205 protein-coding genes, 3 tRNA genes and 3 pseudogenes (2 of these 211 running past the window's edge) are annotated in these 225,913 nt (G+C 69.1%); 121 read left to right on the top strand and 90 right to left on the bottom strand.

All coding sequences use genetic code 11. The features are described from left to right. Together ASF41_RS09420 and ASF41_RS09425 are read left to right on the top strand one after the other, a co-directional pair. Positions 1-207, top strand: partial view of an SDR family NAD(P)-dependent oxidoreductase gene (locus ASF41_RS09420; RefSeq protein WP_056492683.1) — the end only. 519 nt of this gene lie to the left of the window's left edge; 207 of the gene's 726 nt are visible here — the last part of the coding sequence; the start codon falls outside the window, past its left edge; the stop codon is at positions 205-207. A 190-nt stretch (positions 208-397) separates the two neighbouring features. Then, positions 398-2,824 carry an MASE4 domain-containing protein gene (locus ASF41_RS09425; RefSeq protein WP_056492686.1) on the top strand — a complete coding sequence of 809 codons (2,427 nt, stop codon included), beginning with the start codon at positions 398-400 and terminating at the stop codon, positions 2,822-2,824. A 16-nt stretch (positions 2,825-2,840) separates the two neighbouring features. Here the strand turns inward: ASF41_RS09425 and ASF41_RS09430 are convergent, their stop codons facing one another. Beyond that, on the bottom strand, positions 2,841-4,067 hold the full coding sequence (locus tag ASF41_RS09430) for an acyl-CoA dehydrogenase family protein (protein ID WP_056492689.1): 1,227 nt from the start codon (positions 4,065-4,067) through the stop codon (positions 2,841-2,843). A 270-nt stretch (positions 4,068-4,337) separates the two neighbouring features. On the opposite strand from ASF41_RS09430, the gene ASF41_RS09435 reads away from it, so the two are divergent. From ASF41_RS09435 to ASF41_RS09445, 3 genes are read left to right on the top strand one after another with little or no spacing between them, the layout of a single operon-like run. Continuing rightward, positions 4,338-6,671, top strand: coding sequence for an ATP-binding protein (locus ASF41_RS09435; RefSeq protein ID WP_082504225.1), 2,334 nt, complete (start codon positions 4,338-4,340; stop codon positions 6,669-6,671). A 3-nt stretch (positions 6,672-6,674) separates the two neighbouring features. Beyond that, on the top strand, positions 6,675-7,139 hold the full coding sequence (locus tag ASF41_RS09440) for a response regulator (RefSeq protein WP_056213964.1): 465 nt from the start codon (positions 6,675-6,677) through the stop codon (positions 7,137-7,139). After that, entirely contained in the window at positions 7,121-8,893 is a 1,773-nt protein-coding gene (locus tag ASF41_RS09445; RefSeq protein WP_407067270.1) for a response regulator, read from the top strand. Before ASF41_RS09440 ends, ASF41_RS09445 begins: the two co-directional genes overlap by 19 nt. A gap of 592 nt (positions 8,894-9,485) precedes the next feature. Here ASF41_RS09445 and glpK read toward each other — a convergent pair. Next, positions 9,486-10,991 (bottom strand): glycerol kinase GlpK, encoded by a 1,506-nt coding sequence (gene glpK, locus ASF41_RS09450; RefSeq protein WP_056492692.1) that lies wholly within the window; start codon positions 10,989-10,991, stop codon positions 9,486-9,488. 84 nt (positions 10,992-11,075) lie between these two features. Continuing rightward, complete coding sequence (glpD, locus tag ASF41_RS09455; protein WP_056492695.1) at positions 11,076-12,608, bottom strand: glycerol-3-phosphate dehydrogenase; 1,533 nt, start codon at positions 12,606-12,608, stop codon at positions 11,076-11,078. 362 nt (positions 12,609-12,970) lie between these two features. On the opposite strand from glpD, the pseudogene ASF41_RS09460 reads away from it, so the two are divergent. Continuing rightward, positions 12,971-13,674, top strand: a pseudogene (locus tag ASF41_RS09460) (transposase); the annotation flags it as partial. Between the two features lie 572 nt (positions 13,675-14,246). On the opposite strand, the gene ASF41_RS09465 reads toward ASF41_RS09460, so the two are convergent. Next, a tRNA-Arg gene (locus ASF41_RS09465) sits at positions 14,247-14,323 on the bottom strand. Positions 14,324-14,571: 248 nt separating this feature from the next. Here ASF41_RS09465 and ASF41_RS09470 point away from each other — a divergent pair. The 3 genes and pseudogenes from ASF41_RS09470 (at position 14,572) to ASF41_RS09480 (ending at position 16,666) form a co-directional block, all read left to right on the top strand. Then, entirely contained in the window at positions 14,572-14,988 is a 417-nt protein-coding gene (locus tag ASF41_RS09470) for a glyoxalase/bleomycin resistance/extradiol dioxygenase family protein (protein WP_056492701.1), read from the top strand. Between the two features lie 19 nt (positions 14,989-15,007). Continuing rightward, a pseudogene (locus tag ASF41_RS23655) lies at positions 15,008-15,421 on the top strand (SRPBCC domain-containing protein); the annotation flags it as partial. Between the two features lie 582 nt (positions 15,422-16,003). Next, complete coding sequence (locus tag ASF41_RS09480; protein ID WP_056222332.1) at positions 16,004-16,666, top strand: L,D-transpeptidase; 663 nt, start codon at positions 16,004-16,006, stop codon at positions 16,664-16,666. Positions 16,667-16,756: 90 nt separating this feature from the next. Here the strand turns inward: ASF41_RS09480 and ASF41_RS09485 are convergent, their stop codons facing one another. Then, a complete protein-coding gene (locus tag ASF41_RS09485) occupies positions 16,757-17,071 on the bottom strand; it encodes a hypothetical protein (RefSeq protein ID WP_056274673.1) in 315 nt (104 codons plus the stop codon). Positions 17,072-17,289: 218 nt separating this feature from the next. Then, entirely contained in the window at positions 17,290-17,781 is a 492-nt protein-coding gene (locus tag ASF41_RS09490) for a phasin (RefSeq protein ID WP_056222335.1), read from the bottom strand. 482 nt (positions 17,782-18,263) lie between these two features. Between ASF41_RS09490 and ASF41_RS09495 the strand changes: the two genes are divergently transcribed. The 6 genes from ASF41_RS09495 (at position 18,264) to ASF41_RS09520 (ending at position 27,250) form a co-directional block, all read left to right on the top strand. Further along, the gene (locus ASF41_RS09495; protein WP_156653256.1) at positions 18,264-20,597 is read left to right on the top strand and encodes an ATP-binding protein; all 2,334 of its coding nucleotides are present in this window, start codon (positions 18,264-18,266) and stop codon (positions 20,595-20,597) included. A gap of 75 nt (positions 20,598-20,672) precedes the next feature. Next, on the top strand, positions 20,673-20,930 hold the full coding sequence (locus tag ASF41_RS09500) for a hypothetical protein (protein ID WP_056222342.1): 258 nt from the start codon (positions 20,673-20,675) through the stop codon (positions 20,928-20,930). 147 nt (positions 20,931-21,077) lie between these two features. After that, on the top strand, positions 21,078-23,027 hold the full coding sequence (gene acs, locus ASF41_RS09505) for an acetate--CoA ligase (RefSeq protein ID WP_056380587.1): 1,950 nt from the start codon (positions 21,078-21,080) through the stop codon (positions 23,025-23,027). 129 nt (positions 23,028-23,156) lie between these two features. Further along, complete coding sequence (locus ASF41_RS09510; RefSeq protein ID WP_056222348.1) at positions 23,157-23,465, top strand: DUF485 domain-containing protein; 309 nt, start codon at positions 23,157-23,159, stop codon at positions 23,463-23,465. After that, on the top strand, positions 23,462-25,156 hold the full coding sequence (locus tag ASF41_RS09515) for a cation acetate symporter (protein WP_056222351.1): 1,695 nt from the start codon (positions 23,462-23,464) through the stop codon (positions 25,154-25,156). The genes ASF41_RS09510 and ASF41_RS09515 overlap by 4 nt, the downstream gene beginning before the upstream one ends. 336 nt (positions 25,157-25,492) lie before the next feature. Next, positions 25,493-27,250: an MFS transporter gene (locus tag ASF41_RS09520; protein ID WP_056274489.1), complete on the top strand. Its 1,758-nt coding sequence runs from the start codon at positions 25,493-25,495 to the stop codon at positions 27,248-27,250. Between the two features lie 50 nt (positions 27,251-27,300). Here ASF41_RS09520 and ASF41_RS09525 read toward each other — a convergent pair whose 3' ends face one another. The 4 genes from ASF41_RS09525 to ASF41_RS09540 form a co-directional block, all read right to left on the bottom strand. Continuing rightward, positions 27,301-28,677 (bottom strand): DUF2252 domain-containing protein, encoded by a 1,377-nt coding sequence (locus ASF41_RS09525; protein WP_056492710.1) that lies wholly within the window; start codon positions 28,675-28,677, stop codon positions 27,301-27,303. 59 nt (positions 28,678-28,736) lie between these two features. Beyond that, a complete protein-coding gene (gene purH, locus ASF41_RS09530; protein ID WP_056492713.1) occupies positions 28,737-30,335 on the bottom strand; it encodes a bifunctional phosphoribosylaminoimidazolecarboxamide formyltransferase/IMP cyclohydrolase in 1,599 nt (532 codons plus the stop codon). 78 nt (positions 30,336-30,413) lie between these two features. Beyond that, positions 30,414-32,150 (bottom strand): heparinase II/III family protein, encoded by a 1,737-nt coding sequence (locus ASF41_RS09535; RefSeq protein WP_056274481.1) that lies wholly within the window; start codon positions 32,148-32,150, stop codon positions 30,414-30,416. 129 nt (positions 32,151-32,279) lie between these two features. Continuing rightward, complete coding sequence (locus tag ASF41_RS09540) at positions 32,280-33,134, bottom strand: tetratricopeptide repeat protein (protein ID WP_056492716.1); 855 nt, start codon at positions 33,132-33,134, stop codon at positions 32,280-32,282. 130 nt (positions 33,135-33,264) lie between these two features. Here ASF41_RS09540 and ASF41_RS09545 point away from each other — a divergent pair, with 130 nt between their 5' ends. Then, positions 33,265-34,647, top strand: coding sequence for a M17 family metallopeptidase (locus ASF41_RS09545; protein ID WP_056492719.1), 1,383 nt, complete (start codon positions 33,265-33,267; stop codon positions 34,645-34,647). 30 nt (positions 34,648-34,677) lie between these two features. Here ASF41_RS09545 and ASF41_RS09550 read toward each other — a convergent pair whose 3' ends face one another. Continuing rightward, positions 34,678-35,625 carry an EcsC family protein gene (locus ASF41_RS09550; RefSeq protein WP_056222382.1) on the bottom strand — a complete coding sequence of 316 codons (948 nt, stop codon included), beginning with the start codon at positions 35,623-35,625 and terminating at the stop codon, positions 34,678-34,680. Positions 35,626-35,635: 10 nt separating this feature from the next. Then, a complete protein-coding gene (locus tag ASF41_RS09555; protein WP_056492722.1) occupies positions 35,636-37,093 on the bottom strand; it encodes an AmpG family muropeptide MFS transporter in 1,458 nt (485 codons plus the stop codon). 318 nt (positions 37,094-37,411) lie between these two features. On the opposite strand from ASF41_RS09555, the gene ASF41_RS09560 reads away from it, so the two are divergent. Both ASF41_RS09560 and ASF41_RS09565 read left to right on the top strand, forming a co-directional pair. Continuing rightward, positions 37,412-38,563 carry a histidine kinase dimerization/phosphoacceptor domain -containing protein gene (locus ASF41_RS09560; RefSeq protein ID WP_056274469.1) on the top strand — a complete coding sequence of 384 codons (1,152 nt, stop codon included), beginning with the start codon at positions 37,412-37,414 and terminating at the stop codon, positions 38,561-38,563. Further along, a complete protein-coding gene (locus ASF41_RS09565; protein WP_082504259.1) occupies positions 38,560-39,015 on the top strand; it encodes a response regulator in 456 nt (151 codons plus the stop codon). The genes ASF41_RS09560 and ASF41_RS09565 overlap by 4 nt, the downstream gene beginning before the upstream one ends. Before the next feature lie 42 nt (positions 39,016-39,057). Here ASF41_RS09565 and ASF41_RS09570 read toward each other — a convergent pair whose 3' ends face one another. Then, positions 39,058-39,570 carry a pilus assembly protein N-terminal domain-containing protein gene (locus ASF41_RS09570; RefSeq protein ID WP_082501303.1) on the bottom strand — a complete coding sequence of 171 codons (513 nt, stop codon included), beginning with the start codon at positions 39,568-39,570 and terminating at the stop codon, positions 39,058-39,060. Between the two features lie 414 nt (positions 39,571-39,984). On the opposite strand from ASF41_RS09570, the gene ASF41_RS09575 reads away from it, so the two are divergent. From ASF41_RS09575 to ASF41_RS09660, 20 genes are all read left to right on the top strand, one after another. Then, positions 39,985-40,155, top strand: coding sequence for a Flp family type IVb pilin (locus tag ASF41_RS09575; RefSeq protein WP_056222398.1), 171 nt, complete (start codon positions 39,985-39,987; stop codon positions 40,153-40,155). 304 nt (positions 40,156-40,459) lie between these two features. Further along, the gene (locus ASF41_RS09580) at positions 40,460-40,966 is read left to right on the top strand and encodes a prepilin peptidase (protein ID WP_056274464.1); all 507 of its coding nucleotides are present in this window, start codon (positions 40,460-40,462) and stop codon (positions 40,964-40,966) included. Between the two features lie 123 nt (positions 40,967-41,089). Further along, the gene (cpaB, locus tag ASF41_RS09585) at positions 41,090-41,887 is read left to right on the top strand and encodes a Flp pilus assembly protein CpaB (RefSeq protein WP_056222406.1); all 798 of its coding nucleotides are present in this window, start codon (positions 41,090-41,092) and stop codon (positions 41,885-41,887) included. 34 nt (positions 41,888-41,921) lie between these two features. Next, complete coding sequence (locus ASF41_RS09590) at positions 41,922-43,412, top strand: type II and III secretion system protein family protein (RefSeq protein ID WP_056351305.1); 1,491 nt, start codon at positions 41,922-41,924, stop codon at positions 43,410-43,412. A gap of 61 nt (positions 43,413-43,473) precedes the next feature. Beyond that, entirely contained in the window at positions 43,474-44,208 is a 735-nt protein-coding gene (locus ASF41_RS09595; RefSeq protein WP_056492727.1) for a CpaD family pilus assembly protein, read from the top strand. An 86-nt stretch (positions 44,209-44,294) separates the two neighbouring features. Further along, the gene (locus ASF41_RS09600; RefSeq protein ID WP_056222418.1) at positions 44,295-45,539 is read left to right on the top strand and encodes an AAA family ATPase; all 1,245 of its coding nucleotides are present in this window, start codon (positions 44,295-44,297) and stop codon (positions 45,537-45,539) included. Positions 45,540-45,584: 45 nt separating this feature from the next. Further along, positions 45,585-47,039 carry a CpaF family protein gene (locus ASF41_RS09605; RefSeq protein ID WP_056222422.1) on the top strand — a complete coding sequence of 485 codons (1,455 nt, stop codon included), beginning with the start codon at positions 45,585-45,587 and terminating at the stop codon, positions 47,037-47,039. Further along, positions 47,036-48,004, top strand: coding sequence for a type II secretion system F family protein (locus tag ASF41_RS09610; protein WP_056274451.1), 969 nt, complete (start codon positions 47,036-47,038; stop codon positions 48,002-48,004). The genes ASF41_RS09605 and ASF41_RS09610 overlap by 4 nt, the downstream gene beginning before the upstream one ends. Positions 48,005-48,069: 65 nt before the next feature. Beyond that, positions 48,070-49,032 (top strand): type II secretion system F family protein, encoded by a 963-nt coding sequence (locus ASF41_RS09615; RefSeq protein WP_056222428.1) that lies wholly within the window; start codon positions 48,070-48,072, stop codon positions 49,030-49,032. Between the two features lie 139 nt (positions 49,033-49,171). After that, on the top strand, positions 49,172-49,843 hold the full coding sequence (locus tag ASF41_RS09620; protein WP_056492731.1) for a metallophosphoesterase family protein: 672 nt from the start codon (positions 49,172-49,174) through the stop codon (positions 49,841-49,843). 362 nt (positions 49,844-50,205) lie between these two features. Next, the gene (locus ASF41_RS09625; RefSeq protein WP_056492734.1) at positions 50,206-51,483 is read left to right on the top strand and encodes an amidohydrolase family protein; all 1,278 of its coding nucleotides are present in this window, start codon (positions 50,206-50,208) and stop codon (positions 51,481-51,483) included. A 259-nt stretch (positions 51,484-51,742) separates the two neighbouring features. Continuing rightward, on the top strand, positions 51,743-51,868 hold the full coding sequence (locus ASF41_RS26445) for a hypothetical protein (protein ID WP_274534757.1): 126 nt from the start codon (positions 51,743-51,745) through the stop codon (positions 51,866-51,868). Positions 51,869-51,893: 25 nt separating this feature from the next. Then, positions 51,894-51,983, top strand: coding sequence for a K(+)-transporting ATPase subunit F (locus ASF41_RS09630; RefSeq protein WP_036267122.1), 90 nt, complete (start codon positions 51,894-51,896; stop codon positions 51,981-51,983). Between the two features lie 35 nt (positions 51,984-52,018). Further along, on the top strand, positions 52,019-53,734 hold the full coding sequence (gene kdpA / locus ASF41_RS09635; RefSeq protein ID WP_056492736.1) for a potassium-transporting ATPase subunit KdpA: 1,716 nt from the start codon (positions 52,019-52,021) through the stop codon (positions 53,732-53,734). Positions 53,735-53,737: 3 nt separating this feature from the next. Beyond that, entirely contained in the window at positions 53,738-53,941 is a 204-nt protein-coding gene (locus ASF41_RS23665; protein ID WP_056222440.1) for a hypothetical protein, read from the top strand. A gap of 62 nt (positions 53,942-54,003) precedes the next feature. Continuing rightward, positions 54,004-56,094: a potassium-transporting ATPase subunit KdpB gene (kdpB, locus tag ASF41_RS09640; protein WP_056492738.1), complete on the top strand. Its 2,091-nt coding sequence runs from the start codon at positions 54,004-54,006 to the stop codon at positions 56,092-56,094. A 32-nt stretch (positions 56,095-56,126) separates the two neighbouring features. Next, complete coding sequence (locus tag ASF41_RS09645) at positions 56,127-56,732, top strand: K(+)-transporting ATPase subunit C (protein WP_056492741.1); 606 nt, start codon at positions 56,127-56,129, stop codon at positions 56,730-56,732. A gap of 36 nt (positions 56,733-56,768) precedes the next feature. After that, positions 56,769-59,504, top strand: coding sequence for a sensor histidine kinase KdpD (locus tag ASF41_RS09650; protein ID WP_056492744.1), 2,736 nt, complete (start codon positions 56,769-56,771; stop codon positions 59,502-59,504). Next, positions 59,501-60,202 (top strand): response regulator, encoded by a 702-nt coding sequence (locus tag ASF41_RS09655; RefSeq protein WP_056222453.1) that lies wholly within the window; start codon positions 59,501-59,503, stop codon positions 60,200-60,202. Before ASF41_RS09650 ends, ASF41_RS09655 begins: the two co-directional genes overlap by 4 nt. After that, positions 60,199-60,663, top strand: coding sequence for a PTS sugar transporter subunit IIA (locus tag ASF41_RS09660; RefSeq protein WP_056492747.1), 465 nt, complete (start codon positions 60,199-60,201; stop codon positions 60,661-60,663). The genes ASF41_RS09655 and ASF41_RS09660 overlap by 4 nt, the downstream gene beginning before the upstream one ends. A gap of 27 nt (positions 60,664-60,690) precedes the next feature. Here the strand turns inward: ASF41_RS09660 and ASF41_RS09665 are convergent, their stop codons facing one another. Next, the gene (locus ASF41_RS09665; RefSeq protein ID WP_056492751.1) at positions 60,691-60,921 is read right to left on the bottom strand and encodes a hypothetical protein; all 231 of its coding nucleotides are present in this window, start codon (positions 60,919-60,921) and stop codon (positions 60,691-60,693) included. 568 nt (positions 60,922-61,489) lie between these two features. On the opposite strand from ASF41_RS09665, the gene ASF41_RS09670 reads away from it, so the two are divergent. The 5 genes from ASF41_RS09670 (at position 61,490) to ASF41_RS09690 (ending at position 64,016) form a co-directional block, all read left to right on the top strand. Next, on the top strand, positions 61,490-61,690 hold the full coding sequence (locus ASF41_RS09670; protein WP_056222462.1) for a hypothetical protein: 201 nt from the start codon (positions 61,490-61,492) through the stop codon (positions 61,688-61,690). A 181-nt stretch (positions 61,691-61,871) separates the two neighbouring features. Continuing rightward, positions 61,872-62,381, top strand: a complete 510-nt coding sequence (locus ASF41_RS09675; protein ID WP_056222947.1) for a ferritin-like domain-containing protein — start codon at positions 61,872-61,874, stop codon at positions 62,379-62,381. A 361-nt stretch (positions 62,382-62,742) separates the two neighbouring features. Continuing rightward, on the top strand, positions 62,743-63,204 hold the full coding sequence (gene rplM, locus ASF41_RS09680) for a 50S ribosomal protein L13 (RefSeq protein WP_056492754.1): 462 nt from the start codon (positions 62,743-62,745) through the stop codon (positions 63,202-63,204). A 2-nt stretch (positions 63,205-63,206) separates the two neighbouring features. After that, a complete protein-coding gene (gene rpsI / locus ASF41_RS09685) occupies positions 63,207-63,686 on the top strand; it encodes a 30S ribosomal protein S9 (RefSeq protein WP_056222465.1) in 480 nt (159 codons plus the stop codon). A 78-nt stretch (positions 63,687-63,764) separates the two neighbouring features. After that, on the top strand, positions 63,765-64,016 hold the full coding sequence (locus ASF41_RS09690) for a hypothetical protein (protein ID WP_056380625.1): 252 nt from the start codon (positions 63,765-63,767) through the stop codon (positions 64,014-64,016). A 4-nt stretch (positions 64,017-64,020) separates the two neighbouring features. On the opposite strand, the gene ASF41_RS09695 is transcribed toward ASF41_RS09690, so the two are convergent. Further along, a complete protein-coding gene (locus ASF41_RS09695) occupies positions 64,021-64,524 on the bottom strand; it encodes a hypothetical protein (RefSeq protein WP_056274408.1) in 504 nt (167 codons plus the stop codon). 220 nt (positions 64,525-64,744) lie between these two features. Here ASF41_RS09695 and argC point away from each other — a divergent pair, with 220 nt between their 5' ends. Together argC and ASF41_RS09705 are read left to right on the top strand one after the other, a co-directional pair. Further along, positions 64,745-65,683 carry an N-acetyl-gamma-glutamyl-phosphate reductase gene (gene argC / locus ASF41_RS09700; RefSeq protein WP_056492757.1) on the top strand — a complete coding sequence of 313 codons (939 nt, stop codon included), beginning with the start codon at positions 64,745-64,747 and terminating at the stop codon, positions 65,681-65,683. 832 nt (positions 65,684-66,515) lie between these two features. Further along, a complete protein-coding gene (locus tag ASF41_RS09705) occupies positions 66,516-67,049 on the top strand; it encodes a MucR family transcriptional regulator (protein WP_056222479.1) in 534 nt (177 codons plus the stop codon). A gap of 801 nt (positions 67,050-67,850) precedes the next feature. On the opposite strand, the gene ASF41_RS09710 is transcribed toward ASF41_RS09705, so the two are convergent. After that, positions 67,851-69,143, bottom strand: a complete 1,293-nt coding sequence (locus ASF41_RS09710) for a hemolysin family protein (RefSeq protein WP_280138140.1) — start codon at positions 69,141-69,143, stop codon at positions 67,851-67,853. 197 nt (positions 69,144-69,340) lie between these two features. Continuing rightward, complete coding sequence (locus ASF41_RS09715) at positions 69,341-69,781, bottom strand: PaaI family thioesterase (RefSeq protein WP_056492760.1); 441 nt, start codon at positions 69,779-69,781, stop codon at positions 69,341-69,343. 142 nt (positions 69,782-69,923) lie between these two features. Between ASF41_RS09715 and ASF41_RS09720 the strand changes: the two genes are divergently transcribed. The 3 genes from ASF41_RS09720 (at position 69,924) to ASF41_RS23680 (ending at position 72,940) form a co-directional block, all read left to right on the top strand. After that, a complete protein-coding gene (locus tag ASF41_RS09720; RefSeq protein ID WP_056492763.1) occupies positions 69,924-70,349 on the top strand; it encodes a CoA-binding protein in 426 nt (141 codons plus the stop codon). A gap of 457 nt (positions 70,350-70,806) precedes the next feature. Then, a complete protein-coding gene (locus tag ASF41_RS23675; protein WP_244479608.1) occupies positions 70,807-72,249 on the top strand; it encodes an RNA-directed DNA polymerase in 1,443 nt (480 codons plus the stop codon). A gap of 109 nt (positions 72,250-72,358) precedes the next feature. Continuing rightward, positions 72,359-72,940 carry a hypothetical protein gene (locus ASF41_RS23680; protein ID WP_244479609.1) on the top strand — a complete coding sequence of 194 codons (582 nt, stop codon included), beginning with the start codon at positions 72,359-72,361 and terminating at the stop codon, positions 72,938-72,940. An 88-nt stretch (positions 72,941-73,028) separates the two neighbouring features. Here ASF41_RS23680 and ASF41_RS09725 read toward each other — a convergent pair whose 3' ends face one another. Further along, positions 73,029-74,345 carry an MFS transporter gene (locus ASF41_RS09725; RefSeq protein WP_244479610.1) on the bottom strand — a complete coding sequence of 439 codons (1,317 nt, stop codon included), beginning with the start codon at positions 74,343-74,345 and terminating at the stop codon, positions 73,029-73,031. 343 nt (positions 74,346-74,688) lie between these two features. Between ASF41_RS09725 and ASF41_RS09730 the strand changes: the two genes are divergently transcribed. The 4 genes from ASF41_RS09730 (at position 74,689) to ASF41_RS09740 (ending at position 78,030) form a co-directional block, all read left to right on the top strand. After that, positions 74,689-75,969 carry an O-acetylhomoserine aminocarboxypropyltransferase gene (locus ASF41_RS09730; protein WP_056274390.1) on the top strand — a complete coding sequence of 427 codons (1,281 nt, stop codon included), beginning with the start codon at positions 74,689-74,691 and terminating at the stop codon, positions 75,967-75,969. Positions 75,970-76,038: 69 nt separating this feature from the next. Next, on the top strand, positions 76,039-76,212 hold the full coding sequence (locus ASF41_RS24730; protein WP_156389653.1) for a hypothetical protein: 174 nt from the start codon (positions 76,039-76,041) through the stop codon (positions 76,210-76,212). 62 nt (positions 76,213-76,274) lie between these two features. Continuing rightward, the gene (locus tag ASF41_RS09735) at positions 76,275-76,697 is read left to right on the top strand and encodes a response regulator (RefSeq protein ID WP_056222496.1); all 423 of its coding nucleotides are present in this window, start codon (positions 76,275-76,277) and stop codon (positions 76,695-76,697) included. Positions 76,698-76,734: 37 nt separating this feature from the next. Beyond that, the gene (locus ASF41_RS09740; RefSeq protein WP_056492769.1) at positions 76,735-78,030 is read left to right on the top strand and encodes an O-acetylhomoserine aminocarboxypropyltransferase/cysteine synthase family protein; all 1,296 of its coding nucleotides are present in this window, start codon (positions 76,735-76,737) and stop codon (positions 78,028-78,030) included. A gap of 24 nt (positions 78,031-78,054) precedes the next feature. On the opposite strand, the gene ASF41_RS09745 is transcribed toward ASF41_RS09740, so the two are convergent. The 8 genes from ASF41_RS09745 to ASF41_RS09780 all read right to left on the bottom strand — a co-directional run bounded on the left by ASF41_RS09745 (position 78,055) and on the right by ASF41_RS09780 (position 88,623). Next, complete coding sequence (locus tag ASF41_RS09745; protein ID WP_082504232.1) at positions 78,055-79,266, bottom strand: PAS domain-containing protein; 1,212 nt, start codon at positions 79,264-79,266, stop codon at positions 78,055-78,057. 184 nt (positions 79,267-79,450) lie between these two features. Further along, on the bottom strand, positions 79,451-80,470 hold the full coding sequence (locus tag ASF41_RS09750) for a PAS domain-containing protein (protein WP_056492775.1): 1,020 nt from the start codon (positions 80,468-80,470) through the stop codon (positions 79,451-79,453). Between the two features lie 390 nt (positions 80,471-80,860). Next, entirely contained in the window at positions 80,861-81,880 is a 1,020-nt protein-coding gene (locus tag ASF41_RS09755; protein WP_082504236.1) for a PAS domain-containing protein, read from the bottom strand. A gap of 364 nt (positions 81,881-82,244) precedes the next feature. Beyond that, positions 82,245-83,408, bottom strand: coding sequence for a diguanylate cyclase (locus ASF41_RS09760; RefSeq protein WP_056492781.1), 1,164 nt, complete (start codon positions 83,406-83,408; stop codon positions 82,245-82,247). Between the two features lie 119 nt (positions 83,409-83,527). Next, positions 83,528-84,370 carry a PAS domain-containing protein gene (locus tag ASF41_RS09765; RefSeq protein ID WP_056492784.1) on the bottom strand — a complete coding sequence of 281 codons (843 nt, stop codon included), beginning with the start codon at positions 84,368-84,370 and terminating at the stop codon, positions 83,528-83,530. A gap of 410 nt (positions 84,371-84,780) precedes the next feature. Beyond that, entirely contained in the window at positions 84,781-87,120 is a 2,340-nt protein-coding gene (locus ASF41_RS09770) for a bifunctional diguanylate cyclase/phosphodiesterase (protein ID WP_056492786.1), read from the bottom strand. Between the two features lie 59 nt (positions 87,121-87,179). After that, positions 87,180-87,947, bottom strand: coding sequence for an RNA methyltransferase (locus ASF41_RS09775; RefSeq protein WP_056492789.1), 768 nt, complete (start codon positions 87,945-87,947; stop codon positions 87,180-87,182). Between the two features lie 127 nt (positions 87,948-88,074). Beyond that, the gene (locus tag ASF41_RS09780; RefSeq protein ID WP_055952093.1) at positions 88,075-88,623 is read right to left on the bottom strand and encodes a formaldehyde-activating enzyme; all 549 of its coding nucleotides are present in this window, start codon (positions 88,621-88,623) and stop codon (positions 88,075-88,077) included. A 359-nt stretch (positions 88,624-88,982) separates the two neighbouring features. Between ASF41_RS09780 and ASF41_RS09785 the strand changes: the two genes are divergently transcribed. The 4 genes from ASF41_RS09785 to ASF41_RS09800 all read left to right on the top strand — a co-directional run bounded on the left by ASF41_RS09785 (position 88,983) and on the right by ASF41_RS09800 (position 92,957). Further along, complete coding sequence (locus tag ASF41_RS09785) at positions 88,983-89,576, top strand: TadE/TadG family type IV pilus assembly protein (RefSeq protein WP_274534761.1); 594 nt, start codon at positions 88,983-88,985, stop codon at positions 89,574-89,576. 7 nt (positions 89,577-89,583) lie between these two features. Then, positions 89,584-90,237: a TadE/TadG family type IV pilus assembly protein gene (locus ASF41_RS09790; protein ID WP_056492792.1), complete on the top strand. Its 654-nt coding sequence runs from the start codon at positions 89,584-89,586 to the stop codon at positions 90,235-90,237. 16 nt (positions 90,238-90,253) lie between these two features. Next, on the top strand, positions 90,254-91,609 hold the full coding sequence (locus ASF41_RS09795) for a TadE/TadG family type IV pilus assembly protein (protein ID WP_056274702.1): 1,356 nt from the start codon (positions 90,254-90,256) through the stop codon (positions 91,607-91,609). A 136-nt stretch (positions 91,610-91,745) separates the two neighbouring features. Beyond that, a complete protein-coding gene (locus tag ASF41_RS09800; protein WP_056274708.1) occupies positions 91,746-92,957 on the top strand; it encodes an NADP-dependent isocitrate dehydrogenase in 1,212 nt (403 codons plus the stop codon). Positions 92,958-93,433: 476 nt separating this feature from the next. Here the strand turns inward: ASF41_RS09800 and ASF41_RS09805 are convergent, their stop codons facing one another. The 3 genes from ASF41_RS09805 to glgX all read right to left on the bottom strand — a co-directional run bounded on the left by ASF41_RS09805 (position 93,434) and on the right by glgX (position 97,850). Beyond that, a complete protein-coding gene (locus tag ASF41_RS09805; RefSeq protein WP_056492795.1) occupies positions 93,434-93,757 on the bottom strand; it encodes a hypothetical protein in 324 nt (107 codons plus the stop codon). 36 nt (positions 93,758-93,793) lie between these two features. Next, the gene (locus ASF41_RS09810; RefSeq protein ID WP_056492798.1) at positions 93,794-95,398 is read right to left on the bottom strand and encodes a hybrid sensor histidine kinase/response regulator; all 1,605 of its coding nucleotides are present in this window, start codon (positions 95,396-95,398) and stop codon (positions 93,794-93,796) included. Positions 95,399-95,573: 175 nt separating this feature from the next. After that, a complete protein-coding gene (gene glgX, locus ASF41_RS09815; protein WP_056222562.1) occupies positions 95,574-97,850 on the bottom strand; it encodes a glycogen debranching protein GlgX in 2,277 nt (758 codons plus the stop codon). A gap of 258 nt (positions 97,851-98,108) precedes the next feature. Here glgX and ASF41_RS09820 point away from each other — a divergent pair, with 258 nt between their 5' ends. Beyond that, complete coding sequence (locus ASF41_RS09820) at positions 98,109-98,855, top strand: SHOCT domain-containing protein (protein ID WP_056492801.1); 747 nt, start codon at positions 98,109-98,111, stop codon at positions 98,853-98,855. Positions 98,856-98,964: 109 nt separating this feature from the next. Then, positions 98,965-100,032 (top strand): spore photoproduct lyase family protein, encoded by a 1,068-nt coding sequence (locus ASF41_RS09825; RefSeq protein ID WP_056492804.1) that lies wholly within the window; start codon positions 98,965-98,967, stop codon positions 100,030-100,032. Positions 100,033-100,086: 54 nt separating this feature from the next. On the opposite strand, the gene ASF41_RS09830 is transcribed toward ASF41_RS09825, so the two are convergent. The 3 genes from ASF41_RS09830 to ASF41_RS09840 form a co-directional block, all read right to left on the bottom strand. Continuing rightward, positions 100,087-100,950, bottom strand: coding sequence for an MBL fold metallo-hydrolase (locus tag ASF41_RS09830; protein WP_056493031.1), 864 nt, complete (start codon positions 100,948-100,950; stop codon positions 100,087-100,089). A gap of 14 nt (positions 100,951-100,964) precedes the next feature. Further along, positions 100,965-101,612 (bottom strand): DsbA family protein, encoded by a 648-nt coding sequence (locus ASF41_RS09835; protein WP_056492807.1) that lies wholly within the window; start codon positions 101,610-101,612, stop codon positions 100,965-100,967. Between the two features lie 531 nt (positions 101,613-102,143). Then, positions 102,144-102,233, bottom strand: a tRNA-Ser gene (locus ASF41_RS09840). 236 nt (positions 102,234-102,469) lie between these two features. Between ASF41_RS09840 and ASF41_RS09845 the strand changes: the two genes are divergently transcribed. The 3 genes from ASF41_RS09845 to flhA all read left to right on the top strand — a co-directional run bounded on the left by ASF41_RS09845 (position 102,470) and on the right by flhA (position 106,746). After that, complete coding sequence (locus ASF41_RS09845; protein ID WP_055953674.1) at positions 102,470-103,123, top strand: ABC transporter ATP-binding protein; 654 nt, start codon at positions 102,470-102,472, stop codon at positions 103,121-103,123. Positions 103,124-103,223: 100 nt separating this feature from the next. Next, a complete protein-coding gene (locus ASF41_RS09850) occupies positions 103,224-104,468 on the top strand; it encodes a hypothetical protein (RefSeq protein WP_056492810.1) in 1,245 nt (414 codons plus the stop codon). Between the two features lie 112 nt (positions 104,469-104,580). After that, a complete protein-coding gene (gene flhA / locus ASF41_RS09855) occupies positions 104,581-106,746 on the top strand; it encodes a flagellar biosynthesis protein FlhA (RefSeq protein WP_056222579.1) in 2,166 nt (721 codons plus the stop codon). A 99-nt stretch (positions 106,747-106,845) separates the two neighbouring features. Here flhA and ASF41_RS24735 read toward each other — a convergent pair whose 3' ends face one another. The 6 genes from ASF41_RS24735 to fliI form a co-directional block, all read right to left on the bottom strand. Further along, a complete protein-coding gene (locus tag ASF41_RS24735; protein ID WP_156653257.1) occupies positions 106,846-106,986 on the bottom strand; it encodes a hypothetical protein in 141 nt (46 codons plus the stop codon). Between the two features lie 359 nt (positions 106,987-107,345). After that, the gene (locus ASF41_RS24740) at positions 107,346-107,927 is read right to left on the bottom strand and encodes a hypothetical protein (RefSeq protein ID WP_056492813.1); all 582 of its coding nucleotides are present in this window, start codon (positions 107,925-107,927) and stop codon (positions 107,346-107,348) included. Between the two features lie 56 nt (positions 107,928-107,983). After that, positions 107,984-108,130 carry a hypothetical protein gene (locus ASF41_RS24745; protein ID WP_156653258.1) on the bottom strand — a complete coding sequence of 49 codons (147 nt, stop codon included), beginning with the start codon at positions 108,128-108,130 and terminating at the stop codon, positions 107,984-107,986. Positions 108,131-108,301: 171 nt separating this feature from the next. Further along, positions 108,302-109,351, bottom strand: coding sequence for a lysylphosphatidylglycerol synthase domain-containing protein (locus ASF41_RS09865; RefSeq protein ID WP_056493034.1), 1,050 nt, complete (start codon positions 109,349-109,351; stop codon positions 108,302-108,304). A gap of 156 nt (positions 109,352-109,507) precedes the next feature. Next, positions 109,508-109,915: a flagellar export protein FliJ gene (gene fliJ / locus ASF41_RS09870; protein ID WP_056222585.1), complete on the bottom strand. Its 408-nt coding sequence runs from the start codon at positions 109,913-109,915 to the stop codon at positions 109,508-109,510. A gap of 92 nt (positions 109,916-110,007) precedes the next feature. After that, the gene (gene fliI / locus ASF41_RS09875; RefSeq protein WP_056492816.1) at positions 110,008-111,363 is read right to left on the bottom strand and encodes a flagellar protein export ATPase FliI; all 1,356 of its coding nucleotides are present in this window, start codon (positions 111,361-111,363) and stop codon (positions 110,008-110,010) included. Between the two features lie 421 nt (positions 111,364-111,784). Here fliI and ctrA point away from each other — a divergent pair, with 421 nt between their 5' ends. Further along, positions 111,785-112,486 (top strand): response regulator transcription factor CtrA, encoded by a 702-nt coding sequence (gene ctrA, locus ASF41_RS09880; RefSeq protein WP_056222591.1) that lies wholly within the window; start codon positions 111,785-111,787, stop codon positions 112,484-112,486. Between the two features lie 148 nt (positions 112,487-112,634). On the opposite strand, the gene ASF41_RS09885 is transcribed toward ctrA, so the two are convergent. The 6 genes from ASF41_RS09885 to chpT all read right to left on the bottom strand — a co-directional run bounded on the left by ASF41_RS09885 (position 112,635) and on the right by chpT (position 119,326). Further along, the gene (locus tag ASF41_RS09885; protein ID WP_056222596.1) at positions 112,635-113,555 is read right to left on the bottom strand and encodes a protein-glutamate O-methyltransferase CheR; all 921 of its coding nucleotides are present in this window, start codon (positions 113,553-113,555) and stop codon (positions 112,635-112,637) included. Beyond that, positions 113,552-114,730 (bottom strand): chemotaxis response regulator protein-glutamate methylesterase, encoded by a 1,179-nt coding sequence (locus tag ASF41_RS09890; RefSeq protein WP_056492819.1) that lies wholly within the window; start codon positions 114,728-114,730, stop codon positions 113,552-113,554. The genes ASF41_RS09885 and ASF41_RS09890 overlap by 4 nt, the downstream gene beginning before the upstream one ends. 84 nt (positions 114,731-114,814) lie before the next feature. Next, positions 114,815-115,198, bottom strand: coding sequence for a PleD family two-component system response regulator (locus ASF41_RS09895; RefSeq protein WP_056222602.1), 384 nt, complete (start codon positions 115,196-115,198; stop codon positions 114,815-114,817). A gap of 23 nt (positions 115,199-115,221) precedes the next feature. After that, positions 115,222-115,707, bottom strand: coding sequence for a chemotaxis protein CheW (locus tag ASF41_RS09900; RefSeq protein WP_056274868.1), 486 nt, complete (start codon positions 115,705-115,707; stop codon positions 115,222-115,224). Between the two features lie 32 nt (positions 115,708-115,739). Further along, positions 115,740-118,439, bottom strand: a complete 2,700-nt coding sequence (locus tag ASF41_RS09905) for a hybrid sensor histidine kinase/response regulator (RefSeq protein ID WP_056492822.1) — start codon at positions 118,437-118,439, stop codon at positions 115,740-115,742. Positions 118,440-118,591: 152 nt separating this feature from the next. Beyond that, complete coding sequence (gene chpT, locus ASF41_RS09910) at positions 118,592-119,326, bottom strand: histidine phosphotransferase ChpT (RefSeq protein ID WP_056492825.1); 735 nt, start codon at positions 119,324-119,326, stop codon at positions 118,592-118,594. A 142-nt stretch (positions 119,327-119,468) separates the two neighbouring features. Between chpT and ASF41_RS09915 the strand changes: the two genes are divergently transcribed. Further along, positions 119,469-120,434 carry a 3'(2'),5'-bisphosphate nucleotidase CysQ gene (locus tag ASF41_RS09915; RefSeq protein ID WP_082504238.1) on the top strand — a complete coding sequence of 322 codons (966 nt, stop codon included), beginning with the start codon at positions 119,469-119,471 and terminating at the stop codon, positions 120,432-120,434. Here the strand turns inward: ASF41_RS09915 and ASF41_RS09920 are convergent. Then, entirely contained in the window at positions 120,349-120,831 is a 483-nt protein-coding gene (locus ASF41_RS09920; protein WP_056274732.1) for a hypothetical protein, read from the bottom strand. The two genes, ASF41_RS09915 and ASF41_RS09920, sit on opposite strands and share 86 nt — an antisense overlap. Positions 120,832-120,984: 153 nt before the next feature. Between ASF41_RS09920 and ASF41_RS09925 the strand changes: the two genes are divergently transcribed. The 5 genes from ASF41_RS09925 (at position 120,985) to lysA (ending at position 124,813) form a co-directional block, all read left to right on the top strand. Then, positions 120,985-121,605 carry a DUF1134 domain-containing protein gene (locus ASF41_RS09925; RefSeq protein ID WP_082504240.1) on the top strand — a complete coding sequence of 207 codons (621 nt, stop codon included), beginning with the start codon at positions 120,985-120,987 and terminating at the stop codon, positions 121,603-121,605. Between the two features lie 134 nt (positions 121,606-121,739). After that, on the top strand, positions 121,740-122,483 hold the full coding sequence (locus ASF41_RS09930; RefSeq protein ID WP_056492828.1) for a hypothetical protein: 744 nt from the start codon (positions 121,740-121,742) through the stop codon (positions 122,481-122,483). Between the two features lie 190 nt (positions 122,484-122,673). Continuing rightward, the gene (locus ASF41_RS09935; RefSeq protein ID WP_056222617.1) at positions 122,674-122,970 is read left to right on the top strand and encodes a hypothetical protein; all 297 of its coding nucleotides are present in this window, start codon (positions 122,674-122,676) and stop codon (positions 122,968-122,970) included. 101 nt (positions 122,971-123,071) lie between these two features. Then, on the top strand, positions 123,072-123,425 hold the full coding sequence (locus tag ASF41_RS09940) for a hypothetical protein (protein WP_056274735.1): 354 nt from the start codon (positions 123,072-123,074) through the stop codon (positions 123,423-123,425). Positions 123,426-123,535: 110 nt separating this feature from the next. After that, on the top strand, positions 123,536-124,813 hold the full coding sequence (gene lysA / locus ASF41_RS09945) for a diaminopimelate decarboxylase (RefSeq protein ID WP_056492830.1): 1,278 nt from the start codon (positions 123,536-123,538) through the stop codon (positions 124,811-124,813). A gap of 3 nt (positions 124,814-124,816) precedes the next feature. On the opposite strand, the gene ASF41_RS09950 is transcribed toward lysA, so the two are convergent. Further along, positions 124,817-125,332, bottom strand: a complete 516-nt coding sequence (locus ASF41_RS09950; RefSeq protein WP_056492833.1) for a DUF533 domain-containing protein — start codon at positions 125,330-125,332, stop codon at positions 124,817-124,819. Positions 125,333-125,528: 196 nt separating this feature from the next. On the opposite strand from ASF41_RS09950, the gene ASF41_RS09955 reads away from it, so the two are divergent. The 7 genes from ASF41_RS09955 (at position 125,529) to ASF41_RS09985 (ending at position 133,108) form a co-directional block, all read left to right on the top strand. Then, positions 125,529-128,165: a TIGR02302 family protein gene (locus tag ASF41_RS09955; protein WP_056492837.1), complete on the top strand. Its 2,637-nt coding sequence runs from the start codon at positions 125,529-125,531 to the stop codon at positions 128,163-128,165. Between the two features lie 92 nt (positions 128,166-128,257). Next, positions 128,258-128,443 carry a twin transmembrane helix small protein gene (locus ASF41_RS09960; protein ID WP_056222977.1) on the top strand — a complete coding sequence of 62 codons (186 nt, stop codon included), beginning with the start codon at positions 128,258-128,260 and terminating at the stop codon, positions 128,441-128,443. 204 nt (positions 128,444-128,647) lie between these two features. Then, positions 128,648-129,262, top strand: a complete 615-nt coding sequence (locus tag ASF41_RS09965; protein ID WP_056222637.1) for an acyloxyacyl hydrolase — start codon at positions 128,648-128,650, stop codon at positions 129,260-129,262. Positions 129,263-129,425: 163 nt separating this feature from the next. After that, a complete protein-coding gene (locus tag ASF41_RS09970) occupies positions 129,426-129,998 on the top strand; it encodes a cob(I)yrinic acid a,c-diamide adenosyltransferase (RefSeq protein WP_056222640.1) in 573 nt (190 codons plus the stop codon). Between the two features lie 240 nt (positions 129,999-130,238). Continuing rightward, positions 130,239-130,988: an electron transfer flavoprotein subunit beta/FixA family protein gene (locus tag ASF41_RS09975; protein ID WP_056222643.1), complete on the top strand. Its 750-nt coding sequence runs from the start codon at positions 130,239-130,241 to the stop codon at positions 130,986-130,988. A 101-nt stretch (positions 130,989-131,089) separates the two neighbouring features. Beyond that, positions 131,090-132,037 carry an electron transfer flavoprotein subunit alpha/FixB family protein gene (locus ASF41_RS09980; RefSeq protein ID WP_056492840.1) on the top strand — a complete coding sequence of 316 codons (948 nt, stop codon included), beginning with the start codon at positions 131,090-131,092 and terminating at the stop codon, positions 132,035-132,037. 189 nt (positions 132,038-132,226) lie between these two features. Continuing rightward, positions 132,227-133,108 (top strand): 3-hydroxybutyryl-CoA dehydrogenase, encoded by an 882-nt coding sequence (locus ASF41_RS09985; RefSeq protein ID WP_056222980.1) that lies wholly within the window; start codon positions 132,227-132,229, stop codon positions 133,106-133,108. A gap of 28 nt (positions 133,109-133,136) precedes the next feature. Here ASF41_RS09985 and ASF41_RS09990 read toward each other — a convergent pair whose 3' ends face one another. The 5 genes from ASF41_RS09990 to ASF41_RS10010 all read right to left on the bottom strand — a co-directional run bounded on the left by ASF41_RS09990 (position 133,137) and on the right by ASF41_RS10010 (position 136,709). Beyond that, positions 133,137-133,439 carry a hypothetical protein gene (locus tag ASF41_RS09990; protein WP_056492844.1) on the bottom strand — a complete coding sequence of 101 codons (303 nt, stop codon included), beginning with the start codon at positions 133,437-133,439 and terminating at the stop codon, positions 133,137-133,139. A 131-nt stretch (positions 133,440-133,570) separates the two neighbouring features. Beyond that, on the bottom strand, positions 133,571-134,581 hold the full coding sequence (locus tag ASF41_RS09995) for an NAD(P)H-quinone oxidoreductase (RefSeq protein WP_056492846.1): 1,011 nt from the start codon (positions 134,579-134,581) through the stop codon (positions 133,571-133,573). Between the two features lie 123 nt (positions 134,582-134,704). Continuing rightward, positions 134,705-135,346, bottom strand: a complete 642-nt coding sequence (gene upp / locus ASF41_RS10000; protein WP_056222654.1) for a uracil phosphoribosyltransferase — start codon at positions 135,344-135,346, stop codon at positions 134,705-134,707. 184 nt (positions 135,347-135,530) lie between these two features. After that, the gene (locus ASF41_RS10005; RefSeq protein ID WP_056274750.1) at positions 135,531-135,983 is read right to left on the bottom strand and encodes a DUF2852 domain-containing protein; all 453 of its coding nucleotides are present in this window, start codon (positions 135,981-135,983) and stop codon (positions 135,531-135,533) included. Positions 135,984-136,061: 78 nt separating this feature from the next. Continuing rightward, positions 136,062-136,709 carry a TetR/AcrR family transcriptional regulator gene (locus ASF41_RS10010; protein ID WP_056222983.1) on the bottom strand — a complete coding sequence of 216 codons (648 nt, stop codon included), beginning with the start codon at positions 136,707-136,709 and terminating at the stop codon, positions 136,062-136,064. A 252-nt stretch (positions 136,710-136,961) separates the two neighbouring features. Between ASF41_RS10010 and ASF41_RS10015 the strand changes: the two genes are divergently transcribed. Beyond that, the gene (locus tag ASF41_RS10015) at positions 136,962-138,056 is read left to right on the top strand and encodes a helix-turn-helix transcriptional regulator (protein WP_056351115.1); all 1,095 of its coding nucleotides are present in this window, start codon (positions 136,962-136,964) and stop codon (positions 138,054-138,056) included. Positions 138,057-138,065: 9 nt separating this feature from the next. Here ASF41_RS10015 and ASF41_RS24750 read toward each other — a convergent pair whose 3' ends face one another. The 4 genes from ASF41_RS24750 to ASF41_RS10030 all read right to left on the bottom strand — a co-directional run bounded on the left by ASF41_RS24750 (position 138,066) and on the right by ASF41_RS10030 (position 141,506). After that, a complete protein-coding gene (locus tag ASF41_RS24750) occupies positions 138,066-138,227 on the bottom strand; it encodes a hypothetical protein (protein WP_156389656.1) in 162 nt (53 codons plus the stop codon). 207 nt (positions 138,228-138,434) lie between these two features. Then, positions 138,435-138,626 carry a DUF1192 domain-containing protein gene (locus tag ASF41_RS10020; RefSeq protein ID WP_056222663.1) on the bottom strand — a complete coding sequence of 64 codons (192 nt, stop codon included), beginning with the start codon at positions 138,624-138,626 and terminating at the stop codon, positions 138,435-138,437. A 19-nt stretch (positions 138,627-138,645) separates the two neighbouring features. Beyond that, positions 138,646-139,866: a phosphopentomutase gene (locus ASF41_RS10025; RefSeq protein WP_056351120.1), complete on the bottom strand. Its 1,221-nt coding sequence runs from the start codon at positions 139,864-139,866 to the stop codon at positions 138,646-138,648. Between the two features lie 11 nt (positions 139,867-139,877). After that, the gene (locus tag ASF41_RS10030; protein WP_056492849.1) at positions 139,878-141,506 is read right to left on the bottom strand and encodes an ABC transporter ATP-binding protein; all 1,629 of its coding nucleotides are present in this window, start codon (positions 141,504-141,506) and stop codon (positions 139,878-139,880) included. 138 nt (positions 141,507-141,644) lie between these two features. Between ASF41_RS10030 and ASF41_RS10035 the strand changes: the two genes are divergently transcribed. Further along, positions 141,645-142,655, top strand: a complete 1,011-nt coding sequence (locus ASF41_RS10035; protein WP_200941264.1) for a lytic transglycosylase domain-containing protein — start codon at positions 141,645-141,647, stop codon at positions 142,653-142,655. 146 nt (positions 142,656-142,801) lie between these two features. Beyond that, on the top strand, positions 142,802-143,710 hold the full coding sequence (locus tag ASF41_RS10040) for an alpha/beta hydrolase (protein WP_056492857.1): 909 nt from the start codon (positions 142,802-142,804) through the stop codon (positions 143,708-143,710). Positions 143,711-143,777: 67 nt separating this feature from the next. Here the strand turns inward: ASF41_RS10040 and ASF41_RS10045 are convergent, their stop codons facing one another. The 5 genes from ASF41_RS10045 to ASF41_RS10065 form a co-directional block, all read right to left on the bottom strand. After that, positions 143,778-144,932, bottom strand: coding sequence for an endo-1,4-beta-xylanase (locus ASF41_RS10045; protein ID WP_056492860.1), 1,155 nt, complete (start codon positions 144,930-144,932; stop codon positions 143,778-143,780). After that, the gene (locus tag ASF41_RS10050) at positions 144,929-145,351 is read right to left on the bottom strand and encodes an acyl-CoA thioesterase (RefSeq protein ID WP_056222674.1); all 423 of its coding nucleotides are present in this window, start codon (positions 145,349-145,351) and stop codon (positions 144,929-144,931) included. The genes ASF41_RS10045 and ASF41_RS10050 overlap by 4 nt, the downstream gene beginning before the upstream one ends. Positions 145,352-145,445: 94 nt before the next feature. After that, positions 145,446-147,212, bottom strand: coding sequence for a PQQ-binding-like beta-propeller repeat protein (locus tag ASF41_RS10055; protein ID WP_056493039.1), 1,767 nt, complete (start codon positions 147,210-147,212; stop codon positions 145,446-145,448). Between the two features lie 71 nt (positions 147,213-147,283). Next, entirely contained in the window at positions 147,284-147,841 is a 558-nt protein-coding gene (locus ASF41_RS10060; protein ID WP_056492863.1) for an ankyrin repeat domain-containing protein, read from the bottom strand. A 105-nt stretch (positions 147,842-147,946) separates the two neighbouring features. Continuing rightward, positions 147,947-149,566 carry a glycosyltransferase family 61 protein gene (locus ASF41_RS10065; RefSeq protein WP_056492865.1) on the bottom strand — a complete coding sequence of 540 codons (1,620 nt, stop codon included), beginning with the start codon at positions 149,564-149,566 and terminating at the stop codon, positions 147,947-147,949. A 52-nt stretch (positions 149,567-149,618) separates the two neighbouring features. On the opposite strand from ASF41_RS10065, the gene uvrB reads away from it, so the two are divergent. The 3 genes from uvrB (at position 149,619) to ASF41_RS10080 (ending at position 153,815) form a co-directional block, all read left to right on the top strand. Then, positions 149,619-152,567: an excinuclease ABC subunit UvrB gene (uvrB, locus tag ASF41_RS10070; RefSeq protein WP_244479612.1), complete on the top strand. Its 2,949-nt coding sequence runs from the start codon at positions 149,619-149,621 to the stop codon at positions 152,565-152,567. A gap of 103 nt (positions 152,568-152,670) precedes the next feature. Continuing rightward, positions 152,671-153,054 carry a hypothetical protein gene (locus ASF41_RS10075; protein ID WP_348271628.1) on the top strand — a complete coding sequence of 128 codons (384 nt, stop codon included), beginning with the start codon at positions 152,671-152,673 and terminating at the stop codon, positions 153,052-153,054. 50 nt (positions 153,055-153,104) lie between these two features. After that, the gene (locus ASF41_RS10080; protein ID WP_056492868.1) at positions 153,105-153,815 is read left to right on the top strand and encodes a YidB family protein; all 711 of its coding nucleotides are present in this window, start codon (positions 153,105-153,107) and stop codon (positions 153,813-153,815) included. Positions 153,816-153,822: 7 nt separating this feature from the next. Here ASF41_RS10080 and ASF41_RS10085 read toward each other — a convergent pair whose 3' ends face one another. After that, entirely contained in the window at positions 153,823-155,226 is a 1,404-nt protein-coding gene (locus ASF41_RS10085; RefSeq protein ID WP_082504245.1) for a sensor domain-containing diguanylate cyclase, read from the bottom strand. Positions 155,227-155,467: 241 nt separating this feature from the next. Continuing rightward, complete coding sequence (gene mutM, locus ASF41_RS10090) at positions 155,468-156,367, bottom strand: bifunctional DNA-formamidopyrimidine glycosylase/DNA-(apurinic or apyrimidinic site) lyase (protein ID WP_056492871.1); 900 nt, start codon at positions 156,365-156,367, stop codon at positions 155,468-155,470. Between the two features lie 131 nt (positions 156,368-156,498). Here mutM and ubiE point away from each other — a divergent pair, with 131 nt between their 5' ends. The 4 genes from ubiE (at position 156,499) to ASF41_RS10110 (ending at position 160,748) form a co-directional block, all read left to right on the top strand. After that, entirely contained in the window at positions 156,499-157,284 is a 786-nt protein-coding gene (ubiE, locus tag ASF41_RS10095) for a bifunctional demethylmenaquinone methyltransferase/2-methoxy-6-polyprenyl-1,4-benzoquinol methylase UbiE (RefSeq protein WP_056492875.1), read from the top strand. 31 nt (positions 157,285-157,315) lie between these two features. Continuing rightward, positions 157,316-158,872 (top strand): 2-polyprenylphenol 6-hydroxylase, encoded by a 1,557-nt coding sequence (ubiB, locus tag ASF41_RS10100; protein WP_056274768.1) that lies wholly within the window; start codon positions 157,316-157,318, stop codon positions 158,870-158,872. Between the two features lie 47 nt (positions 158,873-158,919). Next, complete coding sequence (coaBC, locus tag ASF41_RS10105; RefSeq protein WP_056492878.1) at positions 158,920-160,191, top strand: bifunctional phosphopantothenoylcysteine decarboxylase/phosphopantothenate--cysteine ligase CoaBC; 1,272 nt, start codon at positions 158,920-158,922, stop codon at positions 160,189-160,191. Between the two features lie 269 nt (positions 160,192-160,460). Further along, complete coding sequence (locus tag ASF41_RS10110; RefSeq protein WP_244472648.1) at positions 160,461-160,748, top strand: hypothetical protein; 288 nt, start codon at positions 160,461-160,463, stop codon at positions 160,746-160,748. Between the two features lie 44 nt (positions 160,749-160,792). Here ASF41_RS10110 and ASF41_RS10115 read toward each other — a convergent pair whose 3' ends face one another. Further along, entirely contained in the window at positions 160,793-161,428 is a 636-nt protein-coding gene (locus ASF41_RS10115) for a glutathione S-transferase family protein (RefSeq protein WP_056492880.1), read from the bottom strand. Positions 161,429-161,697: 269 nt separating this feature from the next. Further along, entirely contained in the window at positions 161,698-162,690 is a 993-nt protein-coding gene (gene speB, locus ASF41_RS10120) for an agmatinase (RefSeq protein ID WP_056492883.1), read from the bottom strand. A gap of 238 nt (positions 162,691-162,928) precedes the next feature. On the opposite strand from speB, the gene rpsT reads away from it, so the two are divergent. The 14 genes from rpsT (at position 162,929) to ASF41_RS10190 (ending at position 177,725) form a co-directional block, all read left to right on the top strand. Continuing rightward, positions 162,929-163,195 carry a 30S ribosomal protein S20 gene (gene rpsT / locus ASF41_RS10125; protein ID WP_055951936.1) on the top strand — a complete coding sequence of 89 codons (267 nt, stop codon included), beginning with the start codon at positions 162,929-162,931 and terminating at the stop codon, positions 163,193-163,195. Between the two features lie 539 nt (positions 163,196-163,734). Next, complete coding sequence (dnaA, locus tag ASF41_RS10130; protein WP_056223003.1) at positions 163,735-165,249, top strand: chromosomal replication initiator protein DnaA; 1,515 nt, start codon at positions 163,735-163,737, stop codon at positions 165,247-165,249. A 187-nt stretch (positions 165,250-165,436) separates the two neighbouring features. Beyond that, complete coding sequence (gene dnaN / locus ASF41_RS10135) at positions 165,437-166,558, top strand: DNA polymerase III subunit beta (protein WP_056492886.1); 1,122 nt, start codon at positions 165,437-165,439, stop codon at positions 166,556-166,558. A gap of 60 nt (positions 166,559-166,618) precedes the next feature. Next, positions 166,619-167,746: a DNA replication/repair protein RecF gene (gene recF / locus ASF41_RS10140; protein WP_056492889.1), complete on the top strand. Its 1,128-nt coding sequence runs from the start codon at positions 166,619-166,621 to the stop codon at positions 167,744-167,746. 14 nt (positions 167,747-167,760) lie between these two features. Continuing rightward, on the top strand, positions 167,761-168,372 hold the full coding sequence (locus tag ASF41_RS10145; RefSeq protein ID WP_056492892.1) for a LysE family translocator: 612 nt from the start codon (positions 167,761-167,763) through the stop codon (positions 168,370-168,372). 268 nt (positions 168,373-168,640) lie between these two features. Continuing rightward, on the top strand, positions 168,641-170,491 hold the full coding sequence (recQ, locus tag ASF41_RS10150) for a DNA helicase RecQ (protein WP_056492896.1): 1,851 nt from the start codon (positions 168,641-168,643) through the stop codon (positions 170,489-170,491). 172 nt (positions 170,492-170,663) lie between these two features. Beyond that, entirely contained in the window at positions 170,664-171,827 is a 1,164-nt protein-coding gene (locus tag ASF41_RS10155; protein WP_056492899.1) for a hypothetical protein, read from the top strand. Between the two features lie 110 nt (positions 171,828-171,937). Continuing rightward, a complete protein-coding gene (gene purL, locus ASF41_RS10160) occupies positions 171,938-174,163 on the top strand; it encodes a phosphoribosylformylglycinamidine synthase subunit PurL (protein ID WP_056492902.1) in 2,226 nt (741 codons plus the stop codon). 35 nt (positions 174,164-174,198) lie between these two features. Then, positions 174,199-174,435 carry a BolA/IbaG family iron-sulfur metabolism protein gene (locus ASF41_RS10165; RefSeq protein WP_056222722.1) on the top strand — a complete coding sequence of 79 codons (237 nt, stop codon included), beginning with the start codon at positions 174,199-174,201 and terminating at the stop codon, positions 174,433-174,435. Positions 174,436-174,457: 22 nt separating this feature from the next. Further along, the gene (locus tag ASF41_RS10170) at positions 174,458-174,967 is read left to right on the top strand and encodes a DUF29 domain-containing protein (protein WP_056492905.1); all 510 of its coding nucleotides are present in this window, start codon (positions 174,458-174,460) and stop codon (positions 174,965-174,967) included. Between the two features lie 44 nt (positions 174,968-175,011). Then, positions 175,012-175,353, top strand: coding sequence for a Grx4 family monothiol glutaredoxin (grxD, locus tag ASF41_RS10175; protein WP_056222726.1), 342 nt, complete (start codon positions 175,012-175,014; stop codon positions 175,351-175,353). A 134-nt stretch (positions 175,354-175,487) separates the two neighbouring features. Then, on the top strand, positions 175,488-176,387 hold the full coding sequence (locus tag ASF41_RS10180) for an NAD(P)/FAD-dependent oxidoreductase (RefSeq protein ID WP_056492908.1): 900 nt from the start codon (positions 175,488-175,490) through the stop codon (positions 176,385-176,387). Positions 176,388-176,453: 66 nt separating this feature from the next. Beyond that, complete coding sequence (locus ASF41_RS10185) at positions 176,454-177,341, top strand: SMP-30/gluconolactonase/LRE family protein (RefSeq protein ID WP_056351151.1); 888 nt, start codon at positions 176,454-176,456, stop codon at positions 177,339-177,341. Between the two features lie 168 nt (positions 177,342-177,509). Continuing rightward, positions 177,510-177,725 (top strand): hypothetical protein, encoded by a 216-nt coding sequence (locus tag ASF41_RS10190; RefSeq protein WP_056351245.1) that lies wholly within the window; start codon positions 177,510-177,512, stop codon positions 177,723-177,725. A 36-nt stretch (positions 177,726-177,761) separates the two neighbouring features. Here the strand turns inward: ASF41_RS10190 and ASF41_RS10195 are convergent, their stop codons facing one another. Further along, complete coding sequence (locus tag ASF41_RS10195) at positions 177,762-178,583, bottom strand: hypothetical protein (RefSeq protein WP_056492911.1); 822 nt, start codon at positions 178,581-178,583, stop codon at positions 177,762-177,764. 86 nt (positions 178,584-178,669) lie between these two features. Next, complete coding sequence (locus ASF41_RS10200) at positions 178,670-180,739, bottom strand: M3 family metallopeptidase (protein WP_056493048.1); 2,070 nt, start codon at positions 180,737-180,739, stop codon at positions 178,670-178,672. 233 nt (positions 180,740-180,972) lie between these two features. On the opposite strand from ASF41_RS10200, the gene ASF41_RS10205 reads away from it, so the two are divergent. After that, positions 180,973-181,863, top strand: a complete 891-nt coding sequence (locus ASF41_RS10205) for an extensin family protein (protein ID WP_082504264.1) — start codon at positions 180,973-180,975, stop codon at positions 181,861-181,863. 70 nt (positions 181,864-181,933) lie between these two features. After that, positions 181,934-183,220: a L,D-transpeptidase gene (locus ASF41_RS26045; RefSeq protein WP_244479613.1), complete on the top strand. Its 1,287-nt coding sequence runs from the start codon at positions 181,934-181,936 to the stop codon at positions 183,218-183,220. Here the strand turns inward: ASF41_RS26045 and ASF41_RS10215 are convergent. Genes ASF41_RS10215 through ASF41_RS10225 form a run of 3 tightly spaced genes read right to left on the bottom strand, consistent with a single transcriptional unit; the run spans position 183,207 to position 186,012 of the window. Further along, positions 183,207-183,944 carry an ABC transporter permease gene (locus ASF41_RS10215; protein ID WP_056492914.1) on the bottom strand — a complete coding sequence of 246 codons (738 nt, stop codon included), beginning with the start codon at positions 183,942-183,944 and terminating at the stop codon, positions 183,207-183,209. The genes ASF41_RS26045 and ASF41_RS10215 overlap by 14 nt on opposite strands. Beyond that, positions 183,941-185,122: an ABC transporter permease subunit gene (locus tag ASF41_RS10220; protein WP_082504247.1), complete on the bottom strand. Its 1,182-nt coding sequence runs from the start codon at positions 185,120-185,122 to the stop codon at positions 183,941-183,943. The genes ASF41_RS10215 and ASF41_RS10220 overlap by 4 nt, the downstream gene beginning before the upstream one ends. Continuing rightward, the gene (locus tag ASF41_RS10225; RefSeq protein WP_082504249.1) at positions 185,119-186,012 is read right to left on the bottom strand and encodes a glycine betaine ABC transporter substrate-binding protein; all 894 of its coding nucleotides are present in this window, start codon (positions 186,010-186,012) and stop codon (positions 185,119-185,121) included. The genes ASF41_RS10220 and ASF41_RS10225 overlap by 4 nt, the downstream gene beginning before the upstream one ends. Positions 186,013-186,363: 351 nt before the next feature. On the opposite strand from ASF41_RS10225, the gene ASF41_RS10230 reads away from it, so the two are divergent. Continuing rightward, positions 186,364-186,753, top strand: coding sequence for a response regulator (locus tag ASF41_RS10230; protein WP_056222745.1), 390 nt, complete (start codon positions 186,364-186,366; stop codon positions 186,751-186,753). 2 nt (positions 186,754-186,755) lie between these two features. Here the strand turns inward: ASF41_RS10230 and ASF41_RS10235 are convergent, their stop codons facing one another. Further along, positions 186,756-187,136, bottom strand: a complete 381-nt coding sequence (locus ASF41_RS10235; protein ID WP_056493058.1) for a YraN family protein — start codon at positions 187,134-187,136, stop codon at positions 186,756-186,758. After that, on the bottom strand, positions 187,126-188,094 hold the full coding sequence (rsmI, locus tag ASF41_RS10240; RefSeq protein ID WP_056492920.1) for a 16S rRNA (cytidine(1402)-2'-O)-methyltransferase: 969 nt from the start codon (positions 188,092-188,094) through the stop codon (positions 187,126-187,128). The genes ASF41_RS10235 and rsmI overlap by 11 nt, the downstream gene beginning before the upstream one ends. Before the next feature lie 121 nt (positions 188,095-188,215). Here rsmI and ASF41_RS10245 point away from each other — a divergent pair, with 121 nt between their 5' ends. Then, the gene (locus tag ASF41_RS10245) at positions 188,216-189,430 is read left to right on the top strand and encodes a penicillin-binding protein activator (RefSeq protein WP_056274793.1); all 1,215 of its coding nucleotides are present in this window, start codon (positions 188,216-188,218) and stop codon (positions 189,428-189,430) included. Here the strand turns inward: ASF41_RS10245 and hemW are convergent, their stop codons facing one another. The 3 genes from hemW to rph all read right to left on the bottom strand — a co-directional run bounded on the left by hemW (position 189,431) and on the right by rph (position 192,036). Next, complete coding sequence (hemW, locus tag ASF41_RS10250) at positions 189,431-190,609, bottom strand: radical SAM family heme chaperone HemW (protein ID WP_056492923.1); 1,179 nt, start codon at positions 190,607-190,609, stop codon at positions 189,431-189,433. A 69-nt stretch (positions 190,610-190,678) separates the two neighbouring features. After that, the gene (gene rdgB, locus ASF41_RS10255; RefSeq protein ID WP_056492926.1) at positions 190,679-191,311 is read right to left on the bottom strand and encodes an RdgB/HAM1 family non-canonical purine NTP pyrophosphatase; all 633 of its coding nucleotides are present in this window, start codon (positions 191,309-191,311) and stop codon (positions 190,679-190,681) included. Continuing rightward, entirely contained in the window at positions 191,308-192,036 is a 729-nt protein-coding gene (rph, locus tag ASF41_RS10260; RefSeq protein ID WP_056493061.1) for a ribonuclease PH, read from the bottom strand. The genes rdgB and rph overlap by 4 nt, the downstream gene beginning before the upstream one ends. Before the next feature lie 264 nt (positions 192,037-192,300). On the opposite strand from rph, the gene hrcA reads away from it, so the two are divergent. Further along, the gene (gene hrcA, locus ASF41_RS10265) at positions 192,301-193,356 is read left to right on the top strand and encodes a heat-inducible transcriptional repressor HrcA (RefSeq protein WP_200917560.1); all 1,056 of its coding nucleotides are present in this window, start codon (positions 192,301-192,303) and stop codon (positions 193,354-193,356) included. 62 nt (positions 193,357-193,418) lie between these two features. On the opposite strand, the gene ASF41_RS10270 is transcribed toward hrcA, so the two are convergent. Continuing rightward, positions 193,419-194,348 carry a DUF1236 domain-containing protein gene (locus tag ASF41_RS10270; protein WP_056492929.1) on the bottom strand — a complete coding sequence of 310 codons (930 nt, stop codon included), beginning with the start codon at positions 194,346-194,348 and terminating at the stop codon, positions 193,419-193,421. 288 nt (positions 194,349-194,636) lie between these two features. Here ASF41_RS10270 and ASF41_RS10275 point away from each other — a divergent pair, with 288 nt between their 5' ends. The 3 genes from ASF41_RS10275 (at position 194,637) to ASF41_RS10285 (ending at position 197,442) form a co-directional block, all read left to right on the top strand. Further along, a complete protein-coding gene (locus ASF41_RS10275) occupies positions 194,637-196,004 on the top strand; it encodes an MFS family transporter (protein ID WP_277996208.1) in 1,368 nt (455 codons plus the stop codon). A 265-nt stretch (positions 196,005-196,269) separates the two neighbouring features. Next, the gene (locus ASF41_RS10280) at positions 196,270-197,055 is read left to right on the top strand and encodes a YfdX family protein (protein ID WP_056492932.1); all 786 of its coding nucleotides are present in this window, start codon (positions 196,270-196,272) and stop codon (positions 197,053-197,055) included. Between the two features lie 186 nt (positions 197,056-197,241). Beyond that, a complete protein-coding gene (locus ASF41_RS10285) occupies positions 197,242-197,442 on the top strand; it encodes a hypothetical protein (protein ID WP_056380748.1) in 201 nt (66 codons plus the stop codon). Positions 197,443-197,473: 31 nt separating this feature from the next. On the opposite strand, the gene ASF41_RS10290 is transcribed toward ASF41_RS10285, so the two are convergent. After that, positions 197,474-199,318, bottom strand: coding sequence for a chloride channel protein (locus tag ASF41_RS10290; RefSeq protein WP_056492934.1), 1,845 nt, complete (start codon positions 199,316-199,318; stop codon positions 197,474-197,476). Between the two features lie 212 nt (positions 199,319-199,530). Between ASF41_RS10290 and ASF41_RS10295 the strand changes: the two genes are divergently transcribed. From ASF41_RS10295 to ASF41_RS10315, 5 genes are all read left to right on the top strand, one after another. Further along, positions 199,531-199,607, top strand: a tRNA-His gene (locus ASF41_RS10295). 210 nt (positions 199,608-199,817) lie between these two features. After that, positions 199,818-201,011, top strand: a complete 1,194-nt coding sequence (locus ASF41_RS10300) for a transglycosylase SLT domain-containing protein (RefSeq protein WP_056274806.1) — start codon at positions 199,818-199,820, stop codon at positions 201,009-201,011. 200 nt (positions 201,012-201,211) lie between these two features. Then, positions 201,212-201,733: a response regulator gene (locus ASF41_RS10305; RefSeq protein WP_056274808.1), complete on the top strand. Its 522-nt coding sequence runs from the start codon at positions 201,212-201,214 to the stop codon at positions 201,731-201,733. A 135-nt stretch (positions 201,734-201,868) separates the two neighbouring features. Continuing rightward, positions 201,869-202,789: a transglutaminase family protein gene (locus tag ASF41_RS10310; protein WP_056223026.1), complete on the top strand. Its 921-nt coding sequence runs from the start codon at positions 201,869-201,871 to the stop codon at positions 202,787-202,789. A 73-nt stretch (positions 202,790-202,862) separates the two neighbouring features. Beyond that, the gene (locus ASF41_RS10315; RefSeq protein WP_056222782.1) at positions 202,863-203,669 is read left to right on the top strand and encodes a transglutaminase family protein; all 807 of its coding nucleotides are present in this window, start codon (positions 202,863-202,865) and stop codon (positions 203,667-203,669) included. A gap of 55 nt (positions 203,670-203,724) precedes the next feature. Here the strand turns inward: ASF41_RS10315 and ASF41_RS10320 are convergent. After that, positions 203,725-204,252, bottom strand: a pseudogene (locus ASF41_RS10320) (DUF4142 domain-containing protein). A 183-nt stretch (positions 204,253-204,435) separates the two neighbouring features. On the opposite strand from ASF41_RS10320, the gene ASF41_RS10325 reads away from it, so the two are divergent. Next, on the top strand, positions 204,436-204,663 hold the full coding sequence (locus tag ASF41_RS10325; protein WP_056274809.1) for a hypothetical protein: 228 nt from the start codon (positions 204,436-204,438) through the stop codon (positions 204,661-204,663). A 9-nt stretch (positions 204,664-204,672) separates the two neighbouring features. On the opposite strand, the gene ASF41_RS10330 is transcribed toward ASF41_RS10325, so the two are convergent. After that, positions 204,673-205,602, bottom strand: a complete 930-nt coding sequence (locus ASF41_RS10330; protein ID WP_056492937.1) for a LysR family transcriptional regulator — start codon at positions 205,600-205,602, stop codon at positions 204,673-204,675. Positions 205,603-205,726: 124 nt separating this feature from the next. Here ASF41_RS10330 and ASF41_RS10335 point away from each other — a divergent pair, with 124 nt between their 5' ends. Further along, positions 205,727-206,656 (top strand): ring-cleaving dioxygenase, encoded by a 930-nt coding sequence (locus ASF41_RS10335; protein WP_056492939.1) that lies wholly within the window; start codon positions 205,727-205,729, stop codon positions 206,654-206,656. A 73-nt stretch (positions 206,657-206,729) separates the two neighbouring features. Continuing rightward, entirely contained in the window at positions 206,730-207,368 is a 639-nt protein-coding gene (locus ASF41_RS10340; RefSeq protein WP_056492942.1) for an alpha/beta hydrolase, read from the top strand. Between the two features lie 2 nt (positions 207,369-207,370). Here ASF41_RS10340 and ASF41_RS10345 read toward each other — a convergent pair whose 3' ends face one another. The 5 genes from ASF41_RS10345 to cyoA are packed head-to-tail and all read right to left on the bottom strand — an operon-like array spanning position 207,371 to position 212,439. After that, positions 207,371-208,126 (bottom strand): SURF1 family protein, encoded by a 756-nt coding sequence (locus ASF41_RS10345; RefSeq protein ID WP_056492945.1) that lies wholly within the window; start codon positions 208,124-208,126, stop codon positions 207,371-207,373. Beyond that, complete coding sequence (cyoD, locus tag ASF41_RS10350) at positions 208,126-208,509, bottom strand: cytochrome o ubiquinol oxidase subunit IV (protein WP_056222804.1); 384 nt, start codon at positions 208,507-208,509, stop codon at positions 208,126-208,128. Before cyoD ends, ASF41_RS10345 begins: the two co-directional genes overlap by 1 nt. Then, complete coding sequence (cyoC, locus tag ASF41_RS10355) at positions 208,506-209,150, bottom strand: cytochrome o ubiquinol oxidase subunit III (RefSeq protein ID WP_156389669.1); 645 nt, start codon at positions 209,148-209,150, stop codon at positions 208,506-208,508. The genes cyoD and cyoC overlap by 4 nt, the downstream gene beginning before the upstream one ends. A 28-nt stretch (positions 209,151-209,178) precedes the next feature. Beyond that, positions 209,179-211,182, bottom strand: a complete 2,004-nt coding sequence (gene cyoB / locus ASF41_RS10360; RefSeq protein WP_056222817.1) for a cytochrome o ubiquinol oxidase subunit I — start codon at positions 211,180-211,182, stop codon at positions 209,179-209,181. Positions 211,183-211,242: 60 nt separating this feature from the next. Beyond that, entirely contained in the window at positions 211,243-212,439 is a 1,197-nt protein-coding gene (gene cyoA / locus ASF41_RS10365) for a ubiquinol oxidase subunit II (protein ID WP_056274819.1), read from the bottom strand. A 346-nt stretch (positions 212,440-212,785) separates the two neighbouring features. Here cyoA and ASF41_RS10370 point away from each other — a divergent pair, with 346 nt between their 5' ends. The 5 genes from ASF41_RS10370 (at position 212,786) to ASF41_RS10395 (ending at position 217,685) form a co-directional block, all read left to right on the top strand. Then, positions 212,786-214,120, top strand: coding sequence for an MFS transporter (locus ASF41_RS10370; protein ID WP_056274821.1), 1,335 nt, complete (start codon positions 212,786-212,788; stop codon positions 214,118-214,120). Positions 214,121-214,323: 203 nt separating this feature from the next. Then, a complete protein-coding gene (locus ASF41_RS10375; RefSeq protein WP_056492948.1) occupies positions 214,324-214,635 on the top strand; it encodes a hypothetical protein in 312 nt (103 codons plus the stop codon). A gap of 924 nt (positions 214,636-215,559) precedes the next feature. Then, positions 215,560-216,375 carry a universal stress protein gene (locus ASF41_RS10385; protein WP_056492954.1) on the top strand — a complete coding sequence of 272 codons (816 nt, stop codon included), beginning with the start codon at positions 215,560-215,562 and terminating at the stop codon, positions 216,373-216,375. After that, complete coding sequence (locus ASF41_RS10390; RefSeq protein WP_056492957.1) at positions 216,375-216,707, top strand: cytochrome c; 333 nt, start codon at positions 216,375-216,377, stop codon at positions 216,705-216,707. The genes ASF41_RS10385 and ASF41_RS10390 overlap by 1 nt, the downstream gene beginning before the upstream one ends. Positions 216,708-216,866: 159 nt before the next feature. Then, entirely contained in the window at positions 216,867-217,685 is an 819-nt protein-coding gene (locus ASF41_RS10395) for a universal stress protein (protein WP_056274828.1), read from the top strand. 94 nt (positions 217,686-217,779) lie between these two features. Here the strand turns inward: ASF41_RS10395 and ASF41_RS10400 are convergent, their stop codons facing one another. Next, the gene (locus ASF41_RS10400) at positions 217,780-218,523 is read right to left on the bottom strand and encodes a Crp/Fnr family transcriptional regulator (RefSeq protein ID WP_056492960.1); all 744 of its coding nucleotides are present in this window, start codon (positions 218,521-218,523) and stop codon (positions 217,780-217,782) included. Between the two features lie 100 nt (positions 218,524-218,623). After that, complete coding sequence (locus ASF41_RS10405; protein WP_056492962.1) at positions 218,624-219,742, bottom strand: HD-GYP domain-containing protein; 1,119 nt, start codon at positions 219,740-219,742, stop codon at positions 218,624-218,626. Positions 219,743-219,951: 209 nt separating this feature from the next. Here ASF41_RS10405 and ASF41_RS10410 point away from each other — a divergent pair, with 209 nt between their 5' ends. Next, positions 219,952-221,037, top strand: a complete 1,086-nt coding sequence (locus ASF41_RS10410) for a PAS domain-containing protein (protein ID WP_156653260.1) — start codon at positions 219,952-219,954, stop codon at positions 221,035-221,037. Between the two features lie 22 nt (positions 221,038-221,059). On the opposite strand, the gene ASF41_RS10415 is transcribed toward ASF41_RS10410, so the two are convergent. The 5 genes from ASF41_RS10415 to ASF41_RS10435 all read right to left on the bottom strand — a co-directional run. Then, positions 221,060-222,652 carry a bifunctional diguanylate cyclase/phosphodiesterase gene (locus ASF41_RS10415; protein WP_056492965.1) on the bottom strand — a complete coding sequence of 531 codons (1,593 nt, stop codon included), beginning with the start codon at positions 222,650-222,652 and terminating at the stop codon, positions 221,060-221,062. Between the two features lie 57 nt (positions 222,653-222,709). After that, a complete protein-coding gene (locus ASF41_RS10420) occupies positions 222,710-223,114 on the bottom strand; it encodes a hypothetical protein (protein ID WP_056492968.1) in 405 nt (134 codons plus the stop codon). Positions 223,115-223,533: 419 nt separating this feature from the next. Further along, positions 223,534-224,196 carry a hypothetical protein gene (locus ASF41_RS10425; RefSeq protein ID WP_056492971.1) on the bottom strand — a complete coding sequence of 221 codons (663 nt, stop codon included), beginning with the start codon at positions 224,194-224,196 and terminating at the stop codon, positions 223,534-223,536. Positions 224,197-224,270: 74 nt separating this feature from the next. Further along, a complete protein-coding gene (locus tag ASF41_RS10430; RefSeq protein WP_056222854.1) occupies positions 224,271-224,678 on the bottom strand; it encodes a response regulator transcription factor in 408 nt (135 codons plus the stop codon). Between the two features lie 188 nt (positions 224,679-224,866). Beyond that, positions 224,867-225,913: the 3' portion of a glutamate carboxypeptidase gene (locus ASF41_RS10435; RefSeq protein WP_056492974.1), read on the bottom strand. The gene runs 204 nt beyond the window's last position; only the last 1,047 of its 1,251 coding nucleotides appear in the window; its start codon lies beyond the right edge, outside the window; its stop codon occupies positions 224,867-224,869.

Genomic DNA, 225,913 nt, shown 5'->3' on the forward strand with positions numbered 1-225,913 from the left:
CGCACCCACCCCGATGCGATCGTGGCGGGCCTGCATCCCGGCACCGTGACCACGGCCCTGTCCGAACCCTTCCGACCGGACCCCAACACCCCCGGTCTGTTCACCCCCGAGACGAGCGCGGCGCACCTGCTGCGGGTGATCGAGGGGCTCGGGCCGGAGGATACGGGCGGGGTCTTTGCCTGGGATGGACGCCGCGTTACCGCCTGATCCGGTTCCGGGCGTCGCATGGGGACCGGAAGGACCGATGTCGCTCCCCGGCAACGGCGCGAACCATACGGATGAGGCAGGAACGTCCGATGGCGGACGAACGATGTCGCCCCGGCGAGGATGGTGCTAGACCGAAGCAGGTCCTGTCGGCGGGGCGATCCGCCGTCGGCGCGCGGCCGGGAGCCACATCGTGCCGGACTGCGCTGGCCCTCCAGGCCTCTCGACCTTGGCGGATGCCGGGACGACCCCCTCGCAAAGGCGATTCGCGGTTGCGGTCGCCGCCGCCTTCGGGCTTCTGACGCTCGCCCTCCTGCCCATCGTGGCGGAGCCGATGGGCGCGATGCCGGGATTCGTCCCGAGCTACCAAGCCGCGCTGATCACGGTCTACGCGGTCACAACCTGCCTTTTCTTCGCGCAATACCGGCGCACCCGGTCGGTGCCGCTGCTGGTTCTCGCCGCCGGCAGCCTGTTCACGACACTCATCGTCGCGGTTCAACTCCTCAGCTTCCCGGGCCTGTTCGGACCGGGACGGATCATCGGCTCGGGGCCGGGCACCACGACCTGGCTCTGGACCCTATGGCATGTGGGGCCGCCGCTCTTCGCCCTGCCCTACGCGATCATGGAGGGCGACCGGCGCCCGCGCCTCGTGCCGCGCGCCCGGGTCGGGGCCGTCGGCGGCCTCACCGCCCTGGCCGTCGCAGCCGTCGCCGGTGGGCTGAGCTGGATCGTCGTCGCCTACGTCGACTATCTGCCCCGCAGCGTCGAGGGCGACAATTACTGGCTGCTGACCACGTCGGGAGTCGGTCCGGCCGTGGTGCTCCTCACGGTGGCGGCCCTTGCGACCCTGTGCTGGCGCACGCGCCTGGGCACCGTGCTGCAGCTTTGGCTCGCGGTTTCGCTGCTGCTCCTCGTCTTCGACAACCTCATCACCCTGCCGGGCGCCGCCCGGGGTACGGTGGGCTGGTTCGCAGGGCGGCTGGAGGCCCTGGCGGCCGGCATCGTCGTCCTGGCCGTCTACCTGCGCGAGGTCGACGTCCTCTACGGCGCCGCGGAGGCGGCCGCCGTCCAGAGCGAGCGCCAGCGGGCCGAGCTCGAGATTGCCCGCGACAACGTCGCGATCGCCCTCGAGGCCGCGGATATGGGCAACTGGACCCTCGACCTCCGGACCGGGGCCTCCGTTCGCACGCTGCGGCACGACCGCATCTTCGGCTACGACAGCCTGCTTCCGCGCTGGGGCCTCGCCGACTTCCTGGGGCATGTGGTCGTTGACGACCGGGCGCTGGCGGAAGCCGCCATGGCGCGGGCGCAGGTGGAGAACACCCTCTGTTTCCAGTGTCGAATCACTCGGGCCGGGGACGGTGCCGAGCGCTGGATCGACGTGCGCGGCCGGCTCTATCGGGACCCGGATGGAACCCCCGCCAGCATGGCCGGCGTGGTCATCGACACCACCGATCGGCACGAGGCCGAGCAGCGCCTCAGCCAGGCGCAGAAGATGGAGGCGATCGGCCAGCTCACGGGTGGCGTCGCCCACGACTTCAACAACCTCCTCACGGTCATCGTCGGAAACCTCGACATGATCGTGCGCCGGCCCGACAACGCCCAGCGGGTCGAGCGGCTGGCGACCTCGGCGATGACGGCGGCCCGGCGCGGAGCCGAGGTCACCGAGAAGCTCCTGTCGTTCTCGCGCCGGCAGGTCCTGCGACCCGAGACCGTCAATCCCAACCACCTCATCAAGGACTTCCAGGGCCTGCTGCAGCGCGCGGTCGGCGAGACCGTCGACATCGTCCTCGACCTCGACGCGGCCCTCGATCCCGTCCGCCTCGATCCCGGGCAGTTCGAGAGCGCCATCCTGAACCTCGCGGTGAATGCCCGCGACGCCATGCCGAGTGGCGGCACCCTGACGATCCGGACCGAGAACCTGTCCCTCACCCCGGAGCGCCGGGCGGCCTGGCCCGATCTGTCCCTCGGCGATTACGTCCGCGTCACGGTCAGCGATACCGGCCTCGGCATGGATGCGGCCACGGCCGCCCGCGCCTTCGAGCCGTTCTTCACCACCAAGGATGTCGGGAAAGGCACCGGGCTCGGTCTGAGCCAGGTCTACGGCTTCGCGCGCCAGGGCGGCGGGCAGGTCCGGGTCGCGAGCGCGCCGGGCCAGGGCACCAGCATCACCATCGACCTGCCGCGCTCGGCCGAGCCGGTCGTGCAGGCCGCCCGGACGGACGGGCTTCTGCCGCTGCGTCGGGCCGCGGAGGGCGAGGTCGTCCTGGTGGTCGAGGACGAGGCCGCCGTGCTGGAGATGGCGGTGGAGAGCCTGTCGGAACTCGGCTACCGGACCCTCACCGCCACCCATGCGGCCGAGGCGCTGGAACGCCTCAAGGGACCGGAGCGCATCGACATCCTGTTCTCCGACGTGGTCATGCCCGGCGGGATGAACGGCGTCGAGCTTGCGACCCACGCCCGGGCCCTGCGTCCCGGTCTGCGGGTGCTGCTCGCCTCGGGCTATACCGGCTCGGCCCTCGGCGAGCAGGGCGTTCCCGTCGACCTGCCGCTCCTCAGCAAGCCCTACCGGCGCGAGGATCTCGCCGACAAGCTGCGTCTGGTGATGGTCGGACGCTGACGTCGGTACCGGTGCGTCAGGGCTTCGGCAGCATCCGGTCGCTGATGATCCGGCGCTGGATCTCGCTCGTTCCCTCGAAGATCGTCGTCAGACGCGCGTCGCGCCAGTAGCGCTCCACCCGGCGTTCGGTGGTGTAGCCGTTCCCGCCATGGAGCTGCATCGCCTGGTTGGTGACCCGCACCGCCATTTCCGTGGCGACGAGCTTGACCATGGCCGACTCGCTCTCGGCCGGTTCGCCGGCGTCGAGCAGGTGCGCCACCTGGTTCCAGAAGGCGCGGGCCTGGGCGACGTCGGCCGCCATGTCGGCCAGGGCGAAGCGCAGGGCCTGGAAGTCGCCGATCGGGTGCCCGAACTGCTCGCGCTCCTGCAGATAGGCCTGGCAATCCTCCAGGGCCGCCTGGGCCACGCCGACCGCGCGGGCCGCCGTGTGCACCCGTGCGATGTTGAGCCCCCGCTGGACCGAAGCGAAGCCCCCGGAATCCGCGTCTGCGCCCTGGTCGCCGTAGAGCCCGGTGAGGCGATCGGTCTCCGGCACCCGCACGCCGTCGAGGTCCAGTTCGAAGGTGAGGAAGCCGTGATAGCCGATCTTGTCGATGACCCGGCCGGTCATGCCGGGCGGAAAGGTACCGGGCTCCTTCACGACGAGGAAGGGTTCGAGCCCCGCCGAGCGTGGCTCGCCGGGCTCGGGATCGCGGGTCCGGGCCAAGACCTCGACGAAGTCCGCGGCCTTGGCGAAGCCCGCCCAGCGCTTGGTTCCGGTCAACACCCAGGTGTCGCCCTCGCGTACCGCCCGGGTCTGCACGCCGGCGAGGTCCGAGCCGGCGGTGGGCTCCGAGAGGGCGATGCCGCCGATCCATTGTCCCTTCGCCGACTTCTCCAGAAGGGCCTTTCGCCGCTCTGGATCGAGGGTCTGGGTGCCGAGACCCTGGCCCCGCGCCAGGATGCTGCCCACCGAGAGCCAGGCCCGGGCGAGTTCCTCGGAGACGAGGCAGTACTCGAACACGCCGTGGCCGAGGCCGCCCTGCTCGGCCGGGATCGTGATGCCGAACCAGCCCTTGGCGGCCATTTGATCGATGAGGCTTCGCGGCATCTCCGCCTTCTGCGGATCGAGCGCGTCGGCGAGCGGCATCACGACGTCCCGGGCGAAATCGCGTGCCTCGGCCTGCAGCCTGGCCCGCGCCTCGGTCCGCCAGGGGCTCAGGAGCTCTGGCGGCGTCGGTTCCATGCGCTCGCGCTTCGCCATGTCGTCCCCCCCCCTTGTCGTCGATCCCGCCGCGTTGGACGGAGTCGATCCTCTGCGGAAGCTAGAGCGGCCCGCAGGGATGTCGACCGGAGATTGCGGGGCTGGCGGGCGCGACGGGGTACGGGAGTTCTCGCGGTCTGTTGTGGCTGCGGCGCGCCGGGTCGCGTTGCGCCGCCTGCGCGATCCGCGTAACCAAACGCGAGAGGACGCGCATGACGGGGACGGTCGGGGGGAGCGGAGGCTTTGACGGTGGATTCGCGGGGGTTGGACATGGGCTTGCCGCCCGCCGAAGCTCTGACCGTCTGCGACCGTGAGCCGATCCACCGCCTCGGGACGCTCCAGCCGCACGGCTTCCTCCTCGCCCTCCGGGCGACGGACGGCCGGATCGTCCAGGCGAGTGCCAACGTCCCCGGGGGTGTCGAGGCCTGCCTCGGCCAACCCTGCGATGCGGTCTTTCCGGAACTCGCCGGCCTCCTGCTGGAGGGAGCGGCGGAATCCGAGCGCGACGGCGCCCAGTACCTGCGCACCGTGACCCTGGCCACCCCCGAGGGGACCCTCGCCTACGACCTCGCGATCCATCGCTCGGCCGGGCTCATCCTTCTGGAATTCGAAGCGGTCGCGAGCGTCTTCGCATCCGACCACAGCCTCGACGCGCTCTACCCGCGCCTGAGCCGCTTCGTGGAGGGTCTGCACGACGCCGCCTCCGTCGCCGCACTGTGTCACCTCGTGGCCGTCGACATCCGCCACATTACCGGCTTCGACCGTACCCTCGTCTATCGGTTCGACCGGGACTGGCACGGCACCGTCATCGCCGAGGATGGCAACGGCGCCTTGCCCTCCTACCTCGACCTCCGCTTTCCCGCGTCCGACATCCCCGCCCAGGCCCGGGAGCTTTACCGGCGCAACCGCCTGCGGATCATCCCCGATGCCGGGTACCGGCCGGTCCCCATCCTGCGGGAGGCCGGCGAGGACGCGGAGCCCCTCGACCTCAGCCAGTCGATTCTGCGCAGCGTTTCGCCGGTGCATGTCGAGTACATGCGCAACATGGGCACGATGGCGTCGATGTCGGTGTCGATCCTGGTCGACGGCGTCCTCTGGGGCCTGATTTCCTGCCACAATGCCGAGCCCCGCCGCGTGCCGCTCCAGGCCCGCAACGCCTGCGACTTCCTCACCCGCATCTTCGCGCTTCAGCTCGCGGCCAAGGAGCGTGGCGCGGAGGCCGAACAGCGCCTGCGCCTGGGGGCGATCCAGTCGCAGCTCCTCGGCTTCATGGCGGAAGAGGAAAACTTCCTCGACGGCTTGCTGAAGCATTCCGACGACGTCCTGGCCCTCGCCGGAGCATCAGGCGCGGCCGTGATCACCTCGGACACCTGCCGGCTCCTCGGCGCGACGCCGCGGGAATCCGAAGTGCGGGCAATCTACCAGTGGCTCTCCAGCGGACCCGGCGGTGCCGACCTCGTCGCCACGGATGCGCTGAGTGAAGTCTATCCGCCGGCACGCGCCTTCGCCGAACGGGCGAGCGGCCTCTTGGCGATCTCGATCTCGCAGAAATATGCCAGCTACGTGCTCTGGTTCCGACCCGAGGTGGTGCGCACGGTGAAGTGGGGCGGCGACCCGACCAAGGCCGCCGTGCCCGATCCGGCCGGCGGCCTCGAACGATTGCACCCTCGGCAATCCTTCGCCATCTGGAAGGAGACACTGCAGAACCGCGCCCTCCCCTGGATGCGGGCTGAGATCGAATCGGTGAAGGACCTGAGGGCCTCCGTGCTCGGGATCGTTCTGCGGCGGGCCGAGGAGCTCGCCTCCCTGAGCGAGGAATTGCAGCGCTCCAACAAGGAACTGGAAGCCTTCTCCTACTCGGTCAGCCACGACCTCCGCGCGCCCTTCCGGCATATCGTCGGGTACTCGGAGCTGTTGCGATCGCGCGAAGGCAGCCTCTTATCCGAGAAGGGGCGGCACTACATCAACACGATCATCGAGGCGGCCTTCTCGGCGGGTACTCTGGTCGACAACCTGCTGCGCTTCTCGCAGATGGGCCGCAACGCCCTGAACCCGGTCGCCGGCGATCTCAACGCGCTGGTCGAGGAGGTCCGTCGCTCTGTGCTTCGTGACGTCTCCTCCCATCGGACGATCCACTGGACCATCGGACAGCTCGGACGGGTCAACGCCGATCCGGTGATGCTGCGCCTCGTCATCGAAAATCTGCTCTCGAACGCCGTCAAGTACACCCGTGGTCGGACGGATGCGACGATCCAGATCGGTCGTCTCGATGGTCGGAGCCCCGGCACCGGACAGGAGGACGACGGAGCGGAGCAGGCCGTCTTCTTCGTGCGCGACAACGGCGTCGGGTTCGACATGGCCTATGTCGACAAGCTGTTCGGGGTATTCCAGCGCCTGCACCGGGTGGAGGAATTCGAGGGAACCGGCATCGGACTTGCGAATGTGCGGCGCATCGTCGAGCGCCATGGCGGTCGCACCTGGGCCGAAGGAGCCGTGGGACACGGCGCGACCTTCTACTTCACGCTGCCGACACCGAGGGCGGTGCCCAATCCGAATGCCGCGAACCGAGCCCGATCGTCGCGGAACCCCAGGGAAGCGCGCTGATCCATGCCCGATCTGAAGCCGATCCTCCTCGTCGAGGACAATCCGAACGACATCGAACTCACCCTTGCCGCCCTGGAGAAGAGCCAACTCGCCAATGAGATCGTGATTTGTCGCGACGGTGCGGAGGCACTCGACTTCCTCTATCGCCGCGGCGACTTCGCGGGCCGGGATACGCGCGACCCGGCCGTCGTCCTCCTCGACCTCAAGCTGCCCAAGGTCGACGGCCTGGAGGTCCTCGCGCAGGTAAAGGGCGATGTCCGGACCCGCGCGATTCCGGTCGTAATGCTGACCTCCTCGCGGGAGGAGACCGACCTCGTGCGGTCCTACGACCTCGGCGTGAACGCTTTCGTGGTCAAGCCCGTTGGGTTCACGGAATTCTTCGAGGCGATCCAGGATCTCGGCGTGTTCTGGGCGGTCCTGAACGAGCCGCCCCCGCATCGGGGAGGAGGTTGGCCATCGAACACGTGACTCAGCCCGATCAGGCGACGCAGGATGATGTCGGTCCGGCACTCCTGAGAATCCTCCTTCTCGAAGACAGCGACCTCGATACGGAACTCCTCGGTGCGGTGCTCGACGATCTCGGGCGTCCGTATACGATCGACCGGGTGATGACCGCGCCGGACTTCACCGCTGCAGCTGCGTCCTGCGGGCATCACCTCATCCTCGCCGACTACGTTCTGCCGACCTTCGACGGCCTCAGCGCCCTGGCGATCGCTCGCACCCATTGTCCGGGTACGCCCTTCGTCTTCGTCTCGGGCACCCTCGGTGAGGATGTCGCGGTGGAAGCCCTGAAGCGGGGTGCCACCGATTACGTGACCAAGCAGCGCCTCGACCGCCTGCCCCGGACCATCCTGCGCGCCCTCGCCGAGGCGCGCGCCCATGCCGAGCGCGAGCGCGCAGTCCAGGATCTGCGGGACCTCAACGCGACCCTGGAGGCCCGTGTGAAAGCGCGCACGAGCGACCTCGCCGCCGCCAATGCCGAGCTGCACTGCCAGATTGCCGAGCGCGAGCGGGTCGAGGAGGCTCTCCGCCAGGCGCAGCGCCTGGAAGCCGTCGGCCAACTCACCAGCGGCGTCGCCCATGATTTCAACAATCTGCTGACGGTGATCTCCGGCAACATCGAGTTCCTGGAGCGTGCCATCCCCGACGAGCGGTCGCAGCGCCGCCTTCAGATGATGCGTGGTGCCGCCGACCGCGGAGCACGCCTGACGGCGCAACTCCTCGCCTTTTCCCGTCGTCAGCGCCTGGAGCCGACGCCGGTGGAGCTGAACCAGACCGTCGCGTCCATGCGCGATCTCCTGCAGAGCTCGATCGGCGGTGCGGTGCGTATCGAGATGACGCTGCAATCCGATCTCTGGTCAGCCCTTGTCGATGCGACGCAGATCGAGCTCGTGATCCTGAACCTCGCGATCAACGCGCGCGACGCCATGGCCGTGGGGGGTTGCCTCACCATCGAGACCGCGAACGTCACCCTGACGCGGACCCCTGCCCGTGCGGAAGAGCCGGTGCCCGGCGAGTACGTGATGCTCGCGGTGAGCGACACCGGTACCGGGATTGCGCCCGAGGTCCTGGCCCGTGTGTTCGAGCCGTTCTTCACCACGAAGGCGGTCGATAAGGGGTCTGGCCTCGGCCTCGCACAAGTCTATGGCTTCGTGAAGCAGTCCGGCGGCGGTGTTCGCATCGACACCCGCGTGGGCGAAGGCACCTCGGTGCGGATCTACCTTCCGCGGGCGGAGGCCACCTCCCCGGCCCGCGAGGCATTCCGGGCTGTTATCGACTGCGCCGAGCAGCGTCGGGCGGGCGATCGGCCGGTGGTCCTCGTGGTGGACGACGATAGTGCGGTGCGCGAGATCACCACCTCGATCCTGTCCGAGAACGGCTATCGCATCCGCGAGGCGGGCTCTGGCCTTGCCGCTCTCTCCGCTCTCGAATCCGACGCCTGTGTCGACCTGATCGTTCTGGACTTCGCCATGCCGGGCATGAACGGGGCCGAGGCCGCGTGCCAGATCCGCCTTCGCTGGCCGCATCTTCCCGTGATGTTCGTCACCGGATACGCCGAAACCGCGGCGCTGATGCAGGCGGGCGAGGTCGGAGCCGAGCGCATCGTCCAGAAGCCGTTCCAGCGCGGAGAACTGGCGCGCAAGGCCACCGCCATCCTCGCCGAGGCGTCCGTCGGCCCGGCCGGCTTGCGCCTCGTCGTCGGCCAGCGCCACACCGCCTGAGCTTGTTGCGGATCGGCCAAGCTCTCATTCGACGGCCGAGAGGGTTGATCGGAGATCGATCCACCGCATCCAGCCGTGACGATCGTTGTCGGCAAGCGTCGATCGGCCTTGTCCGACGGCCATGTCCGCAGGCCCTGCGTGCCCCGCCAAGTCGAGGGAGAAATCCGAACGGATGACGCGCCGGTACATCGGCGGCGACCGCTGCATCGAGCCGCCGACCCCGTGCTTCGAAGATGACAGGGTCCACCCCGCTCAGGGCCGTGACGACGCAGGCGGCCCCATTACGGACGTTCGTGAGCACCGGAGGCGATCGCCGCCGCGATCGTGACCGCGGGGTCGGTGTGCGCGTCGGGTTTGCCCGTCGCAGCGGCGACGAAGATTCCGGCCAGGACGGCGAAGGCCCAGCCAGCGGTGGTCGCGATTCAGCCTGCGCCTTCCGCCTTCGAGCCGCGCAAGGAGGGCCCCGGCCACACCCCTCTGCCGAGGATGATCAGCACCATCGTGCCGAGAAGCTCCCCCAGGAGTGGCGACGTCATGGCAAGTCCGCTGACGTCGTCTTGTGTTTCCGAGGTGGTCGATGCCGGGGTGAACGTCAGTCGTCCTGTCTGTCCCAGTCGAAGGCGCGCTTCACCGCCCGGCCCCAGGCCGCGGTGATGCGCTGGCGCTGCGTCGCGTCCATATTTGGCTCCCAGCGCCGGTCGATTCCCCAGTTGCGCACGAGGTCGTCCGTGCTCTTCCAGTATCCGGTCGCGAGGCCCGCAGCGTAGGCGGCTCCCAGCGCTGTGGTCTCCGTCACCTTCGGCCGCACGACCGGAACGTCGAGGATATCGGCCTGGAACTGCATGAGGGTCACGTTGGCGACCATGCCGCCGTCCGAGCGCAGCTCCCGCACCGGGATGCCGGAATCCTTCTCCATCGCCTCCAGGACCTCGTGGGTCTGGAACGCCGTAGCCTCCAAGCAGGCCCGGGCGATGTGGCCGCGATTGGCATAGCGGGTCAGGCCGATGATCAGGCCGCGGGCACCCTCGTTCCAGTGCGGCGCGTAGAGCCCAGAGAAGGCGGGCACGAAGTAGACACCGCCATTGTCTTCCACGGTGGTGGCCAGGCGCTCGACCTCGGCGCTGTCCTGGATCATGTGCAGGTTGTCGCGCAGCCACTGCACCAGCGCGCCCGTGATGGCGATGGAACCTTCCAGCGCGTAGACCGCGGGCGCGCCGTCGAGCTTGTAGCCCAGCGTCGTCACGAGGCCACAGGTCGAGGGCACCGGCGTCTCGCCGGTGTTCATCAAGGCGAAACAGCCGGTGCCGTAGGTGTTCTTCGCTTCGCCCGGCCGAAAGCAGGTCTGGCCGAACAGGGCGGCCTGCTGGTCTCCGAGGATCCCGGCGATCGGCACCCCGGCGAAGGGCAGGCGTGTCTCTCCGTAGACTTGGGACGACGAGACGATCCCCGGCAGCATCGCGCGGGGAATTCCGAACATGGCAAGCATGCCATCGTCCCAGGCCAGGGTCTCGAGGGACATGAGCTGGGTGCGGCTGGCATTGGTCACGTCGGTAACGTGGAGGCCGCCGTCCGGGCCGCCGGTGAGATTCCAGACGAGCCAGCTGTCGATATTTCCGAATAGGACGTCGCCAGCTTCCGCCTTCTCTCGCGCGCCGTCGACATGGTCGAGGAGCCAGCGCAGTTTCAAGCCCGAGAAGTAGCTCGCCAGGGGCAGGCCTGTGAGCGCACGGAAGCGATCGCGGCCGCCGTGGCGAGCAAACTCGGTCACGAGGCGATCGTTGCGGGTATCCTGCCAGACCAGCGCATTGTGAAGCGGAGTACCCGTGCGCCGGTCCCAGATCAGCGTAGTCTCACGCTGGTTCGTGATGCCGATCGAGAGCAGGTCCTTCGGCGTCAGTCCGGCCCCGTCGAGGGCATCCTGCATGACGGCCTGCGTATTGCGCCAGATCTCTATCGGATCGTGCTCGACGTGGCCGGGCCGCGGATAGATCTGCGCATGTTCCCGCTGCCTGCAGGCGGTGATGTGCCCTTCGCGATCGAAGACGATGAAGCGGCTGCTGGTGGTGCCCTGGTCGATGGCGCCGACATACTGAGACATGGTCGTCTTCCTCCCTTGGGAGCGGCGTCGAGGATGTCCGGGCCGGTCTTCGCGCCGGCTTTGGCGTTTCGGAAGGCGTTGGCGTCAGGCGGCTTCGGCCTTCCGCGCGATATAGGCGGCGAGGCGCGCGGCACTTTTCGGACTCGTGCGCAGGCCGAGCTTCGAGCGGCGCCAAAGGATGTCCTCGGCGGTCCGCACCCATTCGGCGCGAACGAGATAGTCGACCTCGACAGCCGTCAGGCCGCCGTCGAAGGCGTCGCCGAGATCCGCGAGACTGCGGGCGCCCTTCACGATGGTCCGCGCTTCGGTCCCATAGGCTCGGGCGAGGCGCCGCGCGGTCTCGGACGGGAGGAAAGGAGCCTCTCGGCGGAACTGCTCCAGAAATGTTTCGAAATTCGCCGCCGGCATCGCGCCGCCGGGCAGGACTGCAGTGCCGGTCCAGGCTTTCTTGAGCCCCGGGAAATGTGGCGCGATCTTCTCCATCGCGTGCTCGGCGAGGCGACGGTAGGTCGTGATCTTGCCGCCGAAGACCGAGAGCGCTGGAGCCCGCCCACCGCCATCCTCGAGGTCGAGCACGTAGTCTCGGGTGACCGCCGAGGCGTCGGCTGCCGCGTCATCGTAGAGCGGGCGCACCCCGGAGTAGCTCCAGACCACATCCTTCGGGTCGATCGACCGGGCGAAGGAGCGATTGATGCAATCGCAGAGATAGCGCGTCTCCTCCGCCGAGATCGTCGCCGGGCCGGGCTCGTTCTCGTAAGGTACGTCGGTGGTACCGATCAGGGTGAAGTCGTGCTCGTACGGAATCGCGAAGATGATGCGCTTGTCGGGCTGCTGCAGGATATAGGCTTGGTCGCCTTCGTAGAGCCTTGGCACGACGATGTGGCTGCCCTTGATCAGGCGGACTGCCGCGCGGCTGTTGATCCCGAGGGTGGTGCCCAGCGTCTCGCTCACCCAAGGTCCGGCCGCATTGATGACGGCCTTCGCGCGAACGGTCTCGGACTGCCCGGTGCCGACGTCGCGGAGGGTTGCGGTCCAGGACCCGTCGATGCGGCGGGCCGATTCGACGCCGGTCCGTGTTCGGATTTCGGCGCCCCGCGACCTGGCATCCATCGCGTTGAGGACGACGAGCCGACTGTCCTCCACCCAGCAATCCGAATAGACGAAGCCCTTCGAGAGCCGAACCTGTAGAGGCGCGCCCATCGGCGATGTTCGCAAGCGAACCATCTCCGAGCGCGGGAGCGTGCGCAGGCGCGCGAGATGATCGTAGAGGAAGAGGCCGATCCGCAGCATCCAGGCCGGGCGGAGTCCATCGTCGTGCGGGAGCACGAAGCGGAGCGGCCAAATGATGTGCGGTGCCAGACGCAGCAGGCGTTCTCGCTCGGCGAGCGCCTCGCGCACCAGGCGGAACTCGTAATATTCCAGGTAGCGCAGGCCGCCATGGATCAGCTTCGTGCTCGATGACGAGGTGAATTCGGCGAGGTCCCCACGCTCGCAGAGCAGGACCGAGAGGCCTCGTCCGGCCGCGTCGCGAGCGATCCCCGTGCCGTTGATGCCTCCGCCGATGACGAGCAGATCGTAGGGGGCTCCCTCGGCCCGACGGATCCCTCCTGACGTCATGAGTCTCCTCCAGGTCTCGTCGTATGCCGACGCCAGGAGGATTTCCCTTTGTCGAGGAATAGTCGCAAGCGAAAATCAGGGCTTCGCGAGACGCCTCCCGATCCGGTCAATGCGAGCTTCACCCCGTGCCGTTCCATCAGGGCGACGATCTCAGGTGGCGGCGGCCGGTCCGTGAAGAGCGTGTCGATCTGCGCAAGGCGTCCCACCTCGACCATCGGCCGGCACGTGAACTTGGTGTGATCGGCCACCAGGAAGGTCCGTCGGGCGTGCAGGAGGATGGTCTGGCAGGGTGTTGAGGAAGTCCGTGGCGTGCCAGGGGTTGGCATGATTCACTGCTCCCTGGCAGTAAGCGGGGGAGGCAGATGCGGGGCTCGGATCGGCGTTCGGGGGCGTTGTTCTCGTATGTGGCCCTTGGGGCTCGGGTCCGGTCCGATCATCCTCTGCGAGCCATCCGACACTGACGGCTGAGGCGCTGGCGGCCCTGAGCGGGTCGATCTCGGCGCTCTATGCGGCCCGGATGGGTCATCCGTCGATCCCGCCCGAGATGCTGCTGCGGGCCATGCTCCTGCAGATGTTCTACTCGATCCGCTCGGAGCGGCAACTGATGGGGCGGCTGGCGTTCGACTTGTTGTTCCGCTGGTTCGTCGGGCTGGGCATCGACGATCAGGCCTGGGACCATTCGAGCTTCACCCGGAACCGGGACCGGCTGCTGGCCGGTGGGATCGCGGCCCAGTTCCTGGCCGCCGTGCTGGCCCAGCCCCGGGTCAGGCGGCTTCTGTCCAGCGATCTCTTCAGCGTCGACGGGACGCTGATCGAGGCCTGGGCGTCGATTCATATGCTTCAATCCAAGGATAAGGGCGGCAACGATCAAGGGAAAGATCCGCCGCCGTCCGCCGGCGGGCGCAACGTCGAGGTCGACTTCAGGGGTCAGACGCGCTCGAACGAGACCCACGCGAGCACCACGGACCGAGAAGCCCGCCTCTACCGTAAAAGTTCGGGAATGGAAGCCAAGCTCTGCTTCATCGGTCACACCCTGATGGAGAACCGCTGGGGCCTGATCGTGGATAACCTCGCCGCATGTCCAGCTGGTTCGGTCCTGGCTGATCCTTCAAATCAGCCCGGTCCAAAGCCAGCCGGTCAGGTCATGATGTCGCCGGAGCGTTTGAGATTCATCAGGTTTTCGGCATCCTTGATGCCAGCCGGTGCGTTGGCCACGCGGACCTTGACCATCTTGACGCATGCCTCGAGGGCGGTCTGGCCAAACTCGTCGTTGTCGAACCAGAGGATGATCTCCTCGAACCGGTCGAGGCAAAGGTAGTCGGCCTTGAGCTTCCCGGCGGCCCCCTTGGAACCCCCGTCGACCGACTCCACCGCGAATTGCCCCAGACGAAGCAGTGCGTGTGGCTATCGGCAGTCGTTGCCCTCGGGGAAGCTGGTGTCGCGTGGGGCATGGGGTCTCCATGTCCGGCGAGCCCTCGGCTCCGCTCCGGCTTTTGGTGGGACTGCGTGGGACTTGGCGTAGGAGAACTTGACGGGAGACCCGGAGAATGGCCGGCGATAGGTCGCAAATGTTCTCGCCGGGAGGCGCCAGATGAAGGCGCCCCCGGGAGTTGCCATCTTGGTTTACTGAGAAGAACCTGGCGACCCCGGTTGGGCTCGAACCAACGACCTGCCGCTTAGAAGGCGGCTGCTCTATCCAGCTGAGCTACGGAGTCGGGGGTGCCGTCGCCCGTAAAAGGCATGGGTCCCGCCCGGGGTCAAGCCTTTCGGCCGCGGGGGCGAGGCCCCGGCTTCCGGCGCACGGGAAGGGTCGACGTGTACCGCGCCGGGTCGGTCCTTTCGGGGCTTCGCGGGGGCGGCCGCTTGAAAAAGTCCGGCCGGTCCTGTGGGATGCCGATCCATCGTCGAGGGCGGCCCCGCCGGGAGCGGACGCGCGTCGGCGGCCGGCGCGGAGAGCATCCCGATGAGCAGCGCGAATCAACCCGAAGGACCGGCCCCTGTAAAGGGGGGCCTCGTGGCCTACCTGACCGTGGCGGGCGCGATGAAGGCGGCGGAGTTCTACGTCGGGGCCTTTGGGGCGGAGATCGCTGCCGCGTTGCCCGTCGACGACCAGGGACGGACGATGCACGTGCATCTCCACGTCAACGGGGCGTCGCTGATGCTGAGCGACGCGTTTCCCGAGTACGGGCACGCGCTCCAGCCGCCGCAGGCCTTCTCCCTGATGCTGATGGTCGACGACATCGACGCGCGCTACGCCCATGCCGTCGCGGCCGGCGCGACCGCCGTGACGCCGCCGGCCGACATGTTCTGGGGGGATCGCTACGGCCAGCTGCGCGACCCCTTCGGGGTGCTCTGGGCTATGAACCAGCCGAAGCGCTGACCCTCTCTCGCCCACCGTCCTCTGTCGCTGCTGGACCGAGCGGGACGCGATCGGGCGCTGGTTTGCCCGCAAGCCGTTTGTGGCGGCGGCGGAGACCGACCTGGAGCCGGGCGGCGCGACTCGATTCGTCATGATTCGTCATGCGGGGCCCGGACGGCGCGAGATTCCCAGCGCGGGCTTCAACCTTGAACCGATGAAGAACCCCCGGATCGTCTCCACGAACGCCTCTGTCCCGGCCCGGGACCCCTCGGCCAAACCGCTCTCCACCGGCCTCGTTACCTTCGCGCCGGAGGGCGAGGCCACCCGCCACATCACGCGGCTGCGGCACTGGTCGGCGGAGGACTGCGCGGCCCAGGTGGCCATGGGCTTCCCAAACGAATGGGGCCGCGCTCGCCGCAAACCTCTGATGCGGCCTTCACCCAGGCCGCCCTGAGGACCAACGCGGGGGAATGCGGTCACCTCCGAGAAGAGCGTCAAGGTCAGCGCGCCAATCTGCACGAACCTCCGGTACACGTGCAATGCAGAAGAGGCGATCCGCCACGACGTCTCGCGGGTGCCGGACTCCCGCCCCGATCACCTCCCGCGGGCCCGCGGCCTCTGGCCCGGCGACGTGATCCTGATCCGCTTCACCCTCGGCGGGCAGAGCTTCCAGGCCCTGAACGGCGACGTGGTGGCCGATGACGGCACGGCCGCCTCGATCAGGGTTGCCTTCGTGGATCGGGCGGCGTCGACAGGCGCCGGGCGGAGGGTGGTTCCCATATCCCGTAGAGCTGGCTGCGCGACCGCTGGGGTGTGCCCAGGCCGATCGTTCCGGCGATCCCGCCTTGGCTGGTCGGGTCTTCACCGCCATGCAGTCCCTGGTGAAGCGCGACGTCGCCGCCCTCCAGCACGCGGCAGAAGGAACGGATTAAAACCGGGGGCGCCGCAAAAATGACGGAATCCTCGCGGGCCGTGGAACCACTCTCCATGCTTACGCTTGTATAGCAAAGGTTACGGCATAGGTAAGGGACCCAACATGAAGACCTTGGCGACTGCCCTCGCAGGCTTACTCGGTGTCTGCGTTCTCTCCACGAGCCCTGTTGCGGCGGCTCCCTATGATCCGTTCGGCACGAATGCCGGCGAGGATTACTACGCGTCCGATCCGGCCTACGGCTACGGCCGAGCGACCGACGATCCGTACGGCTACCCGGCCACCGCCGGCCAGGGCTACCAGGCGGCGCCCCAGGCGCAGGTCGCCCCGATCCCGCGCGAGATCGTGGCCTTCGACGGCAACTACAAGCCGGGCACGATCGTGGTCTCCACGGCCGAGCGGCGCCTCTACTTCGTGATGCCGAATGGCGAAGCGATCCGCTACGGCGTCGGTGTCGGCCGTCCGGGCTTCACCTGGTCGGGCGTCAAGACGGTGACGGCGAAGAAGGAATGGCCGTCGTGGACGCCCCCGGCCGCGATGATCGCCCGTCGCCCCGACCTGCCGCGTTACATGGCAGGTGGCGTCGAGAACCCCCTGGGCGCCCGCGCCATGTATATCGGCAACACCGAGTACCGCATTCACGGCTCCAACGAGCCGGATACCATCGGTCAGGCCGTGTCGTCGGGCTGCATCCGGATGACCAACGAGGACGTCACCGACCTCTACGAGCGTGTGAAGGTCGGAGCCAAGGTCGTCGTTCTGAACTGATTTTTCGCGACAGGGACGATCACGCGAAGGCCGCGCCATCCGGAAGGATGACGCGGCCTTCGGCGTTCCGGGCGTCGGATCGTCGACCGCTCAGGGGACCACGCGCCCGACCGCGGTCTGCGGTGGGCTGAAGGGCGCGATCGGCATGTCGCAGAAGCAGCGCGCACCGAGGGGGCGCGGACCCGGCAGCGGGCAGGAATAGGGCTGGTAGCCGGTCAGGCCCGACTGCACCGCATCGCAGTTCAGGCCGACCTCGCGACGGGGCGGCAGGCGGCGCTCATCATAGGCGCGGCGCGGCGGCGGCCTGTCGTAGCCGTCGTCATCATATTGCGCGCTGGCGCCTTGTGCCGCGAAAAGCCCGGCGAGGACCGTAAGGATCAGACTGCCTCGGGAGATACGTCGCATGGTCATACGCCCTCGTTGACAGCGCCGGCCCGGAACACTCGGGCAAGCGCGGCGACAGGGTTAGGAGACCCGCCCGTGGCGGGCAAGTCGGGTTCGGGACGGTTCGCATCGCAGCCGGTGCCGCTCTGCACGCCCGGGCTCGAACGCGAACAGCCCACTTGGCCGAAGGGCGAAGCGGGCTGCGAGGCGGAAGCCGCGAGGGCTTGGCGGAGCGAGACTTAGGAGTTGGTGGCGTTCCGCATGGCCTGCTCGGCATCGCTGCCGGCCTTGCGAGCGGCTTCGGAACCCTGCTCCATCGCCTTGCGGGCGTGCTCGGCGCCCTCCTGCATGGCGCCCTTGGCCTTCTCGGCGCTCTGCTGCATCGCCGACTGGGCGAGGCCGCCGAATTCCTTGGCCTGGGCCTGGATGGCGGCGAACTGGCTGCGAACGAACTCGGCCTGATGCTGCATCGCTTCCTGCAGGTCGCGGGAGCGGACGAGCTTCTGGGCGAGGTCGAACGCCGCCGTCACGTTCTGCTCGGCGAATTCGAAGCCGCGGGCGGACACGTCCTGGGCGTTGGTGCGCGCCATCTCGGCGGAGCCCTGCACGGTATCGGCGGTGCGGCGGGCGGCGCTGATGAAGGTGTCGAACGCCTTGCGGGCCTGATCGACGCTCTTCTCGGCGAAATCGCGCATCTCGGCGGGAACCTCGTAATTCGGGGTGCTGTTCATTATCCTCTCCTCAATCTCGTTGTTGATGGCGCGTTGTGCACTGCACAATAGCACAGCGCCGGCCCTATGCCACCCTGCTCGGGCGCATTAAGGTTGACAACAGGTAAACGTGCGGCGGCCCCTCTCGTGGCTTATGGAGAGGCGGTGACGCGGTAAAAAGGACGTCACGTTCCAAGATTCGTCACGCGAAACAGGTGCGGATGTTCGAGAGTGGAGCCTCAGGGCCTGGCGGGAATGACGACGGGGCGATTCAGGCGGCTCTGCGTCGATGCGCGGATGATTCGCGCCTCGGCCCCAGCCTAAGCGATTCGAAGACGGCGGTTCTCCTCCTTGATGCGGACGGGACGCGCATCCTGCACGCATCGCCGCGGGCCGCGAATCTCCGGGACGGCATCAGCGGAGCGGACGGCCGCGTCGACGCGGGGCTCAGGCTCGGCGAGCAGATCGCGCAGGCTCGCCTGCGAAAGGACCAGCCGGTGCTCATGCGCCTGCATCTCGATGCCCGGCGCCTGGCACCGCCGGTCCTGGTCAGCGTGATGCGCATTGCCCTCACCGAGTCGCGCGACGCGGTCGTGCTCCTCGCGAACTCGCCGCTCCCGATGCGTCTGCAGGGTCTCCGCGGGCGCCGCGCACCCGGTGTGGCGGCCGTCGACACGGCTGCGATCGCCGAGCCGGACGCGGCGGAGCACGCGGGCGCGCCGGTCGGGAGCGAACCCGTCGTGGAGACGGAGGAGCCGATCGTCGCCCGGCAGCGCTTCACCTGGGAAAGCGACGCGGCGGGGACGATCCTCCAGGTTTCGTCGGCGGCCGGACCGGGCTTGCGCCGGCGCCTCGAGGGGCGGAGCTGGCAGGCGCTGGCGGATGCGGACATCCTGCGCGATGCCGGCGGCCTTCTCGCCGCCCTCGATCTTGGGCGGACCTTCCGGGCGATCCCGCTGACGTTGATCGCGGCGGATGGCGCCCTCTGCGATCTCGAAATGTCCGGCGCTCCGAAGAACCGGGCCGGATCGGGATGTCGCGGCTTCGGGCAGATCCGGTCGATCACGGGTCTTGTCGCGGCGCTGCCGGCACCGACGGTCGCGGCGGCGCCCGCCCAGGCGACGACCGCGGACGCGGTCGTGCCCGACGCGCCCGCGGCCTCGCATACCGAGGCCGATGTGCCGGTCGAGCCGGCGGTCGATTCCAGCGATCCGCATCTCTCGAGCCACGAGCACGCGGCGTTCCGCGAGATCGCAAGGGCCCTCGGTGCCCGGTTCGCGGGCGACGAGCGTTCGGACAGGGAGGCCGAGCCCAGCCCTCCCTGCGCGGTGATGCCGTTTCCGGTTCCGTTCGCGCGGTCGGCCGACGACCTGTCGCCCGACGCCGCCATGGTGGCGACCCTGGAGCGCATCCCCTCCGGCGTCTTGGTCTATCGCGACGACACCGTGCTGTTTGCCAACCAGACCCTCCTCCGCCTCGTCGGGTACGCGACGCGGGAGGATCTGACGGCGGCCGGTGGGATCGGGCACCTGTTCGGTGGCCTCGATCCCCAGGCCCGACCGGCGGGTGAGGCACCCCTGGTGCTGACGACCCGGGACGGCGGACGGGTCAGCGTCCTGATCGAGCATTCCGCCCTCGATTGGGCCGGCCGACCGGCCCACCTCCTGCTCGCCCGCGATGCCGAGCCGAGCGAGGAAGCCCGCGCCGCGACGGCGACCGCGATCGCCCAGGATTTCGCCGCCCGCCACAGCGTGGATGCCCGCGCGGTCCTCGATGCGCTTGAGGACGGCATCGTGCTGCTCGACCACCAGGCCCGCATCCTCTCCCTGAACCGCCGGACCGCCGAGACCTTCGGGCTCGATCCCCGCGAGGTGGTGGGCGCGAGCTTCCTTGGCCTGTTCGCCTCGGAGCATGCCGTCGATCTGCTGGCGCGGCTGCATGCCGAGCCGGGCTCAATGGTGCGGGACGAGGTGCCGGTGGCGGTGCGCGGCACGGGACGGCGCCTTCGGGTGAAGGTGCTGCCGCTCTCGGGGGACGCGGAGGAACGTGTCTGCGCCGTGATCCGCGATGAGGCCGCGGCCGCCGACCGGAGCGGGGCCGACCTGCGGAGTTCGATCGCGGCACGGGAGGCGATCCCGCAGCAGGCCGAGCTCCTGGCTCAGGTCGCTCAGACCCTTCAGGCGCCGGTCAAGCAGATGCTCGATTCGCTCGGGGGCCTCGTCGACGAGACCGTCGGTCCCGCGGGGTCGGAGCGTTACCGCGTATCCCTCCGGGAGGTGCACGCCTCGGGCGCGCGCCTGCTGGATCTCCTCACGGATCTACTGGACCTGGCGCGGATCGAGGCCGGGAAGATCGACCGCGTCGTCGCGGACATCGCGCTGAACGACGTGGTGACGCACTGCGTCACGCTCCTCCACCCGGAGGCCGTCCGCCGGCGCATCGTCCTGCGCACCAGCTTCTCCACCGACCTGCCGGTTCTCTCGGCCGACGAGCGTTTCGTGCGCCAGGCGACCATGAACGTCATCGCGAACGCCATCGCGCTGACCGAGGCCGGCGGACAGGTCATCGTGTCGACGTCGCTCGCGGATCGCGGGGAGATCGCCCTGCGCATCCGTGATACCGGGGTCGGGATGACGGCGGCCGAGATGGAGGGCGCCCTGCATCCCTTCCGGTCGGGCTCCCGGGTCGAACCATCCCGCGGTACCGGACTCGGGCTGCCGCTGACCAAGGCCCTGACCGAGGCCAATCACGGTCGCTTCCGCATCTCCAGCCGGAAGGACGAGGGAACCCTGGTGGAGATGCTCTTCCCCGTGCCGGGGGCGACGAAACGGGCCTGACACCGGGCCGGGGTCGCTGCAACCGGCCCACGCAGCGCGCGTTGGATTCACAGCGGAGGGGAGCCCTCCCCTGCCATGGAGACGATGATGCGTGCGTTGACGTTGATCGCCGGTCTGGCGATCGGTCTGCCGGGGGTGGCCCTGGCCCAACAGAGTGGCACCGAGCCGAATCTGGGATCGGCCGGCCAGTTCCGGAATATCACTTCGACCGGCGTGACCAAGCCTCCAGGCCGGGCGGCCGCCCCCGAAGAGGATCGCGTGTCGGACACCACCCGCAAGCAGCGCGCCATCGACAAGAAGGTCGAGACCGGCATCTGCATTGGGTGCAACTGACGAGTGTTCAGACAAAAGACCGGTCCTGTCCCGCACCGCGCCATATGGGTGCTTGCGGGGAATATCTCGTTGAGCCTATGACGGTATTTGGAAGACCCGGCTGCGTGAACAGTCGCGATACGATCGGGCACCGATAGGGACAACGCGATGGACGAGAAGGTGGTCGAAGTGCGTTCGACGTGGAGCGAGGGCGCCCACGTCGACAACGCGAAGTACCTGGCCATGTACGAGGCCTCTGTCGCCGATCCAGAGCGGTTCTGGAGCGAGCACGGCAAGCGCATCGACTGGATGACACCTTTCACGAAAGTGAAGAACACGAGTTTCGAGCCCGGTCACATCTCGATCAAGTGGTTCGAGGACGGGCGGACGAACGTCGCTTACAATTGCATCGACCGCCACCTCGCGTCGCGGGGCGATCAGGTCGCGATCATCTGGGAAGGCGACGACCCGAGCGAGTCCAAGCACATCACCTATCGCCAGCTTCATTCTGAAGTCGGCAAGATGGCCAACGTGCTGCGCAATCGTGGCGTGTCCAAGGGCGACCGGGTCACGATTTACCTGCCGATGATCCCCGAGGCCGCCTACGCGATGCTCGCCTGCGCCCGCCTCGGCGCCATCCACTCCATCGTGTTCGGCGGCTTCTCGCCGGATTCGCTGGCCGGGCGTATCGAGGGCTGCGCCTCGAAGATGGTCATCACGGCGGACGAGGGCCTGCGCGGCGGCCGCAAGGTGCCGCTCAAGGCCAATGTGGATGCCGCCATCGCGCGCCTGCCCCAGGACAGCGTCGACCACGTGGTCGTGGTGCGCCGCACCGGGTCGTCGATCGCCATGGAGCCCGGCCGCGACGTCTATTACGACGAGGCCGCCGCCCAGGTCACCGACGAATGCCCGGCCGAGCCGGTGGAGGCCGAGCACCCGCTCTTCATCCTCTACACTTCGGGGTCGACCGGTCAGCCGAAGGGCGTCGTCCACACCACCGGCGGCTACCTCGTCTACGCCTCGATGACGCACCAGTACGTCTTCGATTACCGCGAGGGCGAGGTCTATTGGTGCACGGCCGATGTCGGCTGGGTCACGGGCCACTCCTACATCGTCTACGGGCCCCTCGCGAACGGCGCGACGACCCTGATGTTCGAAGGAATCCCGACCTATCCGTCGAACTCCCGCTTCTGGGAGGTGGTCGACAAGCACAAGGTCAACATCTTCTACACTGCACCGACGGCGATCCGCTCGCTCATGGGCGGTGGCGAAGGCCCGGTGAAGAAGACCTCCCGCGCGTCCCTGCGCGTCCTCGGCTCGGTCGGCGAACCGATCAATCCGGAGGCCTGGGACTGGTACTACAAGGTCGTGGGCGATTCCCGCTGCCCCATCGTCGACACCTGGTGGCAGACCGAGACCGGCGGCATCCTGATCACGCCCCTGCCGGGCGCGACCAAGCTGAAGCCGGGCTCGGCGACGCGGCCGTTCTTCGGTGTCCAGCCCATCGTGGTCGATGCCGAGGGCAAGACGCTGGACGGGCCGTGCGAGGGCAACCTCTGCATCAAGGATTCCTGGCCCGGCCAGATGCGTACGGTCTACGGCGACCACGAGCGCTTCGAGCAGACTTACTTCTCGACCTATCCGGGCAACTACTTCACCGGCGACGGCTGCCGCCGCGACGCGGACGGCTATTACTGGATTACCGGCCGCGTCGACGACGTCATCAACGTCTCGGGCCACCGGATGGGCACGGCGGAGGTGGAATCCTCCCTCGTCGCGCACCCGAAGGTCTCAGAGGCCGCGGTCGTCGGGTATCCCCACAATCTCAAGGGCCAGGGCATCTACGCCTACGTCACCCTGATGGAGGGCGAGGAGGGCTCGGAGGAACTGCGCAAGGAACTCGTGACCTGGGTCCGCAAGGAGATCGGTCCGATCGCCTCGCCGGATCTGATCCAGTTCGCGCCGGGCCTGCCGAAAACCCGCTCGGGCAAGATCATGCGCCGCATCCTGCGCAAGATCGCCGAGGACGAGTTCTCCTCGCTGGGTGACACCTCGACGCTCGCCGAGCCGGCGGTGGTCGACGACCTCATCGAGAATCGTCAGAACCGGACGCACTGAGCGCCCCGTTCCCTTCGATCGCGCGGATACGGCAACCCCGTGTCCGCGCAATTTGCTGCGCCGACAATTCACACGCCTTCAATCCGGAAGCCGCCCTGACAAGAGGCGGATCCCTGGGAGAAAATCGTCATGGCCGATCTGGAGACTGCGCGGATCGCGCAGAGCCCGCACTTCAAGGAACTGGTCCACGAGCGGACACGCTTCGGCTGGACCCTCACCATCATCATGCTGCTGATCTATTTCGGCTTCATCGGCTTGATCGCCTTCGACAAGGCGCTGCTCGCCGTGAAGATCGGCGGCGGCACCGCCTCCCTCGGCCTCGTCCTCGGCGTCGCCGTGATCGTGCTCGCCTTCATCCTCACCGGCATCTACGTCCAGCGCGCCAACGGCCGCTTCGACCAGCTGACCGCTGCCCTCAAGCGGGATCTCGGCCGATGATCCGCGCGAAGCACCCCCTCGTCCTCGGCACCGCTCTGGCGGCCCTGGCCGTGACGGCGGCCTACGCCGCGGGCCCCGATCTCGGCGCGGTCAAGCAGTCGGCGACGAACTGGCCGGCCATCGGCATGTTCGCGTTCTTCGTGCTGTTCACCCTCGGCATCACCTACAAGGCCGCCAAGGGCACCAAGTCGGCGGCCGATTTCTATGCCGCCGGCGGCGGCATCTCGGCCGGCACCAACTCCCTGGCCATCGCGGGCGACTACATGTCCGCCGCCTCGTTCCTGGGCATCTCGGGCCTGGTCTACACCTCGGGCTTCGACGGCCTGATCTACTCCACCGGCTTCCTCGTCGGCTGGCCGATCGTGCTGTTCCTGATCGCGGAGCGCCTGCGCAACCTCGGCAAGTTCACCTTCGCGGATGTCGCCTCCTTCCGCCTCGACCAGACCTCGATCCGCATCATCTCGGCCACCGGCACGCTGGTGGTGGTGGCGTTCTACCTGATCGCCCAGATGGTCGGCGCGGGGAAGCTGATCCAGCTCCTGTTCGGCCTGCCCTACCTCTACGCGGTCATCATCGTCGGCGTGCTGATGATCGTCTACGTGGCCTTCGGCGGCATGAAGGCGACCACCTGGGTGCAGGTGATCAAGGCCTGCCTGCTCCTCGGCGGGGCGACCTTCATGGCCGGCGCCGTGCTGTACAAGTACGGCTTCAACCCCGAGACCCTGTTCGCCGCTGCCGTCGCCACCCACCCCAAGGGTGACGCGATCATGGCGCCGGGCGGCCTCGTCAACAATCCGATCGAGGCGATCTCGCTGGGTGTCGGCCTGATGTTCGGCACGGCCGGCCTGCCGCACATCCTGATGCGCTTCTTCACGGTGTCGGACGCCCAGGCGGCCCGCAAGTCGGTGTTCTATGCCACCGGCCTGATCGGCTACTTCTACATCCTCACCTTCATCATCGGTTTCGGCGGTATCGCCCTGCTGATGTCCGACCCGGCCTACTTCTCCCTCGACGCGGCCGGCGCCTTCGACAAGCTCAAGGGCATGATCGGCGGCACCAACATGGTGGCGGTGAACCTCGCCAACGCAGTGGGCGGCCCGTACTTCCTGGGCTTCATCTCGGCCGTGGCCTTCGCGACCATCCTGGCGGTGGTGGCGGGCCTGACGCTCGCCGGCGCCTCGGCGGTCAGCCACGACCTTTACGCTCAGGTGATCGCCCGCGGGCGCACCAACGAGGCGGCGGAGGTCCGGCTCTCCAAGATCGCCGCCGTCGTCATCGGCATCGTGGCGATCTATCTCGGCTACGTCTTCGAGAACCAGAACGTCGCCTTCATGGTCGGCCTCGCCTTCTCGGTGGCGGCCAGCTGCAACTTCCCGGTCCTGACCATGTCGATCCTGTGGAAGGGCACCACCACCTGGGGTGCCCTTATCGGCGGCCTCGTCGGCCTCGTCGCGGCGGTCGGGATGGTGGTGCTGTCGAAGGCAGTCTGGGTGACGACCTTCGGCAATCCCGTGGCGATCTTCCCCTACGACAACCCGGCCCTGTTCTCGATGCCGCTGGCCTTCCTGACGATCTTCCTCGTCTCGAAGCTCGACAACACCCGGCGGGCGAAAGCCGAGCGCGCACTGTTCGACGCGCAGTTCGTTCGCTCCGAGACGGGAATCGGTGCCGACGGCGCCCACGCGCACTAGGCGCTGCTGATGCAAACGAAGGCCACTCGATGGGGGGCGCGACGCGAGTCGCGCCCCCTCTTTGTTTCCGGGCCGGACTTTAATCCCGGCCAAAGACAAAAAAACTTCGCGGACGGCTAAAAAAATATCTGGATTCGATCTCTCGCGGTCGTCGGGGGACTTGGGCGAAAACGTGGCATGGCCTAGCATCGAGCCGCAGGTCCTCAGACTTAGGCTCAGGCGAGCCGCGGGCTGAACAGTCCGGGCAGCTTTTGCCGCAATGCTGCGGTCGCCGCAGGGTCCAACACGTCACGGGCGGACTACGCCTGGGCAAAACAAGACTTGGAGAAACGTCCCATGGTTGCGTCCAGCGCAATTCCCGTCAGCGATTCGGCCACACGGCCGATGAGCGCCGGCGAGAAGAAAGTCATCCTCGCCTCTTCCCTCGGTACCGTCTTCGAGTGGTACGATTTCTACCTCTATGGATCGCTCGCGACGATCATCGGAGCGCAGTTCTTCTCGGCCTACCCGGAAGCGACGCGGAACATCTTTGCGCTGCTGGCCTTCGCGGCGGGCTTCCTGGTCCGGCCCTTCGGCGCCCTGGTGTTCGGCCGGCTCGGCGATATGGTCGGGCGCAAGCACACCTTCCTCATCACCATCCTGATCATGGGCATCTCGACCTTCTGCGTCGGCCTGCTGCCCTCCTACGACACCCTGAACGGCTACGGCATCGGCTGGGTCGCCCCGGTGACGCTACTGGCGCTGCGCATGCTGCAGGGCCTGGCTCTGGGCGGCGAGTACGGTGGCGCCGCCGTCTACGTGGCCGAGCACGCGCCCCGCGGCCGCCGTGGCTTCTACACCGCCTTCATCCAGACGACGGCGACGCTGGGCCTGCTGCTCTCGCTGGTCATCATCCTGTCGACGCAGGGCTACGTGAACGGCGCCTACGCGCCCACCGTCACCACGGCCGCCGACGGCACCCAGACCACCATCACGGCCTTCCAGGCCTGGGGCTGGCGCATCCCGTTCCTCGTCTCCTGCGTGCTGCTCGGCATTTCCGTCTGGATTCGCCTGCAGATGAACGAGAGCCCGGCCTTCAAGAAGATGAAGGAAGAGGGCACCCACTCGAAGGCGCCGCTCTCGGAGGCCTTCGGCCAGTGGCGCAACGCCAAGTGGGCTTTGCTCGCGCTCCTCGGCCTCACCGCGGGTCAGGCCGTGGTCTGGTACGCCGGTCAGTTCTACGCCCTGTTCTTCCTCCAGAGCATTCTCAAGGTCGACCAGTTCACCGCCAACGTGCTGATCGCCTGGTCGCTGCTTCTCGCCACCGGCGGCTTCCTGTTCTTCGGCGCGCTTTCCGACAAGATCGGGCGCAAGCCGGTGATCCTCGGCGGCTGCCTGATCGCGGCGCTGACCTACTTCCCGCTGTTCGAGCAGCTCACCGCCAACGCCAACCCGGCGCTTTACCAGGCGCAGTCCACGGTGCCGGTGGTGGTCAAGACCAACCCGGACGAGTGCTCGTTCCAGTTCAATCCGGTGGGCACCGCCAAGTTCACCAAGGAGTGCGACGTCGCCAAGGCGCTGCTCGCCCGTTCGGCCGTGAACTACACCACCGAGCCGGTCGCCGCGGGCGCGCCGACCATCGTGACCATCGCGGGCAAGGACTTCCCCGTCGCCGACCCGGCCTTCGCCAAGTCGGTTCCCGCCGCCCTGACCGCCGCCGGCTACCCGGCGCCCGCCGGCAACGCCACCATCGTGAAGGTCGCCAACCCGATCGACATCTTCACGGGCCAGAAGCTCATCGTCATCGGCATCCTGACGATCCTCGTCCTCTACGTGACGATGGTCTATGGCCCGATCGCGGCGGCCCTGGTGGAGCTGTTCCCGACCCGCATCCGCTACACCTCGATGTCGCTGCCCTATCACATCGGCAACGGCTGGTTCGGTGGCCTGCTGCCGGCCACCTCCTTCGCCATCGTCGCCCAGACCGGCAACATCTATAACGGCCTATGGTACCCGATCGCGATCGCGGCGATGACCTTCGTCATCGGCCTCCTCTTCATCCCGGAGACCAAGGACCGCGACATCTTCACCTACGACGAGAACCCGGTCCGCTGAGGCCGGCTCTCCCCCGAGGGGCCCCGCCGCGAGGCGGGGCCCTTTTCGTTTCAGGTGGCTTGAGGCTCGGGCGTCGTCAGGAAGTCGGTGACCAGCAGGGCGTGGTCGGCGATGCTCTGGCGGGCATACGCCATGGCGAAGTCGGCGACCGCCTCGTCGAAGGCGGACCCCTTGCCGAGATAGCCGGCGATCATCGCGGCATCGCCCGAACGGGCATGGGCGCGGGCGAGGGTCGTGCCGCAGAGCCGGGCGTAGGGCTTGGCCCCGCTCTCGGCGAGGATCTCCGCCACCGCCGACAGCTTCCGGTTCTTCAGCTGGCGCACGTAGTAGCAGCGGCCGCTCGCGTCGGAGACCGTCGTGCCGAGGAAGAGATCGCTCGCCGCCTGCATGATCCGCTGGCCGTCGATGACCCGCTGGCCCTCCGAGGCGACGCTGAAGGGCTTGAGCGCGAGCTGGCCGATCACGGACGGGCGGGCTTCCTTGATCTGCAGGAACAGCGGGGCGCCGTCCGCGTCGCTGTAGATCCCGACGGCGCAGACCAGCCCCACCGAGCCGATGCCGACGACCTTGAAGGCGACGTCGCGCTGCGCGTAGCGCGAGAGGAGGGTCCAGCGGTCGGCGGTGAGGCTGTGCGGGTAGGCGAGCAGGGCCGCCGCCGCGTCGCGCACCGCCTCGGTGAGGCCGCGGGGCCCCTCGTGGAAGATGATCGGCGCCTTGTCGGCGATGCGCCACTCCACCGGGTCGGTCTCGTGCGGGGCCACCGCGAGGGTGGGCACGTCGCCACGGCTGAGGCCATCGGCATTCTCGGTCCCGGCCTCGGACAGGAGGCGCCGGCAGAGGTCGCCGTCGCCGAGGCGCCCGACCTCGTGGTCGAGGTCGATCCGACTGTGCCAGATCGCCAGGGGCGAGAGGGCCGCGAGCTCGCGCATGTGTTCGCGATAGGCCCGGACGCCGGCCCGCGCCGCCCGCCGCGCCTTGTCCGCGCCGTGCGGCAGGGCGGCCAGGGCGATGCTGGCGGCGAGGCGCTTCACGTCGACGGTGAAGTCGACGTTCCACAGGGTCTCGTCGAAATCGTTGATGTCGAACAGCGTCTGCCCCTCGGGGCTGCGGTAGACGCCGAAATTGCCGATGTGGCAGTCGCCGCAGGCCTGAACCGGGATGCCCGGCACCGGTACGCCCTCGAGGTCCGCCGCCATCACGGCGGCGGCCCCGCGCAGGAAGGCGAACGGGTCGGCCCGCATTCGCTCGCGGCGCAGGGGCACGAGCTCGGCGAGCCGGCCGGTTTCCCCGGCCTCGAGGACCGCGAGGGGATCGCGCTGCGGTGCGGGCCGCCAGTCGGCGTGCGACTCCCGCGAGACCTGCTCGCGCAGGCGCTTGCCCGCCGCCCGGCGCTCGTCGCGGCGGCTGGATTGGTGCGTATGAGTCATGGGATCGGGCCTCGTGGACTCAAAGAAGCGTAGCCGTTCCCAGCCGCCCGGGCGAGGCGTCAGTGCCGGAAATGGCGGTGGCCGGTGAACACCATGGCGAGACCCGCCGCGTCGGCGGCCTTGATCACGTCGGCGTCGCGCATCGAGCCGCCCGGCTGGATCACCGCCGTGGCGCCGGCTTCCGCCGCCGCGATCAGCCCATCGGCGAAGGGGAAGAAGGCGTCGGATGCGACCACCGAGCCCTTGGCCAGGCTCTCGGTCGCGCCGAGGCGCTTGGCGCCCTCGGCGGCCTTCCAGGCAGCGATGCGCGCGGAATCCACCCGCGACATCTGTCCGGCTCCGATGCCGACCGTCGCGCTGTCGCGCGCATACACGATGGCGTTCGACTTGACGTGCTTCGCGACCCGGTAGGCGAAGCGCAGGTCGGCGTATTCGCGCTCCGACGGCGCGCGCTGCGTGACGACCGTCAGCGGCATGTCGTCGACCACCGCGGCGTCGCGGGCCTGGACCAGGAGGCCGCCCGCGAGGGTCTTCACGGTCTCGCCGGCCCCGCGCGGGTCGGGCAGGCCGTCGGCCAGGAGGAGGCGCAGGTTCTTCTTGCCCGCGACGATCGCGATCGCCTCCGCGGTGGCGTCCGGTGCGATGATCACTTCGGTGAAGATCTCGACGATCCGGCGCGCGGCCTGGGCATCCAGGGGGCGGTTCATGGCGACGATGCCGCCGAAGGCGGATGTCGGATCGCAGCTGAGGGCACGCTCGTAGGCTTCGACGAGGCTCGCGCCCTCGGCCACGCCGCAGGGATTGGCGTGCTTGATGATCGCCACCGCCGCCGAGCGCGCCGGGTCGAACTCGGCCACGCATTCGTAGGCCGCGTCGGTGTCGTTGAGGTTGTTGTAGGACAGGTCCTTCCCCTGGAGCTGGCGTGCCGTGGCGACGCCCGGGCGCGGCAGGCCGGGAGACCGGTAGAAGGCCGCGCTCTGGTGGGGATTCTCACCGTAGCGCAGGGGCTGGGCGAGGCTGCCGCCGAAAGCCCGATAGGTGGGCGTCGCCGCGCTTTCGATCTGGCCGGCGAGCCAGTTGGCGATGGCCGCATCGTAGGTCGCCGTGCGGGCGTAGGCCTTCTGGGCGAGGCGGCGGCGGGTCTGCGCGTGCAGGCTGCCGGCATTCGCCTCCAGCTCGGCGAGGAGATCGGCGTAGTCCGCGACGTCCACCACGACCGCGACGTCGGCGTGGTTCTTCGAGGCGGCGCGGATCATTGCCGGGCCGCCGATGTCGATGTTCTCGACGCAGTCGTCGTAGGCGGCGCCCTTCGCCACGGTCGCCTCGAACGGGTAGAGGTTGACCACCAGGAGATCGATGGCGCGGATCCCGTGCGCCGCCAGGGCGGCCTGATGCTCGGGGTTGTCGCGCACCGCCAGCAGGCCCCCGTGGACGCCGGGATGCAGGGTCTTCACCCGCCCGTCCATCATCTCGGGAAAGCCGGTCAGGTCGGCGACCTCAGTGACCGGGAGTCCGGCCTCGCGCAGAGCCTTGTGCGTCCCGCCCGTGGACACGAGCGCGATGCCGAGGCGGTCGAGGGCGGTGGCGAACGCGACGAGGCCGTCCTTGTCCGAGACGGAGAGGAGTGCGCGGGTGACCCGCACCTGGTCATGCGACATGGCGTTGCGTCCGGAGGCAAGCGACGAGAAACTGAGCGGCGCCTACCATGAAATTGTGCGCTGCGGCCAGTCGTCCCCTCAGCCCTGGCGCGCCGGAACCCGGGCGAAGCCCCAACGGATGCGGGTGTCGTCCGCGACCGGCAGGTAGAGCACGATCTGGTCGGTGCGCCGGGCGCCGGTGATCCCGGCGAAGTAGACGCTCTCCTCCAGGGCCACGGGCACGCCCTCGGCACCGAAATGCCAGATCTCGCCGATCGGCGAGGTCAGTTCGAGGCGGCCGTCGTCGAGACCGCGCGCGGCGATCGCCGGATGGAGGTGAAAGCGCACCGCCACCTCCTGCGGCCGATGCCGGGCCTTGCCCCGCTTGCCGGCCGGCGGACGCAGGAAGGCGTCCTCGCCTTCGAGGACGTTGCCGTTGCTCGCCAGGCGCCAGCGTCGTTCGTGGACGATGCCGAGATCGCCCGCATAGCCGTCGTGGCGCGCCGCCAGGATGGTGGCGCCCTCCTCCGTCGTCCGCTCGGACTTCACGTCGCGCGGGCCGCGCAGGATCACGGGTCCGATCCGGTGCGAGAGCCAGGTCACGGCCCAGCGCTCGTACCAGGCTCCCCCCCCGACGAGGAAGCGGCAGGACGAGGTGTCGCCGACCGTCGCGGTGGAATGGGCGGCGGTGCTGCGGGCGAGACGGCGCAACTCGGGTCCGCTCGCGGGCAGGCCGCAATTGACGACGATGCGCTGGGGGCCGCTCGACATCTCGAAGGACAGGCACCCTGCCCCGGCGTTGATGGAATCGGGCAGCGGCGGCGGCGCGCCGACATCGGCGACGACGAGGACCCGCCCGCCCTCCAGGCGCTCGTAGCCGGAATTCGGCGCGTGCATCATCGGCTGGGCCAGGGCGCCGTCGTAGACCAGCAGGGTGGCGAGGTGGTCGGCCGCCGTGGCGCCCATGCCGTTGAAGTGGCTCAGCGACGCATCGGGGTGCCGGAGCAGGCGCAGGAGCGGCAGCATGCGGTCGATGGCGTGCAGGAGCGCTTCCGGCGGGTCGATGCTGCGCGACAGGAAGCTCTGGCGCAGGGGCAGCAGGTCGAGGAGCAGTTCCATGGCGAAGCGCGGATCGCGGCTGCGATGGCCGCCGTCGCGCAGGATCTGTCGCTCGAGTTCCCGCACCAGGATGCGGGTCGAGCGGCGCAGGATCGCCTGGATGCCGTCGCAGCACAGGCCCGCGTAGCAGAGCGCCACCGCCGCCAGCAGGCGGTTCTGCGGGGCGATGCTTCGGCGCAAGTCGCTCTCGAGGTCGCGGGCCGTTTTGCCGAGGGCCTTCAGGAAGGCCTGGTAGAAGGCGTGGTCGGCCCCCTCCAGGACGAGGGGCGACTGGCACAGGAACGAGATCAGCCGGCGGGCGGCGACCGGCGTCGGCCGGGCGAGGGCCGCGTCGCCCCGGCCGGCGATGAAATCGGCCACGAAGGCGCGGGCATTGGCGCGGGCCAGGGCCGTATCCGCCGCGCGCAGGTGGCGCAGCCAGCCGAAGCCGTAGAGGATGTCGGCCCATTCCGGAGAGGGCGGTGCGTAGTCGAAGGGCGAGCGACCGCTCACAGACAGGGAGCGCCCGGCGAAGACGAACAGGCCGGCATAGATGTCGTCGGCGAAGGTCGCGTCGCTGGTGCGTAGGTCGTGCGGTGCGATGACAAGCGCTGTGACGCGGGCGCGGGCCAGAATATCGGGTCGGCCGGTCACCCGGGCATAGGTGTCGCGCACCGAGCGCGCGACTTCGCGTCCGATCAGCCGATAGAAGCGCCAGCGATCAGTCCCCCAACGCACGCGCTCTCCTCTTCCGGGGGCACAGCCGCGGGCTGGCGTCGCTCCGCGTCCTGTCCATCTTGTAACTAGGCCGTGGGCCTTAACCTGCGGTTAACCTCAAGTCACCCGCCCCATCGGGGGCAGACGGCCTCATTCCGCCGGGCCAGAGGCGACCGGGCGCATCGGCCGGGCGCTGCGGGCATCCGCGGCCTTCAGCGCCTTCCAGCTGTTTGGCTGCGCCACGAAGGCCCGCAGCGCCGCGATGTTGGCCGTCGCTTCCTCGGGCGAGAGATCCTGGCGGGAGACGGCGTCCGCCTCGGCGAACTTGCCCTGCAGCCCGAGCACCAGGGCGAGGTTCTGGCGTACCCGTGCGTCGGCGCGGGGCTGTTCGGAGGCCCGCCGCAGGGTCGCCTCGGCCTGCGGCAGCTGGCGGCCGAGGGCGTAGGAAAGTCCGAGGTTCGACAGGATGACGGGATCGTCCGGCTGGATCTTCAGCGCCGCCTCGTAGAAGCCCTGGGCCCGGGTATGGTCGTTGAGCTGGTCCGCCACCGCGCCCTGGGCGGAGAGGACGCGCCAGTCGGGACGCGCCGGCGTGTGGGCGTTCTGAAGGACGTCGGCCGCTTCCTGGAACCGGCCGACCTCGGACAGGCTCTTGCCGTAGGCAGCCAGGACGGTGTTGTTCTTCGGGTTGCGCAGGGCCGCCTGCTGCAGGACCGCGACGGCCTGCGTCTTCTGGTTCGTGGCGCGCAGGGCCTGGGCGTAGCGCAGGGCCAGCGACAGGTCGTTCGAGTCGGCGGCGTACTTCTCGCCGAGGGCCTCGACCTCCCGTCGGCTGATGACGGCGGGGCTCGGGGAGCGGCCGAAACCCGGAAGGGAGATCCCCCCGATGGAGCCGGTCGTTTCCGGCGACCGGGACTGGCAACCGGCGGTGAGGGCCGCCACGAGCGCTGCCGCCAGGACGGGCATCGGGCGCACCCGGGAGAAGTTGACCAGCGGCCGGACCATGACGCGCTCCACGACGGCCCGCAGGGGCCTAGGATTTGCTCCGGCGAGCGCTTCGCGCTCCCGTTGCCCCGGTGATAGAGCGTTAACCCTAACCCGCCGTTAATCTCCCGCCCCTGCCCTCGCGAGCGCCATGATCCAGACCCTGTCCCGCCTCGTTGCCGAACCGGGCGACGCGATCCCGATCCTCGGCGTCACTCCAGAGAGCTGGCCGCAAGTCGAGGCGGCGCTGCCGGCCCCGCAGGCAGCCTATGCCCGCGCGACCGAGTTCGTGCCGAAGGCCGGGCGGATCGCCCTCCTCCCGGCGGCCGACGGTCGGCTGGGGCAGATCCTGTTCGGCCTGGGCGATCGCAGCGATCCGCTGATCGCCGGCAAGCTCCCCGGCGCCTTGCCGCCCGGCACCTATCGCCTCGTTCCCGCGGACGGGTTCGATGCCGGCGCCGCTTCCCTCGCCTGGCTCCTCGGGAGCTATCGCTTCGCACGCTACCGCGAGGCCGGCTCCGAGCGCCCGGCCCTCGTCGTGCCGGACGGGGTCGACGGTGCGGCCGTCACCCGCATCGCCGAGGCCGTGGCGCGGGGCCGGGACCTCGTGAACACGCCGGCGAACGATCTCGGTCCGGCTGAGATCGAGGCCGCGGTGCGCGCGGTCGCCGAGCGCCACGGTGCCATCGTCTCGGTCGTGACCGGGGAAGACCTCGCCGCGGCGTTTCCCCTCGTCCACACGGTCGGGGCGGCCTCGCCGCGGGCCCCGCGCCTCATCGACCTCGCCTGGGGGCCGACGGACGCGCCCCGCGTGACCCTGGTCGGCAAGGGCGTCGCCTTCGACACCGGCGGACTCGACATCAAACCGTCCAGCGGCATGCTGCTGATGAAGAAGGACATGGGCGGTGCCGCCGCCGCCCTGGCGGTCGCCGACATGGTCATGGGCTCGGGGCTGAACCTGCGCCTGCGCCTGATCGTGCCGGCCGTGGAGAACGCCATCTCGGGCAGCGCCTTCCGGCCGGGCGACGTGATCCGTAGCCGGGCCGGGCTCACCGTCGAGATCGGCAACACCGATGCCGAGGGGCGGCTGATCCTCGCCGATGCCCTCGCCCTGGCGGATGCCGACGCACCGGACCTGCTCCTCGACTTCGCCACCCTGACGGGGGCGGCACGGGTCGCGCTCGGACCCGACCTTCCGGCCTTCTTCACCGAGGACGAGGCGCTGGCCACGGCGGTGTCCGAGGCCGGGATCGCCGTCGCCGATCCGGTCTGGCGCCTGCCCCTGCACAAGCCCTATGCGCGCCTGCTCGATTCGAAGGTCGCCGACCTGAACAACGTCTCCGGCGGCCCCTTCGCCGGGGCGATCACGGCGGCCCTGTTCCTGCGCCGCTTCGCCCCCGGAACCCGGGCGCACGTCCATTTCGACCTGTATGGCTGGAACCCGTCCACCAAACCCGGCCGGCCGGAGGGGGGCGAGGTGCAGACCGCCCGCCTCGTCCACGACCTCCTCGCGCGCCGCTATCCGAAAGCCTGATTGCGAGGAGGCCCGCCCGGGCGCGTGGCTTCAGAGGCCGAGCATCGCCTTCTCGGATTCGTAGGCGGCCCGGACCGGCTCCGCCCCGTAGAGCCGCTCCAGCCGCCGCACGGTGAAATGCGCCCGGGCGGTGGACTGGAAGTGGTCCATGAAGGCGGCGTTCACCGCCGCCCCACCGACGGCTCCCAGGATGGGGACGGCCTGCGCCGCCACCTTCTGGGAAACGACCAGGCCGAAGCGGGCCGCGATCTGCGTCGAGAAGCGGATCAGGGCCGGCGCGGCCTCGTCGAGGAGGGCGCGGTTGCCGGCATAGCGCGCCGCCTCGACCATCGTCTTGGCCAGGGCCGCGCGCACGGCGAAGTAGCCGCTCTCGGTGAGCGCGCTGCCCGCCGCCTCGCGACCACCCAGGGCGAAAACCTGCACGCAGGCCAGGGCATTCTCGGGATCGCTGAGGTCCTCGCCCTCCTCCCGGGCGATCTGCGCGATCGAGCGCAGCATCAGGGTGGTGGAGACCGGCAGTTCGATCGCGAGCGTCGCGAGGCCGAAGGCGCCCCCGAGGGCACCGGAGACGGCGGCCATCGCCTTGTGGCCGAAGGCGCTGGAGGGCAGGTACTTCGCCAGGCGCGTGGTCGTGCGGACCGTCGCGGAATCCGTGTCGGCCGGACCGGCGAGAAGCGGATCGGCCGGAACCGCGATCGCGCGCCCCTCCGGCAGCGTCGCCAGGGCGACCTTGAGCGAGGCGCGCATGGCGCTCTCCGTCGCCTGCGACACCGCGTCGGTGACCGGCGCCGGCAGGGCCCGTCCGATCATGTCCAGGGGGGCGCCGGCCACGGCCGAGAGCCGCGCCGCGAGGCCGGGCTTCTCCAGCGCCTCGACGGCGCGCCGCAAAGCCGCCCGATCGGCCTCGCTCAGGCCGGGAATGCCGGGGCTCACGGCCGGGGCGGTGGTGGTGTCGTCGACGAGTTTGATGTTGCTCACGTCTGCTGTCTCATCCGTGTGCCGGGTGGGGTTTCGCGGGCCGGCCTGCGCCAGGGTGGTCCTGGCCGGTGGAAGCAAGGCCGGGGCCCCGCGGATGGTTCCCGCCGATCTCGTCGCCCGCGGCCGCTTCGGGGCGGACCGGGTCCGTCGCGGTCGCTTCGGCGGCGGACGCCTTTCGCCCGCCCGCCCGGCCGACCAGCAGGCAGAGGACGACCACCGGGATGCCGACCGCCGCCGTGAAGGCGAAGAAGACCGGATATCCGTAGGCCGCCACGACGAAGCCGGAGGTGCCGGCCACGAGCTTGCCCGGCAGCGCATAGAGCGAGGAGAAGAGTGCGTACTGCGTCGCCGCGAAGCCGGGCGCGGTCAGGCTCGACATGTAGGCGATCAGGGCCATCCCGGCGAAGGAGCCGCAGAAGTTGTCGATCGAGATCGTCGCCGTGAGACGCCAGACCTCCGGTCCGCCGAAGGACAGCCATGAGAAAGCGAGGTTCGAGGCCGCACCCAGGAAGGCGCCGACCACGAGAGTGGGGAACAGGCCGAAGCGCGTCATGGCCCAGCCGCCCACGAAGGCGCCCGCGATGCCCACCCAGATGCCGTAGAGCTTCGAGACGGCTCCGATCTCCACGAGGCTGAACCCCACCTCCCGGTAGAGGGGGCTCGCCATCACGCCGGAGATGAAGTCCGGCAGGCGATAGAGGGCGACGAGGAGCAGGATCGCCCAGAGGCGGGCGCCGAGCCGCGTGTGCAGTTCGGTGAGGGGCTCCAGCACCGCGCCCCGGAAGGTCCAGGTCCTCGCCGGGGCGGCCGGCGTCGCGTCGGTGATCGCGCGGTCATAGGCCGGAGCGAGCAGCGCGGCCACCATGCCGACGGCCATCAGGGCCGCCATCGACAGGTAGGCGACGTTCCAGCCATAGGCGCTGGCGACGAAGAGGGCTCCGGCACCGGCCGACATCAGGGCGAGGCGGTAGCCGAGGTTCGAGGTGGCGGCCATCACCCCCTGCAGGTCCGTGCCGGCGGCGTCGATGCGCCAGCCGTCGATGACCACGTCCTGCGTCGCGGCGCAGAAGGCGACGAGGAACGCACCGAGGCCGAGAAGCGCCAGGCTGGTGCCGGGATCGGCGAAGGCCATGAGGCTCAGCGACAGGGCGACCGCGCACTGGGTCGCGATCATCCAGGCCCGGCGGCGGCCCAGCGCCCGGCTCAGCACCGGCACGTCGAACCGGTCGATGATCGGGGCCCAGAAGAACTTCAGGCTGTAGGGGAGAGCCAGATAGCTGAACAGGCCGATCGATTTGATGTCGACGTCCGAGTAGGCGAGGCGCGTCGAGAAGGTCCCGAGAACCAGCAGCAGCGGCAATCCCGACGAGAAGCCCAGGGCGAGCATCAGGAGGATCCGGGGATCCTCGACGATGTCCCTCAGTCGGAGGCGGCGGCTCGGGATCTCCAGCGCGTCGCTTTGGGCCATGGCATGGAACTCCTGGGGGCCGAAAGGCTTGATGCCCGCAGACCATAGCAGGCCTCCGCGCCGCCCCGGCACGGGGCTGTCGCCGGGCCCGCGTGCCGTGGCGCATCGCTTACCATCGGCAGCATGCCTTCCGAAATCTTAACGCGAGGTCTCGCATCTTCCTGTTAGCGGCCCGATCGCCTCCAAGAGGTTCCTCGATCCAGGTGTTGACGGCGGGGTTTCCCGGCAGTTCAAGTCTGTGGTCGCGCCCGAGTGGACCGGCGACGGGCCAACGTTCAGGTCAACATTTCGGGTGTCTCGTCTTGGCTGAAGCCGATCATGACGCATAGGGAAACGCCGGCTACCGGAGCACACGGCCTCGGCATCAGCGCAGGCGCATTCGTGGCGGCGTTCACCGCGAGTCCGACGCCCATGGTCCTCACCGACCCGCGCCAGCACGACAACCCGATCGTCTGGGCGAACGAGGCCTTCCTGAGCCTGACCGGCTACGCCTGGGAGGAGATCTCGGGTCGGAACTGCCGCATGCTGCAGGGACCCGAGACCGATCCGCGGGCCGTGCGTCGGTTGCGCGACGCGGTGATCGCGGGGCGACCCATCGAGATCGAGCTGGTCAATTACCGGAAGGACGGGACCTCGTTCTGGAACGGCATGACGGTCGCCCCGGTGCACGATGAGACGGGGCAGATCGTGCATTTCTATTCGGCGCAGGCCGACATGACCGGCAAGTACCGGACCGAAGTCGCGATGAAGGACGCGCACGACGAGCTCGAACGACGGGTCGGGGAGCAGACCGCCCACCTTCGCGCCGCCCTCGAGCAGAAGACCGCGCTCCTCCACGAGGTCGACCATCGGGTCAAGAACAACCTCCAAGTCATCTCCTCGCTGATGCTTCTCAAGGCGCGGCGCACCCCGCGCGGAGAGGCCAAGGATGCCCTGCAGGGCATGGCGGAGCGCATCGGCGCCCTCTCGACGGTGCACCGGATGCTCTACTCCACCGGCGACGTCACGCGGTTCGACCTGCGCGAGTTCGCCGACGACTTCGTCTCGGAGCTGGTGGCGGGGCTCGACACGGACCGGACGGCCGTCAGTGCGGAGATCGACTCGATCGCCGTATCGGCCGCGATGGCGGCGCCCCTGGCGCTGATGTTGCACGAACTGGCGACCAACGCCGTCCGGCACGCATTCCCGGACAGCCGGCCCGGGCGCATCACGATCAGCGCGCAGCGCAGCGACGACGGCCTGCGCATGCTGATCGAGGACGACGGCGTCGGTTTGGCCGGTGGCACGCCGAATCCGGCCGGCTTCGGTCGCTCCCTGGTGGAGATGGTTGTGCGGCAGCTTCGCGGGGTGATCGCCTGGAGCGACGTCGCACCGGGCACCCGCGTCGAGATCCTCGTTCCCCTCGACGCGATCTCCCTCCAGAGTCCCATCACGGATCGGGCGCCGGGGCCCGAATGGGCTTCCCCATGACCGAGACGCCCCTGCGGATCCTCGTGGTCGAAGATGAGGTCCTGATCGCCCTCGAACTGGAATGCCTGCTCGATGACCTCGGCCACATCACGGTCGGCGTCGCGGGGAATTCTGCGGACGCGATCGCCCTGGGGCAGGCGACCTCCCCCGACGTGGCGTTCGTGGACATCCACCTGATCGACGGCCCCACCGGCGTCGAGGTGGCCCGCGCCCTCAGCGCCGATCCTCACATCACGGTCGTGTTCATGACCGCGAACGCCAAGCGCATCCCCGACGATTTCGCCGGCGCGGTCGGGGTCATCGCGAAACCCTATTCCGAGCGGGTGGTCGCCGGCGCGCTGCGCTACGTCGCCGACCGGCGCGCGGGCCTCGCGGCCACGGTCGAGGGGCTGGACGGGTTTCGCCTGGCCTCGGCGCCCGAGACCGGCGAGCGGCATACACCGGTCCGTTGACGTCCGGGGAGCGGCCTTCGCGGCTCCCGACGCGCGAACGGGCTAGCGATTCGTGGGTCCGGCGCCAGCGGTAGCCAAGGCGCGGCGGTTCTCGGCCTGACTGCTGACTTCTCCATAGAACTTGTTCGCATCGCCGAGCTGGATCGAGGGCTGGCAATTCGGCGTGCACGAATAGGATTCGCGCTCGAGACCGCGCTGAACCGTGATGACGGCCGCCTGCGGCGCCTGCACGCTGATCGTGGATTCCGCCAGCATGTGGCCGGCGGCGTCGAGGGCGATCAGGTTGGTGCTGCCAAAGCTCTTCCCGGTCAGGATCAGGATGCCGTTACGCTGGAGGGCGACGTCGGCGATCATCGGATTGCCGACGATGACGGTCTGGGTCTTCTCGGGCAGGCGCATGACCTTGGCGTTGTCGACCGTGACCGCCACGATGGTCGGCGGCGCGTCCGGTGCCTGAGCGCGCACCGACCCGCATCCGAAGACGGCGTACCCGGCCAGGAGAAGCGCCGTCAGGATCCGGAGAGGGATGTGGGACGGATTGGTTGGGGAGTGCATCGGACGCTCACTGGACCGCACGGCACGACGCAGATCGTGATTGATCTCGGTGCATCAAGACGCACCCACCGGCCGAAGCTCGACGACCAGGAGACACCAGTACGGTAAACGAACCGATAATCGGGTTGTCCGACTTGTGATGAGAGACCCCCGTCGGAACCGCCCGTAAATGCGGGTGGCCTGAAGACGACCCGTGCGAGCACCAGAAGTCTCGGATCGGAGCCCCCAGCTCCGCTGCCGAGGGCGGCGTGCGGCTTTTAACCAACCCTTCACCACATCACGAAGCGGTTTCCTCCGCCCGGGTTTCGGCGACCGATTTAACCCAATGGCAACGGCGCCGGGGCACACTCCACCTGTCGCCGATTGAGACGCCTACAGCGTGAACGGCACATGCCTTTCCAGGGGAGTTTTGCCATGACCACCATGTTCAAGCGTTTCGTGGCCGACGAGTCCGGCGCGACCGCGATCGAGTACGGCCTGATCGCGTCTCTGATCGCCGTCGCCGTCGTCACCGTTCTGACAACGGTCGGCACGAACCTGCGTGCGACCCTCACCACCGTGGCGAACAACCTCAAGAGCTCGTAATCGCGGTCCGCGCACCCGGGACGGTCTCGCGGCTACGGCCCCGGTGGCCGAGCGGTTCGCTGTAGATCTTCCGATTTTGCCGGTTTCGAGGAGTATTGCGGGATGTCCGCGATGCTCCTCGCTCCGTTTCGGATCTGCGGGATCGTTCGCGCGCGTGGCGTGCGCCCTTTCGGGTTTCGCGGCACGGACTCTTAATCCCGGTCCGGGATCATGGGGCAAGGCCGGGGTTCCCCAGGGCCTCCCGCCCGCGAGAGACCCGCGCCCGCAAAATGTTGCGCCCGCAAGAGACAGGACCGAGAACGACATGGCCAGCGTCAGCCTCCTCGTCGTGTTTCCGTTTCTCATGGCCTACGCCGCTGTCAGGGACCTCCTGACGATGTTGATCCCCAACACCGTCTCGGTGGCACTGGTCGTCGGCTTCGCGGTCTTCGCCGTCGCCACCGGCCTAGGCTGGGACGATCTCGCCGGGCACCTCGGCGCCGGCGCCGCGACCCTCGTCGTGACCTTCACGCTCTTCGCCTTCGGCTTCATCGGTGGCGGCGACGCGAAGCTCGCGGCTGCGACGGCCCTGTGGATCGGCTTCGACCAGCTGGCCGGCTACCTCCTCATCGCCTCGCTCGCCGGCGGCGCACTGACCCTGACGCTCCTCGCGTTGCGCCAGCAGCCGCTCCCGCCCACGATCGCCCGCCTCCCCTTCGTGCTTCACCTGCACGATGCGAAGACCGGCGTGCCCTACGGCATCGCCCTCGCCCTCTCGGCGCTCCTCGTGCTGCCCGACACGGCCATCTGGCTTCGCCTGGTCGCGGTCTGAACGGCATTGCTCCTCGGTTCGGCAATGCGTCGAACCGATTACTCCTTGTTAACCGTAATTTGAGGAATGCCAGGCCACTCTGAACCGACACGGCGATGTGCCGTCGCAGGTTCGAGTTCGGCGATGAAACCAGCCAGACTGGCCGTCCTTGCCATAGCCCTCGTGGCAGGTGGTGGCGCGGCGTTGTTGATTAGCGGGGAGGACAGGCCGGTCGTGCAGCCGGCCGCCATCGTTCCGCCTCCCGTCGTGCCGATGACGGACGTGCTCGTCGCCGCCGCCGAATTGCCGATGGGCCAGAACATCCAGGCACCGGACCTGCGTTGGCAGCCCTGGCCCAACGATGCCGTCACCAGCGGCTACATCACCCGCACCAATTCGCCCCGCGGCATGGAGGAGATCGTCGGGTCGATCGCCCGGTCGAGTTTCCTCGCCGGTGAACCGATCCGGCCGCAGAAGCTCGCCCGCTCCGACGGCGGCTTCATGGCCGCGATCCTGCCCGCCGGCATGCGCGCCGTCGCCATCACCATCGACGCGATCGGCAGCAGCACGGCAGGCGGCTTCATCCTCCCCAACGACCACGTGGACGTGCTCCGGACCTATCGGGACGAGGAATCCTCGCGCGGGAGCGCGGAGGTACAGGTCTCGGAGACGTTGCTCCAGGACGTGCGCGTCCTGGCGATCGGGCAGATCCTCCAGGAGAAGAACGGCAACACCGTCGCCACCGGCCAGACGGCGACGTTGGCCCTGACGCCGGCCCAGGCCGAGACCGTCACGCTCGCCCAGAAAGTCGGTCAACTCTCGCTCTCCCTGCGGAGCCTCGTGGATAGCGGGCGCGCGGGCGAGCCCATTCTCGAGGGTCGTCCGGAGACGGCCCTGACCGTGGTGCGGTTCGGCGTCGCGAAGCAGCAATCGCGACGCTGAGGGAAGCACACGCACCATGACTGAGGACACGTCGATGACCCTCTCCCCCTGGCCGGCGGCGCGCCGCACCCCACTGCTGGCTTGCCTCCTCGCCGGCATCCTGCCCAACGCGATGGTCAATCCGAGCTACGGCCAGCCCTCCGGCGGACTGACGGCGGCGCCGATCCTCGCGGTCGGGACCAACGAGGCGGCGACCTCGCGCCGGATCGATCTCACCATGGGACGCTCCCTGGTGATCGATCTGCCGCGCGACGCCAAGGAGGTCTTCGTCGCCAATCCGAAGGTCGCCAACGCGGTCGTCCGCTCGACCCGGAAGGTGTTCATCATCGGCATGGAGAACGGGGCCACGTCGATCTTCATCATGGATGCCGAGGGCCGGCAGATCACGGCCCTCGACGTCACGGTGGCGCGCGACCTCAACGTGCTGCGCCAGACCCTGAACCAGAGCATCGCCGGGGGACGCTTCGACGTGCGCGCCGCCGGGGATTCGGTCGTGCTGACCGGGACCGTCAACTCGGCGTCCGAGGCGGCCCAGGCCCTCGACATCGCCAATGCCTTCGTGGGGATCTCGGCCGCCGGCGCCGCGGCGCGCGGCGCCGTCATCAACAACCTGACGATCCGCGGCAAGGATCAGGTCATGCTGCGCGTCACCGTGGTGGAGGTGTCGCGCACGGTCCTGAAGCAGTTCGGCGTCAATCTCAGCGGCGGCTGGTCCGGCCTGAACCTCGTCAACACGGCGCCGCTCGCCCTGAACGGCGGCTCGTTCCCCACCGGCAACCTCCTGTCCGGAACGATCAACGGGCCGGGCGGAGCGAACCTCACGGCCACCCTGCGGGCCTTCGAGCAGGCCGGCGTCTCCCGTGTTCTGGCCGAGCCGACCCTGACGGCGATCTCCGGCGAATCCGCGACCTTCACGGCCGGCGGGCAGATCCCGGTCCCGTCGAACCTGAGCTGTACCTCCGTCGGCACCAGCACGATCCAAACCTGCGTTCCGAGCGTCAGCTACAAGGATTACGGCGTCAGCCTCAACTTCACGCCTGTGGTGCTGGCGGAGAACAAGATCTCGGTGCGCGTGGGCACCCAGGTCACCGAGATCGACCAGCAGAACGCCCTGAACCTGAACTTCACCGGCACCACCACGGCCGTGCCGGGCTTCACCGTCCGCAAGTCGGAGACCACGATCGAGCTCGCCTCCGGCGCGACGATGATGACCGCCGGCCTGATCCAGCAGCGCAACAAGGCGGCGATCACCGGCTTGCCCGGCCTGATCAACCTGCCGATCATCGGCGCGCTCTTCCGGTCGCGCGATTATCAGCGGCAGGAAACCGAGCTGATGATCATGGTCACGCCCTACATCGCCAAGCCGATGGAGCCACGCCAGGTCTCCCGCCCGGATGACGGTTTCGTCGATGCGCAGGATGCGCAGGCCATCCTGCTCGGGCGCTTCAACCGCCTCTACGGCGTCGCCGGCGCCAGTCCCCTCGGCAGCGCCTATCGCGGCCGCGTCGGCTTCATCACCGATTAGTCCGGCGCTCTCCCGACCGTTCCAGGCGCTCCGGCCCCGGCCTCAGCAGGACCCTCCCCCGATGTCCACCTCTCCCCTCCGCACCCCCCTGGCCCTCGTGGCCGTGGCCGGCGTCGCCGCCCTGCTCGGAGCCTGCCGAGCCGATCCCGTCGTGACCACCGGCTCGCTCTATCCGGCCGACTACCGCGCGCGGCATCCCCTCGCCCTCGCCGAGGGCGTGCGCACCCTCGACGTGTTCATCACGGGCACGGGCCATCTCGATCCGCGCCAGGCCGCCGACGTCGACGCGTTCCTGCTGGAATTCCGGCGCTACGGGCGCGGGACGCTGGCCCTCGACGTTCCCGCCGGCGGCACGCCCCGGACGGCGGCCGCGGTGGAGCGGACGGCCGCGGCCCTGCATCGCATGAGCCTGAACGGCGGCGTCTCCGACCGCCAGGTGGTGGTCGCCCGTTATGCGGTGGCCAATCCGAACCTTGCGGCGCCCCTCCGGCTCAGCTTCCAGCGCATGGAGGCCAGGGGCGGGAGCCAGTGCGGAACCTGGCCCCAGGATCTGGGCGTCGGAGATCCGGCCTTCAGCGGTCGCAACGAGGCCTACTGGAACTTCGGCTGCGCGACGCAGTCGAACGTCGCCGCGCAGATCGCGGATCCCGTCGATCTCGTCCGCGCCCGCCCGGAAGGTCGGATCGATACGATCCGGCGGACGAACGACATCGGCAAGATCCGCGACGGCAAGGATCCGTCAATCGAATGGCGTCAGGATGGGAAGACCTCGATCAAGGCGCAGGTCTCCCAATAACCGCGTCGGGCGGGCGCACCGTCTCGCCCGCGACGTGCCCCATCTTCGCTCCCGCATCGGCGGCAACCTGAACCGGAATTCCCTCCATGACGGATCTGAACGAGACGTCCGAGCGCATCATCGCTCCCGTGCCGCGGATCACGATTCAGGCGTTCTGCGAGACGCAGGAGAGCGCGGCGCTGATCGAGTCGGCCGGCGCGGACCGGCGCCTGCAGAAGGCGCACATCAAGGTTCAGATGGGCGGCGGCGCGGCGGCGGTCGAAGCGTATCGGCATGCGCCCACGCCGAACGTCATCGTCATCGAGACCCAGGGGGCGAAGTCGCGCCCGCTCGAATGCCTCGATTCGCTGGCCGAGGTCTGCGACGAGGGAACGAAGGTCGTCGTCATCGGGCATGTCAACGACGTCGCGCTCTACCGGCAGTTCATCCAGCGAGGCGTCAGCGAGTACCTGATGGCGCCGGTGCGCCCGATCGATCTCATCCAGGCGATTTCGGACCTGTTCACGGCGCCGGGCGCCAAGCCGGTCGGCCGCACCGTCGCCGTCGTCGGCGCGAAGGGGGGGGTCGGCGTCTCCACTCTCGCGCACAACCTGGCCTGGACGATCGGCCGGGAGCAGGACACCGCGACGGTCATCGCCGACCTCGATATCGCCTTCGGGACCGCGAGCCTGAACTTCAATCAGGATCCGCCCCAGGGCATCGCGGAGGCTGTGTTCGCGCCGGATCGCCTGGATTCGAATCTCCTCGACCGGCTCCTGTCGAAGTGCAGCGACAATCTCTCCCTGCTCGCGGCCCCCGCCACCCTGGACCGCACCACCGATCTCGCCGAGCCGGCCTTCGACCATCTGCTCGACCTGTTGCGGGCTGCCGTGCCATGCGTCGTCCTCGACGTGCCGCACCAGTGGACCGCCTGGTCGCGACGGCTCATGATCAGCGCGGACGAGATCCTGATCGTCGCGAGTCCCGAGCTCGCCGCCCTGCGCAACACGAAGAATCTTCTGACGCTTCTGCAGCAGAACCGCCCGAATGATCGCAAGCCCCGCATCATCCTCAACGGCGTCGGGGTGCCCAAGCGTCCCGAGATCGCCGCGGCCGAGTTCGCCAAGTCCCTCGACACCACGATCACGGCCGCGATTCCCTTCGATGCCGCGCTGTTTGGGACCGCCGCCAACAACGGGCAGATGATCGGCGAGGTGCAGGCCAACGCGAAGGCGGCCGAGATCTATTCGTCGCTCGCCGCCTCCATCACCGGCCGCGCCGAACTGCGCCGGGCGCGCCCGAATCTGTTCGAGCCGCTGCTCTCCAAGCTCGCCCGTCGCAAGGCGTCGTGATGCTCCGGCCTGCTCCCCGTGACCTGATCGCCAGGAGGCTGCACCATGTTCGGTAGACGATCCGGCAGCGCAGCGGTGCAGGCGCCGCGTCCGGCGGCCGTGGTCGACAAGCCGGAAGTTTCGCTGCCGGTCCACGACGATTCCGCCCTGCGCCCCCGCGCGGAGGCGCCCCGCCGGCCCGAGCCCGCGCCCGTCACGGAGTCGGCCAAGTCCGAGGACTACTTCCGCACCAAGAGCATGATCTTCGGGGCGTTGATCGAGGCGATCGATCTGTCCCAGCTTTCGCGTCTCGACGCGGAATCGGCGCGCGAGGAAATCCGCGACATCGTTTCGGAAATCATCGGCCTTAAGAACATCGTCCTGTCGATCGCCGAGCAGGAAGAGCTGCTCGACGACATCTGCAACGACGTGCTCGGCTACGGCCCGCTGGAGCCGCTGCTGGCCCGCGACGACATCGCCGACATCATGGTGAACGGCGCCAGCCGCGCCTTCATCGAAGTCGGCGGCAAGATCCAGCTGACCAACGTCCGCTTCCGCGACAATCAGCAACTGATGAACATCTGCCAGCGGATCGTGAGCCAGGTCGGCCGGCGGGTCGACGAAGCCTCGCCGATCTGCGACGCCCGTCTTCCGGACGGGTCGCGCGTCAACATCATCGCGCCCCCGCTGGCCATCGACGGGCCCGTGCTGACGATCCGCAAGTTCAAGAAGGACAAGCTGACCCTCGACCAGTTGGTGACCTTCGGAGCGATCTCGCCGGAAGGCGCCCGCATCCTGCAGATCATCGGCCGCGTGCGCTGCAACGTGGTCATCTCGGGAGGCACCGGATCCGGCAAGACCACGCTGCTGAACTGCCTGACCCGCTACATCGACGCCGACGAGCGCATCATCACCTGCGAGGACGCGGCGGAACTGCAGCTCCAGCAGGCGCACGTGGTGCGCCTCGAAACCCGGCCTCCCAACATGGAGGGGTCCGGGCAGGTCACCATGCGCGACCTCGTCAAGAACTGCCTCCGCATGCGGCCCGAGCGGATCATCGTCGGCGAGGTCCGCGGCCCGGAGGCCTTCGATCTCCTGCAGGCCATGAACACCGGTCACGACGGCTCGATGGGGACGCTCCACGCGAACTCCCCGCGCGAAGCCTTGGCCCGTATCGAGTCGATGATCACCATGGGCGGTTTCAGTCTGCCGTCGCGGACGCTGCGCGAAATGATCTGCGGCTCCATCGACGTCATCGTGCAGGCCACCCGCCTGCGCGACGGGTCGCGCCGGATCACCCACATCACCGAGGTGATGGGACTCGAGGGCGACGTCATCATCACCCAGGATCTCTTCCTGTACGACGTGCTCGGCGAGGACGCGAACGGCAAGCTCATCGGGCGCCATCGATCCACGGGTATTGGCCGCCCCCGGTTCTGGGAGCGCGCGCGCTATTACGGCGAGGACGAAGCGCTCGCGGCGGCCCTCGATGCGGCCAGTGCCGGCGGGAGTGGGCTGTGAACGCCGGCGGCCTGGCCCTCGCCTCCGGTCTCCTCGCGCTCACGGCCGGGGGGCTCGCCTACGTCTTCGTCTTTCCCTACCTCTCGGGAGAGAAGCGGTCCGCCGAACGCCGTCGCACCGTCAGCGTCGTGACGGCACCGGGAAACCGGGTCGCGACCGTCAATCGCCGCGAGCAGGTCGCCAAGAGCCTCAAGGACGTCGAAGCGAAGCGCGAAGGCACCAAGGTCACGCTGGAGCTGAAGCTGGCCCGCGCCGGCCTGTCCTGGTCGCGCAAGCAATATTTCGCCGTTGCGGCAGTGATGGCGGTGGTGTTCGGCCTGGTGATCCTGATCGCGACCGGCAATCCCCTCGCGGGGTTGGGCGCGGTCTTCGCCGGCGGCTTCGGGCTGCCTCTCTGGCTCATCACGTATCTGCGCAAGCGGCGGATCAAGGCGTTCATCAACGAATTGCCGACGGCGATCGACATCATCACCCGCGGTGTGCGTGCGGGTATCCCGGTGGGTGACTGCTTCCGGATCATCTCGCGGGAGGCCGAGGAGCCGATCCGCAGCGAGTTTCGTCAGGTGGTCGAGTCCCAGACTCTCGGCCTGTCCCTCGGCGAAGCCCTGATGAAGATGCACGAGCGCGTGCCCGTGTCGGACGTCAACTTCTTCGCCATCGTGATCAGCATCCAGGCCAAGTCCGGCGGCAATCTGTCCGAGGCCCTCGCCAACCTGTCCCGGGTTCTGCGCGAACGCAAGAAGATGGCCGGGAAGATCCAGGCGATGAGCATGGAGGCGAAGGCGTCCGGCGGCATCATCGCGGCGCTTCCCTTCATCGTCGCCCTCCTGACCTACCTGTCGAGCCCGGATTACATCTCCCTGCTCTGGCGGACCGATATTGGGAAACTTGCCCTGGTGTGTTCCGCGATCTGGATGTCGCTCGGGGTCTTCACGATGAAGAAGATGATCAGCTTCGACGTCTGATTCGTCGATGCCTACCCGGTATCAAGTTCGAATCCTCGTCCGGTCGGATCGTACGGAGACACCGCATGCTGGATCTCATCGCCGCCAAGGTCACCGAGCCGCGCTTCCTCGGCACCGCCCTCGCCGCCATCGCGGCGGCTGCGACCGCCTTCGCGCTGCTCCAGCCGATGCTGGAGCCCGACCGCCTCGGGAAGCGCATGAAGCTGATCGGCGAGGAGCGGGAGGAGATCCGGCGCCGCGAACGCGAGCGCATGAGCTCCAAGGCGACGCTCCGGGTCGCCCCCAAGGCCTACATGAAACGGGTGGTGGAGCAGTTCAACCTCAGCCGTTGGCTCGGGACGGAGACCGCCCGCAAGCAGCTGATGATGGCGGGCTATCGGTCGCCGGGGGCCGAGACGGGATTCCTGTTCTTCCGCCTGGTGACGCCGATCGTTCTGGCTCTGGTGGCGATCTTCTACCTCTTCGTGCTCGGTGTCCTGGATCAGCCGTTTGCCATCCGCACGATGATCGTCATCGGCGTGCTCCTGTTCGGCATCAAGGCCCCGGAGTTGTACCTCCACAACCGCGCCAGCAAGCGGCAGACCGAGATCCGGGCCGCCTGGCCGGATGCCCTCGACCTCACGCTGATCTGCGTCGAGTCCGGCATGTCCGTCGAACACGCGTTCCGGCGCGTCAGCACCGAGGTGGTCGGGCAATCCATCGTGCTCGCCGAGGAACTCGCGGTCCTGACCGCCGAGCTCTCCTACCTGCCGGATCGGCGCATCGCCTTCGAAAACCTCGCCAACCGCATCGGTCTCGATCAGATCAAGGCGGTGACGACGGCACTGATCCAGGCCGAGCGCTACGGAACGCCCGTCGGCCAGGCCTTGCGCGTACTGTCCCAGGAAAGCCGCGACATGCGGATGAACGAGGCGGAGAAGAAGGCCGCCGCCCTGCCGCCGAAGCTGACGGTGCCGATGATCCTGTTCTTCCTTCCGGTACTCTTCGTCGTCATCCTGACCCCGGCGATGATCCAGATCTTCCGTTAGGACCCAGCCTTCACATTCACGTGGCCCGTGACCCTTGAACGCGGCGTTGGCTCCGGAGCCGGCCCAACGCAAGGATGTTCAGCGCATCCGTTTCCTGCCATGCGACGGGGATGCTCCCAACGCTGTCACCGGACTTCGCATGAACGTCCTCACCTACGCGATCGGCGATATTCACGGCTGCGCCGATGCGTTGCTCCGTCTGTTGGAACAGATCAACCTGCACCGGGCCGGGCGTCCGGCCCGCATCGTCTGCCTGGGCGACTACGTGGATCGGGGTCCCGAGAGCGCCCGGGTGATCGAGATTCTCAGGCACCTTCAGCGCGACGCTCCGAGTGCCCTCACCTGCCTGATGGGCAACCACGAGCAGATGATGCTGGAGGCCTATCGCGACCCGCACGGAGCCTCCACCTGGCTGAGCAACGGCGGCCGGCAGACCCTCCGCTCCTTTGGAATCACCGGCCCGGAAGCGTTTCCGCCCGACGTGCTGACCTGGCTCTCATACCTCCCCACCGTCCATGAGGACGCCGCGCACTACTTCGTCCATGCCGGCTTTCGCCCCGGGCGAACCGGCGTCGATCCCGATCTGTGGAACCGCCTCTGGATCCGAGAGCCGTTTCTCGGCACGGCCTTCGACTTCGGGAAGCACGTGGTTCACGGACACACGCCGCAACTGGAGGGGATGCCCGACCGGCAACCCTACCGCACCAACCTCGACACTGGATGCGTCTACGGCCGGTGCCTCACGGCCGGCGTCTTCGATGAGACGCAGGGGCCGCCGATCGATTTTCTGCAGGTCGATCGCGACGGTTAGTTTGACGCAATTTGTTTGTGGATCGGACCGGCCCAAAGAGTTGTTGAAGTGTTCGTGCGGCGGCTCGCGCTTCAGCGACCCGTCATTGGGATGTGGTGTCTGCGGAACGCGTGCCGGTCGTCCAGGGGACGAACCTCGCCCCACCCATTTCCCGCCGTCGACGCACGCCCATCTTCGAAAAGCATTGCCGACCGTGCCCGGCAGCCTCTAGCATCCTGAGCGTCGGAGCCAATCAACGAGCGCCGCGGTCAGGGATCAGAAGCGATGTCGTGGTGCCAAGCGCCGCCCGCCCCACAGGACCGGCATCGGCGGTCCCGCCCTCCGCGTGCCCAGCCCTGCCACCGCCTCCACGGAGCGACCACATGGACGCGGTGACCCGCCGGGCGTGGCTCGCTGGGGCGGCCGCGACGAGCCTCGTGGCCACGACCGGGGCCTCGGCGGAACCGGACCCGGGCGGTCCTTTCGACCTCGTGATACGGGGTGGCGAGGTGATCGATCCGAGCCAGTCCCTGCGCGGAAAGCGCGACATCGGTATCCGTCACGGACGGATCGCCGCCCTCGCGGCGGATCTGCCGACGAATCGGGCCAAGCAGACGATCGACGCTACCGGCAAGCTCGTGCTGCCCGGCCTCGTCGACCTCCATGCCCACACCTTTCCCTATGGCTCGGCGATCGGCATCCCGGCCGATGAGACGGTCCCGTTCTCCGGCGTGACGACGGTGGTCTCCGCCGGAGACGCGGGCGCCAACACCATCGCCGCCCTGCGCCGGCACATCGCCGCGCAGACCCGGACGCGGATGTTCGCCTTCGTCCACATCGCCAATCACGGACTGTCGGCCTTCCCCGTCGCGGAACTCTACACCATCGACAACGCCCAGGTGGACGCCTGCGCGCTGGCCATCGCGGAGAACCCGGACTTCGTCCTCGGCGCCAAGGTGCGAATGTCGGAGAACGTCATCTTCAAGCATGGCGCCGAGCCCCTGCGCCGGGCGATTCAGGCCTGTGAGCTATCGGGACGACCCGCCAAGGTGATGGCGCATATCGGCGGCGTCGAGACTGCCGACCTGATGAGCCGCATCCTCGACCTGCTGCGGCCGGGCGACATCCTCACGCACTGCTACTCGGGCGCGCCCAACATGGCTGGGCAGTTCACCAACATCGTCCAGGATGGCAAGCTCCTCCCGGCGGCCCTGGCCGCAAAGCAGCGCAGCGTCGTGTTCGACATCGGCCACGGTGGCGGTTCCTTCGATTTCACCGTGGCGGAGGCGGCCATCGCGCAGGGAGCTCCGCCCGATACGATCTCGTCGGATCTGCACGTCGTCTCCGGCAATACGGCGGGTATGCCGTTCCTGCCCCTGGTGATGAGCAAGTTCCTGCCCCTGGGCTTCAGCCTGGAACAGGTCATCGCGATGGCGACCGCGGCACCCGCCCGGGTGATCGACCGGGACGCGAAGCTCGGGACGCTGCAGGTCGGTGCGCCGGGTGACGTCTCGGTGATGGAATGGGTCGAGCGGCCGCTCTCCATGGTCGACACCCGCAACAACCGCCGCGACGGAACGGGCTTCCTCTCGCCCGTCCAGACCGTGAACAACGGCGTCCCGTTCGGACGCCCGTATCAGCTGCCCTTCTCCGTTCGGTGAGGCCGACCGGCCATTTCGCTGTTCATCCCGCGCGGGAGCGGCGCGGGATATGAAACGCCGCCGACGGGGACGGGTTTTCGGCGCGACCTCGACGACGACCCTCGTGTATACCAGCGGCTCGGCAGCGACCCGTTCGCGAGGGTTCGAGCCGCCGACGCCGCGCGCTCCGATCCTCATGTCATCCTTATAAAATCGCGCGGCGCGCTCACTCGAACCCTAATGCGGTTCCCGTCCATGCTCCGGGCGAGCGTGATCGGTCGTGACGACCCGGGCCGATCCGCCGCACAGGATCGGACCCCTCATGCTCGACATCGCCTTCCTGGCCACAGGACTCGCCTTCTTCGGTCTCGCCGCCGGGTACGCCCTGCTGTGCGAACGCCTCTGAGCGCGCTGACGGGAGCATCCCCCTCATGACCCTCGACCTCACCCTCGGCGCCCTCGTGACCCTGGGACTGCTCGGCTACCTCACCTACGCCCTCGTGCGCCCCGAGCGGTTCTGACGCGCCCTCCGGACGAATTCCCAAGGACCACCTCCATGACCATCAACGGCTGGATTCAGGTCGCGCTGTTCTGCGCGATCGTGCTGGCGCTCGTCAGGCCGCTCGGCGGGTACATGACCCGCGTGTTCCAAGGCGAGCGTACGCTTCTCTCGCCCGTTCTCCGGCCCGTCGAGACCGGCCTCTATCGCCTGGCCGGCATCGACGCACGGGGCGAGCAGAGCTGGCTCAGCTACGGGCTCGCCATGCTGACGTTCCACGCCCTCGGCTTCGCCATGCTCTACGGGCTCCTGCGCCTGCAGGACGTCCTGCCTCTGAACCCGGCCGGACAAGGGGCCGTGGCGCCGGATCTCGCCTTCAACACTGCGGCGAGCTTCGTGACGAATACCAACTGGCAGAACTACGGCGGCGAGAGCACCCTCTCCTACCTGTCGCAGATGCTTGGGCTGACCCACCAGAACTTCCTCTCGGCCGCCACCGGCATTGCCCTCGCGGTCGCTCTCGTTCGGGGCTTCGCGCGAGCTTCGGCCCGGACGGTTGGCTCGTTCTGGGTCGATCTGACCCGCTGCACCCTCTACGTGCTGCTGCCGATCTGCGTGGTCTACACCCTGTTCCTGGTCTCACAGGGCATCCCCCAGACCCTGGGCGCCTCCATCGAGGCCACGACGCTCGAAGGCGCCACCCAGACGATCGCAATCGGGCCCGTGGCGAGCCAAGTCGCGATCAAGATGCTCGGCACCAACGGCGGGGGGTTCTTCAACGCCAACGCGGCTCATCCCTTCGAGAACCCGACCGCGCTGTCCAACTTCATCCAGATCGTCTCGATCTTCGTCCTCGGCGCGGCGATGACCAACGTCTTCGGCCGCATGATCGGCGACGAGCGGCAGGGTTGGGCGATTCTCGGCGCCATGGGCGTGCTGTTTCTCGCCGGCGTCCTCGTCACGTACGCCAGCGAGGCCGCGGGCAGCTCCGTGCTGAATGGGCTCGGGCTCGCGGGCGGCAACATGGAGGGCAAGGAGCTACGCTTCGGCATCGTCGCCTCGGCGCTGTTCGCGGTGGTGACCACCGCCGCCTCCTGCGGCGCGGTCAACGCGATGCACGACAGCTTCACCGCCCTCGGCGGCCTGATCCCGATGATCAACATGCAGCTCGGCGAGATCATCGTCGGCGGCGTCGGCGCCGGCCTCTACGGCATGCTCGTCTTCGTCATCGTGGCGATCTTCGTCGCCGGGCTCATGGTCGGCCGGACCCCCGAGTATCTCGGCAAGAAGATCGAGGCGCGGGAGGTGAAGATGGCCATGCTCGCCATCCTGTGCCTGCCTCTGATGATGCTGGGATTCACCGGCCTCGCCACCGTGGTGGCCGCCGGCCTCGCCGGCCCCGCCAATGCCGGGCCGCACGGATTCTCGGAGATCCTCTACGCCTTCACGTCCGCCGCGGCCAACAACGGCTCGGCCTTCGGCGGCCTCAGCGGCAACACGCCGTTCTACAACACGACGCTGGCGATCGGCATGCTGGTGGGGCGGTTCTTCGTGATCATCCCCGCCCTCGCCATCGCAGGCGCCCTCGCCGCCAAGAAGACCGTGCCGGCTTCCGCCGGAACCCTGCCGACCCATGGCGGGCTGTTCATCGGCATGCTGGTCGGCGTGATCCTGATCGTCGGCGGCCTGACGTTCTTCCCGTCCCTGGCTCTCGGCCCGATCGTCGAGCACCTGGCGGGCACCGCAGGCCTGAGCTTCGCGACGGGCGGCTGAGCGGTGCGCCCCGCCCTTCCACCGCGCCGGGTCCGGCGCCACCACCTTCACGGGCTCCGATCCGGTACCCGCCAGCCTCACCCAATTCCCGGGGCCCGGCCGCCCCGGCTCTCGGACCTGATCCTGGCGGTGCTCGGTGTCACCCTCCTGGGCGCCCTCGCCCTGGTGCTCGCCGCCGAGTTCACGCGCCGTGCCCTCGCACCCTGACCAGCCACGGACCCGGCGCGTCGCGCCCGGCCGTCCCGCGCCCCTTCGTGGACCCCCCCATCATGTCTCGCTCCTCCACGTCCCTCTTCAGCGCCGCCCTCGTCGGCCCGGCACTCGTCGGCTCGATCCGCAAGCTCGATCCCCGGATCATGATCCGCAATCCCGTGATGTTCGTGGTCGAGGTCGTCGCGGTCTTGACCACCGTCCTGTTCGTCCGCGATCTCGCGACCGGCGCGTCCGGGCTCGGCTTCTCCGGCCAGATCATCCTCTGGCTCTGGTTCACGCTGATCTTCGCCAACTTCGCCGAGGCCTTGGCCGAGGGCCGCGGCAAGGCGCAGGCCGACAGCCTGCGCCGGACCCGCACCGAGATGACCGCCAAGCGCCTCACCGGTCCGGGCGATGCCTGGGACTCGGTGCCCGGGACCGCCCTGAAGGTCGGCGACGTGGTGCTGGTGGAGGCTGGCGACCTGATCCCGTCCGACGGTGAGGTCATCGCGGGCGTCGCCTCCGTCAACGAGGCGGCCATCACCGGCGAGTCCGCACCGGTGATCCGGGAATCCGGCGGGGACCGGTCGGCGGTGACGGGCGGAACCCAGGTCCTGTCCGACGCGATCCGGGTCCGCATCACGGCAGCGGCCGGCTCGACCTTCGTCGACCGCATGATCGCTCTTGTTGAGGGCGCGTCCCGCCAGAAGACCCCGAACGAGATCGCCCTCAACATCCTGCTCGCCGGCCTGACCCTCGTCTTCGTGTTCGCGGTCGCCTCGATCCCGAGCTTTGCGAACTACGCCGGCGGGGCGATCCCCCTGATCGTCCTCGTCGCCCTGTTCGTGACTCTTATCCCAACCACCATCGGTGCGCTCCTGTCGGCCATCGGCATCGCCGGCATGGATCGCCTCGTTCGCTTCAACGTCCTCGCCATGTCGGGCCGCGCGGTTGAGGCCGCCGGTGACGTCGATACCCTCCTGCTCGACAAAACCGGCACCATCACCCTCGGCAACCGTCAGGCGACCGAGTTCCGGCCGGTCGGCGGGGTGGACGAGCACGATCTCGCCGACGCGGCACAACTCGCCTCGCTTGCCGACGAGACGCCCGAGGGCCGCTCGATCGTGGTGCTGGCCAAGGACCGCTACGGCATCCGAGCCCGCGACATGGCGGGCCTGAACGTCACCTTCGTGCCGTTCACGGCCCAGTCGCGGATGTCCGGGGTCGACCTCGACGGACGGTCGATCCGCAAGGGTGCGGTCGAGGCGGTGATCGCCTCTCTGGGAGTACAGCCGATCGCGTCCCGCGGCGCGAATGCGGCGCTCGCCTATCGACCGGTCGAGGACTCGCAGGCTGTGGTAGAGATCAGGGCTATCGCGGAGACCATCGCGAAGGCCGGCGGCACGCCCCTGGCGGTCGCCCGCGACGGGCAGCTCCTCGGCGTCGTGTTCCTGAAGGACATCGTGAAGGGTGGCATCCGCGAGCGCTTCGCCGAACTTCGCCGCATGGGCATCCGCACGGTGATGATTACCGGCGACAACCCCATGACTGCGGCGGCTATCGCGGCCGAGGCCGGCGTCGACGATTTCCTGGCGCAGGCCACGCCGGAGGATAAGCTCGCGCTGATCCGGCGGGAGCAGGCGGACGGCAAGCTCGTGGCCATGTGCGGCGACGGCACCAACGACGCGCCCGCCCTGGCCCAGGCCGATGTCGGCGTCGCCATGAACACCGGCACGGTGGCGGCGCGTGAGGCCGGGAACATGGTCGATCTCGATTCAGACCCGACCAAGCTCATCGAGATCGTCGGGATCGGCAAGCAGCTCCTGATGACCCGCGGGGCCCTAACCACGTTCTCCATCGCCAACGACGTGGCGAAGTATTTCGCCATCATCCCGGCGATGTTCCTGACGCTCTACCCGCAGCTTCAGGCCCTGAACGTTATGGGGCTCGCTTCGCCCCAGAGCGCGATCCTGTCGGCGATCATTTTCAATGCACTGATCATCGTGGCGCTGATCCCGCTCGCCCTCCGAGGCGTCTCGTATCGGGCGGTGGGAGCCGCCGCGCTCCTGCGGCGCAACCTGCTGATCTACGGCCTCGGCGGCATCCTGGTGCCGTTCGTTGGCATCAAGGTGATCGACCTCGCCGTGAACGCTCTGCACCTCGCCTGACCCCCCTTCCTGTCCGAACCAGAGTTGTCTCCATGCTCGCCTCCCTGCGTCCCGCTCTCGCCCTCTTCGTCGTACTGACGGCGATCACCGGCCTCGCCTATCCCCTGACCATGACCGGCCTCGCCGCGGCGATCTTCCCCGCCAAGGCCGCCGGCAGCCTGATCCGTCGCGACGGCACGATTATCGGCTCCAGCCTGATCGGCCAATCCTTCACCAGCCCGCGCTACTTCCACGGGCGCCCCTCGGCGACGGTGGCCACCGATCCGGCCGATGCAGCCAAGACCGTGCCGTCGCCCTACAACGCCTCCAACTCGGCCGGCTCCAACCTTGGACCGACCAGCGCTGCCCTGGCCGAGCGCGTGAAGGGCGACCTCGACGCCCTGAGGGCCGAGAACCCCGGCGCGACGGTGCCGGTGGATCTCGTCACCGCCAGCGGTTCCGGGCTCGATCCCGACCTGTCCCCCGAGGCTGCCCTGTTCCAGGTGGCACGCGTGGCCCGTGCGCGAGGTGTCAGCGAGGACCGGGTGCGCGACCTCGTCGCCGCGCAGGTCGAAGGCCGGACCTTCGGGGTCCTCGGCGAGCCGCGCGTGAATGTCCTGGCGCTGAACCTCGCTTTGGACGCGCGCCTCCGGCAATAATCCGCGCCGGAGGACACGTGGGATGAGGGACTTTCCATGAGTGAGGATGTCCGCGAGCGCCAGCGTCCCTCGCCGGAGGCCTTGCTCGACCGCGCGCGCCGGGACGAGACGGGACGGGGCCGCCTCAAGGTCTTCCTCGGCGCAGCTCCCGGGGTCGGCAAAACCTACGAGATGCTCACGATCGGCCGGGCTCGCCTCAAGGCCGGGACCGACGTGGTGATCGGCGTCGTGGAGACCCACGGCCGCAGCGAGACCGAGGTCCTGATCGAGGGCTTCGAGGTCGTTCCGCGCCGGCGGGTCCCCTACCATGACAGCGTCATCGAGGAGATGGACCTCGACGCCCTGCTGGCGCGGCGTCCGGCCCTGGCGCTAGTCGACGAACTCGCCCACACGAATGCGCCGGGCTCGCGCCATCCCAAGCGCTACCAGGATGTCGAGGAATTGCTCGCCGCCGGCATCGACGTGCACACGACCCTCAACATTCAGCACGTCGAGAGTCTGAACGATGTCGTCGCGCAGATCACGCGCATCCGGGTGCGCGAGACGGTGCCGGACGGCATCCTCGACCGGGCCGACGACATCGAGGTGGTCGACCTTAATCCCGACGACCTGATCGAGCGCCTGAAGGCCGGCAAGGTCTACGTGCCCGCCAATGCGGAGCGTGCCCTACGCCACTACTTTTCCCGCGGCAACCTGACCGCTCTGCGCGAACTCGCCCTGCGGCGGACCGCCGATCGGGTCGACGACGAACTCCTCAGCCACATGCAGGCTCATGCTATCGCGGGACCCTGGAGTGCCGGGGAGCGGGTCATGGTCTGCGTGAGCGAGGATCCGCGCTCAGCCGGCCTCGTCCGTTACACCAAGCGTCTGGCCGATCGCTTGCACGCGCCGTGGACTGCCGTCACGGTGGAGGGCGCGCGGAGCCTCGGCCTCAGCGAAGCGGACCGCGATCGGGTCGCCGACGCCCTGCGCCTCGCCGATCGGCTGGGCGGCGACGCCGTGACCCTGCCGGGGAGCCGGCGCGTCGCCGACGACCTCCTGGCCTATGCCCGGGGCGCCAACGTCAATCACATCGTCGTCGGCAAGGCGACGCGGTCCTGGCTGTTCGAACTCTTCAACGGCTCGGTGGTCCACGATCTCGTGCGCCGCAGCGGCGCCATCAGCATCCACGTCGTGCCCGGTGAGACGTTGCCAGCGCCCGTCTCCCCCAAGAGGGTGGCGACGGCCCCGGTCCGACCCGCCGTCGACGGCGCCGGCTACGGTTTCGCCGCCCTGGCCATCCTCGCCGGCCTCGGCCTTGCCCTCGGGCTGCAGCCCTACCTCGGGGTTGAGAACGCAGACCTGTTCCTGCTCACCGCGGTGGTGGCGGTCGCGGCGCGCTTCGGCCTGGGGCCGGCGCTGTCCGCCGTGGTCGCCGCGTCGCTGGCCTACAACTTCTTCTTCCTGCCGCCGGTCTACACGCTGACCATCGCCGACCCGACCAACGTGGCCGCGTTCCTGCTGTTCACCCTGGTTGCCGTGCTGGTCTCGAACCTCGCCGCCCGGGCTCGGGCGGTGGCGGTGGTCAGCCAGCGCCGGGCGCGGGCGACGGAGCGTCTCTACGGCTTCAGCCGCAAGCTTTCCGCCTGCGGAACCCTCGACGACGTTCTCTGGGCGACGTCCGCGCAGATCGCCGCGATGCTGCATGTACGGGTCGTACTGCTGCTGCCCGAGGGCGACACGGTGACGGTCCGGGCCGGGTATCCCCCCGAGGACCGCCTCGACGCGGCGGATCTTGCCGCGGCGCAGTGGGCTTTCGCGAACGATCGGCCGGCGGGACGCGGGGCCGATACGCTTCCGGGTGCCCGTCGTATTTTCATACCGACGCGAACAGGTCGCGGCCCCATCGGGGTGATCGGTCTCGACGCGGACGGCAGCGGACCGATCCTCACGCCCGAGGATCGACGGCTGTTCGATGCCCTCGCCGACATGGGCGCCCTCGCCATCGAGCGGGTCCGCCTCGTGGAGGATCTGGCGCGGGCGGAACGCGATGCCGAGACCGACCGGTTGCGCCAGGCCCTGCTGACTTCGATCTCCCATGACCTGCGGACACCCCTGTCCTCGGTTCTCGGGGCCGCCACGACCCTGCGCGACCTCGACGCCGATCTCGGCCGGGAGGCGAAAGGCGACCTTCTGGCGACGATCATCGCCGAATCCGAGCGGCTGAACCGGTTCATCGTCAATCTCCTCGACATGACCCGGCTCGAGGCCGGCGCGGTCGCGGCGAACCTGACCGCACAGGACGTGGCGGAGATCGTCGACACCGCCCTGCGCCGCCTGGGCGCGATCCTGGCCGAGCACCAAGTCGTGCTGGACCTCGCACCGGATCTCCCGGCCCTTCGCCTCGACCCGGTCCTGTTCGAACAGGTCCTGGTCAACCTCCTCGACAACGCTGCGAAGTACGCCCCGGACGGCTCGACCGTCACGGTGACGGCGCAGATCGTCTCCGGCCCGCCCGGCGGGCCGTCCCAGGTCCGCCTTCAGGTCATCGACGCCGGCGACGGCCTGCCGGAGGCGGAGCGGGAGCGGGTGTTCGACAAGTTCTATCGCGCTCGGAAGGGCGACAGCGTGCGGGCCGGGACCGGACTCGGCCTCGCCATCGCCCGTGGCTTCGTGGAGGCGATGGGCGGGACGCTCACGGCGGGCAACCGGCAAGACCGCAGCGGCGCCGTCTTCACCCTCCTCTTCCCGGTGCCCGCCACGAGCGCCACCGCCTCGGACCTCGCCGCATGAGCCCCGCCGTTCTCGTGGTCGATGACGAGCCGCCCATCCGCAAACTCCTGCGAATGGGGCTGGCAACGCAGGGCTACACGATCTTCGAGGCGCCGAACGCGCGCGTCGCTCTTGAGATCCTGGCCCGCGAGACGATCGACCTGATCATTCTGGACCTCGGCCTGCCGGATATGCGCGGGCATGATCTTCTTCGTCGCATCCGCGAGGATCATCGCGACCTCCCGGTGGTGGTCCTGTCGAGCCGCGACGACGAGCCGGGCAAGGTCGAGGCCCTCGACCTCGGCGCAGACGACTACGTCACCAAGCCCTTCGGCATGGGTGAACTCCTGGCACGCCTGCGGGCGGCCCTGCGTCATCAGCTGGCGGTCCAGGGCGAGCGCGCCCTGTTCGAGATCGACGGCCTCAGCGTGGACCTCGTGCGCCGCATCGTCCGCGTCCGCGGCGCGGAGGTGAAGCTGACGCCGCGGGAATACGATTTCCTGCGGGTCCTGGTACAGCATGCCGGAAAGGCCCTGACCCACGCCCAGCTGATGAACGCGGTCTCGACCTCGTCCGACCCGCAATATCTCCGGGTCTACATGCGCCAACTCCGTCAGAAGCTCGAGGCCGATCCCGAGCGCCCTCGGATCCTCCTCACCGAGACCGGCGTCGGCTACCGCCTGCGCGCGCCCGACGATGGGGGCGGACCAATCCGATGACCGTCGACGATCTCTTGCCCGCAGACCGCGTCATCTGCGGTCTGCGAACGGCCGGGAAGGCGGCGCTCCTCGACGACCTGGCGCGCCGGGCGGCGCTCGCCCTCGGGCGCGAGGCGGCGCCGATCCGCGCGGCCCTGGCGGCGCGCGAGAGCCTCGGCTCCACCGGGATCGGCGACGGCATCGCCCTGCCGCATGCGCGCCTCGACGGCCTGGACCGACCCTTCGGGCTCCTGGCCCGCCTGCGCGATCCCCTCGACTTCGAGGCCATTGATGGGTGTCCCGTGGACCTCGTCGCGCTCCTGCTCCTGCCGGCGGACCCCCGGGACGTCTCGGTGACTGCGCTGGCCTGCATCGCCCGGCGGCTGCGCGATCCGGACGTCGCGGTGGCCCTGCGCACCGCCCGTGACGTGCCGGGATTGCATGCTGCCCTGCGCCGGAATGGGCTCGGGGCCGGCGGTTGAGAGCCAGTCCGAACGCCGTTCGCTCCCTCAAATCCGAAGTTCGACGCGCTCCGCCGCGATCCTGACGGCATTCGGTCGATGCGCCGTCGTCTCCACCGCGTAGTGCAGCGCGGCCTGGCAGGTGCGGAACAGGCCGCCGGCCCGGCCATGGACTTCGATGGCCACCCAGCACCCCCGCCCGTCTTGGCCGATGACGAAGCGTGGCGTGTCGGGGCCCAAGATCGGGCTGACGGGCGTGACCGGACGGGGACGGGGCATGGATGGCTCGTGGGTTCGCACGATCCCGGTGTCGGATCGCAGGAGGAATTTGCGTCGCGGCGCGTGAGGGTTCGAGCGGCAACGAGGCGTCGTTTCATAAGGGTCGCATCAGGATCCCCTGGCCCCCTCGCAGCCGCGCCGGCCCCGGATGGCCGATGTGGTTTGCGGGGCTGGCCGGCTCGCGCACGATGCGGCGACGGGACAGCACCTCGGATGTGCCGCTGGTCCCGAGACGACAGGCCCCCTTCGCCTGAAGCGCCTCATGCTCCCGAACCGTCCTAAGGGGATCCGGTCTCTGAGTCGGGGGGCTCGCCATGCTGCGATCGGCCTCGCTCGCCTGCGACGGGGGCGAGCGTGACCGGCCGGGTCTCGGGCGGCTTCTGTTGCGGTGCCTTTTTGCGGCGGAGGGGCTGATCCTCGGGATCTCCCGGGCCGACGCCGACTCCTGTTGGGCCGGGTCTACCTTCTCGAGGACCGTCTGAGATTGCGCTGCTAGCCGCGCGGACCTTGACCCCGGCGCACCGGCGCGGGAAGGCAGCCCCACGGACCGGAATGAAGGAATGCCGCGATGGCCACGCCCCGCGACCTGAAGGTGCAGATGGCGGGCGAGACCCGCGCCCGCGAACGGGCTCAGGCCCTGGCCGCGACCCAGGCGGCGCGCGCTCAGCGTGCCGAGACCGCGGCGCGCGCCACCGAGGCCGAGCGCGATGCGTGGAAGGCGCGGGCGCTGGCCGCGGAGGCGGAACTGGAGCGGCTGCAGCGAGGCTGAGCGTGGCCACATCTCCACGTCGATGCGGGTCAGCGGTTTGCGACCGTGGCGCTCCTCGATGCTGGCATGTCGCGGCGGCGGCACCCACAGATGTCGCAGGTTGCGCCGGAACATGAGCCGCGATGGAGATCTTCTCGTAACGACGGCGAACGCCTTCGCTACCGATCAGGAGACGAGAAACGTGGCTATTGAGACGCGCGAAATCTATGTCACGGCTCTGAAGAACACGCATGCACTCGAGATGCAGGCGCTTCAGATCATGGAGCGGCAGGTCGAGCGCTTGCAGCGCTACCCCGAGATGGAGGCGGCCCTGCGCCGTCATATCGAGGAGACGCACGGTCAGCGGACCCGCCTGGAGGAAGCCCTGCACAGCCTTTCCGAAAGTCCCTCGAGCCTCAAGGAGGGTGTGCTCGGCTTCGTCGGAAACATGATGGCGCTCGGGCATATGCCCGCCCAGGACGAGATCCTGAAGAACGCTTTCGCGAACCATGCCTTCGAGAACTTCGAGATCGCGGCCTACGAGTCGCTCCTCGCCATTGCGGAGGCCGCCGGAGAGCAGACGGCGCTTACGGGATTCCAGCAATCCCTGCGGGAAGAAGAGGCGATGGCGCGCAAGGTACGCGACCTCGTGCGTCCGACCACCCTGCGCTACATCGAACTGACCCTGGCCGGGGACAAGGCGGACCGCTGATCTCGCAAATTACCCGGCCCAGTCGGTTGCCCTGCACAGTCGCTCGTCTGTGCGTGCAGGGTGCGTTCGCGTGACAGACGCCGCGTCTTCCTGACGACGAATCGCTCGCTCAAGGGCCTTCCGTGAGGCCTTAAGGAGCACGAGACGAGATCCCCGCGATCAGCGGATCGTCATGCGGTAACCCGATACCTCGTGCTCGAAAGGCTTGAAAGATCGCACCTTTCGGCGTTTCACTGGCGTGGAAGAGAGCCTGTCCGTCTTGACGAAACGCAGTTGGCGGCCTAATGCAGCCGCCAACGCCGTCGCGTCCCGCACGCGACGGCGCATCGTTTTGTCCAGACACCATACGGAACGCCACGGGATGAAGACCTTTTCTCTGAAGCCCGCCGACGTCGACAAGAAGTGGATCATCGTCGATGCAGAGGGCCTGGTCGTCGGCCGGCTCGCCTCCATCGTCGCTATGCGCCTGCGCGGCAAACATAAGCCCGCGTACACGCCCCACGTCGATTGCGGCGACAACGTCATCGTCATCAACGCCGAGAAGGTGAAGTTCACCGGCCGCAAGCGCGAGCAGAAGGTGTACTACCACCACACCGGCTACCCGGGCGGCATCAAGGAGCGCACGGCCAGGTTCATCCTCGACGGTCGCTTCCCCGAGCGCGTCGTGGAAAAGGCCGTCGAGCGCATGCTCCCGCGCGGCCCGCTCTTCCGTCAGATCATGGGCAACCTCCGGGTCTACAAGGGCTCCGAGCATCCCCACACCGCCCAGCAGCCGCAGGCGCTCGACGTCGGCAGCCTCAACCGCAAGAACGTGAGCGCTTGATCATGGCGACCCTTCAGTCCCTCTCCGACCTGAACCGCGCGAACGTCGAGTCGCCGGAGAACGCCGCCCCGGTCCACGTTCAGAAGCTCGACGCCCAGGGCCGCGCCTACGCCACCGGCAAGCGCAAGGACGCAGTCGCCCGCGTCTGGATCAAGCCGGGCACCGGCAAGGTCGTCGTCAACGGCCGCGCCGTCGAGACCTACTTCGCCCGTCCGGTGCTGCGCATGATCCTGCGCCAGCCCCTGCAGATCGCGAACCGCGTCGACCAGTACGACATCACCGTCTCGGTGCATGGCGGCGGTCTGTCGGGCCAGGCCGGCGCCGTGCGCCACGGCCTCTCGAAGGCGCTGACGTACTACGAGCCGGAGCTGCGTTCGCCGCTGAAGCGTGAGGGCTTCCTCACCCGCGACAGCCGCGTGGTCGAGCGCAAGAAGTACGGCCGCAAGAAGGCCCGCCGCAGCTTCCAGTTCTCGAAGCGCTAAGCGCTTCCTTCGAGATATGTCTGGTCAGGGCGGCTTCGGCCGCCCTTTCCTTTTTGAGCCTCAGAAAGACGATTCCCCATGGCCAAGCCCTTCCGACGCGTGACCGAGCCTGACGCCTCCGCAGTGACCCTCTGTCTCGCACAGGCGGACGGCGCGACGACGGGGGAAGTGAAGCTCGCCGACGGCCGCCTCTTCAGCACCACCGGCACGCTTCCGATCGCCCAAGCCTTCGGCATCGCCGTTCATGTCGCGAACGAGAGCGATCGTGAGATCGTTGTGATCGACCCGCAGAACGTGTGGCAACCGTCCTGGGGAACGCTGGTCGCCTGATGGATCAGGCGTGAAGGGCGCGCTCGAGTTCGCTCTTTGACATCTTCGAGCGCCCCGGAATGTCCTTTTCCCGTGCCGCCTTCATGAGGTCCGCCTTGGTCTTACCGGATTGGGATTTACGCGCTGCGGCAGTCTTCTTCGCGACGTCGGCGGGCTGCTTCGAGAACTGCTTCCCCTTGGCCGAATCGGCACGCTTCTTCTTCGACGACCGGTCATATTCGGACTTGGACACCGAATCGCGCGCCTTCTTGGGCAGGTACCGCTCCCCCGTCTCTCCGCTTTTCTTGCCGGACTTGGTGTCCCACTCTTCCTCGGTCCACTGCTTCAAGTGGTTGTCGTCCGACTTCTTACCCTTGTAGCCGCCGCCGGCATCCTTGTAGGCCTTGGTCGCAGCCTGCGCCTTGCGTGCCGACCATTGTCCGGGTTTTCCGCCCTTGTCGGATGCCGTGACCTCGTTCTTCACCTTCTCCCAGAGCTTGGGATCACTCTTCTCCGCGCTGGCCGACATTCGCTGTTCCTCGATTGCTGGTTCCTTTGGCCCATAACAGGCCAGTCGACGGCGCCGTTCCAGGCAAGGGGAAACGATACACAGGCTTGATCGCCCGTCATCCGCCCTTCTTCGAGTGTCGCGAAGACATTGACTTGACGAAGCGTCCCGGCCACGTCGCGCATACGGGTCGATGCAGGATGCGTCTTCGACGACTCGACGAAAAGGATATCAGGTGTCCATGAGCGAGAACGGTGTCGGGCGGAAGCCCACGGTCTTCATCGACGGCGAGGCAGGGACCACCGGTCTCGGAATTCGCGAGCGCCTCGAGCGCGACGGCCGCATCGCCCTGAAGAGCATTCCGCACGAAAGCCGCAAGGACATCGCGGTGAAGCGCGACCTTCTGCAGGCGGTCGACCTCGTTGTGCTGTGCCTCCCCGATGCCGCCGCGAAGGAGACCGTTGCCCTGGCCGACACGTTGCCGGGCGGCGGGCCCCGCATTCTCGACGCCAGCACGGCCCATCGGGTCGATCCGGCCTGGGTCTATGGCTTCGCCGAACTCGACCCTCTCCAGGCGCAGGCGATCCGGGAAGCCCGCCGCGTGGCCAATCCCGGCTGCTACCCGACCGGCGCGATCGCTCTGCTCCGCCCCCTGGTGGAAGCCGGTCTGATCCCCGCGAATTACCCGATCAGCATCAACGCGGTCAGCGGCTACAGTGGTGGCGGCAAGGCGATGATCGAGACCTACGAGGCGGGACAGGGGGAACCCTTCCTGCTGTACGGCCTGGGTCTCGGCCACAAGCATCTGCCCGAGACCCAGGCTTATTCCGGTTTGACGCGGCGGCCGATCTTCATCCCGTCGGTGGGGAACTTTCGGCAGGGCATGCTGGTGAGCGTGCCGCTGCACCTCGATACCCTGCCGTGCTCACCGAATGTCACGGATCTGGAGACCGCCCTTCGTGCCTATTACGCGGGGCAGGATCTCGTCCGGGTGATCCCCGCCGACGAAGATGAGCGGATCGAGCCGGAAGCCCTGAACGACACCGACCGGCTCGAATTGCGGGTCTTCGGCAAAGACGCCTATGGACAAGCCGTCCTCGTTGCCCGCCTCGACAATCTCGGTAAGGGGGCATCGGGGGCAGCCGTACAGAACATCACCCTGATGCTTGGGCTCGACTGAACGCCTCGGAGCGCACCCCTGCCCCGTTCGCTGGGGGCGCTCTCTCGGGTAGGGATGGTACACGTCGAGAAGGTCGTACCCGACACGGGATGCGTGTGCCGCGTCGACACCGGTTTCGCGTGCCGAACGCCGTAGCTGTGCTGCGCGGGCCCACGCTGTACCAAAGCCTCGATCGACAACACTTTACCCTGATCACAGACAGGTTCTCATCCACGCGAGATCGCTGCGGCGTTCGTGAAGAAGAACTATGGGCAAACCAGAAAATGGCGACCCACCTTCCTCACCGACGATCTCTGGTCAGATGCCGGCACGGCCTTCCCCAAGCATTTCTGGCTGATGCTGTACGAACTCTCCTCCATTCATTGCGAACACCGTAAAAGTGTTCTATCGAACGCAACGTTATGTCCGATGGTCGGTCCGAATCTTGTGGGAGACCGTCGGAACAGTAGTCGATGCTCTCGATGAGGCGCGGATTTCCGTCTGTCCGCGTAGGGTGAAACCGCCGTTTGCGAACGCGTCAACAATGCCGAGCGTTCTTTGAGGGACGGATTCGGTCAAAGCCCGATCCTGTTGCGCTGACGGAATGGTTTGTTCCAGCATCGTCTCTTGGATCATGCGTAGATCTCCGCTCCTGCTCGATCCGTGATGGTCTTGTTGGGCAACCGGAACGCGACTGCTGCAAATTGTGCAGGCGATACGCGAAAAATTGATAAATGATCCACACGGACAGGATGAAAAATCGCCCATTCTGTGATGTAACATCTTGCTTGCAAAAAGATCTGAGCCTACGCTTCAAGACAACATCGGCTCTTATGCAGATTGGCTACAAAACATGACCGAAACAGACAACGACGCAGCTCGACTCATCACCCTGGCCGCCGACATCGTCTCGGCCTACGTCAGCAATAATCATGTACAGAGCGCGGAGCTTCCTAAGCTGCTCAGTGATGTGCATGAGGCGATCCGTGGCGTAACCGCCAGTGGCACGCCGGCAGCCGAGGCGGGTCCGCCGAAGGCGACTCCCCAGGAGATCCGCCGCTCGATCACGGCGGACTATCTGATCAGCTTCGAGGACGGAAAGCAGTACAAGACGCTGCGTCGCCACCTCACCCTGCGTGGCCTGACGCCTGAGCAGTATCGGGCCAAGTGGGGCCTCGCGCCCGACTATCCGATGACCTCGGCAAGTTACTCGGAGCAGCGTTCCGAGTTGGCCCGAGCCCTCGGCCTCGGTCAACAGCGCCGGAAAGGTGTAGCCAAGAGCGCGCCGGAGGAGACCGTGTCCGCTCCGCCGCCCGACGAGGAGGCAGCCGAGGCTCCGCAGGCCGAAAAGAAGCGTCGCGGCCCGCGCAAGAAAGTCGACGCCTGAGTTTGGATCAGGTCTGCACGCGCCAAGGTGCGTGCAGACCGTTTTCGACATGGTCTGCACCGGCGATGGGGCGCTGATCGGGTTTCCGCCCGGTCGGCGCCGCTCGTGTTGTTATCCGGTCCGGGTGCTTGCGTGACGTGCCGATGTCTGGAGCCAGCGCTCGCCTCGCAATGCGTCCCATCCAGAGTGCCAAAGCCGCACGTCTGCGGGCTTGCACCCTTCGCTCCACATCGGTCGAGCGTGTGCGCGTCAGCGAGACGCTTGTGTCGTGCGATCCTGTAACCGCTGCGGCTCCGGTGCGGCGTTTGCCCTGAGGCTACCGCCCTGCCCCGATTAGCGCGTCCGCTGCCCTTTGATCGAGCCGCTGTAGAGCGCTCTCGCCGGCGCCTTCGAGCGTCGGCTCTCCCGAGGAGGAGCGAGGCGCAGGACGTGCCATGGGCTCGGCAGAAGCGCCGTGACTGCCCGGCTGGTGCACTCGCGGAGGTCGGCGTGGCCGGTTGAACCCCGCAGGCCGCGGGTCATCGGTTGGTCCCCTCGGCGGACCTCCAGATCCGGTGCTTGCAAGACGTCCTCGCCTTCCATTTCCCGTGGTGCTTGAGGGGGACGACTCGCCATTGCTGCGTCGTCTTATGATCCCGAACGCGCGCATGCCCGTCGCTCCCGCGAGCGGCGAGGTCCTCGAAGGCGCCCTGGAAACCGCATTCGGCGCGGCCTCCCGGCCCCCGTGGGCGTCAACGCGATCCGCCAAGGACGCGGCTTGCCGTTGATCGTGCGCAGCCGTCCCCCGAACCCGCTGGGCCCTCAGGACAGGGGCGTCGCCAGAACCTTGTCGATGCGGCGGCCGTCCATGTCGACGACCTCGAAGCGCCAGCCATGCGACTCGAAGTGGTCGCCGGTGCCCGGGATCCGGCCGAGGCGGAAGATCACGAAGCCGGCGAGCGTGGTGAAGTCGTCGGAATCCGGATGCTCGGCGAAGGCGAGGCGGTCGAAGGCCTGCGAGGCCGGCATCATGCCGTCGATGAGGAGCGAGCCGTCCTCGCGCTCGACCACGCTCGGCTCGTCGCCGACTTCGGGGATGTTTCCGGCGATCGCCTCCAGGAGATCGGTCTGCGTCACGATTCCTTCAAGGCTGCCGTACTCGTCGACCACCACCGCCATCCGCACGGGCTTGGCCTGGAAGGTCTCCAGCACGGCGAGGATCGACATGCTCTCGTGCACGACGATCGGGGGCTGGGTCACGGCCAGGACGTTGACGGGCTTGCCGTCGAGCAGCTGGTTGAGCAGGTCCTGCTTGCGCACGACGCCGACGATCTCGTCGACTTCGCTGCGGCTCACCACCAACTGGGCGTGGTCGCAGGCGCGCACGGAGGTCAGGATGGCCTCCGGCTCCTCGTCGGCATCGACCCATTCGACCTCGTGGCGCGGGGTCATGATATCGCGCACGCGGCGCTCGCCGATGGAGAAGATGCGCTGCACCGCCTCCTGCTGCGCCTCGCGGATCAGGCCGGCCTCCTGGCTCGCCTGGACCAGGAGGTTCAGTTCGGCGGTGGAGTGCAGTGAGCCCTCGCCGTGGCCCGTCTGCAGGCCGAACATCCGGACGACGCCGTTGCCGAGGCCGTTCAGGAAGAGGATCGCCGGGCGGAAGACGAAGAGGAAGACGCCCAGGGGCCGCACCACCGCGAGGGCGGTGCGCTCGCTGCGCTGGAGCGCGAGGCTCTTCGGGGCGAGCTCGCCCAGCACGATGTGCATCGCCGTGATGATGACGAAGGAGATGACCACCGCGATGGTGTGGGCGGCCGTGGTGCCGACGGGCTCCGGCAAAAAGCTCAATGCCGGCACGATGATATGCGCCAGCGCCGGTTCGCCGACCCAGCCGAGGGCCAGGGAGGAGATCGTGATGCCGAGCTGGGTCGCGGCCAGGTAGGCGTCGAGCTGATCGGTGGCGCGCTGGAGCGATCGGGCGTTGGTCCGTCGCTCGGAAACCAGTTCGGCGACCCGGCTCTTGCGGACGGAGACGAGGGCGAATTCGGCGGCCACGAAGAATCCGTTGGCGAGCACGAGGGCAAAGACGGCGAGGAGGCCCAGGCCGGTCACCCATACATCGTCGGAAATCGTCGTCTCCCCTGGTCAGCGCCGGATCTCTACCAGCTACGCGCGAACCGGGCCACAGCGAACCCGCGGGGCGAAGCGGTCCGGCGGTCCACCGGTTCGAAAACGCCTGCGTATACCGCGCGGGTCGTGTCGAGGTCGCGGCATTTCGGGCTCGGCGTCGACCCCGTCGCGCGTCGCATTCAGGCCCCCGGCGGAATCGCGTAGGTGCCGGTGGCGTGGCAGACCAGGGGATCGCCGTCCGGGCCGGTGATGTGGACTTCGCCGACGGCGAGGCGGCGGCCGAGCTTGAGCAGGCGGGCGGTGCCGAGGAGCCCGTGGGGCCCGGGCTTGCGCAGGAAGTTGAAGCTGAGGCTGGTGGTGACGGCGAGCGCCACCGGGCCGAGGCTGGCCAGGATCGCCGCGTAGAGGGCGTAGTCGGCCAGCGCCATCATGGAGGGGCCGGAGACCGTGCCGCCGGGGCGCAGGTGACGGTCGTGGTGGTCCATCCGCATCCGGGCGAGGCCGGGGCCGACCTCCACGAGGTGATAGGTCCGGCCCCCGGCCTCCATCTGCGGGAAGGCCGATTCGAGGAAGGCCACGGTCTCTTCCAGGGACAGAGCCTGGGGCAGGGTCTCGGACATGGACGGACACTCCGGTTCATCGGGCGGCGACCGACCCGAAGACGCGGGTTCCCCGCGCGACGACTGGACAACGCTTCGCGCGTCTGGGGCGAGACTCCGCGAAGCCTTGCAGCACGCCCCCGCTTGCCCGACAAGATCGGGGATGCGCCAGTCCCACGATGCCTACGACCCCGCCCTGATCCGCCGGGTCCTCGCCGAGACCCGGACCATCGCCCTGGTCGGCGCCTCGGCCAACCCGGCCCGGCCGAGCCACCACGTCATGGCCTTCCTGCTGGAGCGCGGCTACCGCGTGATCCCGGTCAATCCCGGGCTCAGCGGACAGGTGCTCCTGGGCCAGCCCGTCGTCGCCCGCCTCGCCGACCTGCCCGAGCCCGTCGACATGGTCGAGATTTTTCGGAGTTCCGACGCCGCCGGCGGTGTGGTGGACGAGGCCCTCGCCCTCCCCCAGCCGCCGCGCTTCATCTGGATGCAGATCGGGGTGCGGGATGATGCCGCCGCCGCCCGGGCTGAGGCGGCGGGGTGTGTTGTGGTGATGGATCGGTGCCCAAAGATTGAGATTTTCCGATAAAAACATTTCAAACGAATACGTCTAAGAAATATGTCCTAAGCGGAAATCTTTTCCATCGGGGGGGCTCTATAATAAACTGATAGCCGAAAATTCACTAAACTAAATACTATAATGTTCTGAAATGAGTCTATTTTTGCGTATATATTCCGCTTATACCTGAAATAAACGTTCTATTTTATAAACATTCTCGAAATTTGAGATAAATAATTGATTTATTCTACAAACCCGATAATAATCAGATAGACTTACGGGAAGGCGTACGAGAGGCAAGATTAAGGTTGAAAAGAACCACTTTCTTCGTGCTGCTTTGGAAATTGGGCGAAGCGGAGAAAACGATACTCTACCCTACGACACAGACGCAGTATTTGTGAAGGAGAAAGCTGAAGACCTATCAGATATATGTATGAAACTATTCCATAATATTGAAAGTGGAATAGTGGGGAAGCCAACGATATTCATGAACGGATTGAGCGTCGCTGCCGAACGACTGCTAGTGCCGTCGGGTTCCCATGGATTTCGCATAACTGCACGTATACATCCTTTTTGGAATCTATATTTGAACGGACTGGGTCTTGCAATCGCCGAAGCAAACGAAATAAATCGAAGTGACCGCGCTCACTCTTATAGACTAGGCAGCGATAAGTCCGATTATTTTGATCGCACAAGGTCATGGCGTTCATATAAAGAGGCTACATTTAAAGAAGATCTTTTAAAAAATGATGCGTCGATTGTTGTACGGACAGATATAGCAATTTTTTATGAGCATATATATCATCATCGACTTGAGAATATAATTAACGATCTTGCTTTTAAAAATACTACGATCGCTATGCAAATTGATCGACTTCTTAATAAGCTAGCGTCAGGCCGTTCATTTGGCCTCCCAGTTGGCGGGCAGTGCTCTCGGGTTCTCGCCGAAGTTATGATGACGCCGATTGATCGATCTCTTTCGGACACTGGGATTATTTGGCATCGATATGTTGATGATTTTACGTTGATCTGTGAATCCCAGCAGCATGCATATAAAGCTTTATCTATTCTCTCAAATGCGCTGGCAGATTATGGCTTGTCCTTGAATCGAAGCAAAACGAGCTTTTTGAGTGCAAAGCATTACAAAGACTTTGTGTCAGCTCAGTTGGGCGAGGGGGACAACACAAATTCGGCACTTCGTGAGTTAGATCTTCATTTCGATCCGTATTCAGATAACGCAAGAGCTGAATATGAGAAGCTTAAACATTCATTTGATGATATTGATATCTCATTTTTGTTGAATCTTGAGATTGAGAAGTCCCAGCCTGATGCTTTCGTTGTTGCGCAGATTGGTCGAGCACTCAAATTTCAGGAACCAAAAGTTGCGGAGCAGTTGTGCTCGACTCTTCTTCACCCAGATAATCTTGATGCATTCAGAGCGTCTTGGTCAAAAATTATGCGCGGGGTGTATGCTGTTCGATCGGGCTCTGAATTTACCACAATATTTCCAGCAATCGACTCGCTGCTTGACGGCGTGATTAGCGGCGCGCGGCATCTAATCGTGCCTGAAGCTAATCTATTGCACTATTTGCGTTCCATCCGCTTTATTAGAACAGAAGCTAGAGGCGCTTTCGTAAGAAAAACTTTCGATGATACGTCATCTCAAGTAGTTAAACGTGCCTGTATTGATTGTTGGAGGCATTGGCGAGATAGGAATAATTTTACACGGTTGCGTAATCAATGGTCGAACATGTCACCTGACGTACAAAGAATGTTTTGGCTGTCGGCGGAAGCATTTGGTGATGAGGGTTCTAAGATGAGAGATCAGCTTCGTGGCTCACTCGCACAGTCTTGGAGCCTTGGGATCGAGACTGATAAATCAGCAAGCTTTGCGTCCTGTTATGAAAGCTGGGCAAAAAATGCCGCTTAGCCGTCTTCCTCGGAGAGACCCGAGAACTGTAGCACGGGATATTCCCGGCGTTCTTGACGTTCTTTTTCCTCGACTAACAGGGGGGCTTGTAAGTTCGCTCAATAAAAAGATGTTTTCTTTCGAAGGAATCACTGCGGTCCCTGAATCATTGATAAAGAAAAGCAATCTTCAGAAGGCGATGTTGTTTGAACTTGCTTCTGCCCGTGCAGAAGACCTACTGCGGGGAATATTTTCGGAAAACTGGACTGAATATCTTCGATTGGCGTCAATCCGTCAGCAAAAGCATTACGACGCACAAATACCCACCAGCCTTAATGAATGGGATATCAAAGCTGCGGAGCACGCGGCGAAAAACTTAGTTACAATTCTTGAAATTGTAAAAGGCCAGTATCCAACCACATCACTTGAGCACAGTCCTCTTATTCCCGGTTTAGGCTGGATTGCCTCAGGTCACGGCGATTTCTCTCTCGGATCCATTTTGATAGAGGTGAAGCATACGGAACAGAATTTTCGTTCTGGAGATTTCCGTCAGGTTTTAATGTACTGGCTTTTACGATACGCGAGGGCCGTTGAGAAAAGCTCTGATGTTTGGTCGGAAGTAATGCTTATAAATCCTCGCCGAAATGCAGCTTTGATTGTAAGTTTCAATTATCTACTGAAATCCGCTTCTGCCCAACTAAATCAAATATAACTTGTCGAGCTTCTCCGCTCAGCTGTCGGACAGGAAAGCAATCTTCGGTGATTCGATAAGGGGAGACTGCTTCTCGAGAATTAAAGGCTCACACAATCTCAGCCTCCCGCGTCTCCTTCATCAACGCCACAGCCCCAAAACTAATCCCAGCCGCTACCGCCAAATAAAGCCCCACCCAACCCACACCACCCCACTCGCTCAGCCGCTGCGCCAGGTACGGCGCAGCGGAGGCGCCCAAAATCCCCGCTAGGTTGTAGGTCACGCTCGCGCCGGTGTAGCGCACGCGCGTCGGGAAGAGTTCGGGCAGCAGGGCGCCCATGGGGCCGAAGAGCCAGCCCATGGCGAAGAGGCCGAGACACAGGAAGCCGAGGACGAGGCCGCCCTGGCCGCTGCCGAGCATCGGGCCCATCAGCAGGCCGAGGCTGGCGGTGAAGACGAGGCCGGAGAGGAGGACGGGGCGGCGGCCGTACCGGTCGGCGGCCCAGCCCGAGAGCGGGATGCCGAGGCCCATGAACAGCACGGCCACGCACTCGAAGAGCAGGAAGGTCGGCCGGGTGAAGCCGAGCGTCGAGACGCCGTAGCTCAGGGCGAAGACCGTGGAGAGGTAGAACACCGCGTAGCAGGCCACCATGGCGAAGGTGCCGAGCAGGGTCGCCCGAATGTACTTCGTGAAGATCACCGCCAGCGGCACCTTTTCCGGAGCGGCCTTTTCCAGAGCGGCCTTGAAGACCGGGGTCTCGGTGAGCTTGAGGCGGACATAGAGCCCGACGCCCACGAGGACGGCGCTCGCCAGGAACGGGATGCGCCAGCCCCAGGCCTGGAAGTCGGCGGGGCTGAGCGCCAGGGCGAGGCCGAGGAAGCCGAGATTCGCGGTGATGAAGCCCACCGGCGCCCCGAGCTGCGGGAAGATGCCGTAGAGGGCGCGCCGGCCCGGGGGCGCGTTCTCCACCGCCAGCAGGGCCGCCCCGCCCCACTCGCCGCCGAAGCCCACGCCCTGGCCGAAGCGCAGGACGCAGAGAGCGAGCGGCGCCCACCAGCCGGCGGTGGCATAGGAGGGCAGGCAGCCGATCAGCACCGTCGACAGGCCCATGATCATCAGGGAGGCCACGAGGGTGGCCTTGCGCCCGACCCGGTCGCCGAAATGGCCGAAGAAGGCCGCGCCCAGGGGCCTTGCGATGAAGGCGATGGAGAAGGTGGCGAAGGCCGCCAGCGTCTGCACTGCCGGATCGCCGGGCGGAAAGAAGATCGGCCCGATCACCAGGGCGGCGGCGGTGGCGTAGACGTAGAAGTCGTAGAACTCGATCGCGGTGCCGACGAAGCTGGCGATGAGGATGCGCGCGGCCGGCACGGCCTCGGCGGGTGTCGTCGGGCGGGTCGCGGCGGGGCGAAGGGCTGTCTGGCTCATGGCCGGGGCCTTAGCGCAGGCGCGACCGGCAGGATAGCGCTGGTTCGGGGTCGGGCGAAGCGTTGGCGTGCATCGCCTTCTCCCCTCTGCGGGAGAAGGTGGCCCGCGAAGCGGGTCGGATGAGGGGTGCGCTCCAGTCGGAGAGGGTGCCCCCCCTCTCCCGCCTGCTCCGCAGGCACCCTCCCCCGCGGAGGGGGGAGGGTCATCGCGTGCCTTGACCCCCTCCACCGTCCGGCATAAAGAACCAGCGTTCGTTTCAGCGGATGACGCCCCCTTCCGTCGGTCGCGGCCGAGGCGTAGAGGGTGGGCGTGTGCGGGCCGGCGGGCCCGGGAGGTTTTTGCGATGACCGATCGTCTGCCCGGCTTCAACACGCGGGCCATCCATGCCGGCGCCCTGCCCGACCCGACCACGGGGGCCCGCGCCACGCCGATCTACCAGACCGCCTCGTTCGTGTTCGACGATGCCGAGCACGCCGCCTCGCTGTTCGGGCTCGAGGCCTTCGGCAACATCTACTCGCGCATCACCAACCCCACCAACGCGGTGCTGGAGGAGCGCGTCGCGGCCCTGGAGGGCGGCACCGCTGCCGTGGCGGTGGCCTCGGGCCACGCCGCCGAGTTCCTGGTGATGCACGCGCTGATGCAGCCGGGCGACGAGTTCATCGCGGCCGACCGGCTCTACGGCGGCTCGATCAACCAGTTCAACCACTCCTACAAGAACTTCGGCTGGAACGTGGTCTGGGCCGAGACCGACGACCCGTCCTCCTTCGAGCGCGCGATCACGCCGCGCACCAAGGCGATCTTCTGCGAGTCCATCGCCAATCCGGGCGGGGTCATCACCGACATCGCCGCGCTGTCCGAGATCGCCAAGCGCCACAACATCCCGCTCATCGTCGACAACACGATGGCGAGCCCCTACCTGATCCGCCCCTTCGAGCACGGGGCCGACATCGTCGTGCACTCGGCGACGAAGTTCCTGGGCGGCCACGGCAATTCCATCGGCGGCCTCGTGGTCGACGGCGGCACCTTCCCGTGGGTGGGCGACGCGCGCTTCCCCATGCTGTCGGCCCCGCGCCCGGAATATGCCGGCAAGGTGCTGGCCGAGACCTTCGGCAACTTCGCCTTCGCCATCGCGGTGCGGGTGCTGGGCCTGCGCGACCTCGGGCCGGCGCTCTCGCCCTTCAACGCCTTCCTGCTCCTCTCGGGCATCGAGACCCTTCCCCTGCGCATGCAGCGCCATTGCGACAACGCGCTCGCCGTGGCGACCTTCCTGCAGGGCCATCCGGCGGTGTCCTGGGTCAGCTATCCGGGCCTGGAGACCGACCGCTACCACGCGCTCGCCCGGCGCTACACGCCGCACGGGGCCGGGGCGGTCTTCACCCTCGGCCTGAAGGGCGGCTACGAGGCCGGCGTCAAGCTCGTCTCCGGCCTGACCCTGTTCTCGCATCTCGCCAATATCGGCGACACCCGCTCGCTCATCATCCACCCCGCCTCCACCACCCACCGCCAGCTCACCGACCCGCAGCGGATCGCCGCCGGGGCCGGGCCCGAGGTGGTGCGGCTCTCGGTCGGCCTCGAGGATCCACAGGATCTGATCGCCGATCTCGACGCCGCGCTGAACGCCTGAGCGGGGCGGTGTTAACGATCTCTTTACCATGTTGGGCCGAGGCTCGCGGCGCGATCACCGGAGGCGGCGATGTCGGCCTTGGCTTCGATGGACTGGGCATTCGTGGAACAGATCAGCGACGCGGCGGCGTTCCTGGCCATCCTGGCGACCCTCGTGGGGCTGGCGATCGCCTTCGCCCCGGAGTTGCCCGGGCGCCGCGTCACCGCTCCGGTGAAACGGATGCGCGACACCGGCCGTTGTTGACGACACCCTTGGCGGGGCCTAGGCCCCCGTCTCACCCCTGTCGCGAGATCGTCCGGCCGCCGATGACGCAGAACCCGCCAGAGAGGCAAGCCTCGACAGAGACGCAAGATCCGACGGATCTGCCTGTCGTTCTCCTCGTCGAAGACGACGGGCTGCTTCTCATGGAAGCCGCCGACACGCTCGCGGATGCCGGCTTCGAGGTTCTGGAGGCGAGCCACGCCGACAACGCCCTCTCGGTGCTGGAGAGCCGCGGCGACGTCGACGTGCTGATGACCGACGTGGACATGCCGCGCGGCTCCATGGACGGCTTCGCCCTGGCCCGCCTCGTGGCGCATCGCTGGCCCTCCATCCCGGTCCTCGTCGTCTCCGGCATGGGCACCCCCGGCCCGCACGACATGCCCGACGGGGCGCGCTTCATCCCGAAGCCCTACGAGCCCTCGACCCTGGTCCGGACCCTGCGCGCCTTCACCCACCGCGCCGCCTGACCGCTCACCGCGACCTCTTCACAGACGGGAGGCCCCGATGGCCACCGAGACCCAGACCCATCGCTTCGCCACCCAGGCGATCCATGCCGGCGCCGCCCCCGACCCGGCCACCGGCGCCCGGGCCCAGCCGATCTACTTCACCAACGGCTTCGTCTTCGAGGACACCCAGCAGGCGGCGGACATCTTCGCCATGCGCCGCACCGGGTTCTCCTACTCGCGCGGCTCCAACCCGACGGTGGCCGCCCTGGAGCGCCGCGTCGCCGCGCTGGAAGGCGCCAAGGCCGCCGTGGCGGTGGCCTCGGGCCAGTCGGCCGTGCTGATGGTGCTGATGACCCTGATGAAGAGCGGCGAGGCCTACGTCGCCTCCTCGCGCCTCTTCGGCGGCTCGCTGGGACTGATGAACCGCCTCGACGGGCGCTACGACCTCAAGCCCCAGTTCACCAAGGGCCTGACCCCGGCCGATTTCGAGGCCGCGATCACCCCGGAGACCCGGGCGATCATCTGCGAGTCGATCGTCAACCCCTGCGCCACCGTGATGGATCTGGCCGGCATCGCCGCGGTGGCGCGCCGCCACGGCCTGCCGCTCGTCGTCGACAACACCCTCGCCTCCCCGGCCCTGATCCGGCCGATCGAGCACGGGGCCGACATCGTCATCCACTCGACCTCGAAGTTCCTCGGCGGCTCCGGCCAGACCATCGGCGGCGTGATCTGCGACGCCGGGCGCTTCGACTGGGCGGCGATCCCCGGCCGCTACAACCTGATGAGCGAGCCCTGGGCCGACTATGACGGCCTCGTGCTCACCGAGCGCTTCCCGGACTTCGCCTTCGCCTCGGCCTGCCGCGTCTTCGGCATGCGCGAGCTCGGCCCCGGCCTGTCGCCGATGAACGCCTTCCTGACGCTCACCGGCATCGAGACCCTGCCCCTGCGGATGGAGCGGCACTGTTCGAACGCGAAGGCGGTGGCGGCCTTCCTGAAGGACCACCCGGCGGTGGCCTGGGTCAGCTATCCCGCCCTCCCCGGCCAGGAGGGCGAAGCGATGGCCGCCCGCTACGTGCCGCAGGGGCCGGGCTCGATCTTCACCGTGGCGCTGAAGGGCGGCGAGCCGGCGGCGGTCCAGTTCATCATGGGCCTCAAGCTGATCTCGCACCTCGTGAACATCGGCGAGATCAAGTCCCTGGCGATCCACCCGGCGACCACCACCCACCGCCAGCTCAGCCCCGCCGACAAGGCCGCCGCCAAGGTCGGCCCCGAGACGGTGCGCCTCTCCATCGGCCTGGAGAGCGTCGAGGACCTCATCGCCGACGTCGATCAGGCCCTGGCGCAGATCGGCTGAGGGCCGCGCGCCCGACGGGACGGCTCAGGTCAGGCAGACACCGATGACTCCGCTTTTCATCAGGGAGAAGCGGATGCCGGACCGGCGCAGGGTGTCCACGGCTCGGTGACGGGAGCGCTGCGCGCTCGCCCCGACGTTCTCCTCCATGCGCTTGACGGTCGAGAGCGAGAGGCCGGCGGCCCGGGCGAGGTCCGTCATCGACCAGTCCAGCAGGGCCCGGGCGGCGCGCTGGTGGCGCCCGTCGATCGCCTGCTCCAGGCCTTCGCGGAACTGGTCGCTGACCGGCGACGTCATCGAGCCCATCGGCCGGGTGATGCCGGCCCATTCCCGGATCTCCCCGCCCGAACTTCGGATGGGGACGACGAAACTCTCGAAACGCTCCCGTCCATGGCGCATGATGCGCAGGAGAGGTGTCGCTCGGTAGGCGAGGCCCGCACTGAACGCTTCGCCGCCATGGGCACGCCAGTGCTCACGCTCCTCATGCGTGATCGTCTGGAAAGCATCTGTCGCGATCTCAGAGGCCGAGAGGCCCGTCAGGTCGCAGAATTCCTGTGTGAATTCGAGACCGATAGCCAGATCACTGGAGAAGAACAGGGTCCGCCCTTCTTTGAACAGCGCCCGCCGGCGCCGCTGCTCGGCCATGCGTGCCTGCTGCAGCCGCTCCTGATCCGTCACGTCGAGCACGACCCCGGCCGTCCCGCGGGGGCGCCCGTCCGGCGTGAGATAGATCTCGCACCGGACCGACAGCACGCGGATCGCGCCGTCCGGGCGGAGCAGGCGGACGGTCTTCTGGCCGAACGTCACGCCTTGGATCAGGTCGAGGCCGGTCTCCACCCGCTCCCGGTCCTGGGGATGGATCAGTCCGAGGAGACGCTCGTAGCCCGGCCGTGTGGTCTGGGGGTCGAGGCCGAGCACGCGGAACAGGCCCGGCGACCAGGCGTGATGGTTGTCCGCGAAGCCCCAACTCCAGGTCCCGGTGACACCCTGGCTCTCGATGAGGTCCAAAAAATACGGGGACGCGAATTCGAGGCTTTCCAGATTCATCCGTATGACGCCGGCACCCAACACCAAAAACCGCCTCGTCCTTATAGTATCCGCTCGGCATATGGCGAAATCGAGGGATGAAAACTTAGAGTTCAGCACCCGATCCGTGTCTTGATAACCTAAGGTATGTTTCTGGGTGTGCCGGCAATTCGCCGCGATAGTGCGGCGCTCGTCGCGGGCCGGGCCGGACATCGTCGTAGACTTGACCTCCGATGTCGTGGAGGCCCCGGGCTCAGCGAGGGCGGGCTCGCCCCTCGGCCGGCGGATCGGCGCGCATCCGATCCGTCCGATCCCTCCGGGATGGGGGATCCGGGCCTTGCGCGAGCGCCGCGCCTACGTGGCGAACCAGGCACCGCTCCGGGTGCGCGAAGCCCGATCAGCGCAGGCCGACGCCGATGATCCCACCCTCCATCAGGGAGAAGCGGATGCCGAAGCCGCGCAGGGTGTCCACGGCCCTGTGGCGGGAGCGCTGCGCGATCGCCGCGACGTTCTCCTCCATGCGCTTGACGGTGGAGAGCGAGAGACCGGGGGCCCGGGCGAGGTCCGTCATCGACCAGTCCAGCAGGGCCCGGGCGGCGCGCAGGTGGCGCCCGTCGATCGCCTGCTCCAGGCCTTCGCGAAACTGGTCGCTGGCCAAAGGGGTGTGTGATCCGATCGGACGGGTCAGGCTGCTCCAGTCCACCACCACGCCGGCCGCGTCGCGGAGCGGAACGGTGAACACCTCGAAGCGCTCACGATTGCCGCCGGCAATATGGAGCAGCGGCGTCAGCCGATGGGCGAGCCCATCTGACTGGGCTGCGATGCTCACGTCACGCCAGTGCTCCCGCTCCTCGCCCAGGATCGTCCGGAAGGCATCGGCTGCGATCTCGTCCGGCGAAAGGCCGGTCAATTCGAAGGCCTCCTGGGGGAAGGTGAATCGGCGCTCCGGATCGCTGGAGAAGGCCAGCGTCCGCGTCTGCTGGAACAGGGCTCGCCGGCGCCGCTGCTCGGCCTGGCGGGCCTGCTGCAGCCGCTCCTGATCCGTCACGTCGAGCACGACCCCGGCCGCCCCGCGGGGACGTCCGTCTGGCGCCAGGTAGATCTCGCTCCGGGCCGACAGCACGCGGATCGCGCCGTCCGGGCGGAGCAGGCGGACGCTCTGCTGACCGAGCGTCACGCCCCGGATCAGGTCGGCGCCGGTCTCTACCCTCTCCCGGTCCTGCGGAAGGATCAGGCCGTGCAGACGGTCGTAGCCCGGCCGGGTGGTCTGCGGGTCGAGGCCGAGCACGCGGAACAGGCCCGTCGACCAGACATGGTGGTTGTCGGCGAAGCGCCAGCCCCAGGTCCCGGCGACGCACTGGCTCTCGATCAGGTTCAGAAAATAGGGGGACGCGAAATCGAGGCTTTCCAGATTCATTCGTGAGGTGCCGAGCAAAAAATAATAAGAACGTTTCCAAGGTATAGTATCAGGGTGGCGTGGCGTGCAATGGAGGCCCAGCAAACCTAGAGTATGAGATGCGGCGGGGTCCTTGGAAACCTCAGGTATATTTTGCGGGGTGCCGATGATCCGCTGCAACATTGCGGTGCGCGAAGGGTGGCGGGCCGGCGACGGAAGCGACGGTCGTCGTGAACCCGACGCGGTTCCCGCCTCTCCTGCGCGACGGCCGACCCCTCCGCCGCGCCGGGCGGCCCCTGGGACGGTGCGCCGCGCGATCGGCCTGGATACCGTCGAGGCCCCCATCGCCGACGTCGCGCAGGCCCTGGCCCGGCTCGGGGCCGCGCCCCTCCCCTCGGCCGGCGGCACGGCTCAGGTCAGGCCGACGCCGATGACCCCGCCCTCCATCAGGGAGAAGCGGATGCCGGACCGGCGCAGGGCGTCCACGGCCTTGTGGCGGGACCGCTCCGCGATCGCCCCGATGTCCTCCTCCATGCGCTTGACGGTGGAGAGCGAGAGGCCGGCGGCCCGGGCGAGGTCGGTCATCGACCAGTCCAGCAGGGCGCGGGCGGCGCGCAGGTGGCGCCTGTCGATCGCCTGCTCCAGGCCTTCGCGGAACGGGTCGCTGGCCAGGGGGCTGTGCGATCCGATCGGGCGCGTCAGGTTGCTCCACTCCACCACCACGCCGTCCGTGTCGCGAAGCGGAACGGAGAACACCTCGAAGGGCCCGCGATCGCCGCCGGCGAGGTGCAGGACGGGTCTCGTCACGTGCGCCCGCCCCGAAAGCTGTCCCTCGATGCTGGCTTCGCGCCAGTGCTCGCGCTCTTCATGGACCACACACAGGAAGCCATCGGCCGAGATGTCCGCGAGCGAGAGGCCCGTCAGATCGCTGGCCTCCTGGGGCATGGAGAACGCGTAGTCCGGATCGTTGGAGAACAGGAACGCCCGCCCCTGCTGGAACAGGGCGCGCCGACGCCGCAAATCGGCCTGGCGCGCCTGCTGCAGCCGCTCCTGATCCGTCACGTCGAGTACGATCCCGGCCGCGCCGCGGGGGCGTCCGTCCGCCGCCAGATAGATCTCGGTCCGGGCCGACAGCACGCGGACCGCGCCGTCCGGGCGGAGCAGGCGGACGGTCTTCTGGCCGAACGTCACGCCTTGGATCAGGTCGAGGCCGGTCTCCACCCGCTCCCGGTCCTGCGGATGGAGCAGGCCGAGCAGACGGTCGTAGCCCGGCCGGGTGCTCTGCGGATCGAGGCCCAGCACGCGGAACAGGCCCGGCGACCAGACATGATCGTTGTCGGCGAAGCGCCAGCCCCAGGTCCCGGTGGCGCCCTGGCTCTCGATCAGGTTCAGCAAATGCTGGGACGCGAATCCAAGGCTTTCAACATTCATCTGTGTCGTGCCGAGCAACACCACCGATGGACATGGCCGATGTATAGTGTCCGTCCGGCGTCGTGCGCAATACAAAGCAAGACATGCAGAAGTCTTTATTTATTTGTTCGCAGGTGTAACCTTCGGCGGCCTTAGGCCGAGCGCCGAAGATCCGCAGCGACGCGGCAGCGCTGACGGCGTGGTGGGCCGGTGGCAGGGGGGACGCGCGTCGTCAGCCGAAGCGGTGCCCGCCGCTCCTGCGCATCCGCCCATCTGCCTGCCCGGAGCGCACGAGCCGGAGGCGTGGTGCCGGAGCCCGGCCCGAAATTCTGTCTTGTCGTTTGGCGTTTCGGAATCACCGGTTTCCGCTGATCCCTGACAAACTCTAGGCCGCGGCGGAGAGGGTCGGCGGGCCCGCGGCCTCGATGCGGTTGCGGCCGAGTCCCTTGGCCCGATACAGGGCCGCATCGGCGCTGGCCAGCATCGTGGTGAGGTCGCCGCGATCCGGCGCCGCGAGACCGATGCTGACGGTCGCTGGAATCCCGGGGCCTTCCGCCCGCGTGGCCGCGGCGGCGAAGCGGCTGGCGATGGTGGCGCCGCGGCTCAGGGCCTGAAGCCGGTCGCAGTCGGGCAGGAGCGCGGCGAACTCCTCGCCACCCAGGCGAACCAGAAGCGCGTCGGGGCCCGCGCCCGCGCGGGCGGTTTCGGCGAACAGCTTCAGGATCGCATCACCCGCCGGATGGCCGTAGCGGTCGTTGATCGCCTTGAAGTGGTCGAGGTCGAAGGCCAGGAGCGCGACGGGGCGGCCCTGCTGCTCCCGCAGGATCCGGCCCCCCTGCTCGAAGAAGGCGTGGCGGTTCGCCAGCCCCGTGAGCTGGTCCGTGTGCGACAGGCGCAGGAGGTGCTGCTTCTCCTCCTCGCGGACGAGGGCGAGGAACGACATCGGCATCGCCACCGAATAGAGGACGGCCTCGACCATCGTCGCCTTGGCCACGACGATGAGCATGTCCGGGCCGTACCACTGGACGAGGACGGGGGCGACGAAGGCGCGGCCGAGGTAGAACCCGGCGTGGACGGCTGAGATCGCGACTGCCACCGGCCGGGATCGCAATCCCCGGGCCGTGCGGCTGCGCAGGAGGATCCACGCCGTCAGGCCGCAGGCCAGCGCGATAGGCAGGGCCGAGACGTGGTTCCAGAAGGCGGTCGGGAACTGCGTCCCGGCGAGCGCCCACAGGACCGCGAGGCCGGCCAGCGCGGCGAGGGAGGCGCGGAGGTGCCGCCGCCCGTCGAGGCTCGCCGCGGCGTTCAGGACCAGGAGGTAGCCCGACACCATCAGGAGGTTGGTCGCTGCCATGCCGAGGGCGACGGGTACGCGGCTGCGGTTCATCGCCACGACGCAGCCCAAAACGAAGGCCACCAGACCGGCAGCCAACACGGCGAGCCCCCGCGCCCGCGCCGGGTGGGCCTGCCGCTCCCAGAGCAGAAGCGACGTCGACACCAGCAGCGTCCCGATCGTCAGGTACCAGAGGGTTTGGAGATCGATCTGCATCGCTTTGCCTGTCTCGCGGCAAAGCTTACCGGCTCGGTTACGCCAGGTCCCTTACGGTTCCACGCGAATCGTCGACATGGTTCCCGCAACGTTAAGGGCCCGCCGGTGCCCGCGCCGGGTCAGGTCGATGCCTCCTCCCGGTGCCCGATGCCGATGACGCCGCCGTCCAGGCGCGAGAACCGGATCCCCGCCTTGCGCAGCGTCTCGACCGCCTTGTGCCGGGACTGTTGGGCGGTGTTGTCGAGATGCTCCTCCATGCGCTTCACCGTCGACAGGGAAAGGCCGGCGGCCTTCGCAAGATCGGTCATCGACCAGTCCAGCAGGGCGCGGGCGGCGCGCAGGTGACGCCCGTCGATTCCCCCGTCGAGGGCCTCGTCGAACGGCGGGCCGGGCGGGTGCGCGTCCGCCTCAAGCGAGCGAGTGAGGCCAGCCCAGTCCTCCGCCCCGCCGCCCGAATCCACCGGGACCGGCGCTTCGGTGAATGGGAGGGCGGCATCGCCGAAGAGGCTCGGCGTGCCCTCGTCCCCGAACAGAACCCGGCTGCGGCGCTGGTCGGCCAGGCGCGCCTGCCGGAGGCTCTCGTGGTCCGTCACGTCCAGGACGACGCCCGCGGCCCCGCGCGGTCGCCCGTCCGGGTCGAAATAGATCTCGTTTCGCACCGACAGGACCCGCATCGCGCCATCCGGCCGGCGAAACCGCACCGTCTGGCTGCCGAGGGCGGTACCCTGGATCAGGTCGGCCCCGGTCGCCAGTTTCGCGCGATCCTCCGTGAGGACCAGTCCGACCAGCAGCTCGTAGCTCGGCCGCGTGGTCCGAGGGTCGAGGCCCAGGAGATGGTACAGGCCGGACGACCAGACCTGCTGGTTGTCGGCAAACTGCCAACCCCAGGTGCCGGTGAGCCCATGGCTTTCAATCAGGTTTAAAAACTGGGCTGGAGAAAACTTGAGATTGTCGACCTGCATGTCGTCACGGCCTGCTGCACCTTCTCAAATGATAGTGTCATCAATCGAGCAAGTCCGCAAATCAGACTAGCTAACCGGATAAGCTGCCGTTAGTGGACAAAATTAGTTCTTTATGACCCATTTCGGCGGTTATTATTGGGCAGATTCCCGTTCCGACACGCCGGGCACCGATGTCATCGGACGTTTTCGGGTTGCGGTGGTCGCCCTCGGCGCGGGAGACGACCGCCTCCCATGATCCGGGGCCTGAGGCCTCGACAGGTTCGGCGGCTCCGCGGCATCGCAGCGTGCCGGCCAAGGGAGTGAAAGGCCGATCGTTCGCCGCACATCCGGGGGATGCGCCGTGAAGTCCGGCCCCCGCGGGCGACCGGCGAACGCGCGGCGTCGGACCGTCCGTGGTCCGCGCGCCCGCTTCAGGCGATCTGCAGGGTGGGCTCCGCCTCCGCGTCGCCCAGCAGGTCCGGGCGGTTGCGCAGGAACCAGGGGACGCGGCTCGCTGGCATCGGCTTTCCGTAGAGATAGCCCTGGACGTTGGTGCAGCCTCCGTCCCGCAGGAAGGCGGCCTGCTCCGCCGTCTCGACGCCCTCGGCGGTGACGTCGAGGGCGAGGCTGCGGCCGAGCTGCAGCACGGCGGTGACGATGGCGGCATCGTTGGCGTCGCGCTCCAGGTCCCGGATGAAGCTGCGGTCGATCTTGATCTCGTCCACCGGGAACTGCTTCAAGTGGGTGAGCGAGGCGTAGCCGGTGCCGAAATCGTCCAGGGCGACCCGGATGCCGGAGCCGTGCAGCTCGGCCAGCACGTCGCTGACCCGGTCCCCGTGGCTGCCGAGGAGGACGGTTTCCGTCACCTCGACCCCGATCCGGCTGCGTGCCAGGCCGGCCGAATCGACGTCGTCGAGGAAGGTCCCGGCCAGGTCACCCTGGGCGAACTGCGCCGTCGACAGGTTGAGGAAGACGCGGCCGGGATCGAGCCCGAGGCTGATCCAGTGCAGGAGGTCGGCGATGATCCGCCGGCGCAGGACGTCGCCCACCGCGACGCCGATCTCGGGATCGTCGAAGACGGCCGAGAAGGCGCCGGGAGCGAGGAGGCCGCGGACGGGATGGTGCCAGCGCGCCAGAGCTTCGAATCCGATCACCGCCCCCGAGAGCAGGTTGATCTTCGGCTGGTAGTGGGGCTCGAGGCCGCCGCCCCCGTCGAGGGCCGCGCGCATCTCGCGAGTCATCGCCACCCGCTCCTCGATGTTCGCCCGCAGGGCCGGCACGAACAGCGTCGCGCGGTTCCGCCCCGAGGCCTTGGCGGCGTAGAGGGCGAGGTCCGCGTTGGTGAAGAGGTCGGCCGAGTTCCCGGCATGGTCGGGGTAGAGGGCGAGGCCGAGGCTCGCGCGCGGCGCCACGATCCGCCCGCTGATCGGCATCGGCGGGTGCAGGACGTCGAGGATGCGCTCCGCGAGGTCGTGGATGCGGGGTCGCCCCGCCGCATCGCGGCCGGTGCAGATCACGACGAACTCGTCGCCCCCGAGGCGCGCCACGAGGTCGTCCGGTTCGATCACGCCGCAGAGGCGCAGGGCGACCTCCTTGAGCAGGGCGTCCCCGGAATCGTGCCCGAGGGTGTCGTTGATCTCCTTGAAGGCGTCGAGGTCGAGAAGGATCAGGCCGACCGCAGCGGCTTGGGCTTCCGCCCGCGCCAGGGCGGTCTCCAGGGTGGCCTGGAACAGCGCGCGATTGGGCAGGCCCGTGAGCACGTCGTGATGGGCGGCCGAGCGGATCTGCGCCTCGGCGGCCTTGCGGCTCGTGATGTCCACGAGGCTGGAGACGTGACAGGCGATGCCGTCGATCTGGACGCACTCGATCGAAAGGAGCACGTCGCGGCGCTCCCCGGTGAGGACGACGATGCTCGCCTCCCAGTCGCGGATCGCCTGGCGCCGGTCCAGCACCGCCTGCATCCGGCGGCGGTCGGCGCCAGCGAGGAAGTCGCGGTTCGCGTAGTTCGCCAGGGTGTCGCCGGGGGCGAGCCCGAAGAACTGGACGCCGGCATCGTTGGTGCTGACGATCTGCCCGTTGGCCGCCCGGGAGACCACGATCGGCACCGGCACGGCCCGGAACATCGTCTCGAACAGCTCCCGGCTCTCCGCGAGTTCCAGGCTCGCCCTGCGTTCCACGTCGGCCGCCGCCCATTCCAGGCGGCGCAGGCGGTTCGACCGGGCGATGTAGAGCAGGACCGTCAAATGGCCGAGGACGAGCTCGATCGCCAGGGCGAGGCTCACCTCGCCGGAGGATCGCACGGCCAGGAAGCCCGACAGCAGGACGAGGGCCGACACACTGCCGGTGACCGCCGTCCGAATGAAGCTCAGGGGCACGACGAGCATGAACGCGGTCGGCACCAGCAGCGCCGCCAGGACCGGGATTTCGGGGCGCGCCACGTAGAAGGCGCCGAGGCCCAGGCTCGCGGCGGCCTGCCACGGGAGGAGCCATCGCTGCAGCTGCGCGAAGTCCTTGACGGATCGCAGGGCGACCAGACCGCCGAGCGTCGCCGCCACGAGGCCGAGATGCGTGACCAGCATCGCCCGCATCCCGCTGCGGGCCTCGATCAGGCTGAGGTCGTCGACGAGGAGCAGGAGGTCGATCGCCAGGGAGGCGCACAGGACCGCCCGCGTGTGGCGCCGAATCCTGGGGAGCCGCTCCGCCCGGAACGCCGTTTCGTGGGCACGGGAGGCGAATGCGCCCGCAGGAGTGATGAGCCGTTCGGTCGTCATGACGCCCGACCGTGACACGCAAAGATCGCGCAGGGGTTAAGAGCGCCTGGCCTGGGCTTTTATTTCACCGCGCGCGGCCCGCGTGCCGTCAGGGCCCGCAGCGCGCCCCGCATCGTACGCACATCCTGCTCGGTCATGGCCATGCGATGAAGCATGTCGCGCATGTTGCGGGCGATGATGTCCCGCTTCTCCGGCGGATAGAAGCCGGCGGCCGCCAGGCTGTCCTCCAGCGTCGTGAAGAGCGAGGCCATCGCCTCCCGGGTGGCGGGCGGCGACAGCATCTCGCCGGTGAAGGGCAGCACGGAGAGGCCGGCTGCCCGGCGCCACTCGTAGCTCATGAGCAGCACCCCCTGGGCCAGGTTCAGGGAGGAGAAGCGGGCATCGACCGGGAAGGTCACGATGGCGTCGGCGCGGGAGACCTCGTCGTTGTCGAGGCCGGAGCGCTCCCGTCCGAACAGGATGCCGACCCGCTGGCCGGCGCGGCCCGCGACGTCGCGCATAGCCTCGTCGGGCGCGAAGACCCGCTTCATCTGACCGCGCTCGCGCGCCGTCGTCGCCAGCACGTAGTGCAGGTCGGCGATCGCCTCGCCTAGGGTGTCGTAGACCACCGCGCCGTCGAGGATGTGGGTGGCGCCCGAGGCCGCCTCGCGCACGCCCTTCTTCGGCCAGCCGTTCTTCGGCGCCACCAGGCGGAGCTCCGACAACCCGAAATTCGCCATGGCCCGGGCGGTCATGCCGATGTTCTCGGCCAGTTGCGGCTGGACCAGGATGATTACGGGCTCGGCGGGGGATGGGGCGGGTTCGGCCGCCGCGGCGCCGGTGGTCATAGGGTCGGTCGTTGCGGGATCGGTCGGCATGGGATCGGGCATGTGCGGGTCGGAGCTCATTCGCGCCGTCTTGCACGAGGCGGGCGCGACGGCCAAGCGCCGCCGGCCCGGGGAAGCCCGAGCGGACTCAGATCTTTCCGTCGAGGCCCATCTGGTAGTATTTGTGGATGATCTTGTCCTGGTTCTCCAGGAGCCAGTCGATCGAGGGCTCGTTGGTCATCGCCTTTCGGATCGCCTCGGTCATGCCCCGGCGCTGGATGTCGAACAGCGCCTTGTGGTCGACGGTCTCGGCCTCGATCACGCCGGGGCTCAGCCAGACCGAGCAGATGATGCCGAGGTCGTTGGCCTTCTCCTTCGGGATGTAGCCGGCCCGCACCGCATCGAGCACGCCGTTGGCGATGGCGAACTGCACCGTGCCCATCAGGATTGAGGTGTACTTGCTCTCGGTGACGCTCACCTTCGAGACGCAGAGCGTGACGGGGCGCACCATGATGTCGGTGTTGAGGAGCGCGAAGACGCGGCTGTGGCCGACGACCTGATCGCCCGTGAGGGTGGCGAGGGCGGTGCCCACCGGACCGTCGAGTTCGCCGATGATCACCTCGGGCTCGGACGCCGTGTTCGGCGGTCCGCCGGCGACCAGGGCCTCGCCGGCGCGAAGGATGATGCGTTCACTCATGGGGCTCTCTCAGGACAGCGGAGGACAGGACGGCGGGGGCTGTGCCGCGTGGCGGGCAGATTCCGCGTGTCGGCGTCAATGTCCAGCCCCATGGCCGCATGGGGCCCCGCCGCGCCTTCGGACGCCATCCGCGCCGCCCGGGTCGTACGTGGCCCGCGGCCGATCCACAGGGCATCGGGGATGCGGGCGACCGTCGTGGATCGCAGTAATTCGACCTTAAGGCTCGCCATGCATCGCTGAGCGATACGGGACCTCTTCATCGGCTGTTCGTCAGGACATCAGAGGAACCGCCCCGTCGGAGCGTGATGGCAAGGCCAAGCGACCCGCAACATCAGAATGCGATCGGTTTCGGCACTCCCATGTCCTGCGGCGCCAAGAAAACAGGCTGGGTAAGCCGCTTTCGCCGATCTTCGAGCGGCGCGACGGCAGTCGAGTTCGCCCTGGTCATGCCGCTCTTCATACTGGTGTTCGTCGAAATTCTTCAGGGTGGCCTGTACGTCTTCTGCTACGCGGCCCTGGAAAAGGCGACCGCCGATGCCAGCCGGACGATCATGATCGGCGCGCTGACCGATACGGCCTCCACCGCCAACGGCTTTCGCAGCTCTGTGGTCTGCGCCAACCTGATCGCCGGCCTGTCCTGCAACAACATCGTCACCAATCTGCAGACCACCACCCTGACCGGGTCGGGCGGCGGCTACTCGGTGTTCGTCAGCCCGGACGAGAAGAGCCTCGTGCCGGTGCCGATGAACAACAGTCAGACGGCGTACTGCACCGGCGCCCCCGGCACCTACGGTTACCTCCAGGTCTTCTACGCCGTCCCGGTGTTCAGCCCGGTCTGGATCGCCCTGAAGCTGGGCACGACCTGGAACGGGACCTCGGTCGTGTTCGCCCGGGCGGCAGTGGCGTTCCGGAACGAGCCGTTCACCACCGCCAGCGTCTCGACCGGGTGCTGACGCCGCCATGAGCCGCCAAACCCTCAAGCGCTTCGGACGGGACGGGCGCGGCATCGCCATCATCGAGTTCGCGCTGATCCTGCCGCTGCTGCTCACGCTCTCGGCGGTGACCTTCGATCTTGTCCGCTACGTCATCTACATGCGCAAGCTCGAGCTCGCCGCCAGCACCCTGGCGGATCTCGTGGCGCGCAACGACACGGGCAAGATCACCCAGACCGATATCCTCGCGATCTCCCGATCCCAGCTGGTCATGTTCCCGGAGGCCATGTCCGCCGCCAAGGACGCCAACGTCTCGGTCTGGACCCTGCTGAAATGGTCGCTGTCGGGGGTGCAGTTCACCCCGACCGTCGCCGGTTGCACGTCCAACTGTACCTATACGCCGAAGGTCGTATGGACGTCCGGCCAGAAGCGCTCCTGCACGACACCGCCCGTCGCGGCGCCCAATACGGCTGGACCGAGTCCCACGACGCTGCCCAGCGACACGTTCGGCCCCGGCTTCCTCGTCGTGGCCGACGTGGTCTTCAGCTACAAGCCGCTCATCCTCCAATCCGTCGTCGGCTCGATCGACATCGCGAAGTCCTTCTACTTCGCGCCGCGCTACGTCACGGCCATCACCTTCGATCCGAGCGGCGGGAGCACCTCCGCCAATGCCTGCCCCTGACCCCGAGGCCTGTTCCATGCACGCCGACTCCACGCATCCCGTCTCTCCGCCAGGGCGCCTGCTGCGGCGCCTGCGCGATGAGACGGGCGGCAATGTCCTCATGGTCTTCGCCCTGGCGCTGATCCCGCTGATCGGCCTGACCGGGCTCGGCGTCGATTACGTCCGCGGCATCAACTACCGCACCCATTTCGACCGCGCGGCCGACGCGGCCACGATCACCGCGATCGCGACGGCCCGCGATTACATCTCCACCAACCCGAAGAACGAGGCGGACCCCACCGCCTCGGCCCTGGCGCTCGCCAAGACCCGCGGGCTGGCGGCCTTCCAGGTCAATGCCGGCGCGATGCTCAAGAGCCTGCCGCTGGTCCCGGACCTCACGGTCACCCGCACCGCCGGGGTCATAACGGCTCGGGCGACATACGCCTCGAGCTTCAACTCACCCTTCAGCAAGGTCCTGGGCGATCTGAAGGCGATCCAGGTGTCCGGGAAATCCACGTCCAGCCTGACCTTGAGCAACTACGTGGACTTCTACCTGTTGCTCGACACGTCCGGCTCGATGGGTTTCCCGACCTCCAGCGCGGCGCAGACGCAGTTCGCCAAGCTCAACCCCGACATGAAATCCGGCGGCCCGAACAATTGCGCCTTCGCCTGCCATTTCCCCGGCTGGCAGGGCTTCGCGATCTCCAAGCAGAACAACATCGAGCTTCGGATCGCGACCGTCAGCAACGCCGTCCAGGGTCTTATCGCCAAGGCGAAGACCAACGCGACCCTGGTCAACCAGTACCGGGTCGGGCTCTATCCCTTCGTGAGCAATCTCGAAACCGCGGCCGACGTGACGGCCGATCTGGATTCGCTCAAGACCATCAATCTCGAAAACTACATGGATATCGGCAATTCGTCCGTGCCACGCGGGAGCGGCGGCACGCATTACGAGAACGTCTTCCCGATCATCAACAACAAGATCACCAGCGTCGGGGACGGGCTCAGTGCCAAGCGGGCGCTGCCGTTCGTGTTCGTGATCACGGATGGGATGGACAACAACCAGTATTACTTCAATTCGACCGGCTGGACCGGATCCCAGGCGAGGCTCCTCGATCCCTCGCTGTGCAAGCCCTTGAAGGATCGCGGCATCACCATCTCGATTCTCTACATTCCGTACATCCCGATCTCGCCGGCGAACCACCCGGATCAGGTGGTCACGAACGAGAACCTCCTCGTGAATACCCTGATTCCGGGCGTGCCCGCCACGCTGCAGAATTGCGCCTCGTCGGGCTACTTCCGCACCGCGAACTCGGCGAGCGAGATCCAGGAAGCGCTGAACGCCATGTTCGATCAGGCGACACGGAAGGCGCGCCTCGTCGCCGGTCCCTGACAGGCCAAAAGGTTTGTCATGCGCCGGGAGGGAGCCGCCTGCTTCCGCCCCGGAAGCGCGCGGGCTAAGAGCGGCGCAGGTTCGGCATCCGCCTTGCGTGGCGCCGGACATCCTGGCTCAGGAAGGTGTGCTGCAGATGGACAAGATCAAGGTTGCGAACCCGGTCGTCGAACTCGACGGCGACGAGATGACCCGGATCATCTGGAGCCAGATCAAGGACAAGCTGATCCACCCCTACCTCGATCTGAACCTGGACTATTACGACCTCGGCGTCGAGCACCGCGACGCCACCAACGATCAGGTCACCGTCCAGGCCGCCGAGGCGATCAAGCGCCACGGCGTCGGCGTGAAATGCGCCACCATCACCCCCGATGAGGCCCGGGTGAAGGAGTTCAACCTGAAGGAGATGTGGAAGTCGCCCAACGGCACGATCCGCAACATCCTCGGCGGCGTCATCTTCCGCGAGCCGATCATCTGCAAGAACGTGCCCCGCCTCGTGCCGGGCTGGACCCAGCCCATCGTGGTCGGCCGCCACGCCTACGGCGACCAGTACAAGGCCACCGACTTCAAGGTGCCGGGCAAGGGCCGCCTGACCATCAAGTTCGAGGGCGAGGACGGCACGGTCATCGAGAAGGAAGTCTTCAAGTTCCCGAGCCCCGGCATCGCCCAGGCGATGTACAACCTCGACGACTCGATCCGCGACTTCGCCCGCGCCTCGATGAACTATGGCCTGAACCGCAAGTACCCGGTCTACCTCTCGACCAAGAACACCATCCTGAAGGCCTATGACGGCCGCTTCAAGGACCTGTTCGAGGAGGTCTTCCAGAACGAGTTCAAGGCGAAGTTCGATGCGGCCGGCATCACCTACGAGCACCGCCTGATCGATGACATGGTGGCCTCGGCCCTCAAGTGGTCGGGCGGCTACGTCTGGGCCTGCAAGAACTACGATGGCGACGTGCAGTCCGACACCGTGGCGCAGGGCTTCGGCTCGCTCGGCCTGATGACCTCCGTGCTGCTTACCCCCGATGGCCGGACCGTCGAGGCCGAGGCCGCCCACGGCACGGTGACGCGCCACTACCGCGAGCACCAGAAGGGCAAGGAGACCTCCACCAACTCCATCGCGTCGATCTTCGCTTGGAGCCGTGGCCTCGCCCACCGGGCCAAGCTCGACGACAACGCGGCGCTCGCCACGTTCGCCACGACCCTGGAGACCGTCTGCGTCGACACCGTCGAGGCCGGCTTCATGACCAAGGACCTCGCCCTGCTCGTCGGCCCCGACCAGCGCTGGCTCTCGACCACGGGCTTCCTCGACAAGGTCGACCAGCACCTGAAGGCCGCGATGGCCTGAGCGGGCTTCGGCGGAGCCCGAGGGCCGACGTCGTAGCGCGGACGCATCGTCTGCGATGGACGCTGGATCATACGGTCCAGCGTCCGCGGATTGGTGCGCGCCTCTCTCTGTTGCGGGGCCCTCACCGTTCCCCGCTCTGGGTCGGGGGGCGTCTGCCCGCGCGCGGCATCCGGTGAAAACCCGCGCTCAGCACCCCGTCATCCCGGGGCCGCGCAACGGAGCCCCACATCAGGAAACGTGGGCCCTACAGGACTTCATCCCGTGAGCGGCTTCTGGAATGGCAGGCTGCCGGCGCGCCCCGTCGGGTCCGGGCTCACCTGCGGTACCCCGGACTGACGGCGCGGTGCCATCGGCGATCGCCCCGACCGCACGGGAGGGAGCGTTGAGACCGTCAGCGCTCGAGCCGTCCGTCCAACGCCCGAGCCCGTCGGGTCGGACGGTCGCCACCACCCGGTACGCCTCGACCCAGGTCATCCTCAGGACGCGTGCCGCGCGGCGTCCGCGTTGCGCTTGCGGGTGGCGGCGCCCTTCTTGGCGGAGGCGGAGCGCTCTTCCGCCGTGCGGCTGGCCGAGGCCTTGCCGCCGACCGCGCCGCCGCGATGGGCCGCGGGATGGCGAGTCGCCTTGCCCCGCCCGGAGCCGCCGGGCTTCTTGCCGCCGCCATCGTCCTTGTTGACGGTCGCCCAGGCCCGCGCCTCGGCGTCCTTCTCGGGCACGCCGCGCGCCTCGTAGGACTCGGCGATGTGCTCCGCCTTGCGGATCTGCTTGCCGGTGTACTTCGACTTGTCGCCTTGGTTCATCGCGAATCCACTCCGCTGGAGGACCCGGGCGAGGCGTCAGCCGATCGCGACGGGCCCGTCGAGAACCGCCCGAACGCGGCGGACCAGGTCTGTCCGGCGGTAGGGCTTGTTCAGGAGATCGAACTCCGAACCCCCGGCATCGGTTCGCTCCAGACTTGCCTCGGCGTAGCCCGTGGTGAGCAGGACCTTGAGGTCGGGCCGCCGGCGCTTGGCCTCGCGTCCCAGGGTGATGCCGTTCATGCCGCCCGGCATGATGAGGTCGGTGAAGAGCAGGTCGATGGCGTTCCCGCTCTCCAGCACTTCGAGGGCCTCGCGGCCGTTCTGCGCCATCAGGGTGCTGTAGCCGAAATCCCGCAGGATGGTGCGGGCGAGCTCGGCCACGTCCTCCCGGTCGTCGACGATGAGGATCGTCTCGGTGCCGGACCCCTCCTGGGGGCCGACCGCGGCCGGCGCCGCCTCGAACACCGCGGTCTCGGTGGCCGGAAAGGACAGGCGCACCACGGTCCCCGCCCCCAGGACGGATTCGATGCGGGCGGCGCCGCCCGATTGCTTGGCGAAGCCGTAGACCATCGACAGGCCGAGGCCGGTGCCCTTGCCCTCCTCCTTGGTGGTGAAGAACGGGTCCATGACCCGGGCCAGGACATGGGCCGGGATGCCGCTGCCGGTATCGCTCACGCTGATGGTGACGTAGCGGCCGGGGGCCAGGGGACCGTCGACCTCGCCGGTGATGACGTGGTTTTCGGTCCGCACCGTGAGGCGGCCGCCCTCCGGCATCGCGTCGCGTGCGTTGATGAAGACGTTGAGGAGGGCGACCTCGGCCTGGTTCGGGTCGACGCGGCAGTTCCAGAGGTCGGGGCTGAGGTCGAAGTCGAGGGAGACGGTCTCGCCGAGGGTCCGGCCGGCCATGTCGGCCATGCCCTGGACCAGGGCGTTCAGGTTCACCGAGCGGCCTTCGAGGCGCTGCTTGCGTGCAAAGGCCAGGAGCTGCTGCGTCAGGGTCGTGGCGCGCTCGGCGGCGGTGCGGATGTTGTCGGTGGCCCGGCGCAGGCGGTTGCGGTCGGCGCTCGGATCGTCGAGGCCGGCGCCCACGATGTCGACGTAGCCGACGATCACCTGCAGCAGGTTGTTGAAGTCGTGCGCGATGCCGCCGGTGAGCTGGCCGAGCGCCTCCATCTTCTGGGCCTGGCCCAGGGCCTCCTCGGCGTCGCGCCGGCGCGAAACGTCCAGCTGCGAGGCGAAGAAGTACACCAGCGTTCCGCCCGCGTCGTAGATCGGCGAGACGAAGAGCGCATTCCAGAACGGCGTGCCGTCCTTGCGGTAGTTGACGATCTCGGTGGCGACGTTCTCGCGGGCCGCGATCGCCCGGGCGAGTTCGCGCACCGCCCCCCGATCGGTGTCCGGCCCCTGGAGGAAGCGGCAGTTGCGGTCCAGCACCTCGTCGCGGCGGTAGCCGGTCATCTCCAGGAAGGCGTCGTTGGTGAAGATGATCGGATTGTCGGGCAGGCGCGGGTCGCTCACCACCATCGGCATGCGCGAGGCGGCCACCGAGGCGAAGAAGAAGGCCGCTTCCGGGCTGATCGGGGATCGGATCGGGTCCTGCGCGAGCGCCCCGTTCGGCGGCATCTTGGGCGTGTCGATCATCGTCGCGCTATCACATCGGCGGGGCTTCGCAGGCGAGCCTGGCAGGTCGCCCCTTACACGGGTCAAACTCCCGGCGCCATCATCGTTCCCTGTGCCGGCCCAGGCATCTCACCGTCGGCATGACGATTCAGCGAGGACCGGCCGCGCGTCACGAGACGCGCGGCCGGTCGGAGGGTCAGCGCTGCTCGGTCTCGAAGCGGACGCTGTTGACGTTGGCCCGCTCGAAGGCCTGCATCACGTGCTGGTAGGAACGCTCCCCGTCGCTGGCCTCGACGCCCTCGACCTCCTCGGGCTTCAGGACGAACATCAGCATCGAGCGTCCGGTGACCTCGTAGGTCGCGCCGATCGGCTTGCTCACCACGTCCTGGCTGTCGGGCAGGTTCGTGTCGAGGAGCCGCGTCCAGCCGACGCCGCCCACCGATTCCGGCAGGGTGAACGACACGAGGTCGTGGTAGGCGTTGTAGAGCAGCAGCAGGGTGGCATCGCCGCCGCGCTGGTGGATGCCCGAGGCCTGGGCCCGGCCGTCGAGGAGCACCGCGATGGCGCGGGCATCGCCCTGCGTCCAGTTCTCCGGCGACATCTCCCCGCCGTCGGGACGCAGCCAGGTCACGTCCTTGACGCCGAACTCCTCGTCGTAGGCGCCCGTGAGGAATCGGCCGCGGGTGAGGATCGGGAGCGCCTCGCGCAGCAGGGTCAGGCGCTGCGTGAACTCGGCGAGATCCCGCTCCTCGGGCCCGACGGCCTCCCAGTCGAGCCAGGAGATCTCGTTGTCCTGGCAATAAGCGTTGTTGTTGCCATTCTGGGTGCGGGCGAACTCGTCGCCCGCGAGCAGCATCGGGGTGCCGCGGGAGAGGAACAGCGTCGCCAGCATGTTGCGCATCTGGCGTAGGCGCACGGCGCGGATCTCCGGATCGTCCGTCGGTCCCTCGGCCCCGTAGTTGTTCGACAGGTTGTGCGAGTGTCCGTCGCGGTTGTCCTCGCCGTTCGCCAGGTTGTGCTTCTCGTTGTACGACACGGTGTCGTTCAGCGTGAAGCCGTCATGGGCGGTCAGGAAGTTCACCGAAGCCCAGGGCTTGCGCCCGCGCTTGTTGAACTTGTCGGCCGAGCCGGTCAGCCGGGCGGCGAGATCGGGCAGCATGCCCTCGTCGCCGCGCCAGTAGCCGCGCACGTCGTCGCGGAAGCGGTCGTTCCACTCGGCCCAGCCCGGCGGGAAGCCGCCGACCTGATAGCCGCCCGGGCCGCAATCCCAGGGCTCGGCGATGAGCTTGACGCCGTTCAGCACCGGGTCCTGCCGGCAGGTGTCGAGGAAGCCGCCGCCTTCGTCGAAGCCGTGCGGCTCGCGGCCCAGGATGGTGGCGAGGTCGAAGCGGAAGCCGTCCACCCGCATCTCGGTGGCCCAGTAGCGCAGGGAGTCGGTCACGAGCTGCAGCACCCGCGGGTGCGACAGGTTGAAGGTGTTCCCCGTGCCGGTGTCGTTGATGTAGTAGCGCGGCTCCTTGGGCATGAGCCGGTAGTAGGAGGCGTTGTCGACGCCCTTGTACGACAGCGTCGGACCTTTCTCGTTGCCCTCGGCGGTGTGGTTGTAGACCACGTCCAGGATCACCTCGAGGCCGGCGCCGTGCATGCGCGCCACCATCTCCTTGAACTCGGAGAAGGCGAAGTCCGGCACGGCGGCGTAGCGCCGGGCGGGGGTGAAGAACGAGATGGTGTTGTAGCCCCAGTAGTTCACCAGGTCCTTCTCCTGCAGGTAATCGTCCTGCACGAAGGCGTGGACCGGCAGGAGCTCCACCGAGGTGACGCCGAGGCTCTTGATGTAGTCGAGCACCGCCGGCGTGCCGAGGCCCGCATAGGTGCCGCGCAGCTTCTCCGGCACCGCCGGGTGGAGCTTGGTGAAGCCCTTCACGTGGGTCTCGTAGAAGATGGTCTTCTCCCACGGCACGTGCGGCTTGCGGTCCCGGCCCCAGGTGAAGGCCGGGTCGATGACGCGGGAGCGGCGGGTGAAGGGCGCGGAATCGCGGTCGTCGAAGGTCAGGTCGTCGCCGGTCTCCATCTGGTAGCCGAACAGGGCCGGGTTCCAGGTGATGGAGCCGACGAGCCCCTTGGCGTAGGGGTCGATGAGCAGCTTGTTCGGGTTGAAGCGGTGCCCGGCCGTCGGCTCGTAGGGGCCGTGGACGCGGTAGCCGTAGATGGTGCCCGGGCGCGCGTCGGGCAAGTAGCCGTGCCAGATCTCGTCGGTGTACTCGGGCAGCTCGATCCGCTCGATCTCGTTCACGCCGTCATCGTCGAACAGGCAGAGCTCGACCTTGGTGGCGTGGGCCGAGAACAGGGCGAAGTTCACGCCCAGGCCGTCCCAGTTCGCGCCGAGCGGATAGGGCGAGCCTTCCTTGATACGCGAACGTTTAGCGCGGCCCTGCGGGCTTGAGCGGTCCGCGGGATTCGTCGTGTCGGCCATGTTCGCTCCGGGCGGTATCGGTGGGTGCGTCGAGACAGGGCGCTGCGCGACGCCCCGTCCTGGAAACCTGGACAGGAACGCTCACGCTTCGCCGGAAGGTCCGCCACGGGGCAAATCTTTTTGCATCGCACGGCGCGGTGCCCCGCAGCCGCTTCCACGGCGCGAGCGGTTGCGGCAAGACTACGAACGGCAAGACTACGAACACCAAGACTGCGAACTCGGCGCGGCGGGGGCCGCCCGGGGCAAGGAGACCGGCGCATGACAGATCAGCCCTACGGCCTGCAGGCGATCGCCGATCGCTACCGGGTCAGCCTCGACGCCGTGCGCCACCTCGTCCAGGCGCTCGAAGCGGGCCACGGCCGGATGGCGCAGTTCAACCATCCCGAGCTCGGCGGCTTCGGCCAATGGTCGGGCTCGGGCATGACCATGATCGGCGACATGTTCAACGCCGAGCTCAAGGCCCGGGTGGACGCCCTCTGCACCGCCCTCGCCGCCGCGCTGCCGGCCGGCGCCTGGTCGGAGGTGCCGCGCGGCGCCGGGGCGCCCTGGCCTCCCGAATGGGGGGCACCGGCCACCGCCGGATCGCAGAACGGGATGCGCTACGCCTATTTCCCGGTCCAGCGGCGTCTCGTGGTCGAATCGGAGGGGCGGGCCGCGATCTACGACACCGCCGATCACGCCATCAGCGGCGTCTCGCAGCAGCAGGGCAGCGCGACGAGCCTGCGCTTCTCCGGCCCCGGCGGCCCCGTGGACCTCGCCAGCCTGAAGCGCCTCGACGAGGCCGAGCGCGGCGAGGCCCGCCCCTTCGCCCCCGAACCCTTCGCGCCCGAACCCTTCGAGGCCGGTCATCCGGGCGCCGAGGCGTCGCATCCGGGCAGCGCCGGGCCGGTGGGCGGCAGCGACGTGCTCTCGACGATCGAGCGCCTGTCGGAGATGCGCCGCAAGGGCATCCTCACCGAGGGCGAGTTCACCGCCAAGAAGGCCGAGCTGCTCGCGCGCCTCTGATCGCCCGGCTCCGAACGACGCGGGCCGGATCGCCCGGGGGCCGGCTGCGTTGGCCTGGAACCGGTGCCGCGCGCAGGACGCGGATCGCGGCAGAGATTCCGCAAGGCTGATGGCTCGACCCCGCGACCTCCTCGACGTCACGACGATCTATCACGAGCCCGCCGTGCCGGATTACCCGCGCGGGCGGGAGATCCTGGACCGGTTTCCGGAGGCCGAACGCATCGTCGTCCCCTCGCACTGGAACATCCCGAGCCTGCACGGCAATGCCGGCTCGGTGGAAGATTGGGTGCGGATCAAGCGCTCCACCCTGGTGCTGGGGGTGAAGAAGGGCCTCGCCATGCGGCCGAACGGGCGCAGCGCCCACTTCATCGCCCCCTCGACCTCCAACGGCTGCGCCATGGCCTGCGCCTACTGCTATGTGCCCCGGCGCAAGGGCTTCGCCAATCCGATCTCGCTCTTCGTCAACGTCGAGGCCGTGGCCGCCGCCATCGCGCGCCACGCCGCCCGCCAGGGGCCCCTGCCCGAGCCCGACACGATCGATCCCGACCTCTGGGTCTACGACCTCGGCGAGAACGGCGACCTCTCGGTGGACGCCATGGTGAGCGAGACGGTGCGGGATCTCGTGGCGCTCTTCCGGGACATCCCCAACGCCAAGGCGTCCTTCGCCACCAAGGCGGTGAACCGCGATCTCCTGGCCTACGACCCCCAGGGCAAGACCCGGATCCGCTTCTCGCTCATGCCCGAGCGCATCGCCCGCATCGTCGACGTGCGGACGGCACCGATCCCCGAGCGCATCGCCGCCATCGACGACTTCGTCGCCGCCGGTTACGAGGTCCACGTCAACTTCTCGCCGGTCATCCTCTACGAGGGCTGGGAGGCCGACTGGGCGGCCCTGTTCGCCGCCATCGACGGCGCGATCGGGCCGGCGGCCAGGGCGCAGCTCAAGGCGGAGATCATCCTGCTGACCCACAACGCCGACCTGCACGCGGTCAATCTCGGCTGGCACCCCAAGGCCGAGGACCTGCTCTGGCGGCCGGACATCCAGGAGGCGAAGGTCTCCGAGGGCGGCGGCGCCAACCTGCGCTACCGCACCGGCTGGAAGGGTCAGTGGCTCGCCCGCTTCAAGGCCCTGCTCGCCGAGCGCATGCCCTACTGTACGGTGCGGTACGCGTTCTGAAGGGGCCGGCGGCCCGGCCACCGTCCGCCGCCCCCGCTGGCGTGCCGCACCGCCTCAGCCCCAGACCATCTCGCCCGTGGCGACCTTGGCGCCGATGTCGAGGGCGATGTCCATGCCGAGGCCCGGGAAGCGGGCCAGCATCGCTGCCTTCAGCGCGGCGGCATCCCCGCCCGCCGCGAGGGCCTCCTCGAAGGCCAGGAGGTAGCTTCGGGTGAAGGCGAGGGCCGAGCCGTCGGTGGCGGCCTCGACCGCCAGATGGCCCGGCACGACGACGGACGGCGCACGCGCGGCGATCCGGTCGAGTTCGGCGATCCAGGCGGCGCGGGCCTCCGGGCTTGGCGTGTCGGCGGTCCAGACGTGGACGCCGGAGAAGATCAGGACTCCGCCGAACACCGCGTTCAGGGCCGGGACGAACAGCGTGCGGCGGTTGGGCAGGCCCATGGCGGGCACGATCTCGACGGTCTCTCCGTCGACCGACAGGGCAGCGCCGTCGAAGGGCGTGGGCATGACCACGTCGGCCCGCGTCCCCGGACCCTCGGCCCCCAGCTGCGGGCCCCAGGCGGCGATCTTCGCATCGACCGTGCGGGCGATGGCCGACACGGTGGCGAAGGCAGCGAGCACCCGGGCCTCCGGAAAGGCCTCGCAGAGGGGTTTCAGCCCGAAGTAATAATCCGGGTCCGACTGGCTGACATAGACCGTCGTGAGGCGCTTGCCCGTCGCCGCGATCGCCGCCGCGACGGCTCGACCGTCGGAGACGGTGAAGCCGCCGTCGATCAGGATCGCTTCGGTCGGCCCCTCGATCAGCACCGGGGCGCGGAAGAACCCCTTCGGGCCGGCGGGAAAGTGCGTCCAGGCGAGCCCGGGTCCGGCCAGCCCGGTCAGCGGCATCGCGATGGTCGAGCCAAGCCCGGTCTGCATCGGCGTTTCCTCCATCATGGTGTTTCTCCCGATCCGGCGCGAAGCTCGGCCGCCAGTCTGTCCCGGTCGCCGAAGAGGATGCCGCTCGGCAGGCGTCGGGCGCCTTCCTCGTCCGCGAGGACGAGGGCGGGGACGCCCCGGGCCCCGAACCGGGCCGCCATCCGGACGGCGGCCTCGATCCGATACCGGGTCGCCTCGCGCAGTTCGGGGTCGGGCTCCTCCAGCCGGCCGGCGGCCTCCGCGAAGCCGGCGCCGGCGAGCACATCCGCAACCACGGTGCGATCCGCAGTGTCCCGGCCCGCGACGTAGCGGGCCTGCTGGAGCGCCTGCAGGCCTTCGAACTCCCGGCCGGGCCGGGTCAGTCCGATCGCGACGAGGCCGAGGGTGGCGGAGGCCGAATCGAAGGCGGCGCCGGGCGTCCCGAAGATGAGGGCGCGATAGGCGTCGCTGAACGGTTGCCCCGTCTGGTCCGCGATGCCCTGGTCGTTCTGCCAGACATAGTCCGCGAAGGCGGGATCCATGGGCTGACCGCCCTCGCCTGCGAACAGGCCCGTGGGCGCGAGGTCCAGCGCGACCGCCCCCGACTGGGCGATCCAGGCCAGCGCGGGAGCGGCCCCGTAGCACCAGCCGCACAAGGGATCGAACAGAAAGGTCAACCGCATGGACCTGGACCTGCCTAATGTCTGAGCGCGCGCCGGAGCGATTGAATTACCCGATTGAATTCAGTCTAGGCGTCCTTTAGCGCCAGACTTTCAGCAAGACGAGTCCAATTTTCGGACGGGGTCGCCCGACCCCTGCGCGGCGGCCCGGTCTCCGGGTTCACCGAACCGGAGCCGGCGGCGCCACGGATGTCCCGACGCCCGCCTAAACTCAGCGCAGAGCGCGCCGATCGATGGCGCGGCGGGCCAGCGCGCCAATTAGGTCCTCACCGCAGCGCTCGCCGGCCCTATGCAGGAGACCGTGGCCGGCGGTGGGGGCGAGGATGACGATGGTGCCGCCCGCGAACAAAGCCGGGCGACGACAACGACGCGACGATGTGCGGTGCTGCCGAGCCTGCACGACAGACGGCGGGGCGCCCCGTCGCTCTTGAGAGGGTGGGTGAAGCCCTGTCATTTCGAACAGGACGGAAGCCATGGCGGTGCGCGGAGAACGCTGGGCGTTCTCGCACGAGCCGAATGTCGGACGTCAGGATCTGGCGGAGGGAGCGGGATTCGAACCCGCGATACCGTTTCCGGTATACACACTTTCCAGGCGTGCGCCTTCAACCACTCGGCCACCCCTCCGGTCCCGTCGCCGCGTCTCGCAGCCGCCGGGGCGGCCGGGCTTCGCGATCGCGCCGGGAGGCGTCCTGTACAAGCCGCATGGACGGCGTGCAAGCCTCGGAACGGCAAAGCTGACGATTCCCGTGCGATTTCCCCGCCGAGGGCACCCGCCCCTCGGGGGTCGCGGCGCCGCGTTCTCAGATTCGCCGCTTTTGCAGCCGATGCGCAGGGCCAGGCTTCGGGAGTCGTGCTCCGCCGTGATCCGCTTCGACAACGTGACCAAGGTCTACCGGACGGACGGGCATCGCCGGACGATCCTGGAGCGCGTCTCCTTCACCCTGAAGCCGGGCACCAGCTACGGCATCCTGGGGATCAACGGCGCCGGCAAGTCGACCTCCCTGCGCCTCCTGGCCGGCACCGAGATGCCCACGAAGGGCCGCGTGGTCCGCACCACGCGCGTGTCCTGGCCCCTGGGCTTCGCCGGCGGCTTCCACCCGGCCATGACCGGGCGCGACAACATCATCTTCGTGGCGCGCATCTACGGCGAGGACCCGCGCAAGGTGCTGGAGTTCGTTGAGGATTTCTCGGAGCTCGGCAGCTACCTCGACGTGCCGATCCGGACCTACTCGTCCGGCATGGGCTCGCGCCTCGCCTTCGGCATGAGCATGGCCATCCCGTTCGACTGCTACCTCATCGACGAGGTCACGGCGGTGGGCGATGCCCGCTTCCAGAAGCGCTGCGAGGAGGCCTTCGCGGCGCGCCGGGAGAATGCCGACGTGATCATGGTCTCCCACGGCATGGACACCCTGCGCACCTGGTGCCAGCAGGGCATCGTCATCATCAACGGGCGGGCGATCGTCTACGAGAGCATCGACGACGCCATCGAGGTCTATCGCCGCCTGAACGCCTGAGTTGCGCCGGCGCGCCGGTGGCCACGGTTTTGCCGCGGCGGCGGTGCAAAGGGTGTACCCTGGCGGCGGGATGGCCGGACGACATGGAATACCGGGGCGCATGAGCATCGAAATCCGCAACCCGCAGGGTCAGCCGCTGACCACGGCCGACCGCTCGAACGCGGTGGCCGAATCCCTGAAGCAGATCGCCCGCGTCTCGCGCTTCGCCGACCGCAAGAAGGGCATCCGCTCCTACCAGAGCCACGTGAAGACGGATCCGCTGATCCCGGTGCTCTTCCTGGTCTGCTTCCTGATCCCGACCCTGGCGGCCATCGCCTATTACGGCGTGATCGCGTCGGACCGCTTCGTGATCGAGTCGCGCTTCGCCCTGCGGCCGGCCCTCGGCAACGTCGACAAGGCCTCGCCCGATCAGGTCGGCACCAATTCCGGCTCCCCCATGAAGCAGATGGTGGCGCAGGACAGCCTGATCGCGACGAACTACATCATGAGCCGGCCGATGATCGAGGCCATCGAGAAGACCTACCCCCTGCGGGAGATGTTCTCCCGGCCCGGCATCGACATCCTCTCGCGCTTCGATCCCAAGAAGCCGATCGAGAAGCTGGTCAAGTACTGGCACGAGCGGGTCCACACCAAGATCGAGTCCGGGTCGGGCATCATCCTCCTGTCCGTGAACGCCTTCGATCCGCAGGATGCCCTCAACCTCTCGAACGCGATCCTGGCCGAGAGCGAGCGCATGGTGAACGCCCTCAGCGGCCGGGCCCGCGAGGACGCGGTGCTGGAGAGCCAGCGCGAGCTCAAGCGGGCCGAGGAGCGGATGCTGAAGATCCGCACCGAGGTGGCGGCCCTGCGCAACCGCGACGGCGTCCTCGACGCGCAGAAGACCAACGAGAGCAACCTGAAGGTCCTGTCGGAGTTGCGCACGGCCCGCATCAACCTGGCCGTCCAGCTCATCCAGGGCCAGCGCGACCTCTCGCCGGAGACCCGCCGCATCCAGGACATGAAGGCCCAGATCAAGGACCTCGACGACAACATCGCGCGGATCGAGCGCCAGTCGGCCAGCGAGGATCCGGAACAGCGCCGCATCCTGGCGAACGCCCTCACCCGGTTCGAGGCCTACGACGCCGACCGGGCGGATGCGGAGAAGTACTTCGCCAAGGTGCTGGCCGCGAACGAGCGGGCGCGGATCATCGCGGAGCGCCAGATCGAGTTCTTCAGCATGATCGTCGAGCCGGTGAAGCCCGAATCCTCCCAGGAGCCCCGGCGCCTCTTGATGATCAGCCTCATCGCCGGTGGTGCCGGACTGGTGTTCGCGCTCGCGGTGGTCACCCGCAAATACTTCGCCTGACGCGGTATTTCCGCTCAGGCGGGGGGCGGACGGCCTGGCGTTAACCCTTCGCTAACCCTGTGCTCGGCAAATCTTGCCGAGCCCCCGACCCTCGGGGGCAGCGAGGGTGACGATGAGCGAGACGGCTGCCGGCGCGCCGGCTCCGGCGGGAGGGGCCGGGGGGAGCCTCGCACAGTTCGCGAGCTTCGCGATCCCGAACCGGGCGAACCTGAACGCGCTCTCCAAGCGCACGGACCTGTTCTTCGCCACCGCCGTGATGGGCATCCTCACGGTGCTCATCTTCCCGCTGCCGGCCTTCCTGCTCGACCTGCTGCTCGCGGTCTCGATCATCATCTCGGTGCTGATCATGATGACCGGGCTGTTCATCGACAATCCGCTCGAGTTCACGGTCTTTCCGACCCTGCTCCTCGTGGCGACGCTGCTGCGCCTGGCGCTGAACCTCGCCTCCACCCGCCTCATCCTCGGCCACGGGCACGAGGGCACGGCGGCCGCCGGCCACGTCATCGAGGCCTTCGGCAACTTCGTGATGGGCGGCAACTTCGTCATCGGAATCATCGTCTTCGCGATCCTGATCATCGTGAACTTCGTCGTCATCACGAAGGGATCGGGCCGCATCGCCGAGGTCGCCGCCCGCTTCACCCTCGACGCGATGCCCGGCAAGCAGATGGCCATCGACGCCGACCTCTCGGCGGGCCTCATCGACGAGAAGGTGGCCAAGGCCCGCCGCGCCGCCCTGGAGGAGGAATCCTCCTTCTTCGGCGCCATGGACGGTGCCTCCAAGTTCGTCCGCGGCGACGCGATCGCCGCGCTGCTCATCACCTTCATCAACGTAATCGGCGGCATCATCATCGGCGTCGCCCAGCAGGGCATGCCGTTCCTGGGCGCGGCGAAGTCCTACACCCTGCTCACCATCGGCGACGGCCTCGCCTCGCAAGTCCCCGCCCTCATCGTCTCGACGGCGGCCGGCATCCTGGTCTCCAAGGCGGGCGTGAAGGGCTCGGCCGACAAGGCCCTGGGCAAGCAGCTCGCGAACTACCCCAAGGCCCTGGGCATGTCCTCGGGGGTCATGGTGCTGATCGCCCTCCTGCCCGGCATGCCGATGCTGCCCTTCCTGGCGCTCGCCGGCGCGTCCGGCTACGCCGCCTGGCACTTCGCCAAGGTCGCCCGCGAGGCGCCGCCCCTCGACGCCGACGGTGCGCCGATGGACGCCTCGGCGGTGGCCGCCGCCGCGGCCGCCAAGGAGGAAACCGTCACCGACCTCCTGAAGCTCGACGACCTCAAGCTCGAGATGGGCTACGCCCTGCTCGCCCTGGTCAACGGCCCGGAGGGCCAGGACCGCCTGACGGACCAGATCAAGGCCCTGCGCCGCCAGCTCGCCGCCGAGCTCGGCTTCGTGATGCCCTCGGTCCGGATCCTCGACAACGTCCAGCTCGACGCGAACGCCTACGTGGTGCGGGTCAAGGAGATCGAGGCCGGCACGGGCCAGATCTTCCCCGGCCAGTTCATGGCCATGGACCCGATGGGCGGACAGGTGCAGCTGCCCGGCCAGCACATGCTGGAGCCGACCTTCGGCCTCCCCGCCACCTGGATCGACGCCTCCCTGCGGGACCAGGCCCAGCTCAAGGGCTACACCGTGGTGGACGCCGCCACGGTGGTCTCCACCCACCTCACCGAGATCATCAAGGCGCACGTCTCCGAGCTCCTGAACCATGTCGAGGTGCAGAAGCTCCTGCGCGAGGTCTCGAAGGAGCATGCCGAGCTCCTCAAGGAGGTGATGCCGAGCCAGATCGGCACCACCGGCATCCAGCGGGTGCTGCAGTTCCTGCTGGCCGAGCGGGTCTCGATCCGCGACCTCGGGGCGATCATCGAGGGCGTCGCAGAGGTGGCCGGGCACGTGAAGAACCCGCGCGACATCGTCGAGCACGTCCGCGCCCGCCTCGGCCGCCAGATCTGCGCCCAGTACCAGGGGCCGGACGGCATGCTGCCGATCATCACCCTGTCGCCGGCCTGGGAGCAGGCCTTCCTCGACTCGATCGCGGGCGAGCGCGACGAGCGCTACCTGGCGATGCAGCCCTCGAAGCTCTCGGACTTCGTCAACACGGTGCGCGACCGCTTCGAGACCGCCGCCCGCATGGGCGAGATGCCCGTGCTGGTGACCTCGGTCCAGGCCCGGCCCTTCGTGCGCTCGATCATCGAGCGCTTCCGGCGCGAGACGCCGGTGATGAGCCAAGCGGAGATCCATCCCCGGGCCCGGCTCCGGACCGTCGGCTCGGTCTGAGAGGCGACCCCGCGCCCCGGCGGTGAACCGGTCTCGCGGACCATCCGGGTTCGCCGCGCGCGCCTGTCGCGGTCGGCCCCGTCGCGGGGGTGACGCGGATCAGTCTGTCGTGCCGCAGAGGTAGAATTCCTCGACGTAGCCATCCCGGAGCCAGAACAGGTTCCGCGATCGCCGCGTATAGCCGCCGGCGGCCCTGATGATCTCCGGGACGCGCAGCTGGCGGTCCGCCCGCAGGTTCATCGCCGAGGCCTCCTGATCGACCGAGTAGAAGGCCGGCGCGATCTCCTTGATGCGATCGATCTAGGCCCGCCCGGTTGCCGGCGACATTTTCGGAATGGAATCCTGATTGATGACCAGTCGAACCGGGCGGCGGGATCGTTGATCATCCACCAGGGCAAGACCTGGATCCGCTCCGGGGGTTCGCCGCTCAGGGAGACGGGCAGACCGCATCCTAGCAGGAAATAGCCCTGCAGCAGGTTCGTGTAGGGCAGGTCGTAGATCGTGTAGGTTCGATCACCGCCGGCCAGATAGGCACACAGCCCGCCGAAGCCGCCTCCGATCTCCGCGATGCGCCGGAAGGGGCCGAGCGTGTCGACCCGCTAGGCGGCGTAGGCATGCATGAAGGACTGCTCGGGAAAGGCGGACCCTTGCAGGGCCACGCCGAAGGGGGCTCCGATGGCGGGGAACGCCAACGGGAAGCCCAGGACCGCTTCCACCGCGGCAACGATGTCGAGCCATTCGAGGGGGGCATCGGTGCCGCCCTGCTCCGGCGACCGGACCGGACAGACGCCGACGGCCTCGCCCAGGCGCAGCAGGCGGTCGCACCACATGGCCGCATGCCGATCCGGCACGCTGCGGGCGCGGGCGGCCGTGCTCTTGCCCATGGCCAGGCCGTGGACGAGGTGCTCCTGGAACATGTTGGCGAGGAGATCCGCCAGCAGATCGGGATCGCGCTGCGCCAGGGCCGTCTTCAACCGCGTGTGGCCGGCGGTGAGCTGATCCCACATCTCGCCGGTCTTGCCGGGATCCGCGGCGGCGGAGACGTGCCAGGCCGTGATGATGCGTTCACAGATCGCGCGGTCCGCCGCGCTCCGGGACGGCACCTCGAACCGGAAGGGCGGCATCGCCCCCACTGCCCGATAGGGGTAGCGGAACAGCTCCCGTCCCAGATCCGCCGTCATCGCCGCCACGATCTCGGCGGAGAGGGCGTGAATCCGTCCCTCGTGCCGACCGATGTTCAGGTAGTGGTCCTCGGCGGACCGGATTTTCCGTCCTGGACCGCCGTCGCGACGTCGGGATTGAGGCGCAGATATTCCGCGGCGCCGAAATCCTTCGACAGGTCGCGGTCCTCCGTCCCGCGGCCAAATCTCAGAAGCTGCCTCATCCCGCTCCTCCGGAGCGGACGAATCCGCGCGCGATCCGCAGAGCGCAACCAGCGATCCGTGGGGGGAGTCGTCGACGCGAAAGCCCCGGGAGCGGGTCCAAATGTTCGCGCCCGAAGACCGGCCATCGCGGACCGGGCGATGCGGGTTCGATCTCCCCTTACGAGGACGGATCAGACCGGCTTCTTCTCTATGCGGCGCTCGAGGGCAGGGGCGTCGAGGCCGGGGGCGGTCAAGGGCGGCTCGGGGGCGGCCGCGTCGTGGGGCTCGTCCCGCAGGGCCGAGGCGAGGCGGTTGCGCTCGTAGAGGAGCACGACCACCACCGAGATCAGGAACGGGAGCCAAAAATAGAACAGCCGGAAGACGAGCAGCGCGGCGATCACCGACGGCCGGGCGATGTCGGGCATCGCCACCACGAAGACCAGTTCGAACACCCCGAGGCCGCCGGGGGCGTTCGACACCAGGGCCGCAGAGAACGAGGCGAGGAAGACCGCGAGCACGACGAGGAAGCCGGGGTTCCCGGCCTCCGGCAGGGCGAAGTAGATGATGCCGGCGGCGCCCAGCAGCTCGAGCGGAGCGGCGATGAGCTGGCGGCCCATGATGCGCGGCCGGGGGTATTCGAGCTTGAACTTGCGGATCGTGAGCGGCTTCAGGTGCAGCAGCGAGCCCGCGACGTAGAGGGCGACGAAGGCGAGCAGACAGCAGCCGAGGATGCGGGCGGTGGCGGGGTCGGTCAGGATCGCCGGCAGGTAGCCGTTGAGGCGCGTCAGGGTGTCGGGCAGGACGGTGAGCACGAAGCCGCCGAGCAGGATGGTGCCGAGGCCGAAGGTGAAGGAGCAGAGCGCCACCAGGACCGCGACCTGGGCCGCGGAGAGGCCCTTGGCGGTGTAGGCGCGGTAGCGCACCACGGCGCCGGAGAACACCGAGGCGCCGATATTGTGCGAGAGCGCGTAGGTCGTGAACGAGCAGACCGAGACGAAGAACCACGAGATGTGGCGCACGCCGAGATGCAGGAGCGCGATCCGGTCGTACCAGGCGAGCGCCGCGTAGGCGACGAGGGTCGAGAGGGCCGCGAAGAGGAAGCGGTGGACCGGAATCGCGGCGAAGCTGCCCTTGATCTCCGCCATGGAGATGCCGGCCAACTCCTTGTAGAGCAGGTAACCCGAACCGATCACGGCGGCGAGGCCGATGATCGGCCAGATAAAATCGCTGATCTTCTTCATGGTGGTCCGGACACGCCCCTGTTCGGGCCCTCCCTGCACGACGATGCGCGGCATCGCAAGCAAGGTTCCGCGCGGCCCCGGCAGGGATGGCTCATCCCACGGGATCATGACGGTTTCGTGCCGGTCGCCCCGCGGGGCGCCGGCACCCCATCCGCCTCAGGCGCGGATGCGCGAGAGGCCGATACCGTCCATGGCGGCTTGGTCGCGGGCCGCTTCGGCGACGCGCTCGGCGGTGCGCTCCCGGTCGTCCAGGATCTCGATCTTCTTCAGGTCCTCGAAGGCCTCGCCGAGCTCGGCCTTGGCCTCGGCGAGCTGCCCCTCGAGGGCGGCGGCCGACTGGCGCATGTTGTCCCGGCGGGTGGCGGCGGCCCGGGCATAGGTCGGGTAGGCGAAATGGGCCGGATCGGTGATGCCGGCGCGGCTCTCCTCGTGGGCGACCTCGCGGTCGAGCTCCATCGCCATGCGGGTGAAGTCCGCCTTCATCATCTCGATCTGCGTCACGCGCCGACGCTTCTCGTCGACCTGGAAGCGTCGCAGCCGGATCAACGTGTCACGGGATTTCATGGGCGGGTTCACTCCACGCAACGCACGGCTCGCCGGTGCGCGACCGGCCGCGCCCCGGGCCCGGCATCGGGAGATGGAGCCGGGGCGTCCTCTCAGGGCGCGCCGACGATCTCTGCCAGGCGACGGTAACCCTCGCCGATCGAAGTTGCTTCTTCCTTACCCTGACCCAGAAAAGCCTCCATTTCGGGCATGAGCGCGATCGCCTCGTCCACTTCCGGCGAGGCGCCCGCCCGGTAGGCGCCCAGACGGATCAGCTCCTCCATGTCGGCGTAGGTGGAGAGCAGGCGACGGGCCCGGCGCACCGTCGGCAGGTGCGCGGGGTCGCAGGCGCGAGGCATGGTGCGGGAGACGGAGCGCAGGACGTTGATCGCCGGGTAGCGCCCGCGCTCGGCGATGCCGCGCTCCATCACGATATGCCCGTCGAGGATGCCCCGGACCGCATCGGCCACGGGCTCGTTGTGGTCGTCGCCCTCGACCAGGACGGTGAACAGGCCGGAGATCGCCCCCTGCCCCGTCCCGGGCCCGGCCCGCTCGAGGAGCCGGGGCAGCTCGCTGAACACGGTGGGCGTGTAGCCCTTCGCGGTGGGCGGCTCGCCGGCCGCGAGGCCGATGTCGCGCTGGGCCATGGCGAAGCGGGTGATCGAATCGATCATGCACAGGACCTGTGCGCCCTGATCGCGAAAATACTCCGCCATCGCCAGGGTGACGTAGGCGGCGTTGCGGCGCATCAGGGCCGGCTCGTCGGAGGTGGCCACCACCACCACCGACCGGGCGAGGCCGGCGGCGCCGAGGTCGTCCTGGAGGAATTCCTGTACCTCGCGGCCGCGCTCGCCCACGAGGCCGATCACCGCCACGTCGGCGGCGGTGTAGCGGGCGAGCATCGACAGCAGCACCGACTTGCCGACGCCGGACCCGGCGAAGATGCCCATGCGCTGCCCGGCGCACATCGTCAGGAAGGTGTTGATGCAGCGGATTCCGAGGTCGAGGGGCGGCCCGACCCGCTGCCGGGCATGGGCCGGGGGCGGATCGGCACGCAGCGGATAGATCGCCGGGCCGGGGGGCAGCGGCCCGAGGCCGTCGATGGGCCGGCCGAGGGCGTCGATGGTCCGGCCGAGCCAGGCGGCGGAGGGGCGCACCGCGCCGGCGGCCTCGTCCCGCACCAGGGCCGGACAGCCGCGCCGCACTCCCTCCAGGGAACCGAAGGGCATGGCCAGCGCCCGATCGCCCTGGAAACCGATGATCTCGCAGGGCACGGCGCCGAGGCCGTTCTCCACCGCGATGTCGAGCCGTCCGCCGAGGCGCATGGCCGCCACCGGACCCGCCACCTCGATCAGCAGGCCGCGAATCGCCACGACCCGTCCGTAGGTCTCCAGCACTTGGATTCCCGCGAGGGCGCTGCGCGCGTCAGCCAGGCGCAAGCGTCCGACGCTAGGGTCGCGATCGGTCATCGGCGCGTCTCTCAACCATTCGTTTACCTCCCTCCTTAACACTGTGTGCATCGGGCTTGTAGCGCGCCGCCGGCTCATGCCGGGACGTAAAAAATTTTCGTTCGGCCGACGACATTCCGGTGCCGTTGTTCCGGAGAGACAGCGCGCAACAAGTCCATGCGGGTGAGGCACTTGAGGGGACATGCGAAGGTTTCGCATCATGCCCGAAGACGGTCGGACGAGAACAGATCGTCAACGGTTCGAAGCGTGGCCAGGCCGCGGGTCCAATTGGGTGCTTGCGTCCGTGAAACAGGGTTTGTTAACGATTAACGAATAGCGTTTCACGTCATTGACGAGGGAGCGTTCGCCACGGGCCGGTGGCGAACGAACGGCGGGGGCTTGCCCGTACGCTGCACACGGCCGGCTGGGCTGGGGACCGACGATGCGGGTACTTCTGATCGAGGACGACAGCGCGACCGCGCAGAGCATCGAGCTGATGCTCAAGTCCGAGAGCTTCAACACCTACACCACCGATCTCGGTGAGGAGGGGATCGATCTCGGCAAGCTGTATGATTACGACATCATCCTGCTCGACCTGAACCTGCCCGACATGTCGGGCTACGAGGTGCTGCGGAATCTCCGCGTCGCCAAGGTGAAGACCCCGATCCTGATTCTCTCCGGCATGGCCGGCATCGAGGACAAGGTGAAGGGCCTCGGCTTCGGCGCCGACGACTACCTGACGAAGCCCTTCCACAAGGACGAACTCGTCGCCCGCATCCACGCGATCGTGCGCCGCTCGAAGGGTCACGCCCAGTCGGTGATCACCACCGGCGACCTGATCGTGAACCTCGACCAGAAGACCGTCGAGGTCTCCGGCAGCCGCGTGCACCTGACCGGCAAGGAGTACCAGATGCTGGAGCTCCTCTCGCTGCGGAAGGGCACGACGCTGACCAAGGAGATGTTCCTCAACCACCTCTACGGCGGCATGGACGAGCCCGAGCTGAAGATCATCGACGTCTTCATCTGCAAGCTGCGCAAGAAGCTCGCCAATGCCAGCCAGGGCAAGAACTACATCGAGACCGTCTGGGGTCGCGGCTACGTGCTGCGCGAGCCCAACGAGGGCGAAGAGCGGATCGCCGTCTGAACCACCGGTCGGACGACGAAACGGCCCCGCGCGAGCGGGGCCTTTTTTGTTCGTGCGGACACCCGTCGTCCCCTCCCCCGCGCGGCGTCGACCGACCAAACGCAGATGGCGCGGGCCTGCGCCCGCGCCACGATCCGTCGGATGCCACTCAGAGGCCGACCACCCGGCGCAGCGCCGGGGCGACGGCCAGGGCCGGCGCGACCGCCACGGCGGCGGGGTTGAGCACCGGCAGCGGCCGAGCCTGCGGTGCGAGGGACGCGGCGGCCTGGTTGTACAGGCCCCGGTGCTTGGTGTTCGGGACGAGCTTCTCGGTCAGGCCGATCACCGTCTCGGCGGCGCCGAGCAGCAGGGCACCGTCGGCGGCCAGGCTGCCGCTGAGGCGGGCCAGCACGTCGCCCTTGGTCGGCGCATCGAAATAGATCAGCACGTTGCGGCAGTAGATGATGTCGAACGTCCCCAGCGAATCGAAGGGCTGCAGCAGGTTCAGCGGGCGGTAATCCACCATCTGCCGCAGGCTGGCCGAGATGCGCCACTGCTCGCCGACCTGCTCGAAGTGCTTGATGAGCGACTGCACGGGCAGGCCGCGCTGCACCTCGAAATGGCTGTAGAGCCCGGCCTTCGCCTTCTCGAGCACCTCGGTCGACAGGTCGGTGCCGACGAGGTCGACGGTCCAGCCGGCGAGGCGCGGGGCGGCGTCCTGCAGCATCATCGCCAGGGAATAGGGTTCCTGCCCGGTGGAGGCGGCGGCGCACCAGATCCGCAGGCGGCGCTGCACGGCCCGGCGGGCCATGGCCTCGGGGAGCAGCACGTCGCGGAACAGGTCGAACGGCGTGCGGTCGCGAAAGAAGAAGGTCTCGTTGGTGGTCATCGCCTCGACCACAGCCCGCTCCATCGCGAGGTCGCGGCCGCCCTTCAGGGCGTTCACCAGCGCCCCGAGATCGGCGAGGTTGAAGCGCCGGCAGATCGGACCGAGGCGGCTCTCGACGAGGTAGCGCTTCTCTCCGCTGAGCGCGAGGCCGGAGCGGGTCTTGAGGTAGGCGCGCAGGAAATCGAACTCGACGTCGGTCATGCGCCCTGCCCCGTCAGAAGATTGCGCAGCGCCGGGCCGATCTCGCCCAAAGGCAGGATCGCCTGGGCGAGTCCCGCCTTGGCGATGCTGCCGGGCATGCCCCAGACCGTACTGGTCGCCTCGTCCTGGGCGAGCACCGCCGCCCCGGCCTCCGTCAGCGCGCGGGCCCCGCCTGTCCCGTCCGAGCCCATGCCGGTGAGGACGACCGCGAGGGCCGCGGCGCCGAAGATCGCGGCGGCATCCTGGAACAGCACGTCCACGGCGGGCCGGCAAAAATTCACCACGGGCCCGTCATGCAGGCGGATGGTCACGTCCTGGCGGCTTCCGCCCAGGCCCATGTGCCGTCCGCCCGGCGCCACGTAGATCCGGCCCGGCTGCAGGCGCTCGTCGGCCTTGCCCTCGGCGGCCGGTAGGCCGGTGCGGACGCCGAGATGCTCGGCGAAGACCGCGGTGAAGACCGGCGGCATGTGCTGGACGATGAGGACCGGGAACTGACGCAGCGTGGCGCTGCCGATCTTCTCCAGCACCTCGCCCACCGCGCGGGGCCCGCCGGTGGAGGCGCCGATGAGCAGGACGCGGGGCGCGACGCCGGTGCGGGCCTTCGGCCGCAGCACCAGGGGGGCGGTCGGACGCAGGGCCGAGACCGGTGCGGGCGCGTGCGACCCGGGAGAGACGGGGATCGGCGCGCCGGAGGCGCCGCGCTTGCGCGCCCGGGCGGAGCCGAAGAGGCGCACCCGCTCGATCAGGTCGGTGCGGAAGGCGTCCGAGGTGGTCACGCCCCGGTTGCTCTCGGGCTTCGGGATGTAGTCCACGGCCCCGAGGGCGAGACAGCGCAGGGAGATGTCGGCGTTGCGGGTGGTCAGGGTCGACATCATGATGACCTGGACGCCGGGGCTCTTGGCGAGCAGCAGCGGCAGGGCCTGGGTGCCGTCGAGTTCCGGCATGTCGATGTCGAGGAGGATGACGTCGGGGTCGTGGCGCGCCATCGCCTCGACGGCGATCCGGCCGTTGGCCGCCGTGGCGACGACCTCGTGGCCGGCTTCGCCGATCCAGCGGGCGACCAGCCCGCGCACCACCGCCGAATCGTCTGCGATCAGAACCCGGACCCGCTGCCCCGCGAGCGGCGGCGGCGCGGCATGGGTCGACGCGAAGGTCGGTGCAGTGGCGGCCATCATGAATTCACGCTGTGAGCGACGCGGAGGAACGGTCGGGGTGGGAACTGGCCCCGGACGGGGCGAAATGCCCGGTCCAGGTCCGCGTCAGGCCGCGTCGGCTTCGGTGGCGAAGCCGACCTGCGCGAGCTTTGCCGTGACGATGTCGCGGTCGAACGGCTTCATGATGTACTCGTCGGCGCCCGCATGGAGGGCACGGGCGATGGCGCCGACGTCGTTCTCCGTGGTGCAGAACAGGACCTTGGGCTTCTCGCCGCCCGGCGTTTTGCGCAGGGCCCGCAGGAAGTCGTAGCCGTCCATGGTCGGCATGTTCCAGTCGAGCAGGATCGCGTCCGGCATGGTCTTGCCGCAGGCGCTGAGGGCCTTCTCGCCGTCCTCGGCCTCGCCGACCTCGAAGTTCATGGTCTCGAAGATGCGGCGCGCCACCTTCCGGATGACGGCGGAGTCGTCGACGATGAGGCAGGTTTTCATCGGGTCCTTCTCCTGGCTCGGGCTCAGGCCGCGCCGGCGGTTCGGGCGTTCGTCCCGAAGGCGAGGAGCGCATCGACGTCGAGGATGACGAGGAGGCGGCCGTCGAGACGGTGGACGCCGAGCGTGAGGTCGCGCCAGCGGGCATCGAGGTTGATCGGCACCGGCTCGTGGGTCTCGGCCCCGAGCTTGAGCACCTCGCCGACGCCGTCGACGATGAGGGCGAAGGTCTCGCCACCCTGCTCGAGGCCGATCGCCATCTGGGCGCCGTCCCCGGTGCGGGGCGCCATGCTGAGACGCCGACGCAGGCACAGGGCGGTGACGACGCGGCCGCGCAGGTTCAGGAGCCCGACGATCTCTGGCGGGGCGAGCGGCACCGGCGTCACGCCGGCCGGGATGAAGACGTCGTGGACCCGGTCGATGGCGAGACCGAACATGGTCTCGCCGACGAACACGGTGACGAAGTCGTGGGTGCCGACGGTTTCCGCGGCGTTGGTGTTGGCGGCCTGCATCATGGGCGTGGACTCCGAAGGGGGCGGGCCGGTCAGGCGGCGACGGCGAGGCTGGCGACGTCGAGCTCGGCCAGGGCCGAGATCAGGCCGCTGCGGTCGAACTTCGCCACCAGGTCGGCGATGCCGAGGGTCCGTGCCCGCTCGATGGCCTCGGTCCCGATAGTGCCGGAGAGGCCGATGACGGGAAGCCCGGCGACGCGGCCCTCCACCTTGCGCATGGCGCCCACGAGGTCGAAGCCGCTGCGGCCCGGCATCTCGAGGTCGCACACCACCACGTCGATCCGCCCGTTGGAGAGCAGGGCCGCCACCGCCTCATCGGCACTGGCCGCGGTGACCACGCTGTAGCCGGCGGCCTTCAGGACCGGGCTCAGCATCTCGCGGAAGAAGGCGGAGTCGTCGACGAGGAGGAGCGTCGAGCTGCGCTTGACCGTCTTCTTGGGGCCCCGCGCCCAGTCGTCGTAGGCGAGCGGCAGGAAGTGGGCGATGTTGATGATCTCGGTGGCGCGGCCGCGCAGGACGGCGGAGCCGATGAGGTCCGAGCGGTCGGCCGAGATCTCGACGTCGAGACGCTCCTCGACGATGTCGACGATCTCGTCGACCACGAGGCCCATGGCGCGCTCGCCGTCGGAGAAGACCACGAGGGCCTGGGTGCCGGAGGTGCGGATCTCGATCGACGGATCGGCGGGCACCAGCGGCATCAGGCGGCCGCGGTACTGGATCAGCGGACGGCCGCCGACCCACTCGACCTTGGCCGATTCGATCTCTTCCAGGCGGGTGACCAGCGAGAGCGGCACCGCCTTGTAGCTGCCGGCGCCGCCCTTGAAGACGAGGAGCGTCGCCTTGGCGTCGGCGGCCTCGACCTCCTCGACCTCGGCCTCGACCGGGATGGCGCCGGTCTGCGAGCCCTGGCTGACCTGCTGGGCGATGCCGTTCGGATCGACGATCAGCACCACGGCGCCGTCGCCCAGGATGGTGTTGCCGGCGAACAGCGGCAGGTGACGCAGCTTGGAGGACATCGGCTTCACGACGATCTCCTCCGTGTGGAAGACCTCGTCGACGAGGATGCCGAAGCGCTGGCGCCCGACCTGGGCGACCACCACGAAGCCGGAATCCACGGCGTCGGCGGCCTGGTCCTGGCCGAGGACGCCCGTGAGGGTGACGATCGGGAGGAGGCGCTCGCGCAGGCGCAGCACCGGCGAGCCGTTGATGCGCTCCACCTTCTGCGCCGTCGCCTTGTCGACCCGCACCAGTTCGAGCACCGCGACCTGCGGGACCGCGAAGCGCTGCTCGCCCGCCTTGACGATGAGGGCGGCGATGATCGCCAGGGTGAGCGGGATCTTGATGGTGAAGGTGGTGCCGCGGCCTAGCTGCGTGTTGATGTCGATGACACCGCCGATGAGCTCGATGTTCGTCTTCACCACGTCCATGCCGACGCCGCGGCCGGAGACCGAGGTGATGGCGGCGGCGGTGGAGAAGCCCGGATGGAAGATGAACTTCGCCACCTGGGCGTCGGTCATCCGCTCGACTTCCGCCTGGCTGGCGACCTTGCGCTCCACGGCCTTGCGGCGGATGGCGGCGAGATCGAGGCCCTTGCCGTCGTCGGCGATCTCGATCGTGATCGTGCCACCCTCGTGATAGGCGGAGAGGCGGATCGTGCCGCGCAGCGGCTTGCCGGAGGCCTTGCGGTCGGCGGCCGACTCGATGCCGTGATCGGCCGAGTTGCGCACCATGTGGGTGAGCGGGTCCTTGATGACCTCGAGCACCTGGCGGTCGAGTTCGGTCTCGGCGCCGCTCATCACGAGCTCGATCTGCTTGCCGAGTTCCGACGACAGGTCGCGCACCACGCGCGGCAGCTTCTGCCAGGCGTTGCCGATGGGCTGCATGCGCGTCTTCATGACGCCTTCCTGCAGCTCGGCCGTCACGTGGCTCAGGCGCTGGAGCGGAACCTTGTAGGTCGAGTCGTCGTGCCGGCGGGCGATCTCGAGGAGCTGGTTGCGGGTCAGCACCAGCTCGGACACCATCGTCATCAGGTGCTCGAGGGTGTCGACGTTGACGCGAATGGTCTGGACCTTGGCGATGCCCCCCTCGCCGTCGGACGCGGCGGGCGCGTCGGCGGCTTTCGCGGGCGCCTCTGCGGCCTTCACCGGCATCGGGGCGGGTGCCTCGCGCACCGGCTCAGGGGCCGCGGCGACCGGTTCCGGCGCGGAGGCGACGGACGCGTCGAACGGATCGGGCCCTTCCGCTTCCATGAAGGCGCGCTCGAGGTCCTCGAGGCTGACCTCGCCAGGCTTCAGCTCGCGCAGGACCGGATCGGGCAGCGTGATCTCCGCGACGGGCGCGGGGGCGGTGGGGGCGATCGGGGCGGAGGCCATCTCCTCCAGGGCGCCGATGAGATCGTCGTCGCTGCCGGCCGGCTCGGAGCCGGTGGCCTCGAGGTCGCCCAGGATCGCCTTGAGGCGATCGAGGGTGACGAGGATGAGGCTGACCGCGGGGCCGGTGACCGGCATGCCGTCGCGGAACTGGCCCATCAGGGTCTCGGCGGCGTGTGCCAGGGCTTCGAGGCGCGGAAGGCCGAGGAACCCGCAGGTGCCCTTGATGGTATGGACGAGGCGGAAGATGTTCCGCAGGATCGTCTGATTGTTCGGATCCTGTTCGAACCGGACGAGCTCGGCATCGACCGTGTCGAGGTGCTCGGCACTCTCGGTCAGGAACTCACGCAACAAGTCGTCCATGAGGGGTACTCAGTCCATACGCGCACTACAGTCTGTGCAGGACCGACCTTGCCCCCTAACCGGTTAGGGAAGGGTTTCACCCCGAACGACAAAGCGGGAGACCGCGACAATATTTGTCGATCTCCCGCCGATGGGCCGAAACTCGCCGCGCGTCAGGCCAGCGCCGTCTCCGGCGGCTCCGAATCCGACGGGCGATCGGCTTCCGGCTCCGCGGGAGCCGGGGTCGGCGCCTCGGGCATCGCGGCGGCCGTGGCGGTCGCCGTGATGGTCACGGTGTCGCCCTCGATCGCGAAGCGCACGTCCATGGCCGCGGCGCGGGCGACGAGGCCGGCATAGAACGGCAGGATGCCGTGGGCGTCCACGGTGCCGTTCTCGGGCGTGCCGGCGATCATCTGCTCCACGTGGGCGGGAATCCGGGCGTGGGAGCCCTTGCTCTTGAGGGTCAGGGTCGGAGCTTCGCCGTCGCCCTGCACCACCACGTCGATGAGACCGCCGCGCGGGATCGCGCTCTGGGCGATCATCACGAGGTTGAGCAGGAGCTTGACCTTGTTCTTCGGGTAGAGCGCCTGCGGCGCGCTCCAGGCGAGCTGCGTCTTGTCGTCGGCGAACATCCCCCGCGACACCTTCTCGGCGTCGGCGAGGTCGATGGAGGCGCCCGCCGAGCCGGCGGCCCCGAAGGCGATGCGGGCGAATTGCAGGCGTGCCGAGGCCTGACGCGCGCTCTTGGCGATGAGCTCCAGGGCGAATTCCCGCATGGAGGTGTCGCTCTCGTCCTCCAGGACCTCCAACCCGTTCACGATCGCGCCAACGGGGCTGATCACGTCGTGGCAGACCCGTGAGCACAGGAGGGCGGACAGATCGAGGGCGTCGAGATTGAGGGGGGTCATGGTGCGCTCCGCGCAGGCGTTTCGGGGCCGCGTCCGGTCGTGAACGGCACCGATAGACGGCGCCGGAAGCTTTGAAAAGCACCCGGACCGATCGCGATCCGGGTCGACAAGGGCCGGTGGCGCGGGCATCATAACCGGTATCATGTCGATCGATGCGCCGACGCGCGACCGTATTGCGGCGACCCTGATGGAAATTGCCTGCCGGGCGGGCGAGATCCTGAAGCGGCACCACGGGGGCGACTGCCCGCACGTGCTCAAGCCCGACGGTTCGCCGGCGAGCCAGGCGGATTCCGAATCCGAGGCCTTCATCCTCGCGGAACTCGCCAGGGCTTGGCCGGGCATTCCCGTGATCGCCGAGGAATCGTCCTACGACCAGCCCCCGGCGCCGTTGTTCTTCCTGGTGGATCCCCTCGACGGCACCCGGGACTTTCTCGCCGGCAACGCGGAGTACAGCGTCAATATCGGGCTGATCGCGGGCGACCGTCCGATCGCGGCCGCTCTGGCCGCCCCCGGCCTCGGCCGGGTCTGGGGCGCAGGCGGCCAGGCGTTCGAAGCGGAGATCCGGAACGGACATCTCGGCGCGCGCCTGCCGATCGCGGTGCGACCGCGGCCGGACCAGGGGCTGGTGGCCCTGCGCAGCAACCGGCACGGCGACATCGAGACCGAGACCTGCCTCGGCGCGCTCCGGGTGGGCTCGACCCGGTCGGCGGCCTCCGCCCTGAAGTTCTGCCTGATCGCCGCCGGCGAGGCCGACATCTACGTCCGCTGCGGTCCGACCATGGAATGGGATACGGCGGCCGGCGACCACATCCTCACGGTGGCGGGTGGCTGCGTCGTGGCGCCGGCCGGCCGGCCGATGACCTACGGGCATTATACGCGGAACTACCGCAACGGTCCCTTCGCTGCCCTGGGCGACGCGAGCTATGCGGCCAACCTCGTCCTGCCCGAGCGCAGCCCGTCCGCCCGTCCCGCCGACCGGCACGCGCCGCAGGACGCGCACCGGATCTGTGCGCCGGGCGCCCTCATTCCGGGAAATCCCGCTCGATCTGATCCGTCAGCGTCGGCCAGCGCAGCTCCGCCTCGGCGGCGAGATGCGGCTCCGCGATGAGGCGCAACCGGTGCGCGTCGCTGCGGCAGAGGTAGAGCCGGTCGATCCCGTCCGGGCCGGGCAGGCGCGCATAGATCAGGGGATCGGCGTCCACGAGGCGGCCGGCGAGGACGCCGATCGGATCGAAGCCGCCGAGGCGTGGCGCGTAGGCGGCAGGGTCGCCGCGGAAGGCCTCCCGATTCGCCGCCCGCGCGAAGCGCCACGTCAGCCGGTCCCAGAGGATCTCGTAGGCGGCTCTGCCGGCTTCGGGACCGTCGAGGAAGTAGCTGACGGCGTCGAACCCCCCGAGGGCGATGCGGCCCGCGGGCAGGCGCGGCAGGGTCGCGGCGCGGGCGCCGGCGGCGTGCAGCCCACCGGCCGCGGCGACGCGAAGCAGGTGACGGCGCGTTAACCACATGTTGCTCTGTTTCGCATCATGATCGCCGCGTATCGAGGCGCACCGGCCCCGGCCGGAACGGTCTCTCGGATGACAGCCCGGTCCATAGCGCGGTCTCGGTTAGCAAGACGATAGCGCCCTCGGGCGGATGTCGGCAGACAGGAGGGACGAGGCATGACGTCGAACCATCGGGCCGTCCGCGCCCGCCCATCGCACGCACCTGCGACCCGGCGCACCGTCGTCGGTGCGCTGGCGGGCGCCCTCCTCCTCGGCGTCTCGTCCCGCGCCCTCGCGGTGAGCGACGGAGCGCCCGGCAAGTTCCGTCCCGAGGAGCTGGTCGACAACGGCCATCGCTTCTTCGGCTCGATGTCGCGCGGCCTCGCGCAGCTGGTGGAGGAGGCGACCCGGCGCTGGGGCGAGCCCAACGGCTACATCCTCGGCCAGGAAGCCTCCGGCGCCATCGTGGGCGGCGTTCGCTACGGCGAGGGGACACTCTACACGCGCAATGCCGGGCAACGGCGGATCTACTGGCAGGGCCCCTCCATCGGCTTCGACGTCGGCGGCGACGGCGACCGCACCATGATGCTGGTCTACAACCTGCCGGCCGTGTCGGGCCTCTACCGCCGCTTCGGCGGCGTCGACGGCTCCGCCTACCTCGTCGGCGGCTTCGGGATGACGGCGGTGACCGCCGACGACATCATCGTGGTGCCGATCCGCACCGGCGTCGGCGCCCGGCTGGGCATCAACATCGGCTATCTCAAGTTCACGTCGAAGCCGACCTGGAATCCCTTCTGATTCGCAGGACGACCGGGGTGTGTCCCCGCGCGTCTTGCCCATCCCGGGGGGACATGGGCTAAACAAGCCGACGAGGGTCGACGGCCAGCTCCGTCGTCATTGTCGTCCACGGCTTGTTGAGCGAGCGTTTCCGCGTGATCGAAACCGTGATGATCTTCGCGCTCGGCTTCCTGGCCGCGAGCCTGTGCGCCCTGTTGCTTCTGCCCGCCGTGAATGCCCGGGCCGCCCGCCTGTCGGAGCGCCGCATCGAGGCGCGCCTGCCCCTCTCGCTCTCGGAAGTCGCCGCCGAGAAGGACTACCTGCGGGCGCAGTTCGCCGTGGCCCAGCGCCGCCTGGAGCGTCAGGTCGAGGCCGTGAAGGCCCATCGCCACGCCGATCTCGCCGCCATCGGGGCCCGGACCATGGAGGCCGCCGCCCTTACCCGCACGGTCGAGGCCCGCGACGCGACCTTGAGCGAGCGCGAAGCCGCCCTGGCCGCGACCCGCACCACCCTCGGCGGCGTGGAGCGCGATCTGGAAGCGGCGCGCCAGGAGACCGCGCTGGGCCTCGCCACCCTGCAGGTGCTCGAGCAGGCGCACCAGGAGGTGCTCGACGACCTCATCGCCGCGCGGTCCGCCCAGGTCCCGCCGGACCCGGCCGGCGCTCCCGCCGCCACCGGGTCCGAGGTCCCCGACCTGACCGCGGCCCTGGTCGCCGAGCGCGAGACCCTCAGGGCCAGCCTGAATGCGGCCGAGACAGCCCTGGCCGAAGTGATGGCGCGCCGCGAGGGCGAGGCCGCTGATCTGCGCCGCCGGATCTCCGACGTGGCCGACAGCCTGATGCAGCGCGACCGGCTTCCGCCCGTCTCGGCGTACGCGATTCCGGCGCGCTCCAACTGAATGCCGCTCGCGGGCCGAACCCGGCGCGTCATGTGCGCGGGAAAACGCCGCGGGCGTTGCACGGACGGGAAAACGCGGCGTAGAAAGCGGCCTGACCACGCGGCGACCATCCGCGCGCCATGTTTCGACCATCTCGGCGCTTCATCGGATCGCCCATTCCCCTGTTTCTTGAGACGGACCGCGCCCCCCTATGGCCCTTAAGCTCACGTCGCTTGCCTTCCTCCTCGCCGCCACGGTCTCCACCGCACCGGCGATCGCTCAGCCCGCGGCGCAGCCGCAAGGGGCCACGACCGCCCCGCAGACGAAGCGCGGCAATGAAACCCTGAAGAAGTACTGCACCGGCGACTACCTGACCTATTGCGGCAACCTCGCCACCGATGATCCGGCCCTCGACAAGTGCTTCCAGACCAACTGGACCAAGCTCTCGGAGAACTGCCGTCGCGCCATCGACGTCTACCAGAAGACGGACGGCAAGAAGAAGGGCTGAGCCCAACCCGACGCCGCGCGGGACAGCGTAGCCGTTTCGCTCGCATCGCCGAGCCGCAGCGGCTATGCTGTCCGCCACCGCGTTCCGGACCGCAAGCGTTGATGTTCCTCCGTTCCCGCCCCCTGCCGACGATCGCCGCGATCGGCCTCATCGCGCTGTCCGCTTCGGCCTGTGGCCGGCGCGGCGCCCTCGAGCCGCCGCCCGGCACCGCCGCCGCGCGCTCGGTGGCGCGGCCCGGCCTGCCCGGCGTCGCGAGCCCGCGCGCGCTGCCCCAGAGCGTCGGCCTCGGCGGGGAAGCGGCGACGCCGGAGCCGGATGCGGTCCGCGCCGGTGACGAACTCGACACCCTGGCGGTGCCGGGCTCGGGCGCCGAGGCGCCGGTCAAGACGACGCGCGGCGCCAAGCGCGGCTACGTCGTGCCCAAGGAGCCTTTCCTGCTCGACCCGCTGCTGTAGAAGCGGATCACCAGAGCCCATTTCCCAGCTTCGTGCGGGAAGGCGCGCCCGCCCGGTCGCGCCGCGCGCGGGGCCCGCAATTCCCGGGCGGGATGCCCGCAGGCAGGCCGATGCACCACTTCCACTATCGTGACGGTCGGCTCCAGGCGGAGGATGTCGACCTGACCGCCCTCGCCGAGACGGTGGGGACGCCGTTCTACTGCTACGCGACCGCGACGCTGGAACGCCACTACGCGGTCTTCGCCAAGGCCTTCGGCGGGGACGACGCCCTCGTGTGCTTCGCCATGAAGGCGAATTCGAACCAGGCCGTGCTGGCCACCCTGGCCCGCCTCGGGGCCGGCATGGACATCGTCTCCGAGGGCGAGCTGCGCCGGGCGCTGGCGGCGGGCGTCGATCCGCAGCGCATCGTCTTCTCCGGCGTCGGCAAGACCCAGGTTGAGATGGCTGCCGCCCTGAAGGCTGGCATCTTCTGCTTCAACGTCGAGAGCGAGCCGGAACTGGCCCAGCTCTCCGCGGTGGCATCAAGCCTCGGTTTGACGGCGCCGATCTCCATCCGGGTCAATCCCGACGTCGATGCCGGGACCCACGCCAAGATCTCGACCGGCAAGTCCGAGAACAAGTTCGGCATCCCGATCAGCCGGGCCCGGGCGGTCTACGCCCACGCGGCGACCCTGCCGGGCCTCGCGATTTCCGGCGTCGACATGCATATCGGCAGCCAGATCACCGACCTGGCTCCCTTCGACCACGCCGCCGGCCTCCTGGCCGGGCTGGCCCGCGACCTGATGGCGGAGGGGCATCCGCTCCACCACATCGATTTCGGCGGCGGCCTCGGCATCCCCTACCGCGACGACAACGCGCCGCCGCCGGAGCCGGCGGCCCTGTCGGCGATCCTGCGTCCGCATTTCGCGCCGCTGGGCCTGCGTCCGGTCTTTGAGATCGGCCGGATGATCGCCGGCAATGCCGGCATCCTGGTCACCCGCGTGATCTACGTGAAGCGCACCGAGGGGCGGACCTTCGTCATCGTCGATGCGGCGATGAACGACCTGATCCGCCCGACCCTGTACGAGGCCTATCACGGCCTGCGGCCGGTTCGGGAACCCACGGCCGAGACGCCGCGCCTCGTGGCCGACGTGGTGGGGCCGGTCTGCGAGAGCGGCGATTACATCGCCCTCGCCCGGGAGATGCCCGAGGTCGCCCCGGGCGACCTCATCGCCGTGATGAGCGCCGGCGCCTACGGGGCGGTGCAGGCCGGCACCTACAATTCCCGCCTCCTCGTGCCGGAGGTGCTGGTGCGCGGCGCGGATGCCGCCATCGTGCGTCCGCGCCAGACCTACGAGGACCTGATCGCCCTCGACCGGATGCCGGACTGGCTGAGCCCGCAGGCCTGAGCGTCAGGCGGCGAGCTCGCCCTCGATCCGGTCGACCGCCTCGCCCGGAACGTCCAGGGCCTCGGCGAGGCGTTTGAGAAATTCGCGCTCCTGCAGCGTATCCGCCAGGACGGAGAGGCGCACCGCCGAATAGATCCGCGTCGCCTGCGCGGGCGTGTTCACCGCATCCGCGATGGTGTCGAGGTCGGCCGGATCGGCGATTTCCGCCTCCAGCCAGGCGGCGCCGTCCCTGGCGAGGCCGGAGGCCTGGACCGCCGCATCGAGGCGCTGTCGCTCGTCCTTGTCGATCATCCCGTCGGCCAGGGTCGCCGCCACCATGGCGCGGAGCATGAGCCGGGCCTCGTCCTCGCCGACGGCGGGCGCGGCCGGCGTCGCGGCCCCCTCGGGCGTAGTCGGCGTGCGCAGGGCCCGGGCGGCGAGGCCCGCCACCAGGGCGAGGCCGCCGAGGGCCGCACCGGCGGCCAGACGGCCGCGGCGCGCATGCACCAGAGCCTCGACGAGGGGCTTCACATCGACCATGGCGGGCATCCTTCTCACGCATTGAACGCGAGGCGGCAACACGCGAGAGACGCCGCGGGTTCAGATCGCGGACGGGATTGGCTCGGCGCCCTTCCCCGCCACCTGGGATGATTTGACCCCGTCGCACGGCGCCTCCACCATGCTAGCCTTGCGGGGAAGGCGCGACGCCGATGCGACGCGCGAGGAGCCAGACACGATGGGCGAGGCCGACCCGGCGACCTCCACGAGCAGCGGGCCAGAGCAGGGCACCGGCGGTCCGGTGCTGCGCCAGCGGCTCGACCGGCTGGTCACCCGCTCGCAGGCGGCCGGCCTCTGGGAGCGGGCCTGGCCGATCCTGTGGCGTGGCCTCGGGCTGATCCTGGCTTTCCTCGCCCTGTCCTGGCTCGGGCTCTGGCTCGACCTGCCGCCCCTGGGCCGGATCGTTGGCCTCCTGCTCTTCGCCCTGGCGTTCGTCGCCGCGCTCCTGCCGCTGACCGGCCTGCGGCGCGACACCCGCCGCGAGGCCCTCGCGCGGATTGACCGCGCGGCCGCCGCCAGGGGCGGGACGCTGTCTCATAATCCCGCCTCCTCCATCGAGGACACCCTCGCGGTCGGCACCACCGACCCGGCGACCCGCGCCCTCTGGGCGCTGCATCAGGCGCGTGCGGCCGAGGCCGTGGCCGGGCTGAAGCCGCCGCCGCCCCGGCCCGCCATGGCACGGCGCGATCCCTTTGCCTTGCGGGCCGGCCTGATCGTCGCGGCCGTGGCGAGCCTGTTCGTGGCCGGTGCCGAGTGGCGCTCCCGCATCCTCGGCGCCTTCGACTGGCAGGCGCCGCCACCGCCTGGCCCGACCTTCCGGGTCGACGGCTGGATCGATCCGCCCGTCTACACCCGCATGCCGCCCCTGGTCGTGACGATGAACGGCGAGCAGCAGCGCCTGCGCGCGCCGGTGAACGCGACCCTGATCGTCCGGATCGCCGGCCAGGGCGAGGCGGTCCTGACGCCGAAGGCCGGTCTGAAGCCGCTGCCCGGCAAGCCGCCCCATGCGGATCTGCGCGAGGACCGGTTCCAACTCACCGGCGGTGTCGCCGACCTCACCGTCGCGGCGGGCGGCACGACGCAGCACCTCCTGGTCGAGACGATTCCCGACACGCCCCCCGAGGTGGAGCGCATCGGTGCCCTTGAGGTGAACGCGCGCGGGACCTTCAACCTGACCTACCGCGCCAAGGACGATTACGGCATCGCCTCCGCCGAGGGGGTGGTGGAACCCCTGGCCAACACCCGCGCCCTGGTGCCGCCGCCGCGGATCGCCCTGGCCCTGCCGGCGGACGCCGCCGGCGAGCGCGATACCAAGACCCTGGTCGATCTCACCGACAATCCGTGGTCAGGCGCGCGCGTGCGCCTGACCCTGGTGGTGAAGGACGAGGCCGGTCAGGAGGGGCGTACGCCCACCGCCGAGGTGACGCTGCCCGCGCGGGTCTTCACCCAACCCCTGGCCCGCGCCCTGGCCGAGGAGCGCCGGCGCCTGATCACCGCGCCCGACGACAGCCGCGTCCGGGTCCAGACCGCCGTCGACGCACTGCTCATCGCGCCCGACACCTTCACGCCCCAGGCCAGCGTCTACCTCGGGCTCAAGGCCGCCTCGCGCCGCCTGAAGGCCGCGCGGAGCGACGAGGCCCTGATGGCGGTGGCCGACCTCCTCTGGGAGATGGCCCTGAAGATCGAGGACGGCGACCTCTCGGATGCGGAGAAGAGCCTCCGCGCCGCCCAGGACAACCTCAAGCAGGCGATCGAGCGCAACGCGCCCGACGAGGAGATCAAGAAGCTCACGGAGGACCTCAAACAGGCCCTCGACAAGTTCATGAAGGGCATGGCCGAGCGCCAGCGCAAGGACGGCAAGCCCCAGGCCGAGAAGAGCCCGCCGAACGCGAACGCCAAGACGGTGACGCCGGACGACCTCGACAAGATGCTGAACGACATGGCCGAAGCCATGAAGCGCGGCGACACCGCCGAGGCGCAGCGACTCCTCGACCAGCTCCGCGAGATCCTCGAGAATCTCCAGACCGCGGAGCCCGGCGGCAAGTCCGACCCCAACAGCCGCGAGATGAGCAAGCAGGCCGACGAGCTCGACAAGCTCTCCCGCGAGCAGCAGGACCTGCGCGACGAGACCTTCAAGGACGGCCAGGACAAGCGCGGCCAGCAGGGCCAGGGTCAGCGGGGCCAGCGCCCGCAGCGCGGGCAGCCGGGCCAGCAGGGCGAAGGCCAGAAGGGTCAACAGGGACAGCAGGGCCAAGGACAGCAAGGACAAGGACAGCAGGGTCAGAAGGGCGAGGGCCAGAAGGGCGGCGCCGGTCAGCGCCAGCAGGCCCTCCGCGAGCGCCTGGACGAGCTGCAGCGCCGCATGAAGGACCTCGGCATGCAGGGCGAGGACGGCCTGTCCGATGCCGAGGAGGCCATGCGCGAGGCCGAGGGCGCCCTCGGCCAGGGCAAGGACGGCGACGCGGTCGAGGCCCAGGGCCGGGCCCTGGACGGACTCAAGCGCGGCGCCGAAGGCATGCAGAAGCAGATGCAGGAGATGGCCGAGGGCGAGGGGGAAGGCGACGGGAAAGGCGAGGGCGAGGGTGGCGAGAAGCCGAGTCAGCAGGGCCAGGCCGGCAACCGCGACGACGATCCCCTCGGCCGACCCACCAAGGGCCGCGACATGACCAACGGCAATGCCCGCGTGCCGACGGCCGACGAATCCACCGTGCAGCGCACCCGCCGCATCATGGAGGAGCTGCGGCGCAAGCTCGGCGACCCGAGCCGCCCGCGCGAGGAGCTCGACTACTTTGAGCGTCTCCTGCGCCGCAATTGACGCATCGAACCGCCCCCTGGGCTCCTCCCCCGGAGGGGCCCATATGGGGAGCGATAATTCCCGACCCGACAGCCACGAGACCTGACGCCGTGATCTCCTCCAATTCTCTCGTGCTCCTTGCCTGCGTCGCGGTGGCGGTGGTCCTGATCCTCGGCCTGTTCAACATGATGCGCGGGGGCAGCGCCAACCTCTCGCAGAAGCTCATGCGCCTGCGCGTCCTGCTGCAGTTCCTGGCGATCATCTTCATCATGGGCGTGGTCTGGTGGCGCTCGGCCTGACCCCGTCGCGCGGGGCGCCGCCGCGTCCTGATGTCGGTGCGTGACCGGGGCGCTGGCGCCCCCTCCGGCCGGCTGAGCGCCCGAACGGAGCGAGTGTGGCCGGGAGGTCTCACCGCACAGCTATCGCCGCCCCGCGACGCGCGATGCCTGCCGATGCCGTGAGCGGGCATGCTAGACACCTTCGGTCAACCCGGAACCATCCCGATGCAGTCCCACCCGCTTCGCCTCGCCGCTGCCGCCGCCGTGCTCGCCACGGCCATGCCGGTCCAGGCCGCCGACTTCCCGTCCGCGCCGCCGGCCGCCTATGTCAGCCCTGTGAAGCCCCTGAGCATCGTCTCCGAGGTCCGCATCGGCGGCGCCGTGCAGGATCCCGGCAGTGCCGAGCACAACACCAGCAACATCAACGGCGAGATTCTGTTCTCCAAGCCGCTGGTGAGCGTCGATCCGTTCTGGCAGGCCTTCGTGCCCCGGGCCACCGTCGGCGGCAGCTACAACTTCGGCGGCCGCACCAGCTACGCCTATATCGGCGCGACCTGGACCGTGGATCTCTTCCCGCAGACCCTGAACAACATCGTCTTCCTCGAAGGCTTCTTCGGCGCCGGCGCCCATAACGGCTACACGGGCCCGAAGCCGACCGCCCCGGCCGGGTTCAACACGCTGGGCTGCAATCCGCTCTTCCGCGAGGCGGCCGCCCTCGGCTTCCGGCTCACCGAGCACTGGAGCATCATGGCCACCGTCGAGCACATGTCGAATGCCGGCCTCTGCGCGAACAACCGCGGCCTGACCAATTTCGGCGGCAAGCTCGGCTACACCTTCTGAGTTCGCCGCGCTCGCATCCGCCGTGAGCCTCAAGGGCCGGTTCCGCCGATGCGGGGCCGGCCCTTATCGTTCCGATTCAGCGACTCCCAGCGGCGGCAAACTGCGCTAGGTTCCCGCTCCTGCAGGCCTCACTTGCCAGCCCCGCTCAGGATCGGACGCCATCGTGGTCACCCTCAACCGCATCTACACCCGAACCGGCGACAAGGGCTCGACCGCCCTCGCCAGCGGCGAACGGCGCTCGAAGGCGGATCTGCGGATCGAGACCTACGGCACCGTCGACGAGACCAATGCCTGCATCGGCCTCGTGCGTCTGCATGCCGATCCGCGCCTCGACGCCATGCTGAGCGCAATCCAAAATGACCTGTTCGACCTCGGCGCGGACCTCGCAACCCCGGAAAGCGCCGAGCCGCCGAAATACGAGCCGCTGCGGATCGTCGCCGCGCAGGTGCAGCGGGTCGAGCGCGACATCGACGCGCTGAATGCCGACCTCTCGCCCCTGAAGTCCTTCGTGCTGCCCGGGGGATCGCCGGCCTCGGCCGCTCTGCATCTTGCCCGGACGGTGTGTCGGCGGGCCGAGCGCCTGGCGGTGGCCCTGGCCGCCACCGAGGGCGAGATCGTCTCGCCGGAAGCCCTGCAATACCTGAACAGGCTCTCGGACTTCCTGTTCGTGGCGAGCCGGACCGCCAATGCCAACGGCGCCGACGACGTGCTCTGGGTGCCGGGCAAGAATCGCTGAAAGCCAGGCATTCGGAATACCACGGAGCTGCGGGCCCGGGGCCGTGCGGCCGGTCCGCAGCGCCGGACGGCACTCACCGGGGCGGGCGGCGGCGGGGCGCGTTGACAAGGCGGAAATGAGGCCGTTACGGTCCGCCGCCTCAATGACCAGGGTTCTGGACATCCGGGTTTCCCGGAGGTCCTTTGCGCGCCGCGCCGGCCTGGTCGAAAAACATTATCCGCGCGGAGGATTGTGAACGCCATGAAGGTTCTGGTGCCCGTCAAGCGGGTCGTCGACTACAACGTCAAGATCCGGGTCAAGGCCGACGGTTCGGGCGTGGACCTCGCCAACGTCAAGATGTCCATGAACCCCTTCGACGAGATCGCCGTCGAGGAGGCGATTCGCCTGAAGGAGAAGGGCAAGGTCACCGAGATCGTCGCCGTCTCGATCGGTCCGCAGCAGGCGCAGGAGACTCTTCGGACCGCCCTCGCCATGGGCGCCGACCGGGCGATCCTGGTGAAGACCGACGGCGTGGTCGAGCCGCTGGCGGTGGCCAAGATCCTGAAGGCCCTGGTCGAGAAGGAGGCCCCCGGCCTCGTCATCCTCGGCAAGCAGGCCATCGACGACGATTCGAACCAGACCGGCCAGATGCTGGCGGCCCTCCTCGACTGGCCCCAGGGTACTTTCGCCTTCAAGATCGAATTCGGCGAGGGCGCGATCGACGTCACCCGCGAGATCGATGGCGGCCTCCAGACCGTGACCCTGACCCTGCCGGCCATCGTCACCACCGACCTGCGTCTCAACGAGCCGCGCTACGCCTCGCTGCCCAACATCATGAAGGCGAAGAAGAAGCCCCTCGAGGAGCTGGCCCCCGATGCCCTGGGCGTCGATGTGACCCCGCGGGTCACCGTGCTCAAGACCGTGGAGCCCGCCGGGCGCAAGGCCGGCATTAAGGTCGGGTCCCCGGCCGAACTCGTGCAGAAGCTGAAGGGCGAGGCCGGGGTTCTCTGAGACCTCGCCCCGCCGATGGCTTCAAGACCCCGCCGCGCCGACGCGGCGGGTGAGACGGGGTCCGGGACCCTCCTGCTGATCGATTTTGAGGTTCGCACACCATGGCCACCCTACTCCTCATCGAGCACGACAACGGCGCGGTCCGCGACGCGAGCCTGAAGGCTTTGACGGCCGCCGTCGCCCTGGGCGGACCCGTGCACGCCCTCGTGGCCGGCGCCGGCAGCCGCCCCGCCGCCGAATCCGCCGCCAAGCTCGAAGGGATCGAGAAGGTGCTGCTGGCCGAGGACGCCACCTACGACCACCTCCTCGCCGAGCCGACGGCCGCGCTGCTCGTCGCCCTGGCGGAGCCCTACGACAACGTCGTCGCGGCGGCCTCCACCACCGGCAAGAACGTGCTGCCGCGGGTGGCCGCCCTCCTCGACGTGGCGCAGATCTCCGACATCATCAGCGTGGTCTCCCCCGACACCTTCGAGCGTCCGATCTACGCCGGCAACGCGATCCAGACCGTGCAGGCCGGTGCCGGCAAGAAGGTGATCACCGTCCGCATGGCGGCCTTCAAGCCCGCCGGCGAGGGCGGTGCGGCCGCTGCGATCGAGCCGATCCAGGCAGCCGCCTCCTCGGGCAAGTCGAGCTTCAAGGGCGAGGAGATCGCCAAGTCCGACCGTCCCGAGCTGGCCGCGGCCAAGATCATCGTGTCCGGCGGCCGTTCGCTGGGCTCCTCGGACAAGTTCAAGGAGCTGATCGAGCCCCTGGCCGACAGCCTCGGCGCCGCCGTGGGCGCCTCCCGCGCCGCCGTCGATGCCGGCTACGCCCCGAACGACTGGCAGGTCGGGCAGACCGGCAAGGTGGTGGCACCGGAGCTCTACGTCGCGGTGGGCATCTCGGGCGCGATCCAGCACCTCGCCGGCATGAAGGACTCGAAGGTCATCGTCGCAATCAACAAGGACGAGGACGCACCGATCTTCCAGGTGGCGGATTACGGCCTCGTGGGCGACCTGTTCCAGATCGTCCCCGAGCTGCAGGCCGAAATCGCCAAGGCGAAGGGCTGAGGCGGAACAGGCACGTCCGGCCGGTGCGCGCCGCGCGCGCACCGATCGCCCGGTACGGATGGCCTTCCAACGTGGAAATGCTCTAGGACGCTGCTGCCGCGAAACGTTATAAGCGAAACGGGCGTCCTCGGCGGCCGGGCGGGACCCGGACCGCGACGGCGGGACGATCCAGGGGTGCGAGTGCAGACGATGGGCATCGATATCAGGACGGTCGGCATCATCGGCGCCGGGCAGATGGGCAGCGGTATCGCGCATGTCTGCGCGATGGCGGGGCTCGACGTCCGCCTGAACGACCGCGACCCGGCCCGCATCCACAACGGCCTCGCCACCGTGGACGGCAATCTCGCCCGTCAGGTGGCCAAGGGCACCATCGCGGACGATCAGCGCCGCAGCGCGGTCTCGCGGATCGTGGCGGCGGAGAGCTTCGACGACCTTGCGCCCTGTGACCTCGTCATCGAGGCGGCCACCGAAGACGAATCGACCAAGCGGCAGATCTTCAGCACGCTCTGCGCGTCGTTGAAACCCGATGCCCTGATCGCCACCAACACATCGTCCATCTCGATCACGCGACTCGCCGCCTCGACCGATCGGCCGGAGCGCTTCATCGGCATCCACTTCATGAATCCGGTGCCGGTGATGCAGCTCGTCGAGCTGATCCGCGGCATCGCCACGGAAGACCCGACTTACGAGTCAGCCAAAGCCTTCATCGCCAAGCTCGGCAAGACGTCGACGATGTCGGAAGATTTCCCGGCCTTCATCGTCAACCGCATCCTGCTGCCGATGATCAACGAGGCGATCTACACGCTCTACGAGGGCGTCGGCTCGGTGGAATCGATCGACACCGCGATGAAGCTCGGGGCGAACCACCCGATGGGGCCCCTGCAGCTGGCCGACTTCATCGGCCTCGATACCTGCCTGTCCGTGATGCAGGTGCTCTACGAGGGACTAGCCGATTCGAAGTATCGGCCCTGTCCGCTGCTGGTGAAATACGTCGAAGCCGGCTGGCTCGGCCGCAAGTCCAAGCGCGGCTTCTACGATTATCGCGGCGAAACGCCTGTGCCGACCCGCTGAGGCGGACCGGCACGGACGACCTTCAGGCTTACTGCTTGTTGCCGTTCGCGGCCGGCTGGGCCGGGCTCGGATAGGCCGGGTTCGCGGCCGGAACCGAACCGGTGTTCGACGACGACGTCGCGTTCGACGAACCCTTTACAGACCCCGTCACTTCCTGGCGGGAGGCGTCCTGGCTCTGGCTGGCGTAGTCCTTGGGCGAGTTCGCGCCCTGCCAGGTCATCAGGCCGGTGATGGCGATCGCGAGCAGCACGAGGCTGGCCACGAGGACGTAGAGTGCCGGCTTGCCGCGCTTGCCCTGCCGGGCTTCCTGACCGTGTAGATTCTCTGCCATGCGATCCTCGCTTGTACGGTCCTGAAGACCGATGTTTCGACCCGAGCACCGATTCCCGTGAATCCTGCCCGTGATTCTAGCTCGAGTCTGAAACGCGACGGTCGAGAGGGGAGTTCCCGCCGAGGTCCGACCTAGCGGCCGGTCACCAGCATGATCTTGCCGAGATGGGCGCTCGACTCCATCAGTTCGTGCGCCTTGCGGGCCTCCTCCAACGGGAAGGTGGCATGGATCACCGGGCGGATCGTCCCGGCTTCGAGCAGCGGCCAGACGTCCCGGGCAAGGCCTTCGGCGATCGCCGCCTTCTCGGCTTTCGGCCGGGCTCGGAGCGTCGCGCCGGTGAAGGTCAGGCGCTTCATCATGATCGGGGTCATGCTGAAGGCATCGACCTTGTAGCCCTGCATGAAGGCGATCTGCACGAGGCGCCCCTCGATCGCCAGGGCCGAGAGGTTCTTGGCGAGGTACGGCGCCCCGACCATGTCGAGGATGACGTCGACGCCGTTGCCGTCGGTGAGGCGCTTCACCTCCTCGACGAAGTCGGCCTCGCGGTAATTGATCGCCGCCTCGGCGCCGAGATCGCGGCAGAAGGCGCACTTCTCGGCCGAGCCGGCGGTGGCGAAGACGCGGGCGCCGTGATGCTTGGCGATCTGGATGGCGGTCGATCCGATGCCGCTCGATCCGCCATGGACGAGGAAAGACTCGCCGGCCTTGAGCCGCCCGCGCTCGATCACGGTGCTGTAGACGGTGAAGTAGTTCTCAGGCAGGCCCCCGGCCTCGACCAGCGAGAGCGACGCGGGCTTCGGCAGGCATTGGCCGATCTCGGCCACGGCAAACTCGGCGTAGCCACCGCTGATCACCAGGGCGCAGACCTCGTCGCCGACCGAGACGCCGGAGACGCCCTCACCGAGGGCGACGATGCGGCCGGCGACCTCGAGGCCGGGGATCTCGGTGGCACCCTTCGGCGGCGGGTACTTGCCCTCGCGCTGCTGGATGTCCGGCCGGTTGATCCCGGCGGCGACGACCTCGATCAGCACCTGGCCAGGCCCGGGCTGCGGCAGCGGCACCGTCTCCAGGGCCAGCACATCCGGCCCGCCGGCAGCGGTGAAGCGGATCTGTCGCATGGTCTCGGGCAGGCTGGCTGTCATCGGGGTCTCCTCCTGGAAGCCCCGTCATGTGCCGCCCGGCTGGTACTTGGCAAGATCATGGCTTGGCAAGATCAAGGCTTGGCAAGATCGCCGCTTGGCGAGATCACGCCGCGCGGGCGGCGCTCAGCGGGTGCCGTACATCCGGTCGCCGGCATCGCCGAGGCCCGGGACGATGTAGCCGTGGTCGTTGAGGTGGCTATCGATGGCGGCGGTCCAGACGGGGACATCCGGGTGGGCGGCCTGCAGGCGGGCGATGCCCTCCGGGGCCGCGAGCAGGCAGACGAAGCGCAGGTCCTGCGCGCCGCGCTGCTTCAGGAGGTTGATCGCCGCCACCGCCGAGTTCGCGGTCGCGAGCATCGGGTCGAGCACGAGAACCGTCCGGTCGACCAGATCGGAGGGCGCCTTGAAGTAGTATTCCACCGCTTCCAGAGTCTCGGGGTCGCGGTAGAGCCCCACATGCGCCACGCGGGCCGAGGGCACCAGGGACAGCATGCCGTCGAGGAAGCCGACGCCGGCCCGCAGAATCGGCGCCAGAACCAGCTTCTTGCCGGCGATCTGCGGCGCCTCCATCGACTGGATCGGCGTCTCGATCGTCACCGTCTCCAGGGGCAGGTCCCGGGTGACCTCGTAGGCCAGCAGCATGCCGATCTCGTTGAGGATCTGGCGGAAGCCCTTGGTCGAACGCTCGCGCTGGCGCAGCAGGGTCAGCTTGTGCTGCACGAGGGGGTGGTCCACCACCCGGACGGTCGCGGCGGCTGGCTGCATCGCTGGATCTCCATGAAGCCGAGGTCTGATCCTGGGCGGCGGGAGACCGAGGCAAGACCGGGACCGGATCTCTAGAGCATCGTGGGATTGCGAGCGAGGTCTTCGGACGGATTGCGCCCGGCAAAAAGGGCTCCCGACCTGCGCCGGAAGCCCTCGCGTCATTCCATTTCGGCGGAGAGGTCGCTCAGACCGCGCGGGTGGCGTCCGCGCTGCGGCGCTTCTGCATGAAGGCGTCGAACTGCTCGCGGTCCTTGGCCCGCTTCAGCTCCTCGACGAACTCGGCGAAGGCGCGGCTCTCCTCCTGCAGGGCCCGGCGCTGCGCATCGAGCCGCTCGATCTCGCTGCGGCGGTAGGCGTCGAAGGCGAGGTTGCCGGTGCTGCCGCCATTGGCGGACTCGAACGCCGCGGCGAAGCGCGAGCGCGTGGCGCTCGCGTTCCACGAGGAGCCGCGGCCGGCGAGGCCCCGCAACTCGCTGAGCGCGGGATACCCCGCGACCTTCCAGGCGATGTAGGCGGCGGCCAGGGGCCACCAGTAGACGAAGGCGACGACGATGGCGCCGATTTCGAGGGATCGCTTGGGGAAGGGGCCGCTACGGCAGACCTTCCCGGTGGTGAAGGGGGAGGAAGAGAAGCTCACGGCTCACGGCTCCAATGTAAATGTGAACGACATTCACTTGCGGATGGAGCGACGCGCTTTCAAGGGGCGCTCAATCGGTCAGGCCTGTTCGCGCGTCCGGCCGCCCGCTGCTGCGCCGTGGACGAGGGCGAGCACGCCCGCGCGCAGCAGCTCGTACTTGTCCGGCATGCCGGCGGATTTCGGCAGGTGTCCGGACGCGGAGAGGGTTGCGAGGCCGTGTGCGAGGGCCCAGACCTCCAGGGCGATGAACCGGGGCGCGACGCCGCCGAACCCCTCCGGAAAGGTCGCCTGAAGCGCCTCCACCAGGAGGTCGAACGGGCTCGGTCGGAGGCTCGGCACTGCGTTCGGTTCGGCGGCGGCGAGGCCGCGGGTCTCGAAGATCGCCGCGTAGTAGCCGGGTTCTTCCTCGGCGAAAGCCAGATAGGCCTCGCCCATCCGGGTGAACCGCTCCAGCGGCGTGCCCTTGGCCGTGAGGGCGCGGGCGAGGCGCTCGGCGAGGTCGGCGAAGCCGCGGCCGGCCACCTCTTCGAGCAGGGCCTCGCGTCCGCGGAAATGGCGGTAGAGCGCCGCCGGCGTGACGCCGACGAGGCGGGCCGCATCCACCAGCGTGAAGCCGCCGATGCCGCGCTCGGCGATGAAGCGGCGCGCCGCCTCGATCAGCGCCTCCTTGAGGTTGCCGTGGTGGTAGCTTCGCCGGTCACCCGGTCCTTCGCGCCAATGCCGCACGCCAAACTCCCCGCCCCCGCTCCGCATCGACAGGACCGGTCGTATCGGCCGAAGGTTCCCCGTCTCCCCCTCCCCTAACACGAAGGGATCGGCTGACGAGACCTCCCCGGGGCCACGGAGGTCGAATCCCGTCGGGTTTCCCGTATCCGACGGGCAGATCACGGGATTCCGTCTCGAAGACGCTTGTCGGGCGCGAAGCTTTGCCCCCATGATATTTACGAAGTAGAAACCTTGGGCTGTGGATCACGAGCCGTGCGGGAGTCGACGGGACAGGGTGATTTCGAAACCCTGACGGACCTCATCTACGAGGCGGCGATCCTGCCCGAGCTGTGGCCTGCGGTCCTGGACCGACTCGCCGCCATCGCCGGCGCCCAGGGAACGGTCCTGATCGCGGCCGATCTCGAAACCCATCGCTGGATCAACAGCGAATCCCTCGATCAGGTCATGGCCGATTTCGCCGCCGGGGGCTGGAGCAGCGCCGGTCAGCGCACGGCGAAGCTTCTCGCCGCCCGCCATGCGGGCTTCATCCGCGAGCAGGACGTCTACACCCAGGCCGAACTGGAGCAGGACGTCCTGATCCAGCAATTCCTGCGTCCGCGCGGGCTCGGATGGGGTGCCGCCACCGCCTGCCCGCTGACCACCGGCGACACGCTGATCTTCAGCATCGAGCGGCGCTACACGGACGGTCCGGTGCCGCAGGCCGCGACGGTGGTCCTCGACACCCTGCGGCCGCATCTGGGCCGCGCGGCCCTCGTCTCAGCCCGGCTGAAGCTGGAACGGGCACGCGCCGCGGTGGGCGCCCTGGAGGTGCTGGGCCTCCCGGCGGCCGTCCTCTCACGCCACGGGCGCCTGCAGGAACGCAATGCGAGTTTCACCGGCCTCGTGCCGCGGGTGGTGCGCGATCAACGCGAGCGGGTCGCCCTTGCCCATCCCGGTGCGGACGCCCTCATGGCGGACGTGCTCGCCGGTCAGCGGGCGCAGGCGGCGCGCTCCATTCCGATCCCGGCCGACGACGACCATCCCGCCATGGTTCTCCACCTGCTGCCCATGCGCGGGCAGGCCCAGGACGTCTTCGGTGGCGGCACCCTCCTGATGATCGCCGCCCCGGTCCTGCCGCGTCCCGTCCCGGGCACCGAATTGCTGGCCGGTCTGTTCGACCTGACGGCGGCCGAGGCGCGGATCGCGCGGGGCATCGCGGACGGCGTCACCATCGCGATCCTCGCCGCGCAGCAGAGCGTGCGGCCGGAAACCATTCGCGGTCAGGTCAAGGCGATCTTCGCCAAGACAGGTGTGACGCGCCAGGTCGACTTGGCCCGGCTGATCTCGGGCCTCAGCCTGATCCGGTGACGGCGGAGGTCACCGGGCGTCCCGGCCGCCGCCTACCCGATTCGCCGCCAGGGCGCGGAACAGGATGACGTTCGAAAGATCATACTGGACGGTGATCTCGGCGCCGTTCGCGGTCGGCGCGACGCTGTCGGGTAAGGGCGCCGGGGCCGGATTGATCAGGCAGGCGATCATCCGATCGCTCGTGCCCCGCTGCACGTGTCGCGCAACCCGCCGGCGCATCCATGGCGCCATCGTCCATCTCTCCAGCATGACCGCCCTCGCCCGTGGTTTGAAGAGTATTCAAGCGTGGGGTTGGGCGGCCTTCATCCCCCATTTGGGGGAAAGCGGGAATTCCTTCGCAGGAAATGTAACTTTAAAGCGATTCCTTCGGGGGAGGCCCTAGAGCCGAAAGAGGGAGCCCGCCCGCTCAAGGGCCGCCTTCTTGGCGTGCCGCGCCGCCTCCAGCCGCTCCACCTCGGACCGCAACAGTCGGATCCGCTCCTCGAGATCCTCGACCGACAGCGTGTCCAACGGTTCGCCGACCCGGTGAGCGATGGTCTGCCGGATGGCTCGGTCGTCCTCGTCGCGCATGGTGCTCCCCTCTCGTCCGTCAGTGCCAGCCCGTCCCCGCATCGAGGCGCGCGACCCCGAGATGCTGCGCGAGGGTCGCGCCGATATCCGCGAAGGTTTCGCGTCGGCCCAGGGACCCCGGCGAGACGCCGGGGCCGAAGGCCAGCACGGGAACCTGTTCCCGAGTGTGTTCGGTTCCGCCCCAGGTCGGATCGTTGCCGTGGTCCGCAGTGATGATGCAGAGGTCTCCGGGACGCAGCACGTCGTGGATCTCGGGCAGCCGGGCGTCGAAGCGTTCGAGTTCGGCGGCGTAGCCGGGCACGTCCCGACGATGGCCATGCTCGGTGTCGAAGTCGACGAGGTTGAGGAAGACGAGGCCGCCTTCCGGCAGCGCCGCGAATGCCGTCAGCGCGGCATCGAGACACGCGGTGTTGCCGCCAACCTTGATCTCCTGCCCGGTCGCCCGATGGGCGAAGATGTCGCCGATCTTGCCCACGCTGACGACGCTCCGCCCGGAGGCTCGGAGCACGTCCAGGAGGGTCCGGCCGGGCGGTTCGACCGCATAGTCCTTGCGGTTGGCGGTGCGCCGGAACCCGTCCTGCGCGCTGCCGACGAAGGGCCGGGCGATGACCCGGCCGACCCGGTAGGCGTCGCAGAGCTCGCGGGCGATCCGGCAGGTGTCGTAGAGCCGCTCCAACCCGAAGCTGTCCTCGTGCGCCGCGATCTGGAACACGCTGTCGGCGGAGGTGTAGCAGATCGGCCAGCCGGTCCGGACATGCTCGGCGCCCAGGCTGTCGATGATCGCGACGCCGGCGGCGTGGCAGTCCCCGAGGATGCCCGGCAGGCCGGCTCGCGCGATCAGCGACTCCGTCAGCGCGGCCGGGAAGGTCGGGACCGCGACGGGGAAGTAGCCCCAGGGCTCGCGGACCGGCACGCCGGCGATCTCCCAGTGACCCGAGGGTGTGTCCTTGCCGGCGGCGACCTCGACCGCGTGGCCGTAGGCGCCCGTCGGGGCGCCGGGGATCGCGAGACCGGGCGGCACCGCGCCGGTCGCGCCCATCGCCGCCAGCCCGAGGCCGAGGCGGGCCAGGTTCGGGAGTGCCAGGGGGCCCTGCCGCAGGCCAGCCCGGTCGCCCCGCCCCTCGGCGCAGGCGCGGGCGATGTGTCCGACCGTATCGGACCCGGCATCGCCGTAGCGAGCGGCATCCGGCGCGCCGCCGATGCCGACGGAATCGAGCACGATGAGGAAGGCGCGCGGCATGCCCGTTCCCCTCAGGCCGGGATCGGATCGGCGACGGCGTCGCTCTGGAGATCGAAGGCGGCGGCGAACAGCGCCTGGGTGTAGGCGGTCTTCGGCGCGGCGAAGATGTCCTCGGCCGGGCCCTCCTCGACGACGCGGCCGTTCTGCATCACCAGCACGTAGTTCGCCAGCGCCCGCACCACCTTGAGGTCGTGGCTGATGAACAGGTAGGCGAGCCCGCGCTCGCGCTGCAGGTCGCGCAGGAGGGTGACGATCTGGGCCTGGACCGAGCGGTCGAGGGCCGAGGTCGGCTCGTCCAGGACGACGAATTTGGGCTTGAGCACGATGGCCCGCGCGATGGCGATGCGCTGCCGCTGGCCGCCGGAGAACTCGTGCGGGTAGCGGTTCATGGTCGCCGGATCGAGGCCGACATCGTCGAGGGCCTTGGCGACGACCGCCTGCCGCTCGGCCCGCGTCTTCACCGCGCCCTGGACCACCAGCCCCTCGGCGACGATGTCCGCCACCGTCATGCGCGGCGAGAGCGAGCCGTAGGGGTCCTGAAAGACCACCTGCATGTCGCGTCGGATCGGGCGCATGGCGGCGGGCGGCAGGCCCGCGATGGAGCGGCCGAGGAACACGATGGGGCCCTCGCAGCCGGTGAGGCGCAGGAGCGCCAGGCCGAGGGTGGTCTTGCCCGAACCGGATTCGCCGACGACCCCGACGGTCTCGCCGGCCCGGACCCGCAGGGACACCCCGTCCACCGCCTTCACGTGGCTGGTGGTCCGGCGCAGCCAACCCTCGCGGATCGGGAACCAGACCTTGAGCGGGCCGGCCTCCAGGAGGCGCCCGGCATCGGGGGGAACCGGGTTGGCCCGGCCCTTCGGCTCCGAGGCGAGGAGGCGGCGGGTGTAGTCGTGCTGTGGCCGGGCGAAGATCTCCGCCACCGGGCCGGCCTCGACGACGCGCCCGGCGAGCATGACGCAGACGTTGTCGGCGATACGCAGCACGATGCCGAGGTCGTGGGTGATGAACAGCATCGCCATGCCGAGGCGCTTCTGCAGGTCGGCCAGCAGGGTGAGAATCTGCGCCTGGACGGTCACGTCGAGGGCGGTGGTCGGTTCGTCGGCCACCAGCAGGTCGGGCTCGCAGGCGAGCGCCATGGCGATCATCACGCGCTGGCGCTGTCCGCCCGAGAGCTCGTGCGGATAGGCGTTGAGGCGGCGCTCGGCGTCGCGCAGCCCGACCAGTTCGAGCAGTTCGAGGATGCGGGCCCGCGCCTTGCGACCGGACAGTCCGCGATGCACCTCCAGCACCTCGCCGATCTGCCGCTGGATCGTGTGCAGCGGGTTCAGGGAGGTCATCGGCTCCTGGAACACCATGGTGATGTCGGCGCCGCGGATGCCGCGCAGGCGCTTCTCCGGCAGGGTCAGCAGGTCTTCGCCCTTGAACAGGATGCGGCCGCCCGGATGGTAAGCGCTGCCGTCGAGGAGGCGCAGGATCGAGAGGGCCGTCACCGACTTGCCCGAGCCGGATTCCCCCACGAGGGCCAGCGTCTCTCCGGCCGTGATGGTGAAGCTCACGCGATCCACGGCGCGGGTCTCGCGCTCCCGCGTCCGGAAGGCGACCGACAGATCCTGAACGTCGAGGAGCGTTTCGGGCATCGAGGCCTGTTCTGCAGCGCGGCGGAATTCGCCACCACGCGGGTTATAGCGTGGGCGGACGGGATCGGCGAACGCGGATGCGACGCGGTCGGGGGCGTTTGTAATTGATCGTCGGCGCGCACGCTCTACAACCCGACCGTGACCTTGCCCCTTCGCCGTCTCTCCGCCGCCCTGCTGTCCCTCCTCCTCGGTGTCCTAGCCCCAGGGTCGGCTCGCGCCGCCGCCGAGGGCGCGACGGAGACGGTCGAACAGGCCCTGTGCCGCCTCATCGAGGGCTCGGCCAAGGCCCGCGGCCTGCCGGTGCCGTTCCTGACGCGCCTGATCTGGCGCGAGAGCGCCTTCCGGGTCACCGCCGTGAGCCCCGTCGGCGCGCAGGGCGTCGCCCAGTTCATGCCGGGCACGGCCCGGGAGCGCGGCCTGACCGATCCGTTCGATCCCGAGCAGGCGATCCCGCACGCGGCTCATCTGCTCGCCGACCTCAACCGGCAATTCGGCAATCTCGGGCTGGCGGCGGCGGCTTACAACGGCGGGCCGGGCCGGGTCTCGGCCTGGCTCGCGGGCAGCGGCGGCCTGCCCACCGAGACCCGGAACTACGTCCTGGCGATCACGGGCTCGCCCGCGGAAGCCTGGCGCCCGGGCGCGGCGATCGAGATGCCCGAGGAGGACGCGCCGAAAGCGAAGGACGGTTCGACCAAGACGCAAGAGACCAAGACGCCGGAGACCAAGACGCCGGAGACCAAGACGCCGGAGACCAAGGATCTCGGACCGAAGAAATCCGAGGCCGCGGCTTCGGAGCCCGGGGCCAATTCCGAGACCAGCTGCCTCAAGGTGACGGCGGCGCTGCGCATTCCGTCGCGCGGCGACCGGTTCGCCCTCGGCGGAAACGAGGGGCCGGCGGCGCCCTGGGGCATCCAGCTTGCCGGAAACTTCTCGAAATCGCTGGCGCTGCAGAGCTTCGCGCGAACACGGAAGCTCTACACAAGCGTGATCGGCGACGTTCGTCCGATGATCATCGGCACCCGCCTGCGCAGCCGCGGCACCCGCGCCTTCTACCGCATCCGCATCCCGGCCCAGAGCCGGGAGGCCGCCGACGGCCTGTGCGGGCGCATCCGGCAGGTGGGCGGCGCCTGCCTCGTCCTCAGAACCTGATCGGGACGCCAAGAACCTGAGGACCCGCTTCGCACCGCGACGCGACAGGTCGCTACGAATCGACCTCGCGCCATGAATTGCATTCGCGCCATGAATCCGCCGCGCCGGCCCTGTCACAGGGGGCTCGCCCCCCAACAGAGAGATGCATGACCCGGGTTCTTGCCGTCCTTGCCAGCCTCGCCGGACTCGCGCTCGTCGCGCTCGGCATCACGGCCTGCTCCCCCCTCGCCTTCTTCGACGCGATCGGTCCCCGGGACCAGGGCGGACGGATCAGCCTGAAGGACGCCGCGTTCGGCGCCCATCCGCGCCAGCGCCTCGACGTCTTCACCCCCGTGGCCGGCCCCACCGGCGCCCCCGTGCTGGTGTTCTTCTACGGTGGCTCTTGGAAGAACGGCGCGAAGGAGGACTATGCCTTCGTCGGACAGGCCCTCGCGGCGCAGGGGTTCGTGACCGTGTTGCCGGATTACCGGCTCTATCCGGAGGTCCGGTTCCCGGACTTCCTCGACGACGGGGCCCAGGCCCTGGCGTGGGTCGAGCGGAACATCGCCGCCTATGGGGGCGACCCGAGCCGGGTGGTCCTCGCCGGGCATTCGGCCGGCGCCTACAATGCAGTGATGCTCGCGCTCAACCCGTCCTACCTGCGCCGGGCCGGCGTCGATCCGCGGGTGATCCGGGCGGTGGCGGGCCTGTCCGGTCCCTACGACTTCCTGCCGCTGGATGCCGGCACCGCCACGGACTTGTTCGGCGAGGCCCCCGACACGGCGGCGACCCAGCCCATCACCTTCGCGGGCCCGCACTCGCCGCCGGCCTTCCTCGCCTCCGGCGACGGCGACACCACCGTCCGCCCTTCCAACACGCGCAGCCTCGCCGCGCGGCTGCGCGCTGCCCGCGTGCCGGTGCAGGAGCGGGTCTATGCGGGGCTCGACCATGCCGACACCCTGCTGGCGCTCTCTGTGACCTTCCGGTCGAAGGCCCCCGAGCTCGCCGAGATGGCGGCCTTCCTGCGCCAGCACGCCGGCGAGCGACCGCAGCAGGCGCGGATGGTCCCTCGCTAGGATCTGTCGGGGCGCAGCTAAAACCGGTTATCCCGAAACGACAGACGACAAGACAGATTCCAGGGGCTCAGGCGCCGCGCAAGGCGTCCCGCGCCTGCCGGTGGTCCGGCGCATCGGCGAAGGCCCGGCGCATCGCCGACCAGAGCGGCGTGCGCGCGAGGTGCTCATCCAGCGGCAGGGCACGCTGGAGCAGCCCGTCGGGGCGCCGGCGCTCGGGATTGGCGTTGAGCCAGGTGTTCCGGTTGGTGATGTCCCAGGTGAGGACGTTGAGCACCGCCGCCTCGTCCAGGACCACGTCGAGGAAGCGGCGGACCAAGTCGGATACCGCCCGGTCGCGGGCATTCAGGTCGGCGGGGTAGGTCCGATCGTTGACGTCGAGTTCCGTGACCTCAATGGCGAGCCCGAGGCCGGCCACCTCGCGCAGGAAGGTGCGCAGCTTGTCCTGGTTCAGCGAGTGTTTCGCGTAGAGGTGCCCCTGCAGGCCGAGCCGGCGGATCGGCACGCCGCGGCGGCGCATCCCCTCCAGGGTCCGCAGAACCATCGCGCGGCGCTGGTCGATCCAGTCCGCGTCGAGTTCGAGATCGTTCTCGTTCCAGACCCCAGCGGCGTCCGGTGCGACCGCGTGCTGGATGCGGAAGGCGAGATCGACGTAAGCAGGCCCCAGCGCCGCGAGCCACGGGGTGCGCCGCAGCCCGTCCGGGCGCCCGTCCTGGGGGCCGCAGATCTCGTTGACCACGTCCCAGGCCTCGATCCGCCCCCGATAGCGACCGGCCATGGCGCCGATCCAGCGGCGCAGGAAGGCTTCGCCCTCCCCCGCCGAGAGCCGTTCGCCGACCCAGACCGGCAGGCCCTCGTGCCAGACCAGGGTGTGGCCGCGCAGGCGCTGGCGGTTGGCCTCCGCGAAGGCCGCGACTTCGTCCGCGTAGGTGAAATCGAGGCTGTCCGGTGCCCGCCAGGCATAGGTCAGCTTCATCGCGTTCTCGGACACGAGGATGCCGGCCTCCCGAGCCAGGGCGCGCCCGTAGGCCGGGTCCTGCCGCAGGGTGACGCCGTTCACCGCCGAGCCGTAGGCCACCCCCTTGCGCGCGGCCGCCGCCTGGAGGCTGTCCTCCGACCACGAAGGCGCCGCGGCGAAGCCGGGCCCTGCTGCGAAGACGGGACTCCCGGCAAGGCCGAGAGCGCCGCCGAGGACGGCTCGGCGGGAGGGGCCGGGACGGCTCACGCCCCGGCGGTCTCGGGCTCCGGCGGGATCACCCGGGGCCGGCGGTCCGGGCCGATCGCCACGAAGGTGAAGAGTCCTTCGGTGACCTTCATGGTCTCCTCGCCCTCGCGCTCCCGGCGCCAGACCTCCACCTGGATGCCCATGGAGGTGCGGCCGACCCGCACGATCCAGGCGTAGATGCTCACCTCGTCGCCGACGATGACCGGTCGGTGGAAGGTCATGGCCTCCACCGAGATCGTGGCGCAGCGGCCCCGGGAGCGCCGGGCGGCGATGTTGCCGGCCGCGAGATCCATCTGGCCCATCAGCCAGCCGCCGAAGATGTCCCCGGCCGGGTTGGTGTCGGCCGGCATCGCGATGGTGCGCACCACGGGCGGGCCGCGGTCGTCGGGCTGGCGCGATGCGGAGGCGTCGGTCGTCATGGAGGAGAGGGTCTCGGGTTGCGCTGGACCGGCGCACGCAAGCCCTGCGCCGCCCGCGCCGTCATCTCACATCGGCCGTGGAGCGGCCAGGTTCTCAATCCGGCAGTGCGAAGATCACGAGGGCGTCGCCGGTGCCGAAGCCGGACCCCTTGGTGAAGGAGGCGCCGCCGGCCGCCACCGCGACGTACTGCCGGCCGTCGAGGGCGTAGGTGATGGGCGGGCCGCCGATGCCGGCGCCGCACTGGAAGCGCCACAGGATCGCACCGGTCTCGGCATCGTGGGCGTCGAGATGGCCGTCCTCCTCACCGGAGAAGACGAGGCCCGAGGCGGTGGCCAGCGTGCCGCCGGAGAGCCGGCTGCCGCCCTTCACCGTCCACTTGATCGCGCCGCCCCGGGCGAGGTCCACCGCCGTCAGGGTGCTGAAGCTCGGTTCGCCCTTGGCCTCGGTGGTCTCGGTGTAGCGGATCGCCGGCCGGTCGCCCGAGGCGGGGACCGTTCGGACCACGTAGGTGGTCGCTCCGTGCCGGACCTGGGCGAAGGCGGTCCCTCGCTGCGCATCGTAGGCCACCGGATGCCAGGAGATCGCCCCGAGCGGTCCGGGACTGACCACCGTTCCGGTTTCGGTCGGGGGCGCGTAGAGGTTCTTCTGGGCGATCAGCGGCTCGGACTTCGCCAGAAGCTTCCCCGTCATGCGGTCGTGGACGTAGAGCCAGCCGGTCTTCGAGCCCTGAGCCACGGCCTTGACCGGGCCCTGCGGCGTCGGCTGGTCGAGTAGGAAGGGCGGGCTCGCCACGTCGTAGCCCCACTCGTCGTGCGGGACCTGCTGATAGTACCAGCGCAACTGCCCCGTACGGACGTCGAGGGCGACGAGGCTCATGGTGTAGAGGTTGTCGCCCGGGCGCGAGAGGCCGAAATTCTGCGGCGCCGGATTGCCGGTGCCGACGTAGATCAACCCGAGATCCCGGTCGTAGGCCGGCGTCATCCAGAGCGAGCCGCCCCCGACCCGCCAGGCTTCCGGGTGGGCCGGGGCGGCGGCCTTCTCGGCGGCGATGTCCCGGTGCAGCGGCACCCCGTCGGGCGTGGTCGCCGAGAAGGCGCCCTCCCAGCCGTCCGACTTGGTCACGTACCAGCGCCAGCGCTCGGCCCCCGTGGCGGCGTCGTAGGCCGCGAGCCAGCCGCGGCGGCCGTAGCCGCCTTCGATGCCCACCACCGCGCCGCCGTCGAGGCCGCCCTTGGCGTCTTCCACGTGCAGGCCGTAGCCGGCGCCGGCGACGCCGACGATGACGAGGCCGTCGGCCACCAGGGGCGGCATCTTGAAGCCGAGGCGGCTCGACCCCTGGACCGTGCCGGCCCCGAGCGTGTCCGCCAGGGCCGAGGCGGTCTCCGATTCCCCCTCCTCCGGGCGCACCGCCTCGTGGTCCCACAGGACCTTTCCGGTGGCCGCGTCGAGGGCGATGATCCGCCCGTCCATGGTCGCCTCGAAGACCTTGCCGCCGGAGACGGCCACGCCCCGGTTCGAGGGCGGCCCGAAGATCTTCTCCGTGCGCGCCTTGTGGGTGTAGGTCCACAGCACCCGTCCGCTGCGCGCATCGAGGGCGGCGACGTGGTTCTGGGTGGTCGAGACGTAGAGCGTCCCGTCCACCATCACGGGTTCCGCCTGGAAGTAGCCGGTGATGCCGGTCTGGAAGATCCAGGCCGGGCGCAGGGCCTTCACGTTGCCCCGGTCAATCCCGGTGAGCGGCGAGAAGTGCTGGTTGGTGTGGTCGCGACCGAACATCGGCCAGTCGTCGGCCGACAGGGCCGTTCCGGGCAGGCTCGCGAGAATGAGGGCGGTGAGTCCGCGGCGAAACGTGTTCGGCATGAGCATTCCTCACCTCGGTCGCCCCGTGGCCGGGCGATCCGCAGCGGATTCTGGGACGGGAACGGTTCCGATCAGCCCGTTGCGCCCGGGCGTCCGGCCCCGGCGAGCTGCGCGGGCGTGTCGGCGGCGCCCATGGAGCCCGCCAGGGCGGCGGCGGTGAGCCCCGAGCTGTCCCGGGCATCCGGATCGGCGCCGTGGGCGAGGAGCAACGCGACCATCTCGGTGCGGTTGAACATCGCCGCGGTCATCAGGGCGGTCCGGCTCCCCGTCCCCGTGCCGTCGACCTGGGCGCCGTGGGCGAGGAGCAGGCCGGCGATGGCCATGTCACCCTTGAAGGCGGCGCCGGCCAGCGGCGTCTGGCCCCGGCCGTTGGCGAGTTCGGGGTCGCCGCCCGCCTCCAGGATCACCCGCGTCGCCTCGGCCTGCCCGTTATAGGCGGCAAGCATCAGGAGGCTGTCGCCCTTGTCGTTGCGCAGGTTCGCCGGCAGGCCCTGCCCGAACAGTGTCGCGAGATCCTCCGCGTGCCCCATGCGGGCGTACTGGAAGACCCGAGCGGCGAAGGCCAGGGTGTCGGCGTCGAGCTCGGGTTTCGGCGACGTCTCGCCTGTCGAAGAAGTCTCGGGATCCATCGGTCTGTCCGGTCTGGGGCGCGATGCGGCGGCGGTCCTGCGCGCAACCTAGCTCCGCGGGCGCAGGTGTCGAGGAACGGAGGGGCGGATTCTTTGCGGCCGCCGTCAGAACCCGTGGCGATCGAGGGTCTCTCGCAGGATGTCGATCGGAATCGCGTAGTCGGACTGCATCCCGAGATCCGGTGCGGCGCTGCTGCCGTGGATGCAGACGTAGGTGCCGCGCACGAGGCCGATGAGATCGAGGAAGAAGTCGTCGAGCATGTCCTGGTTGGTCAGCATCAGGCAGCGCACGCCGGGCTCGGCGAAGGCGAGGTTGCTGAGGGCGGCCCCCATCCCGCCGATGACGAAGCGTGCGGCGGCGAAGATCTGGACCTGGCGCGCGAAACACTCTGTCTCCGGATGAACGGTTCGGTAGCCGCGCTCCGCCAGCACGGCGATCACCTCCGCCTCGTTGACGAGGCGCCGCCGCGCGTTGCGGTTGCGGCTGACGTAGATCCGCTCCGCCAGCGGCTCGGGCGGGGGGCCGATCCGCTGGCGGATCTCCCGCGCGGAGTCGATGACGAGGGGCGACTTGGTGATCGGCTGCCGGGTGATCGGGGTCGGATAGACCAGTTCCGCGAACACGACCTCGCGCTGCGTGAGCCAGACGATCCGATCCGCGCCGATGCCCAGGGCCGCCAGGGAGTCCCGGTAGACCGTTTCCATCGCCGGAATGGCGTGAACGGTGACCTTGGCGCCGTCGAGCAGACCGGCGCGGGCGGCGACGTGGAGACGGGGCAGGCACTCGATGAGCCAGTGCCCGTAATTCTCGGCCCAGAGCTGCCAGAGATGCACCGTGCGGCCGGACACCCGGCGCGGATGGGGGAGAGTGTGGTGAACCGAACCCGTTCCGTCGGGCGCCAGCGTCAGGGCGCCGAGATAATCGCCGCGATCGCGGTTGATGAGGCTCTCCTCGACCAGGGCATCGCCCACCTGAACCAGTGCGAACCCGAAGACGCGGGCATCCCGGAATCGGTAGACGCGTGCCCCGGGGGGCACGGCCTCGGAGCCGGAGAACCGCGCCGCGAAGTCGGCGATCCGCGGCGGCGCCCCGACCAGTTCGGCGAGGGCCCGCCGATACGGCGGCGCATCGATGGAGATCGCCGAGGGGGCCGGGATCTCGGCCGCGGGCCGGAGGCGGATCGAAGCGGGAGCGGCATCCGGCTTGCCCACCATCCGGTACCCGCCGTGGCGTCGGCCCCCTCCGCCCAGGGCCGCGAGCCGCTGGTCGAGGAGGCGCGCCGACGGGTTCAGGGCGGGCAGGCGCGCCCGGAATCCCGTGCGCTCCGGCACCGCGTAGACGCCGCCCCGGGCCAGCATGGGATAGAGGACGGCGAAAGCGAAAGCCCGCTCGGCCTCGGAACAGCGACGATGGTCAACGATCAGGCTCGGGCCGTGAAAGCGTGCCAGCCCGCGCAGCCAGCGCCGATCGTCCAGGCGGCCGCATGCCACGGTGACATCGCCCGGAGCCCGGGTCGCAAGATCGGGATTGGCGGTGACGAGACAGATCGGCGCCTGGATGAAGCGGCGTCCGAACGGTTCGAGTCCGGGAACGAGTTCATCGCAGAGGATCAGGATCGCGCTCGGCCGCGTTGCCATGGCGAGGATGGCGGGCACGCAGGCGAGGCGCGATAAATCGCCGCGTGCGGTGTTTCCGGCCTCGGCGGAGCGACGGGCGCGCAGCATCCGGCCGCTGCGGACCCTTTTCCAAGCGGCCGGTAGAAACCATACTTGCACCATGCCGACTCCGAAGAAGCCACGCGCTGCGTCCGACCCAGCTCCCGACGCGGAGGTTCTGACCACGAATGTCGGGAATTCCAAGGGCTCGGACAGCAAGGGCTCGGACGGCAAGCGTGCGGGCGCCGAGGGCGCTGGCCCCAAGGCCGCGGGGGCAAAGGCTTCCGGAACGAAGGCGTCCGCACCGAGGACGCCGAATTCCAAGGCGTCGAAGCCCGAGCTCCAGCCCCTCGACGAGCACCTGGCGGCCCTCCTCAGCCCGGCCCTGAACCGGAACCGCCTGCCGCCGGTCGCGCCGCCGGCCCCGGCCCGTCCGGGCCAGCCGAAGCCGCCGCGCGGACGTGCCAAGGCGCCCGCGGCTTCCAACCAGGCGCCCGCGGCTTCGGGCCAGGCGCTCTCGGCTTCCAGCAATGCCCCGGCGATCGTCCCGGACAAGGCCTCCGGCATGGGCTTCGGCGAGGCCGCGCAGGCGACCTTCGCCCATGGCGAAGCAGCCGACGTCGATCCGCGCCTCGCCCAGGCCCTGGGCCTGCGCGCGCCGGAGGACGGACCGGTTCCGGAGGGCCTGGGGGCGGTCGAGCCGGCGGATGATGAGGAGACCTCGCTGGCCGCGGACGGCGTCTCGGCCACCGTGGACGCGCTGTCGCGCCTGCTCACCGAAGGCAACCCGCTGTTCCGGGATGGCCAGACCTGGGTGCCCCACCGGCCGGATCGGCCGAAGAAGTCCGAGGGCGGTCTCGCCTTCACGCTCAAATCGGAGTTCGAGCCGGCCGGCGATCAGCCCCGTGCCATCGCCGAGCTGGTGGACGGCGTGAAGAAAGCCGAGCGCGATCAGGTGCTGCTCGGCGTCACCGGCTCGGGCAAGACCTTCACCATGGCGAAGATCATCGAGGCGACCCAGCGGCCGGCCCTGATCCTCGCGCCGAACAAGACCCTGGCGGCGCAGCTCTATGGCGAGTTCAAGAGCTTCTTCCCTGACAACGCGGTGGAGTATTTCGTCTCGTACTACGATTACTACCAGCCCGAGGCCTACGTGCCGCGCTCGGACACCTTCATTGAGAAAGAATCGTCGATCAACGAACAGATCGACCGGATGCGCCACGCCGCCACCCGCGCCCTGCTGGAGCGCGACGACGTCATCATCGTCGCCTCGGTCTCGTGCATCTACGGCATCGGCTCGGTCGAGACCTACACGGCGATGTCGTTCACGGTGTCGCTTGAGGAGAAGATCGAGCAGCGCCAGCTCATCGCCGACCTCGTGGCGCTCCAGTACAAGCGCATCCAGTCGGACTTCGCCCGCGGCACCTTCCGGGTGCGCGGCGACGTGATCGAACTCTGGCCCGCCCACCTGGAAGACCGCGGCTGGCGCATCGGCCTGTTCGGCGACGAGATCGAATCCATCACCGAGTTCGATCCCCTCACGGGCAAGAAGATCAACGACCTCAAGTTCGTGAAGGTCTACGCCAATTCGCACTACGTGACGCCGCGCCCGACGCTCCAGCAGGCGATCAAGGGCATCAAGACCGAGCTCAAGCTGCGGGTCGACGAGCTGACAAAGATGGGCCGCCTGATCGAGGCGCAGCGCATCGAGCAGCGCTGCACCTTCGACATCGAGATGATCGAGGCCACCGGCGCCTGCAACGGCATCGAGAATTATTCGCGCTACCTCACGGGGCGCAAGCCCGGCGAACCACCGCCGACCCTGTTCGAGTACCTGCCGGACAACGCCCTGGTCTTCACTGACGAGAGCCACGTCACGGTTCCTCAGATCGGCGGCATGTACAAGGGCGACTTCCGACGCAAGGCGACCCTGGCCGAGTACGGCTTCCGCCTGCCCTCCTGCCTCGACAACCGCCCGCTGCGGTTCGAGGAATGGGACGCGATGCGACCGCAATCGATCCACGTCTCGGCCACGCCGGCCAAGTGGGAGATGGAGCAGACCGGCGGCGTCTTCGCCGAGCAGGTCATCCGCCCCACCGGCCTCGTCGACCCGGTGATCGAGATCCGACCCGCCCGCTCCCAGGTCGACGATCTCCTGGGCGAAGTCCGCGAGGTGGCGCAGGCCGGATACCGCACCCTGGTGACGACGCTGACCAAGCGCATGGCCGAGGACCTGACCGAGTACCTGCACGAGAACAGCGTGCGCGTGCGCTACATGCACTCCGACATCGATACCCTGGAGCGCATCGAGATCATCCGCGACCTGCGGCTCGGGGCCTTCGACGTGCTGATCGGCATCAACCTCCTGCGCGAGGGCCTCGACATTCCGGAATGCGCCCTGGTGGCCATCCTGGATGCCGACAAGGAGGGCTTCCTGCGTTCGGAAACCTCGCTGGTTCAGACCATCGGCCGCGCGGCCCGCAACGCCGACGCGCGCTGCATTCTCTATGCGGACAACATCACCGGCTCGATGGAGCGGGCGATGGCCGAGACCGAGCGCCGCCGGACCAAGCAGCTCGCCTACAATGTGGAGCACGGCATCACGCCCCAGAGCGTGAAGCGCGGCATCGCCGACATCCTCGACAGCGTCTTCGAGCGCGACCACGTCCAGGTCGATACGGGGCTCGCCAAGAACGCCGTCACCATCGGCCACAACCTCAAGGCGGTCATGGCCGACCTGGAGAAGCGGATGCGCACGGCGGCCGCCGATCTCGACTTCGAGGAAGCCGCGCGCCTGCGCGACGAACTGAAACGCCTGCAGGCCACGGAGTTGCTGGTATCGGACGATCCCATGGCCCGCCAGGGCGACGTGGAGCGGGAGGCGGGGCGCTTCGGCGCCAAGCAGAGCCGCATTTCCAAGCCGACCCTCGACAATATGGGGCCCGGGACCGACCGCGAGCTGCCGGTCGGCGCTCCGGTCTGGCAGGAGCGCCCGAAGGCCCGCTCGACTCAGGGGCTCGGGGGACAGAAGCCGAAATACAAGGGCGGGGGCGGACGCAAGCGCGGCTGACCGCACGGGACCCCGGCGGTTTGCCAGCGGCGGGCCGGAACCCATCGGCGGCGGCGGGGCTTGGTTCGGCAACAGACGCCCCCTCCCGTTCGGAGCCTGTCCCGTGACCCACCCATTCTCGCCCCGCTCCCGGGCAGGCCGCCCGGCCTTCCGGCCCCGCGCCGGCGGTGCGATCACCGCCCTGTTCCTGTCGGGCCTCGCCCTCTCGGGCGCCGTCGGCCTGCTCGTCGGGCCCGCGAGCCTGCGGCCGGCCTCGGCACAGTCGGTGGCCAATCCCAACGATCAGCCGACGCCCGGCACCCTGCCCGGCCGCGACACCGCGGCCGGCGCCGCCGAGCGGCCGACTGGCCAGGTCGCGCCGCCGAAGGCGATCTCCGCCCCGACCGCCGTCACCGCATCGGACGCAAAGCTGGGTGCGCGTACGAACCCGCTGGACCACCTTCCGGCGAAGGATCGCGCGGCCACGGGTGGAACGCGCCGCGACTGAGGCGTCGGCGCGGGGCCGCCACCATTCATCGACACAGGGGAGAAGCGCATATGGGCCTGCTCGATCAAGTCATCGGCGGCGTTCTCGGACAGGTGCTCGGCGGCGGGCGCGAGCCCGAGCGGAGTGGCGGCTCAAATGGCGGCATGCTCGGCGGGGCGATGTCGCCGATCGTTCAGGCCCTCTTGATGCTGCTGATGTCGAAGGGTGCCGGAGGCCTCGGGGATCTCCTGGGCGGCGGCCGTCATGACGGCCGCCCGCCCCGCGGCGATGACGGGGGCGACATCGGCGGCTTCGGCCAGGACCGCGGCCCGGAGCCGGGCTACGGCCGCGATCGGGGCGAAGACGCCTCGCCCCTGCCCGGACGCGAAGGCGATTTCAGCGACCTGTCCGGGATGCTCGACGGCCCAGGCGACCGTGCCTCGGCCCCTCAGGATCGCAGCGCCGGTGCGGGGCCCTACGCGCATCTCGATCACGAGGCGCAGGACGGCCGCAGCGGGCTCGACGGGTTGATCGACCGCTTCCAGCGCGGGGGCCTCGGCGACGTCATGGAATCCTGGATCGGCTCCGGCGAGAATCGTCCCGTGGCGCCCGATCGTCTCGCCGACGCCCTCGGTTCGGACACGGTGAACGCCCTTCAACAGCGCACCGGCCTGGACCGGGACAACCTGCTGTCGCAGCTCGCCCAGGCCCTGCCCCAGGTCATCAACGGGCTGACGCCGCAGGGCCGCCGACCCACAGGGGAGGATATCCGGGGCTGGTGACCGCCCGTCAGGGCGAACCAAAGCGCATGCCGGGCTCGTAGAGCCGGAAGGTGTTGCGCCCGGAATCCTTGGCTTGGAACAGGGCGAGGTCGGCATTCCGGCACAACAGGTTGGCCTCGGTCCCGTCCTGGGGCGCCATCGCGACGCCGACGCTCACGCCGACGGTGACGCTGGTGCCGTCGACGTCGATCGGCTGAGACACGACCTCGATCAGGCGCTGGGCCAGGGTCCGGATGCTGCTGCTCACCACGGGTCCGGTCTGGATGATCATGAACTCGTCGCCTCCGATCCGCGCGACGGTGTCCTCGGACCGGACCAGGGCGCGCAGGCGGTTCGCGACTGTCCGCAGCAGGATATCGCCAGCATGGTGGCCGAGGGTGTCGTTCACGAACTTGAAGCGGTCGAGATCGAGACAGAGGACGGCGAAGGTGGCCCCGCGACGCTGGCTCACGGCGAGTTCCTGGACGAGGCGCTCGCGGAACAGCGTCCGATTCGCGAGATCCGTCAGGGCGTCGTGCCGTGCCATATGGGCGATCTGGAATTCCGCCTCCTTGCGCGCACTGATGTCGCGCGCCGCGGCCACGTAGCCGGTCGCACGCCCGCCGTCGGCATCGTAGGTCAGGTTGAAATTGACCTCGACCCAGATCCAGTTGCCGTCCTTCCGGCGGTAGCGCTGGGTCGACACCGCCCGGGTGACGCGCTCCGCGCCGAGATCGGACAGGAGCCGTCCATACGCCTCGGCATCGGCGGGATGGACCTGGTCCAGGGGCCGGGTGCCGATCAGTTCCTCGGCCTCGTAGCCCAGGAGGGTACGTGAGGCCGGCGAGACGTAGCGGCGCACGGTGTCGAGGGTGGCCCAGATCACCATGTCGGAGCTGTTCTCGGCGAGAAGCCGGTAATGGGCCTCGCGCTCCCGCAGCTTGGCCTTCGCCCGATGCAGGCTGAGCTGTGCCGCCACGACCGAGGCCAGATCTTGCAGCCGCGCGCGATCCTCCGGTGCGAACCGGCGCGGGACCTGATCGACGACGCAGAGGATGCCGACGCGCAACCCGGCCTCGGCGACGAGCGGGGCGCCCGCGTAGAACCGGACATGCGGCGGATTGATCACCAGGGGGCTCTCGCGAAAGCGCGGATCCGCCCAGGCATCCTCCACCACGAACACGTCGTCCGACAGGATGGCGTAGTTGCAGAATGCGCCCTCGCGCGCCGTCTCGTCGAGGTCGAGGCCACACTTGGCCAGGAAGTGCTGGTGGTCCGCCGCGATCAGCGAGACGTAGGAGATCGGCATGCCGAACAGGACCGCCGCCGTGCGGCAGACGGCGTCGAAATGCGGTTCGGGTTCCGCTTGCAGGATGTCGAGATCCTGCAGCGCCCTCAGGCGCTCGGCTTCGTTGCTCGCTTTGGGGTACATGCGTGCCCTGAATTCCAGCGGACCGGCGAACCCGACCGGCTGGGCCCGGCACCTCCGGGGTGCCGGGCCCAGCCGATTGCATCGGGCTGAAAGCGCTCATCGTGTAGTTGGACGGACAGTCTTCCGAAGAACCGGATGCCCATTCGCCGGACATCATGTTCGCATCCATTTACGAAATGAGCTTTAACGAGCCAGGTCTGAGCATTTCCCGAACGAAGGTGCGGCACGTCATCATCCCCCGTTATTTTGTCGGACGGATCTGGCAAGTCGCGCAAAAGAATGTCGATCGCCCGGATTGGACGATCCGCTCGATCGTGCCAGTACATCCCCGCGCTCCACAACGGTGACCGACCCGGTCGTAGACCCGGAACGCGTGTTGAAACGCGCCGCTGCCGCCATCGGTATGGGCGTAATCGCGCAGGGTCGATCCTCCGGCCGCCACGGCCTCGGTCAGAACCTCACCGATAACCTTGGCGAGCCGCCGGGCCTTCGGTGTCGGCGTCCCGTCCGGTCTGGCGAGTTGTCCCGCCCGCATCTCGGGGTGCAGCCCCGCCCGATGAAGGGCCTCGCAGACGTAGATGTTGCCGAGACCGGCGATCAGTCGCTGGTCCAGGAGGGCGGCCTTCAGCGGCGTGATCCTGTTGCGGAACAGGCGCGCGACGGCGTCCGCGGTCAGGGCCTCGCTCAGGGGTTCGATCCCCATGCCGGCGAAGTGCCGGCTCTCGCCCAGGGCGGGGGTCGGAACGAGATCCATGAAACCGAAGCGCCGGACGTCGTTGTAGGTCACGGTGGCGCCGTTCGACATCGCCATGACGACATGGTCGTGCTTGGCGTTGCCCTGTGCGCCCTCGAGGTAGAAATCGCCGGGCGAGAGGTTGCGCCCGTCCGGCAGGGCCACGTCGAAGCGCCCGCTCATGCCGAGATGCATGATCAGCGACTCTCCCGAATCGAGACCGGCCACGAGGTACTTCGCCCGACGGGCGAGGTCCGTGACCGTGCGACCCTTCAGGCGTTCGGCGAAGCGGTCGGGGAACGGGAAGCGCAGGTTCGGACGCCGCAGGATCACGCGGCTGAAGCGGGACCCCACCAGGGCCGGGGCGAGGCCGAGCCGTACGGTTTCGACTTCCGGGAGTTCGGGCATGCGTTCGATCGGTGTCTTCGCTGCGGCATCGCCGATGGGGCACGTGCGGCGTCGCCGATGGGGACTGGGCTCGGATGGCAGATGGCGATTTCGGCCACGTTTCGCTATGAGCGTCCGCGAGAGGGTGGTCCATGAGTTCGGTAAAACGGTCGGTCGATCAATCCGCGGACGAGGCGAGCACGCATTTCGGCTTCGAAAGCGTGTCCCTCGACGAGAAGCAGGGGCGCGTCGACGACGTCTTCCGCTCCGTCGCCAAGCGCTACGACCTCATGAACGACCTGATGTCGGGTGGGCTGCACCGCGCTTGGAAGTCGCACCTCATCTCGATGCTGCGGCCGCCGCGCAACCGGCCCTTCCGGCACCTCGACGTGGCCGGCGGCACCGCCGACATCGCGTTCCGCGCCCTGGAGGCCGGCGGCCCCGCGACGCACTCCACCGTGCTCGACATCAACGAGGCCATGCTGCGCGTCGGCGCCGAGCGGGCCGGGGACCGCTTCACCGGGCGCATCGACTTCGTCACGGCCAATGCCGAGGCGCTGCCGCTCCCGGCGGAGCGGTTCGATGCCTACACCATCGCCTTCGGCATTCGGAACGTACCCCGGATCGACAAGGCGCTCGCCGAGGCGCACCGGGTCCTGAAGCCCGGCGGCCGGTTCCTCTGCCTCGAATTCTCGAAGGTCGACCTGCCGGTGCTCGACCGAATCTACGACGCCTACTCGTTCCACGTGATCCCGCGCCTCGGCGCGCGCGTGGCCGGCGACGCGGATTCCTACCGCTACCTCGTAGAATCGATCCGTAAGTTCCCCTCCCCCGGGCGTTTCGCCGGCATGATCGAGGCGGCCGGGTTCCGGCACGTCAGCCACCGGCCCCTGACGGGCGGCATCGTGGCGATCCATTCGGGCTGGAAGGTCTCGTGACGGCGGGTTTCGTGACGACGCGGGCCGCCTGATGCTCGGCGCCGTCGTTCACCTGGCCCGCGGCGCGCATGTCGGCTTCGTGCTGGCGCGCGAGGGCGCCCTCGCCCTGGTCGACCCGACCGAGTTGCCGCCGCACCTCCGCCTCGTCCTGCGGATCGGCCGGATGCTGGAGCGTCCCGGCCTAGGGGTCGGCGCCGGCCCGCTCCAGCGCGCCCTGACGCGCCTCGGGCCGAGCTACGTCAAGTTCGGCCAGTTCCTCGCCACCCGCCCCGACATCGTCGGCATGGCAGCGGCCCGCGACCTCGAAACCCTACAGGACCGTGTCCCCCCGTTCCCGCAGGAGACCGCGATCCGCTTGGTCGAGGCGGCGCTCGGCAAGCCGGTGGCGCATCTCTTCGTCTCGTTCAGCCCGCCCATCGCGGCGGCCTCGATCGCGCAGGTCCACAAGGCCCATATCCTCGACCTCGACGGCACCGAGCGCGTGCTGGCGATCAAGATCATGCGCCCGGGCGTGCGCGAGCGCTTCCAGCGCGACCTTCAGGTCATGCGCTTCATGGCCCGCGTGGTCCACGTGCTCTCGCCCAAGGCCGAGCGCCTGCGCCCCCGCGAGGTGGTGGAGATCCTCGCCCGCTCCGTGATGATGGAGATGGACTTCCGGCTCGAAGCGGCCGCGATGTCCGAGCTGGCGCAGAACACCCGGGACGACGCGGATTTCCGCGTGCCGAAGCCCGATTGGGAGCTGACCGCCCGCGACGTGCTCGCCAGCGAGTGGATCGAGGGCATCCGCCTCAACGACCGCGCCGCCATCGTGGCGGCCGGGCACGACCCGAAGGCCCTCGGCCGGGCCGTGATCCAGTCGTTCCTGCGCCACGCCATCCGGGACGGCTTCTTCCATGCCGACATGCATCCGGGGAACCTGTTCGTCGATCCGACCGGAACGCTCGTGGCCGTCGATTTCGGCATCATGGGCCGGCTTGGGCACATGGAGCGGCGCTTCCTCGCCGAGATCCTGCTCGGCTTCATCCTGCGCGACTACAAGCGCGTGGCCCAGGTGCATTTCGAGGCCGGCTACGTGCCGGCGCACCATTCGGTCGAGGATTTCGCCCAGGCGATCCGAGCGATCGGCGAGCCGATCCATCAGCGCAAGGCCGACGAGATCTCGATGGCCAAGGTGCTCACCCTGCTGTTCGACATCACCGCCCTGTTCGACATGAGCACCCGCACCGAACTGGTGATGCTGCAGAAGACCATGGTGGTGGTCGAGGGCGTCGCCCGCTCGCTCGATCCGCAACTCGACATGTGGACCGGCGCGGAGCCCGTGGTGCGCTCCTGGATCGCCCGCAACCTCGGGCCGGTGGGCCGTGTCGAGAGCCTCGGCCGCGCCGCTCTGACTATCACCGACGTGGTCTCGGACCTCCCCGACCTCGCCCAGCGCCTGCGCCGCATCCTGGTGCGCCTCGACGAGCGGGGTTCCAGCGACGCCGGTCGCCTCGACGCCTTCGCCCGGGCCGAGCGCAAGCGCGCGATCTGGTCGACGGTGGCCCTGTGGGGCATCGCCATCGGTGCGCTGGTGATGGCGTTCCGGTAGCCTGCCTTGCAACGCTCCGTCAGGCTCGCCTCCCGAGGGGTTCGACCATGACCCGCCCGCTCCAGAACCGCCGCATCCTCCTCGTCATCGGGGGCGGCATCGCCGCCTACAAGGCGCTGGACCTGATCCGGCGCCTGCGCGAGCGCGGGGCACAGGTGCGCCCGCTCCTGACCAAGGGGGCCCAGGAATTCGTGACGCCCCTGGCGGCGGCGGCCCTCGCCGGTGAACGCGCCCATACGGACCTGTTCGACCGGGCCGAGGAAGCCGACATCGGTCACATCAAGCTTGCCCGGGACGCGGACGCCATCGTGGTCGCGCCGGCCACCGCCAGCCTGATGGCCCGCATGGCCACGGGCGATTCGTCCGACCTCGCCGCCACGGTGCTGTTGGCCACAACCCTGCCGATCCTGATCGCGCCCGCGATGAACGTGCGGATGTGGCAGCACCCGGCCACGCAGCGCAATCTCGCGACCCTGCGCGGCGACGGCGTCCGCGTCGTCGGTCCCAATGAAGGCGCCATGGCCGAAGCGGAGTTCGGGCCCGGCCGCCTCGCCGAGCCCGCCGAGATCGCCGACGCGGTGGAGACGATGCTGGCGGAGGCCCGTCCAGCCTCGGGCTTCGGCTTCCTGGCGGGACGCGGCGCGACCGTTGAGGCCGCGTCCGGCCCCTTGGCCGGCCGGCGCGTGCTCGTCACCTCCGGGCCGACCCACGAGCCGATCGACCCCGTGCGCTACCTCGCCAACCGCTCCTCCGGGCGCCAGGGCCATGCCATCGCGGCCGCCGCGGCGGCGGCCGGCGCGACGGTCATCCTGGTCTCCGGGCCGGTGGCGATTCCCCACCCGCCCGGTGTGCAGGTGGTCCCGGTCGAGACCGCCCGCGCGATGCTGGCGGCAGTGGAGGCCGCCCTCCCCGCCGACCTCGCCATCTTCGCCGCCGCCGTCGGCGACTGGCGACCGGCCGAGACGCGCGCGTCCAAGATCAAGAAGGACGGCTCCGCGCCGGCGCCCCTCGCCCTGGTCGAGAACCCCGACATCCTCGCCACCATCGCGGGACGCTCGGCCGGGCGCCCCCGCCTCGTCGTCGGCTTTGCGGCGGAGACCGACCGGGTTCTCGAGAACGCCCGCGCCAAGATCGCCCGCAAGGGTTGCGACCTCATCGTCGCCAACGACGTGTCGCCGGCCGGCGGGGTGATGGGCGGCACCGCCAACACCGTCCATCTGGTCGGGCGCGACGGCACCGTCGAGACCTGGCCGACCCTCGACAAGGACGAGGTCGGCCGCCGCCTGATCCAGCGTTTCGCCCACCTCCTCGACGTCTGATCCACAGGCTCGGGACAAGCGCGCGGAGCCGATCGCGGGCTGGCGCGTTAAGGCTTGACTAACACCTCTCGCCGCATCATTTCGGCGTCGTTCGCACGTGCAGCAGATCCGCTCGCCCGCGCAACTCCACAGGAACTCCCGACCCCAATGCCCAGCGACAGTAGTCGATGGACCGCGCCGCCGATGGCCCTCCGCGAGACCCGCGCCTGATCGCTTGATCCGGCTCGCCCGCGACCGGCCCCGATGGCCCGGTCGAACGAGGTGAGCCCATGACCTTATCGAATGCCTTTCCACGCCTGCGCGTCGCCGTGGCGCCCGTGCGGACCCTCAGCTTCCGCCGCGCGGATGGCTCCAAGCTCGTGCGCGTCAAGGCGCGCCGGCCCAGGACACGCCGTTCCACGCCGGGCGACGCCAGCGTCGCGCTGATCATGGCCGTGATGATGACACTGGTGTTCGGCCCGGTGATCGGCGTTCACCTGATCGCCGCCTTCGCGGCGGACGTTCCCCCGCAGGAGATGGTGGCCCGGGGCAGCGGAGCGGCACTGCCGCCGGGCTGAGCGTCCGGCCGTATCCCTTCTCTTGCAGGGGGGCGGCCCCTCGCTCAGGCCCGCGCCGCCTCCAGCTCCGCCGAGAGAGCGGCCTCGGCCGCCATGATCTTGCGGACCGCGGGACGGGCATTGATGCGGGCGAGGTAGGCCATGATTGGGGGCTCTTCCGGCACCAGCTTGAAGCTCGTGGTCCAGCTGAGAGCGGCGCCCCAGAGCACATCGGCGGCGGAGTGCCGGTTGCCGAGGAGGTAGGGGCCCGGCGTCAGGGCCTCCACCATCGTCCCCAGCACCGCGTCGAAGTCGCCGTAGGGCGACATCGCCCTCGGACCGGGCTCGCGCTGAAGTGCCCGGTCGACCACCGCCGGCTCGAAGGTCGAGCCATAGAAGACCATCCAGCGCAGGTACGGCCCGCGCAGCGGGTCGCCGATGGGCGGAGCGAGGCCCCGCTCGGGAAACAGGTCGGCCAGGTAGAGGTAGATCGCCGCCTGCTCGGTGATCAGCGCCTCGCCGTGGCGCAGGGCCGGCACCTTCCCCAGGGGATTGATCCGCAGGTACTCGGGCTCCCGCCCCCGTCCCGACGGCAGGTCCAGAACGTCCAGCGTGTGCGGCGCGGCGAGTTCCTCGAGCAGGATGCGTACGCCGGAGGATCGCGTCTGGGGGGCGTGGTATAGTATGAGATCGGGTTCCAAGCGGCAGACCTTCCGGGTGAATCGGTCGGCGCAGGCTCTGCGCCGGGACCGCTCAGGTCAACCGTTCGAACCAGTGTCCGATGCGGCGCCGGGCCCGGGAGGGTGCGGGTCTGCGCTCGCCTGAGGTCGCGCACGCCCGCTGTCAGACTAATATCCAGGCTTGCCCGCGTCCCATTCTCGTCGGTGAGCACCGATTCGGTTCGTTCCGGCGATTCAGCGCGAGAAGGTTCTCGACCGGTCCGCCGGACATCCGTGTGTCGGCTGCTCGCTCAACCCGATCTGCGTGCCTCGACCGCCTCGGCGAGGAGACAGAGGATCTCGAAGGCAAGAGTCGCCCCCGCGAGCGCCGTCACACCGGAGGGATCAAGGGGCGGTGCGACCTCGACCACATCGGCACCCACGAGATCCAGGCCGCGCAACCCGCGCACGATCTGCAGTGCCTCGCGGGCCGTGAACCCGCCCATCTCCGGCGTACCGGTGCCGGGGGCATAGGCGGGATCGAGGGCGTCGATGTCGAAGCTCAGGTAGGCTGGCAAGGGGCCGATCACGGCGCGGGCCTCGGCCAGGACCGCTGGCAGGCCGCGATCGATCACCGCCTCCATCGACAGGATGCGTACGCCCTGGGCCAGGGCCCAGTCGAGCTCGTCCGCCGAATCAGTACTGCCGCGCAGGCCGATCTGCACCATCCGGCGGGGATCGAGGACGCCGTCCTCGATGGCGCGGCGGAACGGGGTGCCGTGGGTCAGGCGCGTGCCGTCGTACTGCGCGTCATCGGTGTCGCCGTGGGCATCGATGTGGATCAGGCCGACGGGACGCGCTCCTCCGAGGGCCCGGAGCACCGGGTAGGTGACGAAGTGGTCGCCCCCGACCGAGAGCGGAACGATCCGGGCATGCGCCAGGGGCCGGTAGAAGGCCTCGATGGCCCGGGCCGTGGCGGCCACGTCGACGGGATTGACGGGAACGTCGCCGAGATCGGCGCAGGCCGCGAGGTCGTAGGGTGCCACGCCGGTGGCGGCGTTCCGGGCGCGGGTGCCGGTGGAGGCCTCGCGCACGCCGCGCGGACCGAGCCGCGCGCCGGGCCGGTTGGTGGTCGCGCCGTCGAAGGGAATGCCGATGAGGCCGATCTCGATTCGCCCCGGAGCTTCGGACGGGTCGATCACGGGCAGGCGCATGAAACTGGCGAGCCCCGAGAATCGCGGGGTCGCCATGCCCGATTGGGGTCGATGCCGCGCGATCCGCGCCCGATCCGCCTCGCTCCGCATCCGCTCTCCTCTCGCGCTCGGGTGGCGCGTCGACAGCCCCCCTGGGCGCCGAACCGACGACGGCACGATGACGTTCCGTTGACGGATCGGCAACGCGTGGCTATAGAGCCCACATCGCCGACGGACGCGCACTCCGCGATCGTCGGCTTCGCCATTGCCCGAACAACCTGCACGCGATCCACCGACACTCAAGCCCGCGGGCCCGTCGCGATCGCCTCAAACGTGACGAGGATGCCCCATGGCCAACACCGTGTCGGCCAAGAAAATGACCCGCAAGATTGCGAAGCGCACCGCGGTCAACCGCTCGCGTCGCAGCCGTATGCGCACCTTCGTCCGCAAGGTCGAGGAGGCCATCGCCGCCGGTGATCAGTCCAACGCGCTGACCGCCCTCCGCGCCGCCGAGCCCGAGATCATGCGGGCCGCCCAGCACGGCATCGTGCACAAGAACAACGCCTCCCGGAAGGTCTCGCGCCTCGCCGCGCGGGTGAAGGCGCTCGCCGCCTAAGCCATCCTTCCAGCAGAGACGCGAAAAGCCCGGCAGCGATGCCGGGCTTTTTTCGTTTCGGCTTCTGCGGCCCTTGTGCGGAGCACGCGCCCGCCGCGACCGAGACCATGCGAGCCAACGCCCCTTACACGCCCGAATCAGGACAGATCCGGTGACACGGCGTTAACGCTAACTGGAATCTGTCTTGTTGCGACCTGTCGAGGGCGAGTGTAGCTTAACGATGTGTCACGATGAACCAACAAATACCCGGTTACGGCGAGTCCAGGGCGAATCGTACACAAGGTGGGAGCCTCGCCTGGACTCGGCACCCGAACCCCGCGTCGGAATTGCTGCAATTTTAGCTATCCCCGTAAGTCCCGTTGTTAGGAGAACCGTAGCTTATTGTTGATAGGCTTGCTTCATCGACAAAAGCCTTCCCGGAGGCAGTTGACTCTGGTCCGGCAATATGGGTCTCGCGAATGCCTCGCGGGGCGCAACGTCAGTCAAGTGTGCGTACGTACCGGTGGCGGCCCTCCGCTCTCGGGACGAGGAGAGCGATGATGCATGTCGACGGTAGCGTGTCCGGCAATGCCGAGATGGGCATGAGCGGCGTGAGCGGTCCCGATACGGTGGCTGCCTGGGCCCGGGTGAAGCGGCGCCTGCGGGCGGAATTGGGCGAGGATGTGTTCGCGAGCTGGTTCGCCCGCCTCGAACTGGTGGAGGTCCTGGACGGAACCGCCCGCCTCACGGTGCCCACCCGGTTCCTCAAGAGCTGGATCGAATCCCACTACCTCGACCGGGTGCTGAACACCTTCCGCAGCGAGGTCGAGACCGTGTCGCGCCTCGACGTCTCGGTACGGGGTCCCTCCGCCGCGGCCCGCCCCGTTCCCAGCGTCCCGAAGACGGCGAGCAGCGCCGCGAGCCCCCTCGCCCGCCTCCAGGCCGCCGGCTCGGCGATGCCGTCGCACGGGGACGGCCTGAACGTCTCCGAGGGCGAGTCGGCCCAGGCCCCGCGCGGCGAGGCCGGCGGCGACCTCAACGGCGCCCCCCTCGACAACCGCCTGACCTTCGCGAGCTTCGTCGTCGGCCGTTCGAACGCCCTGGCCCACGCCGCCGCCGAGCGCGTCGCCCGCCACGACGGCCAGGGTGCCCTCTACAACCCGCTCTACTTCCATGCCGGCGTCGGCCTGGGCAAGACCCACCTCCTCCACGGCATCGGCCATGCCGCCCGGGAATCCGGCCGCCGGGTGATCTACCTCACCGCCGACCGCTTCATGTACGGCTTCGTCAACGCGCTGAAGACCCAGAACGCGCTGGCCTTCAAGGAGCGCCTGCGCGCCATCGACCTCCTCATCCTCGACGACGTCCAGTTCATCCAGGGCAAGTCGATCCAGGCCGAGTTCGGCCACACCATCAACGCGTTGATCGATGCCGGCCGCCAGGTGGTCGTCGCCTCGGACCGTCCGCCCACCGAGCTCGAAGCCCTGGAGGAGCGCGTGCGCTCGCGCCTGGCCGGTGGCCTCGTGGTGGAGATCGGCAGCCTCGACGAGCAGCTGCGCGCCTCGATCCTCTCGGCGCGCCTGGCCGCGGTGCAGGTCTCGCATCCGAACTTCGAGGTGTCCCCGACGGTGGCCACCTACGTCGCCCGGGCGATCACGGCCAATGGTCGCGATCTCGAAGGCGCCGTGAACCGTCTCCTGGCCCACGCCACCCTCACGGGCACGGCCGTGACCATGGAGACCGCCGAGACGGCGATCCGCGATCTCGTGAAGAACCGCGAGCCCAAGCGCATCAAGATCGAGGACATCCAGAAGCTGGTGGCCTCGCGCTACAACGTCTCGCGCTCCGACATCCTGTCCGAGCGGCGCACCGCCGCCGTGGTCAAGCCGCGCCAGATCGCGATGTACCTGTCGAAGGTGCTCACCCTGCGCTCGCTGCCCGAGATCGGCCGCCGCTTCGGCGGGCGCGACCACACCACCGTGCTGCACGCCGTGCGCAAGATCGACAAGCTGATCGGCGAGGACAACGTCCTAAACGACGAGGTCGAGCTTCTGAAGCGCATGCTGCAGGATTGAGCGCGCCGGGGTGTCGCGCCGTCGTGCGACGCCCCGAAACATCCGCGGATAGCCGGCCTCTCGCACTTGCGTTCGCCCGGAGGCTTCGCCAAGTTCGACGGCCACGGTGCCAGGGCGCACGTGGAACCGGAGCGCTTCGATCGCGCCCGTTCCGGCGACGTCCGACGAGAGACCACGAGTTCAGACCATGAGAGTCACTGTCGAGCGTGCGGCCCTTCTTCGGTCGCTCGGCCACGTGCACCGCGTGGTGGAGCGCCGCAATACCATCCCGATCCTGTCCAACGTCCTCCTCCGCTGCGATGCGGGCAGCCTGGAGCTGCGGGCGACCGACCTCGACATCGAGGTGACGGAGACCATTCCGGCCGACGTGGTGGATGCCGGCGCCACCACGGTGCCCGCCCACGTCATCTACGACATCGTGCGCAAGCTGCCGGACGGCGCCCAGGTCTCACTCGAGACCAGCGGCGAGACCGGGCAGATGACCATCCGTTCGGGGCGTTCGCGCTTCTCGCTCGGCGCCCTGCCCGAGGGGGATTTCCCCGATCTCGCGGCCGGCGAGCTGCCGACCCGCTTCGTGATCGCGGCCTCCGATCTGAAGCGCCTGATCGAGAAGACGCAGTTCGCGATTTCGACGGAAGAGACGCGCTACTATCTCAACGGCATCTATCTCCACACCATCGAGGTCGAAGGGACCCTGCGCATGCGCGGCGTCGCCACCGACGGGCACCGCCTCGCCCGCGTCGAGATCGAGGCGCCCGAGGGCAGCCGCGACATGCCGGGGATCATCGTGCCCCGCAAGGCGGTGGCCGAGATCATCAAGCTGGTGGAGGATGGCGGCGAGAGCGTCGAGATCGACCTGTCGCCGGCCAAGATCCGCTTCAAGTTCGCCAGCGGTGTGGTGCTGATCTCGAAGCTGATCGACGGGACCTTCCCGGATTACCAGCGCGTGATCCCGTCAGGCAACGACAAGTTCCTCACTGTCGAGCGCGACGTCTTCGCCAAGGCCGTCGATCGCGTCTCGACGATCTCTTCGGAGCGCGGCCGGGCGGTGAAGCTCGCCGTGCAGGAGGGCCGCCTCGCCCTCTCGGTGAACAACCCCGATTCCGGCAGCGCCACCGAGGAACTCGACGTCGATTACGACGCCCCCGCCCTCGATATCGGCTTCAACGCCCGCTACCTCCTCGACATCACGAGTCAGCTCGAGGGCGACACCGCCCTCTTCAAGCTGGCCGATCCGGGCTCCCCGACCCTGATCCAGGACCGCGAGGGCGCCGCCGCCCTCTACGTGCTGATGCCGATGCGGGTGTGATCGCCGCTCGTGGCGTCGCGGTGCGAGACAGGCCGCGGGTGATCGGCTAAGGGCAGGCGGGTGCGTCTCACCCGTCTGATCTGCCGCGACTTCCGGAACCACGCCGACCTCGACCTCGCGGTCGACCGTCGCTTCGTCGCCCTGGTGGGCGAGAACGGGGCCGGCAAGACCAACCTTTTGGAAGCAATCTCGCTGTTCTCGCCGGGACGCGGCCTGCGCCGCGCCGACCTTTCGGCGATGCCGCGGACCGGCGGGCCGGGCGGCTTCGCCGTGTCCATGACCCTGGCGGGGGATGAGACCGAGCATCGGATCGGCACCGGCTACGAACCGCCCGGCCTCGACGGCCGCGCCGCCCGCCTGTGCCGGATCGACGGGGCCACCGCGCCCTCGCCCGTGGCCTTCTCGGAGTTCCTCCGGGTGGTCTGGCTGACCCCGGATCTCGACGGTCTGTTTCGCGGCCCGGCCGGTGACCGGCGCCGCTTTCTCGACCGCCTCGTCCTCGCGGTGGACGCGAGCCACGGCGCCCGCGTCAACGCGATGGAGCGCGCCCTGCGCTCGCGCAATCGACTCCTCGACGAGCGGCCCAACGATGGCCAATGGCTCGACGCGATCGAGCGCGAGGTGGCCGAGCTCGGCGTCGCCGTGGCGCTGGCCCGGCGCGAGACTGCGGAGCGCCTGGATCGGCTCATCGCCGAGACCCGTGACGATGCCCAGCCCTTTCCCTGGGCCGGCCTGCGCCTGGAAGGCGACCTCGACGACCTCGTGGCGGTCTGGCCCGCGATCGAGGCCGAGGACCGCTTCCGCATGGCCCTGCGCCAGGGCCGCAGCCGCGACCGCGCCGCCGGCCGGACCCTGAGCGGACCGCAGACCAGTGACCTCGTGGTCCGCCACGGCCCGAAGGACGTGCCCGCCGCCACTGCCTCCACCGGCGAGCAGAAGGCACTCCTCATCGGCCTCGTCCTCGCCCATGCCCGCCTTGTCCAGGCCATGAGCGGCCTGGCGCCCGTGATCCTGCTCGACGAGGTCGCGGCCCATCTCGATCCGCGCCGGCGCGCCGGGCTCTTCGATGCCCTCGAAGCCCTGCAGGGGCAGGTCTGGATGACGGGGGCCGACCCGGCTCTGTTCGGCGAGCTGGACGGGCGGGCCGATATGGTCAAGGTCGCGGACGGGCGGATCGCCCGGGATTGATTCGTGGCGGGACCATGCCCCTTTCCAGCCTTCTCCTCTCCGCGCTGATCTACGCCGGCGCCGTAGCCTCGCCGGGGCCTGGAATCGCCGCACTCGTGGCCCGCGTGATGACCTCGGGCACCCGCGGCATTCTCGGATTCGTCCTCGGGATGATCGTCGGCGACCTCACGTGGTTCACCATCGCCGCCTGCGGTTTCGCGCTCCTGGCCCAGGCCTTCGCACCCGTCTTCGTGGCCCTGAAGGCAGGCGGCGTCCTCTACCTCGTCTACTTGGCCTGGAAGACCTGGAACGCTCCGGTGGACACAACCGCTCCGGCTGCTTCGCCGCGCCAGGACGCCGTGCGCGCTTTCCTAGGGGGCCTCACGATGACCCTCGGCAATCCGAAGGTGATCCTATTCTTCCTCGCCCTCCTCCCCAGCGTCGTCGACCTTCCGCACCTTTCGACGCTTGGCCTCATGACGATGGCGGCGGCCCTGGTTTCGGTGCTCGGGACGATGCTGGGACTCTACGTTCTTGCGGCCGACCGCGCCCGCCGGGCCTTCACCTCACGGCGCGCCCGCCGCCGGATCAACCAGGGCTCCGCGACCGTCATGGCCGGCGCGGCGGCCGCCATTGCCCTGCGCTGACATCCGGCGAGGGCCGATGCGATGTCGGTCTGCGAAAAGTCGTTGCCGATGAACTCCTGTGCGAGGGCCCGGCGCACCGCTTCGGTCTGGCTCGTCTTGGCCAGGTGGCCACCTTCTCGGCGAGGCGATTGACCTCCTCGCTTCGGATGGTCAGAGGCATTATGCCGATCCCCGGATCGACGCGTCACCCGTGTAGACGCGTCGAGCGTCTTGCCGACACATCGGCGCCGCAAGCGGCCCGCCCGCTCACCATCAGGCCAGGATGCCCATGACAAGCCGCCTCGACGAGGCTCGCGCCGCGTTGAAGACCACCTTCGGCTACGACGATTTCCGGCCCGGCCAGGACGAGGTGATCGGCGCCGTCCTCGACGGGACCGACGTGTTCGCCGTGATGCCCACGGGCTCCGGCAAGTCGATGACCTACCAGTTGCCGGCGCTCGTCGAATCGTCGCTGACCGTCGTGGTCTCGCCGCTGATCGCCCTGATGCACGACCAGGTGCAGCAGATGCTCGGCTTCGGCGTGGCGGCCGCGACGCTGAACTCGTCCGTCGCCGAGGCGACCTCCCGCGAGACCTGGCGGCAGATCCGCTCCGGCGACCTGCGCCTGCTCTTCGTCTCGCCCGAGCGGCTGATGATGGAGGGGCTCATGGACGCCCTGCGGGGCGCCGGCGTGCGCCGGCTCGCCGTGGACGAGGCGCACTGCGTCTCGCAATGGGGTCACGACTTCCGTCCGGAATACCGGGATCTTGCCCGGGCCCGCGAGGCGCTGGGCAACGTCCAGACCGTGGCGCTCACCGCCACTGCCGACAAGGCGACTCGGGCCGACATAACCGAGCGGCTGTTCCCGGCGGGCCGCGAACTCAAGGCCTTCGTCCATTCCTTCGACCGGCCGAACATCCGCCTGACCTTCACGCCGAAGGACAACCCCACCCGCCAGATCGAGCGCTTCCTGCGCCACCGGCGCGCCGAGAGTGGAATCATCTACTGCTCGTCCCGCAAGCGCACCGAGCAGCTGGCCGAGACCCTGGCCAAGGACGGCTTCAACGCCCTGCCCTACCATGCCGGCCTCGACCAGGGCACGCGCATGCGGAACCAGGACACCTTCCTGCAGGAGGACGGCGTGGTGATGACCGCCACGGTGGCCTTCGGCATGGGCATCAACAAGCCCGACGTGCGCTTCGTCTGCCATGCCGACATGCCCTCCAACGTCGAGGGCTACTACCAGGAGATCGGCCGCGCCGGCCGCGACGGCCTGCCCGCCGACACCCTGACCATCTACGGCCTGGACGACATGGCCCTGCGCCGCCGCCAGATCGACGAGAAGGACGTGCCGGACGAGCGCAGGCGCGTGGAGCGGCGCAAGCTGGAAGCCATGATCGCGCTCTGCGAAGGGGCCACCTGCCGGCGCCAGTCGCTGCTCGGCTATTTCGGCGAGGCGAGCGAACCCTGCGGGCGCTGCGACCTCTGCCGCAGCGGCGTCTCGCTCATCGACGCGACGGTGCCGGCCCAGAAGCTGCTCTCGGCCATCGTGCGAACCGGCCAGCGCTTCGGCGCCGCCTATGTCTGCGACGTGGTGCACGGGAAGGAATCCGACACGATCCGGCGTAACGGCCACGCGGCGTTGAAGACCTTCGGGGTCGGTGCCGACAAGCCCATCGCCGCCTGGCGCGCGATGCTGCGCCAGCTCTTCGCCGCCGGGGCCGTGACCGAGAACGGCGACGGGTTCGGCGGCCTCTCGCTCACCGACAAGGGCGAGGCGATCCTGTTCGGCCGCGAGGCCATCCAGATGCGGCCCGACCCAGAGCCGAAGGTGGCCGAGGCGCGCGACCGCAAGCGCGGGGCGGCCCGCGAGGACGCGAGCCTGGATCTCGATCCCGCCACCGAGGCCCTGTTCCAGCACCTGCGCGGCCTGCGCGCCACCATCGCCCGGGCCGAGGGCATCGCCGCCTTCATGGTCTTCCCCGACCGGACCCTGATCGAGATGGCGCGCACCAAGCCCGTCGACCTCTACGCCCTGCGCACGGTCCACGGCGTCGGCGAGCGCAAGCGCGAGGCCTACGGCGAGCGCTTCGTCGCGGCGGTGGCGGATTTCCTGTCCCACGCGCCAGCCGCCCGGTAGGACGTGCGGCCGGGGCGCCCCGACGGCGCCCGGATGCGCTTTCGCACTCGTCTATCCGGATCGCCATCGTGTAGGGACGGGCGCGGCCAGCGGCCGCCAGCTTCGAATCGGACGGGTCCCCATCATCACGCCTTCAGAACCGCCCGCACCGGCTGCCCGTCAGGTCTTCTACATGCCGGGCTTCGATCCCCGCGAACCCGAGACCTATTGGGGTCTGTTCCGGCGGGAAGCCCGGCTCACGGCCGTCCGGCGCGGACTGGCGATCACAGTGGGCGATCCGGAGCGGAGCGCGGACGGGCTGGCCGTCGACTGGCGCGTGGATCTCGACGGACACACGACGCACTACACCCTCCTGCGTTGGGACGACATCGTCGCGGCCCGGTTCCCCCGCACCAACGGACGCCGCCTGCTCGAGGTGCCGGCCCTGTGGTGGCGCCTGATCCGGTCGGGCTACGTCGCTCCCTTCCGGCGTGAGGCCCGGCGCTTCGCCCGGGTCATCGTCGGCGTCCACCTGATCTACCTGTTCCTCGTCGTCCTGAGCCTCGGCCTCGCGTCGGCTGCCGTCGCCCTGGTGCCTGGCCTGTCCGGGATCTGTGGGCTCCTGGCGGTGCCCGTGCTGGCCTACGGGCTCCTCGCGCTGCTCATGCGGGCGACCCGCGGCAAGCCGTTCTACGTGGCGCACCTCGTCGACGACACCGCCTTCACCCACGATCACGCCAGCGGCGCCGACACCCGGATGCGCGCCCGGCTCGACGCCTTCGCGTCGATCATCCGGGGCGCGGAGGGCCAGGCCTCCGAGATCGTGGTCATCGGCCATTCCTCGTCGAGCTTCCTCGGACTCGAGGCGCTCGACCGGGTGCTCGTCGCCGATCCCGAATTCGGCCGGCGCGGCACACCGGTCTCCTTCGTGAGCATCGGCAGCGTCATCCCGTGGATCACCCTCGACCCCCGCGCCACCGAGACCCGCGGCGCCCTCGCCCGGGTGGCGGCGAGCGACGCGATCCGCTGGCTCGACGTCCGGGCCAAGTGGGACTGGCTCTCGGTCCACCAGCGCAATCCGCTCAGCGCCTCGAAGCTTCCGGCGCCCTTGGCCCATCGCCCCGTCGAGATTCACGTCCGGATCGAGGATCTGATCGAGACGCGCATCATCGCCCGGCGCAAGTGGAACCTATTCCGGATGCACTTCCAGCTGCTCATGTCGAGCCGCGACCCGGAGGCCTTCGACTACGTCGCCTTCGTGGCCGGCCCCGAACCCGTCCATGCGCTGATCCGGCGCTGGCGCGACGTGAAGGAGCAGCCCAAGGGGCGTTTCATCGCCGAAAGCCCGGAGGATTAGGGCCGCGGATCGCGCTCGCGCCACGATCGCGTGTTGCCACGGCGCGGCGTTCCGCTTTAGAGCCGTCACGCACGGCCGGACCCGGACGGGGGCGGTGCCGAGAGGGTCGCATGTTCCGCAACGATGTTCCGATCACCCCCGAACTGGTCCGCCAGCACGGCCTGACGCCGGACGAGTACGCGCGCTTCCGCGGCCTGATCGGGCGCGACCCGACCCTGACCGAGCTCGGCATCGTCTCGGCGATGTGGAACGAGCACTGCTCCTACAAGTCGTCCCGCAAGCACCTGCGCGGCCTGCCGACCTCGGCGCCCTGGGTGATCCAGGGCCCGGGTGAGAACGCCGGCGTGATCGACATCGGCGATGGGCTCGCCTGCGTCTTCAAGATGGAAAGCCACAACCACCCGAGCTTCATCGAGCCCTACCAGGGCGCGACGACCGGCGTCGGCGGCATCCTGCGCGACGTGTTCACCATGGGCGCGCGCCCGATCGCCGCCCTGAACGCCCTCCGCTTCGGCTCGCCGGATCATCCGCGCACCCGCCACCTCGTCTCCGGCGTCGTCGCGGGCATCGGCGGCTACGGCAATTCCTTCGGCGTGCCGACGGTGGGCGGCGCCATGGGCTTCCACCCGCGCTACGACGGCAACATCCTCGTCAACGCCATGGCGGTGGGCCTCGCCCGCACCGACGGCATCTTCTACGCGGCCGCCACCGGCGTGGGCAATCCGATCGTCTATCTGGGTTCGAAGACCGGCCGCGACGGCATCCACGGCGCCACCATGGCGTCGGCGGAATTCGACGACGCCTCCGAGTCGAAGCGCCCCACCGTGCAGGTGGGCGACCCCTTCGCCGAGAAGCTGCTGCTGGAGGCCTGCCTCGAGCTGATGGCCTCGGGCGCCGTGATCGCGATCCAGGACATGGGCGCCGCCGGCCTGACCTGCTCGGCCGTCGAGATGGGCGCCAAGGGCGACCTCGGCGTCGAGCTCCACATCGAGAAGGTGCCCGCCCGCGAGGCCGGCATGACCGCCTACGAGATGATGCTCTCCGAGAGCCAGGAGCGCATGCTCATGGTGCTCAAGCCCGGCATGGAGGCCGAGGCGGAGGCGATCTTCGTGAAGTGGGGCCTCGATTTCGCGATCATCGGGCACACCACCGACACGCTCCGCTTCGTCGTGAAGCACGACGGCGTCGTCATGGCCGACCTGCCGATCAAGGAACTCGGCGACGAGGCACCCCTCTACGACCGGCCCCACATCGCCAACACGCACCAGCCGGTGCTCGCCGCCGCCGACGTACCCGAGACGGTGGGCAGCGCCGAGGCCCTGAAGCGCCTCGTCGGCTCGCCCGACCTCTCCTCGAAGCGCTGGGTCTACGAGCAATACGACCACTTCATCGGCGGCAATACCGTGCAGAAGCCGGGCGGCGACGCCGCCATCGTGCGGGTCGAGGACGGTCCGCGCGGCCTCGCCATGACCGCCGACGTCACCCCGCGCTATTGCGAGGCCGATCCCGTCGAGGGCGGCAAGCAGGCCGTGGCCGAGGCTTGGCGCAACATCACGGCGGTCGGCGGTCGGCCGCTGGCCATCACCGACAACCTTAACTTCGGCAACCCGGAGAAGCCCGAGGTGATGGGCCAGCTCGTCGGCTGCCTGAAGGGCATCGGCGAGGCCTGCAAGGCCCTCGACTTCCCCGTCGTCTCCGGCAACGTCTCGCTCTACAACGAGACCAACGGCGTCGGCATCCTGCCGACTCCCACCATCGGCGGCGTCGGCGTCCTCGACGACGTGACGCGCCACGCCACGATCGCCCTCAAGCGCGCCGGCGACGTCCTGGTGCTGATCGGCGAGACCGCCGGCTGGCTGGGCCAGTCGGTCTACCTCTCGGTCATCGCCGGCCGCGAGGAGGGAGCCCCGCCCCCGGTCGACCTCGCCGTGGAGCGCCGCAACGGCGATTTCGTGCGCGGCCTGATTACGTCGGGTCTCGTCGACACGGTCCACGACCTGTCCGACGGCGGCCTCGCCGTGGCGCTGGCCGAGATGGCGATGGCGGGCGGCATCGGCGCCGCCCTCCCCGAAGTGCCGCCGGGCGTGGCGACCCACGCCTACCTGTTCGGCGAGGACCAGGCCCGCTACCTCCTCGCCATCGACCCCGAGACGGCGCCGGATCTCCTCTACAGCGCCTCCGCGCAGGGCATCCCGGCGGCGGTGGTCGGCGTGACGGGCAACGACCATTTGACCCTGCCGCACGGCGAGACCATATCGGTGGCCACCTTGCGCGAGACCCACGAGGGCTGGCTGCCGGCCTACATGGCGAGCCAACCGGCGGGCGTCCCGGCCTGAAGCCCCCCCCTTTCCGACCGTCAGGAGCCAACCCGATGCCGATGGATGCGCGCGAGATCGAGGCGATGATCCGTGAGGCGCTGCCCGACGCCCGGATCGAGATCAAGGATCTGGCCGGCGACGGAGACCACTACGCCGCCACGGTCCTGTCCACGGCCTTCAAGGGCAAGACCCGCGTCGCGCAGCACCAGATGGTCTACGGCGCGTTGCAGGGCCGGATGGGGGGCGTGCTGCACGCCCTTGCGCTCACCACGGGCGTCCCGCAGGATTGAGGTCTCCCCGGAGGCGGACCGTATGGACCAGCCGAGCCTCTACGACGACGACATCGTGACCTGGGCCGAGCAGCAGGCCTCGACCCTGCGCGCTCTCGCGCGTCGGCCGGACCTGTTGAACATCCTGGATTGGGAGAACGTCGCCGAGGAGATCGAGAGCGTGGGTCGATCTCAGGTCCAGGCCGTGGAGAGCCTGCTGGCACAGACTTTGGCGCATCTGCTGAAGCGGTTGTCCGCGCCGGACGCAGCAGCTCTCGACCTTTGGTACCAGGAAGCCGGGACGTTCCAGATCACGGCGATGAATCGATACGAGCGCTTTCTGCGGCAACGCCTGGACTGGGATAAGATCTGGTCGTCTGCGCAGTCCCTGGCGAAGTTGAGCCTGAGGCGCTACGGCGATACCTTGATTCCGAACCTACCGGCGCAATGCCCTCTCGGTCCGGACGAACTTCTCGTGCTTCCGTGTGATTGGGATGCGGCACTGCGTCGGATCGCAGGATCGACGGCCTTGAAATCCGCGCTGGAATCCTGAACTCAAGCGCGAGCTTCCACGACCCGAGACGAACGAGGACTCCCATGAGCGACGTCAACACCGCGATCGAGAACGAGATCAAGTCCCAGGACGTGGTCGTCTTCATGAAGGGCACGCCACAGTTTCCGATGTGCGGTTTCTCGGGCCAGGTCGTGCAGATCCTCAATTACCTGGAAGTGCCGTTTAAGGGCGTCAATGTCCTCGACGATGCGGCGGTCCGGGACGGGATCAAGGCCTTCTCCAACTGGCCGACCATTCCGCAGATTTACGTGAAGGGCGAGTTCGTCGGAGGCTGCGACATCACCCGCGAGATGTTCCAATCGGGCGAGCTGCAGCAGTTCCTGTCCGAGAAGGGCATCCCCGTGAAGGCTCCGACCGCCGCCTGAGGCGCCCGTCGGCCCTGGGGAACGGAACGAGGGCGCGCGAGCGCCCTTTTTCCTGTTCCGCGGGGGCCTTCGCCGAACCTCCCCCCGTGTCCGACCGTTGATCCTCGAACAGGTCAGGCCGGGGAGCGGGCGATATGCGCGACGTCATCATCGTCGGCGGCGGTCCGGCGGGCCTCAACGCGGCGCTCATCCTCGGACGCTGCCGCCGCGACGTGCTCCTCTGCGATGCCGGCCAGCCCCGCAACGCGGTCACGCCGCGGAGCTGGGGGGTCTTCACCCGAGACGGCACGCCGCCCTTGGAGCTACGGGCCCGGGCCGAGGCCGATCTTGACCGCTATCCCACGGTGGAGCGCCGCGCGGTCGAGGTCACCCAGGCCCGGGGCTGCGACGAAGGCTTCTGCGTCACCCTGGCCGACGGCAGTCACGAGACGACGCGCAAGCTGGTGTTAGCGACGGGCCTGCATCAGGCCCTGCCCTCGGTGGAGGGCTTCGACCTCTACTGGGGCCATGGGGTCCATTCCTGCCCCTATTGCGACGGCTACGAGAATCGAGACCGGCCCCTCGTCGTCTATGCCCATGGCGAAGCGGCCAAGGGCATGGCCCTCGAGTTGACCGTCTGGAGCGACGACGTCACCCTCTGCACCGATGCGCAGCCGACCGTTCTCTCCAACCACGATCGCGCGCGTCTCGCCCACCACGGCGTCCGCATCGTCGAGACGCCGATCCGGCGCCTTGACGGCGACGGCCGCCAACCGCAGCGCCTCACCTTCGCGGACGGCACCAGTCTGCCCTGCCACGCGGTGTTCCTGATGACGATGCCGTGCGAGCCGTCCGACCTCATCACGCAGCTCGGCTGCGACCTGACCCGAAAGGGCGTGGTGCCGACGGGCGAGTACGAGACCACCAACGTGCCCGGCCTGTTCGTCGCCGGGGACGCCTCCCGCCGGGTGCAATTCGCCGTGGTCGCCGCCGCAGAGGGGGCCATGGCGGCCTTCGCGGTCAACACCGAGCTCCTGCGCGAAGACGTCGCCTGACCGACGTCGCCGGAGCGGAGTGCCGCTCCCCCGTTCAAGCCCCTGCCGAGCCCGGAGCCCGACCCGATGACCCTGCGCGTCCATCCGCACACGCCCCGCGTCGCCGTTCCCTGCCGCTGCGCACTCGGCGAGGAAGCGACCTGGGACGCCCGCTCGGGCACGCTCAGCTGGGTCGACGTCGAGACACCGACGATCTGGCGCTACGACCCCGCGAGCGGGGCGACCCAGCGCTATCCGCAGGACGAGAAGCTCGGATTCGCGCTTCTCACGGAAGATCCCGGCACGGTGCTCGCCGGCTTCGAATCCGGTGTCGTGCGGCTTCACTTGGAGAGCGGCCGTCGGGATCCGCTGGTGGCGCCCGACGATCATCGCTCGGGCAACCGGCTCAACAGCGGCCATGTCGGACCGGACGGCGCCCTCTACTTCAGCACCATGGACGACGCCGAGGCGGAGCCCACCGGCACCTTCCACCGCTGGCACGGTGGGCGCCTCGATGCCTTCGGAGGGCGGGTCGCCGTGTCGAACGGACCGGTGATGACGGCCGACGGCAGCCGGATCTACACCGCGGATACCGCCGAAGGGGTGATCCGGGTCCATCCCATCGCGGAGGACCGCATCGGACCGCCCCAGCCCTTCGCGGCCTTCGAAGCCGATTGGGGCAAGCCGGACGGCCTGACGGTCGATGCCGCCGGGTATCTCTGGGTCTGCCATTACGGTGGATCGCGCATCACCCGCTTCGATCCGGAGGGGCAGATCGAGCGCGTGCTGCCGGTGCCCACCGCGCTCGTCACCAAATGCGCCTTCGGCGGCCCGGATCTGACGACCCTGTTCATCACCACCGCCCTGCGCGGGCGCGACCCGGCCGACGACCCGCTGGCCGGCCACCTCCTCACCGTCGAGACCGACATCCGGGGCCTTCCCGCGGCGATCTACCAGGATGCGCGAACACTGTAATCAGGTGCGCTGCCGCACCGCGTTAACCTTCGGTCCGGCGCAGAGGTGAATTAACGGTAAATAATTGTGGGCTTTCGGAACTTATTGCCGCTGTCCCCATTATCTGCCAATGACGGGTCCTGAGGCTCCCTCCGGGGGCCCTTCAGGACCTCGGGTCCGGTGACCGCCATGCCAGTGTTCGAAGCCAAGAACCTCGATTCCGACTTCGAAGGCTTTGCCTTCCTGACCGCCATCCTGCATCCGTCGGCGGAAGCGCAGACGCGGGCACTGACCCACGGGCGCAACCGCGCGGCGCGGGGGTCGATGATCGCGGATCCCCTGACGATCGAGCCCCGCTTCCCCGTGCGGAACGCCGAGACCGAGATCGAGGCCCAGGCGTCCTGACCGCGGTTCGTCAGGTCGGCCGAACTCGGCCCGGCCTCACCACGCCTGCGGCGTGATGATGCCCTGCTTGGTGACGACGACCCAGCTCTTGCCCCGCCGTTCGATGCCCTCGATGCGTCCGACACCCGGAACGGTGTCGCCCGGGCCGACCTCCACGAGGCGGCGTTTGCGATCCTCCAGGACCGCCACCCCATCGTAGACCTCCCGGACCGCCCAGCCCTCGGCGGGTGACGGTTTCGGCTTGTCCGGAAGCGCGCCCGTCTCGGTGGGCTCGGGGGCGGCAGGTTTGGCGGCCTGGGGCGCGACGACGGGCGGCGGAGCCGGGGCCGCCGTGCGCTTCTCGATCTGCAGGGTGAGGGCGGCGAGGCGGGCGCTCTGGTCCTTCTCCGCCTGCTCGAGGCGGTCACCGGTGGCGGCGAGCTTCGTGGCGAGGCCCTGCTCCGCGCGGCCGAGGCGCTCGGCGAGATTCGTGTGGCGCGCCTTGGCCTCCTGGCGGCCGGCCTCCGCAATGTCCTGAAGTTGTGCGAGGCCCTTGGCCAGGCGCTCGACCTGCCGCTCGGATTCGGTGCGGCCGATCTCCATCTGGTGGCGGATCTGCGCCAGGGTCTCGCTGCCGTCCGCCCCGCGCGGGGCTGCGAGGCTCATCGCGCCGGCCCCCATGAGGGCGCCGAGCCCGAGGCTTGCCGCGGCGATGGCGAGGAGACGCGGCTCGGGGCGGAGCTTCGCGGTCCAGGGGGCGCCGCCGGCGACGGACGGCGCAGCGGCCTTCTCGGCCGAGGCGCGGGCGCCGAGGATCGCTTGCTTGAGCAGGGTGTCGGGCGAGGGGTCGGCCGATGCCGCGAGGGCCTTATTCGTCATGACCAATGCTTCCTGATGGGGCAGGAAGCATTGGTTAAGGCTGTTTCTTTACGAAACCGTTACCCTGTCTCCCGCGTGGCGGGTCGTCAGGCCGCCAGCCCCCGCTGGCGCAGGAGCGGGTCGATGCTCGGCAACCGCCCCCGGAAGGCGGTGTAGGCCTCGCTCGGATCACGCAGGTTGCCGGCCCCGTACACGTACTTGCGCAGCCGCGCCGCGGTCTCCGGATGGAAGATGTCCCCGGCCTCGCGGAAGGCGTCGAAGGCGTCGGCATCAAGCACCTCGGACCAGAGGTAGCTGTAGTAGCCGGCCGCGTAGCCGTCGCCCGAGAAGATATGCGCGAAATGCGGCGTCCGGTGCCGCATCGCGATCTCGGCCGGCATGGCGATGCGCTTGAGGGCGTCCGCCTCAAAGGCCGCCACGTCGAGCCCGTCCTCGCCGGCGCTCGACAGGTGCAGCGTCATGTCGACGATCGCCGAGGCGGTGTACTCGATGGTGGCGAAGCCCTGGTTGAAGGTCCGGGCCGCGAGCAGGCGCTTCAGCAGGTCCTCGGGCATCGGCTCACCGGTGCGGTAGTGCCGGGCGTGCTTGCGCAGCACCTCCGGCTGTTCGAGCCAATGCTCGTAGAGCTGCGACGGCAACTCGACGAAGTCGCCCGCCACCGCGGTTCCGGCGAGCAGCGGGTAGGTCACGTCGGAGAGGAGGCCGTGCAGGGCATGGCCGAACTCGTGGAACAGCGTCCGGGCATCGTCGAAGGAGAGCAGCGTGGCCTCGCCGTCCGGCGCCTTGGCGAAGTTCATCACATTGACGATGATCGGCTTGATGTCGCCGTTGAGCCGCTCCTGCGACCGGAAGGCGCTCATCCAGGCGCCGCTGCGCTTCGTGGCGCGGGCGAAGTAGTCGCCGAGGAACAGACCGACCTCGGATCCGTCCCCGTTGCGCACGGCCCAGGCGCGCACGTCCGGGTGATAGCGCGGCACGTCGGGCAGTTCTTCGAAGCGCAGGCCGAAGAGACGCTCGGCCGTGTCGAAGGCTGCCGCGATGACGCCGTCGAGGGGCAGGTACGGCTTGATCTCGCCCTCGTCGAGGTCGTGCTCGGCCCGGCGCAGCTTCTCGGCGTAGTGACGCCAGTCGTGCTTGGCGAGATCGAAGTTGTGGCCTTCCGCCTGGACCAGCGCCTGCAGCCGGTCCCGCTCGGTGGCGGCCTGGTGGTGCGCCGGCGTCCAGACGTTGCGCAGGAGGTCCATCGCCCGGTCGGGCGAGCCCGCCATCGTGTCCGAGAGCTTGAAATGGGCGAAGCTGTCGTAGCCGAGCAGTCGGGCCCGCTCGGCCCGCAGCGCGACGATCTCGGCGATGAGGCCGCGGTTGTCGGTGGCGCCGCCGCTTTCACCGCGGCGGGTCCAGGCGTCGTAGGCCTTCTCACGCAGGTCCCGGCGCGTGGAGAAGACAAGGAACGGCTCGATCAGCGAGCGCGACAGGGTGATGACGTGGCCGTGCGCGCTGGCCCGCTCCCGGGCCGCCGCCGCCGCTGCCGCGCGCAGGAAGGGCGGCAGCCCGGCAAGATCGTCCTCGGTCTCAAGGGGCAGGGCGAAACTGCTCTCGTCGGCGAGCAGGTTCTGGCTGAAGCTGGTGCCGAGCTCGGCCATGCGGGCGGCGATCTCAGCCATCCGATCCTTGGCCTCGGGCGCCAGATCGGCACCCGAGCGGCGGAAGCGGGTCCGGTAGCGGTCGAGCACCCGACGCTCCTCCGGTCCGAGCTGCTCGGCCCCGGGATCCACCGCGGAGATGCGGGCCCAGAGGGCGGCATCGAGGTAGATCGCACTGCCGTGGCGGGCCAGGCGCGGGGTGATGGCCCGCTCGACCGCCTGCAGCTCGGGGTTGGTGTGGCTTCCACTCAGGTTGAAGAACACCGAGGCGACGCGGTCGAGGTCGTGCCCCGCTCGCTCCAGAGCCGCAACCGTGTTGGCGAAGGTCGCCGGGGCGGTGTCGGCCGCGATGGCGTCGATCTCGGCCCGGTGGCTGGCCAGCGCCGCCTCGAAGGCCGGGAGATAATGGGCGGGCACGATGTGCTCGAACGGCGGCAGACCGTGGGGCGTCGACCAGGCCGGGTCGGCGAAGGGGCCGATCCGCGCCGCGGCGGCGGTCGTCTCGTGAGCCATCTCCTGGGAAGCGTCGGGCGTGCCAGTGGTCATTCGCAGTCCTTCGTCCGGTTCATCGCGCGTCGCGCCGCAAGGTAAGCACCCAGGCGCGAAGCGCAAATGCGGGCCTACGCCCGCAAGCGACACGGCGTCGGTTTCGTCTCTGGGTTGACGCGGTAAAGGCCCCGCGCGAACCCGCAGCGCCTCCCGACCGTTACCGGCGGTCCGGGGCCCCGGACCAGATGGAAAACGAGATGCGTCACCGACCCGCCCGCCGCCTTGCCGGAGCCGCGATCCTCGTCCTCGCCGGCCAACTCGGCCTCACGCGCGACGGTTCGGCGCAGGAGAAAGGCGTGCCGTCGGATGCGACGGCGATCCCGACGCCGCCGCCGGCGCCCCCGCCGCGCCCAACGGAGCTCGCCCCGCCGGCCCAGGTCGAAGCGCCGCGCCCACCCGAACGACCGGCGGAACTGTCGCCGCCGGCAGAGGCGGCAAAGGCGCGCGAGGCCGAACCGGTGAAGCCCACGGACGACGGGGAAGTGCCGGCGCCGCCTCCGCGACCCGCCGAACTCTCGGCCCCCGCCCTGGCCATCACCGTGGTGCCCGTCGACGACGGCGCCTGCCGGCGTCGCCTGGAGCGCCTCGGCGCACGCTTCGAGCCTCTGCCGGCCATCGCGAACGGTCAGTGCGGGGCAGCCAGGCCCCTGAAGGTCACGGCGCTGGCCGACGACCTTGCCCTGGCGCCGCCGGTGACCCTGGTCTGCGAAGCCGCCGAATCCCTCGCCCGCTGGACGACGGAGGCGCAGGTGGCCGCCGAGCGCGACCTCGGCCAGCCGCTGAAGGGGCTGACGATCGGGACGTCCTACGAATGCCGGGGCCAGAATCACGATCCCGATGCCAAGCTCAGCGAACACAGCTTCGCCAACGGCGTCGACGTGATGGGCTTCACCTTCGCCCACCGCCCGGCCCTCTCGGTGCTGGCCGCGCCGGAGGGAACGCCGGAGGCGACCTTCCTGGCCGCCGTACGCGGCCGGGCCTGCGCGTTCTTCCGCACGGTCCTCGGCCCGGGCTCGGATGCGGCCCACGCCAACCATCTCCATCTCGACGAGCGACAGCGGAATGCCGGCCACCGCCTCTGTCAGTGAGGGGCGGAACGCCGGACGGCCCCGCGCGCTTACTCCCGCGCCATCAGGCGGATAGCGCGGGAGTTCTTCGGTGATCAGGTATCCTTCGACACGCATTGGCGGCGGTCTCGCCGCCCTCGCCCTGGTCGCCCTGGCGGGCGGCGCGCAGGCCGAGACGAAGGACAAGGCGGAGGGACCGGCGCTGACGCGCGAGGCGGTGGAATCCGCAGCCCTGGCGCCGACCGGGGACGCCGCGAAGGCCGACGCCCAGGGCGGCGAACCGAAGACGGGCGCGGCGAAGAGGACGGACAGGGCCGAGTCGAAGGGCGAGGCGGCCAAGCGCAGCGGAGCGAAGCGCCCGGAGCCGGCGCTTGTGAAGGCGCAGATCCTCCTCGACCGGGCCCATTTCTCGCCCGGCGCCATCGATGGCCGGGACGGCGACAACCTGCGCGGCGCCTTGGCGGCCTTCGCCTCCGCCAACGGCCTGAAGGCCGAAACGGAGATCGCGCCCGACCTCGCCGACACGCTTCAGGCGACGAGCCGTGATCCGGTGCTCACCGAATATACCGTCACGGAGGCCGATGCGGCGGGGCCCTTCGTCGAGAAGATGCCGGCGAAGATGGAGGAGCAGGCCGATCTCGACGCGCTGGGCTATACAAGCCCCCGCGAGATGCTGGCCGAGCGCTTCCACATGGCCCCGGATCTCCTCGGCGCGCTCAACCCCGACGCGGATTTCGGCAAGGCCGGTACGGTGATCCTGGTCGCCGCGGTGAAGCCGCTGGAGACCGGCAAGGCGACGACGGAGGAGAAGGCCGCGAAGAAGCAGGCGCAGGAGGCCGGCAAGACGGAATCCGGCAAGAGAGATTCCAGCGAGAGGGAGTCCAACAAGGATACCGGCAAGGCGACGGACACGAAGGGCTCGAAGGCCCAGGCGGTCGATCCCGAGGCGCGCGACGCGAAGGACGTGACCCGCATCGAGGTCGACAAGGAGAGCCGCGCCGTGCGGGCCTTCGACCGGGACGGCAAACTCGTCGCGTTCTATCCGGCCTCGATCGGCAGCGAGGAGAAGCCGGCCCCGTCCGGCGAGGCGAAGGTCGAAGGCGTCGCCTACGCGCCGACCTACACCTACAATCCGAAGTACCAGTTCGCCGGCGTGAAGGCGAAGACCAAGTTCACCATCCCGCCCGGCCCTAACAACCCGGTCGGCGTGGTCTGGATCGACCTCTCGATCCCCTCCTACGGCATCCACGGCACACCGGAGCCGGAGAAGGTAGGCAAGACCGAATCCCACGGCTGCATCCGCCTGACGAACTGGGATGCGCGCGACCTCGCCAACCGCGTCAGCCGCGGCGCGCAGGTGGTGTTCAAGGACGAATAGCGCGCCACCCGCCGACGCCGGCCAGCAGCGCAGCGTCGGCCAGGAACGCCAGGGCGGCCGTGGCGGCGGTGCCCTGGAGCATCGCCACGGTGTTCTGGTTCTGCAGGCCCGACACGATGGGCGTGCCGAGGGTCGAGGCCCCCGCCAGGGCGCCGACGGCGGCGGTGGCGATGGCGAGCACCAGGGCGGTGCGCAGGGTCTCGACGATATCGGGGGCGGCCAGGGGCAGTTCGATCCGTACCAGGATCTGGAGCCGGGTCAGGCCGATCGCCCGTCCGGCCTCGCGGACCTCCGGTGCCACCCCCGCGATGGCGCCCGCCGTCCCCCGCAGGACCGGCATGATTCCGTAGGCGACGAGGGCGAGCAGCGTCGGGGGACCTCCGAAGCCGAGGATCGGCAGGGCGAGCGCGACCACGACCACCGGGGGCACCGCCTGCGCGGCCGCCGCGAGTCCATCGATCAACGGCCGCCAGGGTTCTGCGAAGCGGCGCGTGATCAGGATGCCGAGGCCGATCCCCAGGACGGCCACGAGGGTGAGGCCGGTTCCGGCCAGGGCGAGGTGCTTCCATGCCAGGTCGAGGAGGCGCTCCACCGACAGGGGACGCCGCGCCGGCTCCCCCAGGGCCTCGGTGATCCAGCTCGCCACCCTGGGATAACTGGCCACAGCGAGGCCGAGGCCCATGAGGGCGAAGCCGAGGGCCGCGGTTCGTCGGGACCGGCTCATGCGTGCCACCGCCGCCGCGCGGCGGCCTCCACTCGGCTGAGACCGCGCTCGGTCAGCAACGAGAGCACCACGACCGGGATCGCCCCGAGGAGGATCAGGTCGGGCGCGAACTGCGCCATCCCGTCGAAGACGATGCGGCCGAGGCCGCCGGCCCCGACAAGGGCGCCGAGGGTGGCGAGGCCGAGGCCCTGCACGGCCGCGACCCGCACGGCCCCGATGAGGATCGGCGCACCGATCGGCAGACGGACCCGCGCCAGCACCTGTCCCCGCGAGAGGCCGAGGGCCTCGGCAGCCTGCAGGGTGTCGTCGTCCGGCGCCCGCAAAGCCAGGGTCAGCCCGCGCCAGAGGGGCAGGGCCAGATAGGCGGCGATGGCGACGATGGCGGGGACGGGGCCCAACGCCGAGAGACCAAGGTCCCGCAGGATCGGAACGGCACGGAGGAAGCCCGACATCACGGCAACCATTCCCCCGAGGAGGGCCACGGCGGGCACGACTTGAATCCCGCCGAGGACCAGGGCCACCAGCCCCTGCGGGAGCAGCGACAGCCCGACCGCGAGGAGACCCGCGAGAATGAGGGCCGCGCCCGCGAGGGCGAGATGCTCCGCGAGCGCCGCGTTCACCGTCTCGCGCCGCGCCGCGTACTCGACCGCGAGCGAGAGGGCATCGAAGGCGCCCGACCACCCGAGGACGACGAGCGCCAGGCCCAAGCCGAGGCCGATGGCGAGGCCGAAACCCGGTTTGCGAGACCGCCGAACCGCGAGGCCGAGGGCGCCGGCGAGGAGGAACAGGCCGAGCCAGGATCCCGATCCGAGACTGGCCCGCGCGGCCGGCGGGAGTCCGGCGAGGGACCGGACGGCGCCGGCGCCGAGGCCCTGTCCGAAGGCCAGGATGGCCAGGAGAAGCAGAAGCGTGGCGAGCGCCGCCGCCGCCCGCTTTCGCGAGACCACGAGGGCGATGGCGAGGGCGCTCATTGCGAGAACCAGGGCACCGGTTGCGCCGAGCGCCTCCGAGCCGGTCCGTGGATCCCCGAGCGCGAGCCGGTTCCGCGCGATGGTGAGCACCGGCAGCCAGGTCAGGGCGAGCGCCAGGGCACCGAGCCAGGCGGTGCCGACGAGCAACGCGAGGACGCGCCCGATCCCGACCGTCCGCAGCGCGCTTCCCGATGTCCCCGCCGTCACGGCAGCAGCCCGTTCTCGGACAGGTAACGGGCTGCCACCGCTTCGGCCACGTCGCCGTCCACGGTGATGCGCGCGTTCAGCCGCCGCAGGGTCTCGGCGTCGAGGCGGGTGAACACGCGCGCCAGGGCGGGAGCGATCTCGGGGTGGCGGGCGAGGTCGGCCTGCCGGATCACCGGGGCCACCTCGTAGACGATCTGGGCATCCAGGGGATCGCTCATGACGACGAGGTCGAGCGCCGCGAGGGCCCCGTCGGTCCCGTAGACCATCCCGGCATTCACGCCGCTGATCCCCTGCGCGGCCGCTCGCGCCGTGACAGACGTGTCACCGCCGGGGAGGCTGATGATGCGATTCAAGGGCAGGGCGAAGCCATAGGCCGCCTCGAAGGCCGGCAGGGCCGCCGGACTCTCCACGAACTCGGTGGAGGCGGCGAGCCGAATGAGGCCGCGGCGGACCGCTCCGGCGAAGTCGGTCATCGTGGTCAGGTGCTCGCGCCGTGCCAGGTCCCCGTTGACGGCGATCAGCCACGTGTTGTTGGCCGGTGCCCGGGTCAGCCAGGCGAGGCCGCGCTCGGCGTCGCGCCGCCGGATGGTGTCGTAGGCGCCCTGCGGCGACTTCCAGATCGGATCGGTCTCCGTGCCGGTGAAGAAGGCGCCGTTGCCGGTGTATTCGGGATAAATCGAGATCTCGCCGGACAGGAGGCTGTTGCGAACGATCAGGGTCGGCCCGAGTCCGAGCTTGCGCAGGACGGGCAGGTTCAGTTTCTCCAGAACCTGGGCGATCATGGCGCCGGTCAGCGCGCCCTCGGTATCGCTCTTCGAGGCGACCACGAGGGGAGACCCGGCCGTGGCCGAGTCGGGAGCCCGCATGCCGGAGAGCGCGAGCCAGGCCATCGCGGACCGTCGCGTCCAGTCTCGCACCCCGGACCGTCCCGTTAACATAGGTTGTTGGCATTCCAGGGGGGGCTGCCTACCGGTAGGAGTCGGTGGCGCAGAAATGTTTCAGACCGTAACATTGCTGCCCCGCAGACGGCCTTTGACGAGGTTCAGGTGCTTGACACGCCCCACGGAACGGGCGACGGCTCGCTCTGTGCCGGGCTGTTCAAAGCGCCTTGCCGGCTCGCTCAGGCCCTGCATCATTCGCATGTTGCGAGCCTGATTGCACACGGTGGGAGCGAACCCCTGAACACCTTCCGCGGAAGGCGTTCCGGATTTCCAAGTCGATCGAAGGGAAGAAGCCCCGGCGTGAGTGCTCAAGTGGACGAAGACCTTCTCAATGGGGCTCGCGTGCTTGTCGTCGAGGACGAAGCCGCGATCTCGATGCTGCTCGAAGACATGCTGCTCGATTTCGGTTGCACCGTCGTCGGCCCCGCCGCGCGTCTGTCGACCGCCCTCGAGATGGCGGAGAACGAGAGTTTCGAGGTCGCCATCCTCGACGTCAACGTGGCGGGCGAGCCGATCTATCCGGTGGCCGAAGCCATCGTGAAGCGCGACCTGCCCATCGTATTCTCGACGGGCTACGGCGGCGCCGGCATCCGTGAGCCGTTCCGTGATCGTCCGGTCGTGCAGAAGCCGTTCAGCCAAGCCGACCTCAAGCGGACGCTGATCGCAGCCGTGGCGGCCGCGCGCGCCTGAGATCATCGGATCGGAAAGGCGTCGGCCACGTGCCGGGGCCAGGCCCAGGGCGAGACGAACACCGCGTCCGCCCGAAACGTCGCCGCGTCGGTGTTCGGGTGCCGACTGATCCAGGCCCGGACAGCCCGCGAGAATCGGGCGACTTTGTGGGCGTCGATGGCGCCTTGCGCCGCCTCCAGCGTGCTGCGCGCATTCACCTCCACGAACGCGATCGTCGCCCCGCGCCGGACGATCAGGTCGATCTCGCCCCCCGCCGCGCGAAAGCGCGACCCGAGCGGACGGTAGCCCTTCAGCATCAGGGCGAAAAGCGCGAGGGTCTCGGCCGTTCGGCCGCGCAGCTCGGTGGCGCGACGGCGCTCGGCCGCAGGGCCCTCAGGTCTCATCGTCGCGCCGGGCCAGGGCCAGGGCACGGGCATAGACGACCCGGCGGGCCTGGCCGGTCTCCTCCGCCACCAGGGTCGCGGCGTCCTTGATCGAGTGCCGGGCGAGCGCCGCCGTCAGGGCCGCATCGAGGCCCGCATCCGTCTCGGCGGCGTCGGGCACCTCGTCCTGCGTGCCGATGATCACCACCACTTCGCCCTTCGGCGCGCCCTCCTCCGCGTAGAGCGCGGCGAGATCGCCGAGGCTGCCGCGCCGGATCGTTTCGTAGAGCTTGGTCAGCTCGCGGGCGACCGCTGCAGGGCGCGTAGGCCCGAGGACCTCCACGGCGTCGACCAGCATCTCGGGCAGGCGATGGGGCGATTCGAACAACACCAGGGTGCCGGGGATGCGCCCGAGCGCCTCCAGGCGGTTGCGCCGCGCGCCGGACCTGGCCGGCAGGAAGCCCTCGAAGAAGAACCGGTCGGTGGGCAGGCCGGCGGCCACGATGGCGGTCATCACCGCCGAGGGGCCCGGAATGGGCGTGACGCTGAGGCCGGCCTCGATCGCTGCCTGCACGAGCTTGAAACCCGGATCCGACACGAGGGGCGTGCCCGCGTCGGAGACCAGGGCCAGGGCCTCGCCGGCCTGCATCCGGGCGATCATCCGCTCGCGCACCGCCGCGTTGGAATGCTCGTGATAGGCCACCAGGGGCGTGGTGATCCCGTAATGCATCAGCAGCGTGCGGGTGACGCGGGTGTCCTCGGCCAGCACCGCATCGGCGGCGGCGAGCGTCGCCAGGGCGCGGAACGAGACGTCCTTCAGGTTTCCGATCGGGGTCGCCACCACGTGGAGACCGGGCTCGATCGCCTCGGCCTCGGCGGCGAGCCCGAAGGCCGTGAAGGTGGCGGGTGGGCGGGCGCCGGGCCCCGTTGCGGCCGGGTCGCGCCGCCGCCGGGTCCGCGTGTCGATCTTCTGGGTCATGGCCGGGACCTTGCCACGATCGGGGCTCCCTGCGGAATGCTCGGCGGCGCGTCGGTTCACATTTACTTTTGGCCCCTAGGCTGCAAGCCTGGGTCGTCAGCCGGCGACAGGGGGGCCACCGATGACGCACGCCAACAGGCTGAAATCCGGGCTGGTCGGGATCTCGACCCTGCTCCTGCTCGCGGCCTGCGTCGGAGTGCCGGACGGCGGCGGCCGCGTCTCGAACCGGGTCCCGCCACCCCAGGTGGAAGGCCCGGGGGCCGACGCGCCGATTGCCGCCGCGGGGGGGCGGATCGGCACCGGATCGGTGAAGGTCGCCCTGGTGGTGCCGCTCACCGGACCGGGCTCGGCGGTGGGCACGGCGATGCGCAATGCGGCCGAACTCGCCATCGAGGATTTCCAGAAGTCCGACCTGCAGATCCTGGTGAAGGACGACCGCGGCGCGCCGGACGGCGCCCGCGAGGCGGCCCAAGCCGCCGTGGCGGATGGGGCCGAGGTCGTCCTCGGCCCGCTCTTCGCCGCCAACGTCCAGGCGGCGGCCGGCGTGGTACGCGCGGCGGGCAAGCCCCTCATCGCCTTCTCGACCGATGCCGGGGTCGCGGCCCGCGGCACCTACCTCCTGAGCTTCCTGCCCCAGGCCGAGGTCGACCGGGTCGTCGACGAATCCGTCGCGTCCGGCCGCAAATCCTTCGCAGCGATGATCCCGGATTCGAGCTACGGAAACGCCGTGGAGGCGCAGTTCCGCGAGGCGGTAGCCCGCAAGGGCGCGCGCCTCGTGGCGATCGAGCGCTATCCCGTCGGCAATCCGGCCCCCGCCATCGGGCGCCTCGGCGGCCTGATCACCGGGCCGGCGGCCCAGGCCGACGCGTTGTTCCTGCCGGATACGCCGGATGGCCTCGCCACCGTCGCCCCGGCCCTGACCAAGGCCGGGTTCGCCCCCGGCCGGGTCCGGCCGATCGGCACCGCCGTCTGGAACGATCCCCGGATCTTCGCCCTGCCCGCCCTCCAGGGCGGCTGGTTCGCAGCCCCGGACGCAGCCGGCTTCACCGGCTTCTCGCAGCGTTACCAGGCGCGGTTCGGCTCGGTGCCGCCGCGCGTCGCCACCCTGGCCTACGACGCGGTCTCGCTGATGGCGGCCCTGTCGCGCCAGTTCGGCTCGCAGCGTTTCGCCGACACCACGCTCACCAACCCGTCCGGCTTCTCCGGCGTCGACGGGACCTTCCGGTTCCGGCCGGACGGCCCGAGCGATCGCGCGCTGGCGGTCTACGAGATCCGTTCGGGTGCGCCGGCCATCGTCAGCCCGGCGCCGCGCACCCTCGGCCCGTCGGGCACCTGATCAGGCGGCGAGCGCGGCCACCAGCGCGTTGAGCACCGGCGCACCGGCGGGCGTCGCGGCGATGCGGCCACCCGCATGTCGGGCGATCAGCCCCTCGGCGACGAGGCCGTCGATCCGCCTCGGGTCGAGGGCCCTCCCCTTCAGGGCGGCGTAGCGCGCGGGGTCGATGCCTTCGCGCAGGCGCAGACCCATCATCAGGAACTCGTCGCCCTGGTCCGAGGCGGCCAGCGTCTCGGTCTCGACGATGCCGTGACCCTGCCCCTCCACCCGGGCGAGCCAGGCTTCCGGCGCCCGCTCGGTGACGGTGCCGATCCGGCCTGCCGCTTCGACGAGGCGTCCGTGGGCGCCGGGGCCGATGCCCGCATATTCGCCGTAGCGCCAGTACAGGAGGTTGTGCCGGGATTCCGCGCCGGGCCGGGCGTGGTTGGAGATCTCGTAGGCCGGCAAGCCGGCCCGGTCGCAGACCTCCTGGGTCACGTCGTAGAGGGCACGCGCGGCATCGTCGTCCGGCGGCACCAGCTTGCCGGCGGCGGCGAGGCCGTAGAACGGCGTGCCCGGTTCGATGGTGAGCTGGTAGAGCGACAGGTGCTCCGCCGCCCGGGCGATGGCACCTTCGAGTTCGGCCCGCCACGCGGCCGGGCCCTGGTCGGGCCGGGCATAGATCAGGTCGAAGGAGTAGCGCTCGAAATGCGCCGCCGCGACCCGCACCGCCGCCATGGCCTCGGCTGCGCTGTGCAGGCGGCCGAGTTGCTTCAGGGCGGCGTCGTCCATGGCCTGGACGCCGAGGGAGACGCGGTTGACCCCGGCGGCGCGGTAGCCGCGGAAGCGCTCCGCTTCGACGCTGGTGGGATTGGCTTCCAGGGTGATCTCGACGTCGGGCGTCACGGTCCAGGCGCCGCCGATGGCGTCGAGCAGGCCCGCCACGGTGGCGGGCTGCATCAGGGAAGGCGTGCCGCCGCCGAGGAAGACGCTCGATACCGTCCGTCCGGGCGTGCGCGCCGCCACATGGGCGATCTCGGCCCGGAAGGCGTCCAGGAAGCGGCCCTCGTCCACGGGCGCGTGGCGCACGTGGCTGTTGAAGTCGCAATACGGGCACTTCGCGGCGCAGAAGGGCCAGTGGACATAGACCCCGAACCCCGCATCGCGGGTCGGGTGGTCCGGGCCTGTCGGTTCGGTCATGACGCGGATGTGCGCGCGGGACCGCCGTTTGGCAATCCCGCGGCCGGTCTCAAGGGCGCCGCAGGCAGTTTACGGACGCCGCAGGCAGGTCTGAGCCAGGAGCACGAAGGCGCGGGCGCGATGCGACAGGGCGTTGCCGGTCTGCCAGTCGACGCCGTGCTTCTCCGCGGAGGAGATCTCCCCGAAGGTGCGGTGGTCGCCGTCGGGCTGGAACATCGGGTCGTAGCCGAACCCGCTCGCGCCGCGCGGCGGCACGAGTTCGCCGAAGACCCGGCCCTCGAAGGTCTCGGTGTGGCCGTCCGGCCAGGCGATCACCAGGGCGGAGACGAAGTGCGCCCGCCGGGTGGTGGCGCCGCGCTTGTCGAGTTCCGCGGCGATCCGCGCCATGGCGCCGGTGAAATCCTTGGACGGCCCGGCCCAGCGGGCCGAGAACAGCCCGGGTGCCCCGTCGAGGGCGTTGACGCAGAGGCCGGAATCGTCGGCGAAGGCCGGCAGGCCCGAGGCCGTCGCGGCGGCGTGCGCCTTGATGGCCGCGTTCTCGGCGAACATCGTCCCGGTCTCGTCCGGCTCGGGCAGGCCGAGTTCGCCGGCCGAGACCGCGTCGATGCCGAAGGGCGCCAGCAACTCGCGCATTTCGACGAGCTTGCCGGCATTGTGGGTCGCGATGACGACGCGACCCGTGAGGATGCGGTGCTCGCTCATGCGGAGACTCCCTGCGCCACGGCCTGCTTCTGGAGGGCGACGAGGGACTGGATGCCGCCCTTGGCGAGGCGCATCAGCTCGAACAGCTCCTCCTCCGAGAACGGCTTGCCCTCGGCGGTACCCTGGACCTCGACGAGGCCCCCGGTGCCCGTGATGACGAAGTTGGCGTCGGTCTCGGCCGCGGAATCCTCCGAATAGTCGAGGTCGAGGACGGGCTTGCCCTTGTAGATGCCGCAGGAGACCGCCGCCACGTGGTCGCGCAGGGGGTCGACCGAGATGATCGAGCGGCCGCGCATCCAGGTGAAGCACTCGTGCAGGGCGACCCAGGCGCCGGTGATCGCCGCGGTGCGGGTGCCGCCATCGGCCTGGATCACGTCGCAATCGACGGTGATCTGGCGCTCGCCGATCGCCGGCAGGTTGGTCACGGCGCGCAGGGAGCGGCCGATCAGGCGCTGGATCTCCTGGGTGCGTCCGGAGGGCTTGCCGGCCGTGACCTCGCGCCGGGTGCGCGCGTGAGTGGCGCGCGGCAGCATGGCGTATTCCGCGGTGACCCAGCCCTTGCCGGAGCCGCGCAGCCAGCCAGGGCCGCGCTCTTCCAGGGTGGCCGTGCACAGCACCTTGGTGTCGCCGAAGCTGACGAGGCATGAGCCTTCGGCGTGGCGGGAGACGGCGCGCTCCAGGGTGACCATGCGCAGTTCGTCGTTCGCGCGCTTCGAGGGCCGCATGCCGATCTCCTTACCGGTGTCGATGGAGTGCGGCTTTACGGTTCCGGCCCCCGCCCGGCAAGCGAGGTCGGGCGGATTGCCGGCGCCGCCGGTGAGCCGGAGGTGCGGAACGCCTACCGCGGCCAAGCGGTTTCTCGAATTCTCCCTGCGTCCGCCAGGGGCGACGGTGGACGGCATTGTGTAAAGCACGGGAGACCGTCACACTCTCCGCCTCAGGAATGGAATGTGACCGAGCCCGCCCGCCCCTTCTCCACATCGCAGCAGATGCAGGTTCTCAGCGCGCTGAACGAACGCTCGCGTGAAATCTTCCGGCAGATCGTCGAGAGCTATCTGACGACCGGCGAGCCGGTCGGCTCGCGTAACCTCGCGCGCATCCTGCCCATGGCCCTGTCGCCGGCTTCGATCCGGAACGTCATGGCGGATCTCGAGCATTCCGGGCTGATCTTCGCACCCCACGCCTCGGCCGGCCGTCTGCCCACGGAGCAGGGCCTGCGCTTCTTCGTCGATGCGATGCTGGAGCTCGGCGATGTCGGGCGTGAGGAGCAGGAGCGGATCGAGGCGCAGATGCGCGCGGCCGCCTCGGGCCATACCTTCGATTCCGCACTGGCCGAGGCCTCGATGCTGCTCTCAGGGATCTCCCGCGGAGCCGGCGTGGTGCTCACCACCAAGACCAATGTCCACCTGAAGCATATCGAGTTCGTCCGCCTCGACCCGACCCGGGCGCTGGTCGTCCTGGTCTCCGACGACGGCTCGGTGGAGAACCGCCTCCTCGACCTACCGGCGGGCCTGCCGGCGGGGGCTCTCCAGGAGGCCTCGAACTACCTGAACGCCCGGCTCCAGGGCCGGACCCTGGGGACGCTCCGCGCCGAGATCGAGTCGGGCCGGCAAGCGATGAAGCGCGAACTCGACGTGATCACCGAGCGCCTCGTGGATGCCGGCCTCGCCGTCAGCGTCGGCCCCTCGGATGCCCGGCAGCTCATCGTGCGCGGGCAGGCCAATCTCCTGGACGACCTGCGGGCCGCCGAGGATCTCGACCGCATCCGCCTGCTGTTCAACGACCTCGAGACCCAGAAGGACGTGATCGAACTCCTGTCCCGGGCCGAGGGCGGCGAGGGCGTGCGCATCTTCATCGGCTCGGAGAACAAGCTCTTCTCGCTCTCAGGCTCCTCGATGATCGCGGCTCCGTTCCGCGACGGGTCGCAGAAGATCGTCGGCGTGGTGGGGGTCATCGGCCCGACGCGCCTGAACTATGCCCGCATCGTGCCGATGGTCGACTACACCGCACGGGTGGTCTCCGGCCTCCTCGACCGCAAGCGCTGAGCGGAAAACGCGAAGGGGCGGAGCCTGAAGCCCCGCCCCCGACGCGGTTCCGATCGCTCGGGTCAGCCGCGGATCACGTCGACGATCTCGTAGGTGTCGGGATCGACGATGACGATGTCGTCGTCCACCAGCACGTAGCGGTAATCCTCGTATTCCGGCGCGATCCGGACGATGTCCGGCGGCAGGTCGTAGAGAGTGTAGCTGCGGGCAATGGCCGTGCCGACGGTGAGCGCGAAGGCGCCGGCGGCGAGGCGTGGGATGCCCCGGCGGAACACGCTCTGGCGGAACTCGGTGCGCTGCGGCGCCCCCAGGCGGCCATAGGCGCCGCGGACGGCGCCGCGATCGCCGCGACCACCCCGGCCCTCGCGCTCGACGCGGCCGTCGCGACCGCCGCGCTCATCGCGGTCGGCCCGTCCACCGCGCTCCTCGCGGCCGTCGCGATCAGCCTTGCCGCCCCGATCGCCCTTGCCGTCGCGGTCCGCCTTGCCGTCGCGATCTCCCTTGCCGTCCCGGTCGCCCCGGCCGTCTCGTGCCGCGGCGCCACCGTCTTCGCGGCCACCGCGCTCTCCGGTCGCCTGACCCGGACGACCGTCCTGCCGCCCTGCGCCACCCTCGGCGCCACGGCCACCGGCCTCGCCGCGCTGGGCACCACCGGCCGGACCGGCCCCGGTCTCCGCACCGCCGGCGCCGCCGCGCATGCCCGCGCCGCCAGCCGCACCGCCGGCTTCGCCACCCCGCATGCCGGCGCCACCGCCCGCACCGCCACCGGCGCCACCGCGCATTCCGCCGGCACCACCCGCACCCGGACCCGCGCCACCGGCGCCGCCGCCCGCGCCCATGCTGGCGCCGCCACCTCCGGCACCGCCCGCGCCGCCCCCGGCACCGCCTGCCCCGCCACCAGCGCCGCCGCCCGGCCCGCCCTGCGCGAACGCGCTCGCTGCGCCGATCACCAGGGCCGCCGCCGTCACCGTGCTCCGAAAGAGCTTGCTCATGGGATCGTTTCCACTCTCGTTGTTGTCGGACGCCGCTCGACGTCGATGCCGTCCGCAACGAGGATCTTCGAGAAACCGTTCCCGGATTTCTTGCGCTGATCTTGCGGCTGATCGCGATCAGCCTATTGACTCGGTACAGCCAAGCTCAGGGGCACGTCTTCCACAGCGTGGTTTCATCGTCATCTTGGCCGTGTCCGACAACCCGCTGATCGCCCTTTGGAAATCGCGTTCGAGGCGATAACGTCCCCGTCAAGCAAGCCGCGGAACGGCATTGTTCAGAGCACAGGGATGAGACGTATGACAGGTGGGGCCGGGACCATTCCGACCAAGGCGGAGGACGCCGCCGACAACCGACGCCGGATCAAGGCGATCGTCGCCTCCTCGTCGGGCAATCTCGTCGAATGGTTCGATTTCTACTGCTACGCGTTCTTCGCGCTCTACTTCGCACCGGTGTTCTTTCCCGCCGGCGACAGCACCAGTCAGCTCCTGCAATCGGCCGCCGTGTTCGCGGTGGGCTTCTTTATGCGCCCGATCGGCGGCTGGCTGTTCGGCCGCATCGCCGACCGCCTCGGCCGCAAGACCTCGATGCTGATCTCGGTGCTGATGATGTGCGCCGGGTCGCTGATGATCGCGGTGCTGCCGACCTACGCCACGGTCGGGCAGCTCGCGCCGGCCCTGCTGCTGCTCGCCCGGATGATCCAGGGCCTGTCGGTGGGCGGTGAGTACGGCACCAGCGCCACCTACATGAGCGAGATCGCCGTGAAGGGCCGTCGCGGCTTCTTCGCCTCCTTCCAGTACGTCACCCTGATCGGCGGCCAGCTCCTCGCCTCGCTGGTGCTGATCATCCTCCAGAGCTTCCTCACCGCGCAGGAACTGACGGCCTGGGGCTGGCGCATCCCGTTCGTCATCGGCGCCATCGCGGCGGTGGTCGCGCTCTACCTGCGTTCGTCGCTGGCCGAGACGGCGACCAAGGAAGACATGGCCAAGAAGGATTCCGGCACCTTCGCGGCCCTGTTCAAGCACTGGCGCGCCTTCTGCGTGGTGCTGGCCTACACCGCCGGCGGCTCGTTGAGCTTCTACACCTTCACCACCTACATGCCGAAGTACCTCTTTAACACGGCGCATATCGACAAGGTCACGGCCTCGCAGATCTCCACCGCCGCCCTGTTCGTCTACATGATCATCCAGCCCTTCTTCGGCTGGTTGTCGGACCGGATCGGGCGCAAGGCCAACATGCTGCTCTACAGCGGCCTCGGGACCCTGATGGTGGTGCCGCTGATGACCGCCATCGGATCCACGCAGAACGCGGTCCTGTCCTTCGCGCTGATCATGGTCGGCCTGATCGTGATCAGTTTCTACACCGGCATCAGCGGCATCGTGAAAGCCGAGCTTTTCCCGACGCAGGTGCGGGCCCTGGGCGTCGGCCTCTCCTACGCCATCGCCAATTCGCTGTTCGGCGGCACCGCCGAGATGGTCGCGCTCTACCTGAAGCAGGTCGGCTCCGAGAGCACGTTCTTCTGGTACGTGACCGTCATGCTCGGCGTCGCCTTCATCGGCTCGCTGATCATGCCGAACCCGAAGCGTCACGGCTACCTCGACGGCGACGGCACCGTCGAGGAAGCGCTGACGCGCAAGTCCCGCCTCTCGGCCGCCTGAGCCGTTTCCTCCTCGGGCGAACGACCGGCACGCGGTGAGCGATCACCGCGTGCTTTTTTGTGCCGCCGGCATCCGACTCGGAAACGGCTTGATGCACCTCAGCGTCTGGGCTGCTGTCAACGAATATTTGATGAACTGAACCTGACCAAACTTTAAGATGACATCTCGATTGGCCAAGACCACATTTGCTTCAGAAGAGATCGCCGGAGAAGGGAGATCAGTTCGATCCACGATCCAGGCGCGGCTCTTCTTCGGAGGCAGTGTGATGAATAAGACAAGAACAGTTGCCGCTTTCCTTGCCGCAACCTCGCTTCTCAGCGGTGTGGCACTGGCCAACGATGCGGTGAAGCCCGCGACGGCTCCGCCAGTGACGGCCGCGCAGCAGGCGGCGGACAAGGACGTGGGCAAGCTGTCGAAGGACGGCGCCCAGGCCTTCCGCGACCTGCACCTCGCCCGCATCGCCATCTTCGACGCCGATCCGACCCTCGCCAAGACCCTGATCGGCAAGGCGCAGGCGTCGCTCGCCAAGGCCAAGACCGACGAGGCGATCTACACAAAGGCGGAAGCGGACCTGCGGAGCCCCGACAAGCACGCCGCGATGGCGAAGGCTTCCGATGCGAAGGCTTCCGATGCGAAGGCGGCCGACGCTAAGACCGCGGAGGCGAAGGCATCCAAGCAGCCCACGGCCTGGCTGCCCGTCGACGGCCAGCTGACGCTCGGCGAGGATTTCGTCGCCACGCCGACCAAGGCGGCCGCCGTGGCGACCGCGAACAAGAGCCTCGAGAAGGGTGATCGCAAGTCGGCCATCGACCAGCTCAAGCTCGCCGGCGTCGACATGAACTTCGTCCTGGCCGTCGTGCCGCTGAACCAGACGACCACCGATGTCGATCAGGCGGCGAGCCTGATCGGACAAGGCAAGTATTACGAGGGCAACGCCCTCCTGAAGAAGGTGGAGGACGGCGTGCGCTTCGACGTGGTGAACGTGCTCGGAACCCCGCAGAAGGCGCCGGCATCCGCGGCGACGACGGGTTCGACCGCCGTCCCCAAATGATCCTTCACTCGAGTGATCCTTCACTCGAGTGACCCCTGATGAAGGGGCCCTTCGACGAAGGGACCCTCTGATCAAGTGATCCCCTGATCCGACCCTGCCGGCGCCGCGTCCCGCCCAGGACCCGGCGTCGGCCCTTGCGCGCCCGCGCCGCGGCGCCCGGATTTCCTGTGTGGGAAGCGTTTCGTGATGAGTATCGGGATCAGTCTCGGGCTTCTGCTCTCCGCCGTCGTCACCGGTTTCGGCCTCGTGCTGGCCGCTGGCCTCGCCGGTCATCCGGTCGATGGGCAGGTGCCGAGCGACTGGGGCTGGAGCCTCCTGATGATGGGCGGGGCCAGCCTCTTCGCCTTCGGCTATGCCGGCTGGCGCCGGGCCACGGGGCGTCCGTGACCGCGCGGCGCTTTTCCGCCCGGCCAGCAATTCAGCTCGTCTCCCCCAGCACCGCCCGGCGCTGCCGGTCCAGTTCTTCGCTGTAGCGCTTGAGGGTGTGGCTCTCGGTGAGGAGGCCGATCACCTTGCGGTTCTTCAAGTCCTCCACCACCGCCAGGGCCTCGCTTTCCGTCCGGTCGAAGATCGCCGTGGCGATCTTGGCGTTCATGTCGGCGGTGAGGACGTCGTGGGTGTGGCGCAGGAGCCCGGGGAGACCCGGCGCCTCGGCCTCCGCCTCCAGCAGGGCCGCGTGGGCTTCCGGCACGAGGATGATGCCGGCATAGCGCCCCTGCCCGTCCACGATCACCACCCGGGAGGGCGAGCCCAGGGGGTGCTTGCGCAGAAAATTGGCAAGGCTCTGGTCGAGGGCGGCCGTCGGCACCTCGCGGCGCATCAGCTTGCCGACCGTGAGGGTCCGGATCCAACCGACATCGTGCGCGCTGCGGATGCTCTCGCCGCGCAGGTGGAAGCGCCAGGTCGCGAAGGAATAGCCGAAGGTCTTCCGCACGGTCAGCGACGAGGCGATCACCGCCACGAGCACCAGGCCCGCGATCGGAAAGCTGCCCGTGAGTTCGAGGGCGAGGAACGTCATGGTCAGCGGTCCGCCGATCACCGCCACGGCGAGCGCACTCATGCCGATCACCGCGTAGGCGAGCGGGGTCAGCCCGAACGCGGCGAAGCCGGGCAGGATCATCGGCATGCCGGCGGCGAAGATCTCGCCCACGATCGCGCCGAGGAAGAGCGAGGCGAAGAAGAGGCCGCCGCGGAAACCCGACCCGATGGAGACCGCCGAGGCCGTCGCCTTGGCGACGAACAGCACGATCAGGGCCGAGAGGCCGAGGGTGGTGCCGTGGGCGTCGAGATGCAGGTGCAGCGCCCCGTGTCCGCCGGAGAGGACCTGCGGCGAGGCGATGAGCGCCAGCCCGCCGACGCACAGGCCGCCGAGGATCGGCACGCAGAGGGTCGGCAGGCGGGTGGCGCGAAAGCCGGCTTCCACCAGGGTCACGCCGCGCATGATGAGGATGCCGAGGCCGGCGCAGATCAGTCCGAGGGCGAGGCTCGGAACCGTGTCGAGGGTGGTCAGGACCGTCGTGGTCACGGCATCGGCCCGTTCCACCGTGACGAGGGAGGTCTGGGCCACCAGGGCGCGGGCGACGACGCTGCCGCAGAGGGCGGCGACCACGACCGGGGTCAGCGTGGCGATGGAATAGGTGCCGATGATGAGCTCGAAAGCGTAGAACGCCCCCGTCAGCGGCGCCCCGAAGGCCGCCGCGATGGCCGCCGCCGCGCCGCAGCCGACGAGGGTCCGCTGATCGGCCCGGCGCAGCTCGAAGGCGAGGCCGAGGCGCGAGGCCAGTCCGGCGCAGAACTGCGTGTAGGCCGCCTCCATTCCCACCGAGATGCCGCTACCGTTGGAGATGGTGTTCTGAATCACCACGATGAGGGAATCGCGGATCGACATCCGTCCGCCATGCAGCGCGTTCGCCTCGATCGGGTCGACCACCGGGCGCCGGGGCCGTCGCTGCCAGCGCAGGGCCAGGGTGAAGAGCGCGAGCATGACGCCGCCGAAGGCCGGCGCCAGGAGAACCACGAGGGCCGGGAGATCGGTGGCCGCGCTCAGGCGCAAGCCCGGCGGCAGACCGTAGAGCAGCTCCCGCAGGGCCTGCGTCGCGCGGTTCATTCCGGCCACCGCGACGCCGCCGCAGCAGCCGATCAGGGCGGCCAGGACGATCAGGCCGATCTCGCTGCCGCGCACGAGGGCGCGCAGCTGGCCGGGCGCTTGCACGAGCACCCGCTGGGCGAGCGGCGGTCGGGAGGGGATGGCGTGCGGTGGCATCGACCGGTGAACGGGAGCATGCGCCGGGAGGAACGCGCGCAGGGAGATGGACCCGCGCCCTGCTTAGCCCGTCGGCGGCCCCGGCGTCGACCGCTCGGCGCCGTCGCCCGCCCGGCGCCTCGGGCTCGACGGGAGAATGGTCCACACTTTTGCCGACGATCGGCCAAAGGCGGCTTGAAATGCGGCGCGGGTCGGGATAGATCGCCCGCAGTGCCGCTGTAGCTCAGTTGGTTAGAGCGCTTGATTGTGGATCAAGAGGTCCCCCGTTCGAGCCGGGGCAGTGGTACCATTCCTTATCGATGAGATTTGTTTGGCGGTCGTGCTCCGGCATGGCCGCGTTCGGCGTTTCGCGTCCCGCCCCGTCCGGCTGCGATGTGCGAAAACGCTCTGGACACCGTGCCAATCTTGCCACGGGATTGCCCCAAACTGGGCCGTGTTGTCGCCACATCTGTCAAGCTAATCTCAATCCGTCGCTTGGGAACGGGGTTGGGTCGCGCAGATGCAGGGTCGAAACGTCGGATCGTCACGGACCGTCTTCGCCAAGGGCCCCATCGCCAAGGGTGCGCCCGTCAAGGGCTCGCTCGCACCGCGCTCCGGCCTCGGCGCCGCTCCGTCGTCATCGGATGCCCTCACCCTCGGCGGCCGCATCGGCCGCGATCACGGCAGCCGCCCCGCCCTGACCCGCTCCGTGCTTTCCATGGTGCTGCTGGCGGGTGGCCTCGGCGGAGTCCTGGTTTACGGCGTCGGGCCGGACACCGGCGTGGTGCAGTCGGCCCAGGCGATGACCGAGATCACCATGCCGCGTCCGCGCATCCAGCCGGTCCCGGTCATCCTGCAGACCTCCGCCCAGGCGAGCGCGCCCCGCGCGGTGATCACCGCCGCTTCCGCCTTCGCCCCGGTCCATGACCTCGACACCGAGCTCGGCTCCAATGCGGTGGACCGCGTCTCCTACGACTACCTCCTGACGGAGAGCTCGGTCGGCGACCCGAACGAGGTCCTCGAATTCGGGCCGATGAAGATCCGGCGCCACCTCGTGCAGAAGATCGTCCGCGCCGCGCAGGCGGTGGAAACCGACCCCGTCCTGCTGATGGCGGTGGCCGACAAGGAATCGAGCTTCAAGACCGAGGTCCAGGCCCAGACGTCCTCCGCGACCGGCCTGTTCCAGTTCATCGAGCGGACCTGGCTCGGCGTGGTGCGCGACTTCGGGCCGAAATACGGCCTCGCCACGGATGCCGCCCTCGTGGTCGCGGGCGACAACGGACGCCCCACCGTCCTCGATCCGGCCGACCGGACCCGCATTCTCGAGATGCGCCGCGACCCCTACCTGTCCGCGCTGATGGCCGGCGAGATGCTGAAGCGCGACGCCGCCCGCATCGCGCTCCGCATCGGCCGCGAACTCACCCTGGGCGAGGTCTACCTCGCCCACTTCCTCGGCCCGGACGACGCCGAGGACTTCCTCGCCACCGTGGTCGACACGCCGAAGGCCGCCGCCGCGCAGATGCTGCCCGGCCCCGCCCGGGCCAACAAGACGATCTTCTTCGCCGCCCAGCGCGGGCGCCGGAAGGCCGTCAGCCTGTCGGTGGCGCAGGTGCACGAGAAGTTCGAGGCGATGATGAGCACCCGCGGCGAACGCTACCGCGACGTGCGCTCCATGGCCGGCATCCTGGCCTATGCCGACGCGACGGCGGACTGACGAAACGCACAGGGCGGACAGCGTCCGGGATGATTTCCCGCAACTGACCGTGATCTCTCGGCTTTAATGTCGGCGAGCCCTTCTGGCCCGCCTCGAGACACACACCGCGGAGGCCCTGCTTGCCGGACCCGAAAGGTACGAACGCGGACGACACGTCCGCCGTCAGCCGGACATCGCTCGCGGACACGCTGAGTCCCGGGATGTCGCTCGACCGGATCGGCCAGGCCCTCGCCGCCTTCTACGACGACCTGATCGCCGAGGGCGTGCCGGAACACCTCGCGATCCTCGTGCGCAAGGTCGAACCGGAACCGGTGGCCAAGCCCAATCCGGCCAAGCCCCGCCCATCCAAGCTCGCCCTCGTGGTCGAGGACGACGCCGCCACGCGGGCGCTGGCCGAGGCGCTCCTAAGCGACACCGACCTGACCGCCATCGGCTGCGACAGCGCGGAGGCCGCGCTCACCATCATGCGCGAGCGCGGCGGCGACGTCGCCCTAGTCTTCGCGGATGTGAGCCTGGCCGGCGCGATGGACGGGGTCCAGCTCGCCTCCGCGGTCGCCCTGCTCTGGCCGGCGGCCCGCATGGTGGTCACCTCGGGCCGGCGGGCCGAACGACCCGGAACCCTGCCGGAGCAGGCAGTGTTCATTCCGAAGCCGTGGCGCCCGTTCGATCTCCTGAGCGAGGCGGAAATCGCCACCACCGTGCCCCAGCCCATCGTGCCCTGACCCGGTCGGATCGCCCCGCCGAGAGGCGTTTCCGCCGCTCCCGCGGCGGGTCGCTCCGGCGCACGACTTGCATCGCCGAACCCAGCGTCCGCGCCGACCAGACCACGCCGATCCGGCGCGGTGGAGCCCCTCGCCTTGCCCATCCTGTCCGTCCGCCACCGCACCACCTACCGTTACCGGCAGCCGGTGGCCTTCGGTGAACACCGCATCCTGTTCCGGCCTCGCGACAGCTACGACCAGCGCCTGATCTCGGCGACCCTGAAGATCACGCCGGAGCCGAGCGGCCTGCGCTGGCTCCACGACGTCTTCGGCAACTGCGTGGCCGTGGCCACCTTCACGGGGCGGGCCGCGCAGCTGACGTTCGAATGCGCGATCACCCTCGACCACACGCCGGAATCAGCGCCCGTCTTCCCCATCGCCGCCCATGCGGCGTTCTACCCGTTCGGCTACGGGGCCGACGACATCCCGGATCTCAGCCGCTCGATGGAGCGGCAATACGCCGATCCGCGCAACGAGGTCGACGCCTGGGCCCGCAGCTTCGTGCCCCCCGCCGGACGGATCGGGACCCAGGACCTTCTGGCCGAGATGACCCGCAGCGTCCGGCGCAACTTCGCGTATCTGGCCCGCTCCGAGAAGGGCGTGCAGGATCCGGTGACGACGCTGCGCCTCAAGCGCGGAAGCTGCCGCGATTTCGCGGTGTTGATGATCGAGGCCGTGCGGGCCCTCGGCATGGCGGCCCGCTTCGTCTCGGGTTACCTCTACAACCCACGCGGGGATCGCGACCGGCACGTGGGCGGTGGCTCGACTCATGCTTGGGTGCAGGTCTACCTGCCCGGCGCGGGCTGGATCGAGTTCGATCCGACGAACGGCATCGTCGGAAACCGGGATCTGATCCGGGTCGCGGTGGCGCGAGACCCGCGCCAGGCAGTCCCGCTGCACGGGTCGTTCTTCGGGTTTCCGGCGGACGATCTGGGCATGACGGTGAGCGTCGATGTCCAGGAAGTCGAGCCGGGGGCCGGGGGGCCTCGGGCGACGGATCCGGATCTGGCGCGTTGACGCACCGGCGCGGTAACCGCCGCCCGGTCGCAAGTGAAGAGCGTGTGTTTCTCGACAGGATCAGGTGGTGGATATGAAGATCAGGACTGGGTTCGACATCGCCTTCGAATCGGTTCAGCCAACGCCGATGATCCTCGCGTTGAGCGTGCACCCCTCACGGATGCCGGACGTCCTGACCCCCCACGTCATCCAGTTCGATCCGCCGATCCCGTCCCAGGACTATCGCGACGTCTTCGACAACATCTGCACCCGCATCGTCACGCCCCCCGGCCGCCTGACGATCTCGGCCGATTTCGTGGTCCAGGATTCCGGCCTGCCCGACGCCTATGCGCCCAACGCCCAGCAGATCGAGGTGCAGAACCTGCCCAACGACGTGCTCGTCTATCTCCTGGGCAGCCGCTACTGCGACACCGACAAGCTGTCCGAGACGGCCTGGTCGCTGTTCGGCGGCACGCCCCTCGGCTGGGGCCGGGTACAGGCGATCTGCGACTACGTGCACGATCGCATCCGCTTCGACTACATGTGCGCCGATGCCACCCGGACGGCCTGGGACGGCTTCATGCAGCGCCAGGGCGTTTGCCGCGATTTCGCGCATCTCGCCGTCGCGTTCTGCCGCTGCATGAACATTCCGGCGCGTTACTGCACCGGCTACCTCGGCGATATCGGCATCCCGCCGGTGCCCGACCCGATGGATTTCTCGGCCTGGTTCGAAGTCTATCTCGACGGGACCTGGTACACCTTCGACGCGCGCCACAATACGCCGCGCATCGGCCGGATCGTCATGGCCCGCGGGCGCGACGCGACCGACGTGGCGATCACCACGAACTTCGGTTACGCGCACCTCGCCCGCTTCGACGTCCACACGGACGAGGTCTTCTGATCCGGCGGCGGGTCGGGACGGGTCTCCGCCGTACCGCTCGCCGGGGGGACGGGACTTACCTATCGAGATCCTGCGCCATCTTGAGGTGATGCGCGAGGGCCGGCTCGGTCTTGGCCGCCCAGGCCTTCAGGTCCGGATTGTCGCCGCCCTTCGCGTAGCGCTGGAACAGGTCGACCGCATCCTTGTGCGCCTTCACCTGATCGCTGTGATACTGCTTCGTGAAGGCCTCACCCTGCAGGCCCTTCAGGGTGTCGAGCTTGCCCTGATGCGTGCTGTCGAGGGCCGTCGGGAGGGTGGCCTAGACCTTCCCACCCTGGAGCATGGCCTTCAGCTCGCCCGTGGTCTTCTCGTGATCGGCGATCATCTTCTGGGCGTAGGCCTTGGTCGGCGCGTCGTTGCGCTCGGCCGCGAGCCGGCTGGTCTGGATCTCGAAGAGGTCGCTGACCCCGGCCTGGGTCACGAAATCGGCGGTGGAGGGGCTCACCCCGATCAGCGCATTCACCCCCGTCTTCTCGCTCACCGATTGCGCCGCGGCCGGTCCCGCGAGTAGCACCGCGACGGCGATCATGGCCCTGCGTGTCATCACATCCTCCTCCAGCGATCTCATGCCCGTGAACCTCGGCATCGGCCCCGTGTTCCGGTTGAGCGGGAGATCAGCCGTCCCCTCTCGGGCGCCCGAACACGCTCCGCTTCACCACGAAGTCAGGTCGCAGGGACGAAAAAGGCCCCGTCGCGCGTTGCCCTTCTGCAAGCAGGAGAGACCGAGATGGATGCACGCCTCATCGCGATGAACAACGAGGCCAACCGAATCGCCTCTGAGCGCCTGCTGGAGCAGCTCCGGGACGAAGGCCTGCGCTACCGCCTATGGGTCACCGGGACGCCGCAGGGCGACACCCTGCACCTGCGCGTGGACCACCTCTGCCCCGAAATGCGCCAGCGCCTCGACAAGGTGCTGCGCGGACGCGGCCTGACCCTGGAGATCGCCGAGGCCTGAGCCGGCGGCTCACGCCGGGACGGTGCCGGTCCCGGCCGCCCAGGGCGCGGCCGAGAGGGCGTGGGCCAGATAGGCGATCAGGGCGCTGACCCGGGCCGGGCGCGGATCGCCCGGCGGGGTGACGAGGTGGAGGTCGATCCGCGGCGGCGTCCATCCCGGCAGGGCCCGGACCAGGCGCCCGTCGCGCAGGTCCTCCCACACCATGAAGTCCGGCTGGACTGCGAGGCCCAGGCCGGCACGCAGGGCGGGCGCGAGGGCATCGGCATTGTTCGCCCGCAGGGGGCCATCCGGCACCACCGTGGCCTCCGCGCCGCCGGCCCCCAGGAAGCGCCAGCGATCCGGGCTCGGCAGGTAGGCGTAGCCGAGGCAGGCATGGCCCGCGAGATCGTGCGGATGGGCCGGCCATCCGTGCCGGGCGAGGTATGCCGGCGTGGCGACGAGCGAGCGGTGAATCGCGCAGAGCCGCCGGGCCCGGAGCGAGGAATCCGTCAGGGCGGCGATGCGCAGGCCGCAGTCGAAGCCGCCGCCGACGAGGTCGATCAGATCGTCGCCCAGATGCAGGTCGATGCTCAGGCCCGGATGTGCCGCAAGGAAATCCGGCAGGAGCGGCGCCACGTGCAGCACCCCGAACGACATCGGCGCGGCGAGCCGGACCTTCCCGCGCGGCTGCGCCGCCGCGTCCTGCGCCCGGGCCTCGGCCGCCTCGCCCTCGGCGAGGATGCGCGCGGCGGCCTCCCGGGCCGAGGCGCCGGCCTCCGTGAGAGCGAGCTTGCGCGAGGTGCGGTGGAACAGGCGCGCCCCGATCCGCACTTCCAGACGGGTCACCGCCTTGGAAACCGTACCCGTGGTGATGCCCAGCTCAGCGGCCGTACGGCCGAAGGATCCGGTCTCGACCACCTTGGCGAAGATGGCCCAGGCTTCGAAATCGGGAAGCTTCATCGATGGTCTTTCAGAAACGATGCGTTTCCATCGTTTCCATTTTCGAACGCGGTGGCAAGGCGCATCTTCCGGTCATCGCAGCACGGCCGGTCCCGGCGCGGTGCGGCCCCCAGGAGATCGTCCCATGTCGCAGAATGGCATCCACCACGTCACCGCGTTTTCCGGCGACGCGACCCGCAACGTCGACTTCTACACCCGGGTGCTCGGCCTGCGGCTGGTGAAGAAGACCGTCAACTTCGACGATCCGGGCACCTACCACCTCTATTACGGCGATGAGACCGGCCGCCCCGGCACGATCCTGACCTTTTTCCCGATCGCGCACGCGGCCCCCGGCCGGGTCGGGATCGGCGAGACCCAGGAGACCGCCTTCCGGGTCCCGCGCGCCTCGATCGGCTGGTGGACCCACCGCTTCATCGAGAAGGGCGTCACCCACGAGGCCCTGGCCCCGGTGCTGGGCGAGCCGACCCTGCGCTTCCGCGATCCCGACGGCCTGATGCTGGCCCTGGTCGGCACCGAGGCGGCGGAGACCGACGCGCCCTGGACGGGTGCCGAGATCCCGGCGGAGCACGCCATCCGCGGGTTCCACGGCGTCACCCTGCTTCTCAAGGAGGCGGAGGGCACGGCGGCGATCCTGACCGAGGTGTTCGGCTTCCACGAGGCCGGACGCGAGGGGGCGGCGACCCGCTACGCCAGCGGCGCCCCGGAGGGCGGCTTCGTCACCCTGCGGGCGGTGGGCGAGTTCCTCCGCGGCCGCCAGGGCGCGGGCTCCGTGCACCACATCGCCTTCCGGGCGGCGGACGACGCGGAGCAGGCTCGGATGGTGGAGACGCTGACCCGCACCTACGGGCTCGGGGTCACCGAGCAGCGCGACCGGCAGTACTTCCGCTCGGTCTACTTCCGCGAGCCGGGTGGGGTGCTGTTCGAGATCGCCACCGACGTCCCGGGCTTCGCCGTCGACGAGCCGGTGGAGACCCTGGGCCGCGACCTCAAGCTGCCGGCCTTCCTCGAACCCCACCGGGCCCAGATCGAGGGGCACCTGCCCGAAGTGGCCTGAACGAAACCGGCCGAAGACAAGCGCTCGCTCCGTCCGGAGCGGGCGCGCTCCAACCGATCGTCGCGAGGTTGCCATGACCGAACCATCCTGGGGCGGAGCCCAGCGCTTCACCCATCGCTTCGTGCGCGCCACCGAGGCCGGGCTGCCGCCGCTCCTCCTCCTGCACGGGACGGGCGGCGACGAGACCGACCTCCTGCCCCTCGGGCGGACCCTGCTGCCCGGCACCGCCCTGCTCTCCCCCCGCGGCGCGGTGCTGGAGAACGGCATGCCGCGCTTCTTCCGCCGACTCGCGGAGGGCGTGTTCGACGAGGACGATCTCCGCCGGCGCGCCGCCGACCTCGCGGGCTTCGTCGCCGCGGCGCGGACGGCCTACGGCCTCGCCGCGCCGGTGGCAGTCGGGTTCTCGAATGGGGCGAACATCGCCGCGGCCCTGCTGCTCCTGCACCCGGAGGTGCTCGCCGGCGCGGTGCTCCTGCGCCCGATGGTACCCCTGCGGGAGACGCCGCCGGCCGATCTCGCCGGCCGCCCGGTGCTGATGCTCTCGGGCGCCGCCGACCCGATCGTGCCCGCGGCCAATGTGGGGTCGCTCGCCGAACGCCTGCGGGCTGCCGGCGCCACCGTCACGCACGAGACCTTGCCCGTCGGGCACGGCCTTTCGCAGGCCGACGTCGTGCGGGCGGGCGCCTGGCTGCAGCGCCTCGCCGCGGCCTGACCTCAGGCCGATGCCCGCCCCGCGCCGCGGCGGGCATCGAGGAGGGTGTAGCCGACCGCGCCCAGGACCATCAGGGCGAGGACGTACCAGGTGATCGCGTAGACGAGGTGGTTGTCCGGAAACCGCACGATCGTCAGCCCGCCTACCGGCCAGCCGCCGGGATTCGGGGTGGCGTCGGCATCGATGAAGTACGGGGCGGCGTCGGCGAGCCCCCGCGCCGCCGCGATGGCGGCGACGTCGCGCGAGTACCAGCGCCCGGCCTCGGGGGCATTGCTGCGGAGGAAGGCCCCGCCCGGTTCACTCAGGCGCAGGAGCCCGGTGACGGTGGTCTCGCCGGCGATCTGTCCGGCCGCCCGCGCGGCCGGGTCTCGGCGGTCCGCGGGGACGAAGCCGCGATTGACCAGGATCGCGGTACCGTCGCTGCGCTCCAAGGGCGTCAGCACCCAGAAACCGGCGCCGAGATCGGTGACGGCCTGAACGAGAGTCTCGCGGTCGTTGCGAAAGTGCCCGCTCGTCCGCACCCGGCGATAGGCGTCGGCATCCGCCGTCAGCCCGTCCCAGGTTCCGGGGCCCGGCGCCGCGACCGGATCGGCATGGACCCGGGCCTCGACCCGGGCGATCAGATCGTGCTTCCAGATCCGGCGCTGGACCTGCCAGGTCCCCAGAGCCGCGAGGGCCGCCACGAGGATCAGCCCCGTGACGGCGAGGGCCGCGAGCGCGAAGATGGAGCGCCGCGCCCCCGGTCGTGGGCTGGCCATCAGCCCATGTGCATGTGCTGCGGCATCATGTTCGTGTTGAGGTGGTACATCACCCACAGGGAGCCCGCGAGCGTGATGATCACCAGCGTCAGGGTGAAGATCAGAGCCAGGATGGTCCAGCCGCCCTCGGACTTCGTGTTCATGTGGAGGAAGTAGATCATGTGCACCACGATCTGCGCCACCGCGAAGCCCATGATGACGATGCCGGTGATGCGGTCGTTGCCGAGTACGTTGCCCATCACCAGGATGAACGGGATCGCCGTCAGGATGACCGACAGCACGAAGCCGGTCATGTAGTCCTTGAAGGTCCCGTGGCTGCCGCCGTCGGCATGCCCGTGTCCGTGCCCGTGATCGTCGTGTCCTGCCTTCGACGCGGCGCTCATTGCAGGACTCCCATCAGGTACACGAAGGTGAAGACGCCGATCCAGATCACGTCGAGGAAGTGCCAGAACATGCTGAGGCAGAGCAGCCGACGCTTGTTCTCGGGCACCAGCCCGCGCTTGTGCACCTGCGCCATCAGCGTCACCAGCCAGACGATGCCGAGGCTGACGTGCAGGCCGTGGGTGCCGACCAGGGTGAAGAAGGCCGACAGGAAGGCGCTGCGCTGGGGCGTCGCGCCCTCGTGGATCAGGTGGTGGAACTCGTAGAGCTCCAGCCCCACGAAGGCGAGGCCGAACAGGCCGGTGATCGCCAGCCAGATCTGCACGCGGCTGAGGTCGCCCTTCTCCATCTCCAGCATGGCGAAGCCGTAGGTGATGGAGGAGAACAGCAGCATCGAGGTGTTCAACGCCACCAGCGGCAGGTCGAACAGATCCTTCGGCGAGGGCCCCGCGGCGTAGTTCCGGCCCACCACCGCATAGGTGGCGAACAGCGCCGCGAAGATGAGGCAGTCGCTCATCAGGTAGAGCCAGAAGCCGAGCATCGTGCTCCCTTCCGGATGATGCTCGCCCTTGGCGTCGTAGAAGGCCGTCGGATCGACCTGGGGAATCGTCACCGACGGGCTTCGGCCGGGCTCGAAGTTCATGGCAGCGGAAGACTGGGTTGCCATGATCTCAGACACGCTCCGCCAGCAGGGACGTCCGCTGGCCTTCCGTCCGGACGACCTCGTCGGCCGGGATGTAGAAGTCGCGGTTGTAGTTGAAGGTGTGGCCGATCGCGACGACCGCGATCGCGGCGAAGCTGAAGGCCGCAAGCCACCAGATGTACCAGATCATCGCGAAGGAGAAGACGATGCTCAGCACGCCGAGGATGATGCCGGCCGCGGTGTTCTTCGGCATGTGGATGGCCTTGAACCCCTGAAGCGGCCGGGCATAACCGCGCTTCTTCATGTCCCACCACGCGTCGTGATCGTGGATCACGGGCGTGAAGGCGAAGTTGTAGTCCGGCGGCGGCGAGGAGGTCGCCCATTCCAGGGTCCGGCCGCCCCACGGGTCGCCGGTCGTGTCGCGCAGTTGCTCGCGGCGCAGGACGCTGACGACCAGGGTGATCGCGAAGGAGGCGATGCCGCAGAGGATCAGCACGGCGCCGAAGGCCGCGATGATGAACCAGATCTGCAGGGACGGGTCGTCGAAGTGCTGGACGCGGCGGGTTACGCCCATCAGGCCGAGGACATACAGCGGCATGAAGGCGACCCAGAACCCGGTCAGCCAGAACCAGAACGACACCTTGCCCCAGAAGTCGTCGAGCTTGAAGCCGAAGGCCTTCGGGAACCAGTAGGTGATGCCGGCCAGCATGCCGAACAGCACGCCGCCGATGATGACGTTGTGGAAGTGGGCGATCAGGAACAGCGAGTTGTGCAGCACGAAGTCGGCCGGGGGCACCGCGAGCAGGACGCCGGTCATGCCGCCGATGACGAAGGTCACCATGAAGCCGACCGTCCAGAGCATCGGCACCTCGAACCGGATGCGGCCCTTGTACATGGTGAAGAGCCAGTTGAAGATCTTCGCACCCGTCGGGATCGAGATGATCATCGTCGTGATGCCGAAGAACGAGTTCACGCTGGCGCCCGAGCCCATCGTGAAGAAGTGGTGCAGCCACACGAGGTAGGACAGGATCGTGATGACGACGGTGGCGTAGACCATCGAGGCGTAGCCGAAGAGGCGCTTGCTCGAGAAGGTCGAGACGATTTCCGAGAACACGCCGAAGGCCGGCAGGATGAGGATGTACACCTCCGGGTGACCCCAGATCCAAACCAGATTCACGTACATCATCGGGTTGCCGCCGAGGTCGTTCGAGAAGAAGTGCGTGCCGACGTAGCGGTCGAGCGACAGCAGCGCGAGAACGGCCGTGAGGATGGGGAAGGCGGCGACGATGAGGATGTTGGTGCAGAGCGCGGTCCAGGTGAAGACCGGCATCTTCATCATGGTCATGCCGGGGGCACGCATCTTCACGATGGTGGCGATGAGGTTGATGCCCGACAGCAGGGTCCCGATGCCGGCGATCTGGAGCGCCCAGATGTAGTAGTCGACGCCGACCCCCGGGCTCATGGCGGGCCCAGAGAGTGGCGGATAGGCCAGCCAGCCGGTGCGGGCGAACTCGCCGACGAACAGCGAGGCCATCACGGTCACGGCGCCGCTCACCGTCATCCAGAAGCTGAAGTTGTTGAGGAACGGGAAGGCCACGTCGCGGGCGCCGATCTGCAGCGGCACGACGAAGTTCATCAGGCCCGTGACCAGCGGCATCGCCACGAAGAAGATCATGATCACGCCATGGGCGGTGAAGATCTGGTCGTAGTGGTGCGGCGGCAGGTAGCCCTCGTTCGGCCCGAAGGCCATCGCCTGCTGGGCGCGCATCATCAGCGCGTCGGCGAAGCCGCGCAGGAGCATGACCAGCGCGAGCACGATGTACATGATGCCGATCTTCTTGTGATCGACGGAGGTGAACCAGTCGCGCCAGAGGGGTCCCCAGAGGCGGAAATAGGTAAGCGCACCGAGCACCGCGACGCCGCCGAGGCCGACCATCGCGAAGGTGATGAGGAGGATCGGCTCATGAAGCGGCACGGCGTCGAGCGTCAACCGCCCGAACAGGAGCTTCTGGAGATCCGGATTGGAGAACATGGGACCTACTCGTGAGAGGAGTGTGCCGAATGGGGGTGCGGGCGACCGAAGCGTCCGCGACTATCGATTCAGTTGACCGGGCGCGACGGAGTCCGAGCCCTTGGAATCCTTGCCGTCACCGGCCGGCCCGCCATGGTGACCGCCGTGGTCGTGCCCGGAATGCTCCGGTGCCGAGTCCGGCTTCACCTCCGGTGCGATGCTCTTGGGCTTCATGCCCTCGGGCTGCTCCCGGCTGTGGGATTCGCGGCCGGAGCCGCCGACCGTGGCGCCCGGTGCCTCGATGCCCTGCTCGGCGTAGCGGTTGTCGTATTCCAGCCGCTCGCGGTTGGCGTGGCTCTCCTTGCCCGCCCCGCCCATGGCGTCGATGTGCATCATCTCGTTCATGCACATCTTGCCCGGCACGGCGCACATGTTGAGCACCGCGCCGTAGAGGCCGTTCTCCACGGTGGAGAAGTAGCGCACCGGCTCGCGCTCGCTCGGCTTCTCCAGGGCGAGGTAGCCCTGGCGGTCGAGGGGCTTGCCCTCGGCCTTCACCTTGGCGACCCACTGGTCGAACCCGGCCTGGTCGAGGCCGTGGAACTTGAAGTTCATCCGCGAGAAGCCGGAGCCGCTGTAATTGGCCGAGAGGCCCTCGTAGGTGCCGGCCTTGTTGATCACTGCGTGGAGCTTCGTCTCCATGCCGGCCATGGCGTAGATCTGCCCGGCGAGCGCGGGGATGAAGAACGAGTTCATGACGGTGGCGGAGGTGATCTTGAAGGAGATCGGCACATCGACCGGAGCCGCCAGTTCATTGACGGTGGCGATGCCCTGATCTGGGTAGAAGAACAACCATTTCCAGTCGAGTGCGACGACCTCGACCGTCAGCGGCTTGACCCCCGCCGGCAGCGGCCGGTCTGCGTCGAGGCGGCTCAGGGGACGGTAGGGATCGAGGGTGTGGGTGCTGATCCAGGTCAGGGCCCCGAGGGCGATGACGATGACCAGCGGCGCCGACCAGATCAGCACTTCGAGCTGCGTCGAGTGGTGCCAGTCGGGATCGTATTCGGCCTTGGTGTTCGAGACCCGGTAGCGCCACGCGAACAGCAGCGTGAAGGCGATAACCGGGATGATGATGAGCAGCATCAGGCCGGTGGAGGCCAGGATCAGGTCGCGCTGGCGCGTTGCGATGTCGCCGGAGGGCTGCATCAGGACCATGTTGCAGCCGGACAGGAGTCCGAACAGCGGGAGGAGCGCGAGCGTACGAAGGGTTTTGACCGGCATGGACTCGTCTGGCACCATCTCGGATGAGCGACGTCCAACGGCCCCGATTGGCCGAAGGCGTTATCGTCGGGTCTCAATTCGCTGCATTGCATCAATCTGACAAGTCGCATGCGGCGCGTCTGATCAGCGCTGCGGGCATAGCCGATGCAGGACAAAGCACGCTATGGACCCTGCCACGATTTCACGGATCGCGCCAAAACACCGCGCTCTTTGTCCCGGGGCGCGTCACGCTGCGCTTTGACGCAGACAAATGGCAGGGCGTACACGTGTCCCATATCCCAGGGCCTCACGCGCCGCCCCGCGCCTGATTCGGCCTCGAACGCATGAAGCGAGCACGGTTTCCTTGATGAGCGCAGACTCCGCATTGCCCTCCTCCTCATCGCTGGAGCGCGACGCGCACGAGGCGTCGAGCGATCACAAAGTGGCGCCGGGCGAGATCGCCATCGGCGTCGTAATCGGGCGCGCCGCAGAGTATTTCGACTTCTTCGTCTACGGCATCGCCTCGGTTCTGATCTTCCCCGGCGTGTTCTTTCCCTTCGCCGATCCGCTGACCGGCACGCTCTACGCCTTCGCGCTGTTCGCCCTGGCCTTCATCGCCCGCCCGATCGGCTCGGTGATCTTCATGGAGATCGACCGGCGTCACGGGCGCGCGGCGAAGCTGACGATCGCGCTGTTCCTGCTCGGCGGTTCGACGATGGCGATCGGCTTCCTGCCGAACTACCACCAGCTCGGCGCCCTCTCGATCTGGATCCTGGCCGCCCTGCGCTTCGGCCAGGGCCTCGCTCTGGGCGGCGCCTGGGACGGACTTGCCTCCCTGCTGGCGCTGAACGCCCCTGAGAAGCAGCGCGGCTGGTACGCGATGATCCCGCAGCTCGGCGCGCCGGTCGGCTTCATGCTGGCGAGCGCCCTGTTCGCGTTCTTCCTCGGCAACGTCTCCAACGCCGACTTCCTCGACTGGGGCTGGCGCTACCCGTTCTTCGTGGCCTTCGCGATCAACGTCGTGGCGCTCTTCGCCCGCCTGCGGCTCGTGGCCACCGAGGAATTCTCGCGGATGCTGCAGATGCAGGAGCTGGAGCCGACCCCGGTGCTGGAGCTCCTGCGCACGCACGGCCGGTTCGTGCTCATCGGCGCCGTCGTGCCGCTGGCGAGCTTCGCCCTGTTCCATCTCGTGACGGTGTTCCCGATCAGCTGGATCCACCTCTTCACCGGCCGCTCGGCGGGCGAGTTTCTGCTGGTGCAGTGCTCGGGCGCCTTCCTGGCCGCCGGCACCATCGTGCTCTCCGGCGTCCTGGCCGACCGCATCGGCCGGCGGACCCTGGTGGGCGTGGCGGCCGGCCTGATCGGTCTGTTCGCCCTGGCCAGCATCGCCGCGCCCATCATCTTCGGTGACAGCGAGCTCGGCCAGACCATCTACGTGCTGATCGGATTTGGCCTGCTCGGCCTCTCCTACGGCCAGACCTCGGGCTCGGTGACCGCCAATCTCGGCACCCGCTTCCGCTACACCGGCGCCGCCCTCACCTCGGACCTCGCCTGGCTGATCGGCGCAGGCTTCGCGCCCCTGGTGGCGCTCAGCGTCTCCAGCCGCTTCGGCCTGTCCTGGGTCGGCGTCTACCTGCTTTCCGGCGCGGTCGCGACGCTCTGCGCCCTCGCCTTCAACCGCCGCGAGACCGCCCGCCTCTGAAGGCCGCGCCGCCCGCCGAGGATCGAGCCCCGGACGGCCGCTGCGCCGCCGGGGCTTTTTTCGTGTCCGAGCGACCGACCCGCCCCCGCAGGGCCGTTTCAGCTGGAAAACCGGCCGCTTCGCGCGCGCGGTCTCTGCGGTAGGATGCGGGGGCGAGGCCGTCGGATGCACGACGCCCGAGGGGGACGGAGGCACACCGCATCGTGGCGCAGCTCATCTACACCCGCCTCGAGGACCACCCGCGCGAGACATACGTCATCACGAGCGGGGCGCTGATCGTCGGGCGGGTGGATTGCATCCGCGACGATCCCCCGCCCGCCGCGCAATGGACCTGGGGCCTGCACCTCGACATCGGGGCGTCTCCGTTCCGGCGAGGCGCGACCGTGTCCTCGCGGGACGCGGCCGTGGCGGCCCTGGAGCAGGCCTGGACCGAGTGGAAGCTCTGGGCCGGCCTGTGCGATGCGGATGGGCCCGCCCCATCGGCCGGAACGCCGGCACCCCGCATCCTGCGCTGAGGCGGCGGCGGCGCGGCCGTCCTTCGTGGAGGGCCTGGGAGGTCCTGTCGCGTCGGCCCGCCCCGGGCTGACGCCCGCCACGCCTTCGCTTCCGTGCCGCGGCCCGTCCCGTCGCCGCGACCCCGAAGCGGAGGGGCCGGAAACCCCGTGGCGTCACATTGATCCACCGCAAGGTGCGCGCCGGCCCCGCGGTCATCATCGCGACCGCAAACGGGAACAGGAGGCTCCGGTGACGATCGTCTTGCGATCCGCTTCCGTCCGGTCGGTCCAAGCGACGGGCGTGCCGCACATCCTCGGAGCGCGACCGTCGGCGGCTCCGATCGTCGCGGACCTCTTTCGCCACCGGAGCATCGGCCGCCTCCAGGCGCTCGGTCTCGCGCTCCTTTCCGTGGTCGTGACCCCCACGCCGCTCCGGCTCGTGCTGGCCCGTCCGACGTGAAGGCGAAGGGGGCCGCGGCCCCGATGCGGACGGCGCGGGGCGGCACCGACGATCGAGAGGATACGGGAGACGCCGCATGGCTGCCGACGACGAGCGAGTCTGGGGATCGCGGGGCCGGTCCGGACGCCCCCTGCCGCGCTGGTTGCGGGCGCGGCTGTCCCGGCGGCGGCGGACGACCGTCGACGGCCAAGGGCACGCCGGGCCGCGGGGCCAGGGGCCGGCCGAGCCGGCAGCGCCGCAGCCGGACGCAGGGACGGACCGTCCGATGGACGTCGCAGCCCTGCTCCGGGTCGTTCGGTCGGTGGCCGCCGACGGGTTCGGTCCCGGTCCGGTCCCCTTGGCGAGACGCCTGCGCGATTAGGGGTCGCGAAAAGGCCGGCACCACCACGCCACACCCCATCCCTTGCGATGGATCAAGGACCGGGCGGAGGGCGCGCCCCACCATTTCCCGTCCGGTCCGGACGGCCGGACCACGGGAGGCAGAGATGAAGATTTCGAACGTCATGGTGTCGCTAGACCTCGGCGCGGCCGCCGCGGATCGGGTCCAGCTCTCCGCGAGCCTGGCCGAGCGCTTCGACGCGACCCTGACCGGCGTCGCCGCGCGGCAGGTGCCCGCCCTCATCGCCGTCAGCGACGTCCGCGAATCCGAACGCATCTACGAGATCGAGGACCGGCGTGCGCGGGAGCAGCTCGCGGAAGCCCGGGCGGTGTTCCTGCGCGAGGCTGGCCGCGGAATCCGCACGGCCTGGCGGGCGGCGCTCGCCGAACCCACGGCCTATCTCACGACCCAGGCGCGCGCCGCCGACATGGTCGTGGTGGGTCGTCACGGGCCCGTCGACGGCGATCCCGGTCTCATGGGCATCGCCGCGGGCGCCCTCCTGATGGCGGTCGGCCGCCCGGTGCTCGTGGCGCCGCCGGGCGTCGAGCGCCTGACGGCGAAACGGATCGTGGTGGCCTGGAAGGACACGCGGGAATCCCGCCGGGCGGTGCAGGACGCCCTGCCGTTCCTCAGCCAGGCCGAGGCCGTCCACCTCGTGGTGGCGGGGCCCGGTGCCCACGAGGAGGGTGCGGAGGACGTGGCCGCCTACCTGTCCGGGCATGGAGCCGCGGTGACCACCCATCTCCTCCCGAGCCCCGGCGCCGAGGCCGCGGAGGCGGTCCTGCAGTTCGCGCGGCGCGCCGACGCCGACCTCATCGTGATGGGCGCCTACGGGCATACGCGGTTGCGCGAGTGGATCTTCGGCGGGGCCACCCGCGACGTCCTGCAGGCGACCACCCTCTGCTGCCTGATGAGCCACTGATGCGCCCGACAGCCCCCTCCGCCGCCGGGCACCTCCTGCTGGCCTCCCTCGCCCTCGGCGGCCCCGCGCTGGCCTGGGACCGGGCGGTACAGCGGGGCGCCACGATCGCACGCACCGACTGCGCCCGCTGCCATGCGGTCGAACGAACCGGAGCGAGCCCGCTGCGCATCGCACCGCCCTTCCGCGAACTCCACGCCCGCTACCCTGTCGAGAATCTCGGCGAGGCCCTGGCTGAGGGAATCCGCACGGGTCACCCGAGCATGCCGGAATTCCGCTTCGATCCGGACGAGGCCGCGGCCCTGATCGCCTACCTGAAGTCCCTGGAGCGCTGACGCCGAGAAGGTCTCGCGTGCGAGCGATCGGTCCCGTCCGTGGCTCGTCCGGCGACAGCCCGGGCCGGGACCGGCATGCGGTTGAGACAGATCAAGGCCGGGCCTCGCCGCGGGCCGCACCCTGACGGCCTCTCGCGGTCGAGCCCAGGAGCGGATCCCATGTCCTATGCAAGCCTCATGGTCGCGGTGGATGACGGGCGTCACGCCGCGGCGCGGGTCCGCCTGGCGGCGGAACTCGCCCACCGCTTCGGCGCCCGCCTGATCGGCGCGGCCGGCTGCCTGCCGGAATATCCGCAGGGGTTCGGGGAGAGCATCGTGCCGGCGGGCATGGCCATCGAGGAGATCCGCCAGGCCGCCCTCGATCGGCTCGCGGGCGCGGAGCGGGTCTTCCGGCAGGCATCCTGCCTGAACGACCGGGTCGCCTGGCGCTCCGACCTCGCCGCCCCGGTGCCCTTCCTGGAGCAGCAATCCCGCGCCGCCGACCTCGTCGTGGTCGGGCGCGACGGGGAGGAGGCGGGCGTGTCGCCCGGCATGGCGGTCCCGGTCGGCGACGTGCTGATGGGCCTCGGTCGCCCGGTCCTCGCCGTCCCGCCGGGTCTCGAGCACCTCGCCGCGCGCCGGATCGTGGTCGGCTGGAAGAACACGCTCCAGACCCGCCGGGCCCTGTCGGACGCCCTGCCCCTCCTGCGTCGTGCGGACGCCGTCCAGGTGGTGCGGGTGGCCGAGACCCGCGACCGTTCCGAGATCGAGGACGTTGCCGCCTACCTTGCCCTGCACGACGTGCCGGCAACCGCGGAGGCGATGGCGCCCGCGGGTTGGTCCGTGGCCGAAACCCTGGAGGGCGCCGCCGGAGCCTTCGGGGCGGATCTCATCGTGACCGGAGCCTACGGCTACAGCCGCCTGCGCGAGTGGTTCTTCGGCGGGGTCACCCGCGATCTGCTGGCGCGGGCCACCGTCTGCTGCCTGCTCTCCCACTGACCCCGGGACGGGCCGCCACCCGCCCCGACCGAGCCCGGGCGGGACCCGTCTCGCCCTCCGTGGGGATGCCGGACGCGGAACCGACCCGCCGGCCTCAGGTCCCGAGGTGGAGCGCGCCCCCGGTGCGGGCGACCGGCCCGTTCAGGCCGAGATAGCCGCCATCGAAGGTGGCAAACGCGCGCAGTTGCGCGAGATCGGGGATTTCCACCCGGCCGCGCGACAGGCACGCGAGTCCCGCCTCGCGCAGGATCCGCAAGGTGCGGTTCAGGTGGACGGTGGACAGCCCGACCGCATCCGCGAGGGCGGCCTGTCCGATCTCCAGGCGGAACGCGCCGCCCTCCGCCAGCCCCGCGGCCTGCAGGCAGGCGTGGAGCTCGCAGAACAGGTGGGCGGTTCGCTGCGGCGCCGGCATGGTGCCCGTGACGAGCCATTCCCGGGCCCGCGCGAGCTCATTCAGCGTCATCCACCAGAGGACGCGGTTGATGTTCGGCCGTTCCCGGGCCAGGGCCGTCAGGGCTTCGATCGGGATCTCCCCGACCGCGCATCGGCTCAAGGCCCCGATGTTCCAATCCGAGGTCTTCGGCGGCGCCTCGGGGAGCCGGCACAGATCCCCCGGCAGGACGAACGATGCGATCCGCCGCGAGCGGCCGTCCATGACCCGATACCGGCACATCACGCCCTGGAGCAGGACGAGCACCGTGCTGCGCCCCGGCTCGGCCGAGAGGTCCTGGCGGGCGGACACGACGCGATGATGCGCGACGATCGACGCGATGGCCGCGCGATCCGCCACATCGGTGTGGCCGCTGTGCTCGAGCTTCGTCAGAAAGGGACCGTTCACGCCGCAGCCTTCGAGGGTTCGGGGTTTCGGGGCGATCGGTCGCCCCGCTCTCATGCATCCCCGGCGCCGTGGGAAAAGCGGCCGACGATGGTCACGCCGATCACGCCGCATCGGAGCACCGGACCGGCACGGGATGCCCCGGACCCGATGCCGTTGCCAGGGCCCCGAAGGCTCTGACGAGGTCCCTGTCGACTTTGCCGGCCATGCCGGCGAGGATGCCGTAGGCCTCGCCGGGGTCGAGGGGCGCCTTGTAGGGGCGTCGTTCGATCAGGGCGCCGTAGATGTCGCAGATGGTCACCAGCCGGACGAGATCCGGGATGTCCGGCCCTTCGAGCCCGTCGGGATAGCCCGATCCGTCGAGGGCCTCGTGGTGCGAGCGGACCACGGCGAGCATGATCTCGGGGAAACCGCCCTGCTCCAGCAGCATCGCGTGTCCCAGGGCGGGGTGGGTCCGCATCACGGCCTGCTCGGCAGGATCCAGGCGCCCCGGCTTGTTCAGGATCGCGTGCGGGATCTGCGCCTTGCCGAGGTCGTGCAGGAGGGCGGCTTCCGTCAGTGGCCGGCAATCGGCCATTTTCAGGCCGAGATGGCGCCCGAACCCGGCTGCCAGACCAGCCACGAGCAGGCAATGCTGGTGGGTCGCGTCGTCGAAGCGCCAGACGACGTCGAGCCAGCCCCGGATGTCGGCCTGGTCGAGGGCGCCGAGCACGAGGGTTGCGCCCTCCGCGAGAAGCGCCGGGTTCGGCGCCTGGCCCGCCCGGCCGAGATCGAACAGGCGCGTCAGGGATTTCGCGGCCCCCGCCGCGGCCGTCGCGACCGCCGGCGCGGGGGCAGGCTCGGCGACCGGCTTGGGAGACGGGACGATCTCGGCCAGGAGGGCCGCGATCCATTCGAAGGGATCGCGGGCCGAGATGACCCGGCTCGCGCCGAGGGCATGGGCTTGGGCATGGGCGCGCGGCGATTCCTCGTGCAGGATGCAGAGGTAGGGGCGATCGCCGGCGCCGAACCGCGTCAGGTACCGGCGGACCGAGCCCACCTCGACGGAATTCGCGAGGGGCACGTCGCTGATCACGGCCGCCACGGACGCGGGATCGATCGCCGTCGGTGCCAAGTCCGGATCGAGTACATCGACGACGATGATCTGCCAACGACCGAAGCTGAGGTCGTTCAGTCTCTGACTTCGCGCCGGCGAGTTGGTGAGCAGGACAACGGATCTCACGAATTCCTCGTCGTTCCCGAATTCGATCTGGTCGAACCTTAGACGGCTGCTCTCAAAGAGTCGTGAAAGGCAGCCCGGAATCGCCGGGGTATCGAAGGGATGCGGTCCCGGTCGCGTGACCGGTATTGGACTTCTGGCGAATGGTTTCCCGGCACCATGCTCGATATCCTCGCATTTGAGAGTTCGTTCGGAGCCGCGTGGAAAGACCGATGCCGACCCGATCCCTGATGCGCAGCAACGCTGCCGCCGGACACGGCGGCTTTCGGGGCATGTCTTCGCGCCACTTCCTGAAGATGATCGAGGATGCGGGCGAGGTCGGCTTCTGGTCGGCGGACCTGCGCAGGGACAGGCTCGACGCCTCGATCGGCCTCTATCGCATTCTCGGACTCGATCCCTCGACCGAGTTCACCTTCGGCTTCGCCCTCGACATGATCCACCCGGAGGACCGGGCGGTGCACGGCGACCAGATCGCGGTCCTGCGCAGCGGGCAGCCGATCAGCCGCGAATTCCGCATCATCCGGCCGGACCGGACGCAGCGCTGGATCCACCACCGCGCCGAGGTGCTCCTCGGGCCGCAGGGCGAGCCCCATCAGGGACTGGGCGTGGTCTTCGACGTCACGGCGCGCCACGACACCCGCAAGGCGGTCGAGCAGCGCTTCGACCGCTACAACGCCCTCATCACCGCGACGGCGGCGGTGGTGTGGATCGTCAGCCCCGACGGGGAAGCGCTGGAAATGCCCCTCTGGCAGACCCTGACCGGGCAGAGCCACGGGGCCATGCAGGGTCAGGGCTGGCTCGACGCCATTCACCCGGAGGACCGCGAGCGCACGGCCGCCGCGTGGCGCACCGCCGTCTCGCACGTGGCGCCCTACAACACCGACTTCCGCGTGCTCTGCGCGGACGGCGTCTTCCGCTGGTTCAACTCGCGGGGCGTTCCCGTCCTGAACCGGGACGGCTCGATCCGCGAATGGGTCGGCGTCTGCCTCACGGTGCCGGGGCAGAACCGCTTCGGCGCCCCGCGGATGCCGGACAAGCCGGCCGAGACCGGCCCGGGCGCGGGTCCTATGATCACCCCGGCCCAGATCCGCGGGGCAAGGGGCATGGTCGGCATGTCGAAGGACGAATTGGCCCGCCGCTCGGAGGTCTCCGTCTCGACGATCATGCGGCTGGAGGATGCGGCCTCCGGCGTCCGGCCGCGATCGGAGACGCTTCAGGCCGTCCGGCGCGTCCTGGAGCAGGCCGGGGTCGCGTTCACCTTCGAGCCGGGCGCGAAGCCCGGTCTCCGGGAGGCCTGAGGCCGGCCTCGCCCCCGGAACGTCAGGCGGCTTGCGTCGACCGCGGGGGGGCGCAATCCGCCGGATCGCAGGCGGGATGGGCGATCACGCGGTCGATCTCGTCCTTCGGCATCGGCTTGCCGAACAGGTAGCCCTGTCCGAAAGCGCAGCCCTGGTCCGAGAGCCAGCTGGAACTGTCCTCCGTCTCGATCCCCTCCGCCGTGGTGACGAGGCCGAGGCTGGCGCCGAGCTTGATGATGGCGTCGACGAGCTTGGCGCGCTCGGCGCTCATCGTGACGCTGTCGACGTAGCTGCGGTCGATCTTCAGCTTGTCGAACTTCAGTTCCCGCAGGTGATACAGGCTCGAATACCCGGTCCCGAAATCGTCGAGAGCGACACGGACACCGAGATTCTGCAGCGAGGTCAGGGTTCTGCGGGTTCCGTCCAGATCCTGGATCAGGGCCGATTCCGTGATCTCGACCTCCAGCCGGTGCGGCGGAAACCCGGTCTCGGTCAGGATCGCCAGGATGCGCTCGGCCATCCAGGCGTCGAGGAATTGCTGCGGGGCGATGTTCACCGCCAGGGTCAGCTCGGCCGGCCATTCCCGGGCGTCGAGGCAGGCGCGGCGGATCAGGCTGTAGCAGAGATCCGCGATCGAACCGGTTTCCTCGGCCACCGAAATGAACTCCGATGGCGCGAGCAGGCCCCGGATCGGGTGCCGCCAGCGCGCCAGCACCTCCACGCCGATCAGCTTGCGGCCGGGCAAGGATACGACGGGCTGGTAGAAGGGCTCGATCTCGCCGTTCTCGATGGCGGCCCGCAATTCCGTCTCGAGCTGCGCGCGGGCCCGCAACTCCTCGTCCATGGCGCTCTTGAAGACCCGGACGACGCCGCGGCCGTCCTTCTTGCCCTGGTACATGGCGAGGTCGGCGGCGTGCAGCACGGCATCGGCATCGGCGAGTTCGCCCGTCACGAAGGCGATGCCCACCGTGGCGCCGACCTTCAGCTCGTTGCCGTTCCACAGGACCGGCGCCGAGAGGCTGGCGATCACCCGTTCGGCCAGGCGGAGCAGGCCCTCGCTGCCGCCCTCCAGCCGAAGCAGCATGGAAAATTCGTCGCCGCCCATGCGGGCGGCCATGCCGTGACGCGGCAGGACGGCACGCAGCCGGTCGGCGACGGAGCACAGGACGGCGTTGCCGGCCGCGTGTCCGTAGAGGTCGTTCACCGGCTTGAAGCGATCGAGGTCGATCAGGAGCACGGCCGAGGGTGGTCCCGGCTGGGGCTTCGTCTGCCAGCATCCGAGGGTTTCGAGGAAGAGCCTGCGATTGGCGAGCCCCGTGAGGGCGTCATGGCGGGCGACCTGTTCGGCCTGGGAGGCCGCGGCGTCGCGCTCGGCCATCGTCCGTCGCAGGATGATCGATTTCCGCACGAAGGCCCCCATGAGGGCGGCGCCCATGAAGGTCGCCAGCATCAGGAACTCGAGCAGGTTGTGCGCGAGGACGAAGGTGGTCAGCGTGTCGAACAGGCCGAGGGACACGCAGATCATCCAGAAACTCGTCCCGATGGAGAGAAGGCAAAGGCTCTCGTAGACCTCGCCCTGCCCCCAGGAATGGCGCACCGACGTTTTCGTCATCATCTCTCTCGCGAAGCAGGATCCGGGTGTCGAAGCGCCCCGCGCAGGAGGCCGCGCATTTCAGGCAGGGAGAGACGGGCTGACCCGGCACCGGCCGGAACGCGCGACCGCGCCGTGGTCGTCGTTGTGACCGACCGGAGCGCGTGGGGTCTCGGAGAGGGCGCGGTTGCGCAGGAACAGCCCGTCGATCGTGGCGATCAGATCCTTCAGGCAGGCGATCAGGTTCGCCACGGCGTTGCGTGTCCGGAGGGCATCGGGATCCGGTTCGGGCCCGTCGCGAAAGACTTCGCCGGTCGTCCGCTCCAGCGCCCCGAGCAGGTGGGCGAGGGAAGCGGAGAGCGCCGCGATCTGGGCGCGCCGCGATCCGAGATCCACGCCGGCCGCGAAGTCGTGCTCCAGCTGCGCCTTCAGACGAGAGAGCCCGTCCGACGTCGTGGTTGGCGGAAATGCGAGGATCTGGGCCATGTCGAATTCGCTATGCGCGGTGAATGATCGGGGAGATGGCACGGCGAGACCGGGCCTTCGCGGTGCCGGGGCGGTTTCGAATGTCGCTCCGGGTCGGGTTCCGTCTCATCGCCGAAGCGTATCGCCGGGGATCACGAAAGCCGCATGCCGCGCAGACCGGGTTTTTGCGGTAAGATCTCCGATACCGGAAAGACTGAGATCGCGGGACCTTGGCTCTGATAACTGGATCTCAGCTCCGAAAATCATCGTCTCGATGTGATCCAAGATTTCGTTGACTTTCGATGATTATCTTTTTGCGCCTCCTAAGGGAGTCTGAACGCGATTATCCAAACTCGGCTTCCCGACCGAGGCGTTTCCGAAGAAAAACAGAGCATTCCAGGACCGGCGCCCGCGCGGCGGCCGAGATGCCGGGAATTCGTTCATGAGGCGCTCGGGCTGTCGGAGGCGCTGCCCTTTCGGTCAGGGGGCGCGTTCCGCGAAGCAGACCCGGGTCCGGCCGGTGCGCCTGGCGGCGTACAAGGACCGGAATCACCGTGATGACCGGTCCGCTCCGCGGGGGCTCGAGACCCGACGACGCCGGGGCCCGGTACAGACCGGCCCGACCGTCCGGGGAAGCGACCGGAGTCGGGGCCTGAAAACGGCCCCGACCCATCCATCCGGTACGGGTCCGAAAGGTCCGGTGCGTCCTCGGAGAGGCCCCGGGTTCGAACGCTCCCCGCTTCCAGCAGGGCCGCCACATGGACTTGGACCCCGCGCGACAGGCCGCCGAGGTCGTATCCCCCCTCCAGCACGGAGACGAGGCGGCCGCCGCAGACCCGCTCGGCGAGGGCGAGGAGGTGATCCGTCGCCCAGCCGAAATTCTGCCGGCGCCCGTCCGAAAGGAGCTTGTCGGTTCGCACGACCCCGGAGACGACCTTGTGGAAGGTCGTCGCCCGGTCGCCTTCGGCGAAGATCTCCGCGTCGGCGGCGACGGTGCGGCGCATGCCGTGCACCGCATCGCGCGTCGCTGCCGGAACGATGGAATCGGTTTCCTGCGGAACGAAGACGGGCGTGAGGCCGATGGCGGCGAGAGCGGTCTGCATGGACACCTCCGGACAACGGGTCGTGATTCCCTGACTGGGCTCACGGGAGGGACGGCAAAATTCCGGGTCTTCGCTCAAGGGGCTTTACGGACCCGTTCCCCGCCTCGGGACGATGCCGCGAGGGCCTCGTGGATCCCGTCCAGGAGGGAGCCGTCCTCGAACGGCTTGTCGACCACACGGCGGAAGCCGGCGGCCTTGGCCCGGCGCTGCAGGTCGTCCGTCGGGCAGCCGGTGATCAGGATCGCCGGAAGATCGACGGCGCGGTCCCGCAGGCGTCCAACGAGTTGGACGCCGTCCATGCCGGGCATGCAGTAATCGACCAGCAGGCACCCGGCGGACGGCAGGGCGGCGTCGCCGAGGAGGTCGGCGCCATCCGCGTAGAGGCGGACGGCGTAGCCTTCGAGCTCCAGGATGAACTGGAGGGAGTGGCGGACGGCCGCATCGTCATCGACGACGAGCACCGGTCCCGTGTGCTTCGGCATGGTCGCGCCCGTTCTTGTTTCACGGGCATCTGACGGCGCCTGTCGGCGGCGCGCCTTGATCTGCCGCAAGGGGCGGCCCGGGCCTCGCCCGAGCGCGCCCGGACCGTCAGGCACCTCCCGGCCATCCGCTCGGCGCCCTCACCGGGGGAGCCGTCACGGCATGCGGCGGATCGGGGGACGCGGCCGGCTCAGGGGGCCGGATCGCGCGACACCTCCATCACCAGGCGGGTCGCCAGGTAGAGGCGCGGCGTGATGCTGGCGAGCACGGCGAACTCGTCCGCGCTGTGATAGTGGCCGCCGACGATGCCCAGGGATTCGAGGAGGGCGGGCCTTGCCGGACTGTCGGGCTGAAAGGCGTAGCCCGCATCGGTGCCCCCACCGATCTCGGCGAGGGCGAGCGCGGAGCCGAGTTCGCCGTAGATCGCCCGCGCCCGTTCGCCCAGCGCCTGCGTCGCGGGGTTCTGGGGCAGCGGCGGGCGGCCCTTGGCAAGGTCGAAGCTCACCTGCGTGTCGGGAACGCGGTGCGTCCCGATGATCCGGCGGGCCTGGGTCAGCACCCGCTCGTACTCGCTCGGCGCGAAGTAGCGCATGTCGCCCTCCGCCCGGGCCGCCTCGGGGATGATGTTCGGCTTGGTGCCGCCCTGGACCACGGTCCAGTGCAGGCTGGTGCCCTTGCCCGGATCGCCGAGGTCCTGCAGCTGCAGGATCTGGTGGGCGAGCTCGACCACCGCGTTGCGGCCGGCCTCCGGCGCGCCGCCCGCGTGGGAGGCGCGGCCCTTCACCGTCAGGCTGGCGTAGTTGATTCCCTTGGTTGCCACCGTGACCGCATCGACGCCGGCCTCGGCGAAGGAGGGCTCGAAGGACAGGACCACGTCCTGGTCGCGGGCGATTTCGGCGATCGCGTCGCGCGACCCGCGCGAGCCGCGCTCCTCGTCGGGGTTCAGCACCACCGTGAGGGTGCCGTAGCCGTCGAAGTGCAGCGCCTCCAGGGCGGCCAGGACGTGCAGGATCATGGCGACGCCGCCTTTCGCGTCGGCCACCCCGGGTCCATAGGCCCGGCCGTCCCGCTCGGTGTAGGGGCGCTTGGCCGCGTCCCCGGTGCCGAAGACGGTGTCGTAGTGGACCAGCATCATGATCCTGCGCGTGCCCTTGCCCGCGCGCGTGCCGATCAGGGTGTTGCCGCCGAAGGCGGGGGCGGCCCGGGTGCCGACCGTGAGCCCCGAGGCCTTCAGGCG

Source organism: Methylobacterium sp. Leaf111 (assembly GCF_001423285.1).
Classification (GTDB): Bacteria; Pseudomonadota; Alphaproteobacteria; order Rhizobiales; family Beijerinckiaceae; genus Methylobacterium.

Excerpts from the sequence above, each read along its gene's own strand:
- ASF41_RS09430 (WP_056492689.1), bottom strand. The coding sequence starts at position 4,067 with ATGGCGAAGCGCGAGCGCATGGAACCGACGCCGCCAGAGCTCCTGAGC.
- ASF41_RS09435 (WP_082504225.1), top strand. The coding sequence starts at position 4,338 with ATGGGCTTGCCGCCCGCCGAAGCTCTGACCGTCTGCGACCGTGAGCCG.
- ASF41_RS09440 (WP_056213964.1), top strand. The coding sequence starts at position 6,675 with ATGCCCGATCTGAAGCCGATCCTCCTCGTCGAGGACAATCCGAACGAC.
- glpK (WP_056492692.1), bottom strand. The coding sequence starts at position 10,991 with ATGTCTCAGTATGTCGGCGCCATCGACCAGGGCACCACCAGCAGCCGC.
- glpD (WP_056492695.1), bottom strand. The coding sequence starts at position 12,608 with ATGACGTCAGGAGGGATCCGTCGGGCCGAGGGAGCCCCCTACGATCTG.
- ASF41_RS09470 (WP_056492701.1), top strand. The coding sequence starts at position 14,572 with ATGAGCAGCGCGAATCAACCCGAAGGACCGGCCCCTGTAAAGGGGGGC.
- ASF41_RS09480 (WP_056222332.1), top strand. The coding sequence starts at position 16,004 with ATGAAGACCTTGGCGACTGCCCTCGCAGGCTTACTCGGTGTCTGCGTT.
- ASF41_RS09485 (WP_056274673.1), bottom strand. The coding sequence starts at position 17,071 with ATGCGACGTATCTCCCGAGGCAGTCTGATCCTTACGGTCCTCGCCGGG.
- ASF41_RS09490 (WP_056222335.1), bottom strand. The coding sequence starts at position 17,781 with ATGAACAGCACCCCGAATTACGAGGTTCCCGCCGAGATGCGCGATTTC.
- ASF41_RS09495 (WP_156653256.1), top strand. The coding sequence starts at position 18,264 with ATGCGCCTGCATCTCGATGCCCGGCGCCTGGCACCGCCGGTCCTGGTC.
- ASF41_RS09500 (WP_056222342.1), top strand. The coding sequence starts at position 20,673 with ATGGAGACGATGATGCGTGCGTTGACGTTGATCGCCGGTCTGGCGATC.
- acs (WP_056380587.1), top strand. The coding sequence starts at position 21,078 with ATGGACGAGAAGGTGGTCGAAGTGCGTTCGACGTGGAGCGAGGGCGCC.
- ASF41_RS09510 (WP_056222348.1), top strand. The coding sequence starts at position 23,157 with ATGGCCGATCTGGAGACTGCGCGGATCGCGCAGAGCCCGCACTTCAAG.
- ASF41_RS09515 (WP_056222351.1), top strand. The coding sequence starts at position 23,462 with ATGATCCGCGCGAAGCACCCCCTCGTCCTCGGCACCGCTCTGGCGGCC.
- ASF41_RS09520 (WP_056274489.1), top strand. The coding sequence starts at position 25,493 with ATGGTTGCGTCCAGCGCAATTCCCGTCAGCGATTCGGCCACACGGCCG.
- ASF41_RS09525 (WP_056492710.1), bottom strand. The coding sequence starts at position 28,677 with ATGACTCATACGCACCAATCCAGCCGCCGCGACGAGCGCCGGGCGGCG.
- purH (WP_056492713.1), bottom strand. The coding sequence starts at position 30,335 with ATGTCGCATGACCAGGTGCGGGTCACCCGCGCACTCCTCTCCGTCTCG.
- ASF41_RS09540 (WP_056492716.1), bottom strand. The coding sequence starts at position 33,134 with ATGGTCCGGCCGCTGGTCAACTTCTCCCGGGTGCGCCCGATGCCCGTC.
- ASF41_RS09545 (WP_056492719.1), top strand. The coding sequence starts at position 33,265 with ATGATCCAGACCCTGTCCCGCCTCGTTGCCGAACCGGGCGACGCGATC.
- ASF41_RS09555 (WP_056492722.1), bottom strand. The coding sequence starts at position 37,093 with ATGGCCCAAAGCGACGCGCTGGAGATCCCGAGCCGCCGCCTCCGACTG.
- ASF41_RS09560 (WP_056274469.1), top strand. The coding sequence starts at position 37,412 with ATGACGCATAGGGAAACGCCGGCTACCGGAGCACACGGCCTCGGCATC.
- ASF41_RS09565 (WP_082504259.1), top strand. The coding sequence starts at position 38,560 with ATGACCGAGACGCCCCTGCGGATCCTCGTGGTCGAAGATGAGGTCCTG.
- ASF41_RS09570 (WP_082501303.1), bottom strand. The coding sequence starts at position 39,570 with ATGCACTCCCCAACCAATCCGTCCCACATCCCTCTCCGGATCCTGACG.
- ASF41_RS09575 (WP_056222398.1), top strand. The coding sequence starts at position 39,985 with ATGACCACCATGTTCAAGCGTTTCGTGGCCGACGAGTCCGGCGCGACC.
- ASF41_RS09580 (WP_056274464.1), top strand. The coding sequence starts at position 40,460 with ATGGCCAGCGTCAGCCTCCTCGTCGTGTTTCCGTTTCTCATGGCCTAC.
- cpaB (WP_056222406.1), top strand. The coding sequence starts at position 41,090 with ATGAAACCAGCCAGACTGGCCGTCCTTGCCATAGCCCTCGTGGCAGGT.
- ASF41_RS09590 (WP_056351305.1), top strand. The coding sequence starts at position 41,922 with ATGACCCTCTCCCCCTGGCCGGCGGCGCGCCGCACCCCACTGCTGGCT.
- ASF41_RS09595 (WP_056492727.1), top strand. The coding sequence starts at position 43,474 with ATGTCCACCTCTCCCCTCCGCACCCCCCTGGCCCTCGTGGCCGTGGCC.
- ASF41_RS09600 (WP_056222418.1), top strand. The coding sequence starts at position 44,295 with ATGACGGATCTGAACGAGACGTCCGAGCGCATCATCGCTCCCGTGCCG.
- ASF41_RS09605 (WP_056222422.1), top strand. The coding sequence starts at position 45,585 with ATGTTCGGTAGACGATCCGGCAGCGCAGCGGTGCAGGCGCCGCGTCCG.
- ASF41_RS09615 (WP_056222428.1), top strand. The coding sequence starts at position 48,070 with ATGCTGGATCTCATCGCCGCCAAGGTCACCGAGCCGCGCTTCCTCGGC.
- ASF41_RS09620 (WP_056492731.1), top strand. The coding sequence starts at position 49,172 with ATGAACGTCCTCACCTACGCGATCGGCGATATTCACGGCTGCGCCGAT.
- ASF41_RS09625 (WP_056492734.1), top strand. The coding sequence starts at position 50,206 with ATGGACGCGGTGACCCGCCGGGCGTGGCTCGCTGGGGCGGCCGCGACG.
- ASF41_RS09630 (WP_036267122.1), top strand. The coding sequence starts at position 51,894 with ATGACCCTCGACCTCACCCTCGGCGCCCTCGTGACCCTGGGACTGCTC.
- kdpA (WP_056492736.1), top strand. The coding sequence starts at position 52,019 with ATGACCATCAACGGCTGGATTCAGGTCGCGCTGTTCTGCGCGATCGTG.
- kdpB (WP_056492738.1), top strand. The coding sequence starts at position 54,004 with ATGTCTCGCTCCTCCACGTCCCTCTTCAGCGCCGCCCTCGTCGGCCCG.
- ASF41_RS09645 (WP_056492741.1), top strand. The coding sequence starts at position 56,127 with ATGCTCGCCTCCCTGCGTCCCGCTCTCGCCCTCTTCGTCGTACTGACG.
- ASF41_RS09650 (WP_056492744.1), top strand. The coding sequence starts at position 56,769 with ATGAGTGAGGATGTCCGCGAGCGCCAGCGTCCCTCGCCGGAGGCCTTG.
- ASF41_RS09655 (WP_056222453.1), top strand. The coding sequence starts at position 59,501 with ATGAGCCCCGCCGTTCTCGTGGTCGATGACGAGCCGCCCATCCGCAAA.
- ASF41_RS09660 (WP_056492747.1), top strand. The coding sequence starts at position 60,199 with ATGACCGTCGACGATCTCTTGCCCGCAGACCGCGTCATCTGCGGTCTG.
- ASF41_RS09665 (WP_056492751.1), bottom strand. The coding sequence starts at position 60,921 with ATGCCCCGTCCCCGTCCGGTCACGCCCGTCAGCCCGATCTTGGGCCCC.
- ASF41_RS09670 (WP_056222462.1), top strand. The coding sequence starts at position 61,490 with ATGGCCACGCCCCGCGACCTGAAGGTGCAGATGGCGGGCGAGACCCGC.
- rplM (WP_056492754.1), top strand. The coding sequence starts at position 62,743 with ATGAAGACCTTTTCTCTGAAGCCCGCCGACGTCGACAAGAAGTGGATC.
- rpsI (WP_056222465.1), top strand. The coding sequence starts at position 63,207 with ATGGCGACCCTTCAGTCCCTCTCCGACCTGAACCGCGCGAACGTCGAG.
- ASF41_RS09690 (WP_056380625.1), top strand. The coding sequence starts at position 63,765 with ATGGCCAAGCCCTTCCGACGCGTGACCGAGCCTGACGCCTCCGCAGTG.
- ASF41_RS09695 (WP_056274408.1), bottom strand. The coding sequence starts at position 64,524 with ATGTCGGCCAGCGCGGAGAAGAGTGATCCCAAGCTCTGGGAGAAGGTG.
- argC (WP_056492757.1), top strand. The coding sequence starts at position 64,745 with ATGAGCGAGAACGGTGTCGGGCGGAAGCCCACGGTCTTCATCGACGGC.
- ASF41_RS09705 (WP_056222479.1), top strand. The coding sequence starts at position 66,516 with ATGACCGAAACAGACAACGACGCAGCTCGACTCATCACCCTGGCCGCC.
- ASF41_RS09715 (WP_056492760.1), bottom strand. The coding sequence starts at position 69,781 with ATGTCCGAGACCCTGCCCCAGGCTCTGTCCCTGGAAGAGACCGTGGCC.
- ASF41_RS09720 (WP_056492763.1), top strand. The coding sequence starts at position 69,924 with ATGCGCCAGTCCCACGATGCCTACGACCCCGCCCTGATCCGCCGGGTC.
- ASF41_RS23675 (WP_244479608.1), top strand. The coding sequence starts at position 70,807 with ATGAACGGATTGAGCGTCGCTGCCGAACGACTGCTAGTGCCGTCGGGT.
- ASF41_RS23680 (WP_244479609.1), top strand. The coding sequence starts at position 72,359 with ATGTTTTCTTTCGAAGGAATCACTGCGGTCCCTGAATCATTGATAAAG.
- ASF41_RS09725 (WP_244479610.1), bottom strand. The coding sequence starts at position 74,345 with ATGAGCCAGACAGCCCTTCGCCCCGCCGCGACCCGCCCGACGACACCC.
- ASF41_RS09730 (WP_056274390.1), top strand. The coding sequence starts at position 74,689 with ATGACCGATCGTCTGCCCGGCTTCAACACGCGGGCCATCCATGCCGGC.
- ASF41_RS24730 (WP_156389653.1), top strand. The coding sequence starts at position 76,039 with ATGTCGGCCTTGGCTTCGATGGACTGGGCATTCGTGGAACAGATCAGC.
- ASF41_RS09735 (WP_056222496.1), top strand. The coding sequence starts at position 76,275 with ATGACGCAGAACCCGCCAGAGAGGCAAGCCTCGACAGAGACGCAAGAT.
- ASF41_RS09740 (WP_056492769.1), top strand. The coding sequence starts at position 76,735 with ATGGCCACCGAGACCCAGACCCATCGCTTCGCCACCCAGGCGATCCAT.
- ASF41_RS09745 (WP_082504232.1), bottom strand. The coding sequence starts at position 79,266 with ATGTCCGGCCCGGCCCGCGACGAGCGCCGCACTATCGCGGCGAATTGC.
- ASF41_RS09750 (WP_056492775.1), bottom strand. The coding sequence starts at position 80,470 with ATGAATCTGGAAAGCCTCGATTTCGCGTCCCCCTATTTTCTGAACCTG.
- ASF41_RS09755 (WP_082504236.1), bottom strand. The coding sequence starts at position 81,880 with ATGAATGTTGAAAGCCTTGGATTCGCGTCCCAGCATTTGCTGAACCTG.
- ASF41_RS09760 (WP_056492781.1), bottom strand. The coding sequence starts at position 83,408 with ATGCAGATCGATCTCCAAACCCTCTGGTACCTGACGATCGGGACGCTG.
- ASF41_RS09765 (WP_056492784.1), bottom strand. The coding sequence starts at position 84,370 with ATGCAGGTCGACAATCTCAAGTTTTCTCCAGCCCAGTTTTTAAACCTG.
- ASF41_RS09770 (WP_056492786.1), bottom strand. The coding sequence starts at position 87,120 with ATGACGACCGAACGGCTCATCACTCCTGCGGGCGCATTCGCCTCCCGT.
- ASF41_RS09775 (WP_056492789.1), bottom strand. The coding sequence starts at position 87,947 with ATGACCACCGGCGCCGCGGCGGCCGAACCCGCCCCATCCCCCGCCGAG.
- ASF41_RS09780 (WP_055952093.1), bottom strand. The coding sequence starts at position 88,623 with ATGAGTGAACGCATCATCCTTCGCGCCGGCGAGGCCCTGGTCGCCGGC.
- ASF41_RS09785 (WP_274534761.1), top strand. The coding sequence starts at position 88,983 with ATGTCCTGCGGCGCCAAGAAAACAGGCTGGGTAAGCCGCTTTCGCCGA.
- ASF41_RS09790 (WP_056492792.1), top strand. The coding sequence starts at position 89,584 with ATGAGCCGCCAAACCCTCAAGCGCTTCGGACGGGACGGGCGCGGCATC.
- ASF41_RS09795 (WP_056274702.1), top strand. The coding sequence starts at position 90,254 with ATGCACGCCGACTCCACGCATCCCGTCTCTCCGCCAGGGCGCCTGCTG.
- ASF41_RS09800 (WP_056274708.1), top strand. The coding sequence starts at position 91,746 with ATGGACAAGATCAAGGTTGCGAACCCGGTCGTCGAACTCGACGGCGAC.
- ASF41_RS09805 (WP_056492795.1), bottom strand. The coding sequence starts at position 93,757 with ATGAACCAAGGCGACAAGTCGAAGTACACCGGCAAGCAGATCCGCAAG.
- ASF41_RS09810 (WP_056492798.1), bottom strand. The coding sequence starts at position 95,398 with ATGATCGACACGCCCAAGATGCCGCCGAACGGGGCGCTCGCGCAGGAC.
- glgX (WP_056222562.1), bottom strand. The coding sequence starts at position 97,850 with ATGGCCGACACGACGAATCCCGCGGACCGCTCAAGCCCGCAGGGCCGC.
- ASF41_RS09820 (WP_056492801.1), top strand. The coding sequence starts at position 98,109 with ATGACAGATCAGCCCTACGGCCTGCAGGCGATCGCCGATCGCTACCGG.
- ASF41_RS09825 (WP_056492804.1), top strand. The coding sequence starts at position 98,965 with ATGGCTCGACCCCGCGACCTCCTCGACGTCACGACGATCTATCACGAG.
- ASF41_RS09830 (WP_056493031.1), bottom strand. The coding sequence starts at position 100,950 with ATGCAGACCGGGCTTGGCTCGACCATCGCGATGCCGCTGACCGGGCTG.
- ASF41_RS09835 (WP_056492807.1), bottom strand. The coding sequence starts at position 101,612 with ATGCGGTTGACCTTTCTGTTCGATCCCTTGTGCGGCTGGTGCTACGGG.
- ASF41_RS09850 (WP_056492810.1), top strand. The coding sequence starts at position 103,224 with ATGAGCATCGAAATCCGCAACCCGCAGGGTCAGCCGCTGACCACGGCC.
- flhA (WP_056222579.1), top strand. The coding sequence starts at position 104,581 with ATGAGCGAGACGGCTGCCGGCGCGCCGGCTCCGGCGGGAGGGGCCGGG.
- ASF41_RS24735 (WP_156653257.1), bottom strand. The coding sequence starts at position 106,986 with ATGAACCTGCGGGCGGACCGCCAGCTGCGCGTCCCGGAGATCATCAGG.
- ASF41_RS24740 (WP_056492813.1), bottom strand. The coding sequence starts at position 107,927 with ATGACGGCGGATCTGGGACGGGAGCTGTTCCGCTACCCCTATCGGGCA.
- ASF41_RS24745 (WP_156653258.1), bottom strand. The coding sequence starts at position 108,130 with ATGAGGCAGCTTCTGAGATTTGGCCGCGGGACGGAGGACCGCGACCTG.
- ASF41_RS09865 (WP_056493034.1), bottom strand. The coding sequence starts at position 109,351 with ATGAAGAAGATCAGCGATTTTATCTGGCCGATCATCGGCCTCGCCGCC.
- fliJ (WP_056222585.1), bottom strand. The coding sequence starts at position 109,915 with ATGAAATCCCGTGACACGTTGATCCGGCTGCGACGCTTCCAGGTCGAC.
- fliI (WP_056492816.1), bottom strand. The coding sequence starts at position 111,363 with ATGACCGATCGCGACCCTAGCGTCGGACGCTTGCGCCTGGCTGACGCG.
- ctrA (WP_056222591.1), top strand. The coding sequence starts at position 111,785 with ATGCGGGTACTTCTGATCGAGGACGACAGCGCGACCGCGCAGAGCATC.
- ASF41_RS09885 (WP_056222596.1), bottom strand. The coding sequence starts at position 113,555 with ATGACCGACGTCGAGTTCGATTTCCTGCGCGCCTACCTCAAGACCCGC.
- ASF41_RS09890 (WP_056492819.1), bottom strand. The coding sequence starts at position 114,730 with ATGATGGCCGCCACTGCACCGACCTTCGCGTCGACCCATGCCGCGCCG.
- ASF41_RS09895 (WP_056222602.1), bottom strand. The coding sequence starts at position 115,198 with ATGAAAACCTGCCTCATCGTCGACGACTCCGCCGTCATCCGGAAGGTG.
- ASF41_RS09900 (WP_056274868.1), bottom strand. The coding sequence starts at position 115,707 with ATGCAGGCCGCCAACACCAACGCCGCGGAAACCGTCGGCACCCACGAC.
- ASF41_RS09905 (WP_056492822.1), bottom strand. The coding sequence starts at position 118,439 with ATGGACGACTTGTTGCGTGAGTTCCTGACCGAGAGTGCCGAGCACCTC.
- chpT (WP_056492825.1), bottom strand. The coding sequence starts at position 119,326 with ATGACCCCCCTCAATCTCGACGCCCTCGATCTGTCCGCCCTCCTGTGC.
- ASF41_RS09915 (WP_082504238.1), top strand. The coding sequence starts at position 119,469 with ATGTCGATCGATGCGCCGACGCGCGACCGTATTGCGGCGACCCTGATG.
- ASF41_RS09920 (WP_056274732.1), bottom strand. The coding sequence starts at position 120,831 with ATGTGGTTAACGCGCCGTCACCTGCTTCGCGTCGCCGCGGCCGGTGGG.
- ASF41_RS09925 (WP_082504240.1), top strand. The coding sequence starts at position 120,985 with ATGACGTCGAACCATCGGGCCGTCCGCGCCCGCCCATCGCACGCACCT.
- ASF41_RS09935 (WP_056222617.1), top strand. The coding sequence starts at position 122,674 with ATGGCCCTTAAGCTCACGTCGCTTGCCTTCCTCCTCGCCGCCACGGTC.
- ASF41_RS09940 (WP_056274735.1), top strand. The coding sequence starts at position 123,072 with ATGTTCCTCCGTTCCCGCCCCCTGCCGACGATCGCCGCGATCGGCCTC.
- lysA (WP_056492830.1), top strand. The coding sequence starts at position 123,536 with ATGCACCACTTCCACTATCGTGACGGTCGGCTCCAGGCGGAGGATGTC.
- ASF41_RS09950 (WP_056492833.1), bottom strand. The coding sequence starts at position 125,332 with ATGGTCGATGTGAAGCCCCTCGTCGAGGCTCTGGTGCATGCGCGCCGC.
- ASF41_RS09955 (WP_056492837.1), top strand. The coding sequence starts at position 125,529 with ATGGGCGAGGCCGACCCGGCGACCTCCACGAGCAGCGGGCCAGAGCAG.
- ASF41_RS09965 (WP_056222637.1), top strand. The coding sequence starts at position 128,648 with ATGCAGTCCCACCCGCTTCGCCTCGCCGCTGCCGCCGCCGTGCTCGCC.
- ASF41_RS09975 (WP_056222643.1), top strand. The coding sequence starts at position 130,239 with ATGAAGGTTCTGGTGCCCGTCAAGCGGGTCGTCGACTACAACGTCAAG.
- ASF41_RS09980 (WP_056492840.1), top strand. The coding sequence starts at position 131,090 with ATGGCCACCCTACTCCTCATCGAGCACGACAACGGCGCGGTCCGCGAC.
- ASF41_RS09985 (WP_056222980.1), top strand. The coding sequence starts at position 132,227 with ATGGGCATCGATATCAGGACGGTCGGCATCATCGGCGCCGGGCAGATG.
- ASF41_RS09990 (WP_056492844.1), bottom strand. The coding sequence starts at position 133,439 with ATGGCAGAGAATCTACACGGTCAGGAAGCCCGGCAGGGCAAGCGCGGC.
- ASF41_RS09995 (WP_056492846.1), bottom strand. The coding sequence starts at position 134,581 with ATGACAGCCAGCCTGCCCGAGACCATGCGACAGATCCGCTTCACCGCT.
- upp (WP_056222654.1), bottom strand. The coding sequence starts at position 135,346 with ATGCAGCCAGCCGCCGCGACCGTCCGGGTGGTGGACCACCCCCTCGTG.
- ASF41_RS24750 (WP_156389656.1), bottom strand. The coding sequence starts at position 138,227 with ATGATCGCCTGCCTGATCAATCCGGCCCCGGCGCCCTTACCCGACAGC.
- ASF41_RS10020 (WP_056222663.1), bottom strand. The coding sequence starts at position 138,626 with ATGCGCGACGAGGACGACCGAGCCATCCGGCAGACCATCGCTCACCGG.
- ASF41_RS10025 (WP_056351120.1), bottom strand. The coding sequence starts at position 139,866 with ATGCCGCGCGCCTTCCTCATCGTGCTCGATTCCGTCGGCATCGGCGGC.
- ASF41_RS10030 (WP_056492849.1), bottom strand. The coding sequence starts at position 141,506 with ATGCCCGAAACGCTCCTCGACGTTCAGGATCTGTCGGTCGCCTTCCGG.
- ASF41_RS10040 (WP_056492857.1), top strand. The coding sequence starts at position 142,802 with ATGACCCGGGTTCTTGCCGTCCTTGCCAGCCTCGCCGGACTCGCGCTC.
- ASF41_RS10050 (WP_056222674.1), bottom strand. The coding sequence starts at position 145,351 with ATGACGACCGACGCCTCCGCATCGCGCCAGCCCGACGACCGCGGCCCG.
- ASF41_RS10055 (WP_056493039.1), bottom strand. The coding sequence starts at position 147,212 with ATGCCGAACACGTTTCGCCGCGGACTCACCGCCCTCATTCTCGCGAGC.
- ASF41_RS10060 (WP_056492863.1), bottom strand. The coding sequence starts at position 147,841 with ATGGATCCCGAGACTTCTTCGACAGGCGAGACGTCGCCGAAACCCGAG.
- ASF41_RS10065 (WP_056492865.1), bottom strand. The coding sequence starts at position 149,566 with ATGCTGCGCGCCCGTCGCTCCGCCGAGGCCGGAAACACCGCACGCGGC.
- uvrB (WP_244479612.1), top strand. The coding sequence starts at position 149,619 with ATGCCGACTCCGAAGAAGCCACGCGCTGCGTCCGACCCAGCTCCCGAC.
- ASF41_RS10080 (WP_056492868.1), top strand. The coding sequence starts at position 153,105 with ATGGGCCTGCTCGATCAAGTCATCGGCGGCGTTCTCGGACAGGTGCTC.
- ASF41_RS10085 (WP_082504245.1), bottom strand. The coding sequence starts at position 155,226 with ATGTACCCCAAAGCGAGCAACGAAGCCGAGCGCCTGAGGGCGCTGCAG.
- mutM (WP_056492871.1), bottom strand. The coding sequence starts at position 156,367 with ATGCCCGAACTCCCGGAAGTCGAAACCGTACGGCTCGGCCTCGCCCCG.
- ubiE (WP_056492875.1), top strand. The coding sequence starts at position 156,499 with ATGAGTTCGGTAAAACGGTCGGTCGATCAATCCGCGGACGAGGCGAGC.
- ubiB (WP_056274768.1), top strand. The coding sequence starts at position 157,316 with ATGCTCGGCGCCGTCGTTCACCTGGCCCGCGGCGCGCATGTCGGCTTC.
- coaBC (WP_056492878.1), top strand. The coding sequence starts at position 158,920 with ATGACCCGCCCGCTCCAGAACCGCCGCATCCTCCTCGTCATCGGGGGC.
- ASF41_RS10110 (WP_244472648.1), top strand. The coding sequence starts at position 160,461 with ATGACCTTATCGAATGCCTTTCCACGCCTGCGCGTCGCCGTGGCGCCC.
- speB (WP_056492883.1), bottom strand. The coding sequence starts at position 162,690 with ATGCGGAGCGAGGCGGATCGGGCGCGGATCGCGCGGCATCGACCCCAA.
- rpsT (WP_055951936.1), top strand. The coding sequence starts at position 162,929 with ATGGCCAACACCGTGTCGGCCAAGAAAATGACCCGCAAGATTGCGAAG.
- dnaA (WP_056223003.1), top strand. The coding sequence starts at position 163,735 with ATGCATGTCGACGGTAGCGTGTCCGGCAATGCCGAGATGGGCATGAGC.
- dnaN (WP_056492886.1), top strand. The coding sequence starts at position 165,437 with ATGAGAGTCACTGTCGAGCGTGCGGCCCTTCTTCGGTCGCTCGGCCAC.
- ASF41_RS10145 (WP_056492892.1), top strand. The coding sequence starts at position 167,761 with ATGCCCCTTTCCAGCCTTCTCCTCTCCGCGCTGATCTACGCCGGCGCC.
- recQ (WP_056492896.1), top strand. The coding sequence starts at position 168,641 with ATGACAAGCCGCCTCGACGAGGCTCGCGCCGCGTTGAAGACCACCTTC.
- ASF41_RS10155 (WP_056492899.1), top strand. The coding sequence starts at position 170,664 with ATGCCGGGCTTCGATCCCCGCGAACCCGAGACCTATTGGGGTCTGTTC.
- purL (WP_056492902.1), top strand. The coding sequence starts at position 171,938 with ATGTTCCGCAACGATGTTCCGATCACCCCCGAACTGGTCCGCCAGCAC.
- ASF41_RS10165 (WP_056222722.1), top strand. The coding sequence starts at position 174,199 with ATGCCGATGGATGCGCGCGAGATCGAGGCGATGATCCGTGAGGCGCTG.
- ASF41_RS10170 (WP_056492905.1), top strand. The coding sequence starts at position 174,458 with ATGGACCAGCCGAGCCTCTACGACGACGACATCGTGACCTGGGCCGAG.
- grxD (WP_056222726.1), top strand. The coding sequence starts at position 175,012 with ATGAGCGACGTCAACACCGCGATCGAGAACGAGATCAAGTCCCAGGAC.
- ASF41_RS10180 (WP_056492908.1), top strand. The coding sequence starts at position 175,488 with ATGCGCGACGTCATCATCGTCGGCGGCGGTCCGGCGGGCCTCAACGCG.
- ASF41_RS10185 (WP_056351151.1), top strand. The coding sequence starts at position 176,454 with ATGACCCTGCGCGTCCATCCGCACACGCCCCGCGTCGCCGTTCCCTGC.
- ASF41_RS10190 (WP_056351245.1), top strand. The coding sequence starts at position 177,510 with ATGCCAGTGTTCGAAGCCAAGAACCTCGATTCCGACTTCGAAGGCTTT.
- ASF41_RS10195 (WP_056492911.1), bottom strand. The coding sequence starts at position 178,583 with ATGACGAATAAGGCCCTCGCGGCATCGGCCGACCCCTCGCCCGACACC.
- ASF41_RS10200 (WP_056493048.1), bottom strand. The coding sequence starts at position 180,739 with ATGGCTCACGAGACGACCGCCGCCGCGGCGCGGATCGGCCCCTTCGCC.
- ASF41_RS10205 (WP_082504264.1), top strand. The coding sequence starts at position 180,973 with ATGCGTCACCGACCCGCCCGCCGCCTTGCCGGAGCCGCGATCCTCGTC.
- ASF41_RS10215 (WP_056492914.1), bottom strand. The coding sequence starts at position 183,944 with ATGAGCCGGTCCCGACGAACCGCGGCCCTCGGCTTCGCCCTCATGGGC.
- ASF41_RS10225 (WP_082504249.1), bottom strand. The coding sequence starts at position 186,012 with ATGGCCTGGCTCGCGCTCTCCGGCATGCGGGCTCCCGACTCGGCCACG.
- ASF41_RS10235 (WP_056493058.1), bottom strand. The coding sequence starts at position 187,136 with ATGAGACCTGAGGGCCCTGCGGCCGAGCGCCGTCGCGCCACCGAGCTG.
- rsmI (WP_056492920.1), bottom strand. The coding sequence starts at position 188,094 with ATGACCCAGAAGATCGACACGCGGACCCGGCGGCGGCGCGACCCGGCC.
- ASF41_RS10245 (WP_056274793.1), top strand. The coding sequence starts at position 188,216 with ATGACGCACGCCAACAGGCTGAAATCCGGGCTGGTCGGGATCTCGACC.
- hemW (WP_056492923.1), bottom strand. The coding sequence starts at position 190,609 with ATGACCGAACCGACAGGCCCGGACCACCCGACCCGCGATGCGGGGTTC.
- rdgB (WP_056492926.1), bottom strand. The coding sequence starts at position 191,311 with ATGAGCGAGCACCGCATCCTCACGGGTCGCGTCGTCATCGCGACCCAC.
- rph (WP_056493061.1), bottom strand. The coding sequence starts at position 192,036 with ATGCGGCCCTCGAAGCGCGCGAACGACGAACTGCGCATGGTCACCCTG.
- hrcA (WP_200917560.1), top strand. The coding sequence starts at position 192,301 with ATGCAGGTTCTCAGCGCGCTGAACGAACGCTCGCGTGAAATCTTCCGG.
- ASF41_RS10270 (WP_056492929.1), bottom strand. The coding sequence starts at position 194,348 with ATGAGCAAGCTCTTTCGGAGCACGGTGACGGCGGCGGCCCTGGTGATC.
- ASF41_RS10275 (WP_277996208.1), top strand. The coding sequence starts at position 194,637 with ATGAGACGTATGACAGGTGGGGCCGGGACCATTCCGACCAAGGCGGAG.
- ASF41_RS10280 (WP_056492932.1), top strand. The coding sequence starts at position 196,270 with ATGAATAAGACAAGAACAGTTGCCGCTTTCCTTGCCGCAACCTCGCTT.
- ASF41_RS10285 (WP_056380748.1), top strand. The coding sequence starts at position 197,242 with ATGAGTATCGGGATCAGTCTCGGGCTTCTGCTCTCCGCCGTCGTCACC.
- ASF41_RS10290 (WP_056492934.1), bottom strand. The coding sequence starts at position 199,318 with ATGCCACCGCACGCCATCCCCTCCCGACCGCCGCTCGCCCAGCGGGTG.
- ASF41_RS10300 (WP_056274806.1), top strand. The coding sequence starts at position 199,818 with ATGCAGGGTCGAAACGTCGGATCGTCACGGACCGTCTTCGCCAAGGGC.
- ASF41_RS10305 (WP_056274808.1), top strand. The coding sequence starts at position 201,212 with ATGTCGCTCGACCGGATCGGCCAGGCCCTCGCCGCCTTCTACGACGAC.
- ASF41_RS10315 (WP_056222782.1), top strand. The coding sequence starts at position 202,863 with ATGAAGATCAGGACTGGGTTCGACATCGCCTTCGAATCGGTTCAGCCA.
- ASF41_RS10325 (WP_056274809.1), top strand. The coding sequence starts at position 204,436 with ATGGATGCACGCCTCATCGCGATGAACAACGAGGCCAACCGAATCGCC.
- ASF41_RS10330 (WP_056492937.1), bottom strand. The coding sequence starts at position 205,602 with ATGAAGCTTCCCGATTTCGAAGCCTGGGCCATCTTCGCCAAGGTGGTC.
- ASF41_RS10335 (WP_056492939.1), top strand. The coding sequence starts at position 205,727 with ATGTCGCAGAATGGCATCCACCACGTCACCGCGTTTTCCGGCGACGCG.
- ASF41_RS10340 (WP_056492942.1), top strand. The coding sequence starts at position 206,730 with ATGACCGAACCATCCTGGGGCGGAGCCCAGCGCTTCACCCATCGCTTC.
- ASF41_RS10345 (WP_056492945.1), bottom strand. The coding sequence starts at position 208,126 with ATGGCCAGCCCACGACCGGGGGCGCGGCGCTCCATCTTCGCGCTCGCG.
- cyoD (WP_056222804.1), bottom strand. The coding sequence starts at position 208,509 with ATGAGCGCCGCGTCGAAGGCAGGACACGACGATCACGGGCACGGACAC.
- cyoC (WP_156389669.1), bottom strand. The coding sequence starts at position 209,150 with ATGAACTTCGAGCCCGGCCGAAGCCCGTCGGTGACGATTCCCCAGGTC.
- cyoB (WP_056222817.1), bottom strand. The coding sequence starts at position 211,182 with ATGTTCTCCAATCCGGATCTCCAGAAGCTCCTGTTCGGGCGGTTGACG.
- cyoA (WP_056274819.1), bottom strand. The coding sequence starts at position 212,439 with ATGCCGGTCAAAACCCTTCGTACGCTCGCGCTCCTCCCGCTGTTCGGA.
- ASF41_RS10370 (WP_056274821.1), top strand. The coding sequence starts at position 212,786 with ATGAGCGCAGACTCCGCATTGCCCTCCTCCTCATCGCTGGAGCGCGAC.
- ASF41_RS10385 (WP_056492954.1), top strand. The coding sequence starts at position 215,560 with ATGAAGATTTCGAACGTCATGGTGTCGCTAGACCTCGGCGCGGCCGCC.
- ASF41_RS10390 (WP_056492957.1), top strand. The coding sequence starts at position 216,375 with ATGCGCCCGACAGCCCCCTCCGCCGCCGGGCACCTCCTGCTGGCCTCC.
- ASF41_RS10395 (WP_056274828.1), top strand. The coding sequence starts at position 216,867 with ATGTCCTATGCAAGCCTCATGGTCGCGGTGGATGACGGGCGTCACGCC.
- ASF41_RS10410 (WP_156653260.1), top strand. The coding sequence starts at position 219,952 with ATGCCGACCCGATCCCTGATGCGCAGCAACGCTGCCGCCGGACACGGC.
- ASF41_RS10415 (WP_056492965.1), bottom strand. The coding sequence starts at position 222,652 with ATGATGACGAAAACGTCGGTGCGCCATTCCTGGGGGCAGGGCGAGGTC.
- ASF41_RS10420 (WP_056492968.1), bottom strand. The coding sequence starts at position 223,114 with ATGGCCCAGATCCTCGCATTTCCGCCAACCACGACGTCGGACGGGCTC.
- ASF41_RS10425 (WP_056492971.1), bottom strand. The coding sequence starts at position 224,196 with ATGCAGACCGCTCTCGCCGCCATCGGCCTCACGCCCGTCTTCGTTCCG.
- ASF41_RS10430 (WP_056222854.1), bottom strand. The coding sequence starts at position 224,678 with ATGCCGAAGCACACGGGACCGGTGCTCGTCGTCGATGACGATGCGGCC.